General features: G+C 72.1%; 177 protein-coding genes, 5 tRNA genes and 1 riboswitch (1 of these 183 only partly in view). Of the genes, 129 read left to right on the forward strand and 53 right to left on the reverse strand.

Features of this window, described 5'->3' with window-relative positions:
- The 5 genes from BQ6202_RS13570 to BQ6202_RS13590 all read left to right on the forward strand — a co-directional run.
- Positions 1-146 carry the end of an SDR family oxidoreductase gene (locus BQ6202_RS13570; RefSeq protein WP_072314908.1) on the forward strand. 808 nt of this gene lie to the left of the window's left edge, so 146 of the gene's 954 nt are visible here — the last part of the coding sequence; its start codon lies off the left edge, out of view; its stop codon occupies positions 144-146.
- Positions 147-223: 77 nt separating this feature from the next.
- Positions 224-2,188, forward strand: coding sequence for a helix-turn-helix domain-containing protein (locus BQ6202_RS13575; RefSeq protein ID WP_143143743.1), 1,965 nt, complete (start codon positions 224-226; stop codon positions 2,186-2,188).
- Positions 2,189-2,340: 152 nt separating this feature from the next.
- The gene (locus tag BQ6202_RS13580) at positions 2,341-3,717 is read left to right on the forward strand and encodes a hydroxymethylglutaryl-CoA reductase, degradative (protein WP_083587294.1); all 1,377 of its coding nucleotides are present in this window, start codon (positions 2,341-2,343) and stop codon (positions 3,715-3,717) included.
- Complete coding sequence (locus tag BQ6202_RS13585; RefSeq protein WP_072314909.1) at positions 3,714-4,943, forward strand: CaiB/BaiF CoA transferase family protein; 1,230 nt, start codon at positions 3,714-3,716, stop codon at positions 4,941-4,943. Before BQ6202_RS13580 ends, BQ6202_RS13585 begins: the two co-directional genes overlap by 4 nt.
- A complete protein-coding gene (locus BQ6202_RS13590; RefSeq protein WP_072314910.1) occupies positions 4,940-5,821 on the forward strand; it encodes an FAS1-like dehydratase domain-containing protein in 882 nt (293 codons plus the stop codon). Before BQ6202_RS13585 ends, BQ6202_RS13590 begins: the two co-directional genes overlap by 4 nt.
- Before the next feature lie 59 nt (positions 5,822-5,880).
- Here BQ6202_RS13590 and BQ6202_RS13595 read toward each other — a convergent pair whose 3' ends face one another.
- Positions 5,881-6,741: an alpha/beta fold hydrolase gene (locus tag BQ6202_RS13595; protein WP_072314911.1), complete on the reverse strand. Its 861-nt coding sequence runs from the start codon at positions 6,739-6,741 to the stop codon at positions 5,881-5,883.
- Positions 6,742-6,862: 121 nt separating this feature from the next.
- Between BQ6202_RS13595 and BQ6202_RS13600 the strand changes: the two genes are divergently transcribed.
- Positions 6,863-8,347 carry an amidohydrolase gene (locus BQ6202_RS13600; protein ID WP_072314912.1) on the forward strand — a complete coding sequence of 495 codons (1,485 nt, stop codon included), beginning with the start codon at positions 6,863-6,865 and terminating at the stop codon, positions 8,345-8,347.
- 14 nt (positions 8,348-8,361) lie between these two features.
- Here BQ6202_RS13600 and BQ6202_RS13605 read toward each other — a convergent pair whose 3' ends face one another.
- Positions 8,362-9,858 (reverse strand): PucR family transcriptional regulator, encoded by a 1,497-nt coding sequence (locus BQ6202_RS13605; protein WP_072314913.1) that lies wholly within the window; start codon positions 9,856-9,858, stop codon positions 8,362-8,364.
- Positions 9,859-9,931: 73 nt separating this feature from the next.
- Between BQ6202_RS13605 and BQ6202_RS13610 the strand changes: the two genes are divergently transcribed.
- From BQ6202_RS13610 to BQ6202_RS13650, 7 genes are read left to right on the forward strand one after another with little or no spacing between them, the layout of a single operon-like run.
- Entirely contained in the window at positions 9,932-11,038 is a 1,107-nt protein-coding gene (locus BQ6202_RS13610) for a DUF917 domain-containing protein (RefSeq protein ID WP_072314914.1), read from the forward strand.
- Positions 11,035-12,630, forward strand: a complete 1,596-nt coding sequence (locus tag BQ6202_RS13615; protein WP_083587296.1) for a hydantoinase/oxoprolinase N-terminal domain-containing protein — start codon at positions 11,035-11,037, stop codon at positions 12,628-12,630. Before BQ6202_RS13610 ends, BQ6202_RS13615 begins: the two co-directional genes overlap by 4 nt.
- 52 nt (positions 12,631-12,682) lie before the next feature.
- Positions 12,683-14,287 (forward strand): ABC transporter substrate-binding protein, encoded by a 1,605-nt coding sequence (locus BQ6202_RS13620; RefSeq protein ID WP_083587297.1) that lies wholly within the window; start codon positions 12,683-12,685, stop codon positions 14,285-14,287.
- A 7-nt stretch (positions 14,288-14,294) separates the two neighbouring features.
- Positions 14,295-15,317, forward strand: a complete 1,023-nt coding sequence (locus BQ6202_RS13625) for an ABC transporter permease (protein WP_083587298.1) — start codon at positions 14,295-14,297, stop codon at positions 15,315-15,317.
- Between the two features lie 10 nt (positions 15,318-15,327).
- On the forward strand, positions 15,328-17,154 hold the full coding sequence (locus BQ6202_RS14630) for a dipeptide/oligopeptide/nickel ABC transporter permease/ATP-binding protein (RefSeq protein WP_083587299.1): 1,827 nt from the start codon (positions 15,328-15,330) through the stop codon (positions 17,152-17,154).
- Positions 17,151-17,930 (forward strand): ATP-binding cassette domain-containing protein, encoded by a 780-nt coding sequence (locus BQ6202_RS13645; protein ID WP_072314916.1) that lies wholly within the window; start codon positions 17,151-17,153, stop codon positions 17,928-17,930. The genes BQ6202_RS14630 and BQ6202_RS13645 overlap by 4 nt, the downstream gene beginning before the upstream one ends.
- Entirely contained in the window at positions 17,923-19,137 is a 1,215-nt protein-coding gene (locus BQ6202_RS13650) for a M20 metallopeptidase family protein (RefSeq protein ID WP_083587300.1), read from the forward strand. The genes BQ6202_RS13645 and BQ6202_RS13650 overlap by 8 nt, the downstream gene beginning before the upstream one ends.
- A gap of 14 nt (positions 19,138-19,151) precedes the next feature.
- Here BQ6202_RS13650 and solA read toward each other — a convergent pair whose 3' ends face one another.
- Complete coding sequence (solA, locus tag BQ6202_RS13655; RefSeq protein WP_072314917.1) at positions 19,152-20,321, reverse strand: N-methyl-L-tryptophan oxidase; 1,170 nt, start codon at positions 20,319-20,321, stop codon at positions 19,152-19,154.
- Positions 20,322-20,437: 116 nt separating this feature from the next.
- On the opposite strand from solA, the gene BQ6202_RS13660 reads away from it, so the two are divergent.
- The 7 genes from BQ6202_RS13660 (at position 20,438) to BQ6202_RS13690 (ending at position 30,565) form a co-directional block, all read left to right on the forward strand.
- On the forward strand, positions 20,438-21,841 hold the full coding sequence (locus BQ6202_RS13660) for an IclR family transcriptional regulator domain-containing protein (protein ID WP_159433649.1): 1,404 nt from the start codon (positions 20,438-20,440) through the stop codon (positions 21,839-21,841).
- Between the two features lie 56 nt (positions 21,842-21,897).
- The gene (locus BQ6202_RS13665; protein ID WP_072314919.1) at positions 21,898-22,314 is read left to right on the forward strand and encodes a DUF1579 family protein; all 417 of its coding nucleotides are present in this window, start codon (positions 21,898-21,900) and stop codon (positions 22,312-22,314) included.
- A gap of 99 nt (positions 22,315-22,413) precedes the next feature.
- Complete coding sequence (locus tag BQ6202_RS13670; protein ID WP_072314920.1) at positions 22,414-23,436, forward strand: 3-oxoacyl-ACP synthase III; 1,023 nt, start codon at positions 22,414-22,416, stop codon at positions 23,434-23,436.
- The gene (locus tag BQ6202_RS13675) at positions 23,433-26,351 is read left to right on the forward strand and encodes an alpha/beta fold hydrolase (RefSeq protein WP_442855775.1); all 2,919 of its coding nucleotides are present in this window, start codon (positions 23,433-23,435) and stop codon (positions 26,349-26,351) included. The genes BQ6202_RS13670 and BQ6202_RS13675 overlap by 4 nt, the downstream gene beginning before the upstream one ends.
- A 13-nt stretch (positions 26,352-26,364) precedes the next feature.
- The gene (locus BQ6202_RS13680; protein WP_072314922.1) at positions 26,365-27,336 is read left to right on the forward strand and encodes an NAD-dependent epimerase/dehydratase family protein; all 972 of its coding nucleotides are present in this window, start codon (positions 26,365-26,367) and stop codon (positions 27,334-27,336) included.
- 242 nt (positions 27,337-27,578) lie between these two features.
- On the forward strand, positions 27,579-27,998 hold the full coding sequence (locus BQ6202_RS13685) for a hypothetical protein (protein ID WP_083587301.1): 420 nt from the start codon (positions 27,579-27,581) through the stop codon (positions 27,996-27,998).
- Positions 27,995-30,565, forward strand: a complete 2,571-nt coding sequence (locus tag BQ6202_RS13690) for a hypothetical protein (RefSeq protein WP_072314923.1) — start codon at positions 27,995-27,997, stop codon at positions 30,563-30,565. Before BQ6202_RS13685 ends, BQ6202_RS13690 begins: the two co-directional genes overlap by 4 nt.
- 37 nt (positions 30,566-30,602) lie before the next feature.
- Here the strand turns inward: BQ6202_RS13690 and BQ6202_RS13695 are convergent, their stop codons facing one another.
- From BQ6202_RS13695 to BQ6202_RS13710, 4 genes are all read right to left on the reverse strand, one after another.
- On the reverse strand, positions 30,603-31,424 hold the full coding sequence (locus BQ6202_RS13695; protein ID WP_072314924.1) for an alpha/beta fold hydrolase: 822 nt from the start codon (positions 31,422-31,424) through the stop codon (positions 30,603-30,605).
- 27 nt (positions 31,425-31,451) lie between these two features.
- Positions 31,452-32,831, reverse strand: a complete 1,380-nt coding sequence (locus tag BQ6202_RS13700) for an FAD-binding oxidoreductase (protein ID WP_234946219.1) — start codon at positions 32,829-32,831, stop codon at positions 31,452-31,454.
- A gap of 98 nt (positions 32,832-32,929) precedes the next feature.
- On the reverse strand, positions 32,930-33,286 hold the full coding sequence (locus BQ6202_RS13705) for a hypothetical protein (protein ID WP_143143744.1): 357 nt from the start codon (positions 33,284-33,286) through the stop codon (positions 32,930-32,932).
- Between the two features lie 211 nt (positions 33,287-33,497).
- Positions 33,498-34,046: an NYN domain-containing protein gene (locus BQ6202_RS13710; protein WP_072314927.1), complete on the reverse strand. Its 549-nt coding sequence runs from the start codon at positions 34,044-34,046 to the stop codon at positions 33,498-33,500.
- Between the two features lie 127 nt (positions 34,047-34,173).
- On the opposite strand from BQ6202_RS13710, the gene BQ6202_RS13715 reads away from it, so the two are divergent.
- Together BQ6202_RS13715 and BQ6202_RS13725 are read left to right on the forward strand one after the other, a co-directional pair.
- Positions 34,174-34,917, forward strand: coding sequence for a hypothetical protein (locus tag BQ6202_RS13715; RefSeq protein WP_143143745.1), 744 nt, complete (start codon positions 34,174-34,176; stop codon positions 34,915-34,917).
- A 47-nt stretch (positions 34,918-34,964) separates the two neighbouring features.
- A riboswitch (SAM riboswitch) is annotated at positions 34,965-35,079 on the forward strand.
- Between the two features lie 676 nt (positions 35,080-35,755).
- Entirely contained in the window at positions 35,756-36,148 is a 393-nt protein-coding gene (locus tag BQ6202_RS13725; RefSeq protein WP_072314930.1) for a VanZ family protein, read from the forward strand.
- A 118-nt stretch (positions 36,149-36,266) separates the two neighbouring features.
- Here the strand turns inward: BQ6202_RS13725 and ctlX are convergent, their stop codons facing one another.
- Positions 36,267-37,304, reverse strand: coding sequence for a citrulline utilization hydrolase CtlX (gene ctlX / locus BQ6202_RS13730; protein ID WP_072314931.1), 1,038 nt, complete (start codon positions 37,302-37,304; stop codon positions 36,267-36,269).
- A 212-nt stretch (positions 37,305-37,516) separates the two neighbouring features.
- Between ctlX and BQ6202_RS13735 the strand changes: the two genes are divergently transcribed.
- Positions 37,517-39,052, forward strand: coding sequence for an SPFH domain-containing protein (locus tag BQ6202_RS13735; RefSeq protein ID WP_234946220.1), 1,536 nt, complete (start codon positions 37,517-37,519; stop codon positions 39,050-39,052).
- Here the strand turns inward: BQ6202_RS13735 and BQ6202_RS13740 are convergent.
- On the reverse strand, positions 39,049-39,723 hold the full coding sequence (locus tag BQ6202_RS13740) for an SRPBCC domain-containing protein (protein WP_072314932.1): 675 nt from the start codon (positions 39,721-39,723) through the stop codon (positions 39,049-39,051). The genes BQ6202_RS13735 and BQ6202_RS13740 overlap by 4 nt on opposite strands.
- 2 nt (positions 39,724-39,725) lie before the next feature.
- A complete protein-coding gene (locus BQ6202_RS13745) occupies positions 39,726-40,145 on the reverse strand; it encodes an ArsR/SmtB family transcription factor (protein WP_072314933.1) in 420 nt (139 codons plus the stop codon).
- Positions 40,146-40,250: 105 nt separating this feature from the next.
- Between BQ6202_RS13745 and BQ6202_RS13750 the strand changes: the two genes are divergently transcribed.
- From BQ6202_RS13750 to BQ6202_RS13770, 6 genes are all read left to right on the forward strand, one after another.
- Positions 40,251-41,027 (forward strand): SseB family protein, encoded by a 777-nt coding sequence (locus BQ6202_RS13750; protein ID WP_083587303.1) that lies wholly within the window; start codon positions 40,251-40,253, stop codon positions 41,025-41,027.
- Between the two features lie 149 nt (positions 41,028-41,176).
- Positions 41,177-41,329 carry a hypothetical protein gene (locus BQ6202_RS14930; RefSeq protein WP_159433650.1) on the forward strand — a complete coding sequence of 51 codons (153 nt, stop codon included), beginning with the start codon at positions 41,177-41,179 and terminating at the stop codon, positions 41,327-41,329.
- Positions 41,330-41,331: 2 nt separating this feature from the next.
- Complete coding sequence (locus BQ6202_RS13755; RefSeq protein WP_072314934.1) at positions 41,332-41,976, forward strand: ArsR/SmtB family transcription factor; 645 nt, start codon at positions 41,332-41,334, stop codon at positions 41,974-41,976.
- A gap of 122 nt (positions 41,977-42,098) precedes the next feature.
- Positions 42,099-43,409 (forward strand): MFS transporter, encoded by a 1,311-nt coding sequence (locus tag BQ6202_RS13760; RefSeq protein ID WP_072314935.1) that lies wholly within the window; start codon positions 42,099-42,101, stop codon positions 43,407-43,409.
- A 51-nt stretch (positions 43,410-43,460) separates the two neighbouring features.
- The gene (locus tag BQ6202_RS13765; protein ID WP_072314936.1) at positions 43,461-44,240 is read left to right on the forward strand and encodes a hypothetical protein; all 780 of its coding nucleotides are present in this window, start codon (positions 43,461-43,463) and stop codon (positions 44,238-44,240) included.
- A 51-nt stretch (positions 44,241-44,291) separates the two neighbouring features.
- On the forward strand, positions 44,292-44,792 hold the full coding sequence (locus BQ6202_RS13770; protein ID WP_072314937.1) for a glutathione peroxidase: 501 nt from the start codon (positions 44,292-44,294) through the stop codon (positions 44,790-44,792).
- A gap of 107 nt (positions 44,793-44,899) precedes the next feature.
- On the opposite strand, the gene BQ6202_RS13775 is transcribed toward BQ6202_RS13770, so the two are convergent.
- Positions 44,900-46,060: an acyl-CoA dehydrogenase family protein gene (locus BQ6202_RS13775; RefSeq protein ID WP_072314938.1), complete on the reverse strand. Its 1,161-nt coding sequence runs from the start codon at positions 46,058-46,060 to the stop codon at positions 44,900-44,902.
- A 9-nt stretch (positions 46,061-46,069) separates the two neighbouring features.
- Positions 46,070-46,855: an SDR family NAD(P)-dependent oxidoreductase gene (locus BQ6202_RS13780; RefSeq protein ID WP_072314939.1), complete on the reverse strand. Its 786-nt coding sequence runs from the start codon at positions 46,853-46,855 to the stop codon at positions 46,070-46,072.
- 160 nt (positions 46,856-47,015) lie between these two features.
- Here BQ6202_RS13780 and BQ6202_RS13785 point away from each other — a divergent pair, with 160 nt between their 5' ends.
- The 3 genes from BQ6202_RS13785 to BQ6202_RS13795 are packed head-to-tail and all read left to right on the forward strand — an operon-like array spanning position 47,016 to position 50,076.
- The gene (locus tag BQ6202_RS13785; RefSeq protein ID WP_072315208.1) at positions 47,016-48,203 is read left to right on the forward strand and encodes an acyl-CoA dehydrogenase family protein; all 1,188 of its coding nucleotides are present in this window, start codon (positions 47,016-47,018) and stop codon (positions 48,201-48,203) included.
- Positions 48,200-49,279 carry a 3-hydroxyisobutyryl-CoA hydrolase gene (locus BQ6202_RS13790; RefSeq protein WP_072314940.1) on the forward strand — a complete coding sequence of 360 codons (1,080 nt, stop codon included), beginning with the start codon at positions 48,200-48,202 and terminating at the stop codon, positions 49,277-49,279. The genes BQ6202_RS13785 and BQ6202_RS13790 overlap by 4 nt, the downstream gene beginning before the upstream one ends.
- Positions 49,276-50,076, forward strand: a complete 801-nt coding sequence (locus tag BQ6202_RS13795) for an enoyl-CoA hydratase-related protein (protein ID WP_072314941.1) — start codon at positions 49,276-49,278, stop codon at positions 50,074-50,076. Before BQ6202_RS13790 ends, BQ6202_RS13795 begins: the two co-directional genes overlap by 4 nt.
- A gap of 210 nt (positions 50,077-50,286) precedes the next feature.
- Here the strand turns inward: BQ6202_RS13795 and BQ6202_RS13800 are convergent, their stop codons facing one another.
- A complete protein-coding gene (locus BQ6202_RS13800) occupies positions 50,287-50,856 on the reverse strand; it encodes a MarR family winged helix-turn-helix transcriptional regulator (RefSeq protein ID WP_072314942.1) in 570 nt (189 codons plus the stop codon).
- Positions 50,857-50,922: 66 nt separating this feature from the next.
- Here BQ6202_RS13800 and BQ6202_RS13805 point away from each other — a divergent pair, with 66 nt between their 5' ends.
- The 4 genes from BQ6202_RS13805 to BQ6202_RS13820 all read left to right on the forward strand — a co-directional run bounded on the left by BQ6202_RS13805 (position 50,923) and on the right by BQ6202_RS13820 (position 54,828).
- Entirely contained in the window at positions 50,923-51,699 is a 777-nt protein-coding gene (locus tag BQ6202_RS13805) for an electron transfer flavoprotein subunit beta/FixA family protein (protein WP_072314943.1), read from the forward strand.
- An 11-nt stretch (positions 51,700-51,710) separates the two neighbouring features.
- Positions 51,711-52,682, forward strand: a complete 972-nt coding sequence (locus BQ6202_RS13810; RefSeq protein ID WP_072314944.1) for an electron transfer flavoprotein subunit alpha/FixB family protein — start codon at positions 51,711-51,713, stop codon at positions 52,680-52,682.
- A gap of 424 nt (positions 52,683-53,106) precedes the next feature.
- Complete coding sequence (locus tag BQ6202_RS13815) at positions 53,107-53,964, forward strand: cytochrome b/b6 domain-containing protein (protein WP_072314945.1); 858 nt, start codon at positions 53,107-53,109, stop codon at positions 53,962-53,964.
- A 69-nt stretch (positions 53,965-54,033) separates the two neighbouring features.
- Positions 54,034-54,828 (forward strand): sulfite exporter TauE/SafE family protein, encoded by a 795-nt coding sequence (locus tag BQ6202_RS13820; RefSeq protein WP_072314946.1) that lies wholly within the window; start codon positions 54,034-54,036, stop codon positions 54,826-54,828.
- Between the two features lie 31 nt (positions 54,829-54,859).
- Here the strand turns inward: BQ6202_RS13820 and BQ6202_RS13825 are convergent, their stop codons facing one another.
- From BQ6202_RS13825 to BQ6202_RS13850, 6 genes are all read right to left on the reverse strand, one after another.
- Complete coding sequence (locus tag BQ6202_RS13825; protein WP_072314947.1) at positions 54,860-55,231, reverse strand: VOC family protein; 372 nt, start codon at positions 55,229-55,231, stop codon at positions 54,860-54,862.
- A 168-nt stretch (positions 55,232-55,399) separates the two neighbouring features.
- Positions 55,400-55,870, reverse strand: coding sequence for a DUF427 domain-containing protein (locus BQ6202_RS13830; RefSeq protein ID WP_072314948.1), 471 nt, complete (start codon positions 55,868-55,870; stop codon positions 55,400-55,402).
- Positions 55,871-55,879: 9 nt separating this feature from the next.
- Positions 55,880-57,145 (reverse strand): MFS transporter, encoded by a 1,266-nt coding sequence (locus tag BQ6202_RS13835; protein ID WP_083587304.1) that lies wholly within the window; start codon positions 57,143-57,145, stop codon positions 55,880-55,882.
- Entirely contained in the window at positions 57,142-57,561 is a 420-nt protein-coding gene (locus BQ6202_RS13840) for a MarR family winged helix-turn-helix transcriptional regulator (protein ID WP_072314950.1), read from the reverse strand. Before BQ6202_RS13840 ends, BQ6202_RS13835 begins: the two co-directional genes overlap by 4 nt.
- An 88-nt stretch (positions 57,562-57,649) precedes the next feature.
- Complete coding sequence (locus BQ6202_RS14935; RefSeq protein WP_159433651.1) at positions 57,650-58,093, reverse strand: hypothetical protein; 444 nt, start codon at positions 58,091-58,093, stop codon at positions 57,650-57,652.
- Positions 58,094-58,133: 40 nt separating this feature from the next.
- Complete coding sequence (locus tag BQ6202_RS13850; RefSeq protein WP_072314951.1) at positions 58,134-59,417, reverse strand: phosphotransferase; 1,284 nt, start codon at positions 59,415-59,417, stop codon at positions 58,134-58,136.
- Positions 59,418-59,512: 95 nt separating this feature from the next.
- Here BQ6202_RS13850 and BQ6202_RS13855 point away from each other — a divergent pair, with 95 nt between their 5' ends.
- Together BQ6202_RS13855 and BQ6202_RS13860 are read left to right on the forward strand one after the other, a co-directional pair.
- Positions 59,513-61,183: a sensor histidine kinase gene (locus tag BQ6202_RS13855; RefSeq protein WP_072314952.1), complete on the forward strand. Its 1,671-nt coding sequence runs from the start codon at positions 59,513-59,515 to the stop codon at positions 61,181-61,183.
- Complete coding sequence (locus tag BQ6202_RS13860) at positions 61,168-61,830, forward strand: response regulator transcription factor (RefSeq protein WP_072314953.1); 663 nt, start codon at positions 61,168-61,170, stop codon at positions 61,828-61,830. The genes BQ6202_RS13855 and BQ6202_RS13860 overlap by 16 nt, the downstream gene beginning before the upstream one ends.
- 34 nt (positions 61,831-61,864) lie before the next feature.
- Here BQ6202_RS13860 and BQ6202_RS13865 read toward each other — a convergent pair whose 3' ends face one another.
- From BQ6202_RS13865 to BQ6202_RS13885, 5 genes are all read right to left on the reverse strand, one after another.
- Complete coding sequence (locus BQ6202_RS13865; RefSeq protein ID WP_072314954.1) at positions 61,865-62,980, reverse strand: aminoglycoside phosphotransferase family protein; 1,116 nt, start codon at positions 62,978-62,980, stop codon at positions 61,865-61,867.
- A gap of 122 nt (positions 62,981-63,102) precedes the next feature.
- The gene (locus BQ6202_RS13870) at positions 63,103-63,570 is read right to left on the reverse strand and encodes a MarR family winged helix-turn-helix transcriptional regulator (protein ID WP_072314955.1); all 468 of its coding nucleotides are present in this window, start codon (positions 63,568-63,570) and stop codon (positions 63,103-63,105) included.
- Positions 63,567-64,184, reverse strand: a complete 618-nt coding sequence (locus tag BQ6202_RS13875; RefSeq protein WP_072314956.1) for an FMN reductase — start codon at positions 64,182-64,184, stop codon at positions 63,567-63,569. The genes BQ6202_RS13870 and BQ6202_RS13875 overlap by 4 nt, the downstream gene beginning before the upstream one ends.
- Positions 64,181-65,365 carry an LLM class flavin-dependent oxidoreductase gene (locus BQ6202_RS13880; RefSeq protein ID WP_072315209.1) on the reverse strand — a complete coding sequence of 395 codons (1,185 nt, stop codon included), beginning with the start codon at positions 65,363-65,365 and terminating at the stop codon, positions 64,181-64,183. Before BQ6202_RS13880 ends, BQ6202_RS13875 begins: the two co-directional genes overlap by 4 nt.
- 263 nt (positions 65,366-65,628) lie before the next feature.
- A complete protein-coding gene (locus tag BQ6202_RS13885) occupies positions 65,629-66,903 on the reverse strand; it encodes an MFS transporter (RefSeq protein WP_072314957.1) in 1,275 nt (424 codons plus the stop codon).
- A gap of 442 nt (positions 66,904-67,345) precedes the next feature.
- On the opposite strand from BQ6202_RS13885, the gene BQ6202_RS13890 reads away from it, so the two are divergent.
- Positions 67,346-68,812: an MFS transporter gene (locus BQ6202_RS13890; protein ID WP_072315210.1), complete on the forward strand. Its 1,467-nt coding sequence runs from the start codon at positions 67,346-67,348 to the stop codon at positions 68,810-68,812.
- A gap of 36 nt (positions 68,813-68,848) precedes the next feature.
- On the opposite strand, the gene BQ6202_RS13895 is transcribed toward BQ6202_RS13890, so the two are convergent.
- Positions 68,849-70,165, reverse strand: a complete 1,317-nt coding sequence (locus tag BQ6202_RS13895) for a uracil-xanthine permease family protein (RefSeq protein WP_083587305.1) — start codon at positions 70,163-70,165, stop codon at positions 68,849-68,851.
- A 106-nt stretch (positions 70,166-70,271) separates the two neighbouring features.
- Here BQ6202_RS13895 and BQ6202_RS13900 point away from each other — a divergent pair, with 106 nt between their 5' ends.
- The 7 genes from BQ6202_RS13900 (at position 70,272) to msrA (ending at position 77,086) form a co-directional block, all read left to right on the forward strand.
- Entirely contained in the window at positions 70,272-70,805 is a 534-nt protein-coding gene (locus BQ6202_RS13900; RefSeq protein WP_072314958.1) for a VanZ family protein, read from the forward strand.
- Positions 70,806-70,842: 37 nt separating this feature from the next.
- Positions 70,843-73,113 (forward strand): ATP-binding cassette domain-containing protein, encoded by a 2,271-nt coding sequence (locus BQ6202_RS13905; protein ID WP_234946221.1) that lies wholly within the window; start codon positions 70,843-70,845, stop codon positions 73,111-73,113.
- Positions 73,114-73,122: 9 nt separating this feature from the next.
- The gene (locus BQ6202_RS13910; RefSeq protein WP_143143747.1) at positions 73,123-74,001 is read left to right on the forward strand and encodes an alpha/beta fold hydrolase; all 879 of its coding nucleotides are present in this window, start codon (positions 73,123-73,125) and stop codon (positions 73,999-74,001) included.
- 62 nt (positions 74,002-74,063) lie between these two features.
- Positions 74,064-75,113: a lipoate-protein ligase LplAB gene (locus tag BQ6202_RS13915; RefSeq protein WP_072314960.1), complete on the forward strand. Its 1,050-nt coding sequence runs from the start codon at positions 74,064-74,066 to the stop codon at positions 75,111-75,113.
- A gap of 70 nt (positions 75,114-75,183) precedes the next feature.
- The gene (locus BQ6202_RS13920; protein WP_072314961.1) at positions 75,184-76,056 is read left to right on the forward strand and encodes a TerC family protein; all 873 of its coding nucleotides are present in this window, start codon (positions 75,184-75,186) and stop codon (positions 76,054-76,056) included.
- 38 nt (positions 76,057-76,094) lie between these two features.
- Positions 76,095-76,418 (forward strand): GNAT family N-acetyltransferase, encoded by a 324-nt coding sequence (locus tag BQ6202_RS13925; protein ID WP_072314962.1) that lies wholly within the window; start codon positions 76,095-76,097, stop codon positions 76,416-76,418.
- Positions 76,419-76,534: 116 nt separating this feature from the next.
- Positions 76,535-77,086, forward strand: coding sequence for a peptide-methionine (S)-S-oxide reductase MsrA (gene msrA / locus BQ6202_RS13930; protein WP_072314963.1), 552 nt, complete (start codon positions 76,535-76,537; stop codon positions 77,084-77,086).
- Positions 77,087-77,150: 64 nt separating this feature from the next.
- Here msrA and BQ6202_RS13935 read toward each other — a convergent pair whose 3' ends face one another.
- Positions 77,151-78,665, reverse strand: a complete 1,515-nt coding sequence (locus BQ6202_RS13935; RefSeq protein WP_072314964.1) for an FGGY-family carbohydrate kinase — start codon at positions 78,663-78,665, stop codon at positions 77,151-77,153.
- A complete protein-coding gene (locus BQ6202_RS13940; RefSeq protein ID WP_072314965.1) occupies positions 78,652-80,298 on the reverse strand; it encodes a fucose isomerase in 1,647 nt (548 codons plus the stop codon). Before BQ6202_RS13940 ends, BQ6202_RS13935 begins: the two co-directional genes overlap by 14 nt.
- 150 nt (positions 80,299-80,448) lie before the next feature.
- On the opposite strand from BQ6202_RS13940, the gene BQ6202_RS13945 reads away from it, so the two are divergent.
- From BQ6202_RS13945 to BQ6202_RS13980, 8 genes are all read left to right on the forward strand, one after another.
- The gene (locus BQ6202_RS13945) at positions 80,449-81,441 is read left to right on the forward strand and encodes a LacI family DNA-binding transcriptional regulator (RefSeq protein ID WP_072314966.1); all 993 of its coding nucleotides are present in this window, start codon (positions 80,449-80,451) and stop codon (positions 81,439-81,441) included.
- 171 nt (positions 81,442-81,612) lie between these two features.
- On the forward strand, positions 81,613-82,539 hold the full coding sequence (locus tag BQ6202_RS13950) for a tripartite tricarboxylate transporter substrate binding protein (RefSeq protein ID WP_072314967.1): 927 nt from the start codon (positions 81,613-81,615) through the stop codon (positions 82,537-82,539).
- Positions 82,540-82,610: 71 nt separating this feature from the next.
- Positions 82,611-83,153, forward strand: coding sequence for a tripartite tricarboxylate transporter TctB family protein (locus BQ6202_RS13955; protein ID WP_083587306.1), 543 nt, complete (start codon positions 82,611-82,613; stop codon positions 83,151-83,153).
- Positions 83,150-84,769 (forward strand): tripartite tricarboxylate transporter permease, encoded by a 1,620-nt coding sequence (locus tag BQ6202_RS13960; RefSeq protein WP_072314968.1) that lies wholly within the window; start codon positions 83,150-83,152, stop codon positions 84,767-84,769. The genes BQ6202_RS13955 and BQ6202_RS13960 overlap by 4 nt, the downstream gene beginning before the upstream one ends.
- Positions 84,766-85,644: a dihydrodipicolinate synthase family protein gene (locus BQ6202_RS13965; RefSeq protein ID WP_072314969.1), complete on the forward strand. Its 879-nt coding sequence runs from the start codon at positions 84,766-84,768 to the stop codon at positions 85,642-85,644. Before BQ6202_RS13960 ends, BQ6202_RS13965 begins: the two co-directional genes overlap by 4 nt.
- Positions 85,637-86,212 (forward strand): hypothetical protein, encoded by a 576-nt coding sequence (locus BQ6202_RS15045; RefSeq protein WP_072314970.1) that lies wholly within the window; start codon positions 85,637-85,639, stop codon positions 86,210-86,212. Before BQ6202_RS13965 ends, BQ6202_RS15045 begins: the two co-directional genes overlap by 8 nt.
- 67 nt (positions 86,213-86,279) lie before the next feature.
- Positions 86,280-86,353, forward strand: a tRNA-Gly gene (locus BQ6202_RS13975).
- 60 nt (positions 86,354-86,413) lie between these two features.
- Positions 86,414-87,004, forward strand: a complete 591-nt coding sequence (locus BQ6202_RS13980) for an antibiotic biosynthesis monooxygenase (protein WP_072314971.1) — start codon at positions 86,414-86,416, stop codon at positions 87,002-87,004.
- A 4-nt stretch (positions 87,005-87,008) separates the two neighbouring features.
- Here the strand turns inward: BQ6202_RS13980 and BQ6202_RS13985 are convergent, their stop codons facing one another.
- Positions 87,009-88,424, reverse strand: a complete 1,416-nt coding sequence (locus BQ6202_RS13985; protein WP_072314972.1) for a dihydrolipoyl dehydrogenase family protein — start codon at positions 88,422-88,424, stop codon at positions 87,009-87,011.
- Positions 88,425-88,553: 129 nt separating this feature from the next.
- Here BQ6202_RS13985 and BQ6202_RS13990 point away from each other — a divergent pair, with 129 nt between their 5' ends.
- Positions 88,554-89,330, forward strand: a complete 777-nt coding sequence (locus tag BQ6202_RS13990; RefSeq protein WP_072314973.1) for an LmeA family phospholipid-binding protein — start codon at positions 88,554-88,556, stop codon at positions 89,328-89,330.
- Positions 89,331-89,338: 8 nt separating this feature from the next.
- On the opposite strand, the gene BQ6202_RS13995 is transcribed toward BQ6202_RS13990, so the two are convergent.
- Both BQ6202_RS13995 and BQ6202_RS14000 read right to left on the reverse strand, forming a co-directional pair.
- On the reverse strand, positions 89,339-89,881 hold the full coding sequence (locus tag BQ6202_RS13995; RefSeq protein ID WP_072314974.1) for a hypothetical protein: 543 nt from the start codon (positions 89,879-89,881) through the stop codon (positions 89,339-89,341).
- Between the two features lie 35 nt (positions 89,882-89,916).
- Positions 89,917-90,846 carry an EamA family transporter gene (locus tag BQ6202_RS14000; RefSeq protein ID WP_200792262.1) on the reverse strand — a complete coding sequence of 310 codons (930 nt, stop codon included), beginning with the start codon at positions 90,844-90,846 and terminating at the stop codon, positions 89,917-89,919.
- Between the two features lie 111 nt (positions 90,847-90,957).
- Here BQ6202_RS14000 and BQ6202_RS14005 point away from each other — a divergent pair, with 111 nt between their 5' ends.
- From BQ6202_RS14005 to treZ, 6 genes are all read left to right on the forward strand, one after another.
- Entirely contained in the window at positions 90,958-92,025 is a 1,068-nt protein-coding gene (locus BQ6202_RS14005; RefSeq protein WP_083587308.1) for an ABC transporter ATP-binding protein, read from the forward strand.
- Positions 92,022-93,056 (forward strand): ABC transporter permease, encoded by a 1,035-nt coding sequence (locus tag BQ6202_RS14010; RefSeq protein ID WP_072314975.1) that lies wholly within the window; start codon positions 92,022-92,024, stop codon positions 93,054-93,056. The genes BQ6202_RS14005 and BQ6202_RS14010 overlap by 4 nt, the downstream gene beginning before the upstream one ends.
- A complete protein-coding gene (locus BQ6202_RS14015; RefSeq protein WP_072314976.1) occupies positions 93,053-93,526 on the forward strand; it encodes a YbaK/EbsC family protein in 474 nt (157 codons plus the stop codon). The genes BQ6202_RS14010 and BQ6202_RS14015 overlap by 4 nt, the downstream gene beginning before the upstream one ends.
- Positions 93,527-93,604: 78 nt before the next feature.
- Positions 93,605-95,842 carry a glycogen debranching protein GlgX gene (glgX, locus tag BQ6202_RS14020; protein ID WP_072315216.1) on the forward strand — a complete coding sequence of 746 codons (2,238 nt, stop codon included), beginning with the start codon at positions 93,605-93,607 and terminating at the stop codon, positions 95,840-95,842.
- Between the two features lie 14 nt (positions 95,843-95,856).
- Positions 95,857-98,202: a malto-oligosyltrehalose synthase gene (treY, locus tag BQ6202_RS14025; protein ID WP_072314977.1), complete on the forward strand. Its 2,346-nt coding sequence runs from the start codon at positions 95,857-95,859 to the stop codon at positions 98,200-98,202.
- A gap of 2 nt (positions 98,203-98,204) precedes the next feature.
- A complete protein-coding gene (gene treZ, locus BQ6202_RS14030) occupies positions 98,205-99,992 on the forward strand; it encodes a malto-oligosyltrehalose trehalohydrolase (protein WP_072314978.1) in 1,788 nt (595 codons plus the stop codon).
- A 145-nt stretch (positions 99,993-100,137) separates the two neighbouring features.
- Here the strand turns inward: treZ and BQ6202_RS14035 are convergent, their stop codons facing one another.
- A complete protein-coding gene (locus tag BQ6202_RS14035) occupies positions 100,138-101,187 on the reverse strand; it encodes an NAD-dependent epimerase/dehydratase family protein (protein ID WP_072314979.1) in 1,050 nt (349 codons plus the stop codon).
- 75 nt (positions 101,188-101,262) lie between these two features.
- Here BQ6202_RS14035 and BQ6202_RS14040 point away from each other — a divergent pair, with 75 nt between their 5' ends.
- Positions 101,263-102,282 carry a hypothetical protein gene (locus BQ6202_RS14040; protein WP_072314980.1) on the forward strand — a complete coding sequence of 340 codons (1,020 nt, stop codon included), beginning with the start codon at positions 101,263-101,265 and terminating at the stop codon, positions 102,280-102,282.
- Positions 102,283-102,308: 26 nt separating this feature from the next.
- On the opposite strand, the gene BQ6202_RS14045 is transcribed toward BQ6202_RS14040, so the two are convergent.
- Positions 102,309-103,283 (reverse strand): helix-turn-helix domain-containing protein, encoded by a 975-nt coding sequence (locus BQ6202_RS14045; RefSeq protein ID WP_072314981.1) that lies wholly within the window; start codon positions 103,281-103,283, stop codon positions 102,309-102,311.
- A gap of 128 nt (positions 103,284-103,411) precedes the next feature.
- On the opposite strand from BQ6202_RS14045, the gene BQ6202_RS14940 reads away from it, so the two are divergent.
- The 7 genes from BQ6202_RS14940 (at position 103,412) to BQ6202_RS14080 (ending at position 111,071) form a co-directional block, all read left to right on the forward strand.
- The gene (locus BQ6202_RS14940) at positions 103,412-103,702 is read left to right on the forward strand and encodes a hypothetical protein (RefSeq protein ID WP_072314982.1); all 291 of its coding nucleotides are present in this window, start codon (positions 103,412-103,414) and stop codon (positions 103,700-103,702) included.
- Between the two features lie 41 nt (positions 103,703-103,743).
- A complete protein-coding gene (locus tag BQ6202_RS14055) occupies positions 103,744-105,285 on the forward strand; it encodes an amidohydrolase (protein WP_072314983.1) in 1,542 nt (513 codons plus the stop codon).
- A 182-nt stretch (positions 105,286-105,467) separates the two neighbouring features.
- Positions 105,468-107,654 (forward strand): acyl-CoA dehydrogenase family protein, encoded by a 2,187-nt coding sequence (locus BQ6202_RS14060; RefSeq protein WP_072314984.1) that lies wholly within the window; start codon positions 105,468-105,470, stop codon positions 107,652-107,654.
- A gap of 209 nt (positions 107,655-107,863) precedes the next feature.
- Positions 107,864-108,967: a fatty acid desaturase family protein gene (locus tag BQ6202_RS14065; RefSeq protein ID WP_072314985.1), complete on the forward strand. Its 1,104-nt coding sequence runs from the start codon at positions 107,864-107,866 to the stop codon at positions 108,965-108,967.
- Between the two features lie 31 nt (positions 108,968-108,998).
- Positions 108,999-109,598 carry a 1-acyl-sn-glycerol-3-phosphate acyltransferase gene (locus BQ6202_RS14070; protein WP_072314986.1) on the forward strand — a complete coding sequence of 200 codons (600 nt, stop codon included), beginning with the start codon at positions 108,999-109,001 and terminating at the stop codon, positions 109,596-109,598.
- Between the two features lie 168 nt (positions 109,599-109,766).
- Entirely contained in the window at positions 109,767-110,225 is a 459-nt protein-coding gene (locus BQ6202_RS14075; RefSeq protein ID WP_072314987.1) for a pyridoxamine 5'-phosphate oxidase family protein, read from the forward strand.
- A 147-nt stretch (positions 110,226-110,372) separates the two neighbouring features.
- On the forward strand, positions 110,373-111,071 hold the full coding sequence (locus tag BQ6202_RS14080) for an NADPH-dependent F420 reductase (protein WP_083587309.1): 699 nt from the start codon (positions 110,373-110,375) through the stop codon (positions 111,069-111,071).
- A gap of 71 nt (positions 111,072-111,142) precedes the next feature.
- Here the strand turns inward: BQ6202_RS14080 and BQ6202_RS14085 are convergent.
- The 3 genes from BQ6202_RS14085 to BQ6202_RS14095 all read right to left on the reverse strand — a co-directional run bounded on the left by BQ6202_RS14085 (position 111,143) and on the right by BQ6202_RS14095 (position 111,482).
- Positions 111,143-111,218 (reverse strand) — tRNA-Phe (locus BQ6202_RS14085).
- A gap of 72 nt (positions 111,219-111,290) precedes the next feature.
- Positions 111,291-111,368, reverse strand: a tRNA-Asp gene (locus BQ6202_RS14090).
- A gap of 41 nt (positions 111,369-111,409) precedes the next feature.
- A tRNA-Glu gene (locus BQ6202_RS14095) sits at positions 111,410-111,482 on the reverse strand.
- A 288-nt stretch (positions 111,483-111,770) separates the two neighbouring features.
- Here BQ6202_RS14095 and BQ6202_RS14100 point away from each other — a divergent pair.
- Positions 111,771-113,186, forward strand: coding sequence for a peptidoglycan DD-metalloendopeptidase family protein (locus tag BQ6202_RS14100; protein ID WP_143143749.1), 1,416 nt, complete (start codon positions 111,771-111,773; stop codon positions 113,184-113,186).
- Positions 113,187-113,257: 71 nt separating this feature from the next.
- Here BQ6202_RS14100 and BQ6202_RS14105 read toward each other — a convergent pair whose 3' ends face one another.
- Positions 113,258-113,803, reverse strand: coding sequence for an inorganic diphosphatase (locus tag BQ6202_RS14105; RefSeq protein ID WP_072314988.1), 546 nt, complete (start codon positions 113,801-113,803; stop codon positions 113,258-113,260).
- 47 nt (positions 113,804-113,850) lie between these two features.
- Between BQ6202_RS14105 and tilS the strand changes: the two genes are divergently transcribed.
- The 8 genes from tilS to BQ6202_RS14145 all read left to right on the forward strand — a co-directional run bounded on the left by tilS (position 113,851) and on the right by BQ6202_RS14145 (position 121,048).
- Positions 113,851-114,843 (forward strand): tRNA lysidine(34) synthetase TilS, encoded by a 993-nt coding sequence (gene tilS, locus BQ6202_RS14110; RefSeq protein WP_072314989.1) that lies wholly within the window; start codon positions 113,851-113,853, stop codon positions 114,841-114,843.
- 54 nt (positions 114,844-114,897) lie between these two features.
- Entirely contained in the window at positions 114,898-115,458 is a 561-nt protein-coding gene (gene hpt / locus BQ6202_RS14115; RefSeq protein ID WP_072314990.1) for a hypoxanthine phosphoribosyltransferase, read from the forward strand.
- Between the two features lie 41 nt (positions 115,459-115,499).
- Complete coding sequence (locus BQ6202_RS14120) at positions 115,500-116,222, forward strand: hypothetical protein (protein ID WP_072314991.1); 723 nt, start codon at positions 115,500-115,502, stop codon at positions 116,220-116,222.
- Between the two features lie 93 nt (positions 116,223-116,315).
- Complete coding sequence (gene ftsH / locus BQ6202_RS14125) at positions 116,316-118,271, forward strand: ATP-dependent zinc metalloprotease FtsH (protein ID WP_072314992.1); 1,956 nt, start codon at positions 116,316-116,318, stop codon at positions 118,269-118,271.
- Complete coding sequence (gene folE, locus BQ6202_RS14130; protein WP_072314993.1) at positions 118,271-118,837, forward strand: GTP cyclohydrolase I FolE; 567 nt, start codon at positions 118,271-118,273, stop codon at positions 118,835-118,837. The genes ftsH and folE overlap by 1 nt, the downstream gene beginning before the upstream one ends.
- A 2-nt stretch (positions 118,838-118,839) precedes the next feature.
- Positions 118,840-120,087: a dihydropteroate synthase gene (gene folP, locus BQ6202_RS14135; protein WP_072314994.1), complete on the forward strand. Its 1,248-nt coding sequence runs from the start codon at positions 118,840-118,842 to the stop codon at positions 120,085-120,087.
- The gene (folK, locus tag BQ6202_RS14140) at positions 120,084-120,584 is read left to right on the forward strand and encodes a 2-amino-4-hydroxy-6-hydroxymethyldihydropteridine diphosphokinase (RefSeq protein WP_234946222.1); all 501 of its coding nucleotides are present in this window, start codon (positions 120,084-120,086) and stop codon (positions 120,582-120,584) included. Before folP ends, folK begins: the two co-directional genes overlap by 4 nt.
- Positions 120,581-121,048 carry a DUF3180 family protein gene (locus BQ6202_RS14145; RefSeq protein ID WP_072314996.1) on the forward strand — a complete coding sequence of 156 codons (468 nt, stop codon included), beginning with the start codon at positions 120,581-120,583 and terminating at the stop codon, positions 121,046-121,048. The genes folK and BQ6202_RS14145 overlap by 4 nt, the downstream gene beginning before the upstream one ends.
- 3 nt (positions 121,049-121,051) lie before the next feature.
- Here BQ6202_RS14145 and BQ6202_RS14150 read toward each other — a convergent pair whose 3' ends face one another.
- Positions 121,052-122,044, reverse strand: a complete 993-nt coding sequence (locus BQ6202_RS14150) for an LCP family protein (RefSeq protein WP_072314997.1) — start codon at positions 122,042-122,044, stop codon at positions 121,052-121,054.
- A gap of 123 nt (positions 122,045-122,167) precedes the next feature.
- Between BQ6202_RS14150 and BQ6202_RS14155 the strand changes: the two genes are divergently transcribed.
- From BQ6202_RS14155 to BQ6202_RS14180, 6 genes are all read left to right on the forward strand, one after another.
- The gene (locus BQ6202_RS14155; RefSeq protein ID WP_072314998.1) at positions 122,168-122,662 is read left to right on the forward strand and encodes a PH domain-containing protein; all 495 of its coding nucleotides are present in this window, start codon (positions 122,168-122,170) and stop codon (positions 122,660-122,662) included.
- Positions 122,659-124,683, forward strand: coding sequence for a PH domain-containing protein (locus tag BQ6202_RS14160; RefSeq protein ID WP_072314999.1), 2,025 nt, complete (start codon positions 122,659-122,661; stop codon positions 124,681-124,683). Before BQ6202_RS14155 ends, BQ6202_RS14160 begins: the two co-directional genes overlap by 4 nt.
- Positions 124,680-125,384 (forward strand): DUF2520 domain-containing protein, encoded by a 705-nt coding sequence (locus BQ6202_RS14165; protein ID WP_072315000.1) that lies wholly within the window; start codon positions 124,680-124,682, stop codon positions 125,382-125,384. The genes BQ6202_RS14160 and BQ6202_RS14165 overlap by 4 nt, the downstream gene beginning before the upstream one ends.
- Positions 125,385-125,504: 120 nt before the next feature.
- Positions 125,505-126,365, forward strand: coding sequence for a pantoate--beta-alanine ligase (gene panC, locus BQ6202_RS14170; RefSeq protein ID WP_072315001.1), 861 nt, complete (start codon positions 125,505-125,507; stop codon positions 126,363-126,365).
- A gap of 58 nt (positions 126,366-126,423) precedes the next feature.
- On the forward strand, positions 126,424-128,190 hold the full coding sequence (gene lysS / locus BQ6202_RS14175; protein ID WP_072315002.1) for a lysine--tRNA ligase: 1,767 nt from the start codon (positions 126,424-126,426) through the stop codon (positions 128,188-128,190).
- Positions 128,191-128,211: 21 nt separating this feature from the next.
- Complete coding sequence (locus BQ6202_RS14180) at positions 128,212-128,481, forward strand: hypothetical protein (protein WP_072315003.1); 270 nt, start codon at positions 128,212-128,214, stop codon at positions 128,479-128,481.
- A 45-nt stretch (positions 128,482-128,526) separates the two neighbouring features.
- Here BQ6202_RS14180 and BQ6202_RS14185 read toward each other — a convergent pair whose 3' ends face one another.
- Genes BQ6202_RS14185 through BQ6202_RS14195 form a run of 3 tightly spaced genes read right to left on the reverse strand, consistent with a single transcriptional unit; the run spans position 128,527 to position 130,926 of the window.
- A complete protein-coding gene (locus tag BQ6202_RS14185) occupies positions 128,527-129,921 on the reverse strand; it encodes a CPBP family intramembrane glutamic endopeptidase (RefSeq protein ID WP_072315004.1) in 1,395 nt (464 codons plus the stop codon).
- 30 nt (positions 129,922-129,951) lie between these two features.
- The gene (locus BQ6202_RS14190) at positions 129,952-130,200 is read right to left on the reverse strand and encodes a helix-turn-helix domain-containing protein (RefSeq protein WP_072315005.1); all 249 of its coding nucleotides are present in this window, start codon (positions 130,198-130,200) and stop codon (positions 129,952-129,954) included.
- Complete coding sequence (locus BQ6202_RS14195) at positions 130,201-130,926, reverse strand: hypothetical protein (protein ID WP_072315006.1); 726 nt, start codon at positions 130,924-130,926, stop codon at positions 130,201-130,203.
- Between the two features lie 227 nt (positions 130,927-131,153).
- Between BQ6202_RS14195 and BQ6202_RS14200 the strand changes: the two genes are divergently transcribed.
- From BQ6202_RS14200 to BQ6202_RS14230, 7 genes are all read left to right on the forward strand, one after another.
- The gene (locus tag BQ6202_RS14200) at positions 131,154-133,634 is read left to right on the forward strand and encodes an ATP-dependent Clp protease ATP-binding subunit (protein WP_072315007.1); all 2,481 of its coding nucleotides are present in this window, start codon (positions 131,154-131,156) and stop codon (positions 133,632-133,634) included.
- A gap of 180 nt (positions 133,635-133,814) precedes the next feature.
- On the forward strand, positions 133,815-136,766 hold the full coding sequence (locus BQ6202_RS14205) for a cell wall-binding repeat-containing protein (protein ID WP_072315008.1): 2,952 nt from the start codon (positions 133,815-133,817) through the stop codon (positions 136,764-136,766).
- A 97-nt stretch (positions 136,767-136,863) separates the two neighbouring features.
- Positions 136,864-137,415: a dihydrofolate reductase family protein gene (locus BQ6202_RS14210; protein ID WP_072315009.1), complete on the forward strand. Its 552-nt coding sequence runs from the start codon at positions 136,864-136,866 to the stop codon at positions 137,413-137,415.
- A 59-nt stretch (positions 137,416-137,474) separates the two neighbouring features.
- On the forward strand, positions 137,475-137,987 hold the full coding sequence (locus tag BQ6202_RS14215) for an amino-acid N-acetyltransferase (protein ID WP_072315010.1): 513 nt from the start codon (positions 137,475-137,477) through the stop codon (positions 137,985-137,987).
- A 25-nt stretch (positions 137,988-138,012) separates the two neighbouring features.
- Positions 138,013-138,696 carry a hypothetical protein gene (locus BQ6202_RS14220; RefSeq protein WP_072315011.1) on the forward strand — a complete coding sequence of 228 codons (684 nt, stop codon included), beginning with the start codon at positions 138,013-138,015 and terminating at the stop codon, positions 138,694-138,696.
- A 58-nt stretch (positions 138,697-138,754) separates the two neighbouring features.
- On the forward strand, positions 138,755-140,137 hold the full coding sequence (locus BQ6202_RS14225; RefSeq protein ID WP_072315012.1) for a flavin monoamine oxidase family protein: 1,383 nt from the start codon (positions 138,755-138,757) through the stop codon (positions 140,135-140,137).
- Between the two features lie 75 nt (positions 140,138-140,212).
- Positions 140,213-141,784: an APC family permease gene (locus BQ6202_RS14230; protein ID WP_083587314.1), complete on the forward strand. Its 1,572-nt coding sequence runs from the start codon at positions 140,213-140,215 to the stop codon at positions 141,782-141,784.
- A gap of 124 nt (positions 141,785-141,908) precedes the next feature.
- Here the strand turns inward: BQ6202_RS14230 and radA are convergent, their stop codons facing one another.
- Positions 141,909-143,270 carry a DNA repair protein RadA gene (gene radA, locus BQ6202_RS14235; protein ID WP_072315013.1) on the reverse strand — a complete coding sequence of 454 codons (1,362 nt, stop codon included), beginning with the start codon at positions 143,268-143,270 and terminating at the stop codon, positions 141,909-141,911.
- A gap of 92 nt (positions 143,271-143,362) precedes the next feature.
- Between radA and BQ6202_RS14240 the strand changes: the two genes are divergently transcribed.
- The 3 genes from BQ6202_RS14240 to BQ6202_RS14250 all read left to right on the forward strand — a co-directional run bounded on the left by BQ6202_RS14240 (position 143,363) and on the right by BQ6202_RS14250 (position 144,388).
- Complete coding sequence (locus tag BQ6202_RS14240; RefSeq protein ID WP_072315220.1) at positions 143,363-143,743, forward strand: VOC family protein; 381 nt, start codon at positions 143,363-143,365, stop codon at positions 143,741-143,743.
- On the forward strand, positions 143,740-144,252 hold the full coding sequence (locus BQ6202_RS14245) for a GNAT family N-acetyltransferase (protein WP_083587315.1): 513 nt from the start codon (positions 143,740-143,742) through the stop codon (positions 144,250-144,252). Before BQ6202_RS14240 ends, BQ6202_RS14245 begins: the two co-directional genes overlap by 4 nt.
- Positions 144,253-144,297: 45 nt before the next feature.
- Positions 144,298-144,388 (forward strand) — tRNA-Ser (locus tag BQ6202_RS14250).
- 68 nt (positions 144,389-144,456) lie between these two features.
- Here BQ6202_RS14250 and BQ6202_RS14255 read toward each other — a convergent pair.
- Positions 144,457-145,188, reverse strand: coding sequence for a LysR family transcriptional regulator substrate-binding protein (locus BQ6202_RS14255; RefSeq protein ID WP_072315014.1), 732 nt, complete (start codon positions 145,186-145,188; stop codon positions 144,457-144,459).
- A gap of 29 nt (positions 145,189-145,217) precedes the next feature.
- The gene (locus BQ6202_RS14820) at positions 145,218-145,868 is read right to left on the reverse strand and encodes an alpha/beta hydrolase (RefSeq protein ID WP_143143751.1); all 651 of its coding nucleotides are present in this window, start codon (positions 145,866-145,868) and stop codon (positions 145,218-145,220) included.
- Positions 145,869-145,934: 66 nt separating this feature from the next.
- Between BQ6202_RS14820 and BQ6202_RS14825 the strand changes: the two genes are divergently transcribed.
- The 4 genes from BQ6202_RS14825 (at position 145,935) to mgrA (ending at position 149,453) form a co-directional block, all read left to right on the forward strand.
- Entirely contained in the window at positions 145,935-147,182 is a 1,248-nt protein-coding gene (locus BQ6202_RS14825; protein ID WP_072315015.1) for a hypothetical protein, read from the forward strand.
- Between the two features lie 91 nt (positions 147,183-147,273).
- Positions 147,274-147,813: an NUDIX hydrolase family protein gene (locus BQ6202_RS14270; protein WP_072315016.1), complete on the forward strand. Its 540-nt coding sequence runs from the start codon at positions 147,274-147,276 to the stop codon at positions 147,811-147,813.
- Positions 147,814-147,873: 60 nt separating this feature from the next.
- Positions 147,874-148,413, forward strand: coding sequence for a hypothetical protein (locus tag BQ6202_RS14275; RefSeq protein WP_072315017.1), 540 nt, complete (start codon positions 147,874-147,876; stop codon positions 148,411-148,413).
- Positions 148,410-149,453, forward strand: coding sequence for an L-glyceraldehyde 3-phosphate reductase (mgrA, locus tag BQ6202_RS14280; RefSeq protein ID WP_072315018.1), 1,044 nt, complete (start codon positions 148,410-148,412; stop codon positions 149,451-149,453). Before BQ6202_RS14275 ends, mgrA begins: the two co-directional genes overlap by 4 nt.
- 289 nt (positions 149,454-149,742) lie before the next feature.
- Here the strand turns inward: mgrA and BQ6202_RS14285 are convergent, their stop codons facing one another.
- Positions 149,743-150,753, reverse strand: a complete 1,011-nt coding sequence (locus BQ6202_RS14285) for a PDDEXK family nuclease (RefSeq protein ID WP_143143752.1) — start codon at positions 150,751-150,753, stop codon at positions 149,743-149,745.
- Positions 150,754-150,971: 218 nt separating this feature from the next.
- Here BQ6202_RS14285 and BQ6202_RS14290 point away from each other — a divergent pair, with 218 nt between their 5' ends.
- The gene (locus BQ6202_RS14290) at positions 150,972-152,474 is read left to right on the forward strand and encodes an MFS transporter (protein WP_083587368.1); all 1,503 of its coding nucleotides are present in this window, start codon (positions 150,972-150,974) and stop codon (positions 152,472-152,474) included.
- Here the strand turns inward: BQ6202_RS14290 and BQ6202_RS14295 are convergent.
- The 8 genes from BQ6202_RS14295 to BQ6202_RS14325 all read right to left on the reverse strand — a co-directional run bounded on the left by BQ6202_RS14295 (position 152,408) and on the right by BQ6202_RS14325 (position 158,213).
- Positions 152,408-153,322, reverse strand: a complete 915-nt coding sequence (locus BQ6202_RS14295; protein ID WP_072315020.1) for a spermidine synthase — start codon at positions 153,320-153,322, stop codon at positions 152,408-152,410. The genes BQ6202_RS14290 and BQ6202_RS14295 overlap by 67 nt on opposite strands.
- Entirely contained in the window at positions 153,319-153,777 is a 459-nt protein-coding gene (locus BQ6202_RS14300; RefSeq protein ID WP_072315021.1) for a SprT-like domain-containing protein, read from the reverse strand. Before BQ6202_RS14300 ends, BQ6202_RS14295 begins: the two co-directional genes overlap by 4 nt.
- Positions 153,778-153,855: 78 nt before the next feature.
- Positions 153,856-154,428, reverse strand: a complete 573-nt coding sequence (locus BQ6202_RS14305; RefSeq protein ID WP_072315022.1) for a hypothetical protein — start codon at positions 154,426-154,428, stop codon at positions 153,856-153,858.
- A gap of 179 nt (positions 154,429-154,607) precedes the next feature.
- Positions 154,608-154,766 carry a hypothetical protein gene (locus tag BQ6202_RS14945; protein WP_159433652.1) on the reverse strand — a complete coding sequence of 53 codons (159 nt, stop codon included), beginning with the start codon at positions 154,764-154,766 and terminating at the stop codon, positions 154,608-154,610.
- Positions 154,767-154,976: 210 nt separating this feature from the next.
- Entirely contained in the window at positions 154,977-156,551 is a 1,575-nt protein-coding gene (locus tag BQ6202_RS14310; RefSeq protein ID WP_159433653.1) for a PH domain-containing protein, read from the reverse strand.
- The gene (locus tag BQ6202_RS14315) at positions 156,544-157,098 is read right to left on the reverse strand and encodes a PH domain-containing protein (RefSeq protein WP_143143753.1); all 555 of its coding nucleotides are present in this window, start codon (positions 157,096-157,098) and stop codon (positions 156,544-156,546) included. The genes BQ6202_RS14310 and BQ6202_RS14315 overlap by 8 nt, the downstream gene beginning before the upstream one ends.
- Positions 157,099-157,209: 111 nt before the next feature.
- Positions 157,210-157,398: a hypothetical protein gene (locus tag BQ6202_RS14320; RefSeq protein WP_072315025.1), complete on the reverse strand. Its 189-nt coding sequence runs from the start codon at positions 157,396-157,398 to the stop codon at positions 157,210-157,212.
- 155 nt (positions 157,399-157,553) lie between these two features.
- Positions 157,554-158,213 carry a response regulator gene (locus BQ6202_RS14325; protein WP_072315026.1) on the reverse strand — a complete coding sequence of 220 codons (660 nt, stop codon included), beginning with the start codon at positions 158,211-158,213 and terminating at the stop codon, positions 157,554-157,556.
- Between the two features lie 129 nt (positions 158,214-158,342).
- Between BQ6202_RS14325 and BQ6202_RS15220 the strand changes: the two genes are divergently transcribed.
- The 3 genes from BQ6202_RS15220 (at position 158,343) to BQ6202_RS14335 (ending at position 161,109) form a co-directional block, all read left to right on the forward strand.
- A complete protein-coding gene (locus BQ6202_RS15220; RefSeq protein WP_268753765.1) occupies positions 158,343-158,465 on the forward strand; it encodes a hypothetical protein in 123 nt (40 codons plus the stop codon).
- Positions 158,466-158,539: 74 nt separating this feature from the next.
- Positions 158,540-159,721: a sensor histidine kinase gene (locus BQ6202_RS14330; RefSeq protein ID WP_072315027.1), complete on the forward strand. Its 1,182-nt coding sequence runs from the start codon at positions 158,540-158,542 to the stop codon at positions 159,719-159,721.
- 449 nt (positions 159,722-160,170) lie between these two features.
- Positions 160,171-161,109 carry a hypothetical protein gene (locus tag BQ6202_RS14335; RefSeq protein ID WP_143143754.1) on the forward strand — a complete coding sequence of 313 codons (939 nt, stop codon included), beginning with the start codon at positions 160,171-160,173 and terminating at the stop codon, positions 161,107-161,109.
- Positions 161,110-161,336: 227 nt separating this feature from the next.
- Here the strand turns inward: BQ6202_RS14335 and BQ6202_RS14340 are convergent, their stop codons facing one another.
- Entirely contained in the window at positions 161,337-162,122 is a 786-nt protein-coding gene (locus BQ6202_RS14340) for a spermidine synthase (RefSeq protein WP_143143786.1), read from the reverse strand.
- A 297-nt stretch (positions 162,123-162,419) separates the two neighbouring features.
- Between BQ6202_RS14340 and rpoB the strand changes: the two genes are divergently transcribed.
- From rpoB to BQ6202_RS14480, 27 genes are all read left to right on the forward strand, one after another.
- Positions 162,420-165,890, forward strand: coding sequence for a DNA-directed RNA polymerase subunit beta (rpoB, locus tag BQ6202_RS14345; RefSeq protein ID WP_072315029.1), 3,471 nt, complete (start codon positions 162,420-162,422; stop codon positions 165,888-165,890).
- A gap of 38 nt (positions 165,891-165,928) precedes the next feature.
- Entirely contained in the window at positions 165,929-169,813 is a 3,885-nt protein-coding gene (gene rpoC, locus BQ6202_RS14350; RefSeq protein ID WP_072315030.1) for a DNA-directed RNA polymerase subunit beta', read from the forward strand.
- Positions 169,814-169,968: 155 nt separating this feature from the next.
- Positions 169,969-171,558 (forward strand): DMT family transporter, encoded by a 1,590-nt coding sequence (locus BQ6202_RS14355; RefSeq protein WP_072315031.1) that lies wholly within the window; start codon positions 169,969-169,971, stop codon positions 171,556-171,558.
- 159 nt (positions 171,559-171,717) lie between these two features.
- The gene (locus BQ6202_RS14360; RefSeq protein WP_072315032.1) at positions 171,718-177,789 is read left to right on the forward strand and encodes an Ig-like domain-containing protein; all 6,072 of its coding nucleotides are present in this window, start codon (positions 171,718-171,720) and stop codon (positions 177,787-177,789) included.
- A gap of 31 nt (positions 177,790-177,820) precedes the next feature.
- Positions 177,821-178,798 (forward strand): AAA family ATPase, encoded by a 978-nt coding sequence (locus BQ6202_RS14365; RefSeq protein ID WP_072315033.1) that lies wholly within the window; start codon positions 177,821-177,823, stop codon positions 178,796-178,798.
- Positions 178,795-180,183 (forward strand): DUF58 domain-containing protein, encoded by a 1,389-nt coding sequence (locus BQ6202_RS14370; protein ID WP_083587318.1) that lies wholly within the window; start codon positions 178,795-178,797, stop codon positions 180,181-180,183. The genes BQ6202_RS14365 and BQ6202_RS14370 overlap by 4 nt, the downstream gene beginning before the upstream one ends.
- Positions 180,180-182,486, forward strand: a complete 2,307-nt coding sequence (locus BQ6202_RS14375; RefSeq protein WP_072315034.1) for a transglutaminase TgpA family protein — start codon at positions 180,180-180,182, stop codon at positions 182,484-182,486. The genes BQ6202_RS14370 and BQ6202_RS14375 overlap by 4 nt, the downstream gene beginning before the upstream one ends.
- A complete protein-coding gene (locus tag BQ6202_RS14380) occupies positions 182,483-184,114 on the forward strand; it encodes an RDD family protein (protein WP_072315035.1) in 1,632 nt (543 codons plus the stop codon). Before BQ6202_RS14375 ends, BQ6202_RS14380 begins: the two co-directional genes overlap by 4 nt.
- Positions 184,111-184,938, forward strand: coding sequence for a PP2C family protein-serine/threonine phosphatase (locus BQ6202_RS14385; RefSeq protein ID WP_143143755.1), 828 nt, complete (start codon positions 184,111-184,113; stop codon positions 184,936-184,938). Before BQ6202_RS14380 ends, BQ6202_RS14385 begins: the two co-directional genes overlap by 4 nt.
- Positions 184,935-186,446 (forward strand): FHA domain-containing protein, encoded by a 1,512-nt coding sequence (locus BQ6202_RS14640; RefSeq protein WP_083587319.1) that lies wholly within the window; start codon positions 184,935-184,937, stop codon positions 186,444-186,446. The genes BQ6202_RS14385 and BQ6202_RS14640 overlap by 4 nt, the downstream gene beginning before the upstream one ends.
- The gene (locus tag BQ6202_RS14400; protein ID WP_072315036.1) at positions 186,443-187,930 is read left to right on the forward strand and encodes a serine/threonine-protein kinase; all 1,488 of its coding nucleotides are present in this window, start codon (positions 186,443-186,445) and stop codon (positions 187,928-187,930) included. Before BQ6202_RS14640 ends, BQ6202_RS14400 begins: the two co-directional genes overlap by 4 nt.
- A 10-nt stretch (positions 187,931-187,940) precedes the next feature.
- Complete coding sequence (locus BQ6202_RS14405; RefSeq protein ID WP_143143756.1) at positions 187,941-188,654, forward strand: hypothetical protein; 714 nt, start codon at positions 187,941-187,943, stop codon at positions 188,652-188,654.
- 10 nt (positions 188,655-188,664) lie between these two features.
- Complete coding sequence (locus BQ6202_RS14410) at positions 188,665-193,197, forward strand: FtsK/SpoIIIE domain-containing protein (RefSeq protein WP_072315038.1); 4,533 nt, start codon at positions 188,665-188,667, stop codon at positions 193,195-193,197.
- 115 nt (positions 193,198-193,312) lie between these two features.
- On the forward strand, positions 193,313-193,600 hold the full coding sequence (locus tag BQ6202_RS14415) for a WXG100 family type VII secretion target (RefSeq protein WP_083587280.1): 288 nt from the start codon (positions 193,313-193,315) through the stop codon (positions 193,598-193,600).
- Between the two features lie 110 nt (positions 193,601-193,710).
- The gene (locus BQ6202_RS14420) at positions 193,711-194,331 is read left to right on the forward strand and encodes a hypothetical protein (RefSeq protein WP_072315039.1); all 621 of its coding nucleotides are present in this window, start codon (positions 193,711-193,713) and stop codon (positions 194,329-194,331) included.
- Positions 194,332-194,432: 101 nt separating this feature from the next.
- Entirely contained in the window at positions 194,433-194,726 is a 294-nt protein-coding gene (locus tag BQ6202_RS14425; protein ID WP_072315040.1) for a hypothetical protein, read from the forward strand.
- Between the two features lie 10 nt (positions 194,727-194,736).
- Positions 194,737-195,972 carry a hypothetical protein gene (locus BQ6202_RS14430; protein WP_143143757.1) on the forward strand — a complete coding sequence of 412 codons (1,236 nt, stop codon included), beginning with the start codon at positions 194,737-194,739 and terminating at the stop codon, positions 195,970-195,972.
- A 34-nt stretch (positions 195,973-196,006) separates the two neighbouring features.
- Positions 196,007-196,630 (forward strand): hypothetical protein, encoded by a 624-nt coding sequence (locus BQ6202_RS14435; RefSeq protein WP_072315042.1) that lies wholly within the window; start codon positions 196,007-196,009, stop codon positions 196,628-196,630.
- Complete coding sequence (locus BQ6202_RS14440; protein ID WP_143143758.1) at positions 196,627-197,424, forward strand: hypothetical protein; 798 nt, start codon at positions 196,627-196,629, stop codon at positions 197,422-197,424. The genes BQ6202_RS14435 and BQ6202_RS14440 overlap by 4 nt, the downstream gene beginning before the upstream one ends.
- A 265-nt stretch (positions 197,425-197,689) precedes the next feature.
- A complete protein-coding gene (rpsL, locus tag BQ6202_RS14445; RefSeq protein WP_021010916.1) occupies positions 197,690-198,064 on the forward strand; it encodes a 30S ribosomal protein S12 in 375 nt (124 codons plus the stop codon).
- Complete coding sequence (rpsG, locus tag BQ6202_RS14450) at positions 198,064-198,534, forward strand: 30S ribosomal protein S7 (RefSeq protein ID WP_072315044.1); 471 nt, start codon at positions 198,064-198,066, stop codon at positions 198,532-198,534. The genes rpsL and rpsG overlap by 1 nt, the downstream gene beginning before the upstream one ends.
- 78 nt (positions 198,535-198,612) lie before the next feature.
- On the forward strand, positions 198,613-200,727 hold the full coding sequence (gene fusA, locus BQ6202_RS14455) for an elongation factor G (protein WP_072315045.1): 2,115 nt from the start codon (positions 198,613-198,615) through the stop codon (positions 200,725-200,727).
- 155 nt (positions 200,728-200,882) lie between these two features.
- On the forward strand, positions 200,883-202,076 hold the full coding sequence (gene tuf / locus BQ6202_RS14460; RefSeq protein ID WP_072315046.1) for an elongation factor Tu: 1,194 nt from the start codon (positions 200,883-200,885) through the stop codon (positions 202,074-202,076).
- A gap of 88 nt (positions 202,077-202,164) precedes the next feature.
- A complete protein-coding gene (locus tag BQ6202_RS14465; protein WP_072315047.1) occupies positions 202,165-202,596 on the forward strand; it encodes a DUF1801 domain-containing protein in 432 nt (143 codons plus the stop codon).
- Entirely contained in the window at positions 202,589-202,819 is a 231-nt protein-coding gene (locus tag BQ6202_RS14470) for an SCO4848 family membrane protein (RefSeq protein ID WP_234946224.1), read from the forward strand. The genes BQ6202_RS14465 and BQ6202_RS14470 overlap by 8 nt, the downstream gene beginning before the upstream one ends.
- An 83-nt stretch (positions 202,820-202,902) precedes the next feature.
- The gene (locus BQ6202_RS14475) at positions 202,903-203,148 is read left to right on the forward strand and encodes a hypothetical protein (RefSeq protein ID WP_072315049.1); all 246 of its coding nucleotides are present in this window, start codon (positions 202,903-202,905) and stop codon (positions 203,146-203,148) included.
- Positions 203,149-203,241: 93 nt separating this feature from the next.
- A partial coding sequence (locus tag BQ6202_RS14480; RefSeq protein WP_200792265.1) for a hypothetical protein occupies positions 203,242-203,729 on the forward strand: 488 nt, incomplete at its 3' end.

Here is a 203,729-nt window from a genome sequence, read left to right on the forward strand (position 1 = left end):
TGCCGAAGTTCGGCCAGTCGACGCCGCTCGGCCGCGCCGGCCAGCCGACCGAGCTCGCGCCGGCCTACGTCTTCCTCGCCTCGCCCGAGTCGAGCTACGTCATCGGCGAGACGCTCAACGTGAACGGCGGCATGCCGACGCCATAGGCGCACGACCCAGCAGGCCCCTCCGAGGGCATGTGCCCACGCCACACCCCTTCCCCCGGGTGGTGCAGGATGGACACATGCCCTCGGATCCGTTCAGCGGCGATGACTCCAGCGCCGCGAACGACGCGACGCTCGCCGCCGCCATCCAGACCGCCGTCGCCGTCGTGATGGGCGAGGGCTCGGCCGAGCTGCTGCGCGACGCCGTGCCGGCCAGGCTCGCCGACCGCCTGCTGCCCGGCATCGATCGCTCGCGCGGCGAGGTCGAGGGCCTGCGCCGCCGCGAGCACGAGCTCTCGGCCCTCTATGCCAGCGCCCGCCAGCTCGTGGGTCTCGGCGACGCGGATGCGGTGCTCACGCGGCTCGTCGAGCGCGCGCACGAGATGCTCGGCGCCGACATCACCTACCTCTCGGAGTTCGACCGCGACACCCGCGAGCTGCGGGTGCGCACCACCTACGGCGCCGTCTCGGCCTCCTTCCGCCAGCTCATCGTGCCGCCCGGCCGCGGCCTGGTGAGCGTCATCGCCGAGACCGGGATCCCGCAGGCGGTCAGCCGCTACGACGACTACGCCGCTGATCGGCACGACCCGGGGGTCGACGACGCGGTCACCGCCGAGGGCATCGTGTCGATGCTCGGGGTGCCGCTGCACGCCGACGAGGGCATGCTCGGCGTGCTGTTCGTCGCCATGCGGCAGGAGCGCTCCTTCCTCCCCGAGCAGATCGCGCTGCTCTCCGCGCTCGCAGACCACGCATCCGTCGTGCTGCAGTCGGCGGGGGCGCTGCGCAGCCTGCGGCGCTCGGAGGAGGCCTCGCGCGCAGCCCTCGACCAGCTCTCGGCGCACGTCGCCGAGCGCGAGCGCGCCAACACCGTGCACCAGCAGCTCGTGCACGCCGTGCTCGACGGCGGCGGCTTCGCGCCCGTCGCCGCGACGCTCGAGGCGACCCTCGGGCGGCCCGCCTGCATCGTCGACGAGCAGGGCGAGCTGCGAGCGGCCGCGGGCGACATCGAGCGGCTGCGCACCGCCTGGAACTCCGGCCGGCTGCGCGCAGCGGTCGCCGAGAGCCGCGGCTCTGGGCACGCCATCGGCGTGCAGAGCGACGGCCAGGAGGTGCTCGTCGCGGCGCTCGCCTCGGGGTCGAGCCTCTATGGCGCCGTGCTCATCGACCGGGCGGATGCGCTGGGCGCGGTCGACCGCCGCACCCTGGAGCGCGCGGCGCAGGTCGGCGCGCTGCTCGCCCTCTCGGAGGAGGCGCAGGCCGAAGCGGCCCGGCGGCAGCAGGTCGACCTCGTCGCCGAGCTGCTCACCGCGACGCCCGACCGTCGCGCCGACCTGGCCGCGCGCACCCGCAGGCTCGGCCTCGACATCCGTCACCTCGACGGGCTCGTCGCGATCGGGGTGCAGGGCGAGCGTCGCGCGGATGCGGTGAAGCTGCTGGCGAGGCGCTTCGAGGGCATGGGCCTGGCCGGCGAGCGCGATGGCGTGGTGGTGCTGGTGGCTGCCGCGAGCGACGAGATGACCGTGCCTGCCGCGCTGCGCGCCGAGCTCGAGGCGGCGCTCGAGGTGCCGGTGCTCGCCGTCGGGGTGCCTGCTGCGGCCGTTGCCGACGAGCGCCGAACCGATGCGCACCGCGCCGACGGCGTGCCGCTGCGCTTCGAGCAGGCGCGCCGCGCACTGCGGCTGCTCGAGGCCATCGGGGTCGAGTCGGGCGCCGTGTCGGTCGACGAGCTGCTGCCCTATGCGGCCGTGCTCGACACCGACCAGCGCGCGCTCGAGGCCTTCCTCGACGGCACGATCGGCGCGGTGCGGCGCTACGACGCCGACCGCGGCACCGAGCTGCTCGCGACGCTGCACGCCTTCGTCAGCAACGGCGCGAGCCCCACGCGCACGGCGCGCGCGCTCACCTTCCACCCCAACACCATCCTGCAGCGGCTCGAGCGCCTCGACCAGGTGCTCGGCAAGGGCTGGCGCGAGGACGAGTCGCTGTTCCGCATCAGCCTCGCGATCCGGCTCGACGGGCTGCGGCGCCGATTGGCGTCGCGCTGACCGCAGTGGGCGTTCACCCCACCGGTGCGGGACAGGCATGGGATGCCGCCCCATGGGCCGCGCGGCACCGGTGCACCTAGCGTCGACAGTGCACGGCGCGGTGCAGCATGCGCCGTGCAGCACGCAGCGCACGGGTGGGAACAGGAGTCTCGATGTCGACGACCAGCGGCCGACCGGCGCCAGGCGCGCGCCCACGCGCAGACAGCCGCCTGCCGAAGCTCCGCGACCACGACCCGGCCAAGCGCCGCGCCCTGGTCGCCCAGGCAGCCGGGCTCGACGCCGACGCCCTCGCCGCGCTCGACGAGGGCGAGGGGCTGCGACTCGCGCAGGCCGATCACATGGTCGAGAACGTCGTCGGTCTGATCGCCATCCCCGTCGGCGTCGCCACCAACTTCCTCGTCGACGGCGTCGACCGGCTCATCCCCATGGCCACCGAGGAGCCGAGCGTCGTCGCCGCCGCCTCCAACGCCGCGCGCATGGCCCGCGACCACGGCGGCTTCCGCACCTCCTCGACCGGCGACGTCATGATGGCGCAGGTGCAGGTGCTCGACGTCGTCGACCCCGAGGCCGCGCGCCTGCGCCTGCTCGCGGCCAAGGCAGAGCTGCTGGCGCTCGCCGACGCGCAGGATCCCGTGCTGGCCGGCTTCGGCGGCGGCGCCCGCGACATCGACGTGCGCGTGCTGCCGACCCGTGCCGGCACGCAGGTGATCCTGCACCTGCACGTCGACGTGCGCGACGCGATGGGCGCGAACGCCGTCAACACCATGGCCGAGGCGATCGCGCCCCGCGTGGCAGAGATCGCCGGCGCCCGCACGCTGCTGCGCATCCTCACGAACAAGGCCGACCGTCGCATCGCCCGCGCGAGCGCCACCTTCGACGCCGAGCTGCTCGGGGGCCCGCAGGTGGTCGCCGACATCGTCGCGGCGAGCGCCTTCGCCGAGGCCGATCCCTACCGGGCTGCGACGCACAACAAGGGCATCATGAACGGCATCACCGCCGTCGTGCTCGCCACCGGCAACGACACCCGCGCCGTCGAGGCCGGCTGCCACTCGCACGCCGCCCGCGACGGGCAGTACCGGGCGCTCTCGCGCTTCGAGCAGGATGCGGACGGCAACCTCTCTGGCTCGCTCGAGGTGCCGCTCGCCGTCGGCCTCGTCGGCGGTGCGACCCGCGCGCACCCGAGCGCGCAGGCAGCCGTCGCGCTGCTCGGCGTCGAGACGGCGCGCGAGCTCGCTGCCGTGATCGCGAGCGTCGGCCTCGCCCAGAACCTCGCCGCCTGCCGCGCGCTCGCGGCCGAGGGCATCCAGCGCGGGCACATGACCCTGCACGCCCGCACCATCGCGGCGAGCGCGGGTGCCGCGCCCGACGAGGTCGCCGCGGTCGCCGCGCGCATCGTGGCCGAGCGGCGCATCCGCGTCGACGACGCCCGCGAGGTGCTCGCCGAGCTGCGCGCCGCGTCCACTGCACCCACCGCATCCACAGCATCCGCCACGCCCACCGACCCCGCCATCCAGGAGCCGCCCTCATGACCGATCTCTCGCTGCCGCCCGCCGGATCCCTCGAGGGCGTCGTCGTCCTCGACCTCTCGCGCGTGCTCGCCGGCCCCTATGCCGCGCAGATGCTCGCCGACCTGGGCGCCACGGTGATCAAGGTCGAGAACCCGAAGGACCCGGATGTGTCGCGCGGGTTCCCGCCGTACCTCACGGACGGCGAGGAGGAGTTCAGCGGCTACTACGGGCAGTACAACCGCGGCAAGCTCGGCATCGGCATCGACCTGGCGGCGCCAGGCGGGCCGGAGGTGCTGAAGGACCTGGTGCGGAGGGCCGACGTGCTCATCGAGAACTTCCGGCCGGGCACGATGGAGAAGCTCGGCGTCAGCTGGGAGGTGCTGCGCGAGGTGAACCCGCGGCTCGTCTACACGGCCATCTCGGGCTTCGGGCAGACGGGTTCGCGTCGACGCCGGCCCGCGTTCGACAACATCGCGCAGGCGCAGAGCGGGCTCTGGTCGATGAACGGCTACCCCGATCAGCCGCCCGTGCGCGTCGGGGTCACGATGGGCGACCTCTCGGCGACGCTCTTCGCCGTCGTCGGCACGCTCGCGGCGCTGCGGCACGCCGAGCGCACGGGCGAGGGGCAGCTGGTCGACGTCGCCCAGGTCGACAGCACGCTCGCGCTCACCGAGACGGCCGTCGTCGACTACACCGTCACCGGCAAGGTCGCGCAGCCGGCCGGCAACGAGCACGCCTGGGTGCGGCCCTACGAGCTGTTCGACTGCGCCGACGGGCAGGTGTTCTTCGGCGCCTACACCGACAAGCTCTGGCGCGCGAGCTGCGAGCTCTTCGGCTCGCCCGAGGCCGCCGACGACCCCGAGATCGACACGATGCGCAAGCGCTTCGACCCCGAGGTCTACGAGCGCCGCGTCAAGCCGCTGGTCGCCGAGTGGCTCGCGACCCGCACGAAGGCCGAGCTCGAGGAGCTCGCGGGCGACGTCGTGCCGCTGGCCGCGATCAAGGACATCGGCGAGGTCGTCGACGACCCCGGCACCGCCGAGCGCGACATGATCGTGACCGCCGACTACGGCGACCTCGGGCAGCTGCGCATGTTCGGCCAGCCGATCAAGCTGAGCGCAACCCCCGCGACGCCCGCCCGTCGCGCCAACCGCCTGGCGGAGCACGCGGAGCAGGTCTTCGCGGAGTACGCGGGCTACGACGCCGAGCGGCTCGCGGCGCTGCGCGAGGCAGGCGTGCTGCCGTGAGCGACGATGCTGCCGCGAGCGACCCGCGACCGACCAAGACCCGCGTCGAGCCGATCGCGCTCGGCCAGGCCGAGCGCTATCGCGGCACCTTCGCACCGACGGATGCGACGCCCGCGCAGGGCGCGGAGCTGCCGGCGGGGTGGGAGGGCGTCTACTTCCCCTTCGACGTGGCGCTCGCCGACCTGCGCCCCGACGGCACACCCGCCCGCGACGGCGTGCTGCCGGAGATCGACCTGCCTCGCCGCATGTACGCGGGGGAGGACACCGAGTTCCTGCGACCGCTGCGCTACGGCGACGAGGTGACGCAGACGACCGCGCTCGGCAGCCTCGTCGAGAAGCAGGGCTCGCGCGGCAGGCTCGTCTTCGTCGACCTCGTGCGCGAGCTCGCGGTCGGCGGTGAGGTAGCGATCCGCAGCACCTGGCACGACGTGTTCCTCGAAGCAGCCGACCCCGACGCGCCCGTGCGGCCGCCGCGCCGGGAGCCCGAGGCCGCATCCGACGCCGCCTGGGTCGACGAGCTGGCGCTCGACGCCCGGCAGCTGTTCCGCTTCTCGGCGCTCACGTTCAACACGCACCTCATCCACTACGACCGCGGCTGGGCGACGGGCGAGGAGGGGCTCGAGGACCTGCTCGTGCACGGACCGCTGACCCGCATCCTGCTGGTCGACGCGGCTCGGCGCCGCGAGGAGCGCGCGCAGCGCGAGTGCGGGCGCGCGATCGCGTCGCTCCAGGTGCGGGCGACCGCGCCGATGCTCGTGGATCGGCCGCTGCGGCTCTGCGGGCGCACGGAGGAGGCGGATGACGGAGCGGTCACGCGGGTGACGGCGCTCGACGCTGACGACGTGGTGCTCGCGACGGCGGAGGTGCGGTGGCGGTAGTCCGCAGGTCGAGGAGCGCGCGGCGGAGCCGCACGCGTCACGAGACCGAAGCCCTCGTCTCAGCGCTCGCGCGCCGCCAGCGCCTCGCCGCGCCGCGCGGTGCGCGCGATGCCGTCCACGAGCACCGGCCACAGCGCATCCGGGATCAGGTGCCCCATGCCGCTGTGCACCTGCAGCTCGGCCTCCGGCATGGCCGCGGCGATCTCGACCGCCGCCTGCCACAGCACCACGTCGTCCTCGCGGCCGTGGAAGACGAGCGCCGGCGCGGTGACCGAGCGCAGCTGCCCGAGCCGCTCGGGCTGCCGCAGGAGCGCCGACCACTGGCGGGCGAAGCCGTCGGGGAAGTTGCCGCGGTCGAAGGCCTCGCCGGCGGCCTGCTGCATCCACTCGACGTCGATCGGGTAGCGCTCGCTGCCCGCTACCCGGGCGTACTCGCCGGCGCCGGCCACGAGCACGTCGCGCGGGAGCGGCACGGGCGCCGTGCGCTCGCCGCCCGGATCGGGCTGGCCGACGTAGCGGTCGTCGCGGCCCGGCAGGGTCGAGAGCAGGCCGAGGCTCAGCACCCGCTCGGGGTGCTCGATCGCCACCATCTGCGCCATGATGCCGCCCATCGAGTGGCCGACGAGGTGCGCCGCCTCGACGCCGAGGGTGTCGAGCACGCGCACGACGTCGTCGCCGAGATCGCTCACCGAGTAGCCCCCGTCGATGTCCTCGGGGCCGCCGAAGCGCCGCGAGAGGCCGGTGTCGCGGTTGTCGAAGCGCACGACCCGGAAGCCCTCGGCCACGAGCAGGTCGATCAGCTCGGTGCGCCACGAGAGCAGCTGCGCGCCGCCGCCAGAGATCAGCACCACGAGCGGGTCGGCCTCCCGACCGAACACCTCGTAGTAGAGCCCGACATCGTCCGTGGTGGTGTGCGGCATGCCCCCATCCTCGCGGCGCCCGAGCCTGCCACCTATGTGCCCTCGCCCCATCGCCGCCGGCTCGCGCTGACGGATCCCACCACCGTCGCAGCCCCGCGACACCCATGACCGGAGGAACCCGATGAGCCCGACGACCCTGCTGCTGCGCGGCGCCCGCACCTACGGCAGCGCGGCGCCGAAAGACCTGCTGCTGCGCGACGGCCTGATCGAGCGCATCGCGCCGGCGGGGCAGCTCGCCGCCGACGGCGAGCAGCTCGACCTCGACGGCCGCTTCGTGGGCCCGGGGCTGTGGGATGCGCACGTGCACTTCACGCAGTGGGTCACGCAGCGCCGGCGCGTCGACCTCAGCGGCACGGGCGGAGCGACCGAGGCGCTCGCGGTCGCCCGGCAGGCCCTCGACGCCGGCTTCCCGCTCACCGACGGGGTGCTCGTCGGCTACGGCTACCGCGACGGCCTCTGGAGCGACGCGGTCTCGCTCGCCGCGATCGACGCCGCCTTCGGCGAGCAGCCCGTGCTGCTCGTCAACGGCGACCTGCACAGCGCCTGGATGAACAGCGCCGCCGCGCGCCGGCTGCAGCTGCAGCCCGGCCCCGACGGCGTCGCCCGCGAGACCGAGTGGATCGGCACGCTCCAGCGCTTCCAGGAGGCCGCCCCGCTGCCCCTCGAGCTCTTCAGGGCGACGGCGGATGCGGCTGCCGCACGCGGGGTCGTCGGCATCGTCGACTACGAGAACGTGCTGGGCGTCGATGAGTGGGCCGATCGCGTGGCGCGGGGCGTGACGAGCCTGCGGGTCGACGCGAGCGTGTGGCCCGATCGGCTCGAGGAGCTCATCGCGCGCGGGCTGCGCACCGGCGATGCCGCCGACCTCGAGCGCGACCCCGAGGGACTCGTGCGGATGGGGCGGCTGAAGGTCGTGGTGGACGGCTCGCTCAACACGCGCACGGCCTTCTGCTGGGACCCGTACCCGGATGTCGACCCGCGCGGCGTGCACGCGTGCGGCGTGCTGAGCGTGCCGATCGAGCAGCTCCGCGGGCTGCTCGAGCGAGCACGCGAGCGCGGCGTCGAGGCGGCGGTGCACGCGATCGGCGACCGCGCGAACTCCGAGGTGCTCGACACCTTCGCCGAGCTCGGCATGGGCGGCATCATCGAGCACGCGCAGCTCGTGCGCGAGCAGGACTTCGCGCGCTTCGCCGAGCTCGGGCTGATCGCGAGCGTGCAGCCGGAGCACGCGATGGACGACCGCGACATCGCCGACCGCTACTGGTCGGGCCGCACGGGCCGCGCCTTCGCGTTCGGCTCGCTGCACCGGGCGGGCGCCGAGCTGCGGCTGGGATCCGATGCCCCCGTGGCGCCGCTCGACCCGTGGCACGCCATCGCATCGGCGGTGAGCCGCAGCCGCGGTGGGCGCGACGCCTGGCATCCGGAGCAGACCATCCCGCTGGAGGTGGCGCTCGCGGCGAGCAGCCGCTCGACCGTCGCCGTCGGCCAGCCCGCCGACCTCGTGGTCACCGACGCCGACCCGCTGGCGCTCGACCGCGACGGGCTGCGCGCGATGCCGGTCGCCGCGACGCTGCTCGGCGGCCGGTTCACGCACCGCGCCCTGTAGCGGCGCGGCGCGGGTCAGCGCCGGGCGAACCCCAGCAGTCGCACGCGGCAGGCCAGCTCGACCGAGAACCTCGTGTCGGGGTCGTCGAGGTCGAGCTGCAGCCGCTCGCGGATGCGCTTCAGGCGATAGCCGACCGCGTTCGGGTGCAGGTTCAGCTGACGCCCGGCGCTCGCGAGCGAGTTGTTGTGCGAGAGGTAGGCCAGCAGCGTCTGCACCTCGGTGACCGCGCGCTCGGGCTCGAGCGCGTCGAGCGGTGCGAGCACGTCGTCGAGCAGGGTGCGGCTGATCGGTGAGGCGTAGAGGTCGAGCAGCACGCGTCGCAGGCCCGTGCCGTCGGTGAGCGCCACGTCGCCGTGCCGGTTGGCGGCGATGGCGGTCTCGGCGGCGATCCTGGCCTCGGCCGCCGACTGCCGCAGCCCCGCGGCGCCCTGCTGCGGCGTGCCGAGCCCGAGCGTGTAGACCCAGTCGCCGCCCGCGAGCTCGCGCGCCCGCTCCTGCAGCCTCGCGGCCACCTCGCGCAGCCGCCGCTGGTGGTCGCCGGCGCCGTGCTCCTCGGTGCAGACGATGAGCATGTCGTCCTGCACGAAGGCGACGTGCCAGAGCTCTGGCCGACCCTCCATGAGCTGCAGCGCGAACAGCTCGAGCGCCGGCTCGACCACGCGCGGGGGCGTGGCGTGCTCGGCGCTCTCGCTCTCGGCGACCGCCGTGGGCTTCAGCCAGGCGACGGCGTGCGAGAGCTGCAGCGGGAGCCCGAGGCGAGCGGCGCGCGCGACGAACGCATCCACCCGCGCCGCCTCTGCCAGCACCAGCTCGACGATCAGGTCGGCCCTCGACTGCGTCGGTGCGAGCCGATCGCGCATGCTGCGCTGCGCGGCGCGCGAGGCGAGCGCCGCGACCACCGGCAGCGCGATCGCCACGGCGGCATCGGCGGTGTCTGCCACCAGGCGGCCGATGGGCACTTCGCCGACGCAGACCGCGTCGTTCTCGGTCCACAGCACATCCGGGTCCTCCGTCACCCGCAGCTGCGCGCCGAGCGCCCGGCCGGCGGCCTGCAGGATGCTGTCGACGGTGCTGCCCGGCTCGCCCGCTGCGCTCGTCGCCCGCTCGATCGCATAGGCCGAGCGGGTCAGCAGCTCTGACGATCCGCCGGAGAGCAACCGGTCGATCGCCACGGCGAGGTCGGCGGCGCGCGCACCGGCGGCCGTCAGCACCGGCACCCCGCCCTGACGGGCGAGCGTGATGGCGGTCTCGGCGATCTCGATCTCCGCGACGACGATGAGCGCCGGCAGCTCGCGCGCGATCGCCTGCCGGATGGCGATGTCGAGGAGGTAGGGGGCCGGGTCGCCCGAGGGCGCGACCACGGCGAGCGTGCCGCGCGCGAGGGAGCCGACGCTCGCGAACTCGACGATCTGCACCCGCTCGATCGTCGTGGACTCGCGCGGGCCAGCGGCGTGCAGCAAGCGGAGGCGCTCGGCTTGATCGAGCAGGTCGCGCACCGTGAACTGTGTCATGAGCACAATGGTGCACGATTCTCTGAGTTGCCACCACATTGTTGCCGTCGCATCGGCTCCCTACTGTCGACATATGGCAGCAGCCCCTTCCCCCGCGACGACCGCCGAGTCGCTCGCCGCGGTCGACGCATCCGACATCCCGGCTCTGGCCGCTGGCGCCGCGATCTTCGGCACCGGCGGCGGCGGCGCGGTCTACACCTCGCAGATGGCGGTGCAGCACGCGCTGGTCGAGCACGGCCCGGTGCGGCTGCTGCGCGTCGACGAGCTCGGCCCCGATGACACGGTGATCGTCACCTCTGGGCTCGGCGCCCCCACGGTCGGCATCGAGATGCTCTCCTCCGCCGACCAGATGGGCTCGATGGTGCGCGAGGCCGAGCGCCTGCTCGGCCGGCCGATCACGGCGCTGATGGCGGTCGAGATCGGCGGCAGCAACGGCGTGAGCCCGGTCGGATGGGCTGCCCGCCTCGGGCTGCCGGTGCTGGACGCCGACGGCATGGGCCGCGCGTTCCCCAAGGCGACCATGGTGGCGATGAACGTCGCAGGCCTGCCCTGCGAGATCTCGGTGATGGGGGATGCCGTCGGCAACGTCATCACGCACAACACGATCGACATCGCCTGGCTCGAGCGCCACGCGCGCGCCACCTCGGTGGCGAGCGGCGGCATCGCGCTCGGCGCGCACTACCCGCTGACGGGGGAGACCGCCCGCGGGGCCGTCATCGAGGGCACCGTGAGCCGCGCGATCCGCGTCGGCCGCGCGCTGCTCGCCGCCAGCGAGCCCGTGCCGGCGATGGCCGCAGAGCTCGACGCCGCCGTGCTGATCACCGGCAAGCTCACCGACGTCGCGCGCCGCACCGAGGGCGGCTTCGTGCGCGGCTCGGTGACGATCGCCGGCACCGGCGCCGACCGCGGGCGCCTGCAGCGCATCGAGATCCAGAACGAGAACCTCATCGTGCTCGAGGACGGCGAGGTGCTCGCGAGCGTCCCCGACCTGATCACGATCGTCGACGCCGAGACCGGTCACGCGATCTCGACCGAGCTGCTGCGCTTCGGCCAGCGCGTCTCGGTGCTCGCGTGGGCCTGCGACCCCCTGTGGCGCACGCCCAGGGGGCTCGAGCTCGCCGGCCCGGCCGCATTCGGCTACGACGTGCCCTACGTGCCCTTCGAAGGAGGCCGCCGGTGAGCGACCTGTCCAGCCCGCGCGACCGCGACCTGTCCATCGGCATCGACGTCGGCGGCACGAACACCGACGCCGTGGTGCTCGACGGCAGCGGCGGCGTGCTCGCCAGCACGAAGCAGGCCACCACGGAGGACGTCACCGGCGGCATCCGCGCCAGCATCGCCGCCGTGCTCGCGCAGGTCGGCGAGGACCGCTCGCGCGTCTCGCGCGTCATGCTCGGCACGACCCACGCGACGAACGCGATCGTGCGCGGCCGCGGGCTCGGCCGCGTGGCGATGCTGCGGCTCGGCGCGCCCGCCGCGACCGAGTACCCGCCGCTGCTCGGCTGGCCCGCAGGGCTCTCGGCCACCATCCTCGCGGGCTCCGCGATGCTCGGCGGCGGGAACATGATCGACGGCACGCCGATCTCGCCGCTCGACCGCGACGGCATCCTGCGATTCCTCGACAGCCTCGACAGCTTCGACGCCGTCGCGGTCGCCGGCATCTTCAGCCCCTCGTTCCCCGAGCAGGAGCTCGAGGTCGCGGCGCTGATCCGCGCGCACCTGGGTGCGGATGCGCGCGTCTTCCTCAGCCAGGACATCGGGCCCACGGGTCTCCTCGAGCGCGAGAACGCCACGGTCCTCAACGCCGCCCTCTTCGGCGTCGCGAGCGCGGTGACGGATGCCCTGGTCGCGGTCGTCGAGGAGGAGGGCCTGGACGCGCTCCCGTTCTTCGCGCAGAACGACGGCACGCTCATGTCGCTCGAGTACGCCGCGCGCTACCCGGTGCTGACCATCGGCTCCGGCCCGGCCAACTCCATCCGCGGCGCCGCCTACCTCTCCGGTGTCGAGAACGCGATCGTCGTCGACGTGGGCGGCACGACCTCCGACCTCGGCGTGCTCGTCAACGGCTTCCCCCGCGAGTCGACCCTGCCGCGCGAGATCGGTGGCGTGCGCACCAACTTCCGCATGCCCGACATCCTCAGCCTCGGGATCGGTGGCGGCACCGTCGTCGATGTCGCGACCGGCGCGGTCGGGCCCGACTCGGTCGGCTACCGCATCGACCCCGAGGCGCTCGTCTTCGGCGGGACGACCCCGACGCTCACCGACGCGGCGACGCTCGCCGGCGCATCCATCGCCGGTCGTGCGCTGCCGGCGCAGCGGCCAGCCACCCGCGAGGCGCTCACCGCCGCGCTCGCCACCGCCCACGCGCGCCTGGAGGAGGCGGTGGAGCGGCTGTCACTCGGTCGCACCGACCTGCCGCTCGTCGTCGTCGGCGGCGGCGGCTTCCTGGTGCCGGACGGCCTGCCGGGCGCCAGCGAAGTCATCCGCCCAGCGCACGGCGGGGTCGCGAACGCCGTCGGCGCCGCGATCTCGCTCGCCGGCGGGCGCGCCGAGCAGATGAGCGACGTCGCCGACCGCGAAGAAGCCATCGCGGCGGCCTCGCAGGTCGCCATCGACAAGGCCATCCAGGCCGGCGCCGATCCGCTGCGCGTCTCCGTGGTCGACGTGGTCGAAACCCCGGTCGCCTACTCGGCGCACCCGGCCATCCACGTCTCCGTCAAGGCGGCCGGCCCCCTCGCGCGCATCGGTGCCACCGCCTTCGCGCGCCACTGACCCCATCCGTCACCGACCTCACCCAACGCACCACCCGATCGAGGAGTTCCCGATGCAACGACGCTCTACCCCGGCGATCTTGATCGCCGGCACCGCCATCATGGCGCTCACTCTCGCGGGCTGCGGCGCCGCCGAGCCCGGCGAGTCCGCGGGCCCCTCCGAGGGCGGCGCACCCGTCTCCGGCGGCACGTTCCGCCACGCCGTCTTCCCAGAGGTCGGCAGCATCGTGCCGATGACGGCGACGCAGCCGGTCGAGCTGCAGATCATCACCTACGCCTACGAGTCGCTCATCTACACCGACCAGGAGGGCGAGGAGCTGCCCTGGCTGGCCGAGTCGTGGGAGGTGGGCGACGACGGCAGGTCGGTCACGTTCGAGATCAAGGACGGCATCACCTTCCACGACGGCACCGCGTTCGACGCGGCCGTCGCGGCCGAGAACATCAACTTCCACGCCAACCCCGAGAATGCCACGATCCTCGCCGACGTGCTGCCCGAGGGCCTCGAGGCGAGCGGCGAGGGACAGACGCTCACGGTGACGGCCGAGGCGTCCGACCCGTTCATGAGCGTCATCATCGGCGACCTGATGATGGTCGGCTCGGCGGGCCTCGCGGATGCATCCAGCCTCGAGACCGCGTCCAACGGCACGGGCCTGTACGAGCTGACGACCGTCGCCCCCGACCGCTACGTCTTCGAGACGCGCGACGACTACACCTGGGGTCCCGACGGCCTGACCAGCGAGACCGAGGGCCTGCCCGACGGCCTCGAGGTCACGGTGGTCACCGACACCTCGACCCGCACCAACCTGCTGCTCTCGGGCGAGCTCAACGCCGCGGCGGTCGAGGGTCCCGACCAGGACCGCATCGAAGCTGGCGGCTACGAGTTCGCCGGCACGATCAACCCGATCGGCCAGATGCTGTTCAACGAGCGGGAGGATCGCCCCACGAGCGACCCGCTGGTGCGCGAGGCGCTCGTGCTGGGCTTCAACCACGAAGAGGCCAGTGAGGTCGTCTCCGGCGGCCGACCCCACGAGCTGACGTCGTGGATCACCGATGCGCCCTTCACGTGCTTCAACGAGGAGGCGGTCTGGGAGCGACCCGCCGCTGACCCCGCCCGCGCGGCGGAGCTGCTCGACGAGGCCGGCTGGACCGAGGGCCCCGACGGCATGCGTGAGCAGGACGGCACGCCGCTCGAGATCGACTTCCTCTACGACGCCACCTCCCCCTCGCACGCCTCCGCGGGCGAGCTCGTCGCGCAGGACTGGCAGGAGCTCGGCATCACGACGAACCTCGTCGCGATGGACGGAGCCGCGTGGTCGGAGTACCTGTACGAGACCTTCGACTACGACACCGGCTGGATCCAGATCGGCGTCGGCAGCCCCGTCACGCAGGACCTCTTCTACGGCGGCGCGTCGCCCGAGGACGGCGGCCTGAACTTCATGGGCGTCCAGGACGAGGAGTACACCGCGCTCGCCGACCAGGCACGGGCATCGGCGGATGCGGAGGAGGCCTGCGGCTTCTGGGAGCAGGCCGAGCAGGTGGTGGTGGAGAACTTCCACACCTTCCTCCTCACCGGCACCATCCGGCCGACCTACATGAACGGCGCATCCTTCGAGTTCACCGACTACCTGCAGCCGGTGACGATCCGCATGACCGAGTGAGCGGGCGATGACCACGACGGAACTCCGACCGGGCGCGTCGACGCAGGCTCCGCTGCAGAGGCTGCGGAGCCTGCGCGGGCGGCTCTCGCCCCGCACCGACTTCGCGATCCGTCGCATCGGGCGCCTCGTCGTCGGCCTGCTCGTCGTGGTCCTCGCCGCCTTCTTCCTCGTCCACCTCGTGCCGGGCGACCCGGTGCGGGCGGCGCTCGGGCCGACCGCACCCGCCTCGCTCGTCGAGGCGACCCGCGTCTCGCTCGGGCTCGACCTGCCGCTCCCGCAGCAGCTCCTGAACTACCTCTCGGGGCTGCTGCGGGGCGACCTGGGCACGTCGATCCAGTCGGGCCTGTCGGTCGGCGACACGATCGCGGCGCGGTTCCCGACCACGCTGACGCTCGCGGCGCTCGGCTTCCTGGTCGCCGTCATCGGCGCCCTGCCGATCGGCATGGGTGCCGCGCTCGTGGCCCGCACCGGCAGGGGGCGCACCCTCAACGGCGGCATCTCCGGCTTCCTCGGCATCCTCATCGCCATCCCCGACTTCGTCCTCTCGGTCGGGCTGATCGCGCTGTGCAGCATCTGGCTCGGCTTCCTGCCTCCCGCGGGCTGGGGCGATGCCGACAACGCCGTGCTCCCGGTGCTCGGCCTCTCGCTCGGCGCCATGGCCTACCTCTCGCGCATCGTGCAGGTCGAGATGATCGCGGTGCTCGACTCCACCTACATCGCCACCGCGCGGGCGAAGCGCCTGCCGCAGCGGCTCATCCTGCTGCGGCACGCGCTGCCCAACATCATCACGGCCACGCTCACCGTCGGCGGGCTCCTGCTCTCGGGCCTCGTCGCGGGCACCGTCATCATCGAGACGGTCTTCGCCATCCCCGGCGCCGGCACCACGCTCGTCTCGGCGGTCGGCACGAAGGACTACCCGATGATCCAGGGGATGGTGCTGGTCTACGCCGGCATGGTGCTCGCGGTGAACCTCGTGGTCGACCTGATCCTCATCACCATCGACCCCCGCACGACGATCGCAGAAGGGTGAGTGCGCTGCGATGACGAACACCATCCCCGGGAAGCTCGACGCCAGCATCGTCGCGACGCCGCCCAAGCGGCGGCGGCGGCGCTCCCGCTGGCTGAGCCTCACCGGCATCACCGCCATCATCGGCGTCGCGGTGCTCGCGATCATCGCCGCCATCGGGCCCGAGATCTGGCTCACCGCCGCGACCGAGCGCAACGTCGCAGAGCGGTGGGCTCCGGCCGGCGCTGCGCACCCCTTCGGCACCGACGACATCGGCCGCGACATCTTCGCGCGCGTCATGGTGGCGACGCAGCTCTCGCTGCTGCTGACCGTCGGCGCGACCGCCATCCTCATCGTCGGCGGGCTCGTGATCGGGCTGACCGCCGCGATGCTGCCCCGCGCCCCGCGCCGAGCGCTCATCTGGGTGATGGATCTGCTGCTGGCCTTCCCGTGGCTGCTGCTCGTCCTCTTCTTCACCGTCATCTGGGACGCCTCGGCCACCGGCGCCATGCTGGCGATCGGCCTGGCGGGCATCCCCAACGTGACGCGCCTGGTCTACAACATGGCCGCATCCGTCACCGACCAGGACTACGTGCGCGCAGCGCGCGTCGTCGGCGTCGGCCCGCTCGGCATCGTCGTCAAGCACGTGCTCCCGAACATCGCCAACCCGCTCCTCGTGCAGGCCTCGGCCGCGGCGAGCACGACGCTGCTGTCGTTCGCGGGGCTCTCCTTCCTGGGGCTCGGCGTGCAGGCGCCGGAGTACGACTGGGGCAGGCTGCTCAACGAGGGCTTCAGCCACCTCTACACGAACCCGATGTCGGCGGTCGGGCCGGGCATCGCGGTGGTCTTCGCCGGCCTCGTCTTCACGATGATCGCCGAGACCGTCGCCGATCAGCCCGGGCAGGGCCTGCGGGCGGTGGCGCGCGCCAGCCGCACGGCGGTGCTCGCGAGCCGCCGCGCCGGTGCCGCTGCCGCGACGGCCGCGAAGCTCGAGCCGGGCGCGGCGCTCGCCGAGGTGCGCGACCTGCGCGTCTCGTTCCCCGACGGCGAGGGCGGTCTCGTCGAGCGGGTGCACGGCGTCGACCTGCACGTCGACGCGGGCGAGATCGTCGGCATCGTGGGGGAGTCGGGCTCCGGCAAGTCGCTCACCGCCATGGCGCTCGCGGGGCTGCTCGACGCGCCCGCGGTGGTGACGGCCGAGACGCGACGCTTCGACGACATGGATCTCGCAGTCGCGCCGAGCGCCGCGCAGCGCAAGCGCCTCGGGATCGAGCTCGGCGTCATCTTCCAGGATCCGCTGACCTCGCTGAACCCGGCGCTGTCGATCGGGCGCCAGCTGACCGAGGTGCCGCAGCAGCACCTCGGCATGGGGCGCGCCGAGGCTCGGCAGCGCGCCATCGACGGCCTGGAGGCGGTCGGCATCCCCGACCCCGCGCAGCGCCTCGGCGACTACCCGCACCAGTTCTCGGGCGGCATGCGGCAGCGCGCCATGATCGGCCAGGCGCTCACCGGCAAGCCGCGGCTGATCATCGCCGACGAGCCGACGACCGCGCTCGACGTCACCGTGCAGCGGCAGGTGCTCGGCGTGCTGCGGCGCGCGCAGCAGGCGACCGGCGCCGGCATCGTCTTCATCTCGCACGACATCGCCCTCGTGTCGGGCTTCTGCGACCGCATCGTCGTCATGAAGGACGGCGAGATCGTCGAGCAGCTGAGCGCCAGGGGCATCAAGCGCCAGGCCAAGCACCCCTACACGCGCGGTCTCATCGCGTGCCTGCCCGACATGAGCTCCGACCGCACGCAGCCGCTGCCGGTCATCACCGACCACATGCCCGCGGTCGACCGCGAGGAGGCGATCCTGTGAACCACGCGCTCGAGATCGAGGACCTGCGGGTCCGGTACGGGCACCGGGACGTCGTCTCCGGCGTCTCGCTGCAGGTGCCGAGCGGTCGCACGCTCGGGCTCGTCGGCGAGTCCGGCTCCGGCAAGTCGACCATCGCCAACGCCGCCGTCGGTCTCGCGCCCATCGTGAGCGGCGACATCCGGGTGCTCGGCACGAGCACGCTCGGGCGGACCGCCGCCGCGAAGACCGCGCGCCGCCGCATCCAGCTGGTGTTCCAGGATCCCTTCTCGGCCCTCGACCCGCGCATGCCGATCGGCGCCTCGATCGCCGAGGGCATCAGGGCGACCGGCATGCGCTACTCGCGCACCGAGCAGCGCGAGCGCGTCGCCGAGCTGCTGCAGCAGGTCGACCTCGACCCCGATCGCGCCGGTGAGCTGCCGCGCGCGTTCTCCGGCGGGCAGCGGCAGCGCATCACCATCGCTCGCGCGCTCGCGGGCGACCCCGAGATCCTCATCGCCGACGAGGTGACCAGCGCGCTCGACGTCTCGGTGCAGTCGACGGTGCTCAACCTGCTGCGCGACCTGCAGCAGCAGCTGGGCCTGACGATGCTCTTCATCTCGCACAACCTGGCGGTCGTCCGCTACATCAGCGACGAGATCGCGGTCATGCGGAACGGCGCGATCGTCGAGCAGGGCGCGACCGAGGCGCTGCTGGCTGATCCCGCCGAGCCCTACACGCGCGAGCTGCTCGCCGCCATCCCGGTGCTCGGCCGCACCCTGGAGCTCGACGATGCCTGAGGCGGAGCGGGCAGCGATCGCGCGCGACGCCGACGGCTTCCTGGCCGATGCCGAGCCGCTGCGCGAGCGGCTGGTGTCGCTGCGCCGCGAGCTGCACGCCGCCGCCGAGATCGGCCTCCACCTGCCGCAGACCCAGGCCATCCTGCTCCGCGAGCTCGAGGGCCTCGGCCTCGAGATCACGACCGGCACCGCGCTGACCTCCGTGACCGCCGTGCTCCGCGGCGCGCTGCCGGGACCCACGGTGCTGCTGCGCAGCGACATGGATGCGCTGCCGATCCTCGAGGCGAGCGGGCTCGACTTCGCGGCCACCGACGGCGCGATGCACGCGTGCGGCCACGACCTGCACATGGCGGGGCTCATCGGCGCCGCGCACCTGCTCGTCGCGCGCCGCGCGACGCTGCCCGGGACGATCGTGCTGATGTTCCAGCCCGGCGAGGAGGGCTTCGCCGGCGGCCGCCTGATGATCGAGGAGGGCGTGCTCGAAGCCTCCGGCGAGCGCCCGGTCGCCGCATACGCCATGCACGTCGACTGCGTCACCGAGGCCGGCCGCGTCGTCACGCGCCCGGGCCCGATGATGGGCGGGGTCAGCGCGATGCGGCTGCGCGTGCGCGGCTCCGGCGGCCACGCGGCCTTCCCGCAGCACGCGGTCGACCCCGTGCCGATCGCGGCCGAGCTCATCCTCGCGATCCAGTCCTTCTCCGCGCGCCGCGTGCCGGCGACCGATCCCGCGGTGCTCTCGGTGACGAAGCTGGCAAGCGATGCTGCCGCCGGCAACGTGCTGGCGGCGAACGTGGATCTCGAGCTCAACATCCGCACGCTCTCCCGCGAGACCTACGCTCTCGTGCGCGACACGCTGCCCGGCATGCTCGACGGGATCGCGCGCGCACACGGTGCCGAGCTCGACGCCGAGTGGATCGAGTCCTACCCCGTCACCGTCAACGACCCGGCGGAGACCGAGCGCGCGCTCGGCGTGGTCGAGCCGCTCGTCGGCGCCGAGCGCATCCATCGGCTCGAGGCGCCCTCGATGGCGTCCGAGGACTTCGCCTACGTGCTCGAGCAGGTGCCGGGCGTGCTCGTCTTCCTCGGCGTGCAGCCTGAGCCCGGCGCGACCGCCCCGATGCACTCCGACGGCGCCGTCTTCGACGACGGGCTGCTGCCGGAGCACGCGGCGCTGCTCGCCGAGCTGGCGTGGCAGCGCCTGGCCTGAGCCGGGCGCCGCGGTCAGGGCGCGGCGGCCTCGATCGGCCGCTCGTCGATGCCGCCCGCGGGGTGCGCCGCGGAGTCGACCGCGAAGGTCGAGATGTCGTCGCTCGTCGCCCCGTCGAGGGCGAGCTCGGCCAGGATCCGGCCGATCGCCGGCGTGAACTTGAAGGCGTGCCCGGCGCCGAGCGCGACGAGGATGTCGGGGTGCTGCTGCAACGGCCCGAGCACGAAGTTGCGGTTCGGCGTGATGGCGTACTGGCAGGTGACGGTGCGCAGCGCCGGCCCGCTCGCCGGGATCGTGCCGCCCACGAAGGCGGTGAGCTCCGCGAGCAGCCGCTCCGAGGGCACGAAGGTGCGCTCGGCCGGCGTCATCAGGTTGTCCGAGCGGTCGCGCGCGGCCTTGATCGTCGGCTCGCCATAGGTGGGGAAGCCGTAGAAGCACTCGTCGTCCTCCCAGATCCACACCGGGAAGCGCGCGGCGTCGAAGGCCTCGGGCTCGGCGGGCGCGAAGTAGGTGACCTGCTCCTGCATCGAGATGAGCGGGATGGCGGCGTCGAGCGGCTCGAGCAGCTCGTTGGTCCAGGCGTCGGCCGCGAGCACGACCTTGCGGGCCCGCACGTCGCCGCGATCGGTGCGCACGACGACGCCGCCAGCATCCGGAACGACCGCGAGCACGCGGGTGCGGTCGCGCAGCTCGGCCCCGCGCATGCGGGCGTGCAGCTGCAGCGTCGCGACGGTGCGCGCGGCGTGGGCGATGCCCGAGTCGGCGGTGTAGATCGTCTCCACGTTGTCGGTGAGCGAGAACTGCGGCCAGCGGTCGTGCACCTCGGCCGGCGACAGCAGCTCGTGCTCGACGCCGACCTCCTCCAGGCTCTGCACGAAGTCAGCGGCGTCGAAGGGGCCGTCAGTGGGGATGAAGACGAGGCCGCCGGTGATCGTCAGCAGCCGCTCACCGGTCTCGCGCTCGAGGTCGGCCCAGTCTCGATAGGCCGACTGCGCGAGCCGCACGTACTGCGGCGCGCCATAGGAGGTGCGCACGATGCGCGAGGTGTCGTGGGATGCGCCGCGCACGTGGCCGAGCTCGAACTGCTCGAAGGCGACGACCCTGGCTCCCTTGCCGGCCGCGTGGTAGGCGGCGGCGCTGCCGAGCGCGCCCAGCCCGACGATGGCGACGTCGTACTCCTGCATGGTGGACCCCTTCGGTCGATCGTGGTGCTCCCAGCAGTATTCGCGGCTGCTCGAGCGGCGGGGCGCGCAACCGCGGGCAGCGCAATCCGTGGCGCGCAGGGTTGCGGATGCGCGGCATGAGCGCGCGGGTGGAGTCCGGCCTGCGGGTGGTGCAGCTCGTCGGGGCGCGCGTCGACCCGACCGCGCCGATGCAGGTGGGGGCGATCGCGCGCGAGCTCGGGCTCGGGCTGAGCACCGCCTCTCGCCTGTGCGCGTCGCTGCAGGAGCTCGGCCTGCTCGAGCGCGCCGACGACTACGGGGCGTACCGGCTGGGTCGGGCAGCGATCCGCCTCTCCGGGGTCGCGGCGGCGCCCATCGCGCGGGCTGCGCGGCTCGAGCTGACGCGCGCGGCGCTCCACAGCGGCGAGACGGTCTGCCTGGCAGCGCCCGACGGCGAGGGCGCCCGCATGATCGCGGTGATCGAGTCGGGCTGGACGCTCCACGCTCCCGCCGAGGTGGCGGAGCAGGTGGTGGAGCGCGACAGCGCGATCGTCGCGGCGGCGACGGGAGCGCTCGGCGACCTGTCGGTCGCGGGCGGCTGCGTCGAGTCGCGGATCGGCCGCGTGGTCGAGATCGCCGCGCCCGTCCTCGACCCGAACGGCGATCGCATCGCGGTGCTCGCCATCAGGCTGCCGCTCTACCGGGCGGAGCGTGGCGCACCGCGGGCTCGTCGGGCCATCCGCGTCGCCCGCCGCAACCTGGAGCGGGCGATCGTGGCCGCACGCGCCGCCACGACGACGGCCGACGTACGCGCTGCCGCCGCCGCCGCGACGAGCGCGCTCGATGCGAGCCTGCGCATCCTCACCCATCTCGCGGGCGGAGCCGACACGCTCGCGAGTACGGCGCGCGCCGCGGGGCTGCGCCTCGATCGCGCGCGACGGCTCGTGGACACCTGCCGCGGCGTCGGCCTCGTGCTCGGCGACGACCGGCTCGGACTGCGGCTGTCCTGGCAGGTGCACGGCTGGTATCGCGCGGCGCTCAACCCCACGCTGGCCGGGGCCGGTGCGCTCGCGGTCTCGCAGGCGGCAGTCTCGACCGATACCTGCGTCTTCCTCACCGTGCTGCAGGGGCTGCGCAGCCGCACCCTCGTCGAGCACCTCGAGCCGCTCGGCGAGGGCCTCCGGATGCGGCCGTGGCTGGGCCGCGTGCACCCCATCGTCGGATCGGACGGCGGCCCGACGATGCTCCTCGACCTCGAGGCCGAACAGCTGGCCGAGATCTTCCCCGCCCGCTTCAGCGACCACGAGCGAGGCGTGTTCCTCGCGCAGGTCGAGCGGGTGGCACGCGAGGGCGTGCTGACGATCGAGTCGGTCGACGAGCTGGGCATCACCTCGATCTCGGCGCCGGTGATCGATGCGAGCGGCACGGTCGCTGCGGCCGCGTGCATCGTCGGCGCCACCGAACGGGTGCGGCCACGGCGATCAGAGCTCGAGGCGGCCGTGCGCGAGCTCGCCGCACAGCTCTCCGCGCTGCTCGGCTGAGCGCACGACTGACGCCGCACAGCGTCCTGGCAGGTTGCTGCGCCAGTCTCCGTGGCATGGCAGAGCAGCACGAGGCCCTCGCGGTCTTCATCGGCGACTGGGCAGCAGAGGGCACGGCGTACGGCGCGGACCGCAGCGGCAGCCCGTGGCGCAGCGTCCACTCGGCGCGATGGCACTCGGGCGGGCAGTTCGTCGTGCAGGACGAGCGCGCGAACGGGCCCTTCGACACGATGAGCTTCCTCGGCTGGGATCAGGAGCGCGGCACCTACTTCTCGTGGAGCATCGAGAACCACGGCTTCAACCGCGAGTACCTGGTGACCGTCGATGGCGATGTCTGGACGCTGTCGGGCGAGAGCGAGCGCGCCACGATCACCTTCGGCGACGAGGGTCGCACGCAGACGCACCACTGGGAGTTCCGGCCGGAGGGCGAGTGGACCCTGCTCTGCGACCGGGTCGCTCGCCGCGTCGGATGACGGGCGTCACGAGCAGCCCGCATCCGGGTTTCGCATAGGCACGCTCGGTACGCTGGTAGACGGGCCACCCACCGCTACCGGGCCCGCGACGGAGGTTCTGTGGCTGGCAACGCGACCACCCGATTCGACAACGTCGCACTGCTCTCGGTCGCGAGCACGCTGCCGAGCCGGGTGACGACCTCGGAGGAGATCGAGGATCGCCTCGGCGCCTCGCTCTCGCGCCTGCGCCTCAAGGGCGGGCTGCTGCGCCGTGTCGCCGGCGTGCTCGAGCGACGCAACTGGGCAGAGGGTGAATCGGCCGACCTGGCCACGATCGACGCCGGCGAGAAGGCACTCGCGCAGGCGGGCGTCGCCCCCGGCGACGTGGGCCTGCTCATCAACACGAGCGTCACGCGCAAGCATCTCGAGCCCTCGGTCGCCGTGCGGCTGCACCACGGGCTCGGCCTGCCGAGCTCTGCCGTCAACTTCGATGTCGCCAACGCGTGCCTCGGCTTCGTCAACGGCATGAGCCTCGCGGCGAGCATGATCGAGTCGGGCCAGATCCGCCACGCGATCGTCGTGAACGGTGAGGATGCCGACGACATCCAGGTGAACACCATCGAGCGGCTGCTCGGCGAAGGCGTCAAGCGCGACGACTTCCTGAGCGAGTTCGCCACCCTCACGCTCGGCTCGGGCTCGGCCGCCGCCGTGCTCGGTCGCGCCGACGAGCACCCCGACGGGCACCGCATCCTGGGCGGCGTCACGCGCGCCGCGACGCAGTTCCACGACCTCTGCGTCGGCAGCGCCGAGGGCATGTACACGAACGCCAAGGAGCTGCTGAAGGGCGGCCTCGACCTCGTCGTCTCCGCCTGGGATGAGGCGAAGCCCGACTGGCGCTGGCACGACATGGATCGCTACATCACGCACCAGGTCTCCTCGGTGCACACGAACGCCATCCTGAAGGCCGCCAAGCTCGACCCGGCGCGCGTTCCCACGACGTTCCCGCAGTACGGGAACGTCGGCCCCGCATCCATCCCCATCACCCTCGCCGAGCAGGCGCCGAGCCTCAACCGCGGCGACCGCGTGCTGCTCATGGGCGTCGGCTCCGGCCTCAACACGGCCATGATGGAGCTCGCCTGGTGACTGCGGCCTCCGCGACCGCATCGCTGCCGCCGCGCGACCTGCCAGAGCTCGACCCGGCCTGGAGCCGCATCGTGCGCGTGCCGGGCGTCGGTCTCGACGAGGGCGCGACGCGCGAGTGGCACTGCATCGACACGGCGGATGCGCTGGCTCGCCTGGGAGGGCAGGGCGCAGGCGCGCCCGTGGCCGGCACGATCCTCGCGGTGCACGGCAACCCGACCTGGAGCTATCTCTGGCGGCGCGTCGCTGCCGAGTCGCTGCGCCGCGCCGAGTCGGGGGAGCCCGCCTGGCGCGTGATCGCGGTCGACCAGCTCGAGATGGGCTTCTCGGAGCGCACGGGCGCGCACCGCCCGCTCGCGCAGCGCGTGCAGGATCTCGGGGCGCTGACGGATGCGCTGGCGCTCTCGGGCCCGGTCGTCACGCTCGGGCACGACTGGGGCGGCGTCGTCTCGCTCGGCTGGGCGGTCGACCATGCCGAGCAGCTCGCCGGCATCGCGCTGCTGAACACCGCGGTGCACCACCCGGAGGGCGTGCCGATCCCCGCCCCGCTCCGGCTCGCGGGCGCGCGCGGCGTGCTCGCAGCCTCGACGGTGCAGACGACCGCGTTCCTCGACACGACGCTCGCGCTCGCCTCGCCGTCGCTCGGGCCTGCGGTGCGCGCCGCCTATCGAGCGCCCTACGGCTCGGCCGCGCGTCGGGCGGGCATCGGCGCGTTCGTCGCCGACATCCCCGTGGATGCGCGGCACGAGAGCTTCGCGGAGCTCACCCGCATCAGCGAGGGCGTCGCGGCGCTCGGTCGCTCCGAGCGGCCGGTGCCGGCGCTCATGCTGTGGGGCCCGGGCGACCCGGTCTTCGGCGACCGCTACCTCGACGACCTCATCGACCGGCTACCGCACGCCGCCGTGCACCGCTTCGAGGGCGCGAGCCACCTCGTCGCCGAGGACCGCCCCTACGCCCCCGCGCTGCTCGACTGGCTCGCCCCGCCGCTCGCGGCACCAGCCCCGGCGGCTACCCCGCCGGTCGAGGAGCGCGCCGGCTCCGCCGGCACGCGTCACGAGACCACAGCCCCGGCGGAAGATGGTTTCGAGACGCGTGCGCCTGGGGCGCACGCTCCTCGACCAGCGGGAGAGGCGAACCCCTTCACCCCGCTCTGGCACCACCTCGATGCCCGCGCCGCCGACTCCGACGTCGCCGTCATCGACATGGCTCGCGACCGCAGCGTCTCGTGGCGCCAGCTCGCCACGCAGAGCGAGCGCATCGCCGCCGGCTTGCACGGCATGGGCGTGCGCCGCGGCGATCGCGTCTCGCTGCTCATGCAGCCGGGCCCGACGCTCACCGCCGTGCTCTACGCATGCCTCCGCATCGGCGCGATCGTCGTCGTCGCCGACGCGGGCCTCGGCATCAAGGGCCTCACGCGCGCTGTGCGCGGATCCTGGCCCGACCTCATCATCGGCGAGCGCCTCGGCCTCACCGCCGCACGCGCCCTCGGCTGGCCCGGCATGCGCATCTCCGCCGAGCGCCTGCCGCGCGTCGCCGCCGCCGCGCTCGGCGTCGCGACCAGCCTCAGCGAGCTCGCCGCCTCCGCCGGCCCGGCGGCCGCCAAGCGAGGCCCAGCGCTCCCCGACGAGCCCGGCCCGGATGACACGGCCGCGATCCTCTTCACCTCCGGCTCCACCGGCCCCGCGAAGGGCGTCGTCTACACGCACGGGCAGCTCAGCGCACTGCGCGACGTGCTCGGCGAGCACCTCGGCATCGCCGCCGACACCGGCCTCGTGACCGGCTTCGCGCCCTTCGCCCTGCTCGGCCCGGCGCTCGGCACCCGCTCGGTGACGCCCGACATGGATGTCTCGTCGCCCCGCACGCTGACGGCCACCGCCGTCGCGGCTGCGGTGCGCGCATCCGCCGCAGGCATCGTCTTCCTGTCGCCCGCGGCGATCCTCAACGTCGTCGCGACCGCAGACGCGCTCAGCGCCGACGACCGCGCAGCGCTCGCGGGGGTGCGCACCTTCCTCTCGACCGGCGCCCCGATCAGCGAGGCGATGCTCACCGCGGTCGCCGAGCTGATGCCGAACGCGACCCCGCACACCCCCTACGGCATGACCGAGTGCCTGCTGGTCGCCGACATCACGCTCGACGGCGTGCGTGCGGCGGCCGCGGCATCCGACGGCGGCGTCTGCGTCGGCACGCCGATCGGCAGCAACCGCGTCCTGGTCAGCGCGCTCGACGCCGACGGACGCGCCACGGGCGAGCCGAGCGCCACCCCCGGCGTGCTCGGAGAGATCATCATCTCGGCGCCGCACCTGAAGGCGCACTACGACCGCCTGCACCTCACCGACCGCGAGGCGACCCGCGACACCGAGTCGCTGGACAGCCCGCTGGTCGAGGAGCGCGCGGCGCAGCCGCTCGCGAGCCCGCCGGTCGAGGAGCGCGCGGCGCGGCCGCTCGCGAGCCCGCTGGTCGAGGAGCGCGCGGCGCAGCCGCTCGCGTCACGAGACCAAGCCCCCCGCTGGCATCGCACCGGCGACCTCGGCCACCTCGACGCCGAGGGCCGCGTCTGGATCGAGGGCCGCATCCAGCACGTCATCGTCACCGCCGATGGCCCGATCGCGCCGGTCGAGCCCGAGCAGCAGGTCGAGCTGACGGATGCGGTGCGTCGCGCCGCCGTCGTCGGCGTCGGTCCGCACGGGCTGCGGCAGGCGGTCGCGGTCGTCGAGACCACGCCGCAGGCGCCCCGCCCCGCGCTCGCCGACCCCGAGCTCACCGCAGCCGTGCGCGCGAGCACGACCCTGCCGCTCGCGGCCGTGCTCGTCGTGCCGCAGCTGCCGACCGACGTGCGCCACAACTCCAAGATCGACCGCTCGCGCCTCTCGGCCTGGGCCGAGCGCAGCCTCGCCGGCAGCAGGATGACCGCGCCGTGATGCTGGCAGCAGCGTGATCGTCGTCGTCACCGGCGCATCCGGATTCCTCGGCCGCGCCGTCGCCGCCGAGCTCGTCGCGGCCGGTCACGAGGTGCGCACGCTGCAGCGCCGCCCCTCGACCGTGCCCGGCGTGACGGATGCGCTCGGCTCGATCACCGACGCCGGGCACGTCGCGCGCACCCTCCGGGGCGCTGAGGGCGTCGTCCACCTGGCTGCGAAGGTCTCGCTCGCGGGCGACCCGGGGGAGTTCCGCACGGTCAACGTCGAGGGCACGCGCACGATGCTCGACGCCGCCGAGCGCACGGGGGTGACGCGCTTCGTGCAGGTGTCGTCGCCGTCTGTCGCGCACCTCGGCGCCTCGCTCGCGGGCGTCGGCGCCGACCCGGCGTCGCCCGAGCACGCTCGCGGCGACTACGCCCGCACGAAGGCCGAGGCCGAGCTGCTCGCGCTGGACCGTGACTCGGCGGCGATGGCCGTCGTCGCCGTGCGCCCGCACATCGTGTGGGGGCCGGGCGACACGCAGCTGATCGAGCGCATCGTCGAGCGCGCCCGCCGCGGCCGCGTGCCGCTGCTGAGCGGCGGCACGGCGCTCATCGACACGACCTACGTCGACAACGCCGCGACCGGCATCGCCGCCGCGCTGCACCGCGCCGAGCACGCGCAGGGCAACGCCTACGTCATCACGAACGGCGAGCCGCGACCCGTGGCTGACCTGCTGGCCGGCATCTGCCTCGCGGCCGGCGTGCGCCCGCCGCACCGCAGCGTGCCGGCCCCGCTCGGCCGTGCTGCCGGCTCGCTCATCGAGCGCGCGTGGGCGCTGCGCCCGGGCGCCGACGAGCCACCGATGACCCGGTTCCTCGCGGAGCAGCTGTCGACCGCGCACTGGTTCGACCAGCGCACCACCCGCCGCGACCTCGGCTGGCAGCCGACCGTCTCGCTCGACGAGGGCCTGGCCCGCCTGGCCGCGCACTACGCCGACCGCTGACCCGAGACGAGGCCGCCGCGCCTCGCGGCGGTGCCCGGAATTCTCCCGCCGCTGCGCGCCTCCGTCGGGATTATCCACGCGGCGGCCCGCAGAGAGCGGAATCCTCCGGGCGCACCTCGCGCAACGTTGAGCAAACGGTAGGCGCGCCCGGCTCCGCACAGGACTACCGTGACTGCCAGCAGGCATCGCTGGTGCCGGCTCATCGGCACCCCGGTGCCCCATGCTCGGTCGAGGAGGACCACATGGATGCGATGCTCACGACCGCAGTCGCGGCAGCCGAGGAGTCGAGCGCGACGGGGTGGCAGCTCGGCGGAGCGTTCGCCTTCGGCGCCGTCATCGGCTGGTTCATCTACTTCCTGAACCGCTATCGCAAGGAGGTCGTGCTCGGCGACCTCACCACGGTGGTCAGCGCGGTCGGGGGCGCGGCCGTGCTGGTGCTCTTCCCGGCCGGCACCGATCTCTTCGGCGCCTACGGCATCGGCCTGGCGGCAGGCTTCTTCGGCTACCTGGCCCTGCTCGTGGTGCTCGTCATGCTGAGCGACGAGTTCGACCTGAACTACCTCATCGACGGGCGCCGCAAGGACCCGCAGTCCGGTTCGGGGCTACCGGATACCGGCAGGGGGCCGATGCAGACGGAGGTCAGAGCTCCGGACGGCGCGTGAGCCCGCCCGGAGCCGCTGAGCAGCATCGGCCGAAGCGGCAGGATCCGCTCGAGCACCTCGCGCTCGCGAGACCGGAGCTCGCAGCGCGGGCGCGGGCGGTGGCAGCGCTGCTGCAGCGGATCGAACCGCTCAGCGCGCAGCGCGATGCCGAGCGGTTCGACGAGGCGATGCTGGCCCTCGAGGCGTCAGGCGTGCTGCCCGCGCGGACAGACGACGGGGCGTCGCCGTCGGCGCAGATCGACGATGCGCTGCTCGCGCTGAGCCTGCACACGGATGCGTCGGCAGCGGCATGGGAGCTCGTGCTCTCGGCCGCCGCTGCCCTGGGCTCCACCTACGCCCCGAACCTCGACGCGATCGAGCGTGCGACGTCGGCGCTGGCGGACCGGCCGAACCTCGGCGGGGTCGGCGTCACCGGCCTGCTGTCGCGCATCGCCGCCCTCGCGACGGCGCGCGGCGGTGCCGATCTGGTGCAGCGCATGAAGCCGTCGCTGCGCACCCGGCCGGAGCCATCGCTCGCATTCCTCGAGCTCGTGTGCGCCGGGCGAGCTGCCCGCGATGCACCGGCCGGCCAGCCGCAGGGCGGCGGAAGCCCGACGGCCGGATCCGCCCCGCTGCCGCCGGGCGTGCAGCCGCCCGCGGCGGAGCGCCGTCCTCCGACGCCGCTGTCCGAGACCCTCGCCCTCTTGCTTCGCAGCCTCCGCGCGCGACGGTGGGTCGACGGCGTCGGGCTCCGCGAGCTCGCGCGCGACCTCTCGGCCCACCGGCACGATGGCCTGCCCCTCGGGCCGGCCGGCCCGTCCGAGGTCGTTCCCGAGCGCACGCGCGGCGCACTCGTGAGCTCTGGCTTCAGTGCGATGGATGCGACCGAGGCGTGGCCGACGCGACGTGCGTTGCAGGCCGACACCACCTACCGGTTCTGGGTGGAGATCGGTGACGAGCGCCCGACGGACGCCATCGAGACCGATGGGCATCGCCTCATCTCGCTCCCGAGCGGCACGGAGCTCGACATCGCCGTGTTCGGCTTCGACGACGAGCTGCAGCCCGTCGAGGGAGCGGACCAAGGGCGGATGCGGCTGGTGGGGTCCGCGGCCGTCGCCATCGACGGGAGGACCGGCGCGGCCGGAGGGCGCCGGCTGTGGTTGTCGGTGCGCACGGGCGCAGCCTCGCGCCGCACGCAGCGGCTTCGCTGGAACGTGTACCGCGGCAATGTGCTGCTGCAGTCGCGCGTGGTCACGGCCCAGGTCCGCGCGAAGCCCTCCTCGCTGCGGCGACGGGCCCTCGCCTCGGAGGTCGACTTCTCGATCGCTCGCGACCTGACGGCGACGGAGGTGGCGACGCTCGAGCCCATCGCGCTCAGCGTCATGATCAACGACAACGGCCACGGCACCCACGGGTTCCGCTTCTTCGGCGGCACCGACTTCAAGCAGGAGGCCAGCATCGGCGGCGCGGCGCTCGAGCAGCTGCTCGAGCAGACGCGCGGGATGCTGCGGAGGGTGACGTGGGGAGACCGAGCAGAGCCGAGCCTCGAGGAGTTCGAGACGCTCCACGACCGCTACGCCACGCCGGACCCCGCGCGATTGGCGGAGGATCTGATCGCGCTCGCCCGCACCGGCTTCCGAGTGTGGGACGCGCTCGTCGACGGGCTCTCCGGCGGGCAGGCGGACGCGCTGCAGGTGCTGATGCAGGCACCCGGCCGGCTGCAGATCGCCAACCGCCAGTCGGCCGAGCTGCTGGTGCCGGCGGCGTGCATCTACGACCACCCGCTGACGGTCTCCCTCGCCGACGTGAGGATCTGCCCTGCCTTCGCCTCGGCGACCGGCCCGCTGCCCGCCACCGAGTGCTTCCAGGGGCGCTGCCCGAGCTACGCCTCGCGCGACATCGTGTGCCCCAGCGGCTTCTGGGGCTTCCGCCACGAGATCGGCTACTCGGCCGATCTGCCGTTCGCCGCGACCGAGGGTGCCGACACCCTCTCGCTCACCGCCGGCCCCGGTGGGCCTGCAGCGTTCGTCGTCGGCGCATCCACCGACCCCGACCTGACGCGGCGCGACGCGCACCTCACCCAGGTGCGCCAGCTCGCCGGCGGGTGGCAGCGCGCCGATTCCGCCTCCGGCCTGCTCGACCTCTTCGGCAGCTCGAGGCCCAGCGTCGTCTACCTCTACGGCCATGGCGGCGGCGAGGACGCGAGCCCCTTCTTCGTCGTCGGGGACGACGCCGACGGGCCGATCCGCCGCGCCGACCTGCGGGGCGCCGTCGACTGGCGTGACGCGCATCCGCTCGTCTTCCTGAACGGGTGCCGCTCGAGCCCGCTCCGGCCCGGCGCCGCGTTCTCCTACGCGAGCGGCTTCCTGCACACGGCGCACGCCGCAGGCGTCATCGGCACCGAGATCTCGGTCTTCGAGAGCCTCGCGACCGCGTTCGCCGAGGAGTGCCTGCGCCGCTTCGTCGCGAACCGCGAGTCGCTCGGCGCCGCCGTGCGATCGACGAGGGTGCAGCTGCTCGAGCAGGGCACGCCCCTGGGCCTCGCCTACCTCGCCTTCGGCCCGCTCGACCTGCAGCTCGCCGCCTGACGCCGACCTGCCGCCCTGTGCACGTCGCGCCGGCAGCTCAGCGCGGCAGCCGCGCGATGAAGTCCAGCAGTCCTGCGTTCACGGCCTTCGGCTGCTCGAGGTTCGTCGCGTGCCCCGCCCGCTGCACGGTCGCCGACGTGCCCTGCGGCGCGAGGGCGGCCGACGCGGCGGCGTGCTCCGAGGGCCAATACTCGCTCTCAGCGCCGGCGACGAACAGCACCGGCTTCGAGAAGCCGGCGATCACCGGCCGCCAGTCGGCCTTCGCGTGGTCGTTCAGCACGCCCAGGTCTCCCGGGCCCAGCTCGCGCGACACGCCCTGCATCGCCCGCAGCATCCGCAGCACCCGCGCGGGCCGCCGCCACATCGGCGTGCCGACGCCGGTCGAGGGGATCGTCTCGGCGAAGAACGTGTCGCGGTTGGCGTCGCTGTAGCCGTAGAAGCCGTGCTCCCAGCCCTCGCCGTTCAGCATCCGAGGCGTCTGGTCGACCGACACGATCGCCCGCACGCGCTCCTCGCCGAACTGCTGCACGAACGCCCAGACCGTCGAAGCGCCCATCGAGCCGCCGACGAGCACGACGTCGCGCAGGTGCAGGTGGCGCAGCACCGCGTCGAGGTCGGATGCGCGGGTCGCCATCGTCGTGCCCGTCGGCGATGGGTCGGAGGCGCCGTGCCCTCGCAGGTCGACGACCGTCACGCGGTGGCCGGCGGCCAGCAGGGCCGGTACCTGGTAGCGCCACGAGGTGCCGGGCGCTCGGAAGCCGGCGAGCAGCACCACGTCGGCGTTCCGCGGCACGTTGTCGTGCGGCCCGTGCTGCTCGTACTGCAGCTGCGTGCCGTCGTCAGCGGTGATGGTGGGCATGGTGCCTCCTCGATCAGTGGCGCCCGGTCAGCCCGGGAACGCCTTCCCCGGGTTCAGGATGCCCTGCGGGTCGAGCGCGTCCTTGAGAGCCCGGTGCATGCCGAGCACGACGGGCGACAGCTCGGCGGCCGCCCCCGGCAGCTTCAGCAGGCCCACGCCGTGCTCGCCCGTGACCGTGCCGCCGAGCTCGCGGCACGCATCCACGATCTCGTCGAACGCGAGCTTGGCCCGCGCACGCGCGGCCTCGTCGCCCTCCGGCGCGATGATGAGCGGATGCAGGTTGCCGTCGCCCGCGTGGGCGATGTTCGCGATCGTCACGGCGTGGGTGGCGGCGATGGCCTCGATGCGCGCGAGCATCTCGGGCACGGCGCCGCGGGGTACGCAGACGTCCTCGGTGAGCACGGGCCCGAGCCGCTCGAGCGCGGGGTAGGCGAGACGGCGCGCGAGGAACAGCCGATCGGCGTCGGCGGCGTCGACGGAGCGCGCGACCGAGGTGGCGCCCGCCGCCTCGAAGTGCGCCGCGACGCGGGCGGCGAGCGCCTCACCGGCTGCGCCCGGCTCGTCGACCTTGGCGAGCAGCAGCGCCGCCTGCCCGGTCGGCAGGTCGAGCTGCTGCCACGCGGCGACCGCGTCGAGGCAGGTGCGGTCGATGAGCTCGAGCGCCGCGGGGATGATGCCGTCGGCGCTCACGGCGGCGACCGCACGCCCGGCGTCCTGCAGCGAGCCGAACGAGCCGACGATGGCGCGATCCTCGCGGCCGGCGAGCGGCCGCAGCTTCACGGTCGCCTCGACCACGATGCCCAGCGTGCCCTCGCTGCCGACCAGCAGCTGCGCCAGCTGGTAGCCGGTCGAGCCCTTCGCGGTCTTGCGCCCGACCCTGGCCACCTGACCGTCGGCCAGCACGACCGTGAGGGCGATCACCGCATCCGCCGTCACCCCGTACTTCACGCAGCACAGGCCGCCGGCGTTCGTGGCGACGTTGCCGCCGATCGTGGAGATCGCGCTCGACGCCGGGTCCGGCGGGTACCAAAGCCCGTGCTCGGCGACCGCGGCGCGCAGCGCGTCGTTGAGCACGCCCGCTTCGGCGGTCGCCGTGCGCTCGGCCTCGTCGATCTCCACGATGCGCGTCATGCGCTCGAGGCTCAGCACGATGCTGTCGGCGGATGCGTTGGCGCCGCCGGAGAGGCCCGTGCCGGCACCGCGCGGCACGAGCGGGGTGCCCGTCGCCGCCGCCGCGCGCACGACGGCGACCACATCGGTCAGCGACTCGGCGAAGGCGACGCCGAGCGGGGGAGCGAACTGGGCCCACTCGGCGTCGTCGTGCGCGTAGGCGTCACGCGTCGCGTCGTCGATCGAGAGCTGGTCGGGGCGGAGGGCCTCGCCCAGCAGCTGCAGGATCTCGGGCACCGGCGCCTCCTCGCTCGACGAGCTGGTGACGCAATCACACCACAGTCAGACCGGGCGCGCCCGCGGTCGGTGCGCCCGGCCCGAGCGTGCGACGGGGCTCAGCCCTGCTGCGCGCCCGCTCCCTCGCCGGCCTGCGCGCGCAGCTCCTCGAGCTCGGCGGCCTGCTCCTCGACCTGCAGCGCGAGGCGGTCCCGGTGGTCGCGGATCAGGTCGAGGCTGCTCTGCGCGATGTCGGAGCGGGTCTCGAGGTCGGCGTAGTCCTCCTGCAGCGAGGCGACCTCCTCCTGCGCGTCGGCCGCCGAAGCCGTGGCGATGCCCGTGCCGGTCGCGCCGAGCGCGGCGACCACGACGAGCGCGGCGATCCACGGCCAGCGGCGCGAGGGCGCCTTGGGGGCCGTCGCCTCGGTGGCGGTCTCGGTGGCGGGGCTGCTGTCGGGGGTCTGCGAGGCGCTCATGCTGCTGCTCTTTCCGTCGATGTCGTCAGACGGATGCGGGGCGCGGCAGAGCGCGAGCGCATCCGCCATCGGAGTGTTTGGGGGTGTGGAGCGTCAGCGCGCTCCAGCCTTCCATTCTGGCACCGCCCGGAGCGCTCCGGCGACACGGCGGCGCGGCCGTGCCGCCGTGCACCGGTGACGGAGCGACCGGCTCAGCAGGGCCGGGGCTGCCTCAGAGGAACTCGAGCGGGTCGAACTCGTCGATCGGGATCACCCGGACGCGCGGCAGGCGGCTCTTGAAGGCCTCGACGTCGTACTCGAGGTCGAACACCTCGATGCCGGGCACCTCGCGCAGGCCGTTCGCCATGAACTCGCCGAAGCCGACGACGCCGAGGCGGCGATCCTGCCCAGCGAGGCGCTCCATCTGCGGCGCGAAGTCGACGTCGTGGCTGACGAGCATGACGTCGGCGTCCTCGCGGGCGACGAGCGCCTCGGCGGTGCGCTGGATCGCGATGTCGACGACCTTGCCCTCGCCCTGCAGCGGCACCGGGCGGTAGCCGATGGCGATGAGCGCCTGCACGAACGAGAGCGGCAGGTCGTGCGTGACCGCCAGGAAGAAGAGGCCCTTGACCGGCTGCTGCCATGCGGCCTCGGTGTAGTGCAGGAGGCGATCCCACCGAGGGCGCTCCTCGGGCAGCGGGCGTCGGCCGAGCACCGAGATGCCGAGGGTCGCGTCGATGTTCTCGCCATCGATGAGCAGATAGGTGGTGCGCTCGGCCATGCGCCGACCCTATCGCCGCGGCCGCGCCAGCCGACCGCACCTCGCGGCGCCGAGGCGCCGTGCGCCATACGATCGGATGCGTGAGGCCGCGCCGCGATCGTGGCGTCGGGTGAGAGGGAGTCAGCGCATGCGCAGTGCACGCCGGGGAACAGCCGCCGCCGCCGTCGGAGCGGCGGTGGCCGTCGGGCTCGCCGGATGCACCCCCGGCCCCCCGCCGGTACCCGTGCCCTCGCCGGCGGCGCCCATCGCGCCCGGCGGCTCCGCAGGCAGCGGCGACGCCGACGGCGTCGTGCCCGCGAACGGCACCTCGCCCGTCGACCTCGTGCTCGAGGAGCGCGCCGCCGTCGTGATCGGTGCGACCTCGACCGACGAGGAGGATCTGACGCTCCGCCTAGTGGGGGAGGGTGTCGACCTCGAGAACGACGACGGGCAGACCGACACCCGGCGCGTGTTCGACTTCGAGCAGGGGCTGCGCGATCCGATGCTGGCCGTCGTGCTCGAGGCCGGCGAGTACACGATCGAGGTCGGGGAGTGGTCGGGCGACCGCTCGGGCTACCGGCTGCAGGTGCTGACGGGCACGACGACGGTGTCGCCGGGCACCACGGCCAGCTTCGGGCTGCAGCCGGGAGCGCCCGGCGTCGCGATCGTGCCGATCGAGCGAGGCGACGCGGTGCTGGCTGGCGAGTCCGACATCGACACGGTGCTCTGGGCCTACGCGCCCGAGTCGGACACCGCCTACAGCGACGACGACAGCGGCGGCGACCGCAACCCGCGCATCGAGCTGCTGGGCGAGGAGCCGCAGGAGCTCGTCGTGGTGCTCGCCGGCTATGCCGACGACGCTCGAGGCGCCGCGAGCCTGATCGTCGAGTAGCAGCCGTCGGTGACCGTGTCACCGCATCCGTCTACACTCGGCACCAGGCTCAAGAGCTGCAGCCATCGGTACCTGGCCGGCTGCACGGCAACCCTCTCCGCTGAGCGGGGTGCCCCAGGGGAAGAGCCGGTCGGGCGCACTCGTGCCCGGCAAGTCAGCGAGAGCGGTGCGCCGCTCCTCGCCGAGCGGTCGGAGCGACCCATGCACGTGCAACCACCCGTCTCCTGGCGCGATCTTCCCGCGCTGCCCGAGCTTCCCGCTGGCGGTGGCGCCTCCGGTATCGGCTACCTCGAGGCGGTCGCGCGAGCGCAGCGAGCCTGCCGGCACGACGGCGACCGGAGGCGCTTCGACGCCTACTCCGATCGCGAGCGCTGCGAGCTGTGCGGGCTCGAGCTGCCACTGCCGCCGCTGCCGCAGGTCGACCTGAACGATGCCGGGAGCGATCTGGCGTGGGCCGTCGCCTTCGTCGAGCGGCCGCCCTCGCAGCCAGGCGTGATCGCGCTCGTGGCGCTCTCGCACGCGGTCAGGCATGCGGATGCGTCGTGGTCGACCCAGGTGTTCGGCGCGGAGCGCGCGGGCCTGCGCGCCTCGGCCACACGCCGGCGAGCTACCTCGGGCGTGCGCCGCTCCCTGCGGCACCTCCCGCCGGCGCACCCGCTGGCTGAGGAGGCCGCGGGCCCTGCCCGCTGCCGTCTCGAAGCCCCGCTCCCGTCCGCTCGACCCCGAAGCCCGACCTCGTGCGCCACGCGCGACCCGGTGCACCGGGTCGCCGATGGCGGGAGGGGTCGGCCTTCGACGCGCCGCGGCACGACCGGCGGCAGCGTGGCACGATCGAACGATGACGACTGCGCGGGTGCGATTCGCGGCGCTCGCGGGCTTCGCGCTCGCGGTGCTCCTGCAGCTCGTCGCGCTCTACGCGCCCTCGACGCCCGACGGCACCCCGAGCATCCCGGGCCTCGACAAGGTCGTGCACGTGGCCGTCTTCCTGCTGCCGGCGCTCCTCGGGGTGCTGGCGGGCATCCGCCCCGCGCTGCTGGCGGCGCTGCTCATCGTGCACGCGGTCGTGTCGGAGGTGCTGCAGCACCTGCTGCTGCGCGAGCGCTCCGGCGACGCGTGGGATGCGGTGGCCGACGTCATCGGCGTGGCCGCGGGCATCGCAGCTGGCCTCGCCCTGCGCTCACGACTGTCGCGTCGCCCCCGCCCGCGCCCTGCGTCCCTCCCGCCGACCTGACGTCGAGCGCGAGCGGTGCCGCTGCGCACGAGCGGTGCCGGCACGCCAGCACCGCTCGTGCGCAGGAGCACCAGTCGCCGGGCGGGCCCGCCTCGCGCGGGCCGCTTCGCGGAGGCGGCTAGGCCGAGACGGGCAGCTCGGAGGCCGCCTCAGCGCCGTCCATCGTCTCGGGCTCCTCGGCGATCGCCTCGACGGCCTCGGTGAGCTCTGGCTCGCGCGCGGGCCGCGGATCGAGGTGCACGCCGGCGATCATGCAGCGCACCGAGCCCCCCGCGAGCTCGATGGTCGGGATGTCGACCGCGACGATCTCGCACGATTCCTCGATGAGCGCCACCTGCGCCTCCGTCAACGACGCCCGCGCCCGCGCCGACATCGCCATGATGGTGCGCCGGCGACCGTCGGGCCAGCGCCCCGCGAGCTCGACCGCGTTGCCCGCGAACTCGCGCACCTGCCGCTCGGTCAGCTCGACGACGCGCCGCCCGTTGACCGCGAGGCGCTCGCGGACCTCCTGCCGCCGCCGCGCATCCGGGATCATCTCGAGCGCGAACAGCGCCACGTCGGTGCCGATGGTCGCGATGACGTTGGTGTGATAGACCGGCACGCCGTCGCCGTCGAGCGCGTCGAAGACCATCGGCTCGTACGTGAAGTCGGTGCAGAAGCGCTCGAGCACGTGCGTGTCGGCTCGGTGGCTGCGCGCCAGGTAGGCGACGCGCGAGACGGGGTCGAGCACCATCGCGCCCGTGCCCTCCAGGAAGATGCCGTCAGGCTCGAGCCCCGAGTAGTCGATGATCGCCTGCACGCGGTAGTCGGCCTTCAGCATCTCGAGCACGTCGGTGCGGCGCTCGTGGCGGCGGTTGGATGCGTACATCGGGTAGACGGCGACGGTGCCGCCCGCGTGGGTCGAGAGCCAGTTGTTGGGGAAGACGCTGTCGGGCCGGGTGTGATCCTCGTCGTCGAAGACGTGCACGGTGACGCCGGCGTCACGCAGGGCGGCGGCGAGCGCGTCCATCTCGGCGAGCGCCTTCGCCGCGGTCTGCTCGGGCGACTCGTGCTCCGGCGCGTCGGCCTGGAAGGCGTTGTCGGCGGAGGTCGCGGGATTGGGGCGGAAGTGCCGGGCTCGGATCAGGATGACGGCATGGGGTGCGACGGCGCTCACACCTGCCGAATCTAGCGGCGATCGCGCGCGCTTTTCGGGAATCGGCGCAAGGAGTCGGCGCACAAGCGCGACTGCGCGCGCATCCGTTGCGTGCCGCGCTCCGGTCGCCGCCGCCGCATCCGACCGCCGCATCCACCTGCCGCAAGCCTCGCGCGTCACAGCGCGCGCCCAGTAGGTTCAGAGGAAGTCCCCCTTCGCCCTCAGGAGCCCCCGTGTTCGATCTGCTGCTCTCCCCGCTCGTGCTGCCCATCATCATCGCGGTCATCCTCGTCGTGATCCTCGTGATGGGGGCGATCAAGCGCTACCGCATCGCCGAGCCCGACGAGGCGATCATCGTGACCGGCCGCAAGGGCAAGAAGACGGTCGACGCCGAGGGCCACACCACGCAGGACCTCTCGGGCCAGAAGGTCGTCACGGGCGGCGGCGTCTTCGTGATGCCGTTCGTGCAGAAGTCGTTCAAGATGTCACTGCGCTCGCGGCGCCTGCTGTTCAACACGACGGCGCAGGCGAAGGACGGCATCACCATCCACGCACAGGCCGTCGCGGTCATCAAGGTGGGCGGCACCGAGGAGTCGATCCGCAACGCCGCCCAGCGATTCCTGTCGCAGCAGGAGGAGATCGAGTCCTCGACGCAGGAGGTGCTGTCGGGCTCGCTGCGCGGCATCATCGGTCAGCTGACGGTGCTCGAGATCATCCACGACCGGCAGGCGCTCGCCGCCGCCGTGCTGCAGGCGGCAGAGGACGCGCTGTCGAAGCAGGGCCTCGTGGTCGACACCCTGCAGATCCAGGAGATCAACGACACCTCGAACTACCTCGTCAACCTCGGCGTGCCCGAGTCGGCTGCCGTGCAGCGGGCCGCGGCGATCGCCAACACCGAGGCGCAGAAGGCCGCCGAGCAGGCGTCGATCGAGGCGAAGAAGCAGATCCTCGAGGCCAACCGCGTGCTGCAGCTGCAGCAGGCTGCCGTGACTGCCGAGACCGACAAGGCGGTCGCGCAGGCCGCTGCCGCGAAGCCCCTCGAGGATGCGGTGCAGCGGCAGGCGATCGTGCGGCAGGAGGAGATCACCGCGCAGCGCCAGGCGGAGCTGCGCGAGCAGGAGCTGAACGCCGAGGTGCGCAAGGTCGCGGACGCCGAGGCCTACCGCATCCAGGTCACCGCGGAGGCGCAGGCCAAGGCGAAGGAGATCGAGGCGAACGCCGAGCGCCGGGCTCGTGAGGCCCGCGCGCACGCGGCTCAGGCCGAGGGTGTCGCCGACGCGGCGGTGACGGAGTCGCGAGGCAACGCCGACCGCACGGCCCGCATCGCCGCCGCCGAGGCCGCGAAGGCCGAGGGTGAGGCAGAGGCTGTCGCGACTGCTGCGAAGGGCCGCGCCGAGGCAGAGTCGATCGGTGCGCGCGGTCTCGCCGAGGGACAGGCGATCGAGGCGCGCGCCAAGGCGCTGAGCGACAACGCGCAGGTCGTGCTCGCCCAGGAGCTGCTCAAGGTCCTGCCGCAGGTGGCGGACGCCTTCGGCAAGGCCTACGCGTCGAGCCAGATCACCGTGGTCTCGGCCGACGGCACCGGCAAGCTCACGAGCGACATGGTCGGCAACATGGCCTCGATGACGCAGATGATGAAGGACGCCACCGGCATCGACCTGCAGGCGATCATCAACTCCACCGCGCAGGGCAATGCTGCAGGCAGCGCCATGGCGTCGAGGGGTGCGCCGGCCTCGGGCGCGGCGATCGCCGAGCCGCCGGCGAGCTAGGCGGAGTAGCCGCCCGCGCCCATGTCGCCGGTGTAGAAGCCGTAGGTCGCATCGGCCTGTCGCTGCGCCGCTTCGGCGTCGGTGCCGTTCGCGATCGAGGCCTCTCCCCAGGCGTCTGCGGAGCCGCGGTAGAAGGCCTTGCCCTCGTCGGTGACGCCCCATGCGGCGCCCTCCTCCGGGGTCATCGCACTGGCCGGCTCGTGCAGGTGCAGCGCGAGCCCGAGCAGGCCGCCATCCCACCCGACGCCCGTGGCGCCCGGGCCGAAGGTCTCGCCCATCTCGGCCGGCACATCCGCATCGCGCGCCACGTGCTCGAGCTCGAGCAGCGTGCCCTCGCCAGAGGCCCGCAGGCGCACGGTGAGCCAGGTGACGCCGCCGCCGAACTCCCAGGTGACGCGGTAGCTCGCCGACTCGCCCTCCGGCGGGCTGCACTCGAGCACCGTGCCGCCCGCGTTCCCCTCGAGCTGATAGCGCCCGCCCAGCTGCAGCTCGCCCGACACGGGCATGAACCAGCGCGCGATGCGCTCGGGGCTCGTCACCGCATCCCACACATCGGCGATCGGCGATGGGTAGGTCTGCTCGAGCGTCTGCACGCTCGAGGCCTCGCCGTCGATCGTCTCGCTGCGCACCCCGCGCGACACTGCGCCGAGCTGCTTCAGGACATCAACCATGGTCACTCCTCGTTCGAGATGGTCTGGGTATCGGCGGCGCGCTTCGCGGCTCGGGCACGCTTGGCAGCGGCGAGCGACGCGGCCGCCTCCGCGCTCAGCCGCCGCTGGCGGCGACCACGGGCGAGCTCTGTGTCGAGCGCGGCCAGCTTCGGCAGCCAGAAGCCGTCGAAGGTGCTGAGCCACTCGCGGGCCTCGCGCGGCCCGGCCGGATCGACGGCGTAGAGCCGGCGCTGCCCCTCGGGGCGGACGGTCGCGAAGCCCTGTTCGCGCAGCACGCGCAGGTGCTGGCTGACGGCGGGCTGGCTGATGCCGAACTCGCCGCCGATCACCGTGGCGATCGCGCCGGAGCTCGCCTCGCCATCGGCGAGCAGCTCGAGGATGCGTCGCCGCACCGGATCGCCGAGGACGTCGAGCGCGTGCATGGGGCGATGATTGCACCGCCACTTATATAAGTCAAGCGTGAACCGTCTTGCCGCTGCCCGGCTCGGCGACTCGTCGGCGAAACCTGCGAGGGCTAGCGTGAAGCCATGAGCATGGATCAGGTTGACAACGCGCGCCTCCGTCGGGCGATCACGGCGTTCGGTGCCGACTCGAGCGAGCAGAACATGGTCGAGGTGATCCGGGCCGCGCTCGTCGGCGAGCTGCTGCTCGATGCGACCGGCTCCGAGTTCGACCTGCGGGGCGGCTCGGCGCAGAGCGGCTCCAAGATCCGCATCCGCAGCAGTGTCGGTCCTGACGGCCGGCGGGCGATGCTCGCCTTCACGAGCAACGCCGAGGTCGCGCGCATGCACCCGGAGGGCACGCAGCACCAGTCGCTCGCACGTCCCGCCGCGAGCGTGCTCGAGATGGCGAAGAAGCAGGGAGCCGGTTGGCTCTACCTCGACCCGGCCGACAAGACCGTCGCCCTGTCGGCCAAGGACATCGACTTCGCCCTTCGGCACCTCCGGAACGACCGACTGAGCGCCGCGATCGCCGCGGGGGAGTCCGGGGGTTCGCGCGAGGCGATCCTCGAGGCGCTGCGCGCCGACGGGCCGATCCTGCTCGCCGGCGAGGTGCGCGGCGGCGAGCAGCGCACCGACCAGCCCCGTCTGCGCATGAGCGAGCGCGCCGACGGCACGCGCGCGCTGCTGGTGTTCACCTCGGCGCCCGAGATCGCGGCACGCAACCCGCAGGACGGCGTGATCTCGACGACGACCAAGCGGCTGCGCGAGCAGTTGCGCACCAGCACGCTCTTCGCAGGGCTCGTCGTCAACCCCGCCGGCCCCTTCGTCGAGGTGACGCGCGAGGAGTTCCTGGGCAGCTGAGCAACCCGTGCCGAGGTCTCGGCGTCGGGCCACCATGACGAGCACGGATGCCGAAGCAAGTCTTTAGAAAGAACTCTTGCAAAGCAACCGCTTTGAAAGTAGTCTTTCGGATGCCGGCACACATGTCGGCATGACGAAGGAGGCATCCCATGGGACGCAGGAGCATCGCACGCCACTCGGCTGCAGCGCTCGAGCTCGCGGGTGAGGAGCGCCGCAACCGCGCCCGCATCGAGCGCGACGACTCGCACCGCTACTACGACCGCCTGCGGGCGGAGCTCGCGCTGCAGCGTGGTTTGATCTGAGCATGACCGAGCAGCAGGGCGACCTCGACCTCGAGACGAGCGACGTCGAGACCGAGCACGGCAGGGAGCTGCGCACAGGCGACCCCGCGCTGCTGCGAGCCCTCGCCCACCCGCTGCGCGTCGAGATCCTCTCGGTGATCGACGAGCTCGAGGAGGCGACGGCGACGCAGATCGCCGAGCGCGTCGGCGAGAGCCCGTCCAACTGCTCGTTCCACCTGCGCACCCTCGCCAAGGCCGGCTTCATCGAGCGGGCCGCAGCGCAGGGCACCTCGAAGCCGTGGCGCGCGGTGCACCACAGCCGCGACCTGCGGCCGAACCCCCACGACCAGGACTCGATCCGCACCTCCGCCGCCATCGGCGCGCTCTACGTGCAGCACGAGGCCAACCGGATGGTCGACTTCCTGACCGTGCACGGGCTCGGCGACGAGCAGTGGCTGCCCGGCACCACGATCAACACCTCGACCTTCTGGGCGACCTCCGACGAGCTCGCCGAGGTCGCCACCGAGATCGCGCACCTGGTCGACCGCTTCCGCGGCCGCAAGGATCCCGCGCATCGCCCGCCGGGCAGCCGCAAGGCGCACCTGTTCGCGACGCTCAACCCCGACTTCGACGCACCGGCGACCCCCGAGGAGCCGGACGCGGGCTGACGCCCCGCCCGCTCCTCCTCACCTCACCTCACCCCACCTCCCCTCCCCTCGGCCGGGCCACCGGCCGGATCGGCGCGCGGTCGCGTCCGCCGACCGCGCGCTCAGGACACAGGAGTCCTCCCATGACCAGCACCGCATCCGCCCCGCATGGCCCGGAAGCACGGGCACCGAAGCCGCCATCGCCCATGCGCCGCCCGGCCTACCGCCGCCTGATGGTCGGCTGGTTCGCCACGAACCTGGGCGACAGCGCGCTCTACCTCGTGCTCGCGATCTGGGTGCGAGAGATCACGGGCTCGGATGCCGCGGGTGCGCTCGTGTTCCTCTTCATCGGCCTGCCGGCGCTGCTCGCGCCGTGGGCCGGCCAGCTCGCCGATCGCGCGCACCGCCGGCCGCTGCTCATCGCCTCGAACCTCGGCGTCGCCGCCGTCGTGCTGCTGCTGCTCCTCGTGCGCGGGCCCGAGCAGGTGTGGCTCATCTATGCCGTGACCTTCGGCTACGGCCTCTCGGCCTACCTGACGAGCGCGGCCCAGGCGGGCCTGCTGCGCGACCTGCTGCCCGATGACGAGATCGGCAGCGCGAACGGCATCTTCACCTCGATCGACAACGGCATGCGCATCGTGAGCCCGCCGCTGGGCGCCGGGCTCTATGTGGTCGCCGGGCCCTGGGCGGTGATCGCGATCTCGGTCGCCGGCTACCTCGTCATGGCCGCGATGCTGCTGACCGTGCAGATCGAGGAGTCGGCGCCCGAGCCGCGCGGTGCGGGGGAGACCTCTTGGCACGAGGTGTCGGCGGGCTTCCGCGAGCTGCTGCGGGATCCGCTGCTGCGCCTGCTGACCATCGCCGCCGCCGTCGGCTTCGGGCTCACGGGCATCCTGAACGCCACGATCTTCCCGCTCATCGAGCACGGGCTGCAGGCCGGCCCGGCGGCGCTCGGCCCTGCGCAGGCCATCCAGGGCGTCGCGGCGCTCGCGGGCGGGCTGCTCTCGGCGCTGGCGCTGCGGCGGCTCGCGGAGCGCCGCTTCTTCGCGTGGGGCATGACGCTCGTCGCGGTCGGCTCGTTCGCGGCCTACGCGGTGGTGCAGTGGCCGCTGCCGGAGGAGTGGATGCGCTGGGCGGGCATCGCGCTCGTGCAGTGGCCGATCGGCTTCGGCGTGCCGTGGGTCGTCGTCGGGCTCTCGACCCTGCGCATGCGACTGGTGCCGCGGCGGCTGCAGGGGCGCACCTCTGCCGCGATGAACGTCTCCATCAACGTGCCCCAGATGCTGATGCTCGCGCTCGGCACGGCAACGATGGCGATCGTCGACTTCCGCTGGCTGCTGCTCGCCGCGGCGGTCGGCATCGCGGCGGCCGCGGTCGCCGTCTGGATGGGGCGGGCGGGCGACGATGCCCCGGCGAGTGCCCCCACGCACGACGGGCGTCCGACCAGCGGATGATTCCTCGCCCCGAACGGGCCCGGACGGGTGTCGCCGTGGCACGCTCAGGCCATGGCGCGCATCCACTGGACCTTCCCGGCAGCTGTCCTCTGCCTCGCCGGCGCGCTCGTCTCGGGCTGCATGCTGCTGGTGCCGCCGTCGCCGTCGACGACCGTGGTCGATGCGAGCGGGCGGGAGGTCACCCTGCACTGGGAGGACTATCCCGCCGACGGCGCGCACGAGCCTGCCGATGTGCTCGCGGCGCCGCGTGCCGAGGAGGTCGAGGCGGTCGGCGAGGCGCTGCTCGACGAGCTGCAGGCGGCGGTCGACGAGCACGCGCCCGGGCTGTCGTGGCAGCGCGACGGCGAGAGCGGGATCTACCCCTCGGAGGAGAACGGCTACGGCGGCCCCTCGCTGCATCGCCTGCACAACTCCGCGAGCGCCACGACGGGCACCGCGCCCGCTGACTGGACGGCGCTCACGGCTGTGCTCGACGGGGTGCTCGCCGACCACGGCTATTCGCCGATCGTCTGGAGCTGGCACCGAGGTGCGACCGAGTGGCAGACCGCCGCAGAGCGCGACGCGTCGATCATCGATCAGCACGGCACGCTCGATCCGGACGAGATGTGGATGTGGGACGGGATGTCCGCCAAGGGTTCGATGTGGGTGTCGATCTTCGTGCAGGACCCCGAGCGAGGCGCGGGGCTGGATGCCGGAGCGCAACCCGGCGATGACGAGCTCCTCTCGCTGTCCGTCGGGGGCACGGTGATCTCGGAAGCCGACGAGCAGGCGTACCGCGACGGCATCGCGCCCTTCGAGGGGCTCGAGAGGCCGACGCCCGCCGAGTCGTGAAGCGCCGCGGCACCTCGGGTGCCGCATAGGTCGCGCTGGCAGAGTGGCGGCATGACGAAGCTCAGCGACTTCCAGGCAGATGCGCTCACCGGCGGCGAGCTCGACCTCGCCGCGACCGACGGCAAGGTGGTGCTGGTCGTGAACACGGCGACCGAGTGCGGCTTCGCCACGCAGTTCCCTGCCCTCGAGCAGCTCTGGAAGGACTACGAGCCGCAGGGGCTCGTGGTGCTCGGCTTCCCCTCGAACCAGTTCGGCGGGCAGGAGCCCGGCACGGCCGAGCAGGTGGCCGAGACCTGCGAGCGCAACTTCGGCGTCACCTTCCCGCTGTCGGCGAAGATCGACGTCAACGGCGGCGGCACGCACCCGATCTACCGCTGGCTGAAGGACGAGAAGAAGGGCATGATCGGCGGCGCCATCAAGTGGAACTTCACGAAGTTCCTGATCGGCCGCGACGGCGCCGTGCTCGAGCGCTACGGCTCGGCGACCAAGCCCGAGGACATCCGCGCCGACATCGAGCGCGCCCTCGCGGCCCCGGCATCCCCCGCCGCCTGACGCGAACGCCTCGCGTCGCCGCGACGGCCGTCCGTCAACCGGTGAGAGCGGCCTCCGACCGGATCATCCGGTCGGGCCGCCGCCTCGCCGGTTGACGGTCATCCGCGTCACGCCTTCGCGCGCTTCGCGATGTCGCGCGCGATGATCTCCTTCATGATCTCGGTCGTGCCGCCGTAGATCGACTGCACGCGCGAGTCGCGGAAGGCGCGCGCGATCGGGTACTCCTCCATGAAGCCGTAGCCGCCGTGCAGCTGCAGGCTGCGGGTGATGACCCGCTGCTCGAGCTCCGTCGCCCACCACTTGGCCTTGGACGCATCCGCCGTGGTCAAATGCCCCTCGTTGAGCGCCAAGACGCAGCGCTCGATGTAGGCGCGCGTCACGTCGAGCTCGGTCTCGAGCTCGGCGAGCGTGAAGCGCACGGTCGGCAGGTCGCCGACGAGGCCGCCGAAGGCCTTGCGCTGGAAGACGTAGTCGAGCCCCCAGGCATAGGCGGCCTCGGCCGATGACAGCGCGCCGGTGGCGATCGACAGGCGCTCGCGCGGCAGCCGCTGCATCATCGCGATGAGGCCGAACCCCTCGTCGCCCACGCGGTTCGCGTCGGGCACGCGCACGTCGCGGAAGAACAGCTCGGAGGTGTCCTGCGAGTGCAGGCCGACCTTCTCGAGCTTGCGCCCGCGCTCGAACCCCTCCATGCCGTCCTCGACCAGGAAGAGCGTGAACCCGCGCGAGCCCGCCCCGGGATCCGTGCGCGCGAACACCAGCACCTTGTCGGCATGGAAGCCGTTGGTGATGAAGGTCTTCGAGCCGTTGAGCACCCAGGCGTCGCCGTCGCGCACCGCGTTCGTGCGGATGCCCTGCAGGTCGCTGCCCGCGTCGGGCTCGGTCATGCCGATCGCCGCGATCGAGTCGCCGGTCGCCATCGGCGGCAGCCACCGCTCGAGCTGCTCGGGCGTGCAGAGGTCGAGCAGATAGGCCAGCACGATGTCGTCGTGCACGCCGAAGGTCGCGTTGACCGACGCGGCGCCGACCCTTGACAGCTCCTCGCTGATGATCATGCGGAACCGGTAGTCGTCGACCCCCATGCCGCCGTACTGCTCCGGGATCGCGAGCCCGACGAGGCCCGCCGCGCCCATCGTGCGGTACAGCTCCCGGTCGATGAGCCCGTCCGCCTCCCACTGCGCGTAGTGCGGCGCGACGTGGCGGTTCACGAGCTCCCGCACCGTCTCGCGGAACGCCTCCTGGTCGTCGTCGTAGAACGTGGAACGCATCCTGATCTCCTATCGGGCCTGCATGCGGATCGCCCCGTCCAGCCGGATCGTCTCGCCGTTCAGCATGGGGTTGGCGATGATCTGGGTGACGAGCAGCGCGAACTCGGATGGGTTGCCCAAGCGGGCGGGGTGGGGCACTTGGGCGCCGAGCGAGTCGCGCGCCTCCTGCGGCAGCGCCGCGAGCAGGGGCGTGTCGAACAGCCCCGGCGCGATCGCGTTGACGCGGATGCGGCTGGTGGCGAGCTCGCGCGCGATGGGCAGGGTCATGCCGACGATGCCCGCCTTCGACGCCGAGTATGCGGCCTGGCCGATCTGCCCGTCGAAGGCGGCGACGGATGCGGTGGAGATGATCACGCCGCGCTCCTCGCCGCTGCCAGCGATGCCGTCCGCGCCCGCGACCGGCGCGAGTCGCGCCATGCGCTCGGATGCGAGGCGGATCACGTTGAAGGTGCCGACGAGGTTGACGTCGATGACGCGCTGGAAGCGGTCGAGCGGGAAGGCCCCCTGCTTGCCGACCACCTTCGCGGCGTCGTTGACGCCGGCGCAGCTCACCACGACGCGCAGCTCGCCCGCGGCCTCCGCTGCATCGAGGGCGGCGCTCACCTGCGCCTCGTCGCGCACGTCGGCGCCGACGAAGGTGACGCCGTCGAGGCGAGCCACGGCATCCGCCGCCTCGGTGCCCGCGAGGTCGATCACCACCACGTGCGCGCCCTGCGCGAGCAGCGCCTCGGTGGTCGCGAGGCCCAGCCCCGATGCCCCGCCGGTGACGAGCGCCACCGAACCCTTGATCTCCATCTGTCCTCCGTCGCCGTCGACGCACTGACCGTATCCTGGCGCGCCGCGTCCTGGCGCGTCCTGCTGCCAGGATGATAGATATGTGGATGTCCATGCAACTGCGAGGACGCCAAAGCGACGAGGAGGTCGTGCGACCGTGACTGCCACCGCGACGATGCCGATGCCCAGTGCGGCCGCCGACGCCAGCACCGCCGAGGAGCGAGCAGCGCTCATCGAAGCCGTGCGCGACTTCGCCGACGCCCGCCTCGCGCCCTTCGCGAGCCAGCGCGACGCCGACCACGAGTTCCCCGTCGCCACCCTGCGCGAGGCCGGGCAGCTCGGGCTCGGCGCCATCTGCGTGCGCGAGGACGTCGGCGGCACGGGGCTCAGCCGCGTCGACGCGATCGCGATCTACGAGCAGCTCGCGCGCGGCGACGTCGCGGTCGCCACCTACCTCTCCATCCACAACATGGTCGCCGGCATGATCGACGCCGAGGGCAGCGAGGAGCAGCGCCAGCAGTGGCTGCCGCGGCTGTGCGCCATGGACGACCTGGCGAGCTACTGCCTCACCGAGCCCGGTGCGGGCTCCGACGCGGCGGCGGTCGCGACGACCGCGGTGCGCGACGGCGACGACTACGTGCTCACCGGCACGAAGCAGTTCATCTCCGGCGCCGGCGCCTCTGCCGTCTACATCGTCATGGCGCGCACCGGCCTCACCGCCGCGGGCGGCGTCGACCCGGCGCTGCGCGGCTCGCGCGGCATGTCGGCCTTCATCGTGCCGGCGGGCTCGCCCGGCCTCTCGTTCGGCGGCCTCGAGCAGAAGATGGGTTGGCACGCGCAGCCCACCCGCGCGGTGATCCTCGACGGCGTGCGGGTGCCCGCCGCCAACCGGCTGGGCGCCGAGGGCGACGGCTTCGGCATCGCCATGCGCGGCCTGAACGGCGGCCGCCTCGGCATCGCCGCCGCATCTGTGGGCGGCGCGCAGTTCGCCCTCGAGCGCACGATCGACTACGTCAAGCAGCGCGCCACATTCGGCCAGCCGCTCTCGACCCGGCAGCACGTGCAGTTCCAGCTCGCCGACATGGAGACCGAGCTCCAGGCCGCCCGCGCCCTGCTCGAGCGCGCAGCGATCAAGCTCGACGCGAAGGCGCCCGACGCCCCGACGGCCTGCGCGATGGCGAAGCGCTTCGCCACCGACGTCGGCTTCCGCGTCGCCGACGAGGCGCTGCAGCTGCACGGCGGCTACGGCTACCTGCACGAGTACGGCATCGAGCGCGTCGTGCGCGACCTGCGCGTGCACCGCATCCTCGAGGGCACGAACGAGATGATGCGCATGATCGTCGGCCGCGCCCTCCTCGGTGAGCGATGACGCACATCCGCGCTGAGCGTCGCGGCGCCCTCGGCGTGGTCGAGCTCGCTCGCCCCGAGGCGCTCAACGCCCTGACCCACGCGATGGTCGTCGACATGACGGATGCGCTGCGCGCGTTCGCGGCAGACGACGCGGTCGAGCGCGTGCTCATCACCGGCGCGGGCGAGCGGGCACTGTGCGCCGGCGGCGACGTGGTGACGCTGCGCGACGACGTCGACCGCACGCGGGGGCAGGGCGCCGCGCGGTTCTGGCGCGACGAGTACGCGCTGAACGCGCTGATCGCGCGGTCCCAGAAGCCCGTCGTGGCGCTGCAGCACGGCATTGTGCTGGGCGGCGGCGTCGGCATCTCTGGTCACGCGAGCCACCGCATCGTCACCGGCACGACGCGCATCGGCTTCCCAGAGGTGACGATCGGCTTCGTGCCCGACGTCGGCGCCACCTGGCTGCTCACGCGCGGTCGCGGCGAGCTCGGCACCCGCGCCGCGCTCACCGGCGACCACTTCGGCGCAGCCGACGCGATCGCGCTCGGCCTCGCCGACGACCACGTGCCGGCCGAGCGCCTGGCCGAGCTCGTCGCGCTGCTCGAGACGACGCATCCGACCGACGCCATCGCGCAGCTCGCCACCGAGCCCCCCGCGGGCGAGCTCGAGCAGGAGCGCGAGCTCATCGACCATGCCTTCGCCGGCGACGACGCGGTCCGGATCGTCGAGCGGCTCGAGGCCGCAGGAGATGCGGGGCAGGCACTGGCCGCCACGATCGCGAAGCGCTCGCCGCTGGCGGTGTCGGTGGCGCTCGCGGCGCTGCGGCGCGCGCGGCGGCTCGGCTCGCTCGAGGAGGCGCTCGTGCAGGAGTACCGCGTCTCGCGGCACACCTCGCTCGCCGCCGACTTCAGCGAGGGCGTGCGCGCGCAGCTCGTGGACAAGGATCGCGCGCCGAAGTGGCGCCCGGGCTCGCTCGCGGGCGTCACGCCTGCCATGGTGGAGGCGTGCTTCGCGCCGGTGCCGGAGGGCGACCTCGAGCTGCCCGCCCCGACTGCCGCTGCTGACGCACGATCGCTCGATGAGGAGACCGCATGACGGAGCCGACGACGGCCCAGCCGACCGACTACGAGACCATCCGGGTCGAGCGGTCTGGCCGCGTGGCGTGGATCACGCTCGACCGGCCGGATGCGCTCAACGCGCTCAACACGCAGCTCATGCAGGAGCTCGTCGCCGCCGCGACCGAGCTCGACCGCGACGACTCGGTGGGCGCGATCGTCGTGACCGGCTCGGAGAAGGCGTTCGCGGCGGGCGCCGACATCAAGGAGATGTCGTCGCGGTCGACCGCCCAGATGCGCGAGGCGAACCACTTCGGGCCGTGGCTCGACTTCGCGCGCGTCGAGACGCCGGTGATCGCGGTCGTGTCGGGCTACGCGCTCGGCGGCGGCTTCGAGCTCGCGCTCATGTGCGACGTGATCCTGGCAGCGGACTCGGCCACGTTCGGCTTCCCAGAGATCGGCCTGGGCGTGATCCCCGGCATCGGCGGCACGCAGCGCATCGTGCGCGCGATCGGCTACCCGAAGGCGGCAGAGCTCGTGCTCACCGGCCGTCGCATCGATGCCGCGGAGGCGGATGCCCTGGGGATCGTCTCGCGGGTCGTGCCCGCCGCCGAGTTGCGGGCAGAGGCCGAGCGCCTCGCCGAGTCGATCGCGACCAAGTCGCTGCCGGCGCTGAAGGCTGCGAAGGCCGCGCTCGACGCGGCGCTCGAGACGGGGCTCGAGGAGGGCCTCGCGCTCGAGGCCGAGCGGTTCACGGCGCTGTTCGACACCGCCGACCAGAAGGAAGGGATGGCGGCGTTCAGTGAGAAGCGCAAGCCGGCGTTCCGCCATCGCTGACCCTTCGACGCGCTCTGCGGCCTGCGGCCGCGGAGCGGCTCAGGGAGCCACCCTGCTGGCTGAGCCGGTGCGCGCCCGCAGGGCGCTCACCGCGTCGAAGCGCGGTCCGCTGGCTGAGCCGGTGCGCGCCCGCAGGGCGCTCACCGTGTCGAAGCGCGGTCCGCTGGCTGAGCCGGTGCGCGCCCGCAGGGCGCTCGCCGCGTCGAAGCGTCAGAGCGGCTCAGGCGCCGGCCGCGGATCCTCGAAGTCCCCCGAGCGCTTCCGCAGCAGCGCGATGATCCGCACCAGCTCTGCGAGCTCCTCGGCCTCGAGCCCCGTCGCGGTGAACGCCTCGTCGTTGAGCGCGGCCGTGGCCCGCTCGACCAGCGCTCGTCCCGCATCCGTGATCGTCAGCACCGTCGCCCGCCCGTCGGTCGGGTGCCGCTCGCGCGTCACCAGGCCGTCGCGCACGAGCCGGTCGACCGTGCTCGTCACGCTCGTCGGGTGCACCTGCAGCCGCCGCACCGCCGACTGCATGGGCATGCGCCCCTCGCGCGTGAAGGCGAGCAGCCGCAGCACCTCGAAGCGCGCGAAGGACAGCGAGAAGGGCCGCAGCACACCCTCGACCCGCGCCTCCAGCAGCTGCTGCGCGCGGTTCACCGAGGTCACGAGCGTCATGCCCGGCGCGGCATCCGCCCAGCCGTGGTCGAGCCACTGCCGCCGGGCCTCGGCGATCGGGTCGATCTGGGCAGGCCGGTCGGCCCTGGCCGGCCGCTCGCCCCGCGTCGCCCGCTCGCTCATGCGCTCCTCCTCATCCCGCTTCACCGTAGCGCCCGCCGCGCACCCCACCCAGAAGGGAGCCCGCCGATGAAGATCGTCGTGCTCATCAAGCCCGTGCCCGACACCTACGGCGACCGCGTGCTCAGCCTCGAGACCGGACTCGCCGATCGTGCCGCGAGCGAGACGGTGCTCGACGAGATCACCGAGCGCGCCGTCGAGACGGCGATCCGGCATGCGGAGTCCGCCGCCGACGTCGAGGTCGTCGTGCTGTCGATGGCGCCTGCCGACACCCAGTCGACGCTGCGCAAGGCGCTCGCGATGGGCGCCGGCTCCGCCGTGCACGTCGCCGACGAGCGGCTCGCGGGCGCCGACATGGTGCGCACCGCCGAGGTGCTCGCCGCCGCGCTGACCCGCACGGGCTTCGACCTGATCGTGACGGGCAACGGCTCGACCGACGGCAGCGGCAGCGTGATGCCGTCGATGCTCGCCGAGCTGCTCGGCCTGCCAGCGATCACCCGGCTCGAGACGATCGAGATCACGGCGGAGGCGGTGCAGGGCACCCGCGCCACCGACGGCGGCACGATGACGGTCACGGCGGCACTGCCGGCGGTCGTCTCGATCAGCGAGCGCATGCCCGACCCGCGCTTCCCGGCGCTCAAGGGCATCATGGGCGCGAAGAAGAAGCCCTTCGAGGTGCTCTCGCTCGACGACCTCGACATCGAGGCCGACGAGACGGGCGCACCGCGATCCATCATGACCGCCGTCGCCGCGCGCCCGCCGCGCGCGACCGGCGAGGTCATCACCGACGAGGGCGACGCGGGGGAGCGGATCGCCGCGTTCCTCGCCGACCGCCGACTGGTCTGAGGAGCACCGACATGCCGAACATCCTGACGCTGCTGCTCGCCACCCCCGGCGACAGCCCTGCCCTCGCCGACGGCGCGGCGGAGGCGCTCGGCGCTGCCGCTGCGCTCGGCACGCCCGTCGCGGTCGTGATCGGCCCGGCGGAGGCGCTGCCGCAGCTGGCCGAGCGGGCCGCTGCGCTCGGTGCCGCCGAGGTGCTCACCGCCGCCGTCGACAGGGCGCAGCTCGGCGTGCCGGTCGTCGACGCCGCGGCTGCTGCGGTCGCCCGCGTCTCGCCCGAGGCGGTGCTCGTGCCGCACTCGATCGAGGGCACGGATGCGGCGGGTCGCCTCGCCGCACGCCTGCGAGCGCCGCTCGCGGTCGACGCGATCGGCGTCGAGCGCGACGAGGAGGGCGTCCTCGCGCACCACAGCGTCTATGGCGGCGCCTACTCGGTGACCTCGGCGGCGACCTTCGGGCCGCTCGTCGTGACGCTGCGGCTGGGCTCGATCGATGCCCGCGCGGAGGCCGCGCCGGCGCAGGTGAGCGAGCTGCAGGTGGAGGCCTCCGGCAAGCCCGCTGCTGTCGTGCAGAGCGTGGAGGCGGTGCAGCAGACCTCGGCGCGTCCCGACCTGCGGTCGGCGAAGCGCGTCGTCTCCGGCGGGCGCGGGCTCGGCTCGAAGGAGCAGTTCGTGCTCGTCGAGCAGCTCGCCGACCAGCTCGGTGCCGCCGTCGGGGCCTCGCGGGCCGCGGTCGACGCGGGCTACGCCGAGCAGGCGATGCAGGTCGGTCAGACGGGCACGTCGGTGTCGCCGGAGCTCTACGTCGCGCTCGGCATCTCGGGCGCGATCCAGCACCGTGCCGGCATGCAGACCGCGAAGACGATCATCGCGATCGACAAGGATGCGGGTGCGCCGATCTTCGAGGTCGCCGACCTCGGAGTCGTGGGCGACGTGTTCACGATCGTCCCGCAGCTGATCGCCGCGCTCGAGGCCCGGAAGTCGTAGCGGTGACCGACGGCCAGAGTCCCACCGGCACGCTGCGCCGCGGCCTGCCGCGCACGCCCGGCGGCGACGCCTGGCCTCCCGCGGGTGCCGCCCCCGTCCTCGCGTCCGAGCCGCGCCACGAGGCGCAGCCGACTGCGGATGCGCCCACCCGCCCGTCGAGGAGCGCCGAGCGGAGCGAGCCGCGTCACGAGACGCAGCCGGCTGCGGATGCGCCCACCCGTCCGTCGAGGAGCGCCGAGCGGAGCGAGCCGCGTCACGAGACGCAGCCGGCGGGAGCCCCCGCCGAGCCGGCAGCCGCCGCCGAGCCCGCAGCCCCCCGCCCGCCCCTTACAAACATCCGACGCTGCCGGCGAAGAGGGCACGGTCGACGCCGGCGTGCGGCGCGGCGTCAAACCAACGACCGAGCCAGTGGGTCGCTGCGAGCGTGCTCGTCGCGCTCGCGATCATCGGGCTCGCCACGATCGTCGTCGCGCTCGCCCGCTGGATCACCGGCCTCGAGCCGGTCGCGGCGTTCATCGAGCAGTACCACGGCACCTACCCGCTGCCCGAGGGCGCCCCCGTCGGGCTGCCTGCCTGGCTGGGCTGGTCGCACTTCTTCAACGTGCTGCTGATCGCGCTCATCATCCGCTCGGGCCTGCAGGTGCGCGGCGAGCGCAAGCCGCCCGCCTCCTTCACCTCGAAGCGCACGGGCGCGAAGGTCTCGCTCACCGTCTGGCTGCACACGAGCGTCGACGTGCTGTGGGTCGTGAACGGACTCGTCTTCGTGGTGCTGCTGGTCGCCACGGGGCAGTGGATGCGCATCGTCCCCACCAGCTGGGAGGTCTTCCCGCACGCCATCTCGGCCGCCCTGCAGTACGCCACGCTCGACTGGCCGGTCGAGGACGGCTGGGTCAACTACAACGCGCTGCAGCAGATCGCCTACTTCGCAACCGTCTTCATCGCCGCGCCGCTCGCGATCATCACGGGCCTCCGCATGAGCACCTGGTGGCCGAAGGGCGCCGAGCGGCTGAACCGCGCGTACCCGATCGAGTGGGCACGCGCCGTGCACTTCCCGACGATGCTCTACTTCGTCGTCTTCATCGCGGTGCACGTGCTCCTGGTCTTCGTCACCGGAGCGCTCCGCAACCTCAACCACATGTACGCCGCGCGCGACGCCGACGACTGGCTCGGCTTCGCGTTCTTCGCGGGCTCGATGCTCGTCGTCGCGGGGGCGCTGCTCCTGGCGCGGCCCGCGCTGCTCAGCCCGATCGCGAGCCGCTTCGGCTCGGTCACCGCGCGGTAGCCCCGGCGGCCGGGGCGGGCCCGAGATCGCGTGGCGGTCGGATGCGCCGCGGCACGGCAGGATGGACAGGTGAGCGAGAGCATCGAGACCGAGCACCGCCGACCGATCTGGGCACTGGTGGGCATCGGCCTGCTGTCGGGGTTCCTGTCGGGCATGTTCGGCATCGGCGGCGGCATCGTCATCGTGCCGCTGCTGGTGCTGCTGGCGAAGTTCCCGCGCAAGCTCGCGGCGGGCACCTCGCTCGGCGCGATCGTGCCGGCCGCGCTCGTCGGCGTCGCGAGCTATGCGGCGGTCGGGCACGTCGACTGGCTCGTCGCGCTGATCCTGGTCGTCGGCTCGGTCGTCGGCGCGCAGCTCGGCGCCCACCTGCTGCACAAGCTGCCGGTGCTCGCGATCCGCTGGGCGTTCATCGTCTTCCTCGCGGCGGTCGCGGTGAGCCTGTTCCTCGTGGTGCCCTCGCGCGACGCGCAGCTCGAGCTCGGCGTGCTGCCGATCATCGGGCTCGTCGTGCTCGGCTTCGTCACGGGCGTGCTCTCGGGCATCCTCGGTGTGGGCGGCGGCATCGTGATCGTGCCGATGCTGATCCTGCTGTTCGGGCAGAGCGACGTCGTCGCCAAGGGCACCTCGCTCGCGATGATGATCCCCACCGCGCTCTCCGGCACGATCGGCAACCTGCGCCGCAAGAACGTCGACCTGATCGCTGCCGCCATCGTCGGCGTCGCGGCCTGCGTCACGACGGCGCTCGGCGCGGCCGCGGCCATCGCACTCGACCCGCGCACCGCATCCATCATCTTCGCCGCGTTCCTGGTGCTGCTCATCGTGCGCCTCGTCTTCGAGGCGGTCAAGCTCGGCCGCACGGAGTAGCGGCGGACGCCGGCTGCTCGCGGCGCGGGGGTCAGTCGACGTCGTCGATGAGCGTCAGGCAGAACGGGTGGCCGGCCGGATCGGCGAACACCAGGCAGTGCGCGGCGTTCGGCTGGTGGTCGAAGCGGCGGGCTCCGGCGCGCTCGACCCGCGCGGCAGCCTCCTCGAGGTCGTCGACGAAGAAGTCGATGTGCACGAGCGCGGGATCCTCGGGCCACCGCGGTGCCACGTAGTCGCGCACGCCCATGAACTCGAGGCGTCCGCCGTCGCAGCGCACCGATGCCCACTCCTCCTCGTGGGTGAAGGTGACGGATCCGCCGGTGATATCGGCGTAGAAGGCCGCGAGTGCGGTCGGCCGCGGGCACGCCAGCGTCGTCGAGCTGTAGCGGATCGCCTGTGACATGCCGCAACGGTAGCGCCGGCAGGGACCCTGCAGGTCGACTTCGGGACCCCTTCGCCCAAGCAGGACCCGGTGCACCGGGTCCGGCATGGCAGAAGGGGTCCTGCTGCGCCCGCTACGACGCGCGGCGCCCGCGAGGACGCGCGCGCTACCGCGAGCCCGCTGCGCCCGCTACCAGCCCATCGTGCCGGGCGAGCCCTTGAAGGGGCCCGTCACGCGCGACGTGATCCAGCCCCCGTAGAAGCCCCCCGGCTGCGGCTCGACGACCTCACCGGCCACCTCCACGCGATCCATCCGGCCCGGGTAGAGCGCCACGTGCCCGACCAGCGCCTCGAAGCCGGGGCTCGGCGTCGGGTAGCACCAGGCGGCGCCCTCCTCCGAGCGCCCGCCGCCCGAGACGGTCAGGTAGCTCGCGCGTCCCTTCCACTCGCACACGCTCGCCCCGCGGGCGCTCGTGAGCGCGCCGTCGACGAACGCCGTGCGCGGCAGGTAGTAGGTGGGCGGATGGCTCGTCTCGAGCACGCGCAGCGACTGCCGGCTCGTCGCGATCACCTCGCCGCCGAGCACGACGCGCACGAGCTCGTCGCTCGCCTCGACTCGCGGCGGCCGCGGGTAGTCCCAGACCGATTCGACCTCTGCCATGCGTGCCTCCTACTTGACCACGTCGACCGACTCGGTGGCCGGCGGCAGCGTCAGCGTGCCGGTGCGCGTCATGCGGTCGCTGCGACGCACCCGGATCCAGTAGATGGCGCCGACCACGAACGCGATCGAGCACGTGCCCGCCGCGACCAGGATGCCCATGCGGGGGCCGAACGCATCCGCCACCCACCCGACGATGGGTGCGCCGATCGGCGTGCCGCCCATGAAGACCGCGCCGTAGAGCGCCATCACGCGCCCGCGCATCTCGGGCGCAGCGGTGAGCTGGACCATCGAGTTCGCGTTCGTCATGAACAGCTGCGCGGTGAAGCCGGCGATCGCGAGCGCGGCGCCGAACAACCAGATGTTCGGGGTCCAGGCGGCGAGGCCGCACGCGATCACGAACATGCCGATGCCGCCGACGATCGCCGTCCAGCGCGGCCGCGACGCGCGCGCCGACAGCAGCGCACCCGTCACCGAGCCGATCGCCATGGCGCTCGAGAGGATGCCGAAGGTGTCGGCCTGCGCCTGGAACTCGATCGACGTCATGGTCGAGATGTAGATGGGGAAGTTCAGGCCGAAGGTGCCGAGGATGAACGCCATCACGAAGATGACGAGCAGGTCCTTGCGCTTCTTGACGTACCGGAACCCCTGCACGATGTCGCCGAAGCCCTTCGCGCCACGTGGCGCCGGTTGCAGCTCGGTGGTGCGGATGCGCGCGAGCGCGACGAGCATGGCGACGAACGTGACGGCGTTGATCAGGAAGACGGGCCCGGGTGCCACGAGCGCGATGAGGAGGCCGGCGACGGCGGGGCCGATGAGGCGGGCGCCGTGGAACGAGGCGGAGTTCAGGGCGACGGCGTTGGCGATGTCGGTCTGGCCGACGAGCTCGGAGACGAAGGCCTGGCGGGCAGGCATGTCGAAGGCCTGCACGATGCCGAACATGAGCGCGAAGACCTGCACGTGCCACAGCTCGACGATGCCCGTGGTGACGACGACGCCGAGGGTGAGCGCGAGCACGCCCATCGCCGACTGGGTGACGAAGAGCACCTTGCGGCGGTCGTACTTGTCGGCGATGAGCCCCGAGATGGGCACGAGCAGCAGCTGCGGGCCGAACTGCAGCGCCATGTTGAGGCCGACGGCGGTCGCGTCGTTGGCGGTGAGCACGGTCAGCACCGTCCACGACAGCGCGGTGGACTGCATCCACGCGCCGACGTTCGAGATGAGTGCGCCGACGAACCAGGTGCGGTAGTTGAACAGCCGCAGGGATCGGAACATCATTGCTCTGCCAACCGCTCGAGCAGCGGGATGGCCTTCGCGAGCGTCTGGCGCTCGTCGGGCGTGAGCTTCGCCAGGGAGTCGGCGAGCGTGCGGTTGCGCTGCTCGCGCATCGAGGCGATCATGCTCTCGCCCTTGTCGCTGATGCGCAGCACCACCATGCGGCCGTCGCTCGGGTGCGGGCTGCGCTCGACGTAGCCGAGGTCCTCGAGGTGCTGCAGGGTCTTGACCATGCTCGGCGGCTTCACGCACTCGGCGGCCGCGATGCGGGCGAGCGTGGGCTGCTCGAGCTGCTGCATGGTGCCGAGCGCCGACAGGTGGTGCAGCGACAGCGATTCGTCGGTGCGCTGCTGGCGCATGCGGCGCCCGAGGCGCACGAGCGCGACGCGGAGGGAGTCTGCGAGCGCGATGATGGCCATGTCGTTAGTCTATCTCACGACCGCGGGGCCGCGCCTGAGAGCGCAGATCACCGCACGCTCGGCGAGTGCCGAGCCGCAGGCGGCCGCGTCAGCCGTTCGAGGCCGCGGAGGCGCCCGAGGCCGCGGACGCCGAGCCGACGGGTGCGACGGGGGCGGGCGCGGGCACCGGTCGCGGTGCCTGCTGCTGCGCGGGAGCCGGAGCAGGCGCAGGTGCCGGGGCCGGAGCAGGAGCCGGCGCAGGCGCAGGAGCAGGTGCCGGCGCGCTCGCCGCGACGGGCGCTGAGGTCGCGGTCGCCGCCGGCGGCGACGTGGGCGTCGGCGCGAGGATGTCGCTGCCCGTCTTGAGCGTGATGCCGGCGGCCTCGAAGGTGTCGCCGCCCGCCGCGTGCCCCCGGATCTGGCTGCCCGACACGGGAGTGCCGCTGGCGTCCTGCACGCTCATGGCGTTGGCGATGCTCATCGCGCCGAGGCCGATGGCGCCGACGCTGAGGAGGCCGGCCGAACCGACGAGGACCCACTGGCTGCGCTTCATGGCTCCAGCCTGGCGCTCGGGCGTGAGGTGAGCAGGAGCCTCAGATGAGAGCTCTCTCATCTTCGCCGAGCACGGGCTGCAGGATGCGGGCGCCGATCGCGAGCTGCGCAGCGGCTGTGACGAGGTCGCCCCGCTCGGTGGGAGCGAGGGCGTGCGCGAGCACGTGCACGGCCGTGCGGTGCGCGACGCGCAGCACTCCGGGGCGACCGGGTGCGAGCCAGCGCCCGCACGCCGCCTCCAGCAGTCGGCCGAACCCCGCGGCGCGCCCCTCGTCGCCCTTCGCGAGCACGATCGACGCGACCAGGTGCCCGATGAAGGCGGCCTCGTCGTCGGCGGGGTCGCCGAGCCCGGCGGTGTCGATGTCGATGACGCCGGAGATCGCGCTCGCGTCGCCCTCGTCGACGAACAGCTGCCCGACGTGCAGGTCGCCGTGCACGGTGCGGCGCACCGCGTCGTCGACGACGAGGTCGGATGCGTCGACCGACGCGACCATTGCAGTCACGACCGCGAGCGGCTCGGTGAGCGCCGCGACATCGGCTCCCGCAGCATCCTCGCCCCGAGCGACCGCGAGCTCGGCCACCGCGCGGCCGAGCGCCGCGGCGATGCGCTCGGTGTACCAGCCGTGGCGCAGCGCGAGCGAGGCGCGCGCATCCCGACCGGTGTCGACCGCTGCCATCGCAGCGCGCAGCGCCTCGATGGAGTCGAGCAGCCGCTCGGGATCGAGCGCGTCGAGGCGCGCGGTGATCGGCGCGCCCGCTGCGGTCTCGGTCAGCACGATGCCGAGCTCCGACCAGCCGGTGATGGGCGGCACGGGCACGCCGCCGCCGCGCAGCGACTCCTGCAGCGCGACGATCGACGACGACGCCGCGGGGCGCACGATCTTGAGGTATGTGTCCCGCTCGCCCGCGCGCATCCGGAACATCGCGCGCTTGCCGGGCCGGTAGACCAGCAGCTCCGGCACCCGGTCGATGCTGACGCCGAGCCTGCCCATGAGCGTCGCGGCGGCATCGGGGAAGCTCGCGGGCGCGAGGGCCGGGAGCCGCGGGTCTGCCGGGTGCAGCCAGATGCGCGCCTCGGGGTGCTCGGGGTCGCCGAGCACGAAGCCGGTCTCGGCGTCGACGCGCTTGCCGGAGGTGTCGACGTACCAGTAGCGCTTCGGCTCGCTGCCCTCCTCGAAGCCGGTCAGCGCACCCGAGCCGTAGGGCTCGCGGCTCAGCACGCGCAGCGGCCCCGCCAGGTCGTCGCCGAGCGCGTCGCGCAGCATCTGCTCCTCGATCGAGCGCGGTGCCGAGAGCGGCGCGGGCGGAGGCGTCGATTCGTTCACCCGTCGATCTCAGCAGACCGCGGCGCCGCGAGCCTGAAGGTGAGGGTTCTCTCACCCGCAGCGCTGCGCGTGAGCTGGCAGGGTTGAATGGGAGCATGCCCGACGGAGCCCTGCCGCGCCTGCGCACCTGGACGGTGCGCTCGCGCATCGTGCTGCTGCTCACCGTGCTCACGCTCGTGTCGGTGCTCTCGGCCGGCGTCGTCGCCTACTTCGTGGAGCGCGGCCGCGTCGTCGAGCAGATCGACGCGAACCTCCAGACGGCCCTCGACTCCGGCATCTACACGGTCGCCGACCCCGACGAGGGCTGGGACTCATCCGAGGCGGCGCTCGAAGCCGTCGTGCAGCGCCTCGCGCCGGATGACAACACCGGCACGCTCGGCATCGTCGGGGGCCTGCCGGCGCTCGTGCCCGGCATCCAGACCGACGTGCAGCTCGAGGCGCTGCCGGGCTTCGTCGACCGGATCGTCGCCGAGACCGCAGAGCACCAGACCGTGATGGGCACCTACGTGCACGAGGACGGCACGAGCGTGCGCTACCTCGCGGCTCCCGTCACGGTCGGCGAGGTCGACACGAGCCGGCCGCCGAGCGCGATCTTCGTCACCGGCTACGACGTGGCGGGCGAGCTCGCCGAGATCGACGACGCCGCCCGCGTCTACCTGATCACCGGCCTCGCCGCCGTCGTCGGCACCTTCCTCGTGGCCCTCTGGGTCTCCGGCCGGCTGCTGCGGCCCGTGCGCCGCATGAACGCGGTCGCCGAGCGCGCCTCCGCCGCCAACCTCTCCGACCGCATCCCGGTCGACGACAGCCGCGACGACGTCTCGCAGCTGGCCCGCACCGTCAACCGCATGCTCGACCGGCTGGGCGGCGCGCTCGACAGTCAGCGCGAGCTGCTGCGCGACGTCGGCCACGAGCTGAAGACGCCGATCACCATCGTCCGCGGCCACCTCGAGCTCGTCGACACGAACGACCCGGCCGACGTCGCCGCGACGCGCGATCTCGCGATCGACGAGCTCGACCGCATGGCGCGGCTCGTCGACGACCTGCGCGCGGCCGCGCGCCTGCGGGATCCCAGCGCCTTCGACATCCGCCCCACCGACCTGCGGGCGCTCACGGAGTCGATCGCCGCCAAGGCCCGTGCGATGCGCGGCGCCGGCGCCGAGGAGGCGGCGGCCGCGATCGACGACACCGTCGTCAGCACGCCCGTCAGCGGCATGCTCGACCCCGACCGCATCACCCAGGCGATGCTGCAGCTGGTCGCCAACGCCATCCGCCACGCCGAGGGACCGATCACGATCGGCTCGCGCTCGCGCGGCCGCGACGTCGAGCTGTTCGTGCGCGATCGCGGCCCCGGCGTGCCCGACGATCTCAAGGGCGTGATCTTCGAGCGCTTCCGCCGCGGTCTCGCCGAGGGGCGCGGCGACGGCGGCTCGGGCCTCGGCCTCTCGATCGTGCAGCTCATCGCCGAGACGCACGGCGGCAGGGCATGGGTGGCGGATGCGTGGAGCAGGCAGGCGGGCGACGACGCGCCCCGTCGTGGCTCGGAGTTCATCCTCACGCTGCCCGGTGCCGTCATCGTCGAGGACGGTGGGCAGCCCGGCCCGCACGCGCATCCGCACCCCGCGCCGCAGACGCTGCCGGCAGTGCCGGTGCCGCAGCCGCCGCTGCAGCCGGCGGGGCAGCAGCCCGCGCAGCGCCGGGCCGCGCAGCAGACCCTTCCCACCGCACGCCCGAACCAGGCCGAGGAGCATCCATGGCATCGATCCTGATCGCTGAGGACGAGGCGCGCATCGCGTCGTTCGTCGAGAAGGGCCTGAAGTCCTCTGGCTACACGACCCGCGTCGCCACGACCGGCCACGAGGCGCTCGACCTCGCCCTCACCGACGAGTTCGACCTGCTCGTGCTCGACATCGGGCTGCCGGGCATCGACGGCTTCGAGGTGCTGTCGCAGCTGCGCGGCTCCGGCTCGACGATGCCCGTGATCATCCTCACGGCCCGCGCTGGCGGGGCCGACACGGTCGCGGGCCTCGAGGGCGGCGCTGACGACTACATGGCGAAGCCCTTCCGCTTCGACGAGCTGCTCGCACGCGTGCGGCTGCGCATGGCGACGAGCACCGCGAGCGCCTCGCCCGCGAGCGAGCTGAGCCACCACGGCCTCGAGCTCGACATCCGCACCCGTCGAGCGACCGTCGACGGGCGTGCCATCGACCTCTCCGGTCGCGAGTTCGCGCTCGCCGAGGAGCTCGTGCGCCACGCCGGCCAGGTGCTCTCGCGCGAGCAGCTGCTCTCGCGCGTCTGGGGCTACGACTTCGACCCGGGCTCCAACGTCGTCGACGTCTACATCCGCTACCTGCGCAACAAGCTGGGCGCCGACCGCATCGAGACGGTGCGGGGGATGGGCTACCGGCTGGTCTGAGGTCGCGGCGCCGCGGGTCGCGGCAGCCCACGCTTCAGCGCTGCACGCCTGCGGTGATGCGGGCGCGCTGCAGCAGGAGCCTCGCCGCCTCGCTCGAGCGCTCGGCCGCGCGGACCGCGTGGCCCATCATGTGCAGGGCCGCGAGCGCGGTGGTGTGCGGGTCGCGCAGCCAGCGGTCGCTCGCCGCGTGCACGAGCTCGCGCAGCAGGGCGGCGTCGGCGTCGCGGCCGGCGACCTCGTTGCGCACGGCGCTCGCGGTGGCGTGGCCGATGAACGCGGCCGCGTCGTCGCTCGGGTCGCCGAGCCCCGCGGTGTCGACGTCGATCACGGCGGAGACGGCGCCGTCGGTGAAGAACAGCTGCCCGATGTGCAGGTCGCCATGGATCACCCGCGGCGGGCCGACCCGCCGCAGGTGCGGCACCAGCGCGGCCGGCAGCTCGAGCACCTCGCGCCGCTGCTCGGGCAGCCCGGTGGCGAGGCGCTCCACGTGCCAGTCGAGCCGGCTGCCGACCGAGGCGCGCGCCACGCGGTGCGTGCGCACGCCGAGGAGCTGCTCGCGCAGCGCGTCGGCGGCGTCGAGCAGCGCCTCCGGTGCCATGGTCGCCGCGGCGACCGGTCCCGGCGTGCCGGCGGCGTCGCGCACGACGAGCGCCCCCGCGCGCGACCAGTGCACGACGCGCGGGGCTGGCACACCGGCGTCGCGGCACGCCTCGTGGATGGTGGCGAGGTCCTCCGCCTCGCCGGGACGCACGACCTTGACGAACATGTGCCTGCCGAGCTGCGTCATCCGCACCACCGCGCGGCGGCCGGGTCGGTAGGCGAGCACGCGCGCCTCGATCGGGCCCGGTGTGCTGCCGCCCGCCATGGCGATGCGCGTGAGCCGCGCGGGGTCGAGCGCCGTGCGCAGCGCCGGCAGCCTCGGGTCGAGCGGATGCTTCCAGATGCGCGCGACGATCAGTCCGGCTCGGTCGCGGATCACGAAGCCGGTCTCCTTCGCGACCGCCTGGCGCGAGGTGTCGACGAACCACTCGCCGCTCTCGGCGCCGTCGTCGACCGTGAAGCGCGCGATGCGACCCTCGCCGAATGGCTCACTGGAGACGAGGCGACCGGGGTGCCCGATCGCCTTCTCCAGCAGCCGCTGCTCCAGCACCCGTCCATCGTCGCAGTGGACGGCTGGGACACGCCGCAGAGCGGTGGAGCTCCGAGGGCGAGGCCCTTTCGGGCCTCGCCGCGACCCCAGCTCCGAGCCCCGTCCCGGGGCTCGGTCGACGCTCAGCCCTGCTCTGCCGTGCTGCACTCGTCGAGCAGGCGGGCGCGCAGCGGGCCGAAGACGCGGTCGAGCACCGCGAGCGCCTCGTCGTCGAGCCCCTCGAGGAAGAGGTCGTCGACGTGGCGGGCGTGCACGGGCCTGGCCCTCCGCAGCCGCCTGCGACCCGCGTCGGTGAGCACCGCATCCGTGCCTCGCCGGTCGTTCGGGCTCGGCTCGCGCGTGACGAGGCCCTCCTTCTCGAGCGCGGTGACGCGGTAGGTGAGGCGGCCCGGTGCGAAGGCGAGGGCGCGCGCCAGGTCGCCCATGCGCAGGCGCAGCCCCTCTGCCTCCGACAGGAGGAGCAGGACGTTGAAGTCGCCGAGGTCGAGGCCGCTGGAGGCCTTCAGCCGGCGCTCGAGCTCGTTCGTGAGCAGCTGCGAGCCCTCGATGTAGCCGCGCCAGGCGCGCACCGCCAGCTCGCGGGAGCTCACGCGTGCCCCAGCATCTGCTCGAACGAGACGAAGGCCTCGCCCTCGGTGTCGAAGGGATCGGCCTCGCGGCGGCGCGGCATCGCGACCATGAGGTCGGCGAGCTCCTGCCCCGCGCGGGCGATGCGGCGGTCGAGGCCGGCGGTCGTGCCCCAGTCCTCGCTCGCGGCGAAGACGCCCGTCGGCACGACCTGCGCCTTGAGGTAGGCGAACATCGGGCGCATCGCGGTGTCCATGACCATCGAGTGCCGGGCCGAGCCCCCGGTCGCCCCGAGGGCGGTGGGGATGGAGGCGAGCTGGCCCTCCTCGATGACGTCGAAGAACGACTTGAACAGACCCGAGTAGCTCATGTTGAAGGTGGGCGTGACGGCGATGATCGCCTCCGCGTCCACGACCTCGCTGATCGCGGCGGCGAGCGCCTCGCTCGGGTTGTGCGTGAGCATGTGGCTCGCGATGTCCTGAGCGAGGGGACGCAGCGTCACGTCCGCGAACTCGGCGTGCTGGCCGTGCGTCGTCAGCGCGGCGAGGGTGGCGTCGCGCAGTCGGTCGGCGAGCAGCTTGGTGCTCGAGGGCTCACCGAGCCCGGCCGAGACGACGGCGATGCGCGGGCTGCTCACGCCACGCGCTCCGAGTCCTGCCGGGCGATCGATGCGCCGGTGTCGAGGTCGGTCCGGGCGCTCTGCTCGCGCCAGGCGTTGCCCTGCTCGCCCATCTGCGTGCCCGCCTCGCGGGCTGCGGCGACGCGCGCGGCGTGCGTGGGCGCATCCGGCACCCCCGCCTGCCGCACCGAGTCGAACTCGCGGCGCAGCACCGGCACGACCTCGGTGCCGAGGATCTCGATCTGCTCGAGCACCTCCTCGAGCGGCAGGCCGGCGTGGTCGACGAGGAACAGCTGGCGCTGGTAGTCGCCGGCGTAGTCGCGGAACGCGAGCGTGCGCTCGATGACCTGCTCGGGCGTGCCGACCGTGAGCGGCGTCGCCTCGGTGAACTCCTCGAGGGAGGGTCCGTGGCCGTAGACGGGTGCCACGTCGAAGAAGGGGCGGAAGCGCTCCTTGGCCTCGCGCTCGGTCGACTTCATGAACACCTGGCCGCCGAGGCCGACGTAGGCCTGCTCGGGCTCGCCGTGGCCGTAGTGCGCGAAGCGCGAGCGGTAGAGCCGCACCATGCGCTCCGTGTGCTCCTTGTTCCAGAAGATGTTGTTGTGGAAGAAGCCGTCGCCGTAGTACGCGGCCTGCTCGGCGATCTGCGGCGAGCGGATCGAGCCGTGCCAGACGAAGGGCGCGACGCCGTCGAGCGGCGCGGGCGTCGACGTGAAGCCCGTGAGCGGTGTGCGGTGCTTGCCCTGCCAGTTGACGACCGGCTCGTGCCACAGCTTGTGCAGCAGGGCGTACTGCTCGATCGCCAGCTCGATGCCGTCGCGGATGTCCTTGCCGAACCACGGGTAGACGGGGCCGGTGTTGCCGCGACCGAGCGTGAGGTCGGCGCGGCCGTCGCTCAGGTGCTGCAGCATCGCGAAGTCCTCGGCGATCTTCACCGGGTCGTTCGTGGTGATGAGCGTCGTCGCGGTCGAGAGGATGAGCCGCTCGGTCTGCGCGGCGATGTAGGCGAGCGTCGTCGTGGGGGAGGACGAGAAGAACGGCGGGTTGTGGTGCTCGCCGGCGGCGAAGACGTCGAGCCCGACCTCCTCGGCCTTCTTGGCCATCGCGACCCAGCCCTTGATGCGCTCGTGCTCGGTGGGAGTGCGGCCGGTGGTGGGGTCCTCAGTGAGGTCGCTCACCGAGAAGATGCCGAACTGCATGCTGCTCATGGGTGGTCCTTCCGTCGCGGACAAGTCTTTCAAAGTTGAACAAAGAGTGCAACGGCTTGTACCCCCAGCCTATTCCTGCGCTCTCGACCGGGCTATCGGTCGGCGGATGCGCGGGGGAGCGGCGCGCAACCAGCCGCCCGGTCGAGCGCGTCGCTCGACCGGTGACAGCGGCGCCCGGCCGGACCATCCGGTCGCAGGCGTCCCACACCGGTTGACGGACGATCGCGCACCGTGTGCGAGGCACCGACGGGCGCTCACACGGCCGCGGTGTCGCCAGGGCCCTCGACCGCCTCGCTCGAGGTGTCCGCCGGGTCGCGCTGCGCACGGCTCAGCAGCACGAAGGGCACCGCCGCCGCCGAGATGACGCCGCTCAGCAGGAGCGACAGCCCATAGCCGCCGAGGTCGGCAGAGCGCCCCAGCACGGGCTGCGCGATCGCGCTGCCGCCAGAGCCCAGCAGCGAGTCGAACGACAGCACGGTCGCCCGCTGCTTCGCCGGGATCAGGTCGTTGAGGTAGGCGCGCCGCACCGGATCGTCGATCGAGGACATCACGCCCCAGAGCGCCACGAGGACGACCGCGACCCAGAAGCTCTGCACGAGCCCGAGCCCGACCAGCACGACGACGCCCGTGACGGTCGAGAGCAGGATCGTCGACGTGCGCTTGCGGAACCACCGTCGCACGACCGGCGCGAGGAGGCCGCCGAGCATCGCCGAGCCCGACAGCAGGGCCGCGGCGAGGCCGGCGATCGAGTAGGCCTCGGGGTCGCCCCACAGCAGCAGCAGGTGCGGCTGCAGCGCGTAGAAGGCGTAGAAGCCGACGCCGGCGGTGAAGGGGCTCGCGAGCATGAGCCACCGCACCGGCGGGTTGCCGAGCCCGTGGCGCAGCGACGCCCGCAGCACCGTGCGCGTCGCGCGCAGTGGGCCCTCGCTGCGATCGGGCGTGAAGCCGAGGTCACGCATCAAGAGCCCGGCGATCACCACCATCACGACGAGCACCCCCGCCCGCAGCAGGAAGGGCACGCCCAGGTCCGTCAGCTGCGCCACCACCCCGCCGAGCACCGAGCCCACCAGCATCGCGCCGCCGCTGACGATCACCGAGCGGCCGAACACCTTCTCGAGCGAGCCCTCGTAGCCCGTCGCCTGCAGCGCGTCGACGAGCCACGCATCCACTGCCCCCGTGAAGAACGTGAAGCCGAGCCCGAGCAGCATCGAGGCGAGCGCCCACGCCCAGAAGGGCGCCTGCCACAGCCACATGAGCCAGTAGAGGCAGGTCGTCACCGCGAGCGTCGCCGAGCCCAGGATGTACGACCAGCGCCGCCCCATCGTGTCGGCGACGACGCCCGTGGGGATCTCGAACACGAGCACGCCGATCGTGTAGAACGCGTTGGCGGCGAAGGCCTCGAGGTTCGTGAGCCCCGCATCGAGCAGGAACAGCGTGTTGATGCCCCAGATGAACGACGCCGCGAGCGTGTTGCCGAGCACCAGCACGTAGTAGGTGCGCTGCACGCGGCCAGGGGTCTGCGCGGTCATCCGCGGGGCTGCGCGCGAGCGGCGACCGATGTCATAGGGCCAACCATGGCACGCGGATGCGCGGGGCGACAGCGCGGGTCGTCGCACGTGCCGCCGATCCGAGCGGCGACCGATGCCTCACCAGCCGCGTGCGCCTGCGCGTGCGCGAGGGCGCACGCGTGCGCGTGCCCGCTTGCGCACGCGTGCGCGTCGTAGCAAGCGAACCTCAACGCGGCTCCGCAGGCGGCTCGCTACCGTGGCCGACCGTCGAGCCCGCCCACTTCGGCGCGCCCGCATCCCGGAACCGACACGCGCAACGAGACGAGACGCATCAGCCATGCCCCCTGAGCACGCCGCAGCCCACCCTGACCGCACGCCCGTCGACGCCCGCCTCGCGTCGGCGCCGGATGCATCCGCCGCCCGCACCGCCGGCTCGGCACCGCAGGCAGGGCGAAGGCTCGAGGTGGACGACGTGCTCGTCGTGAGGACCGGCCGCGTGCGCAAGGCGATCACCGGCACGGTCGTGGGCAACTTCATGGAGTGGTTCGACTTCGGCATCTACGGCTACCTCGCCGTCACGATGACCGCCGTCTTCACCTCTGGCCTCGACGAGAACCTCGGCCTGCTCGTCGTGCTGCTCGGCTTCGCGATCTCCTTCCTCGTCCGCCCGATCGGCGGTCTCGTGCTGGGGCCGCTCGGCGACCGCATCGGGCGGCAGAAGGTGCTGTTCTTCACCATGGCGATGATGGCGCTCGCGACCGCGCTGATCGGCCTGCTGCCCACCAGCGGGCAGATCGGCGGCTGGGCGATCGTGCTGCTCTACGCCCTGAAGATGCTGCAGGGCTTCTCGACCGGCGGCGAGTACGCCGGCGCATCGACCTACGTCACCGAGTTCGCTCCCGACCGCTCGCGCGGCTTCTGGGCGTCGTGGCTCGACGTCGGCTCCTACGTGGGCTTCGCAGCCGGCGCCTCGACGGTCGCGCTCGTCACCTGGATCACCACGTCGATCTCTGGCGCCGACGCCATGGTCGAGTACGGCTGGCGCATCCCCTTCCTCATCGCGATCCCGCTCGGCGTCGTCGCGATCTGGTTCCGCCTGCGCATCCCCGAGACGCCCGCCTTCGAGCAGCAGCTCGAGCAGGCCGACGCCGAGCCCGACGCCGGCGATCCGCTCGCGCGCCACGGCATCCTCGGCACGATCCGCCACCACTGGCGCGTCATGCTGATCGCCGCCGCGATCGTCGCCGCGACGAACACCGCCGGCTACGCGCTCACGAGCTACATGCCCTCCTACCTCGAGCGCACGGTCGGCACCTCGAACCTCTTCGCCGCGATCGTCACCGTGCCGGTGCTGATCGGCATGTCGGCGCTGCTGCCGGTCCTCGGCCGCCTGTCCGACCGCGTCGGCCGCAAGCCCGTCTACGTCGCCGCCGTCGCCGCGACCCTCACGCTCATGGTGCCCGCGTTCTGGCTCATGCAGATGGGCGAGGTCTGGTCGGTCGTCGTCGCCCTCTGCATGGTGGCGCTGCCGGTGGCGCTGTGGGTCGCACCGTCGACGTCGGCGCTGCCGGCGCTCTTCCCGACGGCGACGCGCTTCGGAGCGATGGGCATCGCCTTCAACATCTCGGTGTCCCTCTTCGGCGGCACGACGCCGCTGTTCAGCGAGGCGCTCATCCAGCTGACGGGCAACACCTACATGCCGGCGTTCTACATCATGCTCTTCGCCGTGCTGGCGGGCATCGCGCTGCTGACCATGCGCGAGTCGGCCAAGCGCCCGCTCGTCGGCTCGGTGCCGACGGTCGAGACGCGCGCCGAGGCCGTCGAGCTCGTCGAGGGGCAGGACGACAACCCCTACCTCGACACCGCGTCGATGCCGCTCATCGCGAGCGCTCCCGATCCCGACGCCGAGCTGGCCGGCACGCGCAGCTGAGACAGGGCTCGCCGTGGGCGGGCGGATGCGCCGGCGCTAGTCCGCGGGGTCGGTCGCGGGCGGTGCGTGGTCGGCTCGCACCTCCGCATCCCGCCCGCGGAGGCGCTCCAGCGCATCCATCAGGTGGTAGATCACGAGGGTCGCGACCGTGCCGAGCACGATGCCCTCGAAGACCAGCTGGCCCGCGGTGAGCGTGTAGTTGGCGATCGCGACGATGAGGCCGACGCCGGCGGCGAACTGGTTGCGGGGGATCGAGAAGTCGACGCGGTTCTCGATCCAGATGCGCACGCCGATGATGCCGATCAGGCCGTAGAGCGCCGTCGTCACACCGCCCAGCACGCCAGCGGGCACGGCGAAGATGATCGCGCCCACCTTGGGAGAGAGCCCGAGCAGGATCGCGGTGATGGCCGCCACCCAGTAGGCGGCGGTCGAGAAGACGCGGGTCGCGCTCATCACGCCGATGTTCTCGCCGTAGGTCGTGGTCGCCGAGCCGCCGAACAGGCCCGCGAGCACGGTCGCGCCGCCGTCGGCCATGAGCGCCCTGCCGGCGAGCGGGTCGAGGTCGCGGTCGAGCAGCTGCCCGACGCCCTTCACGTGGCCGAGGTTCTCCGCGACCAGCGGCAGCACCACGGGCACGAACAGCAGCAGGGAGGGGATGAGCGCCGGGTCGAAGGTGGGGTTCTGGAACTGCGGCAGACCGATCCACGCGGCCTCTTCGACACCGGTCCAGTCGACCCCGTTCGTCGCGGCGGCGACGGCATAGCCGACGACCACGCCGACGAGGATCGCGAGGCGCCCGACGAGCCCGCCGAAGAGCACGGCGGTGAGGATGATGGCGCCGAGGGTGATGACCGACAGCAGCGGATCCTCGGTGAAGTTGTTGCGCGCCGCGGGGGCGAGGTTGAAGCCGATCAGGGCGACGATGGTGCCGGAGACGACGGGCGGCATGACGGCGGCGATCCAGCGCGTGCCGGCGAGGTGCACGATGAGGCCGACGATCGCGAGCAGCGCGCCGACCAGCACGATGCCGGCGAGCGCGAAGCCCTGCCCGCCCATCGCGGTGGCGGCCCCGATCGGCGCGAGGAACGCGAACGACGAGCCGAGGTAGCTGGGCAGCTGGTTCTTCGTGATGAGCAGGAACGCGATCGTGCCGATGCCCGAGAAGAGCAGGGTCGTGGAGGGATCGAAGCCGGTGATGATCGGCACGAGGAAGGTGGCGCCGAACATCGCCACGACGTGCTGCATGCCGAGTCCGATCGTGCGGCCCCAGCCGAGCCGCTCCTCCGGCAGCACGAGGTCGGTCGCGGTCAGGTGGGCGCCGTCGCGCTTCCTCCAGCGGAACATGGTGGCCATGAGCGGATGCCCTTCGGTGCGTGTGCGGGGATGCGTGCAGGGTGCTGCGTCTGATGGCGAGGGAAGCCGCCACTTCCGGATCGTAGCCCCGCGCTAGCGTCGTGGCGTGCTCTCGACCCATCTCGCCGCGCATCCCTGGCTCGCGGGCGTGCTGCTGGCAGCAGTCGTGACGATCGGACTGCCCGCGGCCTGGTGGCTCGCGCAGCGGCCGAGGCTGACCTGGGCGCTCGCTGCGGTGACGGCCGTCGCGACCCTGCTGCTGACGCTGCTGCCGAGCCCGCGCGAGCTCGAGATCGGCTGCGCCATCGAGTGGGATGTCTCGCTCACGGCTCCCGAACCGCTCGCCAACATCGTGCTGCTCGTGCCCTTCGCGCTGCTCGTCGGCGTCGCCATCGGGCGCCCTGCCGCCGGCGCTGCGCTCGGCTTCGCGGCTGGCGCGCTGCTCTCCGCACTGGTCGAGGCGGTGCAGGCGCTCGTGCCAGCCATCGGTCGCTCGTGCTCGACGGGGGACCTGCTCGCGAACGCGATCGGCGCGGCGATCGGCGGCCTGCTCGCGCTCGTGGCACTGCACCTCTCCCGCATCTCCCGCCGCCGCGCCGCGGTGCGCGACGGCCGCGCTCGCGGAGCCGCCGGCGACTGACCGCGCGTGCGTGGGCGGCACGGAGTACGGTCGAGCCGTGACCGAGCAGATCAGCGTCCGCGGTGCCCGCGAGAACAACCTCAAGGCCGTCGACGTCGACATCCCGAAGCGCAGGCTGAGCGTCTTCACCGGCGTCTCCGGCTCCGGCAAGTCGAGCCTCGTGTTCGGCACCATCGCGGCCGAGTCGCGGCGCCTGATCGACGAGACCTACGAGGCCTTCGTGCAGGGCTTCATGCCGCCGGCGCCGCAGCCGGAGGCCGACAGCCTCGAGGGCCTGACCGCCGCGATCCTCGTCGGCCAGGATCAGATGGGCGCGAACTCGCGCTCCACGGTCGGCACGGCGACGGATGCGTACACGATGCTCCGCGTGCTCTGGTCGCGGGTGGGCACGCCGCGGCTCGACTCCTCGGTGCTGTTCTCGTTCAACGACCCCCGCGGCATGTGCCTCGTGTGCGAGGGCCTCGGCCGGGTCTCGGCGATCGACGTCGACGCGATCGTCGACCGCTCGAAGTCGCTCGACGACGGCGCCATCGACTTCCCGAACTACCAGGTCGGCGGCTGGTACTGGAAGCTCTACGCCGAGTCCGGCCTGCTCGACCCGGCGAAGCGCATCGCCGACTACAGCGACGACGAGCTGCAGACCTTCCTCCACGGCGAGGAGCGCAAGGTGACCTTCGCCGGCTTCAACATGACCTACGAGGGGCTCATCCCCAAGCTCAAGAAGAGCGTCTTCGTGAAGGATCCCGAGTCGATGAAGCCTGCGCTGCGCGCGCGCGTCGAAGCGGCCGCCACCTTCGGCGACTGCGAGGCGTGCGGCGGCTCTCGCCTCAACGCCGCGGCCCGCGAGGTGCGCGTGGAGGGCATCACGATCGCCGAGGCGACCGCGATGCAGCTCACCGACCTCGCCCCCTTCATCGCCGGCATCCCCGCCGGCGCGGGCGGCGCCGCGACCGCGCCGCTGCGCGCCAAGCTCGTCGACCTGCTCGAGACCTTCGACGCCATCGGCCTCGGCTACCTCTCGCTCGACCGGCCCGCCGGCAGCCTCTCCGGGGGCGAGGCCCAGCGCACCAAGATGGTGCGGCACATGGGCTCGGCCCTCACCGACGTCACCTACGTCTTCGACGAGCCGACCGCTGGCCTCCACGCGCACGACGTCGAGCGCATGAACGGGCTGCTCCAGCGCCTCCGCGACAAGGGCAACACGGTGCTGGTCGTCGAGCACAAGCCCGAGGTGATGGCCATCGCGGACCGCATCGTCGACATGGGGCCCGGCGCGGGCACGCACGGCGGCACGATCGTCTTCCAGGGCACCTTCGACGAGCTGCGCGCCTCCGGCACCCGCACGGGCGAGCACCTCGAGCACCGTCAGCAGATGAAGGAGTCCGTGCGCGCGCCGCAGGGGCACATCGAGATCCGCGACGCGCGCTCCCACAACCTCACGGGCGTCGACGTGGATGTGCCGACGGGCGTGCTCGTGGCCGTCACCGGGGTCGCGGGGTCGGGCAAGTCGTCGCTCATCCACGGCTCGCTGCCGCGCGAGGGCGTCACCTTCGTCGATCAGACCGTCATCAAGGGCTCGCGGCGCTCGAACCCGGCCACCTACACGGGCATCCTCGAGCCCATCCGCAAGGCCTTCGCCACCGCAAACAAGGTGAAGCCGGCTCTCTTCAGCGCCAACTCCGAGGGCGCCTGCCCCGAGTGTAAGGGCCTCGGCGTCATCTATTCCGACCTCGCGTTCATGGCCGGTGTCACGACGCCGTGCGAGCTCTGCGGAGGGCGCCGGTTCACCGCCGAGGTGCTCGAGTACGAGCTGCGCGGCAAGTCGATCGGCGACGTGCTCGACATGTCGATCGAGGAGGCCTCGGCCTTCTTCACCGAGAAGCAGGTCGCGCCGATGCTCGGGCGCCTCGTCGACGTCGGCCTCGGCTACATCACGCTCGGCCAGACGCTCACGACGCTCTCCGGCGGCGAGCGCCAGCGGCTGAAGCTCGCGATCGAGATGGGCACGACCGCGAGCGTGATCGTGCTCGACGAGCCGACGACGGGCCTGCACATGGCCGACGTCGACAACCTCATCGGGCTGCTCGAGCGCATCGTCGACGCCGGCCGCACGGTGATCGTGATCGAGCACAACCTCGATGTCGTCTCTCGCGCCGACTGGCTCATCGACCTCGGGCCCGGCGCCGGCGCGCAGGGCGGCCGGGTCGTCTTCGAGGGCACGCCCGCGGCGCTCGCGGCCGAGCCGGGCGACTCGCTCACGGGCCGTCATCTGGCGAAGCGGCGCTCGAGCAGCGCGACAGCGTTCTAAAATCGAACCATGCCCAAGTTCACCGCCATCCGCGCCGAGTCGACGTTCGTCGACCTGCAGGGCGTGAACATCCACGTCTACACCTGGAAGCCCGGCAAGCCGAAGGCGGTCGTGCTCATCGCCCACGGCCTCGGCGAGCACGCGCTCCGCTACGAGCACGTGGCGCAGCGCCTCGTCGCCTCGGGCTACGCGGTGTGGGCGCTCGATCAGCGCGGGCACGGGGCCACAGGCATCGAGCAGCACGGCGGCGACCTCACGAAGCTGGGCCGGCTCGGCCCCGGCGGCATGCGCGCGGTCGTCGGCGATCTCGCGAGCGCGCTGCGCCGCATCCGCGGCGAGCACCCGACCCTCCCGGTCGCGATCCTGGGGCACTCCTGGGGCTCGGTCTCCACGCAGCTGCTGCTCAACAGCCACGCAGAGCTCGTCGATGCCGCGATCCTCTCCGGCACCGCCTACCGCATGCCGGGATGGATGAACGCGGGCGACCTCAACGCCCGCCACACGCACCTGGGCGAGACCGGCTACGAGTGGCTCTCGCGCGACCAGGCGATCATCGACGCCTTCGTCGAGGACCCGTTGACCTTCCCGGCCAAGCCGGCGAAGCACCTCGGCATCGTGGAGGGCCTGCGCCTCTACGGCGTGCCTGCCCGCCGCATCCGCCCCGACATCCCGGTGCTCATCGCCGGCGGCTCCGACGACTCGCTCGGCGGCACGAAGTCGCTGCAGCGCCTCGGAGAGGCCTACCGCACGCGCGCGGGCCTCAGCGACGTGACGGTCACGGTCTACCCCGGCGCCCGGCACGAGATCCTCAACGAGATCAACAAGTCGAAGGTGCTCGACGACGTCGTCGCCTGGCTCGACGAGCGGCTCGCGCCGCCGCGCGGCTGACCTCGCGCTCGATCCGACCGCACGCAGCCGCCGCGCGAGCGCCCGCGACGTAGGCTGGAGCCATGCACGGCGAGTACAAGGTCCCTGGCGGCAAGCTCGTGGTGGTCGACCTCGAGGAGCAGGACGGCCACATCATCGGCTTCCGCCTCGCCGGCGACTTCTTCCTCGAGCCCGACGAGGCGCTCGGTGCGATCGACGCAGCCGTCGAGGGCCTCCCCGTCACCGCGACGGCGGTCGAGATCGGCGAGGCGATCAAGGCCGCGCTGCCTGCCGACGCCGCACTGCTGGGCTTCACGCCCGAATCGGTCGGCGTCGCCGTCCGCCGCGCCCTCCAGCACGCGAGCTCGTTCGCCGACTACGAGTGGACGATCATCGACGACGAACCTCGCCTGCCGCTCGTGCACGTGGCGCTCGACGAGGTGCTCACCGAGGAGGTCGGGGCCGGGCGACGCGGCCCGACGCTGCGCTTCTGGAACCTCGCAGGCCCCGCGGTCTACCTCGGCTCGTTCCAGTCCTTCAAGAACGAGGTCGAGCCCGAGGCCGCCGCGCGGCACGGCATCCCGGTGCTGCGGCGCATCACGGGTGGCGGGGCCATGTTCTCCGAGCCCGACAACGCCATCACCTACTCGCTCTACGTGCCGGGCGACCTGGTCTCGGGCATGAGCTTCCAGGACTCGTACGCGTTCCTGGACGCGTGGGTGATCGAAGCGCTCAAGGGGCTCGGCATCGACGCGTTCTACGCGCCGCTCAACGACATCACCTCGGCCAAGGGAAAGATCGGCGGCGCCGCGCAGAAGCGCCTGGCCTCCGGCGCGGTGCTGCACCACGCGACGATGTCCTACGACATCGATGCCGACAAGATGACGGAGGTGCTGCGCATCGGCAAGGAGAAGCTGAGCGACAAGGGCACCACGAGCGCGAAGAAGCGCGTCGACCCGCTCAAGTCGCAGACCGGCATGGAGAAGGCCGCAGTGCAGGACGCGCTCAAGGGCACCTTCCGTCGCCTGTTCGGCGGCACCGAGGGCGCGCTCGCGCCGGCCGAGCTCGCCGAGGCCGAGGAGCGCATCCGCACCAAGTTCGGCACCGAGGAGTGGCTGCACCGCGTGCCCTGAACGGGTCGCGTCGCCGCCGGTCGCGGCTCGGGGTCCTCCCGCAGCCTCGGTTGCCTAAGATCGACCTCAAATGGACTTCTCCCTCGAATTCACCCCTGACCTCATCGCCGTCTTCCTCACGCTGTTCGTGCTCGAGATCGTGCTCGGCGTCGACAACGTCATCTTCATCTCGATCCTCGCCTCGAAGCTCCCCAAGGAGCAGCAGGCGCGAGCTCGCAACCTCGGGCTCACGCTCGCCATGGTCATGCGCGTCGGCCTCGTGCTGCTGGCCGGCTGGATCATCACCCTCAACGACGACCTCTTCACCCTGTTCGGCATGGGCTTCTCCGGCCGCGAGCTGATCCTCATCGCGGGTGGTGGCTTCCTGCTCTACAAGGCCGTCCACGAGATCCACCTGAAGCTCGAGGGCGAGGAGGAGCACGCCTCCTCCGCGGTCAAGGCGACCTTCGCCGCCGTGCTCGCGCAGATCCTGCTGATGGACCTCGTGTTCTCGCTGGACTCGGTCATCACGGCCGTCGGCATGACGAGCAACATGCTCGTGATCATCAGCGCGGTGCTCATCTCGTTCGGCATCCTGCTGTTCTCGGCGAAGTACATCTTCGAGTTCGTGAACCGCCATCCGACGGTCAAGATGCTGGCGCTGTCGTTCCTGCTCCTCATCGGCGTGTTCCTCATCGCCGACGGCTTCGGGTTCCACATCGACAAGGCCCTCATCTACGTGCCGATGGCCTTCGCGGTGCTGGTCGAGGCGCTCAACCTGTGGGCCGCCGCTCGCCGGCGCAAGCGCAAGGGCAGCGCGTCGGAGCCGGTCAAGTTGCACGACACGATGAGCCCAGAGACCCAGCTCGCGGCGGCCGCCACCGGCCAGGGCTCTGCGGCGGTCGACGCGGGGAAGCCGGCGACGGGCGCCGCACCCGCCACGCCGCCGAGCGACCGCGCTTGAGCCTTGTCCCCATCCGCCCCTCGGGGTTGGATGGGGGCATGAGCGAGCAGGCTGACCACTCCCACGTGATCGTGGGCGACGACTCGGACCGCAACCGCTACGAGGCGCACATCGGCGATCGCCTCGCCGGTGTGCTCTCGTACGCGGACGACGCCGACGGCAACCGGGTGCTGCAGCACACCGTCGTGGGCGACGCCTACGGCGGCCACGGCGTGGGCAGTGCCCTCGCGGCCTTCGCGGCCGGCGATGCGGCGGATGCGGGGCGCAGGATCGTGCCGCAGTGCACGTTCGTGCAGGGCTGGCTCGAGCGGCACCCCGAGCACGCGGCGCTCGTCGCCCACGCCCACGGCGCCGCCGAGTAGCGGCGCGGCGGGGCCGACACGCCATCCGGGACCAGATCCGGTTCCGAAGACGTTGACAACGGAGAGGGCAGGCGCTCACGCACGAGCGCAGGCCTCGACCACGAAGGAGCGACGAGATGACCGACACCGGCATGATCACGCAGACCCAGGGCACCGAGACCGCCGTGCTCGCAGGCGGATGCTTCTGGGGCATGGAGGACCTGATCCGCGCGCGGCCCGGAGTCGTCGACACCCGCGTCGGCTACACCGGCGGCAGCAACGCGAACGCGACCTACCGCAACCACCCCGGGCACGCGGAGGCGATCGAGATCGTCTTCGACCCGACGCGCACGAGCTATCGCGAGATCCTGGAGCTGTTCTTCCAGATCCACGACCCCTCGACGCTCAACCGCCAGGGCAACGATGTCGGCACGAGCTACCGCTCTGCGATCTTCCCGCTCTCGGCTGAGCAGGAGCGCGAGGCCCGCGACACGATCGCCGACGTCGACGCCTCCGGGCTGTGGCCCGGGCCGGTCGTCACCACGATCGAGGCAGCCGGTCCCTTCTGGGAGGCCGAGCCCGAGCACCAGGACTACCTCGAGCGGATCCCGAACGGCTACACCTGCCACTTCGTCCGGCCGGGCTGGGTGCTGCCGCGGCGCGAGGCGACGACGGGGCAGTCCGCCTGACGGATCCTCCGGCGCGGCGGCGACGCGTCGCGGTCGCGCCGGAGGCCCTCCCTCGAGCCCGGCCTCAGCCGTCGTGCTGCAGGCGAGCGAGCCGGTGCGCGACGTCGCGGGTCGCCGTGTACAGCGATCGGTAGTCGGCGTAGAGCGCGTCGTACCGCGCAGCGACGCCCGGATCCGGCTCCACGCGATGCGCGATCGGGTTCCAGTCGTCGATCGACACGTCGGCGATCGCTCGCGCCGCGAGGTACGCGGCCCCCAGGCTCGCGCCGACGGCGACCGTCGCCCGCTCCTGCACGAGGCCGGTGACGTCGGAGACGATCTGCGGCCACAGCGCGCTCTGCGTACCGCCGCCGACAGCGACGATCCGCTCGATCACCGCGCCGGCGCGCCGCATCTCCTCGACGTTGTGCCGCACGGCGAAGGCAGTCGCCTCGAGCGTCGCCCGATAGAGGTCGCCGCGCCCGTGGTCGAGCGTGAGACCGAGCACGGCGCCGCGCGCGTCGGGGTCGTTGATGGGCGTGCGCTCGCCCGCGAAGTACGGCAGCATCAGCAGGCCGCGGCTCCCCGGGGGAGACGACTCGGCCTCCGCGATGAGCTCCGCCCAGTCGGGTCGGCCCACGAGGTCTCGGAGCCACCCGGTGATCGCGCCGGAGGTCGCCATGCCGCCGGCGAGCGAGTAGGTGCCCGGCGCCGAGCCGACGGTGCCCCACAGCGTCGGGTGCGTCACGCGCTCGCTCGTCGTCTCGATGAGGAACATGGTGGTGCCGTACATCAGCATCAGGTCGCCGGGGCGGTGCGCGCCGACGCTCAGCGCCTCCGTCCACGCGTCGATCGTGCCGAGCGCGACGGGGATGCCGGCCGGCAGGCCCGTCTCCGCAGCGGCCGCCTGCGTGAGCGTGCCGACGACCTCCTCCGGCCACCCGAGCTCCGGGAGCTCGATGTCGCCGCGCAGGGGATCGGCCCACGGTGCGTGCCACGCGAGCGCCTCGGTGTCGTACATGGGCGTGCACTGGCTCGCCGAGTGGTGGTCGAGGCGGTAGGCGCCCGTGAGGCGGAAGGCGAGCCACGACGCCGGCATGAAGAGGCGGCGCGCGCGCTGCCACATCATCGGCTCGTGCTCCGCGAGCCAGGCGAGCTTCGGTCCCACCGCCTGGCTCGACAGCAGCGAGCCGCCGCGCGCGAGGATCGCCTCGGCCCCCAGCTCGTCGTCGAGGCGCGCGATCTGCTCGGTCGCGCGAGTGTCGACGCCGTAGAGCACGGCCGGGCGCAGGGGCGCGCCGGCCTCGTCGGTGAGCAGGATGCACGGGCCCATCCCGCTCACGCCGACCGAGGCGATGGATGCGCCCAGGCCGTCGGATGCGAGCTCGCGCGCGATCGCGGCGAACTCCTCCCACCACAGCGCGCCGTCCATCTCGACGTGACCGGGGCGCGGCCTGCTGGGCGCGTGCTCCCGCACCGCCTGCCGCACGATCCGGCCGCCGAGGTCGACCAGCACGCCCTTCGTGCTGGATGTGCCCACGTCGACGCCCAGCACGAGCGCGCCGGCGGCTGCGCCCGCCGCGGCGTCAGATCGAGACATCGCCTGCCAGGTGCACGTGGATGCCGAGGCCGTCGAGCATCGCCGCCTTCGCGACGAGCGCGCGATCGGCCGCCGCGGCGTCGGGGGCGTAGGCGACCTGCACGTGGTTGGCCTTGTGCCTGCCCATGAACTGGTCGCGGCTCACGCCGTGCAGCACGGCGTGCATGATCGGCCACTCGGGGTTGGTCGCCTCCTTGCGGCGGGTCGACTCCTCGTCGGGCAGCGCGATCGCGCTGCCGCGGCCCATGTCGACGTGCAGCGCGCCGTCCATCACGTAGACGCGCGACCACACGATCTCGCCCGCTCGCGAGACGCCGTTGATCGTGCTGCCGCCCGCGGGGAAGAACACGTTCCCCTGGCGCCAGCCCTCGGCGCCGGCGTAGCCGCCCTCGAGGTGCGACGGCGGCACCGATCCGGAGATCTCGAAGGCCCAGACGAAGCGACCGTCGAACTCCTCGCCCCAGCGCACGTCGTGCAGCGTGTTCGCGGGGTCGAGCCCCATCGCTGTCCAGATGCGCGTCGTGATGAGCGCATCCACCGCGACGCCCTCGTCGACCTCGTTGAAGTGGGGGATCGAGGCGCCCTCGCGGATGATCGTCGAGCCGTCGCGCCGCGACACGGGCGGGCGCTGCACGTTGTTGAGGATGCCCTCGACGAGGTCGCTCGCGGGCGTGAGGTCCTTGAGGCCCTGCTGGTACTGGATGCCGACGGCGTCGAGCCCGAAGTCGTCGACCATCCGCACGGCGGCGACGTACATGCGCGCCTGCTCGAGCAGCTGCGCCTCGGTGAGCTCGGTGTCGTGGTCGGTGCCGACGCGGAAGGTCATGCCCGCCGAGCGCAGCCAGTCGATCACGGCGGCCGCATCCTCGTCGGAGACCGTGCGCATCTCGGCGAACAGGGCGCTCTGCGACAGGCGCTCCTTGTAGATGCCGATGGGGTTCAGCAGCTCGTCGTCGATGATGGCGTTGTACATGCCCATGCAGCCCTCGTCGAAGATGCCGATGAGCGCCTGCTCGGAGCGGAGCTGCTCGGCGAGCGCGACGCCGAGCTCGCGCTCGGGCGAGTCGGCGAGCGGCGGCAGGTCGCGGACGTGGGATGCGTCGTGGACGATGGTCCCCGTCTCCACCCACTCCGCCAGCCGGGCGCGGAACCACTCGTCCGTGAAGTCGACGCTCCAGAGGGTGGCGTAGTCGCGCTGCATCTTTGTGAGGCCGCCGTTGAGGTTGAGCAGCCCGACGAGGCCGGGCCAGTCGGCCGCGAAGTTGCCGACGGTGAGCACGGGCCCGCGGTGCTTGCGCAGGCCGGCCAGCACGTGGCTGGAGTACTGCCACACGGCCTCCGCGACGACCACGGGCGCGTCGAGCGGCACGGCGCGGAAGACCTCGATGCCCATGCGCTGGCTGTCGATGAAGCCGTGGCCCTTCTCGGCGTCGAACGGGTGCGCACGCTCGACGCTCCACCCGAGCGCCTCGAAGGCGGCCGCGAGGTCGCGCTCCATCGCCTCCTGCGTCGACCATCCCGCGGTGTTCGCCGCCGGGCGGCCGTCGCCGCTCGCGACGAGGTACACGGTGCGGGGCGCCGCGGAGGGCGGCTGGATCGGCGTCGGCAGTGCGTAGACGGCGTCGGTTGGCACGGGATCTCCCTCGATCGTTCGGCGCGACGGTCGTCGTCGAGCCACTCGACGGCCACTCTGCCAGAAATCGATTTCGCACTCAAGGCGGTCTCGGTCGTAGAATGCGGGAGGCCGAAGGACGCGGATGTGTCGGCTCGATCTGGAGGGCACATGGTGCAGCGCGCGAAGCTCAGCGACGTGGCTCGGCTCGCGGGTGTCTCGCAGGCGACCGCCTCGCGCGTGCTGAACGGTCTCGGCACCGTCGATCCGACGCTCGCCGAGCGCGTGCACGACGCCAAGCGCAAGCTCGGCTACCGCAGCAACTCGCTCGCCCGCGGCCTTCGCCGCCGCGCGAACAACGTCGTCGGCGTCGTCGTGCCCGACGTGACGAATCCGTTCTTCACGGATGTGGTGCGCGGGGTCGAGGACGCCATCTCGCCCTCCGGGCACCTCCTGGTGCTCTGCAACAGCGACGAGTCGGCGGTCAAGGAGCGGCAGTACCTCGGCCTGCTCGTCGACCAGCAGGTCGCGGGGGTCGTGATCGCGCCCGTCCACGAGTCGGAGGAGGGCATCGCCGCGGTGCTCGACGGCACCCCCGCGGTGGCCGTGGACCGGCGCCTGCAGCTGCCGGGCGTCGACAGCGTGACGCTCGACAACGTCGGCGGGGCCAAGGAGCTCGTGCGCTTCCTGCTGCAGCGCACGCCGGACGTCGCGATCATCGCCGGCCCCGTCACGAGCACGACCGGGCGGGAGCGGCTGCAGGGCTACCGCGAGGCGATCGAGGAGGCGGGCCTGCACTCGCGGCTCGACTGGATCGTCGAGGGCGACTACTCGGAGAGCGGCGGCTACGAGGCGGCGATGCGCCTGCTCGAGGCGGAGGCGATGCCGTCCGCGATCTTCAGCGCGAACAACCTCATGGCGCAGGGCCTGCTGCGTGCGCTCGCCGAGCGCGGGATCGACCGGGAGGCGCTGGCGCTCGCCTCCTTCGGCCCGCTCGGGCGAGCGCCGGGCGTGGGCTGGGGTGCGGTCTCGAGCGTCGCCTCGCTCGACCTGCCGAGCTATGAGATCGGCGCTCGCGCCGCCGCGATGCTGCTCGAGCGCATCGACGGGCTCGACGTCGAGGCCAGGAGCGAGCGCCTCGAGCACGGCAGCGTGCTCACCTGATCGGACGGATCGGGACGTGCCGTGTTGACATCCGGCCGCCGCGTTCCTACGATGTGGAGAAATCGATTGCTGAAGATCCGGTCATCCGGTCGGCATCCGATCACTGCCCCGGCGACGACGCCGCGGGACCGACAAGGGAGTTGAACTGTGATCCGTAGAACTGCAACGACGATGCTCGTCGGGACGATCGCCGCCGCGACGGTGCTCACTGGCTGCACCCCGGTGGCCGAGGGGAGCGACGACTTCCCGGCCAACGACATCCGCCTCATCATCCAGGCAGACCCCGGTGGCGGCTCCGACCTCTCGAGCCGTGCGCTCGCGACCGAGCTCGAGGGCATCCTCGGCGTCTCGATCATCCCGGAGAACATGCCGGGAGCCTCGGGCGCCATCGCCATGGAGTACGTGCGCGACCAGGACCCCACCGGCTACGTCATCGGCTTCTCGCCGGTCGAGATCGCCATGCTCAACACCACGCAGGGCGCCGACGTCATGCCTGAGGACTTCGGCTTCCTCGGCCAGATCATGCTCGCGCCCGGTGTCATCTCGGTCGCCGCCGACAGCCCGTTCGAGACGCTGCAGGACCTCGTCGACGCAGGGGCGGATGCGCCGCTGACGGTCGCGAACTCCGGCGCCGGCTCGATCTGGGAGGCCGCGACGCTCGGCATCAACGAGGCGACCGGCGCGCAGCTCACGCCCGTCGCCTACGACGGCGGCGCCACCGCGGTCGCGGCCGCGGCCTCCGGAGAGGCCGACGCTGCCGTCTCCGGCGCCGGCGAGGCGATCGGCCAGGGCGACGCAGTGCGCATCCTGGGCGTCATGAACGACGAGCGCCACCCCGACCTGCCTGACGTCGAGACCTTCGAGGAGGCCATCGGCGAGGACGTGCAGTTCGGCGGCTGGGGCGGCATCTACACCCAGGGCGAGGTCCCCGAGGACGTGCGCGAGACGCTCGAGGCCGCGGTGGCAGAGGCCGTCGAGTCCGAGGGCTACACGGCGTTCCAGGAGAACGCCGGCAACCTCGTCGTCTACCGCGACGCAGAGGAGTTCACCTCCTTCGTGTCCGAGCAGTTCTCCACCTTCCAGTCCCTGCTCGGCTGATCGCACGGGTGCCGGGCGCGAGCCCGGCACCCGGCGCCACCGAGACTCCGCGACGCGCTGAGGAGCAGTCGATGAAGAGCCCCAGCCCCACTGAAGCGCTCGAGCCCCCGATCGAGGACACCGAGCATCCGACGGCGTCGCGACGCACCGAGGTCATCATCGCGATCGTGGCGATCGCGTTCATGGCCGCGGCGATCGTGCTGGCGCAGGGCATCGAGCTCCGGCGCGAGCCCGCCGAGGGCCAGATCGGCGCCCGGTTCTGGCCCTCGCTGCTCGCGATCGTCGGACTCGCGCTCGCGATCTGGCGCCTCGTGATCGCGATCGTCAGCGCGCCCGACGATCGCAGCGACCAGGAGGTCGTCTCGGCGGGTGGCTACCGGCGGCTCGCGCTGACGCTGCTCCTGACGATCGCGTTCATCGCCCTGTGGAGCATCCGCAGCGTCGTCGCCTTCGGCTTCCGCTTCGAGGTCTTCCCCGTGCTCTGCGCGCTGTTCCTCGTCGGTCTCGTCTGGCTCTACGGGGGCCGCGGCTGGAAGGCGCTCGTGCTCTTCCCCGCGCTGCTCACGGCGGGCATCTACGTCATCTTCCACGTGCTGCTGAGGATCCCGCTGTGAACGTCATCGTCGAGGGCCTGTCCGCCCTGCTCACCCTCGAGGTCGCCGGCTGCATGCTGCTGGGCCTCGTGCTCGGCCTGCTCGTCGGCGCCTTCCCCGGCGTCACCGCGACGATGGCCGTCGCGCTCGCCGCCGGTTTCACGCTCACCCTCGACCCGGTGCCGGGGCTCGCGGTGCTGCTGACGATCTACGTCGCTGCCAACTTCGGCGACCGCATCCCCTCGATCCTCATCAACACCCCGGGCACGCCTGCGTCGATCGCGACGACGCTCGACGGCTACCCGATGGCGAAGCAGGGCAAGGCGGGCCTCGCGCTCACCATGTCCGCGCTCGTGTCGGCCGCGGCCATCCTGCTGAGCATGCTGCTGTTCGCGGTGGCGGCCATCCCCGTCGCGACGCTCGCCCGTGACTACTTCCGCTCGCCCGAGCTGTTCGCGCTCGTCGTCTTCGGCCTCACCGTCATGATCGGCATCACCTCGAAGTCGGTGCTGAAGGGCATGCTCGCCGGCGTCTTCGGCCTCCTGCTCGGCACCGTCGGGCTCTACTCCGCGACGGGGGACCAGCGCTTCAGCTTCGGCAACGCGAACCTCGCGGCCGACGGCTTCAGCTTCATCGCCGTCATCATCGGCCTCTTCGGCGTGGCCGAGCTCTTCGACCAGATGCTGACGCACCAGCAGCGGCGCATCAAGCCGATCTCCTCGCTCGGGCGCTGGTGGCCGAACAAGGCCGAGTACCGTCGCTCGGCGAAGCCCTTCGGCATCGCCGCCGGCGTCGGCACCGTCGTGGGTCTGGTGCCCGCAGCGGGCGGCGACATCGCCGGCCTGGTCGGCTGGGATCGCGCGCGGCGCGCATCGAAGACGAAGGACAGCTTCGGCAAGGGCAACATCGAGGGCGTCGTCGCCGCCGACACCGCGTCCAGCGCCACGCTCGGCGGTTCGCTCACGACGACCATGGCGCTCGGCATCCCCGGCGACTCGGTGATGGCCGTCATGATCGGCTCGATGCTCATCTGGGGGCTGCAGCCCGGCCCGCAGCTGTTCACCTCGCGCCCTGACCTCGTCGTCAGCATCACGGGGATCATGGTGATCGCCACGATCATCGCCCTGCTCGCGAGCCTCGCGCGGCTGCGAGGCATGGTGCGCCTGCTTGACACGCCCGTGCGCTTCCTGTGGCCGGTCATCCTGGTCTTCTGCATGATCGGCACCTACGCCACGACGAACAACCTCTTCACCGTCGGCACGATGCTGCTCTTCGGGGTCGTGGGCCTCGTCTTCAAGCGCATGAGCATCCCCGCGGGCCCCGTCGTCCTCGGCCTCCTCCTCGGGCCCATCGCCGAGGAGAACCTCTCGCGCTCCCTCGTCCTGTCGCAGGGCCGGCCCTTCTTCGAGGTGTGGAGCCCCATCGCGCTCGTGCTGCTCGCGCTCTCGGCCTTCTCGCTGCTGTGGCCGCTGCTGCGCCGCCTCTTCACCAAGGGCGGGCGCGGCGGCAGCCTCGAGGACAGCATCGCTGGCAGCATCACCGAGGGCTTCTCCGACACCTCGACCCCCAACACCGAGGTGGTCGCCGCTGCCGACCTCGCCGCGACCACCGACCGAAACGAGAAGGACGCACCATGAGCCCCGCACCCCGCCGAGACATCATCACCGCCGTGCCCGTGGCGTTCCGCGAGGATGGCGCGCTCGACCTCGAGGGATCGAGCGCCATCATGCGGTACGTCGCGCAGTCGGGGAACGAGGGCGCCTTCGTCCTCGGCACGACCGGCGAGTTCGTGGCGCTCAGCGAGGAGGAGCGCGGGCGTCTCGTCGAAGCGGCGATCGAGGTGCTCTCGCCCGTCATGCGCGTCATCGTGCACGTCGGCGCTGGCAGCCTCGCCGAGGTGCTGCGCCTGATCGCCCAGGCGCGAGCGGCCGGCGCGCGCGAGATCGCGGTGCTCACGCCCTACTACCTGCCGGCGAGCGACGCGGCGCTGCGCACCTTCTTCCGCGCGGTGTCGGATGCGTCCGCCGGCCTCGACGTGTACGTCTACGTCTACCGCAAGCGCGCGAACAACTTCGTGTCGGAGGACCTCATGGCCGAGATCGCCGCCCTGCCGAACTTCGTCGGCGCCAAGGTCAGCGAGGAGTCGCTCGAGCAGCTCGCCGCCTACCGCGCGGTCGTGCCGGAGGACTTCATCATCTACACCGGCGCCGACGCGGACCTGCTGCGAGTGACCGACTTCGGCGCCCAGGGCGTCATCTCCGGAGTCTCCTCGGTGCTGCCCAAGCCGTTCCGCGCCGGCCTGGCCGTCGCGGGCTCGGATGACGCGGATGCCGTCGCCGCCGCGCAGCGCGACATCGACGACGCGGTCGGCGCCATCGCGGGCGACATGGGCCGGATGAAGGCGGCCTACGCCCTCATGGGCATCGACGCCGGGACGACGCGCATGGCGATCGAGCCGCCGAGCGAGGCGACGGTCGAGGTGCTGCGCGCAGCGATCGCGGCTCATGCCTGAGCAGGGCTACCCGCCGCAGGGCCACCCGCAGCAGCCGCAGGGCTACCCACAGCCGCAGGGCCACCCGCAGCAGCCGCAGGGCTATCCGCAGCAGCCGCAGGGCTACGCGCCCGCCGCCTTCCCGCTGCGCCCGTCGACCGGTGTGCGCCACTGGGCGCTGCAGCTGCTCTCCTACCTCCCCATCCCGCTCCTGCCGCTGCTGATCGTGCCGCTCGTGCTGCTGGGCCTGCGCAGCAGCGCGGTGCGCAACGGCGGCGTCGACGAGGCGAACTCCCGCGGCGCGCTGAACTGGTCGTTCACGTGGCTGGCCTCGGTGGTGGTGACCGCGACGCTGCACTTCGTGCTGCTCTTCGTCCTCACGAGCGGCGGCAGCGTCTCCGGCTCGTCGCCGCAGGGCATCGTGCTCGCGATCACCGCGAGCCTGCTGGGCATCGCGTACATCGGCGGCGGCATCATGACGCTCGTCAACCTCGTGCGCGGCTGGTCCGCCGCCGCCCGCGGCGAAGCGGTCGGCCCGCTGCTCGCGATCCCGTTCCTGCGCGCTCCTCGCACCCCCCTGCACGGCTGAGCAGCGCCCCGCGGTGCGCCCTCCGGGGTGCCGTGGCGTAGGATGGGCGCAGCCGCTTCGGCGGTGCGCGGATGTAGTTCAATGGCAGAACTTCAGCTTCCCAAGCTGATAGCGCGGGTTCGATTCCCGTCATCCGCTCCAGACCGCAGCGCATCCGTCGTCGACATGCGCGCGAAACAGCACATCTGCCACGGTGGAGGCATGGAGCAAGCACCGATCACGGTCGCGATCGAGCGCGTCGTCGATCCGCGCATGGATCGCTACGCGCAGGCGTGGGCCCAGCACGGGGTCGACCTCGCCTCGCGCTTCGAGGGGTTCCTGGGTGCCGGATGGGTGCGCGAGTCGCGCCGCACGCAGCGCTGGCACATGATCTACCGCTTCGAGGATCGAGTCACCCTCGACGCGTGGGAGCAGAGCCCGGAGCGCCAGCAGTGGATCGCCGGCGGCGCCAGCTTCGCCAAGGAGTCGCGCGTCGAGCGGCGCTCCGGCATCGAGGGGTGGTTCGACGCTCCCGCAGGCGTGGTGGTCGAGGACGACGCGAGGGTCGAGATCCGGCAGGTGACGGCGGCGCCGCCGGTGTGGAAGCAGATGATCGTCGTGTGGCTCGCGTTCTTCCCGATGAACGTGCTCGTGACCTGGCTGCTCGGGCTCATCCCGGGGTTCGGCGAGCTGGCGCTCCCGCTCCGGCTGCTCGTCTCGACCGTGATCCTGACGCCGATCATGGTGGGCCTGATCCTGCCCTTCATCACCCGGCTCGCGGCCCCGTGGCTGCACCCGCGCCGCGAGCGCTGAGAGCTCAGGCAGGTCGCCCGTAGGCCTCGAGCCAGCGGAGCCAGACCTCGCTGACGGTGGGGTAGGAGGGGACGGCGTGCCAGAGCCGGTCGATCGGGACCTCCCCGACGATCGCGATGGTCGCCGAGTGCAGCAGCTCGGCGACATCCGGGCCGACGAACGTCGCGCCGATGAGGATCCCGCGGTCCTCGTCGACGATCGCCCGCGCCGAGCCCTCGTAGTGGTCCGAATGCGTGGAGGCGCCGGCGACGCTCGAGAGGTCGTAGTCGAGCACGCGGATGCGGCGACCGGCCGCGCGCGCCGCGGCCTCGGTGAGGCCGACGGACGCCACCTCCGGATCGGTGAAGGTCACCTGGGGCACGTGCTCGTGGTCCGCCGTCGCGACGTGTGCACCCCACGGCTCGTCGTGGATCGGCGCCCCCTTCGCGCGCGCGACGATCACGTCGCCGGCCGCCCGGGCCTGGTACTTGCCCTGGTGGGTGAGCAGCGCGCGGTGGTTGACGTCGCCGACCGCGTACAGCCAGTCGAAGCCCCGCACGAGCATGGTGTCGTCGACGTCGAGCCAGGCTCCCGGCTCGATGCCGATGCGGTCGAGCCCGAGGTCGCCCGTGCGCGGCGTCCGACCCACGGCGACCAGCACCTCGTCCGCGACGACGCGCTCGCCGTTCGAGAGGTCCAGCTGCGCTGCCTCGCCGACGCGGCGTGCTCCGCGCACCTCGGCGCCGGCGAGGATGCGCACGCCCAGCTCCTCGAGGGATGCCGAGACCATCTCACCGACGAACGGCTCCATCTGCTGCAGCAGCGCACCGCGCACGATGAGGGTGACGCGCGAGCCCAGACCGGCATAGGCAGTCGCCATCTCGGCGCCGACGACGCCGCCGCCGAGGATCGCCAGCGAGGCCGGGACCTGCTTCGCGGTCGTGGCCTCGCGGCTCGTCCACGGCTCGATCTCGCGCAGGCCCGGGATGTCGGGCAGCAACGCCGCGGAGCCGGTGGCGATCACCACTGCGTGCCGGGCCGTGAGCTCCGTGACGGTGCCGTCCGGCGCCGTCACGCGGAGCCGCTTGGCACCGGTGAGCTCTGCGTGGCCGCGCACGAGGTCGATCCCCGCGCCGTCCAGCCACCGCACCTGGGAAGCATCGTCGCGGTCGTTCGTGATCCGGTCCCGCCGGCGCAGCACCGCGGCCGCATCCACCCCGCCCGTGACGGCCTGCTTCGCGCCGTCCACATCCTGCGCGGCCCGCAGCGCAGCGGCGCTGCGCAGCAGCGCCTTCGACGGCATGCAGGCCCAGTAGGAGCACTCGCCGCCGACCAGCTCGGCCTCGACGATGGCGGTGGTCATGCCGCCCTGCACCGCGCGATCGGCGACGTTCTCGCCCACCGCACCGGCACCGATCACGATGACGTCGTACTCGGACATGTCCGCCCCCTTGCTCCGCGCTCAGCGACCGCCGAGATCGCGCCAACCACACCGTACGTCGTGGGGTCGGTGCGCGGTCAACGCCTCGACCCGGATCGCGCGCTCATCGCATGCGTCTACGCTCTCCCCATGACTGCGAGCTCCAGCGGCGAGGGCCGAGCCCAGCCCCGCCGCGGGCGCTGGCTCATCGTGCTCGGCGTCGTCCTGGTGGTGATCGCCGCGCTCGCGGTGGCCGCCGAGCTCATCGCCCGCCAGGTGGTGCCCGACACCGTCCGATCCACCGTCGTCGAGCAGCTCGGGCTGCCCGCCGAGCAGCCGATGGAGGTCGAGGTCGACGGCATCCTCGTGCCGCAGCTCATCGCCGGCGTGCTCACCGACGTGCGCATCGCCTCCGACGACGTGACGGTCGGCTCCTTCAGCGGCGACGTCACCGCGCACGCCGAGGGCGTCCCGATCCGGGGTGGAGCGGCCGAGGGCGGCACGGCCGAGGTGCGCATGAGCACCGAGCAGCTGCGGTCGCTGCTCGCCACGATCGACGGCTTCCCCGCCGAGTCGATCGAGCTCGAGGGGCCGAACGTCACGGCCTCCACCGAGGTCGACCTGCTCGGCGCCACCATCCCGCTCGGACTCGTGCTCGCGCCCAGCGCCGCCGGCGGCGACCTCCTCCTCGCGCCCGTCGAGGGCACGGTCGGCGAGGTGACGGTGACCGCAGACCAGCTGCGGCAGCAGCTCGGCGGCCTCCTCGAGCCGCTGCTGCAGGAGCGCAGCGTCTGCATCGCCTCGTCCCTCCCCGCAGCGCTGACGCTGCAGTCGATCGAGGTCGTCGACGACGAGCTGGTCGCGGGCTTCGCCATCGACGGCGGCATCATCAGCGACCCCGCGCTGCAGGCCAACGGCAGCTGCTGAGCGGAGGCTCAGTCGGGCAGCGCCAGCGGCTCGAGCACCCCCAGCTCGAGCCACGTCATCGGAGCGATGACCGACAGCGCTGCGATGAGCGCGAGCGCCAGCACCACCACGACGTACTGCACGCGGCGCCGCCCGTGCGAGATGCGCCGGAACCCCCACGCGATCGGCAGCCCGACGAGCGCCACCATGATCGCGATCGTGGGCGCCACCCAGTGCGGCACCCACGCGAGGGCCGCGAGCAGCGCGAGCCCGACGGCGATCGGCAGCATCGACGGCTCCCTGCGCGCGGCAGCAGCCTCCTCGGGCGGTGCGATCCACGGCACGGTGGGCGGTGTGAGCTCCGAGGCAGGCACGGCGGATGCCTCGGTCGACGCACGGGGCCGCAGCACGTCGCGGGTCCACGGTGCCGCTGCCGAGGCACTCGGCTGCTGCTCCTCGGCGCCGCTCGCGCTCGGCTCGTCCGCACGAGCGCGCCGCGCCTCCGCCTCGCCGCGCGCAGCGGGATGCCCCGGCGGCGCCCACCGCCGGGCGTCCTCGTCGCGCTCGCCCACGCATCCATCTTCGCAGTCGGGCCAGCAGCCCGTGCCTATGGCACCAGCGGCACCTGGCCCGTCTGGGGCGGCATCGCCCGCCCGCGCGCCGCGGTCACCGCGACGCCCGCGGAGGCGACGATGACGAGCGCGATCGCGAGCAGGTCCCAAGCCGTCAGCAGCTCGCTCAGCACGAGGAACGCGAAGATCGCCGCGGCCGCCGGCTCCGCCGCCATCATGATGCCGAACACGCGCGTGGGCACGCGGCGCAGCGCCAGCATCTCGAGCCCGTAGGCGATCGCGCTGGAGAGCATGGCGACGCCGAACGCCGGCAGCAGCACGCTCGCATCGGCCGCGACCGAGCCCACCGCGCCGACGATGCCGAAGGGCAGCACCGCGACGGTCGCGATGACGAGCGCCCCGGCGAGGCCGCCGACGCCGGGCACGTGCCTGCCGACCGATGCCGAGGCGAGGATGTACGCCGCCCAGCATCCGCCCGCGGCGAGCGCGAGCACCACGCCGATCGGGTCGAGGTCGCCGCCCACCGACTGCACGCCGATGACGCCGACGCCGACGGCCGCGAGCCCCACCCAGGCGACGTCGATGGCCCGGCGCGACTGCACGAGCGCCAGCACGAGCGGCCCGATCAGCTCGAGCGTCACGGCCACGGCGATCGGGATGCGCGGCAGCGCCAGGTAGAACAGCAGGTTCATCGCCGCGAGCGACAGCCCGAGCAGCACGATCGAGCGCCACGCCGCGCGGTTCCACGAGCGGATGCGCGGCCGCGCCACGAGCAGCATCACCAGGGCCGCGAACGCGAGCCGCAGCAGCGTCAGCCCGGCCGGGTCGATGCGGTCGAACAGCGTCTTCGCGATCGACGCGCCGAACTGCACCGACGCGATGGCGCAGAGCACGAGCGCGACGCCCGCCAGCATGCCGCTGCCTCGTACGCCGCTGCCGCCGCTGCTGCTGGGGTCGCCTGCCACCGCCTCAGCCTAGGGCCGGCCCGGAGGGCCAGCGGCGCGGGCCTCATCCGCTCGGCTGATCTTTCGGGCGGGGCGCCGCGCGCGGCACCCGTTCGCGGGCAGGATGTGGCCATGCAGCCTCCGCAGCCTCCGGCAGCGCCCGGCGACTCGGGCGTGCCCGAGCCGATCCGCGCATCCGCCCCGCCCGTCTTCGTCGACCCGCTGCTGCAGCAGGAGCCGCCGCCCGGCCCCGACGCGGGCGGCATCGTCGTCGAGCGCGTCGTGCGCAGCTTCGGCAGCGTGCAGGCGGTGCGGCAGATGACGTTCCACGCGAAGCCGGGCCGCGTGACCGGCCTCATCGGCCCCAACGGCGCTGGCAAGACGACGCTGCTGCTCATGCTCGCCTCGCTGCTCGCGCCCGATGCCGGCACGATCCGCATCGACGGCGCCGACCCGGTGCGCGACCCGCGCGCGGTGCGGCGCGCGATGGGCTGGATGCCGGATGTGCTGGGCTCCTGGCGCACGCTCACGCCCCACACGATCCTCACGACCGTCGGCAGGCTCCATGGCATGCAGAGGGCCGCGGCGAGCGAGCGGGCCGACGAGCTGATCATCATGGCGAGGCTCGAGGAGCTCGCCGACCGCCCGAGCCGCGTGCTCTCGCGCGGCCAGCAGCAGCGCCTCGGCCTCGCGCGCGCCCTCATGCACCGACCGCGCGTGCTGCTGCTCGACGAGCCGGCTGCCGGCCTCGACCCCACCTCGCGCGTCGAGCTGCGCGAGCTGCTGCGCGACTTCGCCGCCGAGGGCGGCACCGTGCTCATCTCCAGCCACGACCTCTCAGAGCTGGATGAGATGGCGCAGGATGCCGTGTTCGTCGACCGCGGCGAGGTCGTGGGCGGCGAGCGGCTCGTGCTCGCGAAGCAGGCCTCGCGCGAGTGGCGCATCAAGGCGCTCGCCCGTGACGCCGCGCCCACGGCAGCGCTCAGTTACCAGCTCGCGAACATCGGCGTCGCCTTCGATCGCGTCCGCATCGACGGCGACGTCGCCCACGTCGCGCTCGACAGCGACGCCGACGCGGCGGATGTGCTGGCGCGGCTCGTGCAGGCGGGCGTGCCGGTGACGCACTTCGCGCCGGCGGTCGGCGACATCGAGCGCACCTACCTGGGGCTCTCCAGCGGCAACCACGGAGGTGCACGATGAACGGCTGGATGCGCATGCTCGGCGTCGTCATCGGGCTCGAGCTGCGGCAGCGAGTGCGCTCCGTGGCCTGGTACGTGCTGCTCGGCATCGTGGCGCTCGTGGTCGGCGGCGTCATCGTGGTGCTGTTCCTGTCGCTCCAGGGCTACCAGCGCGACCTCGGCAACGCGATCTTCGCCATGACGATCTTCCTGGTGATGCTCGTCACCTCGCTCGTGACGCCCGCACTGTCGGGCAACGCGATCAACGGTGACCGCGACGCCGGCACGCTCGCCTCGACGCAGGTGACGCAGGTGACGAGCGCGCAGCTCGTGCTGGGGAAGGTCATCGGCTCCTGGATCGCCTCCCTCGGCTTCCTGGCCGTGTGCGTGCCCTTCATGGTCGCCTCCGCGCTGCTCGGCGGGTTGCGCATCGAGGCGGTGGCCATCTCGACCTCCCTGCTCGTGCTCGAGATCGGCGTCATCTCCGCGATCGGCGTCGGCCTCTCCGGGGTGATCCGCAAGCCGGTGCTCTCCACCGTCGTCACCTACCTCGTGGTGGCCACCTTCTCGATCGGCACCCTGATCGGCTTCGCGGTCGGCTCGTTCGCCTTCCAGACCACGGAGACGCGCAACGAGATCGAGTACGGCTACGACGAGCAGACCGACGAGTCGACGTGCCGCGTGACCGACCGCACCTACGAGACGGTCGTGCAGCGGCCCGATCGCGCGTGGTGGCTGCTCGCCGCCAACCCCTACGTCATCGTCGCCGACGCCACCCCGCCGCAGCTGAACGCCGACGGGTACCCCGACGACCTCTTCGGCCAGATCGCCTTCGGCGTGCGCATCGCGCAGCTGCCGCCCATGGTCGAGTCGTGCGTCGGCTACAGCGAGCCGTTCGAGGATCCGTACAGCGACCTCTGGGAGCGCACGACGCCCAGCTGGTTCGTCGGCATGTCGATCCACGTGGCGCTCGCGGCGCTCGCGGTCTGGGGTGCGATCGCTGCGGTGCGCTCGCCCGCTCGCACCCTCGCGCCCGGCAGTCGCATCGCATGACGCTCCCACCCAGGGCCGAAGGAGTCAGGGCGCAGCTGCTCGAGCACGGCATCGACCGGGAGATCATCCGGTTCCCCGAGGGGGTCCACACCGCGAAGGCCGCAGCGGCGGCGCTCGGCATCGAGGTGGGCGCGATCGCCAACTCGCTGATCTTCTGGATGTCCGATGCGCCGCTGCTCGTGATGACCTCCGGCCGGCATCGCGTCGACACGGCGGCGCTCGCGGAGCAGCTGGACGAGGGTGCGATCGAGCGCGCCACACCGGTGCAGGTGCGCGCTGCCACCGGCCAGGTCATCGGCGGTGTCGCGCCGCTGGGCCATCCCGCGCCCATCCGCACGATCGTCGACGTGGCGCTGCGGGACCACCCGCAGCTCTCGGCCGCGGCGGGCACGCCCGAGACGGTCTTCATGCTCAGCTACGACGAGCTGCTGCGCATCACCGGCGGCGAGGAGCGCGTCGTCGGCGACTGAGGACGGGGCCCGGCCGAGACTCAGGAGTTCGCCACTCGTCCCCCATACACTCGCGGAGTGACTGACACGACCACTGATCTGCCGGTCTGGCCCGGAGACGCCTACCCGCTGGGTGCCACGTTCGACGGCACCGGCACCAACTTCGCACTCTTCACCGAGTCGGCCGAGAAGGTCGAGCTGTGCCTCTTCGACGATGACGATGTCGAGACGCGCGTCGAGCTGCGCGAGGTGGACGCCTACGTCTGGCACGGCTACCTGCCGACCGTGCAGCCCGGCCAGCGCTACGGCTACCGCGTGCACGGCCCCTACGAGCCGGAGCGCGGCCTGCGGCACAACCCCAACAAGCTGCTGCTCGACCCCTACGCGAAGGCGACGAGCGGCTCGATCACGTGGGGGCAGCCGCTCCACAGCTATGACTTCGGCGACCCGCTCAGCCGCAACGACGACGACTCCGCCAGCAACATGGTGAAGGGCGTCGTCATCAACCCCTTCTTCGACTGGACGGGCGACCGCTACCCGCGCACGCCCTACAACGAGACCGTCATCTACGAGGCGCACGTCAAGGGGCTGACGCAGACCCACCCCGACCTGCCCGAGTCGCTGCGCGGCACCTATGCGGGCCTCGCGCACCCGTCGATCATCAGCCACCTGCAGAAGATCGGCGTCACCGCCCTCGAGCTCATGCCCGTGCACCAGTTCGTGCACGACGCGACGCTGGCCGAGAAGGGGCTGCGCAACTACTGGGGCTACAACACGCTCAGCTTCTTCGCGCCGCACGCGGAGTACGCCGGGACCGGCGAGCTCGGCCAGCAGGTGCAGGAGTTCAAGGCCATGGTCAAGGCCATGCACGCCGCCGGCATCGAGGTGATCCTCGACGTGGTCTACAACCACACCGCAGAGGGCAACCACCTGGGCCCGACGCTCAGCTGGCGCGGCATCGACAACCAGGCCTACTACCGCCTGGTCGAGGGCGACGAGCAGCACTACATGGACTACACGGGCACGGGCAACAGCCTCAACGTCGCCCACCCGCACTCGCTGCAGATGATCATGGACAGCCTGCGCTACTGGGTCACCGAGATGCACGTCGACGGCTTCCGCTTCGACCTCGCCGCGACCCTGGCGCGCGAGTTCTACGACGTCGACAAGCTCTCGACCTTCTTCGAGCTCGTGCAGCAGGACCCGGTGATCAGCCAGGTGAAGCTCATCGCAGAGCCCTGGGACATCGGCCCCGGTGGCTACCAGGTCGGCAACTTCCCCCCGCAGTGGACGGAGTGGAACGGCAAGTACCGAGACCAGGTGCGCGACTTCTGGCGCGGCGAGCCGACGGCGCTCGGCGAGTTCGCCAGCCGCCTGGCCGGCTCTGCGGACCTGTACGAGCACTCGGGACGGCGACCCGTCGCATCCATCAACTTCGTCACCGCGCACGACGGCTTCACGCTGCGCGACCTCGTCAGCTACAACGAGAAGCACAACGACGCCAACGGCGAGGACGGCAACGACGGCGAGAGCCACAACCGCTCCTACAACTACGGGGCGGAGGGACCGACCGACGACCCCGAGATCCTTCGGGTGCGCGCGCGACAGCAGCGCAACTTCATCGCCACGCTGCTGCTGAGCCAGGGGGTGCCGATGCTGCTGCACGGCGACGAGCTCGGCCGCACGCAGCACGGCAACAACAACACCTACGCGCAGGACTCCGAGATCAGCTGGATCGACTGGGAGAGCATCGACCAGCCGCTCATCGAGTTCACGGCTGCCGTCGCGAGGCTGCGGCAGGATCACCCGACCTTCCGTCGCAAGCGATTCTTCACCGGCAAGACCGTGCGCACCGGCGACAGCGAGCGCCTGAACGACATCGTCTGGCTGCGCGTCGACGGCACCCCCATGGAGGACGGCGACTGGCAGGAGGCGGAGGCCGAGAAGACGCTCGGCATGTACCTCAACGGCCACGGCATCGCCGGTCGCGGAGAGCGCGGCGAGGTCATCACCGACAACCACTTCCTCATCTACTGCAACGCCTCGGAGGAGGAGCGCGAGCTCGTCTTCCCGCCGAGCGAGTACGCCGAGGCGTGGGACGTCGTCATCGACACGAGCGCGCAGGAGGAGCGGCAGGGCCCGATCAAGGCAGGCGACAAGGGACGGATCGCGGCCCGCACCGTCGCCGTGCTGCGCGAGCACGTGCCGCCGGTCGAGCACGACTACTCGGTGTCGGCCTCGATCGCCGCGGCGACCGGCTCCATCACCATCATCGAGTCGTCGAAGAGCGATCACCGACCGCTCAACGCCACCAGCGAGCAGACCGCGAGCGACTGATCAAGGAGACCACCGTGCGCACGCCGCAGAGCACCTACCGACTGCAGATCACGCAGGCGTTCACCCTGTTCGACGCCGCCGAGCGGCTCGAGGCGCTCGCCGACCTGGGGGTCGACTGGGTCTACCTCTCGCCCATCCTGCAGGCCGAGCCGGGGAGCGACCACGGCTACGACGTCGTCTCGCACGCGCGCGTCGACGAGTCCAGGGGCGGCGCTGCGGGGCTGGATGCGGTGGCGCGCGAGGCGCGCAGGCTCGGCATGGGCGTGCTGGTCGACATCGTCCCGAACCACATGGGCGTCGCGACGCCGGAGCACAACGAGTGGTGGTGGCAGCTGCTGCGCGAAGGGCGCGAGGGCGCGATCGCGGATGCGTTCGACATCGATTGGGAGGCGGGCGGCGGCACGCTGCTGCTGCCGATCGTCGGCGACGACGACTGGTCGGAGGATGGCACGGTCGGGCACCTGGAGCTCGAGCGCGACGAGCGCGGCGAGGCCGTGGCGCTGCGCTACTGGGACACCCGGCTGCCGGTCGCGGCCGGCACCGGCGCGGGCACCCCGCAGGAGGTGCTGGAGCGCCAGCACTACCGGCTCGGCCACTGGAAGCAGGGCGACGACCAGCTGAACTACCGGCGCTTCTTCGCGGTGACCACGCTCGCCGCGGTGCGCGTCGAGCTGCCGGAGGTCTTCGCCTCCACCCACGTCGAGATCGAGCGCTGGTTCCACGAGGGCCTCGTGCAGGGCCTGCGCGTCGACCACCCGGACGGCCTGCGCGACCCGGCAGGCTACCTCGAGGACCTCGACCGGATCACGGGCGGCGCCTTCGTGCTGGTCGAGAAGATCCTCGAGCCCGGCGAGCAGCTGCCGCGCTGGGCGACGGCGGGCACCACCGGCTACGACACGCTCGGTGCCATCGACCGGGTGCTGACCGACGCATCCGCCGCCGAGGCGCTCGACGCGCTCGACGCTCGCCTGCGCGGCGGCGAGGCCGTCGACTGGGCAGAGCTGACGCACCGCACGAAGCGTCGCATCGCCGACACGATCCTGCGCGCTGAGGTGCTGCGGCTGGAGCGCGAGGTGCGGGCCGGCGAGGACGGCGAGGACATGCCGGCTGACACCGCTGACGCGATCGCCGAGCTGCTCGCATGCTTCCCGGTCTACCGCTCCTACCTGCCGGAGGGGCGCGAGCACCTCGGCACCGCCGCGGAGCGCGCGAAGCACCACCGGCCAGACCTCGGCGACACCGTGGACGCGCTGCTGCCCGTGCTCGGCAACCCGCGCCAGCCCGCCGCCCTGCGCTTCCAGCAGACGAGCGGCATGGTCATGGCGAAGGGCGTCGAGGACACCGCGTTCTACCGCTACTCGCGACTCACGAGCCTCAACGAGGTGGGCGGCGACCCCGAGGTGTTCTCGATCGAGCCGCGCGACTTCCACGCGATGATGGCGCAGCGCCAGGCAGAGTGGCCGCACGCGATGAACGCGCTCTCGACGCACGACACGAAGCGCGGCGAGGATGTGCGGGCGCGCATCACCACGATCGCCGAGCTGCCGACCGCGTGGGAGGAGCTGCTCGACAAGCTGCTCGTCTTCGCACCGCGTCAGGGCCGGGCGTTCGTGAACCTGCTGCTGCAGGCGGTCATCGGCGCCTGGCCCGCGAGCGAGGATCGCCTGATCGCCTACATGGAGAAGGCGGCGCGCGAGGCCGACGCGATCACGCACTGGACCGACCCCGACACCCGCTTCGAGTCGCACCTGGCCGAGCTCGTGCGCAACGTGGTCGCCGAGCCCGCGCGCAGCGACGTCGAGGCCTTCCTCGCCCAGACCGAGGCGGGCTTCCGCGCCAACGTGCTCTCGGCGAAGCTGCTCAACCTCACGATCCCCGGGTTCCCCGACATCTACCAGGGCTCGGAGGCGCTCGAGCAGTCGCTCGTCGACCCCGACAACCGCCGGCCGGTCGAATGGGCGCGCATGGATGCACTGCGCGAGCAGGCGCGCGAGCCCCTGTCGAGCGAGTGGTCGGCCGACGACGACCTCGAGCTGGCGAAGACCCGCCTCGTCCGCGAGGCGCTGCGCCTGCGACGCGAGCACCCGGAGCGCTTCGACGACTACGCGCCGCTGCTCGCGCACGGGGAGTCTGCCGAGCACGCGATCGCCTTCGACCGCGGGGGAGCGGTCGCGATCGCGACCAGGCTGCCGATCGCGCTCGCGGCGCGCGGCGGCTGGGGCGACACGACGATCCAGCTGCCGGAGGTCGAGGGCGGGTGGCGCGAGCTGCTGACCGGTCGCGCGATCGCCGGCGGCGAGGTGCTGCTGGCCGAGCTGCTGGGCGGTCTGCCGGTGGCGCTCCTGACGCGAGAGGGATGAGCATGACCGAGCACGACTACCGGGTGTGGGCGCCGAAGGCTTCGCGGATGCGCGTGGTGGTCGGCGAGCTGAGCGTCGAGATGGCGCCGGAGGCCGGCGGCTGGTGGCACGCCGTCGCGGCGGCGGGCGACTACGGCTTCCAGATCGACGACGACGACGCGGTGCTGCCCGACCCGCGGTCCCTCCGCCAGCCCGCCGGGGTGCACGAGCGCTCGCGCGTGTGGGACGCATCCGCCCATGACTGGAGCGACGGCGCCTGGACGGGCCGGCCCATCGCCGGCGGCGTGCTGTACGAGCTGCACGTGGGCACCTTCACCGAGGAGGGGACGCTCGACGCGGCCGCCGAGCGGCTCGACCACCTGCTCGAGATCGGCGTGACCCACGTCGAGGTGCTCCCGGTGAACGGCTTCAACGGCACCCACAACTGGGGCTACGACGGGGTGGCGTGGTTCGCCGTGCACGAGGGCTACGGAGGCCCGGCCGCCTATCAGCGCTTCGTCGACGCCGCGCACGCCGCGGGGCTCGCGGTCGTGCAGGACGTCGTCTACAACCACCTGGGCCCCTCCGGCAACTACCTGCCGCAGTTCGGCCCCTACCTCTCGAGCGAGGGGCGCTCGACCTGGGGTGAGCACGTCAACCTGGCCGACCCCGAGGTGCGGCGCTACGTGCTCGACAACGTGCGCTACTGGTTCGAGCGGATGCACGTGGATGCGCTGCGCCTGGACGCGGTGCACGCGCTCGTCGACGACGCCTCGGTGGAGGCGGGCCGCCCGCACATCCTCGAGGAGATGGCGATCGAGACGGCGGCGCTCGCCGCGCACCTCGGGCGACCGCTCGAGCTGATCGCCGAGAGCGACATGAACGACCCGAAGCTCATCACGCCCCGCGAGGGCGGCGGCTGGGGTCTCGACGCGCAGTGGTCCGACGACTTCCACCACGCCCTGCACGTCGCGCTGACGGGCGAGACGCACGGGTACTTCGAGGACTTCGCGCCGCTCGCCTCGCTCGGCAAGACGCTCGAGCGCGGCTTCTTCCACGACGGCACCTACTCGACGTTCCGGGAGCGCGTCCACGGGCATCCGATCGACACCGAGCACGCGCCCTCGTGGCGACTGGTCGTCAGCGCCCAGAACCACGACCAGATCGGCAACCGCGCGCGCGGCGACCGCATCACCGAGGTGCTCTCGGAGTCGCAGCTGCTGTGCGCGGCGCTGCTGCTCTACGGCGGCCCGTCGACGCCGATGCTCTTCCAGGGCGAGGAGTGGGGCGCCTCCAGCCCCTTCCAGTTCTTCACCTCGCACCCCGAGCCCGAGCTCGGGCGCCTGACCGCCGAGGGGCGCCTGGCAGAGTTCGAGCGGATGGGGTGGGACGAGTCGGTCGTTCCCGATCCGCAGGACCCGGCCACCTTCGAGCGCTCGAAGCTCGACTGGTCGGAGCTGCGGCGTGAGCGGCACGCACGGGTGCTCGACGGGTATCGCGAACTCGCTCGCCTGCGTCGCGAGCTGCCGGCGCTCACCGACCCGCACTGGACCGGCAACCGCGTCGAGGTCTTCGAGGAGGCTGGCGTGCTGCGCCTCCTCCGCGGCGCCCCGCACCCGTCGGTCGAGGAGCGCGCCGGCGCAGCCGGCACGCGTCACGAGACCCACCCCGTCGAGATCGTCATCAACTTCGGCGACAAGCCCCAGTCGATCCCCGTGAGCCGCACGACGCTGCGCTTCCAGACGCATCCGGATGTCGCGTTCTCGGGCGAGCTCTCGCTGCCGCCCGGCAGCGGCGCCCTGCTCGTCTGACCCCTCGTCGACCGAGCCGCTCCGCGCCGCAGGCGCAGAGCGGGTCGACGCTCAACCGGTCAGGCGGCAGTCGAGCCGCTCTGGCGGCTCGGCCGACCGATAGGCCGGTTGAGCGTCGCGGGATGCCAGCCTGCGAGAGCGGCGGCTACTCGAGCGGGCTGCGGGAGCGGTGCAGCGCGTTGCCCAGACCGCCGCGGCCGCCGAGGTGGGCGACCGTCTCGCGCAGCGTCTCGGCAGCGCCGCGCGCAGGCTGCCAGCCCAGCTCGCGCAGCCGGTCGGTCAGCATCACGGGCGTCACCGCTGCCATGTCGACCCAGCCGGGGTCGGTCGGGATCAGCCGCAGGCGGTACGCCACCGACACCACCGCCCGCACGAGCGGCAGCGGCACCGGCACCGTGCGGCGCGCGCCGACCATCGGGCCCACGAGCTCCGGGCTGACCGGCGGCTCCGTCGCCACGTTGAACGCTCCGCCTACCCCGGCGCGCAGCACCCGCCAGTAGGCCTCGGCGACGTCGTCGGTGTGCACCACCTGCGTCACGAGGCCCTCGGGCCACGGCAGCAGCGGCAGCCGCACCGCCGGCAGCGCACGCAGCAGCAGCCGCGGCACGAGCGCCCCGAAGAAGTAGTCGCGGATCTCGGGGGCAGCCTCCGCCTGGAAGGTCAAGGCGGGTCGCAGGCGCGCGACCGTCATGGCCGGGTTGGCCAGCTCGACCTCGTCGAGGATGCGCTCGACGGCGCTCTTCTGGCGCGCGTAGTGCGAGGTCGGTGCGCCGTGGCGCGGGAACGACTCGTCGGCAGTGGCCGCGCCCGGCTCACTGCTGTCCGGCCGGCCGTAGGCGCCGAGGCTCGAGGCGTTGATGAGGTGCGGCACCCCGGCGGCCGCTGCTGCCTCGAACACCCGCCGCGAGCCCAGGACGTTCACCTGGTGCAGCTGCTCGAGATCGCGGTTGGGGCGGATGATCCAGGCCAGGTGCACGACGGCGTCGGCGCCGCGCATGATCTGCTCGAGCTCGGCGGGCGCCGTCGCGTGCGAGACGTCGACGCGGTGCCACTCGACGCCCGCGTAGGGCTCGCCGGCGCGATCCGGCCCGCGCCGCGAGACGCCGACGATCGAGGTGACCTCCGGGTCGCGGCGCAGCCGCCGCAGCAGGGCGGTGCCGACGTTGCCTGTCGCTCCCGTGACCACGATGCGCATGGCGTCACGCTACGCCGCCGGCCTGGGTGCCTGGTGCAGCGACCGCGCGCCCGCCTCGGGCGTTAGCGTTGACCCGTGACCCAGACCGTCGGCGAGCTCGACTTCCCCATCCACGGCTTCCTCGAGACCCGCAGGGGGCCGATCGTCGACATCGCCCTGTCGAACAGCCCGACAGCGATCGCCCGCACCTACGTGCTCGTGCCCGACGGCGCCGGCGAGATCCCGCCGGGCACCTACAGCACGCTCGTGAAGCAGGTGGTCGACGTCGACGAGGAGTACGGCTGGGTCGTCGAGATCGACCTCGAGCCGGAGGCGAAGGCCGCCGAGGTGCGCACCGACACGACCCTCGACGACGAGTGGGAGTCCGACGAGCGCGACCTGCTCATCGCATCCACCCCCGACCGCTTCCTGCAGGACGCCCCGCCGGAGCGCGAGGGCGATGCGCCCGTCAACCCCTTCGGGCTGTGGGCGATCGACGAGGGCGGCGTGCCCTTCCGCGTCGAGGCCGAGCTCGACGACGAGACCGGCGGGCTCGTGATCGAGGCCGCGACCCGCTTCGGCAAGGCGCGCCACCCGTGGGCGTACGGCGCCGTGCGCGCCGACACGCTCGTCATCGAGCAGCACGCGCTCGACGCCGCCGACGCGCTGCTCGACCTGCAGCTCTACGAGTTCGACGGCGACGACGATCGCGAGTACGAGCGCTGGCAGGTCGGCACCCGCCGCGCCATCGAGGGTGCAGCGCGCGAGCCGCTGCCCGAGTTCGATCCGGGGGCATGGATGCGCTGGCTCACGCCCGTGGGCGGCGGCGACCCGGTCGCGTTCGGCGGCTTCCTCGAGCCCGAGGGCGGCTCCATCGAGCTGGCGCCCGTCATGCCGCAGGAGCCCGCGTGGGCCGCGGGCAAGGTGCTCACCATCCCGCGTGAGCGGCCCGACCAGGAGTTCGGCGCGAGCCGCGAGGTGACGGTCTACGGCAAGCCGTTCAAGGAGCTGCGCTCGTCGAACGCGAAGCTGCGCAAGCGCCCGGCGAGCCCGATCGGCCGCTTCGTGCTCGAGCCGGAGGGCTTCATGCCGGAGCGCTGGAGCGCGCTGGGCTGAGCGCCGCCCGAGCCCGCGCCAGCCGCTCAGGCTGGCACGCCCTCCGAGCAGGAGAAGCGGCGCCGGTAGGACGACGGTGAGACGCCCAGCTGGCGCGTGAAGTGGTGCCGCAGCAGCGCCGCCGTGCCGAAGCCCGCCTGCTGCGCCACCGCATCCAGCCCCAGGTCGGTGACCTCGAGCAGCTGCTGGGCGCGCTGCACCCGCTGCGAGGCGAGCCACGCGGCCGGCGTCGTGCCCAGCTCGTCGCGGAACCGGCGGGCGAAGGTGCGCTCCGACAGGTTCGCGCGCTGGGCGAGGGCGGGCACCGAGTGCTCCTCGTCGAGGCGCTCCACCATCCAGGCGATGAGGGGTGCGAGCGTCTCCGCTCGCTGCTCGGCGACCGGGCCGACGGCGAACTGCCGCTGCCCGCCATCGCGCAGCGGCGGGACGACCATCGAGCGAGCGATCGACGCGGCGACCCGCGCGCCCTGCAGCTCGCTCACGAGGTGCAGGGCGGCGTCGATCGCGGCGGCCGTGCCGGCGCTGGAGGTGATGGGGCCGTCGTCGACCCAGAGCGCGTCGCGCTCCACCGCGATCTGCGGGAACTGCTCGGCCAGCGCATCCGCGTGCATCCAGTGGGTGGCGACCCTGCGCCCGTCGAGCACGCCGGCCCTGGCCGCGACGAAGGCGCCGCTGCAGAGCGTGAGCACGCGGGCGCCGCGCTCGACGGCGCGCTGCAGCACGCGAGCGACGGGCAGGCTGCACTCGGCGTCGCTGCTGCACTCGTCATAGGGGGTCACGATGATCACGTCGGCCTCGTCAGCGAAGTCGAGCCCTTCGGCGACGACCAGCGGCAGGCCGAGCCCGCCCGCCGTGCGCACGGGGCCGGGCGTCGCCGTCACCACCCGGAAGTCGTTGCGCGGCACCTCGCGATCGCTGCGGTCGTAGCCGAAGACCTCGGCGGCGACGCCCAGCTCGAACACGCTGACGTCGTCGTCGACGATGCACGCGACCTTGAGCATGCGCTCCCTCTCTCGTGCAGACGTCCTGACGGCCCCACCGGTGTGGCGGCTTCGCTTGGCAGGATCTTGCAGAACATTGGCCATCCTGCCACTCGTGGCAGGAACTTGGCAAGCGCAGACTTCCTGCCATGGACATCACCTGGATCATCGTCATCGCCGTCGTGGCCCTCGTGGGCGTCGTCGGCACCGTCGCCCTCCTGCTGGGGGAGCGCGCGCCCCGAGCGAGGGTGGATCGCGAGCGGCTCGCGAGGCTGCGCGAACGCGTCGCGGCCAGCGAGGCGCTGCGGCGATCCGCCCAGCTCGAGCGCCGGATCCTCGAGGATCGCGGCGCTGCGCGAGCGAGCGGAGAGCGCCAGCGGCAGCAGCCCCTCGGCACCGAGCGACTCAGCACCGAACGGCTGTGGGCGGGTGGCCTCTAGGGCGTCTGCGCGACCACGCGCCTGCCGGTAGCGTGCGAGGCATGCGCCTCTCGAACGCCCGCCTCGTCGACGCCCATCCCTCGATCGCGGGTCCGCCCGCCGGTGCGCTGGTCGACATCGACATCGTCGACGGCGAGATCGAGCGCGTGAGCCCTGCGGGGTCCACCCCGTCGGTGGGAGAGCGGCACGACCTCGAGGGCGCGACGGTCATCCCGGGGTTGTGGGACGAGCACACCCACATGGGCCAGTGGGCTCGGCACCGCATGCGGCCCTCTGTGTTCGAGGCCGCCAGCGCCGAGGAAGCGGTGGCGATCGCCGCCCAGGCGGCCCGCGCGCACGTCGGCTCGCGATCGGCCGCCGATCCCCTCGTGCTGGTCGGGATGCGCGACGCGCTCTGGCCCGCGCCGCCGACCCGCGAGCTGCTCGACGCCGCGACCGGCGCCGTGCCGACCCTCATCGTCTCGAGCGACGTGCACTCCTCCTGGCCGAACACGGCGATGCTCGCCCGCCTCGGCCTCACGCTCGACACCGCACTGCTGCGCGAGGACGCCGCCTTCGACGCGCTGCAGGCGGTCGAGGGGATGCTCGACGCGGATGCGCTCGACCGGCACGTCGTCGACGCCCTGGCGGGCGCGGCGGCGCGCGGCGTCGTGGGCGTCGTCGACCTCGAGTTCGACGACGCGGTCGGGGCGTGGATGCGGCCCGGCCGCGCGACCCCGACCCGCGTCGAGGTCGGGATCTACCAGCAGGACCTCGAGCTCGCCGCCGAGCGCGGCCTGCGGATGGGCGATGCGATCGTGCCGCCGAGGCAGCGCGGGGCCGCCAACGCCCGCGTCGGCCGACTCAAGGTGATCTCCGACGGCGCGCTCGGCACCCGCACGGCGTGGACCTCGCATCCGTACGCGGATGGCGCGGGGCTGGCCGGCGCCGGGGTGCGCAACGTCGACGACGACGACCTCGACCGGCTGCTCGCGCGCGCGACCGAGCTGGGGCTGGGCGCGGCCATCCACGCCATCGGCGACGCGGCGGTGACCGCGGCGATCGACGCGCTCGAGCGCGCCGACGCCGGCGGCAGGCCGCGCGGCGGCGACCGCATCGAGCATGCGCAGCTCGTCGACGCCGCCGACATCCCTCGCCTCGCTCGTCTCGGGATCGTCGCCTCGCTCCAACCAGAGCATGCGCTCGACGACCGCGAGCTGACCGCTTCCCTGTGGGCCGATCGAGCGGGTGACGCCTACCGCATCCGCTCGCTCATCGACGCGGGCGTGCGCGTCGTGCTCGGATCGGACGCGCCCGTGACGCCGCTCGACCCGTGGCGCGCGATCGCCACCGCGGTCACGCGCACCCGCGACGACGAGGAGCCGTGGCAGCCGGAGGAGGCGATCACGATCGCCGAGGCCATCGCCGCCTCGTCGCGCACGCGCATCGCGGCGGGCGAGCCTGCCGATCTGGTGGTGCTCGCGGATGCGCTGCCGGACGACGACGAGGTGTCGCGCGACCCGCGCGCGGCGGCCAAGCGCCTCCGCTCGACGACCGCGAGGGCGACCCTCATCGCCGGCGAGGTCGTGCACGGCTCGCTCTGACGGACTGCCGCTTCCGACAGCGGATCAGGCGCTGCGTTGTGGCGAGGGCACAAGGCGCGCCGCGGGTGCCGCGCGCGCCCTTGTGCCCTCGTGCAAGGCTCGCGCGCCGCGCCTCCGCCCTGCCTACCGTGGGATCGCACCGGCGACGGTGCCGCACACGCACGTCCGTCCGAGGAGGATCCATGGCCGACACCAACCGCACTCGCCGACAGCGCAGCGAGCAGCCGCGCCAGCGCGGCAAGGTCGACGTCGACTGGCTCGGGCGCGATCTGCGCGGCACCTGGGGCGATCGCCGCCTCGCCGCGCGCAAGAAGGTGGCCGACCCGCGCTTCCAGCGCATCGACGACCTCACCGTGGCCGACCACCGCCAGCGGGCGTTCGAGCAGCTGCAGCTGCTGGCCGACGACGGGGCCGTGCTCGCGGCGTTCCCGAAGCGCCTCGGCGGCGACGACGACCACGGCGGCAACATCGCGGGCTTCGAGGAGCTCGTGCTCGCCGACCCGAGCCTGCAGATCAAGTCGGGCGTGCAGTACGGGCTCTTCGGTGCCGCGGTGCTGCACCTGGGCACCGAGCACCACCATGACACCTTCCTGCCCCCGATCATGCGCTTCGAGGTGCCGGGCGCCTTCGCCATGACCGAGACGGGCCACGGCTCGGATGTCGCGTCCATCGGCACCACGGCGACCTACGACGAGCGGGCCGAGGAGTTCGTGATCCACACCCCGTTCCGCGGCGCGTGGAAGGACTACCTGGGCAACGCCGCGCTGCACGGCAAGGATGCGGTCGTCTTCGCCAAGCTCATCACGAAGGGCGTCGACCACGGCGTGCACGCCTTCTACGTGCCGCTGCGCGACGCCGACGGGGCGTTCCTGCCCGGCATCGGCGGCGAGGACGACGGCTACAAGGGCGGCCTCAACGGCATCGACAACGGCCGCCTGCACTTCACGGACGTGCGCGTGCCTCGCACGAACCTCCTCAACCGCTACGGCGACGTCGCCCCCGACGGCACCTACTCGAGCCCGATCGACAGCCCCGGGCGCCGGTTCTTCACGATGATCGGCACGCTCGTGCAGGGCCGCGTCTCGCTCGACGGCGCGGCGACCATCGCGCAGCAGGCAGCGCTCGCGATCGCGATCCGCTACGGCGCCGAGCGCCGCCAGTTCAACGCCTCGAGCGACACCCACGAGGAGGTGCTGCTCGACTACCGCCGCCACCAGCGCCGCCTCTTCACGCGCCTCGCGAAGGCCTACGCGCAGACCTATGCGCACGAGCGCCTGCTGGTGCAGTTCGACGGCGTCTTCTCCGGCCGCACCGACACCCCCGAGGAGCGCGAGGACCTCGAGACGCTCGCCGCCGGCCTCAAGGCGCTCTCCACCTGGCAGGCGCTCGACACGCTCCAGGAGGCGCGCGAGGCGTGCGGCGGCGCGGGCTTCCTGGGCGCGAACCGCCTCGTGCAGCTGCGGGCCGACCTCGACATCTACGTCACCTTCGAGGGCGACAACACCGTGCTGCTGCAGCTGGTGGGCAAGCGCCTGCTGGGTGACTTCGCCAAGCAGTTCAAGGGCGTGTCGAAGGCAGACATCGCGCGCTTCGCCGCCGACCAGTTCTTCGACCGCGCCACCTCGCTCGTGGGCCTGCGGGCGCTGTCGCAGGATGTGCGCGACCTGCGCAACGTCAAGAAGTCGTCGGTCGCCCTGCGCGACGCCGACGTGCAGCGCGACCTGCTCGAGGACCGCGTCGAGACGATGGTCGCCGACATCGCGGGCCGGCTGCGCCACGCGCCCAAGGAGCAGGAGATGGCCGCCGCGGCCTTCAACGCCGAGCAGCACCAGCTGATCGAGGCGGCGCGGGCCTGGGTCGAGCTGCAGCAGTACGAGGCGCTCGCAGCAGCCGTCGAGCGCGCGCCAGAGGCGACCAAGCAGGTGCTCACCCACCTGCGCGACCTCTTCGCCCTCACGATCATCGAGGAGCACGCCGCCTGGCACCTCGAGCAGGGCCGCATCTCGGGCACCCGCTCGCAGGCCGTCACCTCGACGATCGAGCGCCTGCTCGTCAAGCTGCGCCCGCACGCGCTCGACCTGGTCGCCGCCTTCGGGCTCGGCGACGAGCACCTGCGCGCGCACATCGCGACGGGCGCGGAGGCCTCGCGGCAGGCCGAGGCGCAGGCCCACTACGACCGCCTCCGTGCTGCCGGCGAGCTGCCGACGCCCGAGAAGCGCGCGAAGGGCACGAACCCCGACGCGCAGCCCATCGCCGTCGCCGGCGCGGCACCCGTCCCGCCATCGGCGTTCACCGACTCGGCCCCGTCGGCCCCGTCGGCATCGGATGCGGCTGACGCCGAGGAAGGCGCGACGCTCGCGTCGCGCTGACCTGCGGCACGCCGTCGACCGCGGCGACGAGGGGCCCGGCTGCTGCTGCAGCCGGGCCCCTGCGTTGTCCTTGCATGCGCAACCCATAGGTCGCATGCACCGAGCGGCATTGCGTACGCCATACGCTAAGAAGCATCCGAGGTCCCGACCGCGCACGGTCGGCAGGCCTCCACCGGCTGGGAAGTCGCCGTTGACCCCAAGGGGGCCGCATGACCACGATGACCACACCTGAGGTGACGCAGGGCGCACTGCGCTCCACGATCCGCGCATCCGACCGCTCCGAGGAGGAGCGCCGCGCCGACTTCCGCGTCGTCGCCAAGGCCGTGCGCGACGCCGGCCTGCTCGAGCGCACCATCGGCTTCTACGTCTGGCTGATGGTCGGCCTCGGCGTCGCCCTCATCGGGCTGCTCGTCGGCTCGGCTCTGCTCGGCGACAGCTGGTTCCAGCTGCTCATCGCCGCGGGGCTCGGCATCGTCCTGACCCAGATCTCCTTCATCGCGCACGAGGCCTCGCACCGCCAGGTGCTGAAGAACGGCCCCGCGAACGACCGCCTCGGCCGCATCCTCGCCGCCGGCGTCGTCGGCATCAGCCACCAGTGGTGGATGACGAAGCACTCGCGCCACCACGCGAACCCCAATCAGATCGGTCGCGACCCCGACATCGAGGTCGACACCATCTCGTTCCTCCCTTCCGACGCCAAGAAGTCGCGCGGCGTGGTGCGCTGGATCACTCGCCGTCAGGGCTGGCTGTTCTTCCCCCTGCTGACGATGGAGGGCCTGAACCTGCACCAGCACTCGATCCGCACGCTCCTCGAGCGTCGCCCGGTCACGGGCCGCTGGATCGAGCTCGGCCTCATCGCCGCCCGCTTCGCGCTCTACCTCACCTTCGTCTTCATCGTGATGCCGCCGCTGATGGCCGTCGCGTTCCTCGCCGTGCAGATGGCCGTCTTCGGCGTCGGCATGGGCGCATCCTTCGCCCCGAACCACAAGGGCATGCCGACGGTGAGCCCCGACGCGAAGCTCGACTTCTTCACGAAGCAGGTCCGCACCTCGCGCAACATCCGCGGCTGGGGCATGAGCGGGCTGATGGGCGGCCTGAACTACCAGGTCGAGCACCACCTCTTCCCGAACATGGCACGCCCGCACCTGCGCAAGGCGAGCGAGATCGTGCGCCTGCACTGCGAGACCCACAACATCCCCTACACGGAGACGAGCCTGACCGGTGCCTACGCATCCGTCGTCCGTCACCTCAACCGCGTCGGCCTCGCCGCGCGCGACCCGTTCGACTGCCCCATGCTGGACGCGCGCCGCTGACGGCGCGAGCAGGAGGACGACCATGAGCAGGATGCCGATCCGTCATGCCATCTCGCGGCTGCACTGGGCGCTCAGCCCCTGGCAGCTGCGGCGCGAGTCGCCGTCCTACGACGGCCCCCGGCTGCTGATCGGCGCCCCGCACACCTCGAACCGCGACTTCGTCATCATGCTCGCGATCGCGTGGGATGCGCGGCTGGCGGTCAAGTGGCTCGGCAAGCGCGAGCTGTTCCAGGGCCCCTTCGGCCGCGTGATGCACTGGCTGGGTGGGATCCCCGTGGATCGCGACGACCCCGCCGGGCTGGTCGATCGGGTCGTGGAGCTCGCCCGTAGCGACCCGCGCGCGGCGATCGTGGTGACGCCGGACGGCACCCGCAGCTCCACGCAGTGGCGCAGCGGCTTCTACCGCATCGCCTACGAGGCGGGCGTGCCGGTGACGCTGGGCTTCGTCGACTCGACGACGCGCACGTCGGGGCTCGGGCCGACCGTGCACCTGACGGGTGACGTAGTCTCCGACATGGACCGCATCCGCGCCTTCTACGCGGACAAGCGTGGCATCAACCCCGAGCGCACGACGGAGCCGCGGCTCGCCGACGAGGCCGGCCTCACGCAGCGCCTCACCGAGCGCGCCTAGCCTCCGCTGCAGGTCGCACGCGTCACCCCCGTTGGTCGAGGAGCGCGCGGCCGCAGGCCGCACGCGTCACCCCCGTTGGTCGAGGAGCGCGCGGCCGCAGGCCGCACGCGTCACGAGACCCCGCCTCCACCCCTGGCGCCCGCGCCGCCGCGGTGCGACCATGAGCGCATGCCCGCTAACGCCGCACCCACCGACGCCGTGCACGACATCAGCGAGGACGAGTGCCTCAAGCTGCTCTCCGTGTTCGAGTTCGGCCGCATCGCCTTCCGCGTCGCGGATGCGCTCGAGGTGTTCCCCGTGAACTACCACGCGCGCGGGCGGGCGATCACGTTCCGGACGGCCCCCGGCACGAAGCTCGCCGGCGTGCTGCTTGCCGACGACGTCGTGTTCGAGATCGACAACATCGGCGTGAAGGAGGCGTGGAGCGTCATCGGGCACGGCCGCGCCCGCAGGCTCGAGTCGGCTGCCGAGGTCGAGGAGGCATCGGCCCTGCCCATCCACCCGCTCATCCCGACCGTGACGCGAGAGTTCGTCCGCATCGACCTCGCGCGCGTCTCCGGGCGGCGCTTCCACCGCTGGGCCGCACCCGACCCCGACGCGGAGCCGCTGGTCGACTCGAGCGACTGAGCGCAGCCGCCCGCGAGGCTGGCGTGACGGTGCGTGACGCGACGACCCCGCGGGAATTGTGCCCACCGCATCCGCTGTTGTCAGACTGTGGAGACGTGCCTGTCGGCGGCAGGCGCGCTGCAGGAGTCGGGAGCGGGGAGCGAGCGCATGGGTCAGCCGATCGAGTCGGGGACGAGCACGATCGACGGCGGGCAGAGCGCGGCGCCCGAGTCGCAGGCGCAGACGATCGCCATCCTCGGTGCCGGAAAGATCGGCACCGTGCTCGCGAAGCTGTCGCTCGCGGCCGGGCACCGCACGCTCATCGCCGGCTCCGGCAGCGCCGCGCGCATCCGGCTGATCGTCGAGTACCTGGCGCCGGGCGCCGAGGCGATGGTGTCGGCGGATGCGGCTGCCGCGGCCGACGTCGTCATCCTCGCGCTGCCGCTCGGGCAGTACGACCGGCTGCCGGTGGAGCAGCTGCGCGGCAAGCTCGTCATCGACGCGATGAACTACTGGTGGGAGACCGACGGGATCCGCGACGAGTTCACCGACCCCGAGCGCCCGACGAGCGCCATCGTGCAGGAGTCCCTGCCGGGCGCGCGGGTCGTGAAGGCCTTCAACCACATGGGCTACCACGACCTCGCCGACTGGCCGCGGCCGGCTGGGCACGTGCAGCGGCGAGCGATCGCCATCGCCGGCGACGACGAGCGCGACGTCCAGCAGGTCGCGGCGATCGTCGACGGGTTCGGCTTCGATCCTGTGGTGCTCGAATCGCTCGCGGCCGGGCTGCACCTGCAGCCGGGCTGGCCCGCGTTCGGCGCGAACGAGGATGCAGAGACGCTGCGGGGGCTGCTCGTCGTGGACTGAGGGCGGCGGCGAGGCGGCCCGGTGGGGCGGGCCCGGACATGACGAAGCCCCCGTCGAGGCGGGGGCTTCTCTGGTGGCTCCGACGGGCGTCGATCCCGTGACCTCACGATTTTCAGTCGTGCGCTCTACCAACTGAGCTACAGAGCCGGGCTCCTGCGAGCCAGGCGGACTCTCGCCCGCCCTTGCACGAGGCCCTCTCGAGTGAGAGGGCCAGGGCAATGGCGACCCTGACGGGACTTGAACCCGCGACCTCCGCCGTGACAGGGCGGCGCGCTAACCAAACTGCGCTACAGGGCCTTACTGGTAGAACCCATCGTACAGACAGAATCCGTCATGAGTGACCCCAACGGGATTCGAACCCGTGCTGCCGCCGTGAAAGGGCGGTGTCCTAGGCCGCTAAACGATGGGGCCGCGTGCCGAAGCACCCGACTACCGAGGAGCAACGCTACAGGACGATCCGGCTCTCGTGCAAACCGGCGCGTCGGGGCCCCGGATCCGCGGTGTCCGCACGGTCGGCGGCCCGGGAGCGCGGCGCGCATCCGGTCGCACGACACGCCGTCCTGAACATGACCTCAGCAAAACCTTCAGGTGCACCATGAAAGTTGGTAACGTTGCCCCGATCGTGTCGTGGCCGCAGGCGGGTTCTGCGGGCACGATGGAGACATCGCGGCGATCCGACACCGCGAAGACGGGGAGACCATGGCCCAGCCAGACCGGCAGGCGCTCGGCAGTGACGTGCGCAGCCGCGCTCGACGACTGCGCATCGGCATCGCCGCATCTGCGACCGTCGCCATCGTCGTCGGTCTCGTCGTCTCCCCGGGCACACCGCGGGCCAGCGCCGTCGACGAGTATGGCTACCCGACGTGGTCGGAGGTCGAGGCAGCGCGCGGCAACGTGAGCGCCAAGAACGAGCAGATCGGGCAGATCCGCACGCTCATCGCTGATCTCGAGACGGCCGCCGCCAATGCGCAGGCCGACTCCGACCAGCGCGCGGCGGAGGCGATCGAGGCGCAGCGCATCTACGACGAGGCGGTCGCGGTGGCTGCGCGCCTGCAGGAGCAGGCCGACGAGGCGACGCAGCGCGCCGAGGAGTCGCAGCTCGCCGCCGGCCAGCTCGCCGCGCAGCTCGCCCGCTCGGGCGGCACCGGCGACATGAGCGCCGAGCTCTTCGCCAACCCCGGCTCCGCCGACCAGTGGCTCTACCGGCTCGGCATGATGGACCGCGTCGCCGGCACCGCCGACTCGCTCTACCAGCAGGCGCAGCAGGACGCGAACACCGCGCAGTCGCTGCAGGATCAGGCAGCGGTCGCGCGCGACGAGCTGCTCGGCTTGAAGGAGGCCGCCGACGAGGCCTTCGCCGCGGCGCAGGCGGCGGCAATCGCCGCAGAGGCGGCTGTCGCCGAGCAGCAGGAGCACCGCGTGGTGCTCGAGGCGCAGCTCTCCGTGCTCATCGAGAACCGCGCTGCGACTGAAGAGGACTACCAGGCCGGTCAGGCCCACCGCGCCTACCTCGCAGAGCTGGAGCGGCAGCGCATCGAGCGCGAGCGGCAGGAGGCGGAGGCCGCGAGGCAGCGGGCCCTGGCCGAGCAGCGTCGGCTCGCCGCGGAGGCCGCGGCCGCCGAGGCGAGCAGCGGCGGCGGCGGCGGTGGCGGAGGCAGCAGCAGCGGCGGCGGCACCACGGTGCCCGTCACGCCTCCGGCGAGCAGCGGATGGGTCACGCCGCACTACGGGCGCTTCACCTCTGGCTACGGCTGGCGCAACGACCCGGTCGGCGTGCTCGGGAGCAAGCTGCACGCCGGTGTCGACATCGCGGCTGGCTGCGGCACCCCGATCTATGCCGCCGCGAACGGCACGGTGTCGCTGCGCTCACGCGACATCTACGGCGCCAACATGCTCTACATCAGCCACGGTGGCGGCGTGCAGACGGAGTACTACCACATGATCCGCCCGGCCCACGTGAGCCCCGGCCAGCGCGTGAGCGCCGGCCAGGTGATCGGCTACGAGGGCGCCACGGGGCACGCGACCGGCTGCCACCTGCACTTCCAGATCCGCTCCGGCGGCACGCTCGTCAACCCCGAGTCGTTCCTGAACTCGCGCGGCGTCGGCCTGCGCTAGTCCGCACGGACATCCGGTCCGAGACGACGAAGGGGCGCACCAGCAGGTGCGCCCCTTCGTCGTCTCGCGGGTCAGTCGGTGACGTCGCGGCCACCCTCGGGCTTCTCGACAGCCTCGTCGCTCTCGTCGCCGTGCGTCGCATCGAACGCGGCGATGCCGGCCTGCACGGTCGCCTCAGCAGCCCCCGCGCCCTCCCAGCCGCCGAGCTTCGCCCACTTGCCGGGCTCGAGGTCCTTGTAGTGCTGGAAGAAGTGCTCGATCTCGTCGCGGATCTGCTGCGGCACGTCGTCGATGTCCTGGATGTGCGCCCAGCGCGGGTCCTTCTCGAGCACGCAGATCACCTTGGTGTCGATCCCGCCGTCGTCCTCCATGTTGAGCTGGCCGACGGGGCGCACCTTGACGAAGACGCCCGGCGGCACCGGGTACTCCAGCAGCACCATCGCGTCGACCGGGTCGCCGTCGAGGCCGAGCGTGCCCTCGAAGAAGCCGTAGTCGGTGGGGTAGACGAACGTGGTGAACAGCACGCGGTCGAGGTAGACGCGACCGCTCTCGTGGTCGAGCTCGTACTTGTTGCGGCTCCCCTTGGGGATCTCGATGACGACGTCGTAGGCGGCCAACGGCGGCTCCTTCTCGTGGGGGTGGGGAATCGGCATAAGGTTACTTCATGCCCGAAAACGAGCGCCGCCCGCGGCTGACGCCGGCCGTCGCCGACGTGCGCCGGGCCGTGCGGGAGACGACGGCAGACCTGGGGCCGGGTTCGCTGCTGCTCGTCGCGCTCTCGGGCGGGCCGGACTCGCTCGCGCTCGCCGCCGCGACCGCGTTCGAGGCGCAGCGCGCCGGCCACCGCGCCGGCGCGGTCATCATCGACCACGGGCTGCAGCCAGGCAGTGGCGAGGTCGCCGAGCGCGCAGCCGCCCAGGCTCGCGAGCTCGGGCTCGACCCGGTGCGCATCATGCCGGTGCAGGTCGCGCCCGACGGCAGCCCGGAGGCTGCCGCGCGCCAGGCGCGCTACGCAGCGCTGCTGCAGGCGCGCAAGGAGCTCGGTGCCGCCGCCGTGCTGCTCGGGCACACGCTCGACGACCAGGCCGAGACGGTGCTGATCGGTCTCGCCCGCGGTTCGGGCGCCGAGAGCCTGTGGGGCATGCACCAGCGCATCGGCTTCCTGCGGCGACCCCTGCTGCAGGTGCGCCGAGCGACGACGCACCAGGCCTGTGCCGACGCCGGCCTCGAGCCGTGGCGCGATCCGCACAACGACGACGACCGCTTCTTGCGCGTGCGCGTGCGCCACAGGGTGCTGCCCATGCTCGACGAGGTGCTCGGTGGTGGCGTGGCCCTCGCGCTGACGCGCACGGCCGACACCCTCCGGGAGGATGCCGAGGCGCTCGCCCACTTCGCCCAGGAGCAGATCCTCGACCTGGTGGAGCATGCCGAGGGCGGCCTCTCGCTCGACGCGGGAGCGCTCGCGGCGAACCCTCCGGCGCTGCGCCAGCGCATCATCCGCCTCGCGGTGCAGAGCGAGTTCCACACGGCGCTCAGCCGGCAGCAGACGCTCGAGGTCTCGCGGCTCGTGACCGACTGGCACGGTCAGGGCCCGATCCACCTGCCGGGCATCCGCGTCACGCGCGAGGGCCGCCGGCTCGTCTTCGTCGCCGCCTGAGGCGCGCGACGCCGGTACGGTAGTCGCACCGCAGTCGCAGATCCGGGAGCGCACATGGAGTTCGAGCACGTCGAGTCAGACCTCGCCAAGACCCTCATCACCGAAGAGGAGCTGCACGCCAAGCTCGACGAGCTCGCGCGCCAGATCGAGGCGGACTACGAGGGCAAGGACCTGCTGCTCGTCGGCGTGCTGCGCGGTGCCGTGATGGTGATGGCCGACCTGGCGCGGGCGCTCAACCGCCACATCGAGATGGACTGGATGGCGGTCTCCTCCTACGGCTCCGGCACGGTCTCCTCCGGTGTCGTGCGCATCCTGAAGGATCTCGACAGCGACCTCTCGGGGCGCAACGTGCTCATCGTCGAGGACATCATCGACTCCGGCCTGACGCTCTCGTGGCTGCGCGGCAACCTCGAGTCGCGCGGTGCCGCATCCGTCGAGATCTGCACGATGCTGCGCAAGCCGGATGCGCTGAAGGTGCAGGTCGACGTGAAGTACTGCGGCTTCGACATCCCGAACGAGTTCGTCATCGGCTACGGCCTCGACTACGCGGAGCAGTACCGCAACCTGCGCGGCATCGGGGTGCTCGCGCCGCACGTCTACAGCGACCCCGAGTGAGCGCCTCGCGCACCACGGCCGGCGCTTGGCATCATGGTCGGATGAAGTCCCTCGCCCGCGGCGTCGCGCCCGCCGCCCTGCTGCTCGCGGCCACGATGCTCGTGGGCTGCTCCGGCTCCCCGGAGCCGACCACCGGCCCCTCGATCCCTCCGGGCATCACCGCGCCTCCGCCCACGGCCCCCGCCCAGCCGACGCCCGAGGTGACCTCGGAGCTGCCGGCGGAGATCGCCGGCGTCGACACGACGGACTGGCAGCAGATCGCGGCGCCGAGCGGCGCATCCACCTTCCGCATCCCCGCCGACTGGACGGTGCAGGAGGCCGACGGCGGTCTCGACGTGCTGCGCCCCGACGGCCAGCGCCAGCTGCTGTACCGCGAGGCGCCCGACACCGGCGAGGGCCGCTGCCTCGACGCGGAGGGCGTGCCGGTCGCCTGGCGCACCGCGATCCTCGACCGGCAGGATGTGCAGCTGGCCGGCGCCGAGGGCATCGCCTTCGGCGCGGCAGCGCTGCAGCTGGGCGAGCAGTGGATCGTCAGCGTGGGCCTGCGTCCCGCGGCCGACGCCCAGTCGCCGAGCTGCCCGATCATCAACGCCTTCGACTCGCCTGCTGGCACCATCGGGTTCGCCTCCGAGGTCATCGTCGACGGCGGTGGCGAGGCGGCGGCGTGGCAGGTGGCGTCGCTCGCCGACGGCGAGGCCTATCTCGCCGACCCGGAGTTCGCGACCATCCGCGCGATCCTGATGTCGCTCGAGCTGCAGGCATAGGCGCCGCTCAGCTCGCACCGGCCCACAGCGAACAGCCCGATCTCGCGCGCCGCCGCGGGATAGCCTGATCCAATCGAGACTCAGAAGGGCGTCATGAGCTTCAAGAAGTTCCTGCGCGGGCCGATCCCCTGGATCGTCGTCGCACTCCTCATCGTCGGCGTGGCGTTCAGCTTCTTCATGACGCCGCAGTTCCGACCCGTGCAGACGGATGTCGGCATGGACATGATCGAGGACGGCCGCGTGCAGCAGGCGCGCATCGTCGACGGCGAGCAGCGCGTCGACCTGATCCTCACCGAAGCCGACGCGGAGTTCGGCGAGCGGGTGCAGTTCTACTACGTGGCGCCGCGCGGTGCAGAGGTGGTCGACGCCATCTCGGCAGCCGACCCCGAGGGCGGCTACGTCGACGAGGTGCCGCAGTCCAACTGGCTCGTCTCGATGCTGACGTTCCTGCTGCCGCTGCTGCTGCTCGCGGGCCTGTTCTACTTCATCATGTCGCGCATGGCGGGCGGCAACCGCGGCGTCATGCAGTTCGGCAAGTCCAAGGCGAAGCTCATCACCAAGGACATGCCGCAGGTGAAGTTCTCGGATGTGGCGGGTGCCGACGAGGCCGTCGAGGAGCTCGGCGAGATCAAGGAGTTCCTGCAGGACCCGACGAAGTTCCAGGCGGTCGGCGCGCGCATCCCGAAGGGCGTGCTGCTGTACGGCGCACCCGGCACGGGCAAGACGCTGCTCGCTCGCGCCGTCGCGGGTGAGGCGGGCGTGCCCTTCTACTCGATCTCCGGCTCCGACTTCGTCGAGATGTTCGTGGGTGTCGGCGCCAGCCGCGTGCGCGACCTGTTCGAGCAGGCGAAGCAGAACGCGCCGGCGATCATCTTCGTCGACGAGATCGACGCGGTCGGGCGCCAGCGCGGCGCGGGGCTCGGCGGCGGCCACGACGAGCGCGAGCAGACCCTCAACCAGCTGCTGGTCGAGATGGACGGCTTCGACGTCAAGACCAACGTCATCCTCATCGCGGCGACCAACCGCCCCGACATCCTCGACCCGGCCCTGCTGCGCCCCGGCCGCTTCGACCGCCAGATCGGCGTCGACGCGCCCGACATGAAGGGCCGCGAGACCATCCTCGGCGTGCACGCGCAGGGCAAGCCCATCGCGCCGGGCGTCGACTTCGCCGTGCTCGCGCGCAAGACGCCGGGCTTCACGGGCGCCGACCTCGCGAACGTGCTCAACGAGGCAGCGCTGCTCACCGCGCGCCAGAACGGCACGCAGATCACCGACGAGTCGCTCGACGAGGCCGTCGACCGCGTGATGGCGGGCCCGCAGCGGCGCACGCGCGTGATGAACGACAAGGAGCGCCTGATCACGGCCTACCACGAGGGCGGCCACGCGCTCGCGGCGGCGGCGATGCGGCACTCCGACCCGGTGACGAAGGTCACGATCCTTCCCCGCGGCCGCGCGCTCGGCTACACGATGGTGCTGCCCGTGAACGACCGCTACTCGATCACCCGCAACGAGCTGCTCGACCAGCTCACCTATGCCATGGGTGGTCGCGTCGCCGAGGAGATCGTCTTCCACGACCCGACCACGGGCGCCGGCAACGACATCGAGAAGGCCACCGGCATCGCCCGCAAGATGGTGACCGAGTACGGCATGACGAGCGCCATCGGCGCCGTGAAGCTCGGCCAGGCGCAGGGAGAGCAGTTCTTCGGCCGCGACACGGGCTCGAGCCGCGACTACTCGAACTCGCTCTCGGAGGTCGTCGACCGCGAGGTGCGCGTGCTCATCGAGCAGGCCCACACCGAGGCGTGGCAGGTGCTCAACACCAACCGCGACGTGCTCGATCGACTCGCGAGCGAGCTGCTCGAGAAGGAGACCCTGGACCACCTGCGGCTCGAGGAGATCTTCGTCGACGTGGAGAAGCTGCCGGAGCGCCCGCAGTGGCTCTCGAACTCCGATCGCCCGGTGAGCGACCGCCCGCCGATCGAGCTGCCGGTCTCGCAGCACGTCGACGAGGCCGTCGAGCCCGACGTCGAGAGCGAAACGCCGGCCTGATGGCCGTCGATCGCGAGCGCGTCGAGGCGGCGGTCCGCGAGCTCCTGGCCGCCATCGGCGACGACCCCGCGCGCGAGGGCCTGCAGGACACCCCGCGGCGCGTCGCGACGGCCTACGGCGAGTACTTCGCCGGCGTCGGCGCCGACCCGACCGCGCAGCTCGACACCCTCGGGCTCGAGGGCGAGTCGGGCGAGCTCGTGCTGCTGCGCGACATCGAGTTCCGCTCGATGTGCGAGCACCACCTGCTGCCGTTCACCGGCGTCGCCCACGTCGCCTACCTGCCGGGCGACCGCATCACCGGGCTCGGCCGCATCCCCGCCGTCGTCGACGTCGTCGCCTCGCGGCCCCAGATCCAGGAGCGCCTCACCGACGAGATCGCCGATGCGCTCCAGGCGGGGCTCGAGCCGCTCGGCGTGCTCGTCGTCATCGAGGCGGCACACGGATGCGTCGCGGCACGCGGGCAGCGCCAGGCCAAGTCCACGACGGTGACGGTCGCGAGCCGCGGCAGGCTGTCAGAGCCGATCGAGCGCGCCGAGATCATGGCGCTGATCGGGGAGCGGAGGTAGCCGTGGCGCAGTGGCGCACGCCCCTCGAGACCGAGGTCTGGGGCATCCTCAACGTCACGCCCGACTCGTTCAGCGACGGCGGGCGCTACGTCGATCCGGGTGCCGCGATCGCGCACGCCCGCCGGCTGCGGGCGCAGGGTGCCGATGTCATCGACATCGGTGGCGAGTCGACGAGGCCCGGTGCCGCGCCGATCGATCCCGCCGAGGAGCGGGCGCGCATCCTGCCGGTCGTCGAGGAGCTCGTGCGCGAGGGCGTCAGGGTCTCGGTCGACACGATCCACGCCTCCACCGCGCGGGCGGCGATGGCTGCCGGTGCCGAGATCATCAACGACGTCACCGCCGGGCTCCACGATCCCGAGATGCTGCGGACGGTCGCCGAAGGGGGCGCCCGCATCGTGCTCATGCACTCGCGCGGCATCGACGTGACGGTCGACACGCACTACGACGACGTCGTGCGCGAGGTCGTCCGGCACCTCGACGAGCGCCGGCGCGCGGCGATCGCGGCTGGGATCGCCCGCGATCGCATCGTCCTCGATCCCGGCTTCGGGTTCTCGAAGGAGGCGGATGACAACTGGCGCCTGCTGGCGGGCCTCGACCGCGTGATCGGGCTGGGAGCCGCGGTGCTCGTCGGCACGAGCCGCAAGCGCTTCCTCGGCGAGCTGCTCGCCGCGGGCGCGACGCTCGAGGAGCGCGACGCCGCGACCGCCGCGACCTCGCTGCTCGCTGCGCAGACGAGCAGCAGCGTCTCGGTGCGCGTGCACGACGTCGCCTCGACCGTCGCCGCGCTGAGCGCGCTGGAGCGCACCCACCGGGCCATCGGAGAGGCGCACGCGAGCGCGCGTCCAGACTGGAGCATCGCTCTGCCGCTGCCGGCGGCAGAGCGCCGCACGGGGGAGATCGCGCTGACGGGCATCCGCGCGCGCGGCCACCACGGCGTGCTGCCGCAGGAGCGTCGCGACGGGCAGGAGTTCGTCGTGGACGCGCGGCTCGAGCTCGACCTCTCTGGGGCCATCGCCAGCGACGACGTCGGCGACACCGTGCACTACGGCGAGCTCGCCGAGCAGCTCGTCGACGCGGTCGAGCGCGACCCGCTCGACCTGATCGAGACGCTCGCCGACCGCCTCGCCGAGGTGTGCCTCGCGCACCCCCTGGTGCGACGCGCCTCCGTCACCGTGCACAAGCCCGCCGCGCCGATCGCGGTGCCCTTCGACGACGTCGCCGTCACGGTGCACCGGGAGCGCCAGTGGTGAGCTTCGCGCTCGAGCGCCGCGCCGTGCTGTCGCTCGGCGCCAACCTCGGCGACCGCCTCGTGACCATCGACGCGGCCGTGCGCGCCATCGAGGCCATCGACGGCATCCGCGTGCTGCAGCGCTCGAGCGCCTGGGAGTCGCCCTCGTGGCACCCCGACGGCGAGGGTCTGACTCCCGACTACGTCAACATCGTGCTGATCGTCGGCACGCTCATGGAGCCCATCGACCTCCTCGATGCGCTCCAGGCGGTCGAGGATGCGCTGGGTCGCGAGCGCGCCGAGCGGTGGGGGAGTCGCACGATCGACATCGACATCGTCGCGGTCGGCACCATCGAGCGCGCGAGCGACCGGCTGGTGCTGCCGCACCCGCGCGCGCACCAGCGGCAGTTCGTGCTGCAGCCCTGGCTCGAGCTGGATCCGGGCGCGGTGCTGCCGGGCCACGGTCCGATCGCCGAGCTCGCGGACTACGTCGACGGCGACGCCTGGAGGCTGCCGTGACCCGCACGAGCGCGCCGACCGTCGTGCTGGCGGCGCTCGCCGCGGCAGCGCTCGCGTGGCTGCTCGAGTGGATGCTCGTGATGGGCGGGCGCGCGGCGATCGTGCCCTCGTTCGCGCTCGGGCTGGCCCTCGCGCTCCTCGGCGCAGTGCTGCTCGTGCTCGCCTGGCCGGTGCGGCAGGCCGCGCAGGGCAAGCGGCGCATCGACTACCGCCACGCGACAACTGTGCTCGGCTTCGCGAAGGCATCCTCGATCGTCGGCGCCCTGCTCGCCGGCGCGGCGCTCGGCGCGCTCGGCTTCTTCGTGTCGAGGGCGGTCGTCGCCGAGGAGGCGGTGCTCGCGCTCGTCGTCGTCGCCGTCGGGGCTGCCGTGCAGCTCACGGCTGGCCTCGTCGCCGAGCGCTGGTGCGTGCTTCCGCCCGACGACGAGGACGACGTCGCCGTCAGGGCGGGCAGCGCCGCCTGACCGCTAGCGGTCCGGCGCAGGCTGGAACGAGGTCATCGACTCCTCGTCGAACGCCGCCTGCACCTCGGCCAGGCCGTCCTGGTTGACGTAGACGACGGACTGCGAGCCCTCCATGCCGGTGCCGAGCGTCGGCATCGTGAAGGTCTGGATGTTCGAGCCGCTGATGCCGGCCATCGACGGCGCGAGCGACAGCACGGTGCCGAGGTCGACGGTGTCGGTCGTGGCGATGTAGGGCGAGACGGTCGCGAACAGGTCGGCGGCGCGGTTCGGGTTCGTGAGGTTCTCGCGCGTCATCAGCTGCGTCATCATGCCGCGCAGGAACGCGCGCTGGTTGTGCACGCGCTGGTAGTCACCGTCGCTGAAGGGGTAGCGGGCGCGCACGTAGATGAGCGCCTCCTCGCCCTCGAGGGTGATCTCGCCCTGCGGGTAGTCGTAGCCGTAGTAGGAGAAGGCGATGTCGTTGTTGACGGTCACGCCGCCGAGCGCCTCGGTGAGGCCCTCGAAGCCGTCGAAGTCGATGATCGCGACGTGGTCGATGCGCTGGTCGATGAGCCCCTCGACGGTCTGCACCATGAGCGGCACGCCGCCGAAGGCGAGGGCGGCGTTGACCTTCGCCGAGCCGTGACCGGGGATCTCGACCCACGAGTCGCGCATGATCGACATGATCTGGATCGTCTCGCGGTCCGGCGGGATGTGCGCGACCAGGATGGTGTCGGCGCGGTCGCCCAGGTCGGTGAGCAGCGAGCCGTCAGCGGCGCGCGAGTCGCTGCCGAGCAGCAGCACGTTGATGGGCTGCGCCGGCCCCTCCGCGACCTCCGGTCGCAGCGACTCCTCGGGGAAGGCCGACTCGATGGTCTCCACCTGCTGCACCGAGGGGTTGATGCGCACGAAGTACCAGCCGATCGCCGCCAGCAGCGCCAGGACGATCACGCCGACGATGCTCACCGCGATCCATCTGCCGACGTGCTTCTTCTGCTTCGAGGTCTCTGCCGTCACTGCGGCAGTATCGCAGAAGCGCCGCTCAGGCTCCTCGCACTAGCCTGGGACCCGGCAGCGGCAGGGCGTTCCCCGTGCCCGCTCGCCGCAGGCCCCATCGCCCCCCAGCAGCAGGAGGAACCCGTGGCAGAGCGCGTCGACGTCGCCGGAGAGTGGCAGCGCATCAGCATGCGCTACGCCACGGTCGATTCCATCGGCACCGTCATCTGGTGGCTGATCCTCGGCGTCGGCGCGACCGTGCCGATCTGGCTTGTGAACGACGGAGCCATGCCCTGGTGGGGGTGGCTGCCGCTCGCCGCGGCTGTGCTCCTCATCGTGCTCGGCGTGCTCTTCGCGTTCCTGCGCACCCGCACGATCGGCTACCTGCAGCGGCAGGACGACCTGCTGGTGCGCCGCGGCATGCTCTTCCGCCGCTTCGTCGCGGTGCCCTACGGGCGCATGCAGGTCGTCGACATCACGCAGGGCCCGATCGAGCGGATGTTCGGGCTCAAGACCTTGAAGTTCGTCACGGCAGCGGCGACGAGCGCCATCACGATCCCGGGCATGCCCGGCGACACGGCCGAGCAGCTGCGCGATCACCTCGTCGCGGTCTCGGAGTCCCGGCGGGCCGGCCTGTGACCGACCCGCAGCAGCACGGGCAGCCGCCGACGCAGGCTCCGGCCGCCGCTCCGGCCGCCGCGCCCCAGGATGCGCGCGCGAAGGCCGCGGAGCTCGTCGACGGCGAGTGGCACCAGCTGCACCCCGCGACCCCGCTGCTGCGCGGCGGCCTCGCGCTCATCATCTTCCTGGGCATCCTGGTCTCCACCTTCCGCGACCGCCTGATCGGCATCTTCGTGCCCGACGAGTTCGGCGGCGAGTGGGAGGACGACCCCTTCGGCGACTTCATCGTCGACCAGCTGCTGTGGGTGACGCTCGGCGTCATCGGCCTCGTGCTCGTGCTGATCCTGCTCTTCTGGGTCGCCTGGCGCGTCCACAAGTTCCGCATCACCGGTGACGCTGTCGAGGTGCAGCAGGGCATCTTCGTCAAGAAGCACCGTCGCGCGCCGCTCGCGCGCATCCAGGGCATCAACATCCAGAAGCCCTGGTTCGCCCGGCTGCTCGGCGCCTGCAAGTTCGAGATCCAGCAGGCCGGCAACGACTCGAACGTCGACCTCAACTACCTGAGCTCGTCGGTGGCGGATGCGCTGCGGTACGAGATCATGGACCGCGCCTCCGGGCGCTCCTCGGCCGACGCGCAGCGCCTGGCAGCCGAGCGCCAGGGCGCCCAGGGCGGCGTGGTCGGCGACATCCTGCGGCCCGACGCCGAGATCTCCCACCTCGCACCCGACTCGCTCGTGCGCATCCCCGTCAAGCGCATCATCGCCTCGTCGCTGCTCGACGGCTGGATCGTCTGGGCTGTGCTCTACCTCGTCGGCACGCTCGTGCTGGTCCTCGTGCTGCAGCAGTGGTGGGTGGTGTTCTCCCTGCTGCCGGCCGGCATCGCGTTCTTCGCGGCCGGCATCCGGTCGCTCGGCGCGAAGCTGCGCTACTCGATCGCCGCGACGCCCGACGGCATCCGGCTCGCCTATGGGCTCGCATCCACGACGACCGAGATCCTGCCACCCGGGCGCATCTTCGCGCTGCAGGTCAAGCAGCCGCTGCTGTGGCGGCCGTTCGGCTGGTGGCAGGTCACCTTCACCCGCGCCGGCAAGACGACGAGCGACGGCTCGGGCCAGGGCGGGCAGAGCCAGCAGATGGCGAACTACCTGCTGCCGGTCGGCGACGTGCGCGACGTGCGCACGGTGATCTCGCTCGTGCTGCCGGAGCTCGCGCAGTCGCCGCTCGTCGACCAGGGCATGTTCGGCCAGGCGCCCGACGCCTTCGTCGTCAGCCCGCCGCGCGCCCGCACCTTCCGCTGGTTCTCCGTGCGCCGCAACGGCTTCCACGTGCACGACGCCGCCTTCCTGCTGCGCCACGGGCGCATCTGGCGCTCGCTGCAGCTGGTGCCGGGCGCTCGCGTGCAGTCGGTCGCGCTGCAGCAGGGCCCGATCTACGGCATGGCCCGGCTCGCGCGCGTGCAGTTCCACGTGCCCGGCTCGGTGCTCTCGCCGAGCATCGGCGCCCTCGACCAGCGGGATGCCTCGACGCTCTTCGAGCATGCGATGCGCACCGTCAAGACGGCGATCGATCGGGATGCCTCGGAGTCGTGGGCGTCGGCGCTCTCGCGCAACGCGGTGCTGCAGGCGGCGCCTGCGGTGCAGGACGGCCTGATGGCGCCGCCTCCGCCGCCGACGCAGCAGCAGGGGCAGCAGCAGTGGCGGGGCCAGCCCGGCCAGCAGCAGTGGCAGGCGCCGCAGGGCGAGCCGCAGCGGTGGCAGGCGCCGCATGGCCAGCCGCAGCAGTGGCAGCCGCCGCAACCGCCGCAACAGCGGCAGGGCGAGCCGCAGCAGTCGCAGCCGCCGCAGTGGCAGCCGCCGCAGTGGCAGCCGCCGCAGGGGCAGCCGCCGCAGGGCGACCCTCAGCAGTGGCAGCGGCCGCAGGAGCCGCCGCGTGCCCCCCAGGCGCCGCAGAGCCCGCCGTCGTTCGGTCAGCAGGCCCCGGGCCAGGCCGACGGGCGCGAGCCCGAGCAAGGCGGCCAGCCGCCGCGCGAGGGCCGGTGAAGCCCGGCCGCCTCGGCGTCGGCATCATCGGCGCCGGCCGCGTCGGCCCCGTGCTGGGCGCGGCGCTCGCGGGTGCGGGGCACGCGATCATCGGCATCGACGCGATGGGCGAGGACGCCATCGACCGCGCGGAGGCCGTGCTGCCGGGCGTCGAGATCCTCGACGCGCCGACGATCGTCGAGCGCAGCGAGCTCGTGCTGCTCGCCGTCCCCACGGCCGCGCTGCCCGACCTGGTGGCCGGGCTCGCGGCCACCGGCGCGTGGCAGCCTGGCCAGCTCGTCGTGCACACCGCCGCCGAGCACGGCACCGAGGTGCTGCGGCCGGCGCTCGAGCGCGGCGCGATCCCCATCGCCCTGCACCCCGCGATGAGCTTCACCGGCACCTCGCTCGACCTCTCGCGCCTGCTCGAGGCGACGATCGCCGTCACGGCACCCGGCCCGGTGCTGCCGATCGGCCAGGCGCTCGCGGTCGAGATGGGCGCGGAGCCGATCGTCGTCGACGAGGCAGACCGCGCCGCCTATGCCGAGGCGATCGCCGCCGCGCGCGACTTCGCCGACGGCATCGTGGCGCAGGGCATGCGGCAGCTCCACGAGATCGGCGTCGAGCGCCCCTCGCGGGTGCTCGGCGGCGTCGTCCGCTCGGCCGTCGAGACCGCGCTGGCCCGCTACCCCGACCCGCCGCATCCGCTCTCGACCAGCTAGCCGGTCGGTCGATGCCCCTGGCGGGCTCGGCGCGCCGGTCGCAGGGTCGGCCTCCGAGCGTGGCGCAGGAGAGCGGCCGAGCGCGCCGACCCGCACCCTGCGCGCGCTTAGGCTGTCGGGGTGCCTGCACCCATCCAGACCCTGACGACCATCGAGGCCGTGCGCGAGCTCGTCGGCGGTGCCAGGGCCGCGGGCAGTCGCATCGCGCTGGTGCCGACCATGGGCGCGCTGCACGAGGGGCACGCAGAGCTCGTGCGCACAGCGGCCGAGCACGCCGACGTGGTGATCTCCTCGGTCTTCGTCAACCCGATGCAGTTCGGGCCCCACGAGGATCTCGACCGCTACCCGCGCACGCCCGAGGCCGACACCGAGCGGCTCGCGGCGCTCGGCGTCGACGCGGTCTTCATGCCGGGCGTCGACGAGGTGTTCCCCGACGGCGGGCGATCCGCCACGATCGTCTCCGCCGGCCACCTCGGCACCGTGCTCGAGGGGCGGAGCCGCCCGGGTCACTACGACGGCGTGCTCACCGTCGTCACGAAGCTCTTCTCGATCGTGGCGCCGGATGTCGCCGCGTTCGGCGAGAAGGACGCGCAGCAGCTCTTCCTCGTGCGCCGCATGGTGCGCGACCTGAACCTGCCGGTGGAGATCCTCGGCGTGCCCACGGTGCGGGAGCTCGACGGCCTCGCGCTCTCGAGCCGCAACGCCATGCTCACGGCGGGCGAGCGACGCGACGCCCTCGCGCTCTCGCGCGCGCTGGAGGCGGCGGGCTCGGCCGCCGACCGCGGCGTCGAGTCGATGCTCGCGGCAGCGCAGTCGGTCTTCCAGTCGGACACCGGGGTGCAGCTCGACTACCTCGCCATCGTCGACCCGCGCACCTTCGCCTTCGCGAGCGATGCGCACCACGGCCCCGTGCAGGTGCTCGTGGCAGCCCGCGTGGGCGCTGTGCGACTGATCGACAACGCCGTCTTCTCGATCCCCTGATCGCCTGCACGAGGTGCGCCTCGGGGCGGATGCGCGAGCGCCGGTAGGATCGGACGTCGTGACCGAGACGCCTGACGACAGCCCCGCCCAGCACACGACCGACCAGGCCGAGACCGTGCAGGCTCGGGCCGACTGGGTCTCGCGGCTCGCCGACGACGTGATCGCCGAGGCTGCGCGCCGCGGGACGAAGCCGGTCGCCGCATCCGGCATCTCGCCCTCCGGGCCCGTGCACCTGGGCAACTTCCGCGAGGTGATGAGCCCGCACCTCGTGATCGACGAGATCCAGCGCCGCGGCATCGAGGCCGAGCACATCTTCAGCTGGGATGACTACGACCGGTTCCGCAAGGTGCCGGCAGGCATCGAGGGCGTCGATGCGTCGTGGAGCGAGCACATCGGCAAGCCGCTCACGAGCGTGCCGGCCCCTCCTGGCAGCGAGCACGACTCGTGGGCCGCGCACTTCCGCAGCGCTGCCGAGGCGGGCTTCGCCGAGGCGGGCGTGCGGTACCGCGGCATCAGCCAGACCGAGCAGTACGCGGCGGGCACCTACACCGAGCAGATCCTGCACGCCATGCGCCACCGCCGCGAGATCGACGCGATCCTCGCGCAGTACCGCACGCTGCCCGCCGCCAAGGATGAGGACGAGGCGCTGCAGCGGGCGCTCGACGCCTCCTCCGGCGCCGCGAGCGACGACGACGGCTCCGGCGGCGCCGAGTACTACCCCTACAAGCCCTACTGCACGGCCTGCGGCAAGGACCTCACGACCATCGAGGCCTACGACGACGAGTCGACCGAGATGACCTACTCGTGCCAGTGCGGCCACCGCGAGACGGTGCTGCTGCGTGAGTTCCGCTCCGGCAAGCTCGTCTGGAAGGTCGACTGGCCGATGCGCTGGGCGCACGAGCGCGTGGTGTTCGAGCCCTCGGGCGTCGACCACCAGAGCCCGGGCTCGTCGTTCCAGGTGGGCCTGCAGCTCGCGCCCGTCTTCGGCTGGGAGCGCCCGCTCGGCCCGATGTACGCCTTCGTCGGCTTCGGCGGCGTCGCCAAGATGTCGTCGTCGCGCGGCGGTGCGCCGACGCCCTCCGATGCCCTCGCCGTGATGGAGGCGCCGGTGCTGCGCTGGCTCTACGCCCGCCGTCGCATGAACCAGTCGTTCGACGTCGCCTTCGGCTCCGAGCTGCAGCGCACCTACGACGAGTGGGATGCGCTGCTGCGGAAGGCTGCGGCCGGCACCGCCGGCGAGGCGGAGATCGCCGCCCTTGAGCGCGCCACCTCGACGGCGAACGGCCCGCTGCCCGAGACCCCCCGCCGCGTCGCCTACCGCACCCTCGCATCCGTCGTCGACATCACGTTCGGCGACGAGGAGCAGATCGTGCGGATCCTGGGCGGGCTGGACGCCGACGACCCGATCACCGACCTCGACGCGCTTCGGCCGCGGCTCGACCGGGTCGAGGCGTGGGTCGCGACCCACATGCCCGCCGAAGAGCACACCGCGGTGCGCGAGCAGGCGGATCGCGAGGCGCTCGACGCGCTCACCGAGGCCGAGCGCGAGGGGATCGCGCTGCTGCTCGACGGCGGGCAGGGGCTGCCGCCGATCGAGGAGGCGTGGACCCTCGATGGCCTGACCTTCCAGGTCTACGGCGTCGCGAAGGTGCAGCGCGGGCTCGAGCCCGGCGCGATGGTGAAGGGTGACAAGGAGCTCTCCGCGGCCCAGCGGGCGTTCTTCGCGCTGCTCTACCGACTGCTCGTCGGCCGCGAGACCGGACCCCGCATCCCGACCCTGCTGCTCGCCATCGGGCGCGAGCGGGTGCGCGAGCTGCTGACCTGAGGCGCCCGGTAGGCTGGTCCCATGCCTGAGAGCTGGTGGGGGAACGCGATCTTCTCGTTGATCCCGACGATCGTGCTCGGCCTCATCTTCTGGATGGTGCTGCGCGCGATCATCCGCGGCGACCGCACCGCCCGCCGCGAGTACGACCGCGTCGAGGCTGAGGAGCGCGCCAAGCTCGGCCTGCCGCCGAAGGGCGCAGCGCCTGCCGCGCCGGCCGCCGCCGCGCCCTCGGAGCCTGCGCGCGACACACCGGGCAGCGCGCCAGCTCCGGGGGAGCGCACCTCCGCCTGACCGCTCTGGCGCGTGCCGGCGTGAGCCGCGCGGTGCGCGCTGCGCTCAGGGAGCGGGCGTCGTCGTCTCCGCGTGCGGTCCCTGCTGCTGCGGCCCGGGCTGCTGGGGCGGCGCGAGCATGTCTGCGGCCGCCGAGCCATCGGTGAAGCGCTGCACCTTCGGCATCGTGAAGTGCACCGCGGCGTAGGCGAGACCGAGCGCCGCCGCCGTGATCGCGGTCGAGATCCAGTCCTCACCCGCGACCGGCTGGCCGGAGAACGCCGACGTGCCGGTCAGTGCGAGCGGCACCATGATGAACACGTTGTTCGCGGCGTGCAGCACCGACGCGGCCTCGAGGCCACCGGTGCGGTAGGTGAGCATCGAGCACGCGAAGCCGACGAGCGAGAGCTGCAGCGTCGCGGCGATCGACGGATGCGCGTGCATCGCGCCGAACAGGAGGCCGGTGGCGACGCCGGTCCAGACCGCGTTGCCGAAGCGGCCGGTCAGCACCCAGGGGCCGACGGCCGCCGCGACGAGCGCGAGCATCGACAGCCACCAGGTGGCCGGCTGCAGCACCACCACCAGCAGCGACGGGAAGAGCATCACGAGCGCTGGCACGTAGCGGTGCAGCTGCCAACCGCCCATGAGCTGCGGCAGCAGGCCTCGGAACGTGAACTCCTCGCCAGCGGACTGCAGGGGCGTCGTGAGCAGCACCGCGATGACGAGGCCCCAGCTCGGGTTCCACTGCCACTCGATGGAGCGATCCATCGACAGCGACAGGCCGATGTAGATCGCGAAGATCGGCAGGATGACGAATGCCGATCGGGCGACGACGCTCCAGCGCCACCGGCCGATGACGCTCGAGGCGAAGCCCGCCGCGCGCATGCCGAAGGCCGCCATGGCAACGATGGCACCCGGGATCATCGCTGCCCAGGCCATGTTCACCGCTGCCATGCCCAGCGGCGTGCCGATCACGGTCTCGATGAGCCGGTTCGTGATCTCCTGCTGATCGAGCGAGAGGTCCGTGGGGTCGACCGTCGCGAGGAAGTCGGCCATGCCGGGCAGCAGCAGGACGAGCGAGAGGATCTGCCCCCCGAAGAAGAAGCCGATCGCGATCGCCCAGGCGATGAACCAGCGACCGACGCGCCGCTCGAGCGGCTGGAAGGCCATGGCGAAGGGGCGCCCGGACATCGGCAGCGCCGCAGGCAGCAGCGCGGGCTTCGTCGGCGATGCTGGCGGGAACCCGAGGGGCTGCTGCCCGTGCTGCTGCTGCCCGTACTGCGGCTGCGCGTACAGCTGCTGCCCGTACTGCGGCTGCTGCCCGTACTGCGGTTGCTGCCCGTACTGCGGCGTCGACGCCACCTGCGGCGCACCGTAGTACTGCCCGTACTGCGGCCGCCCCTCCTGCGGGGGCTGCTGCGAGCCGTGCTGGTTCCAGGACTGGCTGGGCTGATCGGTCACCGTGCTCCTCGTCGCGTCTGCCCTCGCAGGCTACCGATCCGAGTTCTGCGTTCCGTGAGCGGTGACCGTGAACAGCTCGCCGGGCTGGCACTCGAGGGCGTCGCACAGCGCGATGAGGGTGGAGAACCGGATCGCCTTCGCGCGATCGTTCTTCAGCACCGAGAGGTTCACGAGGCTGACGCCGACGGCGTCGGCGAGCGCCGTCAGCGTCATGCCGCGCTCGCTGAGCAGCTCGTCGAGCCTGCAGTGCAGGCGGGAGAGATCCTCCTCGGCGGGCACCTACACCAGCCCCTCGGTGTCGCGCTGGAGCGCCTGCCCGCGTCGGAGCAGCGTGGCGAGCGCCGCGAGCGCCAAGCCGGCGCCGATGGGCCAGAACGGGAAGGTGATCAGGAGCGCAGGCTGCGGCAGCAGCGCCGACAGGTCCTCCGGGCTCGTCCAGCCGGTCACCGCCAGCAGCTCCTGCGCGGCCATGCTGCCGGCGGTGTCGCCCAGCACCTGGGCGCACGTGCCGCCGAGCGCGACAGCGCCCGCGACGAACATCGTCAGGCGCGCGAGCACCGGGGCGAAGGGGCGGCCTGCCCGCAGCTGCGCGCAGGTGATGGCCACGAGCGTCGCCACCGTCCCCGGCACGAGCCATGCCACGGCCTGCGAGATCCCCCAGCAGACCCGGGCACCCATGCTGAGCCCCGCTGCCACGATCTCGGCTGTCCGGAATCCGCCGCCCACGCGCGTCGCGGACGGGCCCTGGATCTCGGCGCCGGCGGGCAGCACCGGCCAGTAGTCCTGCACGGGGATCGAGATCGGCACCGACGGCGCCAGCAGGCTCGACAGCAGTGCCACGACGCCGCCCACCGCGGCGATGACCGCAGTGATGACCGCGAGGGTGAGCGCCGTCGTCACGACCGCGCTGTCGCTCCCACGTCGGGTCGCGCGCGCCGCGGCCACGGCGAGGGCGATGGCCCCCAGCAGCAGGGCGATCGCGGTGAGCATCCACCAAGGTGTCATGCGAGGTCCTCTCGATTTATCGATCATCGTTGTTATCGATGGTCGATAATGTCGCACGTATGCGGGCGGAGTGCAACCGCGTGCCGCGCGCGCGATGCCGAGCGCACGGCATCCGGCGGACCGGGCGCGTGCCACCGCTGGCGCATCGTCGTCGCGCCGACAGCGAACACCCGCACGTCACCCCCGAGCGCGCGGCTACGCTCGACAATCAAGGAAGGGAGGCAGCGATGTTCGAGAGATTCACAGACCGCGCTCGCCGAGTCGTGGTGCTCGCCCAGGAAGAGGCGAAGCTGCTCAACCACAACTACATCGGCACGGAGCACATCCTGCTCGGCCTCATCCACGAGGGCGATGGCGTCGCTGCGAAGGCACTGGAGCAGCTGGGCATCTCGCTCGATGCTGTGCGCGCGCAGGTGCAGGACATGATCGGCACCGGCAGCCAGCAGACGTCGGGGCACATCCCCTTCACACCGCGCGCCAAGAAGGTGCTCGAGCTGAGCCTGCGCGAAGCGCTGCAGCTCGGCCACAACTACATCGGCACGGAGCACGTGCTGCTCGGCCTGATCCGCGAGGGCGAGGGTGTCGCAGCCCAGGTGCTCGTGAAGCTCGGCGCCGACCTCAACCGCGTGCGCCAGACGGTCAACCAGCTCCTCGCCGGCTACCAGGGCAAGGAGTCCACGACCGTCGGCGGTGAGCAGACCGTCCAGTCCGACGCCAAGGGATCGCAGATCCTGGACCAGTTCGGCCGCAACCTCACGCAGGCGGCGCGCGACGGCAAGCTCGACCCGGTCATCGGTCGCGAGAAGGAGATCGAGCGGGTCATGCAGATCCTGTCTCGCCGCTCCAAGAACAACCCGGTGCTGATCGGCGAGCCGGGCGTCGGCAAGACCGCCGTCGTCGAGGGCCTCGCGCAGGCGATCATCAAGGGCGAGGTGCCCGAGACGCTCAAGGACAAGCAGGTCTACACGCTCGACCTCGGCTCGCTCATCGCGGGCAGCCGCTACCGCGGCGACTTCGAGGAGCGCCTCAAGAAGGTGACGAAGGAGATCCGCACGCGCGGCGACATCATCACCTTCATCGACGAGATCCACACCCTGGTCGGCGCGGGCGCCGCAGAGGGCGCGATCGACGCAGCGAACATCCTCAAGCCGCTGCTCGCCCGCGGCGAGCTGCAGACGATCGGCGCCACGACGCTCGACGAGTACCGCAAGCACTTCGAGAAGGACGCTGCGCTCGAGCGCCGCTTCCAGCCGATCCAGGTCAACGAGCCCTCGGTCGCGCACACGATCAACATCCTCAAGGGCCTGCGCGACCGCTACGAGTCGCACCACAAGATCACGATCACCGACGGCGCGCTCGTCGCGGCGGCGAACCTCGCCGACCGCTACGTGCAGGATCGCTTCCTGCCGGACAAGGCGATCGACCTGATCGACGAGGGCGGCGCTCGCCTTCGCCTGTCGATCCTCTCGGCCCCGCCGGAGCTGCGGGAGTTCGACGAGAAGATCGCCGACGTGCGCACCCGCAAGGAGGGCGCCATCGAGGGTCAGGACTTCGAGGCTGCGGCGCGCCTGCGCGACGAGGAGAAGGAGCTGCTCGGCGAGCGGCTCCGCACCGAGAAGCAGTGGCGCAGCGGCAACGGCGGCCCCACGGGCGTGCTCGACGAGGGCGTGATCGCCGAGGTGCTCGCGAACGCGACCGGCATCCCCGTGTTCAAGCTCACCGAGGAGGAGTCGGCTCGCCTCATCTTCATGGAGAAGGCGCTGCACCAGCGCGTCATCGGTCAGAACGAGGCGATCGACGTGCTCGCGAAGACGATCCGTCGTCAGCGCGCGGGCCTCAAGGACCCGCGCCGCCCCTCCGGCTCGTTCATCTTCGCCGGCCCCACGGGCGTCGGCAAGACCGAGCTGGCGAAGGCGCTCGCCGAGTTCCTGTTCGACGACGAGGATGCGCTCATCGCGCTCGACATGTCGGAGTACAGCGAGAAGCACACCGTCTCGCGGCTCTTCGGCGCCCCTCCCGGGTTCGTCGGCTTCGAGGAGGGCGGGCAGCTCACCGAGAAGGTGCGCCGCAAGCCGTTCTCGGTCGTGCTCTTCGACGAGATCGAGAAGGCGCACGTCGACATCTTCAACTCGCTGCTGCAGATCCTCGAGGAGGGTCGACTGACCGACGGTCAGGGCCGCGTGGTCGACTTCAAGAACACCGTCATCATCATGACGACCAACCTCGGCACCAGGGACATCTCGGGTGGCCCGGTGGGCTTCGTCATGGAGGGCGACGCGGGCAACGACTACGACCGGATGCGCGGCAAGGTGCGCGAGGAGCTCAAGAAGAACTTCAAGCCCGAGTTCCTGAACCGCGTCGACGAGATGATCGTCTTCCCGCAGCTCTCGCCGAGCGAGCTGCTGCAGATCGTCGATCTGTTCATCAACCGCCTGGCGGAGCGCCTGCTCGACCGCGACATGTCGATCGAGCTCACGGTGGCTGCCAAGCAGCGCCTGATCGAGATCGGGCACGACCCGGCGCTCGGTGCCAGGCCGCTGCGCCGCGCGGTGCAGCACGAGGTCGAGGATGTGCTGAGCGAGAAGATCCTGCACGGCGAGCTGGGCGCGGGTGAGCACGTGATGGTGGACTTCGCCGACGGCGAGTTCGTCTTCACGCACACGAGCCCCGAGCCGCAGGAGCCGGAGCTCGAGCCAGCCGACGCCTGACCGGTCGACGAGCCACGGAGCAGGGGATCCCGAGAGGGGTCCCCTGCTCCGTCGTCCGGAGACGGTCACCGCCTGTTCACCTCGAGGCAAGAATGGGGCCTCGCGCGTCGCCCTCCGAGTTCCTAGGCTCGGCATAGGCGTGTCCCGCGCGCCGTCCGCATCCCTTGCATCGGAGAGACAGTGATCAAGCACTTCAAGCGCAACGTGGCGGCCGGAGCCGCCTGCGCCCTCGGATTGGGGCTCCTGACAGCCCCGACCGTCGCGCTCGCGACAGAGGCAGGCACGAACGACGCCGGAGCGGCCCCCGCGGCCGTCGAGAGCGGCGTCGTCAACATCCTGCACTTCAACGACTTCCACGGCCGTCTGCAGGCACCCTCGGGCGACGAGGGTGACGAGGAGAACTGGAGCGGCGGCACCGTCGGCTTCGCGGGCACCATCGAGCAGCTGCGCGCACCCTTCGGCGACGACGCCTCGCTGCTGCTCTCCGGCGGCGACAACATCGGCGCCTCGCTCTACGCCTCCGCCTCGCAGCAGGACACGCCCTCGCTCGAGGTGCTGAACGCGCTCGAGGTCGACGCGGCAGCGGTCGGCAACCACGAGTTCGACCGTGGCATCGACGACCTGCAGGGCCGGGTGCGCGACGCCGCCGACTTCCCCTACCTCGCCGCCAACGTCACGCTCGACGGCGCCCGGATCGACGACGGCTACGCGCTGTTCGAGTCCAACGGCGTCACGGTCGGCGTCATCGGCGCGGTTACGCAGGAGACCTCGGCGCTCGTCGACCCCTCCGGCATCGACGGCGTCCTGTTCGGCGACCCCGTCGAGGCCGTGAACGAGATCGCCGCGCAGCTGAGCGACGGCGACGAGGCCAACGGCGAGGCCGACCTCATCATCGCCGACTACCACGAGGGCTCCCAGGCGACCCTCGCGATCAACGCTCCGCAGGAGGAGCAGGCCGCATCGCTCGAGGCGTCGATGGCGCAGTCGGAGATGTTCCGCTCGATCGTCGAGGACACCGCGGCGGACGTCGACGTGATCTTCAACGGCCACACCCACAAGCTCTACTCCTGGCTCGCGCCGGCACCCGAGGGCAGCACGCAGGACGTGCGCCCGATCGTGCAGGGCGGCCAGTACGCCGAGAACGTCAGCCAGGTCGTGGCCGAGGTCGACGTGGCGACGGGCGAGGTCTCGTTCCCGACCGTGCAGAACGTCGCGCGCACGGCCGAGCCGGCAGCGGAGCTGATCGCCGCCTTCCCGCGCGCCGCAGCGGTCGACACCATCACCGACGAGGCGCTCGAGCAGGCCGAGGTCATCGGCAGCGAGCCGCTCGGCGAGATCACGGGCGACATCACCACCGCGTTCCGCGACGGCGGCCGCGACGACCGCGGCTCCGCATCCACGATGGGCACCCTCGTCGCCAACATGCTGCGCGACCAGCTCTCCTCCGAGAGCCGTGGCGGTGCCGAGATCGGCATCACCAACCCGGGCGGCCTGCGCGACGAGTTCCTCTTCGAGGCTGCCGACGGCGAGGCCGGCGACGGCGTCGTGACCGTGGGCGAGGCGGCCGCGGTGCTGCCCTTCGCCAACAACCTCTGGACCACCACGCTGACGGGCGCGCAGCTCAAGCTCGTCCTCGAGCAGCAGTGGCAGCGCACGGCCGGCGGCGAGGTGCCCTCGCGCGCCTACCTGCAGCTGGGCCTGAGCGACAACGTCGAGTACACCTACGACTCGACGCTCGCCGAGGGCTCGCGCATCACGAGCATCTGGGTCGACGGCGAGCTCGTGGCCGCCGACGACACGTTCCGGGTCGCGGCGCCGAGCTTCCTGCTCTCCGGCGGCGACAACTTCCGCGGCTTCACCGCTGGCAGCGGGGCTCGTGACTCCGGCCTGGTCGACTCGGAGGCCTTCGAGGCCTACATCGAGGCGCAGTCGCCGATCTCGCCCGACTTCTCGCGCCGCCAGCTCGAGGTCGTCGGTCTGCCGACCGAGCCCGTCGCTCCCGGCACCGAGCTGAGCATGACGGTCAACAAGATCGACCTCACCTCGCTCGGCGCTCCCGTCAGCGAGCAGATCGAGCTCTACCTCGACGACACGCTGCTCGGCTCGTTCGACGTGGTCGACGGCTCGGCGACCGTCGAGCTCACCGTGCCCATCGCATCCGCCCAGAGCGCCTTCGAGCTGCGCACGGCCGCAGGCACCGCGATCGCGCTGCCGCTGGCGGTCGACTTCGCGGTCGACCGCATCGCGGGCGACAACCGGTTCGAGACCTCCGTCGAGATCTCGCAGTCGCACTACGGCCAGGGTGCCGAGGTCGTCTACGTCGCGAGCGGCCAGGTCTGGCCCGACGCGCTGACGGCGGCCCCCGCTGCCGCGACCGAGGGCGGGCCGCTGCTGCTCGTGCCCAAGGCCGAGGCTCCGCAGGTCGTGCTCGACGAGATCGCGCGCCTCGGCGCCGAGCGCGTCGTCATCGTGGGCGGCGAGCCCTCGGTGAGCGCGGCTGTCGAGTCGGCGATCGCCGACATCGAGACGGTCAGCGACGTCACCCGCCTCGGCGGGGTCAACCGGTTCGAGACCAGCCGCATGGTCGCGGACTACGCGTTCGAGTCGGCTGAGGGCGCCTACGTGGTGACCGGCAGCCGCTTCCCCGACGCGCTGTCGGCGGGTGCCGCGGCCGGCCACCTCGAGTGGCCGCTGATGCTGGTCGACACCCGGGTCGAGATCCCTTCGGAGACGGTCGCGCTGCTCGACGACCTGGAGGTCGAGCGCGTGCGCGTCATCGGCGACACCAACGCCGTTCCCTCGGCGCAGGCCGGTGAGCTCGTGGACGCGGGCTTCGTCGTGTCGCGCCAGGCGGGCTCGAACCGCTTCATCACGAGCGCGATCGTCACGCGGGCGGCGTTCGACTCGGCCGAGGCCGGCGCCTACCTCGCGAGCGGCGTGCTCTTCCCCGACGCGCTCTCGGGTGGAGCCGTGGCCGGCGCGCAGGGCGCTCCGCTGCTGATCACCCGGCCGGGCTGCATCGACGCGAGCGTGCTGAGCGCGCTCGAGTCGCTCTCGGCCACGTCGGTGACGCTGCTCGGCGGCACGCCCTCGCTGAGCGAGGAGGTTGCTGCGCTGACGCGCTGCAGCTGATGAGCTGATCGTCTGATCGGCGGCGGGGGGGGGGCTTCGGCTCCACCCCCGCCGCTGTGCACGGGCGCGTGTGGGCGGCCATCGCTAGCGTGCCCGCATGGCCAAGATCATCTTCGACACTGCGACCACCCTGAACGGCTTCCTCGCCGACGACGATCACTCGCTCGCCTGGCTCTTCGCCGTCGACGGCGGCACCGATCCCGACGACTCGCTGCTGCCGGCCGACGCTGCCGTCATGGTCGAGGGATCCCACACCTACGAGTGGGGGCTGCGGGAATGGGACGTGGTAGCAAACCCCGGCACGTGGCAGGAGTTCTACGGCGACCGACCGCTCTTCGTCTTCTCGAGCCGCGAGCTGCCCGTGCCGGAGGGCGCCGACGTGCGCTTCCTGCGCGGCACGGTGACGGAGGCGCTGCCCGAGATCCGCGCGGCGGCGGGCGATGGGGACATCTGGGTCGTCGGCGGCGGCGACCTCGCCGGGCAGTTCCTCGACACGGGGGCGCTCGACGAGATCGCCATCTCGATCGCGCCCGTCGCCCTGGCGAGCGGCGCGCCGCTGCTCCCGCGCCGGATCGAGTCCGACCGCCTCACCCTCGTCGAGACGCGCCAGGTCGGGCAGTTCGCGCGGCTCGTCTACCGGGTGGGATAGCCGCGCAGAGCGACCCGGCGGCGCGCGTGCCGGGCCGCTGCGGCGTAGGCTCGACACCCATGACCCACGACGCATCCGACATCACCGTGCGCCCCGCGCGCACGAGCGACGTGCGCGACATGCAGCGCCTGATCGAGCCCTACGCGCATCGCCAGATCCTGCTCGGCAAGGAGCTCGTGACGCTCTTCGAGGCGGTGCAGGAGTTCGTGGTGGCCGAGCGCGACGGAGAGCTGGTGGGCTGCGGCGCGCTGCACGTCTTCTGGGAGGACCTCGGCGAGGTGCGCACGATCGCTGCGGCCGAGCACGCGGTGGGGCGCGGCGTCGGCCACGCCATGCTCGACGCGCTCGAGGAGCGCGCGAGGCGGCTGGGTCTCACACGGCTGTTCTGCCTCACCTTCGAGACCGAGTTCTTCGGCCGCCACGGCTTCGCAGAGGTCGCGGAGCAGGTCGTCGAGCCGGACGTGTTCTCCGAGCTGCTGCGCTCGCAGGACGGCGGTGTGGCCGAGTTCCTCGACCTCGCGCACGTCAAGCCGAACACCCTCGGCAACACGCGGATGCTCAAGCGCCTCTGAGCGCCCGCTCGCCTACCCTGAATCAGTGAGCACGCATCCTCCGGCCAAGCGTCGCGCCGCCGTGCGCCGGCGCCGCACGCTGCTCGCGCTGCTGCTGATCGCGGTGCTCGTGGCGGTCGGGCTCGTGATCTGGCAGCCGTGGGCCTCCGGTGACGCTCCCGCTCCGACCTCGCCCAGCGAGAGCGCGCCGGCCACGGCAGCGCCCGAGACGCCGGAGCCCGAGGGCGGCGAGGAGGAGGAGAGCCCCGAGCCGACCTCGACGCAGCCCTTCACGCCCATCGGGGGCGACCCCGAGGCCGACGCGAGCGAGCCGTGCACCGCTGAGCAGATCCGCATCGCACCGGGCACCGACCGCTCGACCTACGCCGAGGACGAGCCCGTGCAGCTCACCTTCACGATCGAGAACACCGGCGAGGAGCCGTGCTCGCTCAACGCCGGCACGAGCGTGCAGGAGTACGAGATCCGCACGGGTGACGAGCTCGTCTACCGGTGGTCCGACTGCGCGGCAGACGTGCAGGACAACGTCGTCGCGCTGCAGCCGGGCACGCCGCAGTCGACGATGCCGATCGAGTGGGATCGCACGCGATCCTCGTCCGACACCTGCACCGCGGAGCGCCCGCAGGTGACGGCGGGCGGCGCCGCCTACAACCTGAGCGTGAGGGTCGGCGACTACGCGAGCGCCGAGAGCCGCCAGTTCATCCTGGAATGATGGTCTCCGGCCCCGAAGGGCGCTAGGTTCGCCCCAGGTGCGCAGAGCGGAGAGCGGCATGGCCGAGCAGGAACCCCGAGGGATCGACAGCGAGACGTCCGTCGACGTCGTGATCGTCGGCGCCGGCCCCGCAGGGCTCGCGGCGGCCACCGCGCTCGTCGATGCCGGCCGGACCGTGGCCGTGCTCGAGGCGCGCGACCGCGTCGGCGGCCGCACCTGGACGGACACCGTCGACGGCGCCATGCTCGAGCTCGGCGGGCAGTGGGTCTCGCCGCACCAGACGACGCTGCTCGAGACGATCGAGCGGCTCGGGCTCGAGACGTTCCCGCGCTACCGCGTCGGCGAGTCCGTCTACGTGCACCCCGACGGCTCTGCGGAGCGCTTCACCGGCGACTTCCCGATCGATGCCGCGACGCTCGCAGAGGTCGACCGGCTGGTCGCGGTGATCGAGGGCCTGGTCGCCGAGATCGACCCGGAAGCGCCCTGGGACCACCCGCGTGCTCGCGAGCTCGACACCGTCGCCTTCGAGCGCTGGCTGCGCGACCAGACCGACGACCGGGCTGCCGCGAGCCTGACGGCGCTCTTCATCGGTCCGGCCATGCTGACGAAGCCCTCGCACGCGTTCTCGACCCTGCAGGCACTGCTGATGGCGGCGAGCGCCGGCGGCTTCGCCAACCTGCTCGACGAGGACGAGATCCTCGATCGCCGGGTGGTCGGTGGCATGCAGCAGGTCAGCGTCCGCATGGCCGAGGCGCTCGGCGATGCCGTGCACCTCTCGGCGCCCGTGCGGCGCATCGAGCGCTCCGACGACGGTGTGCGGGTGGTCGCCGACGGCGTCGTCGTGCGCGGCCGCCGCGTGATCGTCGCCGTGCCGCCCAACCTCATCACCCGCATCGACGTGCAGCCGCCGCTGCCGCGCCGTCAGCACCAGCTGCACCAGCACCTCTCGCTCGGCATCGTCATCAAGGTGCACGCGGTCTACGACCGGCCCTTCTGGCGCGAGGCGGGCCTCTCGGGCACGGGCTTCGGGCCCGACGAGCTCGTGCACGAGCTCTACGACAACACGAACCACGCGGATGCGCGGGGCACGCTCGTCGGATTCGTCTCGGACGAGCACGCCGATGCCGCGTTCCTCCTGAGCGACGAGGAGCGCCGCCGTCGCATCCTCGACTCGATCGCGCACTACCTCGGCCCTGAGGCGCTCGAGCCGGTCGTGTACTACGAGAGCGACTGGGGCAGCGAGGAGTGGACGCGCGGCGCCTACGCCGCGAGCTACGACCTCGGCGGCCTCCACCGCTACGGCCCCGACCAGCGCCAGCCCGTCGGGCCGATCCACTGGGCCTGCAGCGACTACGCCGGCCACGGCTACCAGCACGTCGACGGCGCCATCCGCTCCGGCCGCCAGGCCGCCGAGGATGTGCTCGCGACCCTCGGGGCCTAGCCCCGCACCCGTTCGTCGGCGCGCGTCGCGCGCCGCTGGCAGCGCCGCGACGGAGCGGCAGAGGAAGGACGTCCCATGAGCGAGACGCACGCACCCACCGCGGAGCGCAGCGCGAAGGGCCTCTCGGCTGGCTCGGTCGGGCTCATCGGCGCGATCGTCATCGGCATCTCGTGCATCGCGCCGGCCTACACGCTCACGGCTGCCCTCGGCCCGACCGTGTCGGAGGTCGGCGTGCAGGTGCCGGCGATCATGCTGGTCGGCTTCCTGCCGATGCTGCTGGTCGCCTTCGGCTACCGCGAGCTCAACAGCGCGATGCCCGACTCGGGCACGACCTTCACGTGGGTGACGCGGGCCTTCGGTCCCTGGGTGGGCTGGATGGCCGGCTGGGGCCTCATCGCGGCCACCATCCTCGTGCTCTCGAACCTCGCCGGGATCGCCGTCGACTTCTTCTTCCTGCTGCTGGCGCAGGTCTTCGGGCAGCCGGCGATCGCCGACCTCGCGGCCGAGCCCGGCATCAACGTGCTCGTCTGCCTGCTCTTCATGGCCGGCGCCACCTTCATCTCCTACCGCGACGTCAAGACGACGCAGCGGCTGCAGTACTGGCTCGTCGGCATCCAGGTGCTCGTGCTGCTGGGATTCGCCGCCACCGCCATCGTGCGCGTGATGAACGGCTCGGCCTTCGACGCGACGCCCGTCGACGCATCCTGGTTCAACCCCTTCGCCGTCGACTCGTTCACGGCGTTCGCGGCGGGCCTCTCGCTGTCGATCTTCATCTTCTGGGGCTGGGATGTGACGCTGACGATGAACGAGGAGACGCGCGGCTCAGATCGCACGCCCGGCCTCGCCGCCACCTGGACCGTCGTGATCATCATGGTGCTCTACCTGGTGCTGGCGATCTCGCTCATCTCCTACGCGGGCGTCGGCGAGGGCGAGTTCGGGCTCGGCAACACCGACATCCAGGACAACGTGTTCTTCGCGCTCGCGGGGCCGATCCTCGGGCCGCTCGCGGTGCTCGTGTCGCTCGCGGTGCTCATGAGCTCGGCTGCCTCGCTGCAGTCGACGTTCGTCAGCCCCGCGCGCACGCTGCTCGCGATGGGTCACTACGGCGCGCTGCCCGCGCCCTTCGCGCGCGTCACCGAGCGCTTCAAGTCGCCGGGGTTCGCGACGCTCGTCGCGAGCGCCGTGGCGAGCGGCTTCTACGCGATCATGCGCTTCATCAGCGAGAACGTGCTGTGGGACACCATCACGGCGCTCGGCATGATGATCTGCTTCTACTACGGCCTCACGGCCTTCGCGGCCGTCTGGTACTTCCGTCGCACGTGGTTCACGTCATGGCGCACGGCGCTCTACCGGCTGGTGTTCCCGCTGCTCGGCGGCCTCGTGCTCGCGGTGCTGTTCGTCACGACGCTCATCGACTCGATGAGCCCGGACTACGGCTCAGGCTCGAGCATCGGTGGCCTCGGGCTGGTGTTCGTGCTGGGCGTCGTCACCCTCGGCATCGGTGTCGTCATCATGATCGTGCAGGCGGTGCGCCAGCCGGCGTTCTTCCGCGGCGAGCGCATCGCCATCGGCGTCTCCGACGGCGGCCGCGACCTGACGCTCGACACGGCCATGCTCGAGATCCCGAAGCCCGACACGGCGAGTTAGCTCCGTCCGTCGAGGAGCGCGCCGAAGGCACGCGTCGCCGCCGTTCGTCGAGGAGCGCGCCGAAGGCACGCGTCACCGCCGTTCGTCGAGGAGCGCGCCGAAGGCACGCGTCACGAGACGCGCCTCAGAAGTCCGGCACCGCGACGAGGTGCGGCCGCGACTCGGCCTCGCGCCGCCCCTGGCTGATCGCCTCGGGGATGGCGTTGCGCACCAGCGCGACGCTGTCGTCGATCACGCGCGTGTAGCCGAGCCGCCGAGCCTCGGTGGCGCGTCGCTTGACGGCGGAGGCGGCTCGGATCTCGCCCGCGAGCGACAGCTCGCCGATCGCGGCGAGGCGCCCGGAGAGCGCGACGTTGCGGTCGGCGCTCGCGATCGCGAGCGCGATGGCGAGATCGGCACCCGGCTCCGTGAGCTTGATGCCACCGACGGTCGAGACGTAGACGTCCTTGGTGCCGAGCTGCATGCCCGCGTGGCGCTCGAGCACCGCGAGCACCATCGCCACGCGCGACGAGTCGACGCCGTTCACGACGCGGCGCGGCTGCGGCGTCGACGCGGCGACGACGAGCGCCTGCACCTCGACCGGGATCGCGCGGCGGCCCTCGAGGGTCACGGTGACGCACGTGCCCGCGAGCGGCGTCGCCGAGCGCGAGAGGAAGAGGCCGGAGGGGTCGGGCACCTCGAGGATCCCGTCGCCCGTCATCTCGAAGCAGCCCACCTCGTCCGTCGGGCCGAAGCGGTTCTTGGTGGTGCGCACGAAGCGCAGCGCCGTCTGCCGGTCGCCGTCGAAGTGGGCGACGACGTCGACGAGGTGCTCGAGCACACGCGGGCCCGCGACCGAGCCGTCCTTCGTGACGTGCCCGACCAGCAGCAGTGGCACATCCGCCGCCTTCGCCGCGCGCGTGAGCGCGGACGCGACGTCGCGCACCTGGCTGGGCCCGCCGGCGAGGCCCTCGTTGTCGGCGTTCGCGACGGTCTGCACCGAGTCGATGACGACCAGCTCTGGCTGCGTGTCGCGCAGCTGGCCGAGGATGGTCGCCAGGTCGGTCTCGCTCGCGAGGTAGAGCTGGGGCTCGAGGGCGCCGGTGCGCTCGGCGCGCAGTCGCACCTGCGCGAGCGACTCCTCACCGGAGACGTAGAGCACGCGCTTGCCCGCTGCCGCCGCCTTCGCGGCGACGGCCAGCAGCAGCGTCGACTTGCCGACGCCCGGCTCGCCGGAGCACAGCACCACGGCGCCCGGCACGATGCCGCCCCCGAGCACCCGATCGAACTCACCGATGCCCGTCGGCCACCGCGGCGCATCCGTCGTCTGCAGCTCGGTGATCGGGCGCGCTGCGCGAGAGGCTGGCACCGCGCCTGCGCTCACGCGCGCGGTCGAGGCGCCGACCTCCTCGATCGTGCCCCACTGCTGGCACTCGCCGCAGCGGCCGACCCACTTGAGGGTCGTCCAGCCGCACTCTGAGCAGCGGAACGCGGGTGCCTTGGCCATGCCTTCGAGGCTAGCGGCGGCCACTGACGCGGCGACGCACCGGCGATCCCGTCTGTCAGCGGTTGCGCGGCATCTGCCATTACGGTTGCGCCATGCTCACCGTCGGCTCCATCGTGATCCGCTGCAGCGACCTCGATGGCCAGCTGCGATTCTGGGCCGCCGCGCTCGACTATGAGCCGCGCGAGCCGGTCGACGAGGACTTCGCGCTGCTGCGGCCGCGAGCGGGCGCTGGACGAGCAGGCGCGCCCAACCTGTCGCTCGACGCGCAGCGCAGCGAGCGCGTGCTGCCCCCGCGCATCCACCTCGACCTCTACGCCGACGATCAGGCCGCCGAGGTCGCGCGGCTCGAGTCGCTCGGTGCCCAGCGAGTGCAGTGGTCGGGGAGGCCCGACGATGCCGACTTCGTGATCATGCAGGACCCGGAGGGCAATCGCTTCTGCGTGATCGACGCTGCGCCGGGGGTCGGGGCGTGACCGCCAACATCCGCGACGCGTCGATCGACGACGCTGCCGGCATCGCTCGCTTGCGGGTCGAGACCTGGCGGGCGGCCTACGGCGGGCTCGTGCCGCAGGAGGTGCTCGATCGCATGGACATCGAGCGCGAGACCGGGCGCCGCATGGAGCACTGGCACGAGATGCACGCGGATGCGCGCTGCCACGACCTGGTTGCGGTCGCCGACGGTGAGGTGGTGGGGTGGGCGATGTGCGGGCCCGCGCGCGAGGCGGATGCCCCGGCGAGCGGCGAGCTCTACGCCATCTACGCGCGCTCGGACCGCTGGTCGCGCGGCGTCGGCAACGCGCTGCTGATGGAGGCCGAGCGGCGGCTGCGCGCCGACGGGCACGACCGCGCCTACCTGTGGGTGCTGCTCGGCAACGCGCGCGCGACGAGCTTCTACGAGGCGCACGGCTGGCACGCGGACGGGGGAGCGAAGACCGAGGAGGGGCTGCACGAGCTGCGCCACGTGCGCGACCTGAGCACCTAGGCCCCGTTTCGCGCTCGCGCGGGACCGTGTGTAAACTCTCCCCTTGGTGACGTGTCCGAGCGGCCGAAGGTGCGACTCTCGAAAAGTCGTGTAGGGCAACCCCCTACCGTGGGTTCAAATCCCACCGTCACCGCCAAACCGCGTCCTTGCTCTCGCCAGCAAGGGCGCGGTTTCTTCGTTGCGGTGGCGCGGCGCTCGCGGCCGTCAGCGTCGCTTGCCAGGCCCAGGCCTGCCAGAGCGCCCCGGCCCACCTGGCCTGCGCGGCCGGTTCGACCCGGGCTTCGGCTTCGGCTTCGAGGGCCGCGGCTTGGAGCCCGTGGGGGCGTTGCCCGGCTGCACGCCGTGCTTGCGTCCCGCACCCTGCGACGCCTCGGCGTCGCCGTGGCGCTCCTCGCGGTCGCCGCGCGACGATCCGGGCTTGCGGCCCCGCGCGATCCCGATGAGCTCCTGATGCAGCGGCGAGTCGGCCTGCTGCAGCCAGGCGAGCGCGATGGTGGTGGGCGGCATGTCGCTGACCACGCGGTGGCGGGTCTCGGCGCCGCCGAGCGCCCGCGCGACCGACATCGGCACGATCGCGATGCCCGCGCCGGTGGCCACGGTCTCGAGCAGCTGCGCATCCGTCATGCCCGCACGCTCGAGGATCGGCTCGCCCTCGAGGTCGGCGGCCGTGACCGTCTCGAAGGCCACGATCGGATGCCCCTTCGCCGCGACCACGACGGGCAGCTCGTCGTAGAGCCGCACGACGTGCAGGTCGGTGTCATCGATGGGCAGGCGAGCCAGCACCGCGTCGCAGCGTCCTTCGAGCAGGCACCCGACCGCATCCGCCTCGTCGACCTCGACGAGCTCGGCCGGCACGTCGGGCACCCGCTCGCGCCACACGCGCAGCCACTTCGCCGGCGTCACCCCCGGCACACCGCCCAGCCTGAACCGCTCCATGCGCCCAGTCTGCCGTGCGAGGCGCGAGGTCAGCGCCAGCGATCGAGGAACGCGACGACGTCGGCGAGCTCCTCGGCGACGATCGAGTGCGCGCGCTCATAGGTGCGGCGCTCCACGTCGAAGTGGGCGTCGAGCCAGGGGATGGCGCGCTCGACCTCCTCGCGGCGGATGACGTCGTCGAGCGTGCCGATCGTGGACAGCAGGGGGATGCGCGGCTCGCGCGCCGCGAGCGCGGCGTCACCGGGCTGCTCGCGCGCGCTGACGAACGAGGCGAGGTGCACGATCGACGAGAAGCGGTCGGGCGCGTGGCGCGCCAGCTGCACCGCCATGACGCCGCCCTGCGAGAAGCCGAGCAGGTGCACGCGCCGGAAGGGGCGCTCGAGCCCGTCGAGCCACGCGAGCACGGCGCGGGCGGATGCGTCGACGAGCGAGGGATCGTCGAGCTCGACCACCGCGCGGTCGAACCACGCGAAGCCGCCGCCGTAGGGGATGGGCGCCCGCAGCGAGGCGATCGTCAGCGAGGCCGGCAGGTGCGGAGCGAGGCCGAACAGATCGCCCTCGTGCGAGCCGAGCCCGTGCATGACGACGAGCAGGTCGCCGCCGTCGCCGGCTGCCGCGTCTTCCGCAGCGTCGGTGCGCCCCTCACGCCACTGCACCGCATCCGCGTCGATCTCGAGCATGCCCGCCCCTCTCGCCCGGGCGCCGCCGAGCGGCGAGCGCCTCCACCGACACCGTAGCCTCGAAGCATGGCGAACACGTCGGCGACCACCAAGGTGCTGCGCCCGGTGGGCGGGAGCGGGGGCGGCCGCGTCCGCGGCTCCGGCTCGGCGCCGACGCGCGCTCGCGGCCGCCGCATCGGCCGCGTCGTCTCGCTCGATGCTGCCCGCGGAGTGCTGGTGCTCGCGACGGTCTTCTGGCTCGCCGCCCCGCGCCGCCCGCTGCCCGGCTCCGAGCAGTGGGGCTCGCTCGCGCTCGACGCGCTCGTGCTGCCGGCCTTCGCCGTCGTGCTCGGCTGCGCCTTCGCCATGGCCCAGCACCGCGACTGGACCTCCGGCGGCCGCGTCATCCGTCGCACCCTGCTCCTGCTGCTCGCGGGCCTGCTCATCGCGGCCGTCGCGGCGCTGATCGGCGGTGCGGCTGCCGGCATCCCCTTTGCGCCAGAGGGCGGCACGCTCGGCGGCCTCGAGCGCATCCGCGTCGCCGGGCCGCTGCTGCAGGTCGCGGTCGCGGTCGCGGCGCTCGGCTTCCTCGGCGTGCTCGCCCGCAGCTGGGCCGGCTGGGCGTTCGCGCTCGCGGTCGTGACCGCCGTCGGCGCCGGCGCCCTGTGGCTCAGCACGGGCATCTGCGGCGGGCTCAGCGATCGGTGCAGCCCGGCGACGCTGCTCGTCGGGGGCGTGGCGGATGCGGCGGGCACCTCCGCGGATCCGCTCGTCGTCGCCGGGGTCACCACGGTCGCCGCGGGCCTCGGGCTCGCGCTGCCAGCGGTCGCCGGCGCTGCCCTCGTGCACGCCTTCCTGCGCGCTCGCAGCGTCGACGCCCGGCAGCGCGGGCGCGTGATCGGCTACGGGCTGCTCGCGGCGCTGCTGTTCGGCGTGCTCGGCATCCTCGCCTACTTCACCCCCACCGTGTGGGGGCAGCAGCCGCTCGCCCCGACGGTCGCGCTGTGGACGCCGCCGCTCACCCTCGCCGTCGCGACGCTCGCCGCGCTGCTCGCGACCGCGATGCATCCGTCGATCGACACCGACCTGCGGGGCGGCACCTCGGCGCTCGGGGTCTTCGCCGAGCCCTTCGCGGCCGTCGGGCGCATCAGCATGCTCGCGGTCGGCACGACGCTCGCGGCGCGCACGCTGCTCGACGCGATCGAGCCGAGCCCCGTCCGCTGGTTCGCGCGGCTCGGCGACATCCCGTCGATCGTGCTCGGCCTCATCGTCGTCGCTCTGTGGCTGACGCTCGCGCTCTGGGCCGACCGTCGCGGGCGGCGCCTGCGGCCCTGAGCGCTGCGCCAGCACGCGCCCGAGCACCGCTGCGCGGCTCGGCACCTGGGACTCCGAGCGCCGGGACACCCGCGCCAGGCACAATGGGGCCATGGCCGTGCGCACCCCTGACCCCAATCCCGGATGGCTGAGCGAGGACGAGCTGCAGCAGGCGCGCGAACGGCTGCCCATCCTCTACGTCGAGGCGATCCCGGTGCGCCTCGACGGGCTCGGCCAGGTCACCGAGGTCGGGCTGCTGCTGCGCATGAACGCGCAGAGCGAGATGACGCGCACGGTCGTCTCCGGCCGCGTCATGCGCGGCGAGCGCGTGCGCGATGCGCTCTACCGCCACCTCGAGAAGGATCTCGGCCCGATGGCCTTCCCGCAACTGCCGGCCTGCCCCTCGCCGTTCCACGTCGCCGAGTACTTCCCGCTGCCGGGCGACGGCATCTACTCGGATGAGCGCCAGCACGCCGTCTCGCTCTGCTACATCGTGCCCGTGACCGGCACGTGCGACCCGCGCCAGGACGCGCTCGAGCTCACGTGGCTCTCGCCCGAGGCGGCGGCCTCGGAGCTCGTCACGAGCGAGATGGAGGGCGGGCGCGGCAGCCTGGTGCGGGCGGCGCTCGCGCACCTGGGCGCCCTGCGGTGAGGCGCTGCGGGGCGACGCCGCACGAAGGATGCGCTCGGCCGCGCTCCGTAGGCTGGTGACATGAGCGCGCAGTACCAAGTGACCCTCGAATGGGCGGCGGCCGGCCTGCGGGCGGCGGCCGCCGACGTGGTCGTGCTCGCCGACGCCGATCGCGGCCCGGAGACCGAGGAGCTGCTGCGCCTCGCGCCGCGCACGGCTCTCGTGCTCGAGGCGACGCTCGTGAACGCCGACCGCATCGCCCGTGCGGCGCTCGACGAGCAGGAGCGCCGCGGCGAGCGCGCGAGCATCGCGATCGTGGCGGCGGGTGAGCGCTGGCCCGACGGCTCGCTGCGCCCCACGGCCGCCGATCTGCTGGTCGCCGGTCGCGTGGTCGACGAGCTGGCCGAGCTCGGCATCGACTTCCACAGCCCGGCCTGCGCGGCGGCCTGCGCTGCCGCCGTCGGGCTGCGCGGCGCGACGAACGCGCTCGTCGCGGCCGAGGCGCGGGGCGCTGGGGCGGCCTCCGCACCTGGTTCGACACCCGGTCCCGCGCACGTCACACACCACGTCCCCGAGCACACCCCCGAGCACACCCCCGAGCATCAAGGAGCCGCACGATGAGCTGGCAGCCCGACCCCGCGCGCTACGAGACCATGCAGTACCGCCGCGCCGGCGCATCCGGCCTCAAGCTGCCGGCACTCACCCTCGGCCTCTGGCACAACTTCGGCGACGACGTGCCGCTCGAGCGGCAGCGCACGCTGCTCACGACCGCGTTCGACCGCGGCATCACGCACTTCGACCTCGCGAACAACTACGGCCCGCCCTTCGGCGCCGCCGAGCGCAACTTCGGCCAGGTGATGTCGAGCGACCTCGCCGCGCACCGCGACGAGATCCTGGTCACGACGAAGGCCGGGTGGGACATGTGGCCCGGCCCCTACGGCATGGGCGGCAGCCGCAAGTACCTCGTGGCGAGCCTCGACCAGTCGCTCGAGCGGATGGGCCTCGACTACGTCGACATCTTCTACCACCACCGCCCTGACCCCGAGACGCCGCTCGAGGAGACCATGGGTGCGCTCGACCACATCGTGCGCACCGGCCGCGCGCTCTACGTCGGCGTCTCGAGCTACTCCGCGGACGAGACGCGGCGCGCGCACGAGATCCTCGCCTCGCTCGGCACGCCGCTGACGATCCATCAGCCGTCGTACTCGATGCTCAACCGGTGGATCGAGACGGATGGGCTGCTCGACACCGCGGGGGAGCTCGGCATCGGGGTCATCGGCTTCACGGCGCTCGCGCAGGGGCTGCTGACGGGCAAGTACCTCGACGGCGTGCCCGCCGACTCGCGGGCCGCGCGAGGTGGCGAGCGCAAGCCGCTCGATCCGAACGTCTCCGCCGAGGCGACCGAGCGCATCCGCGGCCTCGCCGCCATCGCCGAGCAGCGCGGGCAGTCGTTGGCGCAGCTCGCGCTCGCCTGGGCGCTGCGCGACGATCGCATGACCTCGCTCACGATCGGCGCCTCGCGCGTGGAGCAGCTGGAGCAGAACCTCGGCGCGCTGACCGCCGCCCCGCTCACCGCCGAGGAGCTCGCGGCGATCGACGAGCTGGCGCGCGACGAGCCGGGCGTCGACCTCTGGGCGGGCGCTCGCGACTCGCGCAGCTGACGCGCGCCCCCGCCGGCGCCTCGCGTCCCTGATGCGCACGGCTGCCGCGCTGACCCGCCTTGCCTGCCCGCGGCTGCCGCGCTGACCCGCCTTGCCTGCCCGCGGCTGCCGCGCTGACCCTCCTTGCCTGCCCGCGGCCCCGCTCTCGGCCTCCATCCGAACCGTGTGCACCGAACTGCTCTTCCGGGCGCCGCGAGACAGCGGGTGCGTGCACACGGATGCGCGGGTCGCGGGTGGGCGCAGGCTGCGGCGCGCGGCTTGAGGCGGTGGCGCGGGGCATGACGCCTGCTCAGCTGCGGCGGGCGATCGCTGCGCGCACGCGTCGCACGCACGACGCACCGGCGCGCGCGAGATGCGCCTTGGTGATCCGCACCACGATCCAGCCGGCGGCTTCGAGCCGCTCGTAGCGATCGATGTCGATCGCCCACTGCTTCGGGCTCAGATGGCCCTCGCCCTCGTACTCGATGGCGATCTTGAGCTCCGGGTAGCCGAGATCCGGCCGCAGTCGCATGCCGTCGATGACCACGAGCGGATGCACCGCAGGCTCGGGCAATCCTGCGAGCACGATCGTCCTGCGCGCGATGCTCTCGAACCTCGAGTCGACGCCGACGCGCGCATCGGCGAGCGCGGCGCGCAGCGCTCCGGCGCCCCTGAGGCTCTTGGCGTCGCCGAGCATTCGCCGCAGAGCCTCTCGAGTGACCTGCGGTCGGCGCGGCAGTCTGAGACCGGGATAGCGCGTCGACGGAGTGAGCAGCGCGTCGACGACGTGCACGAGCCGCTCGTGCTCGAGGTCGCGAGCGAGCATCAGGGTGGTTGCGAGCGGCGTGAGCAGGCGAAGGCCCTCGAGCTCGGTGACGCGCAGGCGGGCGGCATCGAAGGCGACGTGGCGGGTGCCGCGCGCACGACCCCTCGTCGAGCCGTTGGGCCGCGCGATCACCAGCGCCTCCTCCTGTTCGAGAGCCGCTGGCAACGGCAGTCCCCAGAGGCGCGCCGCCGTGACCCCGCCGAAGACATGATGCGCGGGCATCAGGAGCGCGTAGGCCGCTGCGGTCGCTCGCAGGCGCTCGTCCGCAGTCGCGCGCTGCTCGGCCACGGGCAGAAGCGAGGGGTCGCCCATGCTCGTCCGCTGGGCAGATCCGTCCGTCGGCCCTGCGACTCGGGCAGGCGCGCGGACGCCGCGGAACGGCGCCTGCAGGTCACCGCTCCGCAGGCGGCCCGCCGTGACCCCCGCCCGCAGCGCCGCGCAGACGCGGAACGGCTGGCCACCGAACGGTGCAGGCAGCGGGGCGGGGGCGGTCACGCGCGAGAGGATGCCCTCCGCCGCGCGCCCCGCGCGCGCATCCGCGCCCCTGCTGTGGAGGACCCTCGAGCGACGGGATCCGTGTGCACCCAACTGCTCTCCGGCACGCGCGAGGGCGACACGAGCGTGCACACGGATGCGCGGCCGACGCGACGAGGGCCGCACGAGGGGGAGTGCACCATGTGGGCGGGCGGGTCTACCGTGTGCGCATGGCTTCGATGACGAGGTCGCCGAGCGAGCGAACCTTCCTGCACGTGCTGGCGAACACCGCACTGGCGAACCTCACGACCGCGTTCGTGTGGTTCGCGCTGACCTTCTGGGTCTACCTCGAGACCAAGAGCGTGCTCGCCACCGGTGTGATCGGCGGCGCGTACATGCTGTTCGTCGCCTTCGGCAGCATCATGTTCGGCTCGATCGTCGACCACCATCGCAAGCTGCGCGTCATGATGCTCTCCGGTGCGCTGACGGTCGCGGCCTTCGTGGTCGCCGGCGTGATGTACCTGCTGCTGCCGGAGCCGGTGCTGCTCGACCTCACGGCGCCGTGGCTGTGGCTCTTCATGGCGATCATCCTCGCGGGCTCCGTGGTCGAGCACATGCGCAACATCGCGCTCTCGACGACCGTGACGATCCTCGTGCCCGACGAGCGCCACGCGAACGCGAACGGCCTGGTCGGCACCGTGCAGGGGCTCGCGATGATCGTCACGAGCGTGTTCTCGGGGTTGGCGATCGGCTTCCTCGGCATGGGGTGGACGATCGCGATCGGCATCGCCATGCTCGCGCTCAGCCTCGTGCACCTCGGCACCCTTCGGATCCCGGAGGACGTCGTCGCGGTCGCTCCCGACGACGAGGCGAAGGGGATCGACCTGCGCGGCTCGATCCGCGCGGTGCTTGCGATCAGCGGCCTCTTCGCCCTCATCATCTTCTCGACCTTCAACAACCTGATCGGCGGCGTCTACATGGCGCTGATGGACCCATACGGCCTCGAGCTGTTCACCGTGCAGATGTGGGGCATCGTGTTCGGCGTCGCCTCGACGGGCTTCATCGTGGGCGGCCTGGTGATCGCGAAGTTCGGCCTCGGCACGCGCCCGATCCGCACGCTGCTCATCGTCGTCGCCATCATGGGCGTGCTCGGGGCGCTCTTCACGATCCGTGAGTGGTGGTGGCTGTACGCGCTGGGAACCTGGCTCTACATGGCGCTCATCCCGGCCGCTGAGGCGGCCGAGCAGACGATCATCCAGCGCGTGGTGCCGCTGCATCGGCAGGGGAGGGTCTTCGGCTTCGCCATGGCCTTCGAGTCCGCCGCCGCGCCCATCACGGCGTTCCTCATCGCTCCGATCGCCGAGTTCCTCATCATCCCGTGGGCGCGGTCGTCCGAGGGCTCAGCGGCCCTCGAGCCGCTGCTCGGCACGGGCACCACGCGCGGGATCGCGCTCGTGTTCCTCTTCGCGGGCATCATCATGGTGATCGCCGCGGGCCTCGCCTTCCTCACGAAGTCCTACCGCCTCATCAGCGACTCCTACGCCGATTCGGCTCCGCTGCCGCAGGGCGAGGGGGTGGATGCGTCGGCCCCGCTGCCACAGGCCGCGGGAGCGGATGCGTCGGCTCCACTGCCGCAGGGTGAAGGCGCGGATGCGGTGGCCCCGGCCGCCCCGGATCAGTCGATCGGCTCGGTGAGGGAGGGCGGCAGCGAGACCGGCCCGCCCGCCGGGCCGTCCAGGTAGGCGGCGCGCACGAGCGTCGGAGATCCGACGGCTGTCGCATCCGTGACGGGCTCCGGCGCGGTGTCGGCCACGAAGCGCTCGAGTCGGCGCCAACCGAGCACCGCGACGGGCGGCTGCTCGCCACGCAGTCGTGACCGGATCGCGTCGAGCGGCAGCGGTGCACGGCTGGCGAGCAGCACGACGTTGCTGAAGCGCGCGCCCGCGAGCGTCGAGCCGGTCGCGATCAGCGCGACGTGGTCGAACGCCGCGCGCGCCGTGGCGAGCTGCTGCCGGAGGAAGTGCAGCGGCGGGCCGTCGACCGAGTTGACGATCAGCGCGCCGGCAGGCAGCAGGGCGGCGCTCGCCGCCCGGTAGAACTCGAGCGACGTGAACGCTGCGGGCACGCGGCCGCCGCCGAACACATCCGTCGTCACGAGCGCCAGGGGATCGGTGACCCGCTCGAGCGCGGCCCGCCCGTCGCCGATCTCGAGCTCGATGCCGGCGGGCGGCGGGATGACCTCCAGGACGAGGTCGACCAGTGCGGGCTCGAGCTCGATCACGCGCTGCCGGAGGCTCGGCGAGGCGTGCTGCAGCAGGCGGGGGATGGTGAGCGCGCCGCCGCCGAGGTGGAGCACCGCATCGGATGCGTCGCGGGCACCCCCGCCCGCGTCGGCAGCGCCGGTGGCGCTCGCTTCGAGCGCCGAGAGCGCTGCCGCGAGCACCCACCGGGCCGAGGCGTGGCGAGGCGGCGCAGCGGGGTCACCGATGTGCGACTGCATGATGCCGTCGATGACGAGCGCGTGGCCGTGCTCGTCGGCCTCGAGCCGCGCCTCGTGGCCGCTCGAGAGCTCTCGGGTCGCGGCGCTCACGCAGCCTGCTCCTTCCGGCTCCAGCGCACCTCGACGAGCCGGCGCTCGGCGCGCGTGCACGGCGTGCAGGCATATCGGCCCTTCGGCGCCCGGAAGCGCACGTGACTGTGGCCCCCTGGGCAGGTGCCCACCCAGCCGGCGCGCTCGGCCGCGATCTCGCCGTGATGGGTGCGCCCACCGATGTAGCCGATGTCGCGAGCGATGCGCCGCCACGCGGGCCCGTGCCCAGCACGCGCGCCGGCCATCGCGTGCGCCACCTCGTGCAGCAGGATCTGGTGCACCTCGTCGTCATCCCACCGCGCGGCGAGGTGCTTCGAGACGGTGATGCGTCGCGCGGTGAAGTTCGTCAGGCCGGCGCGCTTCGCTGCCCGGTCGAAGCCGAAGCTCCAGCTGTCGTCGAGGTGCAGTCGCAGCAGTGCCTCTGCCCACACCCGCACCCGCTCGAGATCAGCCACCCGTCCGCCCTCCGTCGGCTGCGAGCATGCCAGCAGCGGCAGCGCGGGCAGGGACCGCAGGCGAGGGCCTGTGGAGAGTCAGCGCCCGCCCCAGATGGGGTGGCTCGCGCGCGGCACGTCCTGCTCCGCGCGCAGCGCCTCGGTCTGCGCGCGGTCGGTCGCGACCATGAGTGCGAGCTCAGCCGCCTCGAGCTGCGAGGCCTCCAGCTCGGCCTCCCGGCACAGCTCGACCGCGACGGTGAAGTCGATGCACGCCTCGTGCCACTGGGCGAGCGCGAAGTGCACGGTGCCGCGCTGCTGCAGGGCGTGCGCCCAGAGCTCGACCCAGTCGTTCGACCGCGACTCGGCGATGATCGCGGTGCACTCGCGCAGCGCGTTGCGCAGGTCGCCGCGCGTCTGCACGACGGATGCGCGCAGCAGTCGCGCCTCCGCGACGCGGTCGCGCGAGCCGGATGCGCGAGCGAGCGTGACAGCCTCGCTCGCGGCGGTCAATGCCTCGTCGAGGCGGCCGATCGATTCGAGCAGCCACGCGCGCTCGGACACCGCTGCGAGCGAGCGCTCGCGGCCGAGCTGCCGCAGCCGCCTGGCAGCCGAGGCGACATCGACCGCGTTGCGCAGCGCGGTCTGGTCGTAGCCGATCGACTCGCTCATGGGCCCCATCGTCGCGCATCCGCGAGGAATCCGCGGGAGCACGCGCCGACGCCCCGCGGCATCGTCGCCGTCGGGCACCGGCAGAGCGCACGAGCAGGGCCCGGTCCGACCGAGGTCGGGACCGGGCCCAGCAGGGCTCGCCGCGTGCGAGGCTCAGCGCATCGCGCGCACGAGCGGCCTCAGGCGGCGGCGCGCACGTAGCGCAGCACGAGGTAGTGCGGGTGCTGGCGCAGCCAGCGCAGCACCTTGGCGGTGTTGCGCAGGATCCATGCGACGAGGCGGACCGCGTCGGACCAGCTGACGTTGCGGCGGACGTAGGCGATGAAGTTGGCGAGCATGTCGACTCCTGTGTCGATCGGTGCCGTGAGGCGGGGTGCCTTCCGGTCTGCTCCCAGCCTCGCCGGATCCCGCCAGCAGCGGCACCGCCTCCGGGATGCACCTCGTTGCGCCTTTCGGCGCAGGTCGTCTGCGCCCTCCGATGCACCTCACCCGGACGTGAGATGGCGAGAGCGCCTCCCGCTCGGCGGGAGGCGCTCTCGACGCGAGGCTCAGGCGCGGTGCTGCGCCAGGGTGCGCGCGGCCACCAGCGGCGCATGAGCGACGCTCACGGCGCGGATGCGCTCCACGGCCGCCGCGTCCGCGTGCAGTGCGCGCAGCGTGACTGCCTTGCCCGCGTAGATCGCTGCGCTCGGCAGCAGTCGCCGTCCGCGCGGGCTCACCCACCGAGGCAGGCGCCGCGCGGTGACTCGACGCACCGCCGCGAGATCCACGCAGCGCAGGCTCTCGGTGAGGTACGTGCGCCGCAGCAGCAGCAGCTCGCTGTGCGGGTCGGTCGCGAGGCGCGCCAGCAGCACCCGGCAGACCGCCGAGAAGGTCGCGAGCGCCACGAGCGCCGCAGCACCCGCGAGCAGGATCGGCCAGGAGAGCCCCCAGGTCAGCGCCGCATAGGTGCTGCCCACGATCGCGATGGCGAAGATGGTCGTCACGAGCGTGGTCAGCAGCGGGGGTCGCCGCGCGAGCAGCGTGCCCCCTGCCGGGACCCGGCCCGGGAACGACTCCCGGGCGATGCGCTCGACGACGCGGACGGGCAACGAGGGGAGCACGAGGTTCTTGCCGAGCTGCTCGTTCGCGTCCAGGGTCAGCAGCCAGAGGCGCGCGCGACCGCTGCACTGCTCGAGCAGGTTGCGCTGGACGACGACGCCCTGGATGGAGTCCTCGCGGAAGCTGCGCTCATGCGTGATCAACAGCCCGTGCCGGATGCGGAGCTCTGCACCATCACGCCGCACGGAGAAGCCGTGGTAGCGCAGCACGGTGCCGAGCGCGCCGAGCACGATGGCTGCGAGCCCCGCGAGGATCGCCGCGCTGACCGGCTCGAGCCCGCCGACCACGCCGCTGAGCCAGCCCTGCAGGCCGAACTGCTCTGCCGCCTCCCACGCTCCGAACGCCAGTGCTGGCACCGTGAGCACGGCGGCTCCGAACATGACGCTCATGACCGCGAGGTCCCAGGTCGAGGCGCGGTAGAGCAGCCGCTCTGTCGGCGAGGGCAGCTCGGCGTCGCCGCTCGCGAGCGGTTCGGAGTCCCCGCTCGGGTGCTCGGCCAGGGCAGGCGCCACCGAATCGATCGCCACCGAGTCGATCGCCACCACGGCGGCGGTCGCGCCGCCGAGCCGCGCGCGCTCGAGCACCTGCGCGATCGTCGCCGCGCGGATGCCGCGGATCTCGATCTGTGCCGCATCCTGCCCCGATTGCGCGATCCTGAGGTTCGCGAGGCCGAACAGGCGCAGCTGCCACTCGGTGCTGCGATCGACCGCCTGCACCCTGCTCCAGCGCAGCGTCTTGACCTTCCGATCGAGCCAGCCGGACTCCTCGATCACCGCGTCGGCGGTCACCGTGTAGCGCGTGAACCAGTGCGAGGTGACCGGCTCGGCGATCATCGCGACGACCAGCAGGGCGATGATGACCGGCCCGATCCAGCGCCAATCGGGCGGCAGGAGCTGCACCAGGAGGGTCACCCCGAGCCCGCCGAGGGCGATGCCCACCGCGAGGGAGAGGTAGGCGGCGAGGATCGAGGCCCTCGCGCTGCGGAAGCCCTCCATCGCAGGAGTCGCCGGCGACTCAGGCATCGCCGGGCGCGTGCAGCGCACGCGTGACGAGGTCGCGGATGCGCTCGGCATCGGCGGGAGCGAGCGGACCGAGCTCCTGCTGGCCCGTGATGGTCGTGAACCGCACCGACATCAGGCCGAACGCTCGCTGGATGGGGCCCTGCTGGGTCTCGACCGCGATGATGTGCGGCGTCGGCATCGTCGTGGTGGTGCGGACGAAGCGGCCGGACGTGATGTAGACGAAGTCGTCGGTGACCGTGTACGTGTAGAAGCGCTGCTCCCAGCGGTTGCCGACGGTGAAGTCGAGCGCAGCGATCACGACGAGCAGCGGCAGCACGCCCGCGAGCACGATCATCGACGCGAGCTCGGTGCGGAAGATGGCCATGACGCCGAGCGCGATCGCTGCGAGCACGAGCGCGCCGATGGCGGTCATGACGTGCGACAAGCGCTGCGCCTGCGGCGGGCGGTGATGCTCGCCGGGTGCGCCGACGGGCGGGAGCGCTGAGGATCCGGCGAGCTGGTCGCGCGATGCGTCATCGGCGCCCTGCATGGTCACGGACAGTAGCACGGGGCCTCCAAGGGGTGCGTGCGAGAGGAACGGGTCGAATGCTGCGGCGAAGGCGCCGCACGGTCCCGCGCGAGGAGCGCGGGACCGTGCGAGCGGGGCGGTGCGCTCGGCTCAGCCGCCGATCTGGCGGAGGATGAACTCGATGGTCCTGGCGATGCTTGCGCCGTTCCGGGTGAAGTAGTTGTAGACCCGTGCCTTGTTGGCGTTGACGTAGGCGATGGCGCGGCGGACGAGCGCCGGCCCCTTCGTCCAGACGAGCTTGCCGAGCGCGGCGATGATCCGTGCGATGACTGCGAGCATGATGTACTCCCTTGTACGAGGTGGTGAGGTGATGCCGCTTGGTGCGACGACCTCAGCGTGCGGGAGTGCGGTGCCTCACCGGCACCGACGAAGGGCGTGACTGCTCTGCTCCGTTCGACGGAGCGAGACCTACGACTTGCGGCGGACCGCCTCGGTCAGACGCCGACCTTGACCAGCCCGAGCTGGGCGCCGCGGATCAGCACCTGCACGCGATCGCGGACCTGCCACTTCTCCATGATGCGGCTCAGATGGCTCTTCACCGTCGCCTCGGCGACGAAGAGGGCGCCCGCCATCTCGGCGTTCGACATGCCGTTGGCCAGCAGGCGCACGACATCGAGCTCGCGCGCGGTCAGCTCCTCGCCTGCCGCGAGTGCTCGAGCCTGTGCCGGCGCCTCAGCGTCGCGCACTGCCGCGATCAGGTTCTGCGTCACCTGTCGCGAGATCGCGCCGGCACCCTCGTGCACGGCCCGGATGGCCTCGAGGAGCTCGTCCGGCTCGACGTGCTTGAGGATGAAGCCCGACGCGCCTGCTCGGAGCGCCGGGAGGAGGTACTGCTCGGTCGAGAAGGTCGTGACGGCGATGACCTTCGTCGACGGATGCGCCTCGATCACCCGCCGGGTCGCCTCGATGCCGTCCAGGATCGGCATCTGCATGTCCATCAGCACGACGTCCGGCCGCAGTGCGCGCGCCTGCGTGACCGCAGCGGAGCCGTCGGCAGCGAGACCGACCAGCTCCATGTCGTCAGCGCCCTCGATGAAGATCGACAGCGCGCGCTGCATGAGCGGCTGATCATCTGCGACGAGGACGCGGATCATGGCGGAAGTCTAAGGGCGTCGCGCAGGACTCCTCCGAAAGTCGTACACAGGCATCGCCTCGAGGCCGAAGCGAGGCGCGCGGGCGGCCATCATGCTGATCGATGTCGCGGCCCTCGCGACGTCTCGCCCATGACGACGGAGTCCGCGATGTCCTTCCTCTCTGCACTGCTCACCCTCATCGAATCGGCGCAGCCCAAGTCGCCCGCATCCTTCCTGTGCACCGTCTTCCCGCTGATCTGCCGGCGCCGCTGAGCGAGGGCCGGGCGGGGGAGCGGCCACCGCTCCGCAGCGCCGTGACGACATCCGGCCCCTGGCATGCTGAGCCCATGCTCCCAGCGCTCGCACGCACGGTCAGCGCAGCGTTCGTCACCCTGCCGATCTCGCGTCGTGCTCGCATCGCCCTGACGGTCTGCGGCGCGCTGCTCCTGCTGATCGAGGGCGTCGCGCTGCTGCTCCGCCTGGAGGGCAGCTCCTGGGAGAGCCTGCTCTGGGTGGTGGCCTCGAGCGTCGTGGTCGTGGTCGCCGCGTGGTGGCCGACGGTCGGCGCGCTGCTGACGCTCGCCTTCGCCTTCGCCTCCTCCGCCTTGGACTCGCTCGGCACGTTCCAGTTCGGCATCGCTATCGTCGCGGCGATCATCGCCCGCACCTGCTCGGCGTCGTTCATGGCCATGACGGGCTTCGTCTACATCGCCTGGGCGGCGCTCGCGCCCGGTGGCGGGCTGGCGAACCTCACCTCCGTGCTGCTGACGAGCTTCAGCGCGCTCGTGGGCGCGGTGCTGCGCGCAGCGGCACGGCGCAGCCGCGAGCTCGAGGGCAGGCTCACGGCGCAGGAGTCGCTGCGACGGGCCGCGCTCGCGGCCGAGCGCTCGAGGATCGCCGTCGAGATGCACGACGTGGTCGCGCACGCGCTCACCGTGATCGCCATGCACTCGAGCGTGCTGGAGCGCTCAGAGGATCCGGAGCAGCGACGCAGCTCGCAGCGCGCGATCGGCGAGGTCTCACGGCGCGCCGTCGAGGACATGCGGACGATGCTCTCGGCGCTGCACGACGAGGGCGGCGCCGCCGACGGCTCCGCGAGCGGTGCGCTCGTCGCCGAGCCGGAGCAGCTGCTGGAGGCGCTCGCCTCGAGCCTGCGCACGGCAGGGATCCCCACAGAGCTGCGCGCACCCATCGCGCTCGAGCTGCCTTCGCCGCTCATGCTCGCCGTGGTGCGCATCGCGCAGGAGGCGACGACCAACATCCTCAAGCACGCGCCGGGATCGGTCTCGGCGACCATCACGATCACGGTGCTCGCCGAGGCGGTGGTCGTGGAGGTCGAGAACACGCTGCCCGTGCTCACCGGGCCGAGCGCGCCCCCATCCGGCTTCGGCCTGCTCGGCCTGCACGAGCGCACGAAGCTGTTCGGAGGCGCGCTGCGCACCGGGTGGCAGGGCGACACGTGGCGCGTCCGGGCAGAGCTGCCGCTCGACCCCGAGTCGAACGGGTCGGCGACGTCGATCTCGGGCTGAGCCAGGACGGAGGCACGGATCGCCGGTGCAGACCGGCGCGCTAGCCGAAGACGCCGCGGCCCGGCGCCGGGCTGGGCGTGGCGTCTGCGTCGCGCGCGGCCTGCGCCCCGCCGAGGAACCGACGGAGTTCGGCGCCCGAGACGACCTTGCCCGGCAGCGGATCGCGCCGCAGGCTGCGGCCGATCCCGTCGAGGTCGCGCTCTCCACCGGCAGGCGTCGGGGACGCCTAGCGTGTGCGTGCCGAGCTGCCCATGCGGCCAGACTCAACCGCCGCGATGGAATCCACCCGGGACTGCGCGCGTGGCTCTACAACGCCGCCGCAGACTTGACCACCGCCGTTCGTCGCAGACGCGGTCGATCCGTTTGGCCGATGCTCTCGCCCGCGGTGACGACCAATCTGGCTATGGGACCTCGCAACGGTGCGAGGTTGTGAACAGAAGGCGACAACCATGCAGAACTTAGGCTCAAGACTGACTCTCGCGACAGTAGCTTCCGCTGGAACCATCGCATTGGCGCTCGGAGGGATTTCGCCAGCCTTCGCGGTTGAAGATGAGGTCGATATCGTACGAATCGTCGCGGAGGTGGCTCCTGATCAGGGTGGGGTGGTCGCGGTACAAGCACAAGGCGACCGGCTGACCGCCGACGTGAACGGCGCGGTCGTGTCGATCCCCGATGACGGAACGGGAATCATCGACGTCGTGACCGAGGATTCGAACAGATTCTCAATCCCGCTTCCGAACGAGACCAGCATCACCTCCGCAGAGGTGATGGACGATGGCACTGTCGTCTACCCATCGGCGCACGGCGGCGGAGTGACGGTGCTCGTGCAGACCCTGGAGACTGATTCAGTGCGCGTGCAGACGGTGGTCGAAGCGCCAACTGCGCCTGCGGAGTTCAGCTACGAGTTCGAGGGCGAGCTCGTGCCCGCGATCGACCAAGACGGCACGGTGGCCATCATCGACACAAGCGACTCCGAGCGTGCGCGAATCCTCGTCGTGGACGATCCCTGGGCTTTCGACGCCGAAGGTCATCAGGTAGATACCCACTACGAAGTGCACGGTCAGACGCTTGTCCAGGTGATCGAACCGGATGGGGATGCGGTCTACCCGATCGTGGCCGACCCTCGTTGGGAGTGGCGAGACTGGGGCTACGGTGCAACGTTCTCTCGTGGGGAAACGCGCAACATCGCAGACGCCGCTGGAGTCAGCTCGACATGCGGCGTCGTGGGCTACTACGCAGGAGGAGCTGGGATCGCCTGTGCTGCGATCGCAGGCTACGTGTTCGCCCAGGCGAACATCGCCAAGAGCAACCGGCAGTGCATCATCATTCAGGTCGTTCCTTCGCCGTCTGTCTGGCGGGTCGGCACCGCTCACGGCTGCTACGGCTAGCTTGCGCGGCGCATGGGGCGAAGATCGGTCCCATGCGCCTCCGGCTAACAGCCGGCCGCGGATCTGGCCTCGCTTCGCGGCGTGAGAAAAGCGGCACTGCTTGTCGCCATGCTGGCGACTGCGGCCGCCTGCCCGATCATCTCGCCCGACAACAGCTGGCACTTTTTCATGTTCGGCCTTTCGGCGGCGTGCAGCGCCTTCTGGTGCTGTGGCGGGAAGGTCCTGGCTTAGCCGAAGACGCCGCGGCCCGGCGCCGGGCTGGGCGTGGCGTCTGCGTCGCGAGCGGCCTGCGCCCCGCCGAGGAACCGACGGAGTTCGGCGCCCGAGACGACCTTGCCCGGCAGCGGATCGCGCCGCAGGCTGCGGCCGATCCCGTCGAGGTCGGGCAGCGCGGCGCCCGCGATCGCCACGACGTTCCCGAACCGGCGACCCTTGAGCATGCCGGGATCGGCGAGCGCCGCGACCTCGCCGTGCACCTCGTGCAGCGCAGCGAGCTGGCGCTTCGCGAACGACAGCGTGCGATCGTCCGCGATGTTGACGATCACGACGCCCGCCGGGGCGAGCAGCTCGCGCACGAGCGCGTGGAACTCCACCGTCGTCACGTGCGCCGGTGTCTGCGAGCCCGAGAACACATCCACCACCACCAGGTCGACGGCGCCGCGCAGCCCGGCGGGGAGCCGCGAGAGCTGCTCCCGGGCGTCGCCGTAGCGCACGCGCACGCTGGCGCCGCGGGGGAGCGGAGCGACCTCGCGCACGAGCTCCACCAGCAGCGGCTCGAGCTCGATGACCTGCTGCCGCGAGCCTCGCCGCGTCGCGTCCACGTAGCGGGGGATGGTGAGCGCGCCCGCGCCCAGGTGCACCGCGGCGATCGGCCCGGGCGGCAGCGCATCGATGACGTGGCCCATCTGCTGCACGTACTCGTAGACCAGCAGCTCCGGGCGATCGGGGTCGACGTGCGACTGCGGCGTGCCGTCGACGACGAGCTGCCAGCCGCCAGCGCCCGAGAAGCGCATCTCGGCGTGCAGGCCGCTCGCGAGTCGTCGACTGGGGGTGCTCACACCCTCATTGTCTCGCCCGCAGGCGTGGGCTACCACCGAGCCGGTGGAGCCCGCCACCCGACACGCCGAATGGACTGGACATCAGCGAGCACGCGGCGTAATGTAGGACCTTGCGCTCATAGACATCCCCTCTGCCTTCATATTGCGGTCGGCGCGCGCCCTCACAGGGCGCTTCAGGGTGTTGACGAGTCTCTCACCGACGACACGATCCCGGGAAGACCCGCAACCCTTCCCGGCCCGGAGGTATCTGCCTTGGCTGAACTGAGCCCCAAGACTGGTCGAAACGCGCGCCGCCTGAGCTTCGCGCGCATCGCGGACACGCTGACGGTCCCCGACCTGCTCGCACTCCAGACCGAGAGCTTCGAATGGCTCATCGGCGACGACGCATGGAAGGTCCGCGCCGAGGAGGCGAAGACCTCCGGTCGTGACGACATCCACCTCGACTCCGGCCTCGAGGAGATCTTCGAGGAGATCTCGCCGATCGAGGACCTGAGCGAGAAGATGCAGCTCTCGTTCTCGGAGCCGGTGCTCGACGTGCCGAAGTACACGATCGCCGAGTGCAAGGAGCGCGGCAAGACGTACGCCGCGCCGCTCTACGTCTCCGCCGAGTTCATGAACCACGAGACCGGCGAGATCAAGTCGCAGACGGTCTTCATGGGCGACTTCCCGCTGATGACGGAGAAGGGCACGTTCATCGTGAACGGCACCGAGCGCGTCGTCGTCTCGCAGCTCGTCCGCAGCCCCGGCGTCTACTTCGAGCGCACCCCCGAGAAGAACTCCGACAAGGACGTCTACTCGGCACGCGTCATCCCGAGCCGCGGTGCGTGGCTCGAGTTCGAGGTCGACAAGCGCGACGCCGTTGGCGTGCGCATCGACCGCAAGCGCAAGCAGTCGGTCACGGTCTTCCTGAAGGCCCTCGGCCTCACGAGCGAGGACATCGCCCGCGAGTTCGCCGGCTACGAGTCGATCATGGCGACCCTCGAGAAGGACGCGCCCATGTCGAAGGAGGACGCCCTCCGCGACATCTACCGCAAGCTGCGTCCGGGCGAGCAGGTCGCCGCCGAAGCCGCCCGCGCGCTGCTCGACAACTTCTACTTCAACCCGAAGCGCTACGACCTCGCCAAGGTCGGTCGCTACAAGATCAACCGCAAGCTCGGCATCGACGCAGCCATGAGCGACTCGGTGCTGTCGGTCGACGACATCGTCGCGACCATCAAGTACCTGGTCGCGCTGCACGCCGAGGAGCAGACGATCGAGGGTGTCCGCAAGGGCGAGCCCGTCGACATCCGCCTCGACGTGGACGACATCGACCACTTCGGCAACCGCCGCATCCGCGCCGTCGGCGAGCTCATCCAGAACCAGGTCCGCACGGGTCTGGCTCGCATGGAGCGCGTCGTTCGCGAGCGCATGTCGACGCAGGACATCGAGGCGATCACGCCGCAGACCCTGATCAACGTGCGCCCCGTGAGCGCAGCGATCAAGGAGTTCTTCGGCACCTCGCAGCTGTCGCAGTTCATGGATCAGAACAACCCGCTCGCGGGCCTGACCCACAAGCGCACGCTCTCCGCGCTCGGCCCCGGTGGCCTCTCGCGCGAGCGCGCGGGTGTCGAGGTGCGCGACGTGCACCCCTCGCACTACGGCCGCATGTGCCCGATCGAGACCCCTGAGGGCCCCAACATCGGCCTCATCGGTCGTCTCGCGACGTTCGGCCGCATCAACTCCTTCGGCTTCATCGAGACGCCGTACCGCCGCGTCGAGAACGGCGTCGTCAGCAAGCAGATCGACTACCTCACCGCGTCGGAGGAGGACGAGTTCATCGTCGCTCACGCCAACAACGTGATCGACTCGCAGGACCGCTTCGTCGAGGAGCGCGTCGTCGCGAGGAAGAAGGGCGAGGAGGTCGAGCTCGTCGACCCCAAGTCGGTCAACTACATGGATGTCTCGCCGCGCCAGATGGCGTCGGTCGCGACCAGCCTCATCCCGTTCCTCGAGCACGACGACGCGAACCGCGCCCTCATGGGTGCGAACATGCAGCGCCAGGCCGTGCCGCTGGTGCGCTCCGAGTCGCCCCTGGTCGGCACCGGCATGGAGGGCTTCGCGGCCATCGACTCCGGCGACGTCATCACGGCGACCCGCGCGGGCGTCGTGGCGGAGGTCTCGGCCGACCTGGTCACCGTCCAGCTCGACGAGGGCGGCACGCAGCAGTACTTCCTGCGCAAGTTCGACCGCTCGAACCAGGGCACGTCGTACAACCACCGCGTCATCGTGGCCGCCGGCGACCGCGTCGAGGTCGGCGAGGTCATCGCCGATGGCCCGGCGACGGAGAACGGCGAGCTCGCGCTCGGCAAGAACCTGCTCGTGGCGTTCATGCCGTGGGAGGGTCACAACTACGAGGACGCGATCATCCTCAGCCAGAACCTCGTGAAGGACGACGTGCTCTCGTCGATCCACATCGAGGAGTACGAGGTCGACGCCCGCGACACGAAGCTGGGCAAGGAGGAGATCACGCGTGACCTCCCCAACGTCGGCCCCGACCTGCTGGCGGACCTCGACGAGCGCGGCATCATCCGCATCGGTGCAGAGGTCGTGCCCGGCGACATCCTCGTCGGCAAGGTCACGCCGAAGGGCGAGACCGAGCTGAGCGCCGAGGAGCGCCTGCTGCGCGCGATCTTCAACGAGAAGAGCCGCGAGGTGCGCGACACCTCCCTCAAGGTGCCCCACGGCGAGCAGGGCACCGTCATCGCGGTCAAGCAGTTCCGCGCTGAGGACGGCGACGACGAGCTGGGCTCGGGCGTGCACGAGAAGGTCGTCGTGTACATCGCGCAGAAGCGCAAGATCACGGAGGGCGACAAGCTCGCCGGTCGTCACGGCAACAAGGGCGTGATCGCCAAGATCCTGCCCGAGGAGGACATGCCGTTCCTCCAGGACGGCACCCCCGTCGACATCGTGCTGAACCCGCTCGGCATCCCGAAGCGCATGAACTTCGGCCAGGTGCTCGAGACGCACCTCGGCTGGATCGCCGCGACGGGCTGGAAGGTCGACGGCAAGCCGGAGTGGTCGAAGGGTCTCGACCCCGCCACGCTCGAGGCGCCTGCGGGCACCAAGGTCGCGACGCCGGTCTTCGACGGCGCGACGGAGGAGTCGATCATCGGCCTGCTCGATGCGACGCTCCCCACCCGTGACGGCGTGCGCCTGATCGACGGCAGCGGCAAGGCGAGCCTGTTCGACGGCCGCTCCGGTGAGCCGTACCCGTTCCCGATCTCGGTCGGCTACATGTACATCCTCAAGCTGCACCACCTGGTCGACGACAAGATCCACGCGCGCTCGACGGGCCCCTACTCGATGATCACGCAGCAGCCCCTGGGCGGTAAGGCCCAGTTCGGCGGCCAGCGGTTCGGCGAGATGGAGGTCTGGGCGCTCGAGGCCTATGGCGCCGCGTACACCCTGCAGGAGCTCCTCACCATCAAGTCGGACGACATCGTCGGCCGCGTGAAGGTGTACGAGGCCATCGTCAAGGGCGAGAACATCCAGGAGCCCGGCATCCCTGAGTCCTTCAAGGTGCTCATGAAGGAGATGCAGTCGCTCTGCCTGAACGTCGAGGTGCTCAACGCAGCCGGCGACGTCGTCACGCTCCGCGATGACGAGGACGAGGCACTCCGCACCGCCGAGGAGCTCGGCATCAACATCTCACGCCCCGAGCTGTCGTCGATCGACGACATCTGATCCGGCAGCCGTAGAGAATCTGACAAGAGGGAATTGCATTGATCGACGCAACAACGTTCGATGAGCTGCGGATCGGGCTGGCAACGGCTGACGACATCCGAGGCTGGTCCCACGGCGAAGTGAAGAAGCCGGAGACCATCAACTACCGCACGCTCAAGCCGGAGAAGGACGGCCTGTTCGGCGAGCAGATCTTCGGCCCGTCGCGCGACTGGGAGTGCGCCTGCGGCAAGTACAAGCGCGTGCGCTTCAAGGGCATCGTCTGCGAGCGCTGCGGTGTCGAGGTCACGAAGTCGTCGGTGCGCCGCGAGCGCATGGGCCACATCGAGCTCGCCGCACCCGTCACGCACATCTGGTACTTCAAGGGTGTGCCCAGCCGCCTCGGCTACCTGCTGGACATGGCGCCGAAGGACCTCGAGAAGGTCATCTACTTCGCCGCGTACATGATCATCAGCGTCGACGCGGATGCTCGTCACGAGCGCCTGCCGCAGCTCGAGCAGGAGCTGCGCCTCAAGGTCGGCGAGATCGAGAAGCGCCGCGACGCTGACATCGCAGCACGCCTCGCGCAGCTGGAGACGGACGTCGCCCAGCTCGAGGAGGAGGGCGCCAAGGCCGACCAGAAGCGCAAGGTCAAGGACGCGGGCGAGCGCGAGATGGCGCAGCTGCGCAAGTTCGCCGACGAGGAGATCGCGCAGATGGAGCGCGTCTTCGACGACTTCCGCACGCTGAAGGTCGGCGAGCTGAAGGCTGAGGACGCGACCTACCACGACCTCGTCGACCTGTACGGCGAGTTCTTCGAGGGCCACATGGGCGCCGAGGCGATCAAGCTGCGCCTGCTCAACTTCGACCTCGTGGCCGAGGGCGAGGATCTGCACAAGCAGATCGCCGAGGGCAAGGGCCAGCGCAAGATCCGCGCGATCAAGCGCCTCAAGGTCGTCAACTCGTTCCTGCAGACGGGCAACAGCCCGGCTGCGATGGTGCTCGACGTCGTGCCGGTGATCCCGCCGGAGCTGCGCCCGATGGTGCAGCTCGACGGTGGCCGCTTCGCGACCAGCGACCTGAACGACCTCTACCGCCGCGTCATCAACCGCAACAACCGCCTCCGTCGTCTGCTCGATCTCGGTGCCCCCGAGATCATCGTGAACAACGAGAAGCGCATGCTGCAGGAGGCGGTCGACGCCCTGTTCGACAACGGCCGTCGTGGCCGCCCCGTCACGGGCACCGGCAACCGCGCGCTCAAGTCGCTCTCCGACATGCTGAAGGGCAAGCAGGGCCGGTTCCGCCAGAACCTGCTCGGCAAGCGCGTCGACTACTCGGGCCGCTCGGTCATCGTGGTCGGCCCGCAGCTGCAGCTGCACCAGTGCGGCCTGCCCAAGCAGATGGCGCTCGAGCTGTTCAAGCCGTTCGTCATCAAGCGCCTGATCGACCTGGGCCACTCGCAGAACATCAAGCACGCGAAGCGCATGGTCGAGCGGTCGAAGCCGCAGGTGTGGGACGTGCTCGAGGAGATCATCCGCGAGCGCCCCGTGCTGCTGAACCGCGCACCGACGCTGCACCGCCTCGGCATCCAGGCCTTCGAGCCGCTGCTCGTCGAGGGCAAGGCCATCCAGCTGCACCCGCTCGTCTGCGCGGCGTTCAACGCCGACTTCGACGGTGACCAGATGGCTGTCCACCTGCCGCTCTCGGTCGAGGCGCAGGCCGAGGCCCGCGTGCTGATGCTCGCGTCGAGCAACATCCTGAAGCCCTCGGACGGCCGCCCGGTGACGCTCCCGTCGCACGAGATGGTCTCCGGCCTCCACCACCTGACCACGGTGAAGGAGGATGGCGTCGGCACCGGCCGTGCGTTCTCCTCGATCGCCGAGGCCATCATGGCGATGGACCAGGGCTCGCTCAACCTCGGCTCGGTGGTGCGACTGCGCCTCGACGGCCTGGCGTTCCGCGACCAGGACCGCCCTGAGGGCTTCGTCGACGGCGAGACCTTCCTGCACGAGACGACCCTCGGCCGCGCGCTCTTCAACGAGCTGCTGCCGGCGGACTTCCCGTTCGTGAGCGAGGCTGCCACCAAGCCCGTCATCTCGCTGATCGTCAACGCGCTCGCCGAGCGCTACCCCAAGACGGTCGTCGCGGCGACGCTCGACAAGATCAAGGACGCCGGCTTCTACTGGGCCACGCGCTCCGGCATCTCGGTCGCGCTCTCCGACGTCATCACCCCGGCGCGCAAGGGCGAGATCGTCGCCGGCGCCGAGGAGTCGGCGCGGAAGACGCAGGACAAGTTCGAGAAGGGCCTCATCACCGACTCGGAGCGTCGCAGCGACCTCACCGAGCTGTGGACGAGGGCCACGAACGAGGTGCAGAAGGCCACGCAGGAGGCGTTCGACAAGGACAACTCGATCTACCGCATGGTCACCGCAGGTGCCAACGGAAACTGGATCCAGGTCCGAAACATCACCGGCATGCGCGGCCTCGTGACGAACCCGAAGGGTGAGGTCATCCCTCGCCCGATCATCTCGTCGTACCGCGAGGGCCTGACCGTGGCGGAGTACTTCATCGCCACGCACGGTGCGCGCAAGGGCTCGGCCGACACCGCGCTCCGCACGGCCGACTCGGGCTACCTCACGCGTCGGCTCGTCGACGTGTCGCAGGACGTCATCATCCGTGAGGACGACTGCGGCACCGAGCGTGGCCTCGAGGTGCCGATCGCCGAGATCATCGACGGTCAGCTCACGCTCCACGACAACGTCGAGTCGGCGGTCTACGCCCGCAACCTCGCGACGGAGGTCGTGGCTGCGGACGGCACGGTGCTCGCGACGGCCGCTCAGGACATCGGCGACCGCGAGATCCGCGCGTTCGTCGCTGCCGGTGTCGAGACGGTCAAGGTGCGCTCCGTGCTCACCTGCGAGTCGGCGGTCGGCGTCTGCGCCCACTGCTACGGACGCTCGCTGGCCACCGGCAAGCTCGTCGACATCGGCGAGGCGGTCGGCATCATCGCCGCCCAGTCGATCGGTGAGCCCGGCACGCAGCTGACGATGCGCACGTTCCACACGGGTGGATCGGTCGGCGCGAGCGACATCACGCAGGGTCTGCCCCGCGTGACGGAGCTCTTCGAGGCTCGCACCCCGAAGAACGCCTCGCCCATCGCCGAGGCTGCCGGTCGGGTGCGCATCGAGGAGGACGAGAAGTCGAAGCGCGTCGTCATCGTGCCCGACAACGGTGACGAGGAGATCGTCTACCAGGTGCTCCGCCGCGCGACCCTCGAGGTCGCCGACGGCGACCACGTCGACCAGGGTCAGCAGATCCAGATCGGTGCGGTCGACCCGAAGGAGGTGCTGCGCGTGCGCGGCGTCCGCGAGGTGCAGAAGCACCTGGTGTCGGGCGTGCAGGATGTGTACCGCTCGCAGGGCGTGCCGATCCACGACAAGCACATCGAGGTCATCGTCCGCCAGATGCTCCGCAAGGTCACGGTCGTCGACCACGGTGAGACGGACCTGCTGCCCGGTGAGCTCGTCGACCGCTCGCGGTACAACGACCTCAACCGCGCTGCGCTGACCGACGGTCGGAAGACCGCGTCGGCCCGCCAGGAGGTCATGGGCATCACGAAGGCGTCGCTCGCGACGGAGTCGTGGCTCTCGGCCGCCTCCTTCCAGGAGACGACGAAGGTGCTCACCGAGGCAGCGCTCTCCGGCAAGCGCGACCCGCTGCTGGGCCTCAAGGAGAACGTCATCATCGGCAAGCTGATCCCCGCCGGCACCGGCCTGTCGCGCTACCGCGACGTGACGGTCGAGGCGACGGAGGAGGCGAAGGCGGAGCGCTACCCGAACCGCCTGTTCGCCGACGCCGGCGGCGTCGACGAGTCCGACCTCTCCTACCTGGACTTCGACGCCTTCACCGGCGGCGAGTTCAACGAGGAGCCGGGTCAGATCGTCTGAACGACCTGAGCGCATCGGGGGCCGCATCCATCTCGGATGCGGCCCCTGCTGCATGCGGTCGATTGCCGTGACGGCGGGGTGGCGCGGGCGCGGTGGCCGGCTGCGTGCCTAGAATCGCGACGACGCGGCACCGAGCCGCCTCAGGAGGTTTGACGATGAGCGAGCAGCAGCCCACCTCGTGGCGCGACCGGTTCTTCGGCGGCGCCCCCGCCGCCCAGAGCGCCCCGCCGTCGGAGCCTGCCGCCTCGCCCGACGCCGAGCAGCACCCCGACGAGCGCCCCGTCGATGAGGCCGTGCCCACGACCGCGCCGCTCCAGGAGCAGCCCGCTGACGACGCCTCCACCTCGGTCGCCGAGCACGACGCGCACCAGCCGCTCGTCGAGCACGACAGCGACCCCGAGTGGACCGCCGCTGACGCCGACACCGCCGTGCTCGACGCCCACGCCGCATCCGCCGACGCCGACGCCGACCACGGCCGCGACGCCGGACACGCTGCAGGCGACGAAGCAGGCGACGACCGCACCGGCGACAGCCCGATCGAGCCGACCGTCATCGCGCCGTCCGCGCTGCGCGGCCCCTCGCACTCGGCAGCGCACCCCGACGACGCAGCGCGCCGAACGGCCGACGAGGTGCACGGCGAGGCCGCCGAGAGCTCGCTCGCGAACCCCGAGGCGACCGAGTCCAGCGAGCCGCCGGAGCTCGTCGAGCCCCGCCGGCCCTCGTTCGGCCTGCGGCGCCGGTCGGAAGCGGTCGGCAGCGACGACGAGGCAGCCGACGCGGCGCTGGCGGACGACACCACGACAGATGCATCCGACCGCGACCGCCGCGACGATGAGTCGTCGGTGCACGGCGCAGGCGCAGCCGGGCTCGCCGGGCTCGCCGGCGCTGGCGCCGCTGCGGGCTCGCGCGGCTCGGAGCGCGAGTTCGTGGAGCCGGAGCCCACGCAGGCCCTCGCGACGCACGAGCAGCCGACGCGGGCGATGGACGTGCAGGGCGACAGCCCGACCGCCGCGCAGACGCAGGTGCTGGACGCCCAGCGGGGCGACGCGGTCGACGACGACTCGCAGCGCACCGAGCGCTTCGGCATCATCCGCGACGAGGTGCCTGCGTCGTCCATCCCCGTCGACGACGAGACGGCTCGCGCTGCAGCGAGCGGCGGCACGCCCATCGTGCTCGTCGAGGAGCCGATGCCGCCGCGCCGCAAGGGTGCGCGGGGCGTCGGGTTCGCCGTCGCGCTGCTCGCGACGCTCATCTTCGGGATCGTCTTCGCAGCGGCCTACTTCGCGGTCGGCTTCCTCTTCGACCGCGACTTCAACGCGCTCGAGACGCTCGAGTCGGTGTGGCTGCGCCCGTCGTTCCTCCTGCCGGTCGTGGTCTTCTTCCTCGCGTACTGGATCCTGACGCTGCTCGTGAACCGGGCCGGCTGGTGGGCCCACGTGCTCGGCGGCTTCGTGGTCGCGCTCCTGGTCTACGCCGCGCACATCGGCGGCGCCTTCATGGAGGAGCAGGGCGGATGGGCCGGCTACACCGCGCTGCCGGGCATCGACCCGCAGGCGCTGAGCCAGCTGCTGCTCGCACCGCTGTCGGTGCTGGCGTTCGTCGTGGCGCGCGAGGTGCCCATCTGGGTCGGCGGCATCGTCGCCCGTCGCGGCCGCAAGGCTCGCGAGTGGAACCGCAAGGCGCTCGACGACTTCAACGCAGAGCACGCCGAGCGGCTCGCGGCCTACGAGCGCGCGCGCGGCTGACGCCGCCGCAGCGGATTCCGTCGGGTCCTGGTGACCGGCATCCCGTGAGCGAACTTTCTGTTCGCGCACTTCTGGCACAATGTTCCTGGCCACGGCGCGCTGGCGTGCGGTGACTGCGTGCCGCTGTGCCCGCAACTGTGGTGAAACGGGGAGCCAACGGTGTTCAGGTGGATCAGGAGCCATCGCAAGTCGACTGTCGCTGGCGCGCTCGTCACGGCGGTCTCGGTCGCGCTCGGCATCCTCGCGTTCACCTACGACGGATTCACCACCACCGACGTCGACCTGCATGACGGCGGCGTCTGGGTCACGCGCACCGACACGCAGCAGCTCGGCCGCATCAACATCCAGGCGGAGGAGCTCGACGCCGGCCTGATCTCGCCCACCGCGCGCTTCGACGTGCTGCAGGACGGCGACGACGTGATCCTCCACAACCAGGAGGCATCCGCAGCCATCGTCGTCGACCCCGTGCAGGTCGTGACGGGCACCAACGTGCAGCTGCCTGGGCAGGCCTCGATCGCCATGGGCGGCGGGACGGTCGCGATCCTCGCGCCCTCCGACGGCATGCTGTGGGTCGTCGCCTTCCCGGACATCGGCGGCTTCTCGCCCGAGAGCACCGAGCCGATCGCCGAGCTCGGCCCGGCCGGGGCGGTGGAGGTGGGTCGCGACGGCACCGTGCACGCTGTCTCGACCCGCGACGGCCAGCAGATCACGATCGCGCCGCTCGAGGAGGGCGGCTTCGCCGAGCCCGTCGTGCGCGAGCGCGGCGAGCTGCGCAGCATGCAGGAGCCGCGCGTCTCGGTGCTGGGCGGCGAGGCCGTCGTGCTCGACGCGCCGAGCTCGACGCTGCTCGTGCCGGGTGGTGCCGTGCCGGTGCCGGAGGGCGCGGCGGTGCAGATGGTGGGCGACGCCTCCGACACCGTGCTGCTCGCGACCGGCACGCAGCTCGTGCGGCAGCCGATGAGCGGCGGGGAGGCGCTGATCGAGGAGCGTCCGGGTGGCGGCGAGGCCGTGCGCCCGGTGCAGCTGAACGGCTGCGTCTACGCCGTCTGGCCCGGCAGCGCCCAGTTCCTGCGCGAGTGCCAGGGGCAGGAGCCGTCGGAGCAGCAGGTGCCCGAGATGACGGGCGCACCCGCGACCTTCCGCATCAATCGCGACGCGGTCGTGCTGAACCAGTACCAGGAGGGCTCGTCCTGGCTGCTCGCGGACACCCTGGTGCTCGTCGACAACTGGGATGACCTGCTGCCCGAGGAGTCGGACGAGACGACCGACGAGGAGGACTCGGAGTCGACCGAGGACCTGCTCACGAACCAGCCGCCGCCCCTCAACGAGGAGAACACGAAGCCCGACGCGAACGATGACCGCTTCGGCGCGCGTCCGGGCCGCTCGACGATCCTGCCGGTCCTCTGGAACGACAGCGACCCCGACGGCGACGTGCTCACCGCGCGCGTCGTCGGCGATCTGCCGGAGGGGGTCGAGGTCTCGCCCGTCTCGAACGACTCCGAGCTGCAGATCGAGCTGCCTCAGGAGTTCATCGGCGACTTCACCTTCAACTACGAGATCAGTGACGGCCGCGGCGGCGACGACACCGCGGGCGTGCAGATCGACGTGCGGGGCGAGGGCGAGAACTCGCCGCCCGAGCAGCTGCGCGCGCAGGCCTTCGCGGTCGAGCAGGGTGGCGAGTACGAGTACCAGGTGCTGAGCGACTGGGTCGACCCCGACGGCGACGACATGTACCTCACGGGCGCGACCACCGACTCCGGCGACACGATCCAGACCGATCCCTCCGGCCGGCTCATCTACACCGCCACCGGCGACGTGGGCCCGCAGACGATCGAGGTCACGGTCTCGGACGGCACCGCGCAGGCCTCCGGCACGATCGACGTCGACGTGCGCGAGCGCGGCGACGCGCCGCCGCTCGCGAACGCCGACTTCGTCAGCACGATCGAGGGCCGTGCAGCGACCATCCGCCCGATGCTGAACGACTACTCGCCCTCCGGCAGGCCGCTCCGGCTCGCCTCGGTCGAGCCGAACCCAGCCGTCGAGATGGAGTGGGACGGGCCCACGGGGACCGTCACGATCACCGAGGCGCCGGTCGGCACCCACTACCTGACCTACCTCATCGCCGAAGGGCCGCACTCGAGCCTGGGCCGCATCCGACTCGACGTGCGCACGCCGGATGACGAGGCTCGCCCCGTCGCCGTGCGCGACACCGCGCTGCTGCCGCAGCAGGGCTCGACCGTGGTCGACCTGCTCGCGAACGACGTCGACCCGGCCGGCGGCGTGCTCGTCGTGCAGCAGGTCACGATCGAGAACGCCGCGCCCATCACCGTCGAGCTGCGCGAGCGGCGCGTGGTCAGCATCCGCGACAACGGGCTCGACACGCCCTTCCAGTTCACGTACACGATCTCGAACGGCCGCTTCACCGAGACCGGCACGGTCGAGGTCATCCCGGTGGCGCCGCCCGCGCAGCCGCGCGCGCCCAAGGCTGTCGACGATGCCGCGATCGTGCGCGCCGGCGACTACGCCACCATCGACGTGCTCGCCAACGACTTCTCGCCGGACGGCACCGAGTTCCGGCTCGTCGAGGACGTCGTGCAGTCGAGCTTCGCCTCCGAGGCGGAGGGCGTGGCGTTCGTCTCCGAGGGCCGCCTCCGCGTGCACGCGCTCGTCGACGCGCCGACCAGGGCGACGATCACCTACGAGATCACCGACGAGCAGGACAACCGCGACTCGGCGACGGTCGCGGTGACGATCGTGCCCCGAGACGCCGAGCAGAACTCGCCGCCGGCACCCGAGACGGTCACCTCCCGCGTGCTCGCGGGCGCCACCGTGCGCATCCCGATCCCGCTCGACGGCATCGACCCCGACGGCGACGGCGTCGAGCTCGTCGGCTACGACACCGGCCCCGATGGTGGGCGGATCCTGCCCGAGGTGGGCCCCGACTACTTCGACTTCCAGGCCTTCCCGGATGCGGCGGGCACCGTCGAGTTCACCTACCGGGTACGGGATCGCTGGGGCGACGAGGGCACGGGATCGGTGATCATCGGCATCGCGCAGGCCGCAGACGTGAACCAGACGCCCTTCGCGCAGCCCGACCTCGTGACCGTGCGGCCCGATCGCGCGGTCGCCATCGCGGTGCTCGAGAACGACTCCGACCCCGATCAGGACCCGCTGTCGCTCAAGGTCGACGGCCTCGAGCTGCCCGACGAGCTCGCGGACGCCGAGGTCAACACCGAGCGCTCGACCGTCGACCTGCGCTCCCCGGCGGAGGAGGGCGACTACCAGTTCACCTACGTGGTCGCCGACTCGCGCGGCGCCTCGACAATCGGCACGGTGCTGCTGACCGTCTCGGAGGACGCCGAGCTGCTGCCGCCCGTCGCGCGCGACGACCCGCTGCCGCGCGACGGCGTCGAGCTCGGCGTGCCGCTCGACGTGCCGGTGCTCGAGAACGACCTCGACCCCGACGGCGACCCCTCGGAGCTCGAGCTGTCGGTCGTCACCGGTGAGGGCACCGTCGTCGACAGCGCCGTGCAGGTCGTGCCGAGCGAGGAGTTCCAGGTCGTCACCTACCGCGTGACCGACCTCGACGGCCTGACCTCCGAGGCCTTCGTCGCCGTGCCGCCGGTGCGCGACCGCGCGCCGTTCCTCGCGCGCACCGAGGCCATCCAGATCCCGTCCGGGATCCTGCAGGAGCTCCCGCTGCGCGACTGGGTGACGACGTCGAACGGCAGCGCGCCGCGCATCACCTCCGGTGAGACCGTGACCGCCGTCAACGACGACGACTCGGGCCTGATCGCCAACGCCGAGACGCTGCAGTTCCGCTCGGTCCAGGGCTACGTCGGCCCCGCATCCATCACCTTCGAGGTCACCGACGGGTCTGGCCCGGAGGACGGCAACACCGCGATGCTGACGATCCCCATCGACGTCACGCCCTCGAGCGTCATCGCGCCCGTGTTCAACGGCGCGATGCTGCGCCCGGTCGCGGGCGAGGATGCCGTGCAGTACGACCTGCGCGACGCGACCGTCGACCCCGACCCCGGCGACCTCGAGGCGATGGACTACCGCTTCGTCGGCGGCGCCATGAACGGCGTCGAGACCTCGCTCGACGGCTCGGTGTTCACGGCGCGCGCGCAGGTCGACACCCCGCCGGGCTCGACCGGCTCCTTCCAGATCGTCGCCATCGACCCCCACGGCAACGAGGCCCCCGGCACCGTGCTCGTCGAGGTCGTGCCGACCAACCGGCCGATGGCGATGGCACGGCCCGACAGCGGCGAGGCGACCCAGGGCGTCGCGCTCACCACCGACGTCATCGCGAACGACTTCAACCCCTTCGCGGGGGACGGGCTGCCGCTGCGCGTCATCTCGGCAGAGGTCGTCGCAGGCGAGGGCCAGCCCTCGTTCACCGACCGCGAGGTGACGGTGACGCCGGGCTCCGACTTCTCGGGCGTGCTGACGGTGCGCTACACCGTGCAGGACGCGACCGAGCTGACGCAGCGCCAGGTGACGGGCACCCTCACGCTCAACGTGAAGGGCCGGCCGGATGCGCCGGCGCGTCCGAACGTCGATGCGGTCGGCGACTCGGAGGTGACGCTCACCTGGGCGCCGCCGGCCTCGAACGGCGCGCCGATCACGGGCTACCTCGTGCAGTCGGCCGACGGCGCGGTCTCGCAGGCGTGCTCGGCGACGACCTGCCTGATCGAGGGGCTGACGAACAACGTCACCTACACGTTCCGAGTGGTCGCGCAGAACGAGGTCGGCGACTCCGACCCCTCCGCCCCCTCTCGCGAGGCGCGGCCGGATGTGCGCCCCGAGCAGCCGGCGCCCCCGCAGGTCGAGCGCGGCGACACGCAGCTGGCGCTCGCCTGGGAGGCACCGGTCAACAACGGTTCGCCGATCCAGCACTACGTCGTCGAGATCTCGCCGCCCGCGCCGAACGGAGCCGTGCAGCAGCAGGTGCAGGGCCTCAACTACACCTGGACCGGGCTCGCGAACGGCACCGCGTACACCTTCCGGATCCAGGCGGTGAACCTCGCGGTCGAGCCGAGCGACTTCTCGGCGAGCTCGCGGGCCACCGTGCCCGCCGGCCGTCCCTTCCCCGTCGGGCAGCCCTCGGCGACGATCGACCGCTCGATCCCCGGCGAGGTGCAGATGAGCGTGACGTGGGGCGCGGCCGACGGCAACGGCGACGCCGTGCGCAGCTACACCGTCACCTCGACGACGGGGCTCACGCAGACCGTCAGCGGCACCACGGCCAACTTCTCCGGTGTGCCGGCGGACGGCAGCAACATCACCTTCCAGGTCGTGGCCGAGAACACGGTCGGCGCGAGCGACGCGTCGCCGGCCTCCGAGGCCCGGCGCGCGGTGACGGCGCCGGCTGCGCCGAGCGGTGTCACGACCGTCGACGGCGACACCCGAGCGCAGGTCTCCTGGCAGCCCGGCTCCCGCAACGGTCTCCGCGCCGAGGAGGTGTCGTTCCAGGTCCGCGGCGGCGGTGCGGGCGAGCAGACCCTCGCCTCCGGCGGCTGGTACACCGGCATGAACAACAACGGCGGGCCCTACGTGCTCGAGGTGCGCGCCTCCGCGATGATCGACGGGCAGCTCTACTCGAGCCCGTGGACGCCCCAGAGCGGCCAGGCGCGCCCCTTCGGGCCGCCGCCCATCCCGCAGGCCTCGGTGACGGGCCAGATCGAGCAGGTCACGTTCAACTACGCCCCGCCCGGTGGCACGAACGGCCGCCCGCTCGACCGCCTCGAGTACGTGCTGAACGACAACCCGAACGACTGGACCGCGGTGCGTCCCGCCAGCTCCGGGTCGTTCTCCATGCCGCGCGACCCCGCGATCCAGGCGTGCATCCGCGTGCGCGTGTTCGACACCGAGGGCACGGAGTCCGAGCACATCGTCGCTTGCGGCAACGCGAAGCCGAAGCCGCAGCCCCAGCTCTCGCTGAGCGGCGGTGCGCTCGTCGATCTCCCGGGCCAGCCCGGCATCCGGGCCCGGAACTTCGTGCTGACGTACAGCGACCTGCCACCGGCGACGTACAACTACACCTGTCACGGCCCGCCAGGCCAGTTCCAGCAGGGGCAGTGGACGAACTCGAGCTCGTCCGGCACGACGGCCCGTGACCGCTACGTGTTCTGCGGCAACAGCAACGGTGGCCCGTACACGCTGATCCTCTCGAGGAACGGCTCTGAGGTCGGTCGTGCGACCGGCAACTGGAGCGCCACCCCGTGATCAACCCACCTCGTACCGAAGGAAGTCCCTCATGACCGCTATGACCCGCGAGCAGGCGACCTGGTTCGCCGAGACGTTCACCCGACTCGTCGACAACGTCGGCTCCGTCGTGCTCGGCAAGGAGGACGTCATCCGGCTCGCCTTCACGGCGATGCTCGCGGAGGGCCACCTGCTGCTCGAGGACGCCCCCGGCACGGGCAAGACCCAGCTCGCGAAGTCGATGGGCGCCACGGTGCAGGGCACGAACCACCGCATCCAGTTCACCCCCGACCTGCTGCCCTCGGACGTCACGGGCGTGACGGTGTACGACCAGAAGGCGCAGTCGTTCGAGTTCCACAAGGGGCCGATCTTCGCCTCGATCGTGCTCGCCGACGAGATCAACCGCGCGAGCCCGAAGACGCAGTCGGCGCTGCTGGAGGTCATGGAGGAGGGCCGAGTGACGGTCGACGGCACCCCCTACGAGGTCGGCCGACCCTTCATGGTCATCGCGACGCAGAACCCGATCGAGCAGGCGGGCACCTACCGGCTCCCCGAGGCGCAGCTCGACCGCTTCCTCATGAAGACCTCGATCGGCTACCCGGGCCGCGAGCAGACCGTGCGGATCCTCGCGGGCTCCTCGAACCGCAACGCCTCCTCGACCGTCGAGCCCGTCATCACGACCGGCGCGATCGCCGAGATGATCGACCTCGGCGCGACCGTGCACGTCGACGAGGCGGTCCTCGACTACGTGGCGCAGCTCTCCGAGCACACGCGCGAGTCGAAGGACACGCGCCTGGGCGTCTCGGTGCGCGGCGCGATGGCGCTCGTGCGCGCCGTCAAGGTGTGGGCCGCGGCGAAGGGCCGCGCCTACGTGCTGCCCGACGACGTCAAGCAGCTCGCGCAGTCGGTGTGGGCGCACCGCATCGTGATCGACCCGGAGGCCGAGTTCTCCGGCGTCACGGGCGACCGCATCATCGACCGCGCCATCGCAGATGTCTCGGCGCCGCAGGACCGGCAGAACGCTGCATGACGACGGCGCCCCAGCGGGCGACGTCTGCACCCGCCCCTGACACCGACACCGGCTCCCGCGCCGGCTCGACGCCCACCGACACCACCGCATCCGGCACCACTCGGCTGCGGCGCACGGTGCAGCGCGAGCGCACGCCGCTGCAGCGCCTCGCGGCCCGCGTCGTCGGTGACGACTCCGTCTTCAGTGCCGGGGCGAGGGCGGGTGTCGGCTGGCTGCGTCGCACGGTGTGGCCGTTCGTCGAGCCCATCACGGGGTTCGGATGGGCGGTGCTGCTCGGCACGATCGCGACCCTGGTGGTCGGCATCGCGCTGGGATGGAAGGAGCTCATCGTCATCGGCGTCGTCGGCACGCTGCTGCTCGCTGCCGCCATCGCCTTCATCATCGGGCGCAACCGCTACCGCATCGAGCTCGACCTCGCCTACACGCGCGTCGTCGTGGGGGAGCGCGCGCTCGGGCGCATCGAGATCCACTCCGCATCGCAGAAGCCGCTGCTGCCCGCCACCATCGAGGTGCCGGTCGGCAGGGCGCTCGCGTCCTTCCACCTGCCGCGCATGAAGCCGGGCGACGTGCACGAGGACGTGTTCGCCATCCCGACGAGCCGGCGCACGATCCTGCAGGTCGGCCCCGTGCGCTCGGTGCGGGGCGACCCCGTGGGCCTGCTGCGGCGGCAGGTGAAGTGGACCGACCCGGTGGAGCTGTTCGTGCACCCGAAGACGGTGCAGCTCGACGAGACCGCGCCGGGCCTGATCCGCGACCTCGAGGGCATCACGACCCGCGATCTCACCAACAGCGACATGGCCTTCCACGCGCTGCGCGACTACGTGCCCGGTGACGACCGCCGCTACATCCACTGGAAGTCCTCTGCGCGCACCGGCACCCTCATGGTGCGGCAGTTCGAGCAGACCCGGCGCAGCGTGCTGGCGCTCGGCCTCTCGACCTCGCCGGAGGACTACGCAGACCCGCTCGAGTTCGAGACGGCGATCTCCATCCTCGGCTCGCTGGGCCTGCAGGCTGTGCGCGACGAGATGGATGTGGTGGTGCAGACCTCGAAGCGCACGCTGCCCGCGACCTCCGGCAAGCGCCTCCTCGACGCGCTCTCGGGCGTCGAGTGGTCGCCCCGGCACGACCGCTTCCTCGACCTCGCCGCGACGATCGCGCAGCAGCACGCCGGTGCCTCCGTCATCATGCTCCACGCCGGAGCGACGGTCGACCCCGCACTCGTGCGCCGCGCGCGCACCCTGCTGCCCGCGCAGGCGCGGGTGATCGCGTTCACGGTCGTCAAGGGCGCGAAGCCCAGGCTCCAGCCGATGGGCGACACCTCGCTCGCCACCCTCGGCACCGTCTCCGACCTGCCGCGCGTCATGCGAGGAGTGGCACTCCAGTGAGCGAGACCCGCATGCTGCCCCGCAGCCCCAGGCAGGCGGCGATCGACTGCGCCGCGATCTTCGTCATCGGCCTCGCCGCCACGCTCTCGTTCTGGCCCGTGTTCGGCGGCACCGCCGTGCTCGCGGCCGGCATCGGCGGCACGCTCCTCGGCATCGCAGTCGGCGTCGCCACCTCGCTGCGCCCGCTGCGCGGTTGGCTCATGACCGCTGCGGGCGTCGTGCTCGCGCTCGTGCTCTTCGGCCCGGCGCTCGCCGTGCCGCGCAAGACGATCGGCGGCGTCCTGCCGACGCTCGACGCGTGGCAGGAGCTGCTGCTCGGCGTCGTCTTCTCCTGGAAGGGCCTGCTGACCGCCCAGCCGCCCGCCGAGGGCTTCCCCAGCCTCCTCGTCGTGCCCTTTCTGACGCTGCTCGTGACCTCGGCGCTCGCGACCGTGCTCGCGCTGCGCCTCGAGCGCGGCGCCCCCTTCGCGATGCTCCCCGGCATCGTCGCCCTCGTCGTGGGCATCGCGTTCGGCACGAAGTCGCCCTTCTGGCCTGCGCTGCTCGGCATCGTCGTGGCCGGCGTCATCATCGCCTGGTGGGCCTGGCGCCGCGCAGGCTGGCGCACCGGGCTCAACGACGAGGTCGAGGTCACGAACGACACCCGCTTCCGCGGCCGCGCGCGCAAGCAGCGCACGCAGGGCGCGATCGGCATGATCGTGGCCGCCGTGGTGCTCGCCGGTGCCGTCAGCATCCCGATCCAGCCGGCGAGCCGCGCGGTGCTGCGCGACACCGTCGAGCCGCCGATCGAGCTCGCCGAGTACCCGAGCCCGCTCGCGGGCTTCCGCAACTGGCACAAGAACTTCGAGGACTCCACGCTGATGACCGTCAGCGGCATGCCAGAGGGGTCCCGCCTGCGCCTGGCGACCTTCGACTACTACGACGGCTCGGTCTTCGCGGTCGCCGGCACGCAGGAGTCCTCCGGCTCCGGCTCCTTCGCCCGCATCGGCGACGCCGTCGACGTGCAGCAGACCGGCACGCCCGCGACGGTGCGCGTCGAGCTGGAGGACTACTCGGGCATCTGGGTGCCCGACGTGGGGTTCATCCAGTCGCTGCGCTTCGAGGGCCCCCGCGAGCAGGCGCTGCAGGGCTCGCTGCACTACAACGGCCAGACCGGCACCGCGATCGCGCTCGAGGGCCTCGGCACCGGCGACGCCTACGAGCTCGAGGCGATCGTGCCGGCGCAGCCGGCGCACGAGGCGCTCGAGGGCTCGACGGTCACCGACGTCTCCGTCCCCGACCCGGTCGTGGTCCCCGACCTGCTGCAGGCCTGGGTCGCCACCTGGGGCAACGAGGGGCAGAACCAGCTCGAGAACATCCTCAACATGCAGCGGCTGATGCAGAACGGCGCCTTCAGCCACGGCCTCGAGGACGACACGATCCCCTCCCTGGCCGGGCACGGCGCATCCCGACTGCAGTCGATGTTCGACCGCGACGTGCTCGTCGGCGACGACGAGCAGTACGCGACCGCCTTCGCCCTCGCGCTGAACCGCATCAACGTGCCGGCGCGCGTCGTCATGGGCATCTACCCCGACGACGGCTTCAGCGGCGGCACGGAGCCGGTGCAGCTGACCGGTGGCGACATGCACGCATGGGTCGAGGTGCCCTTCGAGGGGCACGGATGGGTCAGGTTCGACCCGACGCCGCCGGAGGACAACGACGACATCCAGCCGGAGCCCGAGCCGGAGCCCGACCCCAAGCCGCAGGTGCTGCAGCCGCCGCAGCCGCCGGAGGAGCCGGCCGACATGTCGCCCGACACCGTCGCCGACGAGGGCGAGGAGGAGGAAGAAGAGGTCGAGGACGCCTCCTGGGTCATGTGGCTGTGGGTCGCTGGTGGCGTGCTGCTGCTCCTGCTGCTGCTCGCCTCGCCCTTCATCGTGGTGGGAGCGATCAAGGCTGCGCGCTGGCGTCGCCGCTACCGCGCTGCGCGCGAGAGCGACCGCCTCTCCGGCGGTTGGCACGAGGTGGTCGACCACGCGGTCGACCTGGGCCTCCCGGTGCCAGCGGGCGTCACCCGGCGCGAGGTCGCCGGCTTCGTCGAGGGTCGCTACCCTCGATCCAGAGCGACCGAGATCGGGGCGTTCGTCGACGAGGGCGTCTTCGGCCCTGGCGAGCCCGCCAAGGAGGAGGTCGACGCGTTCTGGCTCGATGTCGAGCGGAGCGTGCAGGGCATGCGCGCCGAGGCGAAGCCGAGCAGGCGGCTGCTCGGCAGGCTGTCGCTGCGATCGTTCGCACGACGGAGGAAGGAGCGGAGGCGCCGATGATCTGGGAGATCGAGGACAACCGCACGGTCATCGAGGGCCTCGACGAGCACGGCAGGCCCGACCCGGCCTATGCCGCAGCGCTCGGGCTGAAGCCGGCGCCCCTGGGGCGCCGCGTCGCCGCGTCGCTCATCGAGTTCGCGATGTTCGCCTTCCTGCAGCTGCCCTACTGGATCGTCGCCGTGCCGACCCTCGTCAAGGTGGCGACCGGCGCGATCTCGCCCTCCGGCTTCCTCAGCCATCCCGACTTCTTCTGGATGGTCATCGCCACCGCCATCTCAGCGGCCCTGACCCTCGCCTTCGTGGTCGTGCAGCTGGTCCTCCACGCGCGCAGGGGCGTGACGCTCGGCAAGGCCATGCTCGGCATCCGCTCGGTGCACGTGAAGACGCTCGCGAAGCCGGGCTTCGGCAGGGTGGTGCTGCGCGCGCTCGTCATGTACGCGAGCTTCTTCGTGCCGGTCGTCGGCCCGGCGCTGTTCTTCTCGTCGGTGTTCTTCGACGGTGAGAAGCGCGGCCGCAGCTGGCTCGACAAGGTCGGCGCCACCTGGTTCGTCGACGTCAAGCAGGGGCTCGACCCGTACCACGAGAAGCGGATGCGCATCGCGCGCAAGACGGTCAGCGCAGAGCCCGAGGCGGCCAAGTCCGAGCTGCCCTCGCTGGCGACGCCGGCCGAGCGGATGGGGCAGGCCTACCGGCCCGGCGCCCGCCTGAGCTCTGGCGTCGTGGGCGCCGCGCGCCCGCAGGAGCCCGGCCGGCCGCAGGTCGGGCTCGCGGGCCAGGCGCCGGCGGAGCCGGTGCCGTCGCAGACCGTGCCGGGCATGCCGGCCGGCGGCGCGCGACTCGGCGGCTATCGGCCAGGCGAGCTGAGCGGCCGCAGCGCGCCCAGCGCGCCCGCCCAGCCGACGCCCGCGTCCACGCCTGCGCCCGCGTCTGCGCCCGTCGCGCCGGCCACGTCCGTGAGCGGCATCGTCGACAGCGTGCCGGGGCGCGAGCGCGCTGCGCAGGCGCCGGCGTACGCTCCCGCACCGCTGGCCCAGCCGGCCGCCCAGCCACCCGCATCCATGCCCCCGGCGCCCGCTGCGGCCGCAGCGCATCCGCCGAGCGCGATCGACGACGCGACGGTCATCGAGCCGGACTACGAGGACCTCGGCGGCACCGGCGTCGCGGGCGCCGTCGCGGGCGGCGCCGAGGTCGACGACAGCACCATCCGCCGCGTCGAGATCGGGCAGGACGACGACGAGGACCTCGACGTCACGCGCGCGCGCCCGAGCGCCCGGGCGGCGGTCGCGACGCTCGTCTTCGACACGGGCGACCGCTTCGCGATCACGGGCGCGGCGCTGGTGGGCCGGAACCCCGCGCCGACTGCCGGCGAGGTCGTCGAGCACCTGCTGCCGATCGCGGACGACACGCGCTCCATCTCGAAGACGCACCTGCTGATCGCGACGACCCCGCTCGCAGCGATCGACCGCGCGTCGACGAACGGCTCGAGCGTGATCCGCGCGGGTGTCGAGCACGAGCTCGAGCCCGGCGTGCCGTTCCCGCTCGCGGTCGGCGACGCCATCCGGTTCGGCGACCGCACGGTGGTCGTCGAGCCGGCCGCTGCAGGCGGAGCAGCGGGAGCCGCATCGTGAGCGCGGTCGGGGAGTTCCGGTTCAGCCACCCGTCGATCTCGCTGCGCTGGGCCGGTGCCACGCACGCCGGCATGCGCCGCACCGTCAACGAGGATTCCGTCTTCGCATCGTTCCCGGTCTTCGTCGTAGCCGACGGGATGGGCGGGCACGCGGCCGGCGATGTCGCGAGCACGCTCGCGATCGAGGCGTTCCGCAGCCTGAAGGGCCGCACGCTCGCCGATGTCGAGTGCGTCGAGGATGCCGTGGAGCGGGCCTTCGCGTCGCTCGAGGAGCGCTCGCAGGGCGAGCCGATCGGCGGTTCGACGCTGTCGGGATCGGTCCTCGTCGACGTCGAGGGCGTCGCGCACTGGCTGATCCTCAACATCGGCGACTCGCGCACCTACCTCTTCGAGCAGGGCTCCATGCAGCAGGTGACGGTCGACCACTCGGTCGTGCAGGAGATGGTCGAGACCGGTGCCCTGCGCCGCGCCGATGCTCGCACCCACCCGCACCGCAACGTCATCACGCGCGCGCTCGGCGCCGGGGAGCGCCAGCCGGTCGACGTCTGGCTGCGGCCCGCCGAGCGCGGTCAGCGGCTGCTGGTGTGCTCCGACGGCCTCACGGGCGAGGTCGAGGATGCCGAGATCGCCGAGATCCTCGGCGACGTCTCGTCGCCCGCCGCGGCCGTCGCGCTGCTGATGCGCCGCGCGCTCGACGCCGGCGCCTCCGACAACGTCTCCGTCGTCGTGGTCGACGTCGATGCGGTCGCCCTCGCCGACGAGGAGCTCTTCGACACGCACGTGCAGTCGCTCGACGACACCATCCCGAGGAAGGCGCTCCCATGAACGCAACCAGCGGAGCCGCCGAGGTGCGGGACGGCGCGCGGGTCGCCTATGCCCCCGGAGAGGCGTGGTGCGTCGCGGCCGGCCGCGTGGTCCTCGTCTGCGAGCGCGACCTCACGCCGGCTCGCGCCACGGCGCTGCACGCCGACATCGCGGCGGTCGACTCGATCGACGCGCTGCGCACGCTGCTCGAGGCAGAGCCGACGGCGCTCACCGGTCTGATCGACCTCGAGGGCGGCCGCGCGCTGCTGCGCCGCCACGGCGTGCCGGCGATGGCGGGCGAGGCGCCGCTGATCGACCGCTTCGGCGCCGAATGGGCGCTCGACGAGACGAGCGCCCAGCAGCCCGTCGCGGCCGGCGGGCTCGGCTCGCTCGCCACCGGCACGCTGCCGCTCGACGGCGGCGTGGTGCGCGTCTCGGCGGTGCGCGTCGCCCCTCGGGCGGCGGATGCGTCGGCCGACGTCGCGGAGCCGGCTCCCGTCGACGAGGCGGTCACCGAGGAGCCGTCCAGCTTCGGCGCCTTCGGGCAGACGCTGCCGCCTGCTGCCCGGGCGGAGGCGGTGCCGGAGCCGGGGCGTGCGCCCGGGCCGGAGCATGCGCCCGAGCCCGAGCCCGAGCCCGAGCCCGAGCCGGAGCCTGCGCCCGCCGAGCCCGAGCCTGCCCCCGAGCCGGAGTCGCAGCCGGTGCCAGAGCCCGCGCCTGCGCCCGCACCCGAGCCCCGCAACCCCATCGGGGGCCTCATCGACTCGGTGCCGGGCTTCATCAAGCCAGCCGTCGACCTCCACGCGAGCGCGACGGCACCCGCTGCCTCCGAGCCGCGGTCCGCTCCTGCGCCCGAGCCCGCTGCGGTGACGCAGCCCACCGCCGCTGCGCAGCCGGCTCCCGCCGCGCAGCCCGCTCCGGTCGCCGCGCCTGCGCCCGACCTCGGCGATCACGACGGCATGACCATCACGGCCGAGCAGGCTCGCGCGCTGCACGAGCAGCGGCAGCAGGGCGCGAGCCCCGAGGCGCCCGCCCCGACCGCCGTCGAGGCGACGCCACCGGCGACCGGCCCGCTCGTGCTCTCGACGCTCTGCCCCACCGGGCACGTCAACGCCCCCGGCACGAGGCAGTGCAGCCAGTGCGGCGCGCCGATCGACGAGGGCTCGGCCGCGCAGCGCCGCCGCCCGGAGGTCGCCGTCGCAGCCATGCCCTCCGGCGAGCGCGTGCCGCTCGGCCGCGGCGTCGTGATCGGCCGCCGCCCACGCAGCCGGCGTGTCGAGGATGGCCGCGTGCCGCGGCTCGTGACCGTCGAGAGCCCTGGCGAGGACATCTCGCGCAGCCACGTGGAGCTGCGCGTCGAGGACTGGAACCTCGTCGCCGTCGACCTGAGCTCCACGAACGGCACGCTCCTGCTGCGCGAGGGCGCTGCTCCGCAGCGACTGCGGCCAGAGGTCTCGACCATCCTGCAGCTCGGCGATCGGCTCGACCTCGGCGATGGCCAGGTCGTCACGATCGAGCCGGCGCCGTGAGCCCGAAGCGCGCGCCGTCCGCTCCGCCAGCGCTGCCCGGCTACGACTACGTCTCGCTGCTGGGCTCCGGCGGCTTCGCCGACGTCTTCCTCTACCAGCAGCTGCTGCCGTCGCGGAAGGTGGCGGTCAAGGTGCTGCTGCCCGACACCGTCAACCGCCAGCTGATCGAGAACTTCCGCCACGAGGCGAACGTGATGGCGCAGCTGTCGACGCATCCCTCGATCGTCACGATCTACGGCGCTGCGGTCGCGCCCGACGGGCGCCCCTTCCTCGCGATGGAGTACTGCCCGAAGCCCAACCTGGGCGTGCGCTACCGACGCGACCGCTTCTCGGTGCCGGAGGTGCTCGCCCTCGGCGTGCAGATCGCCGGCGCCGTCGAGACGGCGCACCGCGCGGGCATCCTGCACCGCGACATCAAGCCGGCGAACATCCTCGTCACCGCCTACAACCGCCCTGCGCTGACCGACTTCGGCATCGCGACGAGCGGTGGCGCCGAGGACGACGCGAGCGGCATGTCGATCCCGTGGTCGCCCCCGGAGGCGTTCCTCGAGCCGCCCGGGTCGACCCCCGCATCCGATGTCTTCTCGCTCGCGGCGACGCTCTTCACGCTGCTCGCCGGCCGCACGCCGTTCGAGCTGCCCGGCGGCAGCAACACGAGCGTCGACCTCATCGACCGCATCCAGCGGGGCGAGATCGCGCCGCTCGCGCGCCACGACGTGCCGCAGCGACTCGAGGCCGTGCTGGCCTCGGCGATGGACCCGGAGCCCTCGCGCCGCCATCAGAGCGCGATGGCGTTCGGCCGCGCGCTGCAGCAGGTCGAGGCCGAGATGGCGCTGCCCGTCACGCCCCTCGACGTGCTGGACGACTCGCTCGAGCCCGAGGAGGTCGACGAGGAGGACGGCGGTGCCACCCGCATCCGCGGCGTCGTCTCGATCGACCCGCACGCCGGCGAGGCCCCGCTGCAGCAGGCGGTCGGTGGGATGGCCGCGGCGCCCGACGCCACCATCCGCCGCGCGCCCGCCGCGCCCGCGCAGCCTGCCCCCGCACCGCAGGCCGCGCCCGAGCAGCCGCGCTCGAAGCGCAAGACGGTCTTCGCGATCGTCGGCGCGGCCGTCGTGGCGCTGCTCGGCTTCGGGATCGTGTGGCTGGCGCTCACCGCTGGTGACGAGCCCGCGCCGCAGGCGAACCCCAGCCAGTCGGTGGCGCCGCCCGCAGCGCCCCAGCGGCCCGCGGCGCCGATCAACGTGAGCGGCGTCGTCGACGGCGACTCGGTCACCTTCACGTGGGTCAACCCGCAGCCCCAGGGCGGCGACGCGTTCCAGTACCGCTACGAGCGCAGCGACGCCGACCCCGTCACGGCGCAGACGGCGACGGAGTCGGTGACGCTCGAGCGGGACCCGGACGGCGAGTCGTGCATCCTGGTGCGACTGGTGCGCGACGACGGCAGGTCGTCCAACGACATGGAGGGGTGTGCGCGTGGGTGATGAGGCTGCGATGCTGCAGATCGAGTTCGCGGGGGAGTGGATCACGCTCGACGCGGCCAAGCCCTTCGTCATCGGGCGCGAGGGCGACCTGACGGTCGACGACAACCAGTACCTGCACCGCCACTTCCTCGAGCTGCGCAACCAGGACGGCCTGTGGTGGCTCTCGAACCTCGGCACGCGGCTGTCGGCGACGATCTCCTCCGGCGGCGGCGCGGTGCAATCGTGGCTCTCGCCCGGCGCGCGGCTGCCGATCGTGTTCTCGGAGTGCTCGATCGTGTTCACCGCCGGTCCGACGACCTATGAGATCGGCGTGCACTGCGACGACGCGGCGTTCGCGATGTCGACCGAGCACCGGCGCCGCTCCTCTGGCGAGACGACCGTGATGCCCGTCGGGCTCACCGAGCTGCAGAAGCTGCTGATCGTCGCGCTCGCCGAGCCGATGCTGCGGCGCGACGCCGTGGGCGTCAGCGAGCTGCCCTCGAGCGCCGCGGCCGCCGAGCGACTGGGGTGGACGATGAGCCGCTTCAACCGCAAGCTCGACAACGTCTGCGACAAGCTCGACCGGATGGGCGTGCAGGGCTTGCGCGGCGGCGTCGGCAAGCTCGCGAGCAACCGACGCGCGAGGCTCGTCGAGTACGCCGTCTCGTCGCAGCTGGTCACCCGCAGCGATCTGCCGCTGCTCGACGACCCCGCGCTGCGCGACGCCGACGACAGCCAGGACTAGGAGACGCCGCATGAAGGTCAAGCTCACGCTGCACCGGCCGATGACGGATCCGACCGATGTCGTCATCACCGCCGACTCGACGGCGACGGTCGAGGACGTCGCGAAGCAGATCGCGCTCGCCGACCCCGATCGCTCGATCCCCTTCGCCGAGGGCGACACGCTCTCGCTCGCCGTCGCGCCGCCCACCGAGCAGCAGCTCGTCGAGCTGCAGGCCGACGCCCTGATCGGCGAGGCGCCGATCGGCTCCGGCTTCCACTCGCAGGTCGTGAACCTCGGTGCCGGCGGACCCCGCAGGGGCGGGCCCGCGGGCTCGGCGCTCGAGGCCGTCGCCGTGCTGCGCGCCGTCGGGGGCCCCCTCGCCGGCCAGGAGTTCCAGCTCGGCCGCGGCCACGCCTCCATCGGCCGCGACGCCTCGAACGACATCGTGCTCGCCGATCAGCTCGTCTCCAAGCGCCACGCTCGCATCGAGGTGGGCGCGCACATCGAGGTCGTCGACCTCAACTCGGCGAACGGCGTGCTCGTCGACGGCGGGCTCGTGTCGCGCCTGCGCGTCGTGCCCGGCACGGTCTTCACGATCGGCGACACCGAGCTGTCGGTGTCGCTCGCGGGCGCGTTCGACGCATCCGGCCCCGACCCGGTGCTCGAGCGCGGCGGCGCGCTGATGTTCAACCGGTCGCCGCGCGTCGAGCCGCGCTACCCCGGCACGGCCTTCGACGGCCCGCGCATACCGCGCGAGATGATCGACCGCCTCTTCCCCTGGACGATGCTGATCGCGCCGATCCTGCTCGCCGCCGCGATGTACGCGATGACCGGCCGCGCTCGCTCGCTGCTGATCGCCTTCATGACGCCGCTCATGCTGATGGGCAACTTCATCAACCAGAAGATGCAGAACGGGCAGAAGCGCAAGTTCGAGGTGCAGCTGTTCGAGAAGAAGTACGAGGAGCTCGAGGAGAAGCTCTACCGCGAGAAGCCGAACGAGGAGCGCATCCGCAACCTCGAGGTGCCGCCGGTGGCCGAGGTCTTCGAGCACGCGATGCGGCTCGGCCCGATGCTCTGGACCCGCAGGCCCGAGCACTGGAACTTCCTCTCCGTGCGCCTGGGATCCTGCCGCGCAGAGTCGCGCAACTCGATCAAGCAGGAGGAGAACCAGGACGGCCTGCCCGAGTACCTCGACCGCGTCGACCGGCTGCGCGACCGCTTCAAGCACGTCGACGACGTGCCGATCGTCGAGTCGTTCGCCTCCGTCGGCTCGGTCGGCATCGCAGGCCCCAAGTCGCTGGCGGCGGATGCGCTGCGCGGCATGGCGGTGCAGCTGTACGGCCTGCACGCCCCCAACGAGGTCGTCACGGTCGCCCTGTGCGACGGGGAGTGGACCGACGAGCTCGAGTGGATGAAGTGGCTGCCGCACACCACGAGCGAGACGAGCCCCTTCAAGGAGATGCCGCTCGCCGACTCCGCCACCGCCGGCGCCGCGCTGCTCAGCGCGCTCGAGGAGCTCGTGCTGGGCCGCTCGAAGGCGACGGCTCCCGACCGCAAGACGCCGTACGACGAGGACTGGCACCCGATGCACTTCGGCTCCGACGTCGAGCGCGCCGCGAAGGACACGGTGCAGTCGATCCAGACCTCCGTGGTGCTCATCGTCACGAACGACGCGCCCGTCGACCGGCCGCGGCTGACGCAGATCCTCGAGCGCGGCGCCGCCGTCGGCGTCTACGGCGTCTTCGTCGCGCCGACCGTCGAGTCGCTGCCGGCGGTCTGCCGCAGCTTCGTCGACGTCACGGCGGGCCTCGAGGCCGCCACCGTCGGCACCGTGCGCTCCGGCGACGACTACGAGCAGGTGCGCGTCGAGGGCGTCTCGAACGAGTACATGGAGATGTTCGCGAAGCGCCTCGCCCCCGTGGTCGACGCGAGCATCGTCATCAACGACTCCTCCGACATCCCCGACAGCGTCATGTTCCTCTCGCTCGTGGGCCCGGAGCTCGCCGAGGACCCGAACGCGGTCATCGATCGCTGGCGCCAGAACAACACGATCCTCGATCGCTCGAGCGGCGAGAAGCCGCGGCTGAAGAAGTCGGGCACGCTGCGCGCCATCATGGGTCAGGGAGCGACCGACGCGATGACGCTCGACCTGCGCACGCAGGGCCCGCACGCGCTCGTCGGCGGCACGACGGGCGCCGGCAAGTCGGAGTTCCTGCAGGCGTGGGTGCTCGGCATGGCCTCGGCGCACAGCCCTGACCGCGTCACCTTCCTCTTCGTCGACTACAAGGGCGGGTCGGCGTTCGCCGACTGCGTCGAGCTGCCGCACTGCGTCGGCCTCGTGACGGACCTGAGCCCGCACCTCGTCCGCCGCGCCCTCACGAGCCTGCGCGCCGAGCTGCACCACCGCGAGCACCTCTTCAACCGCAAGAAGGCGAAGGATCTGCTCGAGCTCGAGAAGCGGCAGGACCCGGAGACCCCGCCGGCGCTGGTGCTGGTGATCGACGAGTTCGCGGCGCTCGCGGGCGAGGTGCCGGAGTTCGTCGACGGTGTCGTCGACATCGCGCAGCGCGGCCGTTCGCTCGGCATCCACCTGATCATGGCGACGCAGCGCCCCGCCGGCGTCATCAAGGACAACCTGCGCGCGAACACCAACCTGCGCGTCGCGCTCCGCATGGCCGACGAGTCCGACTCGAAGGATGTCGTCGACGACCCGATCGCCGCCTCGTTCCCGCCCTCCATCCCGGGTCGCGGCATCGCGAAGACGGGGCCCGGGCGGCTCGTGCCGTTCCAGTCGGCGTATGCGGGAGGCTGGACGACGGACGAGGTGAAGGTCGCCGACGTGAAGGTCGCGGAGCTGCGCTTCGGCTCGGTGCAGCGTTGGGAGCCGGAGACGGCCCCCGAGTCGGATTCGCACGACGAGGACCTCGGGCCGAACGACCAGAAGCGCATCGTCAAGACGCTCATCCAGGCGACGCAGCTGGCGAGCATCCCCGCGCCGCGGCGCCCGTGGCTCGACGACCTCGAGTCGACGGTCGACCTGCGCGAGCTGCCGCTCGAGGGCGACGGCAGGATCGTGCTCGGCAAGGCCGACGTGCCGGAGCGCCAGCGGCAGGACGCCCTCTACTTCCACCCCGATCGCGACGGCTCGATGCTCGTCTACGGCACCTCGGGCTCCGGCAAGTCGACGCTCCTGAAGACGATCGGGACGGCCGCCGGCATGCGCCCGGAGCTCGGACAGGCGGAGGTCTACGGCCTCGACTTCGCCTCCGGCGCCCTGAAGTCGCTCGAGGTGCTCCCGCACGTCGGCTCGATCATCGCTGGCGACGACGCCGAGCGCGTGCAGCGGCTGCTGCGCTCGCTCGGGCGCGAGCTCGACCGGCGCGGCAAGGCGTTCTCCGAGGCGAACGCCGCGAACCTCACCGAGTACCGGGAGCTCGTCGACCCCAAGGCGACGCGCATCTTCCTGCTGCTCGACAACTTCCCGCAGTTCAAGGCCGACTGGGAGGTGACGAGCGCCCGCTCGCCCTTCTACCAGGTGTTCATGCGGGTGCTCGGCGAGGGCCGACCGCTCGGCATCCACGCGATCGCGACGGCCGACCGCTCTGGCGCGGTGCCGACGGCGGTCTCCTCGAACGTCACGCGGCGCGTGATCCTGCGGCTCTCCGACGAGTCGGGCTACACGCTCGTCGGCGCCCCGAAGGACGTGCTCGACGACAGCTCCCCGCCAGGGCGCTCGGTGGTCGACGGCCTCGAGATGCAGGTGGCGGTACTCGGCGGCTCGCCGAACGTCGCCGAGCAGTCGAAGCTCATGGGGCAGCTCGCCGAGGCGCTGCGCGCGCAGGGCGCGCGGGATGTGGAGGAGATCGGCGCGCTGCCGACGCGCCTGCAGCTCGAGCAGCTGCCAGACCGCGTGGACGAGTTCCCCGCGCTCGGCGTCGCCGAGGACACCCTCGCCGCGCGCGACTTCGACCCGATCGGCACCTTCATCGTCGCCGGCCCTCCCGGCGCGGGCAAGACGAACGCGATGAAGGCGCTCATCGTCGCGATGGAGCGCTTCGATCCAGAGGTCAAGCTCTTCCACTTCGCCGGTCGCCGCTCGGTGCTCCACGACTTCCGCCCGTGGGTGCGCAGCGTGCTCAAGCCGGATGCGGCGAAGGAGCTGGCGACGGAGCTCACGGAGATCGTGGCGGACGAGACCATCCCCGGCCGCATCATGATCGTGGTCGAGAACGTGCCGCAGTTCGCCGACTCCGACGCGGAGCGCGCGCTCAAGGCGCTGTTCCAGGCGATCAACCGCAGCGATCACCTGCTCGTGGGCGACGCCGACGTCACGCAGGTCACGGGTGGCTACGGCTTCATCGGCGACTTCAAGGCGGGCCGCAAGGGCATCATCCTCAAGCCCGACGCCTACGACGGCGACTCGGTGTTCAAGGTGCCGTTCCCGAAGGTCAAGCGCGCCGACTTCCCCGTCGGTCGCGGCATCTTCGTGCAGAACGGCCGTGCCGTCACGGTGCAGATGCCGCTCGTGCCCGACAGCGCGGCGCGCCCGCCGGCCGCCGAGTGACGCGCGCTCCTGCGCATGGGCACCTCTCCCCATCGCGCGTCGAGCAGGTTCTGTCTACCGTGGACTCCAGGTGGTCCGGTCGGGCCGCGGGAATCGATTCGATGAAGGAGACGCAATGAGCGACTTCGGAGCTTCATATTCTGAGATGGAGTCGGTGGCGGGCAAGCTCGACACTGGCAAGGAGGACATCTCGGGTGTCCTGAAGGACCTGAAGAGCCAGGTGGACACGCTGCTGGGCGAGGACTTCAAGACGCAGCACGCGTCGGGCAAGTTCGGTGAGGGCTATGAGGAGCTCACCACGGGTCTGGACCAGGCCATCGAGGGCATCTCGGACATGGGCGAGGCGCTGCGCGGCATGATGCAGGCGATCCAGTCGCTCGACGAGCAGCTCGCCGGCAGCTGACCCGACCGGCACAGCAGGGGCTCGACCATGGCGGTCGGGCCCCTGCTTCGTCGCGCGGCGGGGCCGCCGTCCTCAGCCGACAGCCCGGCCGCTCTGCCTAGGATCGTCGCGTGACCGGAACCGAATCCGCCATCCCGCTCCGCGAGGAGCTCGGCGCGCCAGCAGACCCGGAGTTCGAGCTCGAGCTGCCGGAGGGCTGGGTGCGGCACGACGCCACCGCCGAGACCGAGCAGCGGATGCTGCAGGCGGCGAGGCGTCGGCTTATGGAGGCGCACCGCCCCGACCTCTACGCGCAGCTGCGAGCGCAGGTCGAGGAGTCCTTCGCGGCGATGCGCCGGATGGAGGCGATCGCCCACTTCGGCCCCGAGCCCGGCGCGCCCGACTGGGCGTTCCTGCCGGCGTCGCTCATCGCGACGGTGCGCACCCCCCAGCCGGGCGTCACGCTCCAGCAGGAGATGGCGCAGCGCATCCGCGAGGGCGCGACGGCCCTCCACGGCGACCGGCGCTTCATCCGCGACGAGCGGGAGCTCGACATCACGGTCGGCACCGACGCCGCGAAGCAGCGCACGGTGGTCTACGTGACGCCGATGCCTGGCTCCCGGCAGGCGCGGGCGCTGCAGCTCACGCTCGTCATCACGCGCGGGGCGGAGTTCCCCGGGGACGACCCCGCCCTCGTGACGATGCTCCGGCTCTTCGACGCCTGCGTCGCGACGCTGCGCTGGTCGCGCTGACGGCATCGGGTGCATGGGCACTCCTCCCCATCGTGCTCACGGCCGCGCATCCGTAGGTTGGGGCACACAGCACCACCGGAGTGGCACGACGAGGAGCAGCGATGGATGTCCTGATCAAGTTCGAGGATCTCGGCACGTTGAACGAGTACCTGCAGACGATCGTGGCGGAGTTCGACGCGGCGGAGGATCGGGCGGACCACCTCGAGGACGCCATCGGCTACCCCTACGGGCGCAACGACCTGCGCGAGGCGGTCGAGGACTTCGAGGATCGCTGGGACGACAAGCGCGATGAGCTGCGAGACGGCATCAAGAAGGTCCAGGAGCACGTGCAGGGGGTGCTCGACGGGTTCACGGACTGGGACGTCGAGACCGCGGCGAGCATGACCGAGGGTTGAGGAGCAGACGATGACGTGGATGGACCCCTCGCCCAAGGGCCGGCCGATCATCACGGTCGAAGGAGACCCGGCGGCCATCAAGCTGCGCGGGACCGAGATCGAAGAGCTCGGCACGATGATGACCAACAGCGCGACCATCCTGAAGGGGCTGGCGGACGGCACCGACGGCCTCGAGGGCAAGGCGGCCGACAAGCTCCGAGAGGGCGTCGGCGACGTGCACGGGACGCTGAAGGAGGCGGGTGAGCTCTACACGCCGACCGGTCCCGTCGTGCACGCCTACGGCGTCGCGCTCGAAGCCGACCAGCCGGCGATCAACGGTCACGTCGCGAACTGCGAGACGCTCTGGCAGACCTACCTGTCGCTGCCGGGATCGGTGGAGGCGCGCGGCACGGGCGGCTGGGGCGAGCCGGAGGCCGACAGCCCGGAGGCGGAGGCGCAGGCGGCCGAGGACGAGGCCAAGCAGCAGGCCTACGACGCATGGCTGACGGAGGCGACGCGCTTCGACACCGACTACGACTCGTGGGAGACCGCCTTCGAGACCGCCGCGAACGACGTCGGCGACGCGCTGGCCGGCAAGATCGAGGACTCCTTCTGGGATGACCTGGACGGCTTCGTGGCGGGTGCCCTGAAGGTGCTCGCCGTCGTCGGCCTGGTGCTGGCGGTCGTCGGGCTCGTCATCGGCGGGCCGATCCTCGCGGCGCTCGCGGCGATCGTCGCGGTCGCGACGCTCGCGCTGACGATCTACCAGTACTGCAGAGGCGATGCCTCGAAGCTCGACCTCGCCCTCGCGATCGTCGGCGTGATCCCGTTCGGATCGCTCGGCAAGCTCGCACAGGGCAAGCAGGGCGCGATCAGCTTCCTGGGCGACATCGCCGGTGGGGCCTTCAAGCCCTCGACGTATTCGGCGGCAGTCGGCCAGCTCGACAACCTGGCCATGGCGTCGCGCTTCGCGGGCGGTGGATTCCAGGGGTTCAAGGCGAGCGCCAGCACGTTCTGGCAGCTGAACGGCACCGATCTGGGCGGGTTCATGACGAAGCTCATGACCGGCAAGGGGCTCGACGACTTCTCGATGCTGAGCACCGTCATGGAGGAGGGCATCGACTGGACCACGAAGCTGGCCGTCGGCGTCGACTTCGGCCACTCCTACATCGGCAACGCGATCAAGCTCACGACGTACGGCACGCAGCTCGCCGGCACCGACGGCCTGACCGATCGCTTCCCCGCGCTCAAGTGGATGGGCTTCTGAGGCCTCGCTCAACCGGCACGGATAGGTTCGACGCATGCAGGAGTCGACCGGCTGGAGCGTGACCGCCACGACGCAGGAGCCGGGCTGGCTCGAGATCCCGGTGCGCTCGGCGGTCGATGCGCAGGCCTGGATCGCGGCGCGCAGCGAGGAGCTGCGGCAGGACTGGGGCGACCGGTGGCAGCCAGAGCACGACGTGCTGGTGCCCGCCGCGCTCGAGCATGCTCTCGAGCGGCGCCGCCCCGACGATGCGCTCTGCTTCCAGTACTGGCCCGTCAAGGAGCTGCGGGCAGCGATCGTGCACGTCGCGTTCGGCGCGCTCGACGAGCCGATCGACTGGGCGGAGGTCGGCGGTGCGCTGTCACCCATCGAGCTGCCCGCCATCGGTCCCGGTGTGCAGCGGGTGTTCCGCGAGCAGGAGCGCGCGCCTTCCGGAGCCGTGGTCGAGCTGGTGGGCATCGATGTCGTCTGCGCCGACGACGCGGCGGTGCTGCACCTGCGGCTCGAGCCCACGCTGCCCGGCTTCGCCGCCGACGTGGCCTCCAGCTTCCACAGCCTCGCCGGCGGGGTGGCCGTCGCCGGGCCGGCGGGGCCCTTCCGCTCGCGCGAGCCCGAGGGCCCGGCGGGCGCCGAGACGATGTGGAGCGGGGTGCCGGCGTGAGCCTCAGCCACGACAGCGCACTCGCCTGGGCGGAGCAGCAGTCGGCGAGCGCGACGCCCCGGCTCGGCATGCTCGAGGCCTACGCGCTCCAGCGGCACCCGGAGGCGCTCGCGCAGGCGGGTCCAGACGGCGCCGCGCTCGCGGCGCTCGTCGCACCCCGTGGCGCGGGGGCAGCGATGCGCGACGTCGGCGGCTGGCTCGTGGGGCTCGGGCTCGTGGCGGTGCTGCTCGCGCCGCTGGTCGGCATGGCCTCGCTCCTCGGCGACCCGGTCGGCGTCTGGCGCATGTCCATCGCCGACTCGGCCCCGATCGCCGGTGTCTGCTTCGCGCTCGCCGCGCTCGTGCAGCTCGTCGTGCTCGGAGTCTGGGCAGCACGCGACCGGCGGCGCTCGCCGCTGTGGCTCTCGGTGTCGATCGCCACCGCGGTGCTGGGCGCCATCGCGCTGTGGTTCGGCTCCGGGCTCGCGCAGTCGGCCGGCTTCGGCGCCTGGGCGGGTTGGTCGCTGCCGATCATCGCGGCGATCGCCATCGCCGTCCTCGCGGCCGCGCTGCAGCTCCTGCTGGCGCGCGCACCCGTCGCGACGCCCGAGGCATCGGAGCCGGCGACCGCGGTGGGCGGCGCGACGCCTCACGCCGCGCTCGCAGCGATGACGCCGGCAGCGCGACGGGAGGTGCTGGCCGATCGCGACGCGGCGATCGCGAGCCTCGAGCGACGCGGACTGCTCGACGCGGATGTGGCAGCGCGGGCGCGCTCGGCTTCGCTCGGCTCGCTCCACCTGCTCGACAGGGCATGACGCCACCGCGGTCGCGCCAGCCGACGCTTGACCGCCTTTGCCCGCCCGAGTAACATCGAGCGGGTGTGCGCACCAGCGCGCCTTGCGTCATGCGCGAGGAGCGCTCGAACGCACTTGGGACACCGGGCGCAGGTCCGGGACCCCCACGGCATATCCACCATCGCATGAACCGCGCGCGCGAGCGCGCTCGGTGGATTCCCGATGGAGCCGGCACCGCCGGTACACCACATCGAAGCGCTGTCACCGTGCAGCAGGAAGAAGCAACGTGCCCACTATCCAGCAGCTGGTCCGCAAGGGTCGGTCGCCGAAGGTCTCGAAGACCAAGGCGCCCGCTCTGAAGGCGAACCCCCAGCAGCGCGGCGTCTGCACCCGCGTCTACACGACCACCCCCAAGAAGCCGAACTCGGCGCTCCGCAAGGTCGCCCGCGTGAAGCTCTCGAACGGCACCGAGGTCACCGCCTACATCCCCGGTGAGGGCCACAACCTCCAGGAGCACTCGATGGTGCTCGTCCGCGGCGGTCGTGTGAAGGACCTCCCCGGTGTGCGCTACAAGATCGTGCGTGGCGCGCTCGACACCCAGGCAGTGAAGAACCGCAAGCAGGCTCGCAGCCGCTACGGCGCGAAGATGGAGAAGAAGTAATGCCTCGCAAGGGACCCGCACCCAAGCGCCCGGTGGTTGCTGACCCCGTCTACGGCGCACCGATCGTCTCGCAGCTCGTGAACAAGATCCTCCTCGACGGCAAGAAGGGCCTCGCCGAGCGCATCGTCTACGGCGCGCTCGCCGGCGTCGGCACCAAGTCCGGCCAGGACGCGGTCGTCGTGCTCAAGAAGGGTCTCGACAACATCCGCCCGACCCTCGAGGTCAAGTCGCGCCGCGTCGGCGGCTCGACCTACCAGGTGCCTGTCGAGGTCAAGCCGCACCGCGCGAACACCCTCGCGCTGCGCTGGCTCGTCTCCTACGCCAAGGCGCGTCGCGAGAAGACCATGACCGAGCGCCTCATGAACGAGATCCTCGACGCATCCAACGGCCTCGGCGCCGCTGTGAAGCGCCGCGAGGACACGCACAAGATGGCTGAGTCGAACAAGGCCTTCGCGCACTACCGCTGGTGATCCCGATGCGGGCCGCCCTCTCGGCGGCCCGCATCCCACCGACCTTCAACGCATCCATCCACTCATCGGAGGAACCCTGTGGCACAGGACGTGCTCACCGACCTGAACAAGGTCCGCAACATCGGCATCATGGCCCACATCGATGCCGGCAAGACCACGACGACCGAGCGCATCCTGTTCTACACGGGCGTCAACCACAAGATCGGCGAGACCCACGACGGAGCCTCGACGACCGACTGGATGGAGCAGGAGCAGGAGCGCGGCATCACGATCACGTCTGCCGCCGTGACCTGCTTCTGGGACAAGAACCAGATCAACATCATCGACACCCCCGGCCACGTGGACTTCACGGTCGAGGTCGAGCGCAGCCTGCGCGTGCTCGACGGTGCTGTCGCGGTCTTCGACGGCAAGGAGGGCGTCGAGCCCCAGTCGGAGACCGTCTGGCGCCAGGCCGACAAGTACGACGTGCCCCGCATCTGCTTCGTCAACAAGATGGACAAGATGGGTGCCGACTTCTACTTCACGGTCGACACCATCGTCAACCGCCTCGGCGCTCGTCCGCTGGTCATCCAGCTGCCGATCGGCTCCGAGAGCGCGTTCGAGGGCATCGTCGACCTGGTCGAGATGAACGCGAAGACCTGGCGCGGCGACGCCAAGGGTGACGTGAAGATGGGCGCTGAGTACGCCATCGAGGAGATCCCGGAAGACCTCAAGGAGAAGGCCGCGGAGTACCGCACGGCCCTCCTCGAGACCGTCGCCGAGACCGACGACGCGCTCATGGAGAAGTACTTCGAGGGTGGCGAGCTCTCGGTCGCCGAGATCAAGGCCGCGATCCGCAAGATGACGGTCGCCTCGGAGATCTACCCCGTGCTCTGCGGCTCGGCGTTCAAGAACCGCGGTGTGCAGCCGATGCTCGACGCGGTCGTGGACTACCTGCCCACCCCGCTCGACGTGCCGGCCATCCCCGGCCACGACGTGCGCGACGAGGAGATCATCATCGAGCGCCACGCCGACCGCGACGAGCCCTTCGCGGCGCTCGCGTTCAAGGTCGCCGTGCACCCGTTCTTCGGTCGACTCACCTACGTGCGCGTCTACTCGGGTCACGTCGACTCGGGCGCAGCGGTCGCCAACTCGACCAAGGGCAAGAAGGAGCGCATCGGGAAGATCTTCCAGATGCACGCCAACAAGGAGATCCCGGTCGACGCGATGAGCGCTGGCCACATCTACGCGGTCATCGGCCTGAAGGACACGACGACCGGCGACACGCTGAGCGACCCGTCCAACCAGGTCGTCCTCGAGTCGATGACGTTCCCCGAGCCCGTCATCGAGGTCGCGATCGAGCCGAAGACGAAGGCTGACCAGGAGAAGCTCTCCATCGCCATCCAGAAGCTGGCGGAGGAGGACCCGACCTTCCGGACCGAGAACAACCCGGAGACGGGCCAGACGGTCATCAAGGGCATGGGCGAGCTCCACCTCGACATCCTCGTCGACCGCATGAAGCGCGAGTTCAAGGTCGAGGCCAACGTCGGCAAGCCGCAGGTCGCGTACCGCGAGACCATCAAGGGCACCGTCGCGAAGTTCGACTACACGCACAAGAAGCAGACGGGTGGATCGGGTCAGTTCGCGAAGATCCAGATCAAGCTCGAGCCGATGGAGCTCTCCGGCGAGGAGACCTACGAGTTCGTGAACGCCGTCACCGGTGGTCGCGTGCCTCGCGAGTACATCCCCTCGGTCGATGCGGGCATGCAGGACGCCATGCAGGTCGGCGTGCTGGCGGGCTTCCCGACGGTGGGCGTCAAGGCGACGCTGCTCGACGGCGCTGCGCACGACGTCGACTCCTCGGAGATGGCGTTCAAGATCGCCGGCTCGATGGCCTACAAGGAGGCTGCTCGCAAGGCGCAGCCCGTGCTCCTCGAGCCGCTCATGGCGGTCGAGGTGCGCACGCCCGAGGAGTACATGGGCGACGTCATCGGCGACCTGAACTCGCGTCGCGGGCAGATCCAGTCGATGGAGGACGCGCAGGGCGTGAAGGTCGTCAAGGCCCTCGTGCCGCTGTCCGAGATGTTCGGCTACGTCGGCGACCTGCGGTCGAAGACCTCCGGCCGGGCCGTGTACTCGATGGAGTTCTCGACCTACTCCGAGGTCCCGCGGGTCGTCTCGGACGAGATCGTCCAGAAGAGCAAGGGCGAGTGAGCCCGTCGGGGCGCCGGAGGCGGCGCCCCGACATCACCCGCCGGACGGCTCGGTTTTCCCTGCATCCGCAGTCGAAGTACGATAGATCAACACCACCCCGAAGGATCGCCGCAGACGCGGCGGTGCACTCATGAGAACAGTCCTAGGAGGACACAGTGGCTAAGGCCAAGTTCGAGCGGACCAAGCCGCACGTCAACATCGGAACGATCGGTCACGTCGACCACGGCAAGACGACGCTCTCGGCAGCGATCTCGAAGGTCCTGGCCGACAAGCACCCGTCGGCGACCAACGTGCAGCGCGACTTCGCGTCGATCGACTCCGCTCCCGAGGAGCGCCAGCGCGGCATCACGATCAACATCTCGCACATCGAGTACGAGACGCCGAAGCGCCACTACGCGCACGTCGACGCCCCGGGTCACGCTGACTACATCAAGAACATGATCACGGGTGCGGCCCAGATGGACGGCGCGATCCTCGTGGTCGCCGCCACCGACGGCCCCATGGCGCAGACCCGCGAGCACGTGCTGCTCGCCAAGCAGGTCGGCGTGCCGTACCTGATGGTCGCGCTCAACAAGTCGGACATGGTGGACGACGAGGAGATCCTGGAGCTCGTCGAGCTCGAGGTCCGCGAGCTGCTCGCCAGCCAGGACTTCGACGGCGACAACGCCCCCGTGGTCCGCGTCTCTGCGCTCAAGGCGCTCGAGGGCGACGAGAAGTGGGTCGACGCGATCCTCGAGCTCATGCAGGCCGCTGACGACAACATCCCGGACCCGGTCCGCGACCGCGACAAGCCGTTCCTCATGCCGATCGAGGACGTCTTCACGATCACCGGCCGTGGCACGGTCGTCACGGGTCGCGCCGAGCGCGGCACGCTCGCGATCAACTCCGAGGTCGAGATCGTCGGCATCCGCCCGACGCAGAAGACCACGGTCACGGGCATCGAGATGTTCCACAAGCAGCTCGACGAGGCATGGGCCGGCGAGAACTGTGGTCTGCTCCTGCGCGGCACCAAGCGCGAGGACGTCGAGCGCGGCCAGGTCGTCGTGAAGCCGGGCTCGGTCACGCCGCACACGAACTTCGAGGGCACGGCGTACATCCTCGCCAAGGACGAGGGCGGCCGTCACAACCCGTTCTTCACGAACTACCGCCCGCAGTTCTACTTCCGCACCACCGACGTCACCGGCGTCATCTCGCTGCCCGAGGGCACCGAGATGGTCATGCCCGGCGACACCACCGACATGACGGTCGAGCTGATCCAGCCGATCGCCATGGAGGAGGGCCTCGGCTTCGCCATCCGTGAGGGTGGCCGCACCGTCGGCGCCGGCACGGTCACGAAGATCAACAAGTAGTCATCTGACTGCGCACGAAGGGGGTCCGGCAGCTGCCGGGCCCCCTTCGTCATGCGTGCTGCGGCTCGATCAGGTGCAGGATGGAGGCATGGCAGCGGCGAAGACCAGGCCCACCGACGCATCCGTCGACGCGTTCATCGATGCGGCGGAACCCGCCAGGCGGGTCGAGGAGGGGCGTCGACTCGTGCAGCTGATGCGGGAGGAGACGGGCGAGGAGCCGGTGATGTGGGGTCCGTCGATGGTCGGCTTCGGCAGCTACCGGATCGTGTCGTCCTCGAAGCCCTCCGGTACCGGGGAGGAGTGGTTCGCCGTCGGCTTCTCGCCGCGGAGGGGTGCGCTGTCGCTCTACGGGCTCAAGGATCGCCCGGAGGGTGCTGCCCTGCTGCCGGAGCTGGGCGGCTACACGGAGGGCGCGGGCTGCGTCTACGTCAAGCGGCTCGAGCGGGTGGACGAGGCCGTGCTCCGGCAGCTGGTGCGCATCGCGCATCGGCGCAGCGATGCGGAGGCCGCGGGTGCCTGACCCCGTCGGCGCGGCCGGCGCGGTGCTGCTGCTGGTCGGCGCCGCCTTCAGCGTGCTGGTCTGGCCCGCGTTCCTGCGCCGGGTCGTGCGCGATGAGCGGGCGAGGGATGCGAATGGTCGGCCGACGAGGTTCCTGACCGTGCACGTGGTGCTCGTCGCGATCGCGCTCGTCATCGCGGTCGCGCAGGCCGCCGTCGGGATCTGGTGGCTCATCGAGCGCTGAGGGCGAGGAGCCCGCACTCAGGCGCGTCGGGTTGAGTGGCCGTCAGCGGTCGCGCCCGCGGCCGCTCGAGAGGAGTGTGCAGCATGGCTGGATTCGAGGACCTGGCTGACGAGGCCGAGGCGCAGGCGCGGGACGAGGAGATGCCCGGTACGACGTCGCCCGCGAACGACGTGATCGGAGGCGAGGGCACCGATCCGCACGAGCCCACCGCCGACACCGAGGCGACCAGCGGCGCCTGGGCAGCTGCTGACCACACGGGTTCGGATGAGGGCGACGACGGCTTCGGGCCAGAGGGCACGAGGTCCGCCGCGACCGACCCGAGCAGCTGAAGCGCGTGCCGGCACCGACCTGGCTCCCAGCCGGCGGTGCTTGGCTGGGAGGAGCCGGCGCACCGGCGCCGGCGCGAACACGGAGGTGCGACGATGGCCGACAGCCCTATCCGCGACGGCGGCGACCAGCCCCTGGACGACGAGCCCGATCTGCCCGTGGGCGGTGGCCCCGTCGAGGCGCAGATGCAGGAGCGCAGCGGCGAGCACCCGCCTGAGGACGACGTGCAGCTCCCCGCCGGAGGCGAGCCCGGGCTGCCCTATCCGAACGCTGAGCGCGACGGGCAGAGCACATTCATCGCCGATGCGACGGGTGAGCGCTACGACCGCGCCGTCGACGACGGCCTCGCGCGCATCGACGAGCACCGAGCGCGCATCGACCGGCTCGAGGCCGAGCAGCCCGCGGCGCAGGAGGGCGCGTCGGGCCAGCAGATCGATCCCGGCCCGGGCGCACCGGACGGGCCCGGGGGGGGGGGGGGGGGGGGGGGGGGCGGGGGGGGGGAGATCTGGTGGGGCGGGGAGGCCGACCGTGCCGTGGTCCGTATTAAGATTGCACAGCAAAGGAGAAAGGAGAGAAATAGAAA

This window comes from Agrococcus sp. Marseille-P2731 (assembly GCF_900117395.1).
Taxonomy (GTDB): domain Bacteria; phylum Actinomycetota; class Actinomycetes; order Actinomycetales; family Microbacteriaceae; genus Agrococcus.

Bases quoted from the DNA above. Each gene is read 5' to 3' on its own strand.
- BQ6202_RS13575 (WP_143143743.1), top strand. From the start codon at position 224: ATGCCCTCGGATCCGTTCAGCGGCGATGACTCCAGCGCCGCGAACGAC.
- BQ6202_RS13580 (WP_083587294.1), top strand. From the start codon at position 2,341: ATGTCGACGACCAGCGGCCGACCGGCGCCAGGCGCGCGCCCACGCGCA.
- BQ6202_RS13585 (WP_072314909.1), top strand. From the start codon at position 3,714: ATGACCGATCTCTCGCTGCCGCCCGCCGGATCCCTCGAGGGCGTCGTC.
- BQ6202_RS13595 (WP_072314911.1), bottom strand. From the start codon at position 6,741: ATGCCGCACACCACCACGGACGATGTCGGGCTCTACTACGAGGTGTTC.
- BQ6202_RS13600 (WP_072314912.1), top strand. From the start codon at position 6,863: ATGAGCCCGACGACCCTGCTGCTGCGCGGCGCCCGCACCTACGGCAGC.
- BQ6202_RS13605 (WP_072314913.1), bottom strand. From the start codon at position 9,858: ATGACACAGTTCACGGTGCGCGACCTGCTCGATCAAGCCGAGCGCCTC.
- BQ6202_RS13610 (WP_072314914.1), top strand. From the start codon at position 9,932: ATGGCAGCAGCCCCTTCCCCCGCGACGACCGCCGAGTCGCTCGCCGCG.
- BQ6202_RS13620 (WP_083587297.1), top strand. From the start codon at position 12,683: ATGCAACGACGCTCTACCCCGGCGATCTTGATCGCCGGCACCGCCATC.
- BQ6202_RS13625 (WP_083587298.1), top strand. From the start codon at position 14,295: ATGACCACGACGGAACTCCGACCGGGCGCGTCGACGCAGGCTCCGCTG.
- BQ6202_RS14630 (WP_083587299.1), top strand. From the start codon at position 15,328: ATGACGAACACCATCCCCGGGAAGCTCGACGCCAGCATCGTCGCGACG.
- BQ6202_RS13650 (WP_083587300.1), top strand. From the start codon at position 17,923: ATGCCTGAGGCGGAGCGGGCAGCGATCGCGCGCGACGCCGACGGCTTC.
- solA (WP_072314917.1), bottom strand. From the start codon at position 20,321: ATGCAGGAGTACGACGTCGCCATCGTCGGGCTGGGCGCGCTCGGCAGC.
- BQ6202_RS13660 (WP_159433649.1), top strand. From the start codon at position 20,438: ATGAGCGCGCGGGTGGAGTCCGGCCTGCGGGTGGTGCAGCTCGTCGGG.
- BQ6202_RS13665 (WP_072314919.1), top strand. From the start codon at position 21,898: ATGGCAGAGCAGCACGAGGCCCTCGCGGTCTTCATCGGCGACTGGGCA.
- BQ6202_RS13685 (WP_083587301.1), top strand. From the start codon at position 27,579: ATGGATGCGATGCTCACGACCGCAGTCGCGGCAGCCGAGGAGTCGAGC.
- BQ6202_RS13695 (WP_072314924.1), bottom strand. From the start codon at position 31,424: ATGCCCACCATCACCGCTGACGACGGCACGCAGCTGCAGTACGAGCAG.
- BQ6202_RS13705 (WP_143143744.1), bottom strand. From the start codon at position 33,286: ATGAGCGCCTCGCAGACCCCCGACAGCAGCCCCGCCACCGAGACCGCC.
- BQ6202_RS13710 (WP_072314927.1), bottom strand. From the start codon at position 34,046: ATGGCCGAGCGCACCACCTATCTGCTCATCGATGGCGAGAACATCGAC.
- BQ6202_RS13715 (WP_143143745.1), top strand. From the start codon at position 34,174: ATGCGCAGTGCACGCCGGGGAACAGCCGCCGCCGCCGTCGGAGCGGCG.
- BQ6202_RS13725 (WP_072314930.1), top strand. From the start codon at position 35,756: ATGACGACTGCGCGGGTGCGATTCGCGGCGCTCGCGGGCTTCGCGCTC.
- BQ6202_RS13740 (WP_072314932.1), bottom strand. From the start codon at position 39,723: ATGGTTGATGTCCTGAAGCAGCTCGGCGCAGTGTCGCGCGGGGTGCGC.
- BQ6202_RS13745 (WP_072314933.1), bottom strand. From the start codon at position 40,145: ATGCACGCGCTCGACGTCCTCGGCGATCCGGTGCGGCGACGCATCCTC.
- BQ6202_RS13750 (WP_083587303.1), top strand. From the start codon at position 40,251: ATGAGCATGGATCAGGTTGACAACGCGCGCCTCCGTCGGGCGATCACG.
- BQ6202_RS14930 (WP_159433650.1), top strand. From the start codon at position 41,177: ATGGGACGCAGGAGCATCGCACGCCACTCGGCTGCAGCGCTCGAGCTC.
- BQ6202_RS13755 (WP_072314934.1), top strand. From the start codon at position 41,332: ATGACCGAGCAGCAGGGCGACCTCGACCTCGAGACGAGCGACGTCGAG.
- BQ6202_RS13760 (WP_072314935.1), top strand. From the start codon at position 42,099: ATGACCAGCACCGCATCCGCCCCGCATGGCCCGGAAGCACGGGCACCG.
- BQ6202_RS13765 (WP_072314936.1), top strand. From the start codon at position 43,461: ATGGCGCGCATCCACTGGACCTTCCCGGCAGCTGTCCTCTGCCTCGCC.
- BQ6202_RS13770 (WP_072314937.1), top strand. From the start codon at position 44,292: ATGACGAAGCTCAGCGACTTCCAGGCAGATGCGCTCACCGGCGGCGAG.
- BQ6202_RS13775 (WP_072314938.1), bottom strand. From the start codon at position 46,060: ATGCGTTCCACGTTCTACGACGACGACCAGGAGGCGTTCCGCGAGACG.
- BQ6202_RS13780 (WP_072314939.1), bottom strand. From the start codon at position 46,855: ATGGAGATCAAGGGTTCGGTGGCGCTCGTCACCGGCGGGGCATCGGGG.
- BQ6202_RS13785 (WP_072315208.1), top strand. From the start codon at position 47,016: ATGCCCAGTGCGGCCGCCGACGCCAGCACCGCCGAGGAGCGAGCAGCG.
- BQ6202_RS13790 (WP_072314940.1), top strand. From the start codon at position 48,200: ATGACGCACATCCGCGCTGAGCGTCGCGGCGCCCTCGGCGTGGTCGAG.
- BQ6202_RS13795 (WP_072314941.1), top strand. From the start codon at position 49,276: ATGACGGAGCCGACGACGGCCCAGCCGACCGACTACGAGACCATCCGG.
- BQ6202_RS13800 (WP_072314942.1), bottom strand. From the start codon at position 50,856: ATGAGCGAGCGGGCGACGCGGGGCGAGCGGCCGGCCAGGGCCGACCGG.
- BQ6202_RS13805 (WP_072314943.1), top strand. From the start codon at position 50,923: ATGAAGATCGTCGTGCTCATCAAGCCCGTGCCCGACACCTACGGCGAC.
- BQ6202_RS13810 (WP_072314944.1), top strand. From the start codon at position 51,711: ATGCCGAACATCCTGACGCTGCTGCTCGCCACCCCCGGCGACAGCCCT.
- BQ6202_RS13825 (WP_072314947.1), bottom strand. From the start codon at position 55,231: ATGTCACAGGCGATCCGCTACAGCTCGACGACGCTGGCGTGCCCGCGG.
- BQ6202_RS13830 (WP_072314948.1), bottom strand. From the start codon at position 55,870: ATGGCAGAGGTCGAATCGGTCTGGGACTACCCGCGGCCGCCGCGAGTC.
- BQ6202_RS13835 (WP_083587304.1), bottom strand. From the start codon at position 57,145: ATGATGTTCCGATCCCTGCGGCTGTTCAACTACCGCACCTGGTTCGTC.
- BQ6202_RS13840 (WP_072314950.1), bottom strand. From the start codon at position 57,561: ATGGCCATCATCGCGCTCGCAGACTCCCTCCGCGTCGCGCTCGTGCGC.
- BQ6202_RS14935 (WP_159433651.1), bottom strand. From the start codon at position 58,093: ATGAAGCGCAGCCAGTGGGTCCTCGTCGGTTCGGCCGGCCTCCTCAGC.
- BQ6202_RS13855 (WP_072314952.1), top strand. From the start codon at position 59,513: ATGCCCGACGGAGCCCTGCCGCGCCTGCGCACCTGGACGGTGCGCTCG.
- BQ6202_RS13860 (WP_072314953.1), top strand. From the start codon at position 61,168: ATGGCATCGATCCTGATCGCTGAGGACGAGGCGCGCATCGCGTCGTTC.
- BQ6202_RS13880 (WP_072315209.1), bottom strand. From the start codon at position 65,365: ATGCAGTTCGGCATCTTCTCGGTGAGCGACCTCACTGAGGACCCCACC.
- BQ6202_RS13885 (WP_072314957.1), bottom strand. From the start codon at position 66,903: ATGACCGCGCAGACCCCTGGCCGCGTGCAGCGCACCTACTACGTGCTG.
- BQ6202_RS13895 (WP_083587305.1), bottom strand. From the start codon at position 70,165: ATGGCCACCATGTTCCGCTGGAGGAAGCGCGACGGCGCCCACCTGACC.
- BQ6202_RS13910 (WP_143143747.1), top strand. From the start codon at position 73,123: ATGCCCAAGTTCACCGCCATCCGCGCCGAGTCGACGTTCGTCGACCTG.
- BQ6202_RS13915 (WP_072314960.1), top strand. From the start codon at position 74,064: ATGCACGGCGAGTACAAGGTCCCTGGCGGCAAGCTCGTGGTGGTCGAC.
- BQ6202_RS13920 (WP_072314961.1), top strand. From the start codon at position 75,184: ATGGACTTCTCCCTCGAATTCACCCCTGACCTCATCGCCGTCTTCCTC.
- BQ6202_RS13925 (WP_072314962.1), top strand. From the start codon at position 76,095: ATGAGCGAGCAGGCTGACCACTCCCACGTGATCGTGGGCGACGACTCG.
- msrA (WP_072314963.1), top strand. From the start codon at position 76,535: ATGACCGACACCGGCATGATCACGCAGACCCAGGGCACCGAGACCGCC.
- BQ6202_RS13935 (WP_072314964.1), bottom strand. From the start codon at position 78,665: ATGTCTCGATCTGACGCCGCGGCGGGCGCAGCCGCCGGCGCGCTCGTG.
- BQ6202_RS13945 (WP_072314966.1), top strand. From the start codon at position 80,449: ATGGTGCAGCGCGCGAAGCTCAGCGACGTGGCTCGGCTCGCGGGTGTC.
- BQ6202_RS13950 (WP_072314967.1), top strand. From the start codon at position 81,613: ATGCTCGTCGGGACGATCGCCGCCGCGACGGTGCTCACTGGCTGCACC.
- BQ6202_RS13955 (WP_083587306.1), top strand. From the start codon at position 82,611: ATGAAGAGCCCCAGCCCCACTGAAGCGCTCGAGCCCCCGATCGAGGAC.
- BQ6202_RS13965 (WP_072314969.1), top strand. From the start codon at position 84,766: ATGAGCCCCGCACCCCGCCGAGACATCATCACCGCCGTGCCCGTGGCG.
- BQ6202_RS15045 (WP_072314970.1), top strand. From the start codon at position 85,637: ATGCCTGAGCAGGGCTACCCGCCGCAGGGCCACCCGCAGCAGCCGCAG.
- BQ6202_RS13980 (WP_072314971.1), top strand. From the start codon at position 86,414: ATGGAGCAAGCACCGATCACGGTCGCGATCGAGCGCGTCGTCGATCCG.
- BQ6202_RS13985 (WP_072314972.1), bottom strand. From the start codon at position 88,424: ATGTCCGAGTACGACGTCATCGTGATCGGTGCCGGTGCGGTGGGCGAG.
- BQ6202_RS13990 (WP_072314973.1), top strand. From the start codon at position 88,554: ATGACTGCGAGCTCCAGCGGCGAGGGCCGAGCCCAGCCCCGCCGCGGG.
- BQ6202_RS14005 (WP_083587308.1), top strand. From the start codon at position 90,958: ATGCAGCCTCCGCAGCCTCCGGCAGCGCCCGGCGACTCGGGCGTGCCC.
- BQ6202_RS14010 (WP_072314975.1), top strand. From the start codon at position 92,022: ATGAACGGCTGGATGCGCATGCTCGGCGTCGTCATCGGGCTCGAGCTG.
- BQ6202_RS14015 (WP_072314976.1), top strand. From the start codon at position 93,053: ATGACGCTCCCACCCAGGGCCGAAGGAGTCAGGGCGCAGCTGCTCGAG.
- treZ (WP_072314978.1), top strand. From the start codon at position 98,205: ATGACCGAGCACGACTACCGGGTGTGGGCGCCGAAGGCTTCGCGGATG.
- BQ6202_RS14035 (WP_072314979.1), bottom strand. From the start codon at position 101,187: ATGCGCATCGTGGTCACGGGAGCGACAGGCAACGTCGGCACCGCCCTG.
- BQ6202_RS14045 (WP_072314981.1), bottom strand. From the start codon at position 103,283: ATGCTCAAGGTCGCGTGCATCGTCGACGACGACGTCAGCGTGTTCGAG.
- BQ6202_RS14940 (WP_072314982.1), top strand. From the start codon at position 103,412: ATGGACATCACCTGGATCATCGTCATCGCCGTCGTGGCCCTCGTGGGC.
- BQ6202_RS14055 (WP_072314983.1), top strand. From the start codon at position 103,744: ATGCGCCTCTCGAACGCCCGCCTCGTCGACGCCCATCCCTCGATCGCG.
- BQ6202_RS14060 (WP_072314984.1), top strand. From the start codon at position 105,468: ATGGCCGACACCAACCGCACTCGCCGACAGCGCAGCGAGCAGCCGCGC.
- BQ6202_RS14065 (WP_072314985.1), top strand. From the start codon at position 107,864: ATGACCACGATGACCACACCTGAGGTGACGCAGGGCGCACTGCGCTCC.
- BQ6202_RS14070 (WP_072314986.1), top strand. From the start codon at position 108,999: ATGCCGATCCGTCATGCCATCTCGCGGCTGCACTGGGCGCTCAGCCCC.
- BQ6202_RS14075 (WP_072314987.1), top strand. From the start codon at position 109,767: ATGCCCGCTAACGCCGCACCCACCGACGCCGTGCACGACATCAGCGAG.
- BQ6202_RS14080 (WP_083587309.1), top strand. From the start codon at position 110,373: ATGGGTCAGCCGATCGAGTCGGGGACGAGCACGATCGACGGCGGGCAG.
- BQ6202_RS14100 (WP_143143749.1), top strand. From the start codon at position 111,771: ATGGCCCAGCCAGACCGGCAGGCGCTCGGCAGTGACGTGCGCAGCCGC.
- tilS (WP_072314989.1), top strand. From the start codon at position 113,851: ATGCCCGAAAACGAGCGCCGCCCGCGGCTGACGCCGGCCGTCGCCGAC.
- hpt (WP_072314990.1), top strand. From the start codon at position 114,898: ATGGAGTTCGAGCACGTCGAGTCAGACCTCGCCAAGACCCTCATCACC.
- BQ6202_RS14120 (WP_072314991.1), top strand. From the start codon at position 115,500: ATGAAGTCCCTCGCCCGCGGCGTCGCGCCCGCCGCCCTGCTGCTCGCG.
- ftsH (WP_072314992.1), top strand. From the start codon at position 116,316: ATGAGCTTCAAGAAGTTCCTGCGCGGGCCGATCCCCTGGATCGTCGTC.
- folE (WP_072314993.1), top strand. From the start codon at position 118,271: ATGGCCGTCGATCGCGAGCGCGTCGAGGCGGCGGTCCGCGAGCTCCTG.
- BQ6202_RS14180 (WP_072315003.1), top strand. From the start codon at position 128,212: ATGCCTGAGAGCTGGTGGGGGAACGCGATCTTCTCGTTGATCCCGACG.
- BQ6202_RS14195 (WP_072315006.1), bottom strand. From the start codon at position 130,926: ATGACACCTTGGTGGATGCTCACCGCGATCGCCCTGCTGCTGGGGGCC.
- BQ6202_RS14200 (WP_072315007.1), top strand. From the start codon at position 131,154: ATGTTCGAGAGATTCACAGACCGCGCTCGCCGAGTCGTGGTGCTCGCC.
- BQ6202_RS14210 (WP_072315009.1), top strand. From the start codon at position 136,864: ATGGCCAAGATCATCTTCGACACTGCGACCACCCTGAACGGCTTCCTC.
- BQ6202_RS14215 (WP_072315010.1), top strand. From the start codon at position 137,475: ATGACCCACGACGCATCCGACATCACCGTGCGCCCCGCGCGCACGAGC.
- BQ6202_RS14225 (WP_072315012.1), top strand. From the start codon at position 138,755: ATGGCCGAGCAGGAACCCCGAGGGATCGACAGCGAGACGTCCGTCGAC.
- BQ6202_RS14230 (WP_083587314.1), top strand. From the start codon at position 140,213: ATGAGCGAGACGCACGCACCCACCGCGGAGCGCAGCGCGAAGGGCCTC.
- radA (WP_072315013.1), bottom strand. From the start codon at position 143,270: ATGGCCAAGGCACCCGCGTTCCGCTGCTCAGAGTGCGGCTGGACGACC.
- BQ6202_RS14240 (WP_072315220.1), top strand. From the start codon at position 143,363: ATGCTCACCGTCGGCTCCATCGTGATCCGCTGCAGCGACCTCGATGGC.
- BQ6202_RS14255 (WP_072315014.1), bottom strand. From the start codon at position 145,188: ATGGAGCGGTTCAGGCTGGGCGGTGTGCCGGGGGTGACGCCGGCGAAG.
- BQ6202_RS14820 (WP_143143751.1), bottom strand. From the start codon at position 145,868: ATGCTCGAGATCGACGCGGATGCGGTGCAGTGGCGTGAGGGGCGCACC.
- BQ6202_RS14825 (WP_072315015.1), top strand. From the start codon at position 145,935: ATGGCGAACACGTCGGCGACCACCAAGGTGCTGCGCCCGGTGGGCGGG.
- BQ6202_RS14270 (WP_072315016.1), top strand. From the start codon at position 147,274: ATGGCCGTGCGCACCCCTGACCCCAATCCCGGATGGCTGAGCGAGGAC.
- BQ6202_RS14275 (WP_072315017.1), top strand. From the start codon at position 147,874: ATGAGCGCGCAGTACCAAGTGACCCTCGAATGGGCGGCGGCCGGCCTG.
- mgrA (WP_072315018.1), top strand. From the start codon at position 148,410: ATGAGCTGGCAGCCCGACCCCGCGCGCTACGAGACCATGCAGTACCGC.
- BQ6202_RS14290 (WP_083587368.1), top strand. From the start codon at position 150,972: ATGACGAGGTCGCCGAGCGAGCGAACCTTCCTGCACGTGCTGGCGAAC.
- BQ6202_RS14305 (WP_072315022.1), bottom strand. From the start codon at position 154,428: ATGAGCGAGTCGATCGGCTACGACCAGACCGCGCTGCGCAACGCGGTC.
- BQ6202_RS14945 (WP_159433652.1), bottom strand. From the start codon at position 154,766: ATGCTCGCCAACTTCATCGCCTACGTCCGCCGCAACGTCAGCTGGTCC.
- BQ6202_RS14310 (WP_159433653.1), bottom strand. From the start codon at position 156,551: ATGCCTGAGTCGCCGGCGACTCCTGCGATGGAGGGCTTCCGCAGCGCG.
- BQ6202_RS14320 (WP_072315025.1), bottom strand. From the start codon at position 157,398: ATGCTCGCAGTCATCGCACGGATCATCGCCGCGCTCGGCAAGCTCGTC.
- BQ6202_RS14325 (WP_072315026.1), bottom strand. From the start codon at position 158,213: ATGATCCGCGTCCTCGTCGCAGATGATCAGCCGCTCATGCAGCGCGCG.
- BQ6202_RS15220 (WP_268753765.1), top strand. From the start codon at position 158,343: ATGACGACGGAGTCCGCGATGTCCTTCCTCTCTGCACTGCTCACCCTC.
- BQ6202_RS14330 (WP_072315027.1), top strand. From the start codon at position 158,540: ATGCTCCCAGCGCTCGCACGCACGGTCAGCGCAGCGTTCGTCACCCTG.
- BQ6202_RS14335 (WP_143143754.1), top strand. From the start codon at position 160,171: ATGCAGAACTTAGGCTCAAGACTGACTCTCGCGACAGTAGCTTCCGCT.
- BQ6202_RS14340 (WP_143143786.1), bottom strand. From the start codon at position 162,122: ATGCGCTTCTCGGGCGCTGGCGGCTGGCAGCTCGTCGTCGACGGCACG.
- BQ6202_RS14355 (WP_072315031.1), top strand. From the start codon at position 169,969: ATGAGCGAGCAGCAGCCCACCTCGTGGCGCGACCGGTTCTTCGGCGGC.
- BQ6202_RS14365 (WP_072315033.1), top strand. From the start codon at position 177,821: ATGACCGCTATGACCCGCGAGCAGGCGACCTGGTTCGCCGAGACGTTC.
- BQ6202_RS14370 (WP_083587318.1), top strand. From the start codon at position 178,795: ATGACGACGGCGCCCCAGCGGGCGACGTCTGCACCCGCCCCTGACACC.
- BQ6202_RS14380 (WP_072315035.1), top strand. From the start codon at position 182,483: ATGATCTGGGAGATCGAGGACAACCGCACGGTCATCGAGGGCCTCGAC.
- BQ6202_RS14640 (WP_083587319.1), top strand. From the start codon at position 184,935: ATGAACGCAACCAGCGGAGCCGCCGAGGTGCGGGACGGCGCGCGGGTC.
- BQ6202_RS14405 (WP_143143756.1), top strand. From the start codon at position 187,941: ATGCTGCAGATCGAGTTCGCGGGGGAGTGGATCACGCTCGACGCGGCC.
- BQ6202_RS14410 (WP_072315038.1), top strand. From the start codon at position 188,665: ATGAAGGTCAAGCTCACGCTGCACCGGCCGATGACGGATCCGACCGAT.
- BQ6202_RS14415 (WP_083587280.1), top strand. From the start codon at position 193,313: ATGAGCGACTTCGGAGCTTCATATTCTGAGATGGAGTCGGTGGCGGGC.
- BQ6202_RS14425 (WP_072315040.1), top strand. From the start codon at position 194,433: ATGGATGTCCTGATCAAGTTCGAGGATCTCGGCACGTTGAACGAGTAC.
- BQ6202_RS14430 (WP_143143757.1), top strand. From the start codon at position 194,737: ATGACGTGGATGGACCCCTCGCCCAAGGGCCGGCCGATCATCACGGTC.
- BQ6202_RS14435 (WP_072315042.1), top strand. From the start codon at position 196,007: ATGCAGGAGTCGACCGGCTGGAGCGTGACCGCCACGACGCAGGAGCCG.
- rpsG (WP_072315044.1), top strand. From the start codon at position 198,064: ATGCCTCGCAAGGGACCCGCACCCAAGCGCCCGGTGGTTGCTGACCCC.
- BQ6202_RS14465 (WP_072315047.1), top strand. From the start codon at position 202,165: ATGGCAGCGGCGAAGACCAGGCCCACCGACGCATCCGTCGACGCGTTC.
- BQ6202_RS14475 (WP_072315049.1), top strand. From the start codon at position 202,903: ATGGCTGGATTCGAGGACCTGGCTGACGAGGCCGAGGCGCAGGCGCGG.